Source organism: Pseudomonas sp. Irchel s3f19 (assembly GCF_900187555.1).
GTDB classification, from domain to species: domain Bacteria; phylum Pseudomonadota; class Gammaproteobacteria; order Pseudomonadales; family Pseudomonadaceae; genus Aquipseudomonas; species Aquipseudomonas capeferrum.
Genome location: NZ_FYDW01000004.1, coordinates 111,028 through 338,985, shown reverse-complemented (window position 1 = coordinate 338,985; position 227,958 = coordinate 111,028). Strand labels below are relative to the sequence as shown.

The 227,958-nt window shown below is 62.7% G+C and carries 211 protein-coding genes, 1 tRNA gene, 1 other RNA gene and 1 pseudogene (2 of these 214 cut by a window edge); 95 read left to right on the top strand and 119 right to left on the bottom strand.

Going from position 1 to position 227,958, the window contains the following annotated elements:
• From CKW22_RS13465 to CKW22_RS13455, 3 genes are all read left to right on the top strand, one after another.
• A protein-coding gene (locus CKW22_RS13465; protein ID WP_047583636.1) for a biosynthetic peptidoglycan transglycosylase crosses the window boundary here: on the top strand, window positions 1-2,928 show its 3' portion. Its footprint begins 210 nt before the window's first position; 2,928 of the gene's 3,138 nt are visible here — the last part of the coding sequence; the start codon falls outside the window, past its left edge; its stop codon occupies window positions 2,926-2,928.
• A gap of 87 nt (window positions 2,929-3,015) precedes the next feature.
• A complete protein-coding gene (locus tag CKW22_RS13460; RefSeq protein WP_095064248.1) occupies window positions 3,016-3,558 on the top strand; it encodes a PadR family transcriptional regulator in 543 nt (180 codons plus the stop codon).
• Window positions 3,555-4,316, top strand: coding sequence for a siderophore-interacting protein (locus tag CKW22_RS13455; protein ID WP_095064226.1), 762 nt, complete (start codon window positions 3,555-3,557; stop codon window positions 4,314-4,316). The genes CKW22_RS13460 and CKW22_RS13455 overlap by 4 nt, the downstream gene beginning before the upstream one ends.
• A 46-nt stretch (window positions 4,317-4,362) precedes the next feature.
• Here CKW22_RS13455 and CKW22_RS13450 read toward each other — a convergent pair whose 3' ends face one another.
• Window positions 4,363-5,013: a Pr6Pr family membrane protein gene (locus tag CKW22_RS13450; protein WP_033702695.1), complete on the bottom strand. Its 651-nt coding sequence runs from the start codon at window positions 5,011-5,013 to the stop codon at window positions 4,363-4,365.
• A 1-nt stretch (window position 5,014) separates the two neighbouring features.
• Window positions 5,015-5,236 carry a VF530 family DNA-binding protein gene (locus CKW22_RS13445; RefSeq protein WP_095064225.1) on the bottom strand — a complete coding sequence of 74 codons (222 nt, stop codon included), beginning with the start codon at window positions 5,234-5,236 and terminating at the stop codon, window positions 5,015-5,017.
• A gap of 165 nt (window positions 5,237-5,401) precedes the next feature.
• Here CKW22_RS13445 and CKW22_RS13440 point away from each other — a divergent pair, with 165 nt between their 5' ends.
• The 5 genes from CKW22_RS13440 to CKW22_RS13420 all read left to right on the top strand — a co-directional run bounded on the left by CKW22_RS13440 (window position 5,402) and on the right by CKW22_RS13420 (window position 14,569).
• Window positions 5,402-7,453, top strand: a complete 2,052-nt coding sequence (locus CKW22_RS13440) for a TonB-dependent receptor (RefSeq protein ID WP_095064224.1) — start codon at window positions 5,402-5,404, stop codon at window positions 7,451-7,453.
• A 264-nt stretch (window positions 7,454-7,717) separates the two neighbouring features.
• A complete protein-coding gene (locus CKW22_RS13435; protein WP_047583634.1) occupies window positions 7,718-9,052 on the top strand; it encodes a carbohydrate porin in 1,335 nt (444 codons plus the stop codon).
• Window positions 9,053-9,083: 31 nt separating this feature from the next.
• The gene (locus CKW22_RS13430) at window positions 9,084-11,495 is read left to right on the top strand and encodes a glucose/quinate/shikimate family membrane-bound PQQ-dependent dehydrogenase (RefSeq protein ID WP_033702699.1); all 2,412 of its coding nucleotides are present in this window, start codon (window positions 9,084-9,086) and stop codon (window positions 11,493-11,495) included.
• Between the two features lie 147 nt (window positions 11,496-11,642).
• Window positions 11,643-14,063 (top strand): endopeptidase La, encoded by a 2,421-nt coding sequence (gene lon, locus CKW22_RS13425; protein ID WP_095064223.1) that lies wholly within the window; start codon window positions 11,643-11,645, stop codon window positions 14,061-14,063.
• Window positions 14,064-14,176: 113 nt separating this feature from the next.
• The gene (locus tag CKW22_RS13420; RefSeq protein ID WP_033702701.1) at window positions 14,177-14,569 is read left to right on the top strand and encodes a protease inhibitor I42 family protein; all 393 of its coding nucleotides are present in this window, start codon (window positions 14,177-14,179) and stop codon (window positions 14,567-14,569) included.
• A 5-nt stretch (window positions 14,570-14,574) separates the two neighbouring features.
• On the opposite strand, the gene CKW22_RS13415 is transcribed toward CKW22_RS13420, so the two are convergent.
• The gene (locus CKW22_RS13415) at window positions 14,575-15,516 is read right to left on the bottom strand and encodes an alpha-xenorhabdolysin family binary toxin subunit B (protein ID WP_033702702.1); all 942 of its coding nucleotides are present in this window, start codon (window positions 15,514-15,516) and stop codon (window positions 14,575-14,577) included.
• A 1-nt stretch (window position 15,517) separates the two neighbouring features.
• The gene (locus tag CKW22_RS13410; RefSeq protein WP_050506157.1) at window positions 15,518-16,714 is read right to left on the bottom strand and encodes an alpha-xenorhabdolysin family binary toxin subunit A; all 1,197 of its coding nucleotides are present in this window, start codon (window positions 16,712-16,714) and stop codon (window positions 15,518-15,520) included.
• 190 nt (window positions 16,715-16,904) lie between these two features.
• Here CKW22_RS13410 and cmoA point away from each other — a divergent pair, with 190 nt between their 5' ends.
• Both cmoA and cmoB read left to right on the top strand, forming a co-directional pair.
• Complete coding sequence (cmoA, locus tag CKW22_RS13405) at window positions 16,905-17,648, top strand: carboxy-S-adenosyl-L-methionine synthase CmoA (protein WP_033702703.1); 744 nt, start codon at window positions 16,905-16,907, stop codon at window positions 17,646-17,648.
• Entirely contained in the window at window positions 17,645-18,601 is a 957-nt protein-coding gene (gene cmoB / locus CKW22_RS13400) for a tRNA 5-methoxyuridine(34)/uridine 5-oxyacetic acid(34) synthase CmoB (protein ID WP_033702704.1), read from the top strand. Before cmoA ends, cmoB begins: the two co-directional genes overlap by 4 nt.
• Window positions 18,602-18,668: 67 nt before the next feature.
• Here cmoB and CKW22_RS13395 read toward each other — a convergent pair whose 3' ends face one another.
• Complete coding sequence (locus CKW22_RS13395) at window positions 18,669-18,872, bottom strand: hypothetical protein (RefSeq protein ID WP_095064222.1); 204 nt, start codon at window positions 18,870-18,872, stop codon at window positions 18,669-18,671.
• 251 nt (window positions 18,873-19,123) lie between these two features.
• Here CKW22_RS13395 and CKW22_RS13390 point away from each other — a divergent pair, with 251 nt between their 5' ends.
• Entirely contained in the window at window positions 19,124-19,798 is a 675-nt protein-coding gene (locus CKW22_RS13390; RefSeq protein ID WP_033702706.1) for a heavy metal response regulator transcription factor, read from the top strand.
• Entirely contained in the window at window positions 19,795-21,174 is a 1,380-nt protein-coding gene (locus CKW22_RS13385) for a heavy metal sensor histidine kinase (protein ID WP_095064221.1), read from the top strand. Before CKW22_RS13390 ends, CKW22_RS13385 begins: the two co-directional genes overlap by 4 nt.
• Before the next feature lie 85 nt (window positions 21,175-21,259).
• On the opposite strand, the gene pdxJ is transcribed toward CKW22_RS13385, so the two are convergent.
• The 10 genes from pdxJ to rpoE form a co-directional block, all read right to left on the bottom strand.
• The gene (pdxJ, locus tag CKW22_RS13380; protein ID WP_156310258.1) at window positions 21,260-21,982 is read right to left on the bottom strand and encodes a pyridoxine 5'-phosphate synthase; all 723 of its coding nucleotides are present in this window, start codon (window positions 21,980-21,982) and stop codon (window positions 21,260-21,262) included.
• Window positions 21,983-22,043: 61 nt separating this feature from the next.
• The gene (recO, locus tag CKW22_RS13375; protein ID WP_033702709.1) at window positions 22,044-22,727 is read right to left on the bottom strand and encodes a DNA repair protein RecO; all 684 of its coding nucleotides are present in this window, start codon (window positions 22,725-22,727) and stop codon (window positions 22,044-22,046) included.
• Between the two features lie 53 nt (window positions 22,728-22,780).
• On the bottom strand, window positions 22,781-23,683 hold the full coding sequence (gene era / locus CKW22_RS13370; protein WP_095064220.1) for a GTPase Era: 903 nt from the start codon (window positions 23,681-23,683) through the stop codon (window positions 22,781-22,783).
• Window positions 23,676-24,365 carry a ribonuclease III gene (gene rnc, locus CKW22_RS13365; RefSeq protein WP_033702710.1) on the bottom strand — a complete coding sequence of 230 codons (690 nt, stop codon included), beginning with the start codon at window positions 24,363-24,365 and terminating at the stop codon, window positions 23,676-23,678. The genes era and rnc overlap by 8 nt, the downstream gene beginning before the upstream one ends.
• Before the next feature lie 161 nt (window positions 24,366-24,526).
• Window positions 24,527-25,381 (bottom strand): signal peptidase I, encoded by an 855-nt coding sequence (gene lepB, locus CKW22_RS13360; RefSeq protein ID WP_033702711.1) that lies wholly within the window; start codon window positions 25,379-25,381, stop codon window positions 24,527-24,529.
• A 5-nt stretch (window positions 25,382-25,386) separates the two neighbouring features.
• Complete coding sequence (lepA, locus tag CKW22_RS13355; protein WP_033702712.1) at window positions 25,387-27,186, bottom strand: translation elongation factor 4; 1,800 nt, start codon at window positions 27,184-27,186, stop codon at window positions 25,387-25,389.
• 273 nt (window positions 27,187-27,459) lie between these two features.
• On the bottom strand, window positions 27,460-28,860 hold the full coding sequence (locus CKW22_RS13350; protein ID WP_371856416.1) for a DegQ family serine endoprotease: 1,401 nt from the start codon (window positions 28,858-28,860) through the stop codon (window positions 27,460-27,462).
• A 208-nt stretch (window positions 28,861-29,068) separates the two neighbouring features.
• Entirely contained in the window at window positions 29,069-30,034 is a 966-nt protein-coding gene (locus CKW22_RS13345; protein ID WP_033702714.1) for a MucB/RseB C-terminal domain-containing protein, read from the bottom strand.
• A gap of 8 nt (window positions 30,035-30,042) precedes the next feature.
• A complete protein-coding gene (locus tag CKW22_RS13340; protein WP_047583623.1) occupies window positions 30,043-30,639 on the bottom strand; it encodes a sigma-E factor negative regulatory protein in 597 nt (198 codons plus the stop codon).
• A gap of 31 nt (window positions 30,640-30,670) precedes the next feature.
• Entirely contained in the window at window positions 30,671-31,252 is a 582-nt protein-coding gene (gene rpoE, locus CKW22_RS13335; protein WP_003252049.1) for an RNA polymerase sigma factor RpoE, read from the bottom strand.
• Between the two features lie 435 nt (window positions 31,253-31,687).
• On the opposite strand from rpoE, the gene nadB reads away from it, so the two are divergent.
• Complete coding sequence (gene nadB, locus CKW22_RS13330; RefSeq protein WP_033702716.1) at window positions 31,688-33,292, top strand: L-aspartate oxidase; 1,605 nt, start codon at window positions 31,688-31,690, stop codon at window positions 33,290-33,292.
• A 56-nt stretch (window positions 33,293-33,348) separates the two neighbouring features.
• Here the strand turns inward: nadB and CKW22_RS13325 are convergent, their stop codons facing one another.
• Window positions 33,349-33,807 carry a protein YgfX gene (locus CKW22_RS13325; RefSeq protein WP_047583622.1) on the bottom strand — a complete coding sequence of 153 codons (459 nt, stop codon included), beginning with the start codon at window positions 33,805-33,807 and terminating at the stop codon, window positions 33,349-33,351.
• Complete coding sequence (locus tag CKW22_RS13320) at window positions 33,791-34,045, bottom strand: succinate dehydrogenase assembly factor 2 (RefSeq protein ID WP_027594141.1); 255 nt, start codon at window positions 34,043-34,045, stop codon at window positions 33,791-33,793. Before CKW22_RS13320 ends, CKW22_RS13325 begins: the two co-directional genes overlap by 17 nt.
• A gap of 134 nt (window positions 34,046-34,179) precedes the next feature.
• Here CKW22_RS13320 and CKW22_RS13315 point away from each other — a divergent pair, with 134 nt between their 5' ends.
• On the top strand, window positions 34,180-35,121 hold the full coding sequence (locus tag CKW22_RS13315) for a folate-binding protein YgfZ (RefSeq protein ID WP_033702718.1): 942 nt from the start codon (window positions 34,180-34,182) through the stop codon (window positions 35,119-35,121).
• A gap of 55 nt (window positions 35,122-35,176) precedes the next feature.
• A complete protein-coding gene (locus tag CKW22_RS13310) occupies window positions 35,177-35,983 on the top strand; it encodes an HDOD domain-containing protein (protein ID WP_047583620.1) in 807 nt (268 codons plus the stop codon).
• A gap of 38 nt (window positions 35,984-36,021) precedes the next feature.
• Here CKW22_RS13310 and CKW22_RS13305 read toward each other — a convergent pair whose 3' ends face one another.
• The gene (locus CKW22_RS13305; RefSeq protein WP_033702720.1) at window positions 36,022-37,401 is read right to left on the bottom strand and encodes a sensor histidine kinase; all 1,380 of its coding nucleotides are present in this window, start codon (window positions 37,399-37,401) and stop codon (window positions 36,022-36,024) included.
• Window positions 37,394-38,065 carry a response regulator gene (locus CKW22_RS13300; RefSeq protein WP_027594137.1) on the bottom strand — a complete coding sequence of 224 codons (672 nt, stop codon included), beginning with the start codon at window positions 38,063-38,065 and terminating at the stop codon, window positions 37,394-37,396. Before CKW22_RS13300 ends, CKW22_RS13305 begins: the two co-directional genes overlap by 8 nt.
• 199 nt (window positions 38,066-38,264) lie before the next feature.
• On the opposite strand from CKW22_RS13300, the gene CKW22_RS13295 reads away from it, so the two are divergent.
• The 5 genes from CKW22_RS13295 to CKW22_RS13275 all read left to right on the top strand — a co-directional run bounded on the left by CKW22_RS13295 (window position 38,265) and on the right by CKW22_RS13275 (window position 43,717).
• Window positions 38,265-39,554 carry an OprD family porin gene (locus tag CKW22_RS13295; protein WP_047583619.1) on the top strand — a complete coding sequence of 430 codons (1,290 nt, stop codon included), beginning with the start codon at window positions 38,265-38,267 and terminating at the stop codon, window positions 39,552-39,554.
• Between the two features lie 32 nt (window positions 39,555-39,586).
• A complete protein-coding gene (locus CKW22_RS13290; RefSeq protein ID WP_033702722.1) occupies window positions 39,587-40,567 on the top strand; it encodes a tripartite tricarboxylate transporter substrate binding protein in 981 nt (326 codons plus the stop codon).
• A gap of 149 nt (window positions 40,568-40,716) precedes the next feature.
• Window positions 40,717-41,175: a tripartite tricarboxylate transporter TctB family protein gene (locus tag CKW22_RS13285; RefSeq protein ID WP_033702723.1), complete on the top strand. Its 459-nt coding sequence runs from the start codon at window positions 40,717-40,719 to the stop codon at window positions 41,173-41,175.
• A gap of 3 nt (window positions 41,176-41,178) precedes the next feature.
• Complete coding sequence (locus CKW22_RS13280) at window positions 41,179-42,693, top strand: tripartite tricarboxylate transporter permease (RefSeq protein ID WP_047583618.1); 1,515 nt, start codon at window positions 41,179-41,181, stop codon at window positions 42,691-42,693.
• Window positions 42,686-43,717, top strand: a complete 1,032-nt coding sequence (locus CKW22_RS13275; protein ID WP_033702725.1) for an AbrB family transcriptional regulator — start codon at window positions 42,686-42,688, stop codon at window positions 43,715-43,717. Before CKW22_RS13280 ends, CKW22_RS13275 begins: the two co-directional genes overlap by 8 nt.
• A 37-nt stretch (window positions 43,718-43,754) precedes the next feature.
• Here CKW22_RS13275 and ung read toward each other — a convergent pair whose 3' ends face one another.
• Window positions 43,755-44,447: a uracil-DNA glycosylase gene (gene ung, locus CKW22_RS13270; RefSeq protein WP_033702726.1), complete on the bottom strand. Its 693-nt coding sequence runs from the start codon at window positions 44,445-44,447 to the stop codon at window positions 43,755-43,757.
• Window positions 44,448-44,573: 126 nt separating this feature from the next.
• Between ung and CKW22_RS13265 the strand changes: the two genes are divergently transcribed.
• Complete coding sequence (locus tag CKW22_RS13265) at window positions 44,574-45,689, top strand: enoyl-CoA hydratase/isomerase family protein (RefSeq protein WP_095064219.1); 1,116 nt, start codon at window positions 44,574-44,576, stop codon at window positions 45,687-45,689.
• A 39-nt stretch (window positions 45,690-45,728) separates the two neighbouring features.
• On the opposite strand, the gene CKW22_RS13260 is transcribed toward CKW22_RS13265, so the two are convergent.
• Window positions 45,729-46,169 carry a hypothetical protein gene (locus CKW22_RS13260; RefSeq protein WP_033702728.1) on the bottom strand — a complete coding sequence of 147 codons (441 nt, stop codon included), beginning with the start codon at window positions 46,167-46,169 and terminating at the stop codon, window positions 45,729-45,731.
• Between the two features lie 212 nt (window positions 46,170-46,381).
• Between CKW22_RS13260 and CKW22_RS13255 the strand changes: the two genes are divergently transcribed.
• The 7 genes from CKW22_RS13255 (at window position 46,382) to CKW22_RS13225 (ending at window position 53,306) form a co-directional block, all read left to right on the top strand.
• Entirely contained in the window at window positions 46,382-47,872 is a 1,491-nt protein-coding gene (locus tag CKW22_RS13255) for a sensor domain-containing diguanylate cyclase (protein WP_095064218.1), read from the top strand.
• Window positions 47,865-48,086 carry a cysteine-rich CWC family protein gene (locus CKW22_RS13250; RefSeq protein WP_033702730.1) on the top strand — a complete coding sequence of 74 codons (222 nt, stop codon included), beginning with the start codon at window positions 47,865-47,867 and terminating at the stop codon, window positions 48,084-48,086. Before CKW22_RS13255 ends, CKW22_RS13250 begins: the two co-directional genes overlap by 8 nt.
• A 32-nt stretch (window positions 48,087-48,118) precedes the next feature.
• The gene (locus CKW22_RS13245) at window positions 48,119-48,811 is read left to right on the top strand and encodes a pseudouridine synthase (protein WP_033702731.1); all 693 of its coding nucleotides are present in this window, start codon (window positions 48,119-48,121) and stop codon (window positions 48,809-48,811) included.
• Window positions 48,812-49,146: 335 nt separating this feature from the next.
• A complete protein-coding gene (locus CKW22_RS13240) occupies window positions 49,147-50,031 on the top strand; it encodes an alpha/beta fold hydrolase (protein WP_033702732.1) in 885 nt (294 codons plus the stop codon).
• 111 nt (window positions 50,032-50,142) lie between these two features.
• Window positions 50,143-50,216, top strand: a tRNA-Gly gene (locus CKW22_RS13235).
• A 233-nt stretch (window positions 50,217-50,449) separates the two neighbouring features.
• Window positions 50,450-52,147: a SulP family inorganic anion transporter gene (locus CKW22_RS13230; RefSeq protein WP_095064217.1), complete on the top strand. Its 1,698-nt coding sequence runs from the start codon at window positions 50,450-50,452 to the stop codon at window positions 52,145-52,147.
• Between the two features lie 148 nt (window positions 52,148-52,295).
• Window positions 52,296-53,306, top strand: coding sequence for a DUF4917 family protein (locus CKW22_RS13225; protein ID WP_033702734.1), 1,011 nt, complete (start codon window positions 52,296-52,298; stop codon window positions 53,304-53,306).
• A gap of 20 nt (window positions 53,307-53,326) precedes the next feature.
• Here the strand turns inward: CKW22_RS13225 and CKW22_RS13220 are convergent, their stop codons facing one another.
• The 4 genes from CKW22_RS13220 to CKW22_RS13205 form a co-directional block, all read right to left on the bottom strand.
• Window positions 53,327-53,836 (bottom strand): AlpA family transcriptional regulator, encoded by a 510-nt coding sequence (locus tag CKW22_RS13220; RefSeq protein ID WP_047583615.1) that lies wholly within the window; start codon window positions 53,834-53,836, stop codon window positions 53,327-53,329.
• 2 nt (window positions 53,837-53,838) lie between these two features.
• Window positions 53,839-54,117, bottom strand: a complete 279-nt coding sequence (locus CKW22_RS27825) for a hypothetical protein (RefSeq protein ID WP_095064216.1) — start codon at window positions 54,115-54,117, stop codon at window positions 53,839-53,841.
• Between the two features lie 200 nt (window positions 54,118-54,317).
• On the bottom strand, window positions 54,318-55,532 hold the full coding sequence (locus CKW22_RS13210; protein WP_047583613.1) for an SAM-dependent methyltransferase: 1,215 nt from the start codon (window positions 55,530-55,532) through the stop codon (window positions 54,318-54,320).
• A 99-nt stretch (window positions 55,533-55,631) separates the two neighbouring features.
• Window positions 55,632-56,249, bottom strand: coding sequence for a TPM domain-containing protein (locus tag CKW22_RS13205; RefSeq protein WP_033702995.1), 618 nt, complete (start codon window positions 56,247-56,249; stop codon window positions 55,632-55,634).
• Between the two features lie 186 nt (window positions 56,250-56,435).
• Between CKW22_RS13205 and bglX the strand changes: the two genes are divergently transcribed.
• The 7 genes from bglX (at window position 56,436) to CKW22_RS13170 (ending at window position 66,094) form a co-directional block, all read left to right on the top strand.
• Window positions 56,436-58,727 (top strand): beta-glucosidase BglX, encoded by a 2,292-nt coding sequence (gene bglX, locus CKW22_RS13200; RefSeq protein ID WP_033702736.1) that lies wholly within the window; start codon window positions 56,436-56,438, stop codon window positions 58,725-58,727.
• A gap of 83 nt (window positions 58,728-58,810) precedes the next feature.
• The gene (locus CKW22_RS13195; protein ID WP_095064215.1) at window positions 58,811-60,568 is read left to right on the top strand and encodes an ATP-binding protein; all 1,758 of its coding nucleotides are present in this window, start codon (window positions 58,811-58,813) and stop codon (window positions 60,566-60,568) included.
• A complete protein-coding gene (locus tag CKW22_RS13190) occupies window positions 60,562-61,893 on the top strand; it encodes a sigma-54 dependent transcriptional regulator (protein WP_047583609.1) in 1,332 nt (443 codons plus the stop codon). Before CKW22_RS13195 ends, CKW22_RS13190 begins: the two co-directional genes overlap by 7 nt.
• 252 nt (window positions 61,894-62,145) lie before the next feature.
• A complete protein-coding gene (locus CKW22_RS13185) occupies window positions 62,146-63,465 on the top strand; it encodes an MFS transporter (protein WP_033702996.1) in 1,320 nt (439 codons plus the stop codon).
• A gap of 155 nt (window positions 63,466-63,620) precedes the next feature.
• Window positions 63,621-64,760: a Fic family protein gene (locus tag CKW22_RS13180; protein ID WP_095064214.1), complete on the top strand. Its 1,140-nt coding sequence runs from the start codon at window positions 63,621-63,623 to the stop codon at window positions 64,758-64,760.
• Between the two features lie 277 nt (window positions 64,761-65,037).
• Window positions 65,038-65,364: a hypothetical protein gene (locus CKW22_RS13175; protein WP_047583608.1), complete on the top strand. Its 327-nt coding sequence runs from the start codon at window positions 65,038-65,040 to the stop codon at window positions 65,362-65,364.
• 118 nt (window positions 65,365-65,482) lie between these two features.
• Window positions 65,483-66,094, top strand: a complete 612-nt coding sequence (locus CKW22_RS13170; RefSeq protein WP_033702741.1) for a flavin reductase family protein — start codon at window positions 65,483-65,485, stop codon at window positions 66,092-66,094.
• Here CKW22_RS13170 and CKW22_RS13165 read toward each other — a convergent pair whose 3' ends face one another.
• Window positions 66,095-66,361, bottom strand: coding sequence for a hypothetical protein (locus CKW22_RS13165; protein WP_033702742.1), 267 nt, complete (start codon window positions 66,359-66,361; stop codon window positions 66,095-66,097). It abuts the gene before it with no gap.
• 22 nt (window positions 66,362-66,383) lie between these two features.
• Window positions 66,384-66,677 carry a putative quinol monooxygenase gene (locus CKW22_RS13160; protein ID WP_033702743.1) on the bottom strand — a complete coding sequence of 98 codons (294 nt, stop codon included), beginning with the start codon at window positions 66,675-66,677 and terminating at the stop codon, window positions 66,384-66,386.
• A gap of 200 nt (window positions 66,678-66,877) precedes the next feature.
• Here CKW22_RS13160 and CKW22_RS13155 point away from each other — a divergent pair, with 200 nt between their 5' ends.
• Window positions 66,878-67,798 (top strand): AraC family transcriptional regulator, encoded by a 921-nt coding sequence (locus CKW22_RS13155; RefSeq protein ID WP_033702744.1) that lies wholly within the window; start codon window positions 66,878-66,880, stop codon window positions 67,796-67,798.
• 50 nt (window positions 67,799-67,848) lie between these two features.
• Here CKW22_RS13155 and CKW22_RS13150 read toward each other — a convergent pair whose 3' ends face one another.
• On the bottom strand, window positions 67,849-69,486 hold the full coding sequence (locus CKW22_RS13150) for a 5-guanidino-2-oxopentanoate decarboxylase (RefSeq protein ID WP_033702745.1): 1,638 nt from the start codon (window positions 69,484-69,486) through the stop codon (window positions 67,849-67,851).
• A 114-nt stretch (window positions 69,487-69,600) separates the two neighbouring features.
• On the opposite strand from CKW22_RS13150, the gene CKW22_RS13145 reads away from it, so the two are divergent.
• On the top strand, window positions 69,601-70,485 hold the full coding sequence (locus tag CKW22_RS13145) for a LysR substrate-binding domain-containing protein (protein ID WP_033702746.1): 885 nt from the start codon (window positions 69,601-69,603) through the stop codon (window positions 70,483-70,485).
• A gap of 99 nt (window positions 70,486-70,584) precedes the next feature.
• Here CKW22_RS13145 and CKW22_RS13140 read toward each other — a convergent pair whose 3' ends face one another.
• Entirely contained in the window at window positions 70,585-71,199 is a 615-nt protein-coding gene (locus CKW22_RS13140; protein ID WP_033702747.1) for an NAD(P)-dependent oxidoreductase, read from the bottom strand.
• Between the two features lie 27 nt (window positions 71,200-71,226).
• Window positions 71,227-72,102 carry an MBL fold metallo-hydrolase gene (locus CKW22_RS13135; RefSeq protein ID WP_047583965.1) on the bottom strand — a complete coding sequence of 292 codons (876 nt, stop codon included), beginning with the start codon at window positions 72,100-72,102 and terminating at the stop codon, window positions 71,227-71,229.
• Window positions 72,103-72,205: 103 nt separating this feature from the next.
• Here CKW22_RS13135 and CKW22_RS13130 point away from each other — a divergent pair, with 103 nt between their 5' ends.
• Window positions 72,206-73,114, top strand: coding sequence for a LysR family transcriptional regulator (locus CKW22_RS13130; RefSeq protein WP_033702749.1), 909 nt, complete (start codon window positions 72,206-72,208; stop codon window positions 73,112-73,114).
• A gap of 68 nt (window positions 73,115-73,182) precedes the next feature.
• Entirely contained in the window at window positions 73,183-73,356 is a 174-nt protein-coding gene (locus CKW22_RS27530) for a hypothetical protein (protein ID WP_167334470.1), read from the top strand.
• A gap of 19 nt (window positions 73,357-73,375) precedes the next feature.
• Here CKW22_RS27530 and CKW22_RS13125 read toward each other — a convergent pair whose 3' ends face one another.
• The gene (locus CKW22_RS13125) at window positions 73,376-74,245 is read right to left on the bottom strand and encodes an oxaloacetate decarboxylase (protein ID WP_095064213.1); all 870 of its coding nucleotides are present in this window, start codon (window positions 74,243-74,245) and stop codon (window positions 73,376-73,378) included.
• A 347-nt stretch (window positions 74,246-74,592) separates the two neighbouring features.
• On the opposite strand from CKW22_RS13125, the gene CKW22_RS13120 reads away from it, so the two are divergent.
• On the top strand, window positions 74,593-76,044 hold the full coding sequence (locus tag CKW22_RS13120; RefSeq protein WP_033702751.1) for an MDR family MFS transporter: 1,452 nt from the start codon (window positions 74,593-74,595) through the stop codon (window positions 76,042-76,044).
• An 83-nt stretch (window positions 76,045-76,127) separates the two neighbouring features.
• On the opposite strand, the gene ttgR is transcribed toward CKW22_RS13120, so the two are convergent.
• Window positions 76,128-76,760 carry an efflux transport transcriptional regulator TtgR gene (gene ttgR / locus CKW22_RS13115; RefSeq protein ID WP_033702752.1) on the bottom strand — a complete coding sequence of 211 codons (633 nt, stop codon included), beginning with the start codon at window positions 76,758-76,760 and terminating at the stop codon, window positions 76,128-76,130.
• A gap of 255 nt (window positions 76,761-77,015) precedes the next feature.
• Between ttgR and ttgA the strand changes: the two genes are divergently transcribed.
• The 6 genes from ttgA (at window position 77,016) to CKW22_RS13085 (ending at window position 85,938) form a co-directional block, all read left to right on the top strand.
• A complete protein-coding gene (gene ttgA, locus CKW22_RS13110) occupies window positions 77,016-78,170 on the top strand; it encodes a toluene efflux RND transporter periplasmic adaptor subunit TtgA (protein ID WP_033702753.1) in 1,155 nt (384 codons plus the stop codon).
• Between the two features lie 3 nt (window positions 78,171-78,173).
• A complete protein-coding gene (ttgB, locus tag CKW22_RS13105) occupies window positions 78,174-81,326 on the top strand; it encodes a multidrug efflux RND transporter permease subunit TtgB (RefSeq protein ID WP_095064212.1) in 3,153 nt (1,050 codons plus the stop codon).
• Window positions 81,323-82,777, top strand: a complete 1,455-nt coding sequence (locus CKW22_RS13100) for an AdeC/AdeK/OprM family multidrug efflux complex outer membrane factor (RefSeq protein WP_033702755.1) — start codon at window positions 81,323-81,325, stop codon at window positions 82,775-82,777. The genes ttgB and CKW22_RS13100 overlap by 4 nt, the downstream gene beginning before the upstream one ends.
• Before the next feature lie 256 nt (window positions 82,778-83,033).
• Entirely contained in the window at window positions 83,034-84,287 is a 1,254-nt protein-coding gene (locus tag CKW22_RS13095) for an OprD family porin (RefSeq protein WP_033702756.1), read from the top strand.
• Between the two features lie 139 nt (window positions 84,288-84,426).
• Entirely contained in the window at window positions 84,427-85,350 is a 924-nt protein-coding gene (locus CKW22_RS13090) for a LysR family transcriptional regulator (protein ID WP_047583969.1), read from the top strand.
• Window positions 85,351-85,425: 75 nt separating this feature from the next.
• Window positions 85,426-85,938 carry a DUF962 domain-containing protein gene (locus CKW22_RS13085; protein ID WP_095064211.1) on the top strand — a complete coding sequence of 171 codons (513 nt, stop codon included), beginning with the start codon at window positions 85,426-85,428 and terminating at the stop codon, window positions 85,936-85,938.
• Between the two features lie 125 nt (window positions 85,939-86,063).
• On the opposite strand, the gene pcaC is transcribed toward CKW22_RS13085, so the two are convergent.
• The 7 genes from pcaC to pcaR form a co-directional block, all read right to left on the bottom strand.
• Window positions 86,064-86,456: a 4-carboxymuconolactone decarboxylase gene (pcaC, locus tag CKW22_RS13080; RefSeq protein ID WP_047583944.1), complete on the bottom strand. Its 393-nt coding sequence runs from the start codon at window positions 86,454-86,456 to the stop codon at window positions 86,064-86,066.
• A gap of 10 nt (window positions 86,457-86,466) precedes the next feature.
• The gene (gene pcaD / locus CKW22_RS13075; RefSeq protein WP_095064210.1) at window positions 86,467-87,258 is read right to left on the bottom strand and encodes a 3-oxoadipate enol-lactonase; all 792 of its coding nucleotides are present in this window, start codon (window positions 87,256-87,258) and stop codon (window positions 86,467-86,469) included.
• Window positions 87,259-87,269: 11 nt separating this feature from the next.
• Window positions 87,270-88,634 carry a 3-carboxy-cis,cis-muconate cycloisomerase gene (locus tag CKW22_RS13070; RefSeq protein WP_033702761.1) on the bottom strand — a complete coding sequence of 455 codons (1,365 nt, stop codon included), beginning with the start codon at window positions 88,632-88,634 and terminating at the stop codon, window positions 87,270-87,272.
• Between the two features lie 9 nt (window positions 88,635-88,643).
• A complete protein-coding gene (locus tag CKW22_RS13065) occupies window positions 88,644-89,933 on the bottom strand; it encodes an MFS family transporter (protein ID WP_033702762.1) in 1,290 nt (429 codons plus the stop codon).
• 218 nt (window positions 89,934-90,151) lie between these two features.
• Window positions 90,152-91,357: a 3-oxoadipyl-CoA thiolase gene (gene pcaF, locus CKW22_RS13060; protein ID WP_177326516.1), complete on the bottom strand. Its 1,206-nt coding sequence runs from the start codon at window positions 91,355-91,357 to the stop codon at window positions 90,152-90,154.
• A gap of 135 nt (window positions 91,358-91,492) precedes the next feature.
• A complete protein-coding gene (locus tag CKW22_RS13055; RefSeq protein ID WP_033702764.1) occupies window positions 91,493-92,839 on the bottom strand; it encodes an MFS transporter in 1,347 nt (448 codons plus the stop codon).
• A gap of 325 nt (window positions 92,840-93,164) precedes the next feature.
• The gene (pcaR, locus tag CKW22_RS13050) at window positions 93,165-94,040 is read right to left on the bottom strand and encodes a pca regulon transcriptional regulator PcaR (protein WP_050506164.1); all 876 of its coding nucleotides are present in this window, start codon (window positions 94,038-94,040) and stop codon (window positions 93,165-93,167) included.
• Between the two features lie 533 nt (window positions 94,041-94,573).
• Between pcaR and CKW22_RS13040 the strand changes: the two genes are divergently transcribed.
• Both CKW22_RS13040 and CKW22_RS13035 read left to right on the top strand, forming a co-directional pair.
• Complete coding sequence (locus tag CKW22_RS13040; RefSeq protein WP_033702765.1) at window positions 94,574-94,774, top strand: hypothetical protein; 201 nt, start codon at window positions 94,574-94,576, stop codon at window positions 94,772-94,774.
• A 314-nt stretch (window positions 94,775-95,088) separates the two neighbouring features.
• Window positions 95,089-96,561: an inorganic phosphate transporter gene (locus CKW22_RS13035; protein ID WP_033702766.1), complete on the top strand. Its 1,473-nt coding sequence runs from the start codon at window positions 95,089-95,091 to the stop codon at window positions 96,559-96,561.
• A gap of 52 nt (window positions 96,562-96,613) precedes the next feature.
• Here the strand turns inward: CKW22_RS13035 and CKW22_RS13030 are convergent, their stop codons facing one another.
• A complete protein-coding gene (locus CKW22_RS13030; protein ID WP_095064209.1) occupies window positions 96,614-98,089 on the bottom strand; it encodes a helicase HerA-like domain-containing protein in 1,476 nt (491 codons plus the stop codon).
• 167 nt (window positions 98,090-98,256) lie between these two features.
• Here CKW22_RS13030 and CKW22_RS28145 point away from each other — a divergent pair.
• From CKW22_RS28145 to CKW22_RS13010, 5 genes and pseudogenes are all read left to right on the top strand, one after another.
• A pseudogene (locus CKW22_RS28145) lies at window positions 98,257-99,273 on the top strand (cache domain-containing protein); the annotation flags it as partial.
• A 93-nt stretch (window positions 99,274-99,366) separates the two neighbouring features.
• A complete protein-coding gene (locus CKW22_RS28140) occupies window positions 99,367-100,131 on the top strand; it encodes a methyl-accepting chemotaxis protein (protein ID WP_371097681.1) in 765 nt (254 codons plus the stop codon).
• Between the two features lie 167 nt (window positions 100,132-100,298).
• Entirely contained in the window at window positions 100,299-101,420 is a 1,122-nt protein-coding gene (locus CKW22_RS13020; protein ID WP_033702769.1) for a glycosyltransferase family 1 protein, read from the top strand.
• Window positions 101,413-102,177, top strand: a complete 765-nt coding sequence (locus tag CKW22_RS13015) for a DUF2334 domain-containing protein (protein WP_047583946.1) — start codon at window positions 101,413-101,415, stop codon at window positions 102,175-102,177. The genes CKW22_RS13020 and CKW22_RS13015 overlap by 8 nt, the downstream gene beginning before the upstream one ends.
• Window positions 102,174-103,166, top strand: a complete 993-nt coding sequence (locus tag CKW22_RS13010) for a lysylphosphatidylglycerol synthase transmembrane domain-containing protein (protein ID WP_033702771.1) — start codon at window positions 102,174-102,176, stop codon at window positions 103,164-103,166. Before CKW22_RS13015 ends, CKW22_RS13010 begins: the two co-directional genes overlap by 4 nt.
• Here CKW22_RS13010 and CKW22_RS27820 read toward each other — a convergent pair.
• Window positions 103,072-103,305: a hypothetical protein gene (locus CKW22_RS27820; protein WP_095064208.1), complete on the bottom strand. Its 234-nt coding sequence runs from the start codon at window positions 103,303-103,305 to the stop codon at window positions 103,072-103,074. The two genes, CKW22_RS13010 and CKW22_RS27820, sit on opposite strands and share 95 nt — an antisense overlap.
• A gap of 50 nt (window positions 103,306-103,355) precedes the next feature.
• Window positions 103,356-104,207: a formyltetrahydrofolate deformylase gene (gene purU / locus CKW22_RS13000; RefSeq protein ID WP_033702772.1), complete on the bottom strand. Its 852-nt coding sequence runs from the start codon at window positions 104,205-104,207 to the stop codon at window positions 103,356-103,358.
• A gap of 284 nt (window positions 104,208-104,491) precedes the next feature.
• Here purU and mvaT point away from each other — a divergent pair, with 284 nt between their 5' ends.
• Complete coding sequence (gene mvaT, locus CKW22_RS12995) at window positions 104,492-104,869, top strand: histone-like nucleoid-structuring protein MvaT (RefSeq protein WP_033702773.1); 378 nt, start codon at window positions 104,492-104,494, stop codon at window positions 104,867-104,869.
• Between the two features lie 70 nt (window positions 104,870-104,939).
• Here mvaT and sbcB read toward each other — a convergent pair whose 3' ends face one another.
• From sbcB to CKW22_RS12980, 3 genes are all read right to left on the bottom strand, one after another.
• Complete coding sequence (sbcB, locus tag CKW22_RS12990) at window positions 104,940-106,376, bottom strand: exodeoxyribonuclease I (RefSeq protein ID WP_033702774.1); 1,437 nt, start codon at window positions 106,374-106,376, stop codon at window positions 104,940-104,942.
• 67 nt (window positions 106,377-106,443) lie between these two features.
• Window positions 106,444-106,803, bottom strand: coding sequence for a PilZ domain-containing protein (locus CKW22_RS12985; protein ID WP_033702999.1), 360 nt, complete (start codon window positions 106,801-106,803; stop codon window positions 106,444-106,446).
• A gap of 123 nt (window positions 106,804-106,926) precedes the next feature.
• Window positions 106,927-107,313 carry a tol-pal system YbgF family protein gene (locus CKW22_RS12980; RefSeq protein WP_095064207.1) on the bottom strand — a complete coding sequence of 129 codons (387 nt, stop codon included), beginning with the start codon at window positions 107,311-107,313 and terminating at the stop codon, window positions 106,927-106,929.
• A 180-nt stretch (window positions 107,314-107,493) separates the two neighbouring features.
• Between CKW22_RS12980 and pyk the strand changes: the two genes are divergently transcribed.
• The gene (gene pyk, locus CKW22_RS12975) at window positions 107,494-108,948 is read left to right on the top strand and encodes a pyruvate kinase (protein WP_033702776.1); all 1,455 of its coding nucleotides are present in this window, start codon (window positions 107,494-107,496) and stop codon (window positions 108,946-108,948) included.
• A gap of 143 nt (window positions 108,949-109,091) precedes the next feature.
• Here pyk and CKW22_RS12970 read toward each other — a convergent pair whose 3' ends face one another.
• Window positions 109,092-110,012 (bottom strand): iron-sulfur-binding ferredoxin reductase, encoded by a 921-nt coding sequence (locus tag CKW22_RS12970; RefSeq protein ID WP_095064206.1) that lies wholly within the window; start codon window positions 110,010-110,012, stop codon window positions 109,092-109,094.
• Window positions 110,013-110,261: 249 nt separating this feature from the next.
• Between CKW22_RS12970 and CKW22_RS12965 the strand changes: the two genes are divergently transcribed.
• Window positions 110,262-111,785 carry a fumarate hydratase gene (locus CKW22_RS12965; RefSeq protein ID WP_033702778.1) on the top strand — a complete coding sequence of 508 codons (1,524 nt, stop codon included), beginning with the start codon at window positions 110,262-110,264 and terminating at the stop codon, window positions 111,783-111,785.
• A 51-nt stretch (window positions 111,786-111,836) separates the two neighbouring features.
• Here the strand turns inward: CKW22_RS12965 and CKW22_RS12960 are convergent, their stop codons facing one another.
• Window positions 111,837-112,709, bottom strand: coding sequence for a carbon-nitrogen hydrolase family protein (locus tag CKW22_RS12960; protein WP_033702779.1), 873 nt, complete (start codon window positions 112,707-112,709; stop codon window positions 111,837-111,839).
• Window positions 112,706-113,296 (bottom strand): GNAT family N-acetyltransferase, encoded by a 591-nt coding sequence (locus CKW22_RS12955; RefSeq protein WP_047582709.1) that lies wholly within the window; start codon window positions 113,294-113,296, stop codon window positions 112,706-112,708. Before CKW22_RS12955 ends, CKW22_RS12960 begins: the two co-directional genes overlap by 4 nt.
• A gap of 115 nt (window positions 113,297-113,411) precedes the next feature.
• On the opposite strand from CKW22_RS12955, the gene CKW22_RS12950 reads away from it, so the two are divergent.
• Complete coding sequence (locus tag CKW22_RS12950) at window positions 113,412-113,810, top strand: nuclear transport factor 2 family protein (RefSeq protein WP_033702781.1); 399 nt, start codon at window positions 113,412-113,414, stop codon at window positions 113,808-113,810.
• A 35-nt stretch (window positions 113,811-113,845) separates the two neighbouring features.
• Here the strand turns inward: CKW22_RS12950 and CKW22_RS12945 are convergent, their stop codons facing one another.
• From CKW22_RS12945 to CKW22_RS12920, 6 genes are all read right to left on the bottom strand, one after another.
• Window positions 113,846-114,424 carry a DJ-1/PfpI family protein gene (locus tag CKW22_RS12945; RefSeq protein WP_033702782.1) on the bottom strand — a complete coding sequence of 193 codons (579 nt, stop codon included), beginning with the start codon at window positions 114,422-114,424 and terminating at the stop codon, window positions 113,846-113,848.
• A gap of 51 nt (window positions 114,425-114,475) precedes the next feature.
• Entirely contained in the window at window positions 114,476-115,633 is a 1,158-nt protein-coding gene (locus CKW22_RS12940; RefSeq protein WP_033702783.1) for a phosphatidylserine/phosphatidylglycerophosphate/cardiolipin synthase family protein, read from the bottom strand.
• A gap of 1 nt (window position 115,634) precedes the next feature.
• Window positions 115,635-116,216, bottom strand: a complete 582-nt coding sequence (locus CKW22_RS12935; protein ID WP_033702784.1) for a YceI family protein — start codon at window positions 116,214-116,216, stop codon at window positions 115,635-115,637.
• Window positions 116,217-116,259: 43 nt separating this feature from the next.
• Window positions 116,260-116,577 carry an amidase gene (locus CKW22_RS12930; RefSeq protein ID WP_095064205.1) on the bottom strand — a complete coding sequence of 106 codons (318 nt, stop codon included), beginning with the start codon at window positions 116,575-116,577 and terminating at the stop codon, window positions 116,260-116,262.
• On the bottom strand, window positions 116,574-117,638 hold the full coding sequence (locus CKW22_RS12925) for a serine hydrolase (protein ID WP_033703001.1): 1,065 nt from the start codon (window positions 117,636-117,638) through the stop codon (window positions 116,574-116,576). The genes CKW22_RS12930 and CKW22_RS12925 overlap by 4 nt, the downstream gene beginning before the upstream one ends.
• Window positions 117,639-117,719: 81 nt before the next feature.
• Window positions 117,720-118,607, bottom strand: a complete 888-nt coding sequence (locus tag CKW22_RS12920; protein WP_033702786.1) for an acyl-CoA dehydrogenase — start codon at window positions 118,605-118,607, stop codon at window positions 117,720-117,722.
• Between the two features lie 150 nt (window positions 118,608-118,757).
• Here CKW22_RS12920 and olsB point away from each other — a divergent pair, with 150 nt between their 5' ends.
• Window positions 118,758-119,513, top strand: coding sequence for an L-ornithine N(alpha)-acyltransferase (gene olsB, locus CKW22_RS12915; RefSeq protein WP_047582707.1), 756 nt, complete (start codon window positions 118,758-118,760; stop codon window positions 119,511-119,513).
• On the top strand, window positions 119,513-120,301 hold the full coding sequence (locus CKW22_RS12910; RefSeq protein ID WP_033702788.1) for a lysophospholipid acyltransferase family protein: 789 nt from the start codon (window positions 119,513-119,515) through the stop codon (window positions 120,299-120,301). Before olsB ends, CKW22_RS12910 begins: the two co-directional genes overlap by 1 nt.
• Window positions 120,302-120,352: 51 nt before the next feature.
• On the opposite strand, the gene CKW22_RS12905 is transcribed toward CKW22_RS12910, so the two are convergent.
• On the bottom strand, window positions 120,353-120,937 hold the full coding sequence (locus CKW22_RS12905; protein ID WP_033702789.1) for an ACP phosphodiesterase: 585 nt from the start codon (window positions 120,935-120,937) through the stop codon (window positions 120,353-120,355).
• Window positions 120,938-121,089: 152 nt separating this feature from the next.
• On the opposite strand from CKW22_RS12905, the gene CKW22_RS12900 reads away from it, so the two are divergent.
• Both CKW22_RS12900 and CKW22_RS12895 read left to right on the top strand, forming a co-directional pair.
• On the top strand, window positions 121,090-121,392 hold the full coding sequence (locus tag CKW22_RS12900; protein WP_033702790.1) for a helix-turn-helix transcriptional regulator: 303 nt from the start codon (window positions 121,090-121,092) through the stop codon (window positions 121,390-121,392).
• A gap of 12 nt (window positions 121,393-121,404) precedes the next feature.
• Window positions 121,405-122,454, top strand: coding sequence for an alkene reductase (locus tag CKW22_RS12895; protein ID WP_033702791.1), 1,050 nt, complete (start codon window positions 121,405-121,407; stop codon window positions 122,452-122,454).
• 40 nt (window positions 122,455-122,494) lie between these two features.
• Here the strand turns inward: CKW22_RS12895 and CKW22_RS12890 are convergent, their stop codons facing one another.
• The 3 genes from CKW22_RS12890 to CKW22_RS12880 form a co-directional block, all read right to left on the bottom strand.
• A complete protein-coding gene (locus CKW22_RS12890; RefSeq protein ID WP_033702792.1) occupies window positions 122,495-123,367 on the bottom strand; it encodes a hypothetical protein in 873 nt (290 codons plus the stop codon).
• Between the two features lie 79 nt (window positions 123,368-123,446).
• Window positions 123,447-124,451: an NAD(P)-dependent oxidoreductase gene (locus CKW22_RS12885; RefSeq protein ID WP_033702793.1), complete on the bottom strand. Its 1,005-nt coding sequence runs from the start codon at window positions 124,449-124,451 to the stop codon at window positions 123,447-123,449.
• A gap of 49 nt (window positions 124,452-124,500) precedes the next feature.
• The gene (locus CKW22_RS12880) at window positions 124,501-125,391 is read right to left on the bottom strand and encodes a LysR family transcriptional regulator ArgP (protein WP_033702794.1); all 891 of its coding nucleotides are present in this window, start codon (window positions 125,389-125,391) and stop codon (window positions 124,501-124,503) included.
• A gap of 124 nt (window positions 125,392-125,515) precedes the next feature.
• Here CKW22_RS12880 and CKW22_RS12875 point away from each other — a divergent pair, with 124 nt between their 5' ends.
• The 9 genes from CKW22_RS12875 (at window position 125,516) to CKW22_RS12830 (ending at window position 139,236) form a co-directional block, all read left to right on the top strand.
• Entirely contained in the window at window positions 125,516-126,115 is a 600-nt protein-coding gene (locus CKW22_RS12875; protein WP_047582705.1) for a LysE/ArgO family amino acid transporter, read from the top strand.
• A gap of 475 nt (window positions 126,116-126,590) precedes the next feature.
• Window positions 126,591-127,187, top strand: a complete 597-nt coding sequence (locus CKW22_RS12865; RefSeq protein ID WP_095064204.1) for a superoxide dismutase — start codon at window positions 126,591-126,593, stop codon at window positions 127,185-127,187.
• Window positions 127,188-127,453: 266 nt separating this feature from the next.
• Window positions 127,454-129,505, top strand: a complete 2,052-nt coding sequence (locus CKW22_RS12860) for a bifunctional diguanylate cyclase/phosphodiesterase (protein ID WP_033702797.1) — start codon at window positions 127,454-127,456, stop codon at window positions 129,503-129,505.
• 148 nt (window positions 129,506-129,653) lie between these two features.
• A complete protein-coding gene (locus tag CKW22_RS12855) occupies window positions 129,654-130,988 on the top strand; it encodes an imelysin family protein (RefSeq protein WP_033702798.1) in 1,335 nt (444 codons plus the stop codon).
• Window positions 130,989-131,150: 162 nt separating this feature from the next.
• On the top strand, window positions 131,151-132,578 hold the full coding sequence (locus CKW22_RS12850) for a di-heme oxidoredictase family protein (RefSeq protein ID WP_095064202.1): 1,428 nt from the start codon (window positions 131,151-131,153) through the stop codon (window positions 132,576-132,578).
• A gap of 18 nt (window positions 132,579-132,596) precedes the next feature.
• Window positions 132,597-133,661 carry an imelysin family protein gene (locus CKW22_RS12845; protein WP_095064201.1) on the top strand — a complete coding sequence of 355 codons (1,065 nt, stop codon included), beginning with the start codon at window positions 132,597-132,599 and terminating at the stop codon, window positions 133,659-133,661.
• A gap of 2 nt (window positions 133,662-133,663) precedes the next feature.
• Window positions 133,664-134,761 (top strand): DUF1513 domain-containing protein, encoded by a 1,098-nt coding sequence (locus CKW22_RS12840; RefSeq protein ID WP_033702801.1) that lies wholly within the window; start codon window positions 133,664-133,666, stop codon window positions 134,759-134,761.
• 269 nt (window positions 134,762-135,030) lie between these two features.
• Window positions 135,031-136,179 (top strand): efflux RND transporter periplasmic adaptor subunit, encoded by a 1,149-nt coding sequence (locus tag CKW22_RS12835; RefSeq protein ID WP_095064200.1) that lies wholly within the window; start codon window positions 135,031-135,033, stop codon window positions 136,177-136,179.
• A 12-nt stretch (window positions 136,180-136,191) separates the two neighbouring features.
• Complete coding sequence (locus tag CKW22_RS12830) at window positions 136,192-139,236, top strand: multidrug efflux RND transporter permease subunit (protein WP_047582693.1); 3,045 nt, start codon at window positions 136,192-136,194, stop codon at window positions 139,234-139,236.
• A 68-nt stretch (window positions 139,237-139,304) separates the two neighbouring features.
• Here CKW22_RS12830 and CKW22_RS12825 read toward each other — a convergent pair whose 3' ends face one another.
• The 5 genes from CKW22_RS12825 to colR all read right to left on the bottom strand — a co-directional run bounded on the left by CKW22_RS12825 (window position 139,305) and on the right by colR (window position 143,008).
• Window positions 139,305-139,532, bottom strand: coding sequence for a hypothetical protein (locus CKW22_RS12825; protein ID WP_033702804.1), 228 nt, complete (start codon window positions 139,530-139,532; stop codon window positions 139,305-139,307).
• Window positions 139,529-140,230 carry a lipopolysaccharide kinase InaA family protein gene (locus CKW22_RS12820; protein WP_033702805.1) on the bottom strand — a complete coding sequence of 234 codons (702 nt, stop codon included), beginning with the start codon at window positions 140,228-140,230 and terminating at the stop codon, window positions 139,529-139,531. Before CKW22_RS12820 ends, CKW22_RS12825 begins: the two co-directional genes overlap by 4 nt.
• 6 nt (window positions 140,231-140,236) lie before the next feature.
• Window positions 140,237-140,917 (bottom strand): class I SAM-dependent methyltransferase, encoded by a 681-nt coding sequence (locus CKW22_RS12815; protein ID WP_033702806.1) that lies wholly within the window; start codon window positions 140,915-140,917, stop codon window positions 140,237-140,239.
• A 107-nt stretch (window positions 140,918-141,024) separates the two neighbouring features.
• Entirely contained in the window at window positions 141,025-142,335 is a 1,311-nt protein-coding gene (locus CKW22_RS12810) for a HAMP domain-containing sensor histidine kinase (RefSeq protein WP_033702807.1), read from the bottom strand.
• Window positions 142,325-143,008, bottom strand: a complete 684-nt coding sequence (colR, locus tag CKW22_RS12805) for a two-component system response regulator ColR (protein ID WP_003255215.1) — start codon at window positions 143,006-143,008, stop codon at window positions 142,325-142,327. Before colR ends, CKW22_RS12810 begins: the two co-directional genes overlap by 11 nt.
• 181 nt (window positions 143,009-143,189) lie before the next feature.
• Here colR and CKW22_RS12800 point away from each other — a divergent pair, with 181 nt between their 5' ends.
• The gene (locus CKW22_RS12800; RefSeq protein WP_033702808.1) at window positions 143,190-143,918 is read left to right on the top strand and encodes a phosphatase PAP2 family protein; all 729 of its coding nucleotides are present in this window, start codon (window positions 143,190-143,192) and stop codon (window positions 143,916-143,918) included.
• Window positions 143,919-143,998: 80 nt separating this feature from the next.
• Here CKW22_RS12800 and groL read toward each other — a convergent pair whose 3' ends face one another.
• The 5 genes from groL to CKW22_RS12775 all read right to left on the bottom strand — a co-directional run bounded on the left by groL (window position 143,999) and on the right by CKW22_RS12775 (window position 148,601).
• Window positions 143,999-145,642 carry a chaperonin GroEL gene (groL, locus tag CKW22_RS12795; protein WP_033702809.1) on the bottom strand — a complete coding sequence of 548 codons (1,644 nt, stop codon included), beginning with the start codon at window positions 145,640-145,642 and terminating at the stop codon, window positions 143,999-144,001.
• 48 nt (window positions 145,643-145,690) lie between these two features.
• Complete coding sequence (locus CKW22_RS12790; protein WP_033702810.1) at window positions 145,691-145,984, bottom strand: co-chaperone GroES; 294 nt, start codon at window positions 145,982-145,984, stop codon at window positions 145,691-145,693.
• 247 nt (window positions 145,985-146,231) lie between these two features.
• Window positions 146,232-146,696 (bottom strand): FxsA family protein, encoded by a 465-nt coding sequence (locus tag CKW22_RS12785; protein WP_033702811.1) that lies wholly within the window; start codon window positions 146,694-146,696, stop codon window positions 146,232-146,234.
• A 65-nt stretch (window positions 146,697-146,761) separates the two neighbouring features.
• Window positions 146,762-147,493 carry a HugZ family protein gene (locus CKW22_RS12780; protein ID WP_033702812.1) on the bottom strand — a complete coding sequence of 244 codons (732 nt, stop codon included), beginning with the start codon at window positions 147,491-147,493 and terminating at the stop codon, window positions 146,762-146,764.
• A 97-nt stretch (window positions 147,494-147,590) separates the two neighbouring features.
• On the bottom strand, window positions 147,591-148,601 hold the full coding sequence (locus CKW22_RS12775) for a DUF481 domain-containing protein (protein WP_033702813.1): 1,011 nt from the start codon (window positions 148,599-148,601) through the stop codon (window positions 147,591-147,593).
• 151 nt (window positions 148,602-148,752) lie between these two features.
• Between CKW22_RS12775 and CKW22_RS12770 the strand changes: the two genes are divergently transcribed.
• Both CKW22_RS12770 and CKW22_RS12765 read left to right on the top strand, forming a co-directional pair.
• Window positions 148,753-149,106: an MGMT family protein gene (locus tag CKW22_RS12770; RefSeq protein ID WP_033702814.1), complete on the top strand. Its 354-nt coding sequence runs from the start codon at window positions 148,753-148,755 to the stop codon at window positions 149,104-149,106.
• 43 nt (window positions 149,107-149,149) lie between these two features.
• Window positions 149,150-150,697, top strand: coding sequence for an AmpG family muropeptide MFS transporter (locus CKW22_RS12765; RefSeq protein WP_033702815.1), 1,548 nt, complete (start codon window positions 149,150-149,152; stop codon window positions 150,695-150,697).
• Between the two features lie 73 nt (window positions 150,698-150,770).
• Here the strand turns inward: CKW22_RS12765 and CKW22_RS12760 are convergent, their stop codons facing one another.
• The 3 genes from CKW22_RS12760 to CKW22_RS12750 all read right to left on the bottom strand — a co-directional run bounded on the left by CKW22_RS12760 (window position 150,771) and on the right by CKW22_RS12750 (window position 153,584).
• Window positions 150,771-152,015 carry an MFS transporter gene (locus tag CKW22_RS12760; RefSeq protein WP_033702816.1) on the bottom strand — a complete coding sequence of 415 codons (1,245 nt, stop codon included), beginning with the start codon at window positions 152,013-152,015 and terminating at the stop codon, window positions 150,771-150,773.
• 126 nt (window positions 152,016-152,141) lie between these two features.
• Window positions 152,142-152,984, bottom strand: a complete 843-nt coding sequence (locus tag CKW22_RS12755) for a mechanosensitive ion channel family protein (protein WP_033702817.1) — start codon at window positions 152,982-152,984, stop codon at window positions 152,142-152,144.
• Window positions 152,985-153,098: 114 nt separating this feature from the next.
• Window positions 153,099-153,584 carry a YajQ family cyclic di-GMP-binding protein gene (locus tag CKW22_RS12750; protein ID WP_033702818.1) on the bottom strand — a complete coding sequence of 162 codons (486 nt, stop codon included), beginning with the start codon at window positions 153,582-153,584 and terminating at the stop codon, window positions 153,099-153,101.
• Between the two features lie 100 nt (window positions 153,585-153,684).
• On the opposite strand from CKW22_RS12750, the gene CKW22_RS12745 reads away from it, so the two are divergent.
• Genes CKW22_RS12745 through CKW22_RS12735 form a run of 3 tightly spaced genes read left to right on the top strand, consistent with a single transcriptional unit; the run spans window position 153,685 to window position 157,240 of the window.
• On the top strand, window positions 153,685-154,602 hold the full coding sequence (locus CKW22_RS12745) for a putative 2-dehydropantoate 2-reductase (RefSeq protein ID WP_033702819.1): 918 nt from the start codon (window positions 153,685-153,687) through the stop codon (window positions 154,600-154,602).
• Between the two features lie 39 nt (window positions 154,603-154,641).
• A complete protein-coding gene (locus CKW22_RS12740) occupies window positions 154,642-156,672 on the top strand; it encodes an ATP-binding protein (protein ID WP_033702820.1) in 2,031 nt (676 codons plus the stop codon).
• Window position 156,673: 1 nt separating this feature from the next.
• A complete protein-coding gene (locus tag CKW22_RS12735) occupies window positions 156,674-157,240 on the top strand; it encodes a cob(I)yrinic acid a,c-diamide adenosyltransferase (RefSeq protein WP_095064199.1) in 567 nt (188 codons plus the stop codon).
• A 106-nt stretch (window positions 157,241-157,346) separates the two neighbouring features.
• On the opposite strand, the gene CKW22_RS12730 is transcribed toward CKW22_RS12735, so the two are convergent.
• From CKW22_RS12730 to secA, 4 genes are all read right to left on the bottom strand, one after another.
• A complete protein-coding gene (locus CKW22_RS12730; protein ID WP_033702822.1) occupies window positions 157,347-158,291 on the bottom strand; it encodes a Nudix family hydrolase in 945 nt (314 codons plus the stop codon).
• The gene (locus tag CKW22_RS12725; RefSeq protein ID WP_033702823.1) at window positions 158,288-158,920 is read right to left on the bottom strand and encodes a glutathione S-transferase family protein; all 633 of its coding nucleotides are present in this window, start codon (window positions 158,918-158,920) and stop codon (window positions 158,288-158,290) included. The genes CKW22_RS12730 and CKW22_RS12725 overlap by 4 nt, the downstream gene beginning before the upstream one ends.
• 52 nt (window positions 158,921-158,972) lie before the next feature.
• On the bottom strand, window positions 158,973-160,190 hold the full coding sequence (argJ, locus tag CKW22_RS12720) for a bifunctional glutamate N-acetyltransferase/amino-acid acetyltransferase ArgJ (protein ID WP_033702824.1): 1,218 nt from the start codon (window positions 160,188-160,190) through the stop codon (window positions 158,973-158,975).
• Window positions 160,191-160,374: 184 nt separating this feature from the next.
• Entirely contained in the window at window positions 160,375-163,110 is a 2,736-nt protein-coding gene (gene secA / locus CKW22_RS12715; protein ID WP_033702825.1) for a preprotein translocase subunit SecA, read from the bottom strand.
• Window positions 163,111-163,424: 314 nt separating this feature from the next.
• On the opposite strand from secA, the gene CKW22_RS12705 reads away from it, so the two are divergent.
• Both CKW22_RS12705 and CKW22_RS12700 read left to right on the top strand, forming a co-directional pair.
• On the top strand, window positions 163,425-163,892 hold the full coding sequence (locus tag CKW22_RS12705; protein ID WP_033702827.1) for a DUF721 domain-containing protein: 468 nt from the start codon (window positions 163,425-163,427) through the stop codon (window positions 163,890-163,892).
• 70 nt (window positions 163,893-163,962) lie between these two features.
• A complete protein-coding gene (locus tag CKW22_RS12700) occupies window positions 163,963-164,865 on the top strand; it encodes a hypothetical protein (RefSeq protein ID WP_033702828.1) in 903 nt (300 codons plus the stop codon).
• A gap of 58 nt (window positions 164,866-164,923) precedes the next feature.
• On the opposite strand, the gene lpxC is transcribed toward CKW22_RS12700, so the two are convergent.
• From lpxC to rsmI, 18 genes are all read right to left on the bottom strand, one after another.
• Window positions 164,924-165,835 carry a UDP-3-O-acyl-N-acetylglucosamine deacetylase gene (gene lpxC / locus CKW22_RS12695; protein WP_033702829.1) on the bottom strand — a complete coding sequence of 304 codons (912 nt, stop codon included), beginning with the start codon at window positions 165,833-165,835 and terminating at the stop codon, window positions 164,924-164,926.
• Window positions 165,836-165,947: 112 nt separating this feature from the next.
• Window positions 165,948-167,144, bottom strand: coding sequence for a cell division protein FtsZ (ftsZ, locus tag CKW22_RS12690; protein ID WP_016488958.1), 1,197 nt, complete (start codon window positions 167,142-167,144; stop codon window positions 165,948-165,950).
• A gap of 55 nt (window positions 167,145-167,199) precedes the next feature.
• Window positions 167,200-168,462, bottom strand: a complete 1,263-nt coding sequence (gene ftsA, locus CKW22_RS12685; protein ID WP_033702830.1) for a cell division protein FtsA — start codon at window positions 168,460-168,462, stop codon at window positions 167,200-167,202.
• Window positions 168,463-168,476: 14 nt separating this feature from the next.
• A complete protein-coding gene (locus CKW22_RS12680; protein ID WP_033702831.1) occupies window positions 168,477-169,346 on the bottom strand; it encodes a cell division protein FtsQ/DivIB in 870 nt (289 codons plus the stop codon).
• Between the two features lie 5 nt (window positions 169,347-169,351).
• Entirely contained in the window at window positions 169,352-170,308 is a 957-nt protein-coding gene (locus tag CKW22_RS12675; protein WP_047582683.1) for a D-alanine--D-alanine ligase, read from the bottom strand.
• Window positions 170,305-171,753 (bottom strand): UDP-N-acetylmuramate--L-alanine ligase, encoded by a 1,449-nt coding sequence (gene murC, locus CKW22_RS12670; RefSeq protein WP_033702833.1) that lies wholly within the window; start codon window positions 171,751-171,753, stop codon window positions 170,305-170,307. The genes CKW22_RS12675 and murC overlap by 4 nt, the downstream gene beginning before the upstream one ends.
• Complete coding sequence (murG, locus tag CKW22_RS12665; RefSeq protein WP_095064198.1) at window positions 171,746-172,825, bottom strand: undecaprenyldiphospho-muramoylpentapeptide beta-N-acetylglucosaminyltransferase; 1,080 nt, start codon at window positions 172,823-172,825, stop codon at window positions 171,746-171,748. The genes murC and murG overlap by 8 nt, the downstream gene beginning before the upstream one ends.
• On the bottom strand, window positions 172,815-174,029 hold the full coding sequence (gene ftsW / locus CKW22_RS12660) for a putative lipid II flippase FtsW (RefSeq protein WP_033702835.1): 1,215 nt from the start codon (window positions 174,027-174,029) through the stop codon (window positions 172,815-172,817). The genes murG and ftsW overlap by 11 nt, the downstream gene beginning before the upstream one ends.
• On the bottom strand, window positions 174,026-175,372 hold the full coding sequence (gene murD, locus CKW22_RS12655) for a UDP-N-acetylmuramoyl-L-alanine--D-glutamate ligase (RefSeq protein WP_033703003.1): 1,347 nt from the start codon (window positions 175,370-175,372) through the stop codon (window positions 174,026-174,028). The genes ftsW and murD overlap by 4 nt, the downstream gene beginning before the upstream one ends.
• A gap of 6 nt (window positions 175,373-175,378) precedes the next feature.
• Complete coding sequence (gene mraY / locus CKW22_RS12650; protein WP_033702836.1) at window positions 175,379-176,461, bottom strand: phospho-N-acetylmuramoyl-pentapeptide-transferase; 1,083 nt, start codon at window positions 176,459-176,461, stop codon at window positions 175,379-175,381.
• A complete protein-coding gene (murF, locus tag CKW22_RS12645) occupies window positions 176,461-177,828 on the bottom strand; it encodes a UDP-N-acetylmuramoyl-tripeptide--D-alanyl-D-alanine ligase (protein ID WP_033702837.1) in 1,368 nt (455 codons plus the stop codon). The genes mraY and murF overlap by 1 nt, the downstream gene beginning before the upstream one ends.
• Window positions 177,821-179,311, bottom strand: coding sequence for a UDP-N-acetylmuramoyl-L-alanyl-D-glutamate--2,6-diaminopimelate ligase (locus CKW22_RS12640; protein WP_177447942.1), 1,491 nt, complete (start codon window positions 179,309-179,311; stop codon window positions 177,821-177,823). The genes murF and CKW22_RS12640 overlap by 8 nt, the downstream gene beginning before the upstream one ends.
• Entirely contained in the window at window positions 179,308-181,044 is a 1,737-nt protein-coding gene (locus CKW22_RS12635) for a penicillin-binding protein 2 (RefSeq protein ID WP_162181164.1), read from the bottom strand. Before CKW22_RS12635 ends, CKW22_RS12640 begins: the two co-directional genes overlap by 4 nt.
• The gene (gene ftsL, locus CKW22_RS12630) at window positions 181,044-181,337 is read right to left on the bottom strand and encodes a cell division protein FtsL (protein ID WP_033702839.1); all 294 of its coding nucleotides are present in this window, start codon (window positions 181,335-181,337) and stop codon (window positions 181,044-181,046) included. The genes CKW22_RS12635 and ftsL overlap by 1 nt, the downstream gene beginning before the upstream one ends.
• Complete coding sequence (gene rsmH, locus CKW22_RS12625) at window positions 181,334-182,281, bottom strand: 16S rRNA (cytosine(1402)-N(4))-methyltransferase RsmH (protein ID WP_033702840.1); 948 nt, start codon at window positions 182,279-182,281, stop codon at window positions 181,334-181,336. The genes ftsL and rsmH overlap by 4 nt, the downstream gene beginning before the upstream one ends.
• Window positions 182,278-182,733, bottom strand: a complete 456-nt coding sequence (gene mraZ / locus CKW22_RS12620) for a division/cell wall cluster transcriptional repressor MraZ (protein WP_019439042.1) — start codon at window positions 182,731-182,733, stop codon at window positions 182,278-182,280. The genes rsmH and mraZ overlap by 4 nt, the downstream gene beginning before the upstream one ends.
• 308 nt (window positions 182,734-183,041) lie before the next feature.
• Window positions 183,042-183,415: RNase P RNA component class A (gene rnpB, locus CKW22_RS12615), an RNA gene on the bottom strand.
• A gap of 67 nt (window positions 183,416-183,482) precedes the next feature.
• Window positions 183,483-184,358, bottom strand: a complete 876-nt coding sequence (rsmI, locus tag CKW22_RS12610) for a 16S rRNA (cytidine(1402)-2'-O)-methyltransferase (RefSeq protein WP_047582672.1) — start codon at window positions 184,356-184,358, stop codon at window positions 183,483-183,485.
• Window positions 184,359-184,545: 187 nt separating this feature from the next.
• Between rsmI and CKW22_RS12605 the strand changes: the two genes are divergently transcribed.
• The 5 genes from CKW22_RS12605 to CKW22_RS12585 all read left to right on the top strand — a co-directional run bounded on the left by CKW22_RS12605 (window position 184,546) and on the right by CKW22_RS12585 (window position 188,309).
• Window positions 184,546-186,363, top strand: coding sequence for a penicillin-binding protein activator (locus CKW22_RS12605; RefSeq protein WP_095064197.1), 1,818 nt, complete (start codon window positions 184,546-184,548; stop codon window positions 186,361-186,363).
• Window positions 186,363-186,734: a YraN family protein gene (locus CKW22_RS12600; protein WP_033702843.1), complete on the top strand. Its 372-nt coding sequence runs from the start codon at window positions 186,363-186,365 to the stop codon at window positions 186,732-186,734. Before CKW22_RS12605 ends, CKW22_RS12600 begins: the two co-directional genes overlap by 1 nt.
• A gap of 86 nt (window positions 186,735-186,820) precedes the next feature.
• Entirely contained in the window at window positions 186,821-187,414 is a 594-nt protein-coding gene (locus CKW22_RS12595) for a phosphoheptose isomerase (protein WP_012274070.1), read from the top strand.
• Window positions 187,411-187,989 carry a BON domain-containing protein gene (locus CKW22_RS12590; protein WP_033702844.1) on the top strand — a complete coding sequence of 193 codons (579 nt, stop codon included), beginning with the start codon at window positions 187,411-187,413 and terminating at the stop codon, window positions 187,987-187,989. The genes CKW22_RS12595 and CKW22_RS12590 overlap by 4 nt, the downstream gene beginning before the upstream one ends.
• 101 nt (window positions 187,990-188,090) lie before the next feature.
• Window positions 188,091-188,309 carry a YgdI/YgdR family lipoprotein gene (locus CKW22_RS12585; RefSeq protein ID WP_047582670.1) on the top strand — a complete coding sequence of 73 codons (219 nt, stop codon included), beginning with the start codon at window positions 188,091-188,093 and terminating at the stop codon, window positions 188,307-188,309.
• A 51-nt stretch (window positions 188,310-188,360) separates the two neighbouring features.
• Here the strand turns inward: CKW22_RS12585 and CKW22_RS12580 are convergent, their stop codons facing one another.
• The 7 genes from CKW22_RS12580 to rplM form a co-directional block, all read right to left on the bottom strand.
• Window positions 188,361-188,792 carry a ClpXP protease specificity-enhancing factor gene (locus CKW22_RS12580; RefSeq protein WP_033702846.1) on the bottom strand — a complete coding sequence of 144 codons (432 nt, stop codon included), beginning with the start codon at window positions 188,790-188,792 and terminating at the stop codon, window positions 188,361-188,363.
• Window positions 188,793-188,802: 10 nt separating this feature from the next.
• Window positions 188,803-189,426, bottom strand: coding sequence for a glutathione S-transferase N-terminal domain-containing protein (locus tag CKW22_RS12575; RefSeq protein WP_033702847.1), 624 nt, complete (start codon window positions 189,424-189,426; stop codon window positions 188,803-188,805).
• 117 nt (window positions 189,427-189,543) lie between these two features.
• Entirely contained in the window at window positions 189,544-190,323 is a 780-nt protein-coding gene (locus CKW22_RS12570) for a cytochrome c1 (RefSeq protein WP_033702848.1), read from the bottom strand.
• A complete protein-coding gene (locus CKW22_RS12565) occupies window positions 190,323-191,534 on the bottom strand; it encodes a cytochrome bc complex cytochrome b subunit (protein ID WP_033702849.1) in 1,212 nt (403 codons plus the stop codon). The genes CKW22_RS12570 and CKW22_RS12565 overlap by 1 nt, the downstream gene beginning before the upstream one ends.
• The gene (gene petA, locus CKW22_RS12560) at window positions 191,534-192,127 is read right to left on the bottom strand and encodes a ubiquinol-cytochrome c reductase iron-sulfur subunit (RefSeq protein WP_027593998.1); all 594 of its coding nucleotides are present in this window, start codon (window positions 192,125-192,127) and stop codon (window positions 191,534-191,536) included. The genes CKW22_RS12565 and petA overlap by 1 nt, the downstream gene beginning before the upstream one ends.
• Window positions 192,128-192,389: 262 nt before the next feature.
• Window positions 192,390-192,782: a 30S ribosomal protein S9 gene (gene rpsI / locus CKW22_RS12555; RefSeq protein ID WP_033702850.1), complete on the bottom strand. Its 393-nt coding sequence runs from the start codon at window positions 192,780-192,782 to the stop codon at window positions 192,390-192,392.
• 14 nt (window positions 192,783-192,796) lie between these two features.
• A complete protein-coding gene (rplM, locus tag CKW22_RS12550; protein WP_008097538.1) occupies window positions 192,797-193,225 on the bottom strand; it encodes a 50S ribosomal protein L13 in 429 nt (142 codons plus the stop codon).
• A 257-nt stretch (window positions 193,226-193,482) separates the two neighbouring features.
• Here rplM and CKW22_RS12545 point away from each other — a divergent pair, with 257 nt between their 5' ends.
• Both CKW22_RS12545 and CKW22_RS12540 read left to right on the top strand, forming a co-directional pair.
• Window positions 193,483-194,523, top strand: coding sequence for an NADP(H)-dependent aldo-keto reductase (locus tag CKW22_RS12545; RefSeq protein WP_095064196.1), 1,041 nt, complete (start codon window positions 193,483-193,485; stop codon window positions 194,521-194,523).
• Between the two features lie 235 nt (window positions 194,524-194,758).
• Complete coding sequence (locus tag CKW22_RS12540) at window positions 194,759-195,679, top strand: GlxA family transcriptional regulator (protein WP_077068765.1); 921 nt, start codon at window positions 194,759-194,761, stop codon at window positions 195,677-195,679.
• 113 nt (window positions 195,680-195,792) lie between these two features.
• Here CKW22_RS12540 and zapE read toward each other — a convergent pair whose 3' ends face one another.
• The 3 genes from zapE to CKW22_RS12525 form a co-directional block, all read right to left on the bottom strand.
• On the bottom strand, window positions 195,793-196,887 hold the full coding sequence (gene zapE / locus CKW22_RS12535) for a cell division protein ZapE (protein WP_033702852.1): 1,095 nt from the start codon (window positions 196,885-196,887) through the stop codon (window positions 195,793-195,795).
• A gap of 124 nt (window positions 196,888-197,011) precedes the next feature.
• Window positions 197,012-198,361 (bottom strand): tryptophan--tRNA ligase, encoded by a 1,350-nt coding sequence (locus CKW22_RS12530; protein WP_033702853.1) that lies wholly within the window; start codon window positions 198,359-198,361, stop codon window positions 197,012-197,014.
• Between the two features lie 25 nt (window positions 198,362-198,386).
• On the bottom strand, window positions 198,387-199,022 hold the full coding sequence (locus CKW22_RS12525) for an alpha/beta hydrolase (RefSeq protein ID WP_095064195.1): 636 nt from the start codon (window positions 199,020-199,022) through the stop codon (window positions 198,387-198,389).
• A gap of 135 nt (window positions 199,023-199,157) precedes the next feature.
• Between CKW22_RS12525 and CKW22_RS12520 the strand changes: the two genes are divergently transcribed.
• Window positions 199,158-199,595, top strand: coding sequence for a YhcB family protein (locus CKW22_RS12520; protein WP_027593992.1), 438 nt, complete (start codon window positions 199,158-199,160; stop codon window positions 199,593-199,595).
• A 465-nt stretch (window positions 199,596-200,060) separates the two neighbouring features.
• On the opposite strand, the gene CKW22_RS12515 is transcribed toward CKW22_RS12520, so the two are convergent.
• The gene (locus CKW22_RS12515; protein ID WP_095064194.1) at window positions 200,061-201,266 is read right to left on the bottom strand and encodes a methionine gamma-lyase; all 1,206 of its coding nucleotides are present in this window, start codon (window positions 201,264-201,266) and stop codon (window positions 200,061-200,063) included.
• A 127-nt stretch (window positions 201,267-201,393) separates the two neighbouring features.
• On the opposite strand from CKW22_RS12515, the gene CKW22_RS12510 reads away from it, so the two are divergent.
• Window positions 201,394-201,873 carry an Lrp/AsnC family transcriptional regulator gene (locus tag CKW22_RS12510; protein WP_027595326.1) on the top strand — a complete coding sequence of 160 codons (480 nt, stop codon included), beginning with the start codon at window positions 201,394-201,396 and terminating at the stop codon, window positions 201,871-201,873.
• 1,933 nt (window positions 201,874-203,806) lie between these two features.
• Here CKW22_RS12510 and CKW22_RS12490 read toward each other — a convergent pair.
• The 6 genes from CKW22_RS12490 to CKW22_RS12470 all read right to left on the bottom strand — a co-directional run bounded on the left by CKW22_RS12490 (window position 203,807) and on the right by CKW22_RS12470 (window position 208,834).
• Window positions 203,807-204,445, bottom strand: a complete 639-nt coding sequence (locus CKW22_RS12490) for a hypothetical protein (RefSeq protein ID WP_177447941.1) — start codon at window positions 204,443-204,445, stop codon at window positions 203,807-203,809.
• A gap of 139 nt (window positions 204,446-204,584) precedes the next feature.
• Complete coding sequence (gene cysN, locus CKW22_RS12485; protein ID WP_033702857.1) at window positions 204,585-206,486, bottom strand: sulfate adenylyltransferase subunit CysN; 1,902 nt, start codon at window positions 206,484-206,486, stop codon at window positions 204,585-204,587.
• Window positions 206,487-206,539: 53 nt separating this feature from the next.
• Entirely contained in the window at window positions 206,540-206,704 is a 165-nt protein-coding gene (locus CKW22_RS28135; protein ID WP_371856417.1) for a hypothetical protein, read from the bottom strand.
• A complete protein-coding gene (locus tag CKW22_RS28130; RefSeq protein ID WP_371856413.1) occupies window positions 206,653-206,826 on the bottom strand; it encodes a four helix bundle protein in 174 nt (57 codons plus the stop codon). Before CKW22_RS28130 ends, CKW22_RS28135 begins: the two co-directional genes overlap by 52 nt.
• Window positions 206,827-206,983: 157 nt before the next feature.
• On the bottom strand, window positions 206,984-207,901 hold the full coding sequence (cysD, locus tag CKW22_RS12475; RefSeq protein ID WP_095064192.1) for a sulfate adenylyltransferase subunit CysD: 918 nt from the start codon (window positions 207,899-207,901) through the stop codon (window positions 206,984-206,986).
• A 174-nt stretch (window positions 207,902-208,075) separates the two neighbouring features.
• Window positions 208,076-208,834, bottom strand: a complete 759-nt coding sequence (locus tag CKW22_RS12470) for a Nif3-like dinuclear metal center hexameric protein (protein WP_047582657.1) — start codon at window positions 208,832-208,834, stop codon at window positions 208,076-208,078.
• Between the two features lie 214 nt (window positions 208,835-209,048).
• Here CKW22_RS12470 and algW point away from each other — a divergent pair, with 214 nt between their 5' ends.
• Window positions 209,049-210,209, top strand: coding sequence for a Do family serine endopeptidase AlgW (gene algW / locus CKW22_RS12465; RefSeq protein ID WP_033702860.1), 1,161 nt, complete (start codon window positions 209,049-209,051; stop codon window positions 210,207-210,209).
• Window positions 210,210-210,251: 42 nt separating this feature from the next.
• On the opposite strand, the gene CKW22_RS12460 is transcribed toward algW, so the two are convergent.
• From CKW22_RS12460 to CKW22_RS12445, 4 genes are all read right to left on the bottom strand, one after another.
• Window positions 210,252-211,016 carry an amino acid ABC transporter ATP-binding protein gene (locus tag CKW22_RS12460; RefSeq protein ID WP_033702861.1) on the bottom strand — a complete coding sequence of 255 codons (765 nt, stop codon included), beginning with the start codon at window positions 211,014-211,016 and terminating at the stop codon, window positions 210,252-210,254.
• A 10-nt stretch (window positions 211,017-211,026) separates the two neighbouring features.
• The gene (locus CKW22_RS12455; protein ID WP_033702862.1) at window positions 211,027-212,124 is read right to left on the bottom strand and encodes an amino acid ABC transporter permease; all 1,098 of its coding nucleotides are present in this window, start codon (window positions 212,122-212,124) and stop codon (window positions 211,027-211,029) included.
• A 10-nt stretch (window positions 212,125-212,134) separates the two neighbouring features.
• On the bottom strand, window positions 212,135-213,313 hold the full coding sequence (locus CKW22_RS12450; protein ID WP_033702863.1) for an amino acid ABC transporter permease: 1,179 nt from the start codon (window positions 213,311-213,313) through the stop codon (window positions 212,135-212,137).
• 67 nt (window positions 213,314-213,380) lie between these two features.
• On the bottom strand, window positions 213,381-214,409 hold the full coding sequence (locus tag CKW22_RS12445; protein ID WP_033702864.1) for an amino acid ABC transporter substrate-binding protein: 1,029 nt from the start codon (window positions 214,407-214,409) through the stop codon (window positions 213,381-213,383).
• 332 nt (window positions 214,410-214,741) lie between these two features.
• Between CKW22_RS12445 and CKW22_RS12440 the strand changes: the two genes are divergently transcribed.
• Complete coding sequence (locus tag CKW22_RS12440; protein ID WP_033702865.1) at window positions 214,742-215,398, top strand: alpha/beta hydrolase; 657 nt, start codon at window positions 214,742-214,744, stop codon at window positions 215,396-215,398.
• Between the two features lie 100 nt (window positions 215,399-215,498).
• Window positions 215,499-216,968 carry an ATP-dependent RNA helicase RhlB gene (gene rhlB / locus CKW22_RS12435; RefSeq protein ID WP_033702866.1) on the top strand — a complete coding sequence of 490 codons (1,470 nt, stop codon included), beginning with the start codon at window positions 215,499-215,501 and terminating at the stop codon, window positions 216,966-216,968.
• A gap of 161 nt (window positions 216,969-217,129) precedes the next feature.
• Here rhlB and moaE read toward each other — a convergent pair whose 3' ends face one another.
• From moaE to CKW22_RS12405, 5 genes are all read right to left on the bottom strand, one after another.
• A complete protein-coding gene (gene moaE / locus CKW22_RS12425; RefSeq protein WP_033702867.1) occupies window positions 217,130-217,576 on the bottom strand; it encodes a molybdopterin synthase catalytic subunit MoaE in 447 nt (148 codons plus the stop codon).
• Between the two features lie 2 nt (window positions 217,577-217,578).
• Entirely contained in the window at window positions 217,579-217,824 is a 246-nt protein-coding gene (moaD, locus tag CKW22_RS12420; RefSeq protein WP_033703011.1) for a molybdopterin converting factor subunit 1, read from the bottom strand.
• Window positions 217,824-218,294 carry a cyclic pyranopterin monophosphate synthase MoaC gene (gene moaC, locus CKW22_RS12415; protein WP_033702868.1) on the bottom strand — a complete coding sequence of 157 codons (471 nt, stop codon included), beginning with the start codon at window positions 218,292-218,294 and terminating at the stop codon, window positions 217,824-217,826. The genes moaD and moaC overlap by 1 nt, the downstream gene beginning before the upstream one ends.
• Before the next feature lie 181 nt (window positions 218,295-218,475).
• The gene (locus CKW22_RS12410) at window positions 218,476-219,870 is read right to left on the bottom strand and encodes a PhoH family protein (protein WP_033702869.1); all 1,395 of its coding nucleotides are present in this window, start codon (window positions 219,868-219,870) and stop codon (window positions 218,476-218,478) included.
• A 266-nt stretch (window positions 219,871-220,136) separates the two neighbouring features.
• Window positions 220,137-221,273, bottom strand: a complete 1,137-nt coding sequence (locus CKW22_RS12405) for a polysaccharide deacetylase family protein (RefSeq protein ID WP_033702870.1) — start codon at window positions 221,271-221,273, stop codon at window positions 220,137-220,139.
• Window positions 221,274-221,408: 135 nt separating this feature from the next.
• Between CKW22_RS12405 and yaaA the strand changes: the two genes are divergently transcribed.
• The 5 genes from yaaA to algK form a co-directional block, all read left to right on the top strand.
• Window positions 221,409-222,188, top strand: a complete 780-nt coding sequence (gene yaaA / locus CKW22_RS12400; RefSeq protein ID WP_095064191.1) for a peroxide stress protein YaaA — start codon at window positions 221,409-221,411, stop codon at window positions 222,186-222,188.
• A gap of 800 nt (window positions 222,189-222,988) precedes the next feature.
• On the top strand, window positions 222,989-224,305 hold the full coding sequence (locus tag CKW22_RS12395) for a nucleotide sugar dehydrogenase (RefSeq protein ID WP_095064190.1): 1,317 nt from the start codon (window positions 222,989-222,991) through the stop codon (window positions 224,303-224,305).
• Between the two features lie 81 nt (window positions 224,306-224,386).
• Window positions 224,387-225,868 carry a glycosyltransferase family 2 protein gene (locus CKW22_RS12390; RefSeq protein WP_177326484.1) on the top strand — a complete coding sequence of 494 codons (1,482 nt, stop codon included), beginning with the start codon at window positions 224,387-224,389 and terminating at the stop codon, window positions 225,866-225,868.
• Between the two features lie 36 nt (window positions 225,869-225,904).
• Window positions 225,905-227,071 carry an alginate biosynthesis protein Alg44 gene (locus CKW22_RS12385; protein ID WP_095064189.1) on the top strand — a complete coding sequence of 389 codons (1,167 nt, stop codon included), beginning with the start codon at window positions 225,905-225,907 and terminating at the stop codon, window positions 227,069-227,071.
• 12 nt (window positions 227,072-227,083) lie between these two features.
• Window positions 227,084-227,958: the 5' portion of an alginate biosynthesis TPR repeat lipoprotein AlgK gene (gene algK / locus CKW22_RS12380; RefSeq protein ID WP_047582655.1), read on the top strand. It continues 553 nt past the right edge of the window; 875 of the gene's 1,428 nt are visible here — the first part of the coding sequence; its start codon is at window positions 227,084-227,086; the stop codon falls past the right edge of the window.

Below are 227,958 nucleotides of genomic sequence, written 5' to 3'. Positions count from 1 at the left end.
GCCACCACCCTGACCTATTCGCTGCAGCCAGGGCCCAGCGATGCCATCGTCTACCCCGGTGAAGGCCCCTTCGACAAACGCCTGGGCTACAGCGCGCTAGGCGAATTCCTGCCGCGGTTGCTCAAGCGCGACTACCTGATCAGCGAACAGGTGAAATTCTCGCCAGCGTTGATGGACTACGTCGATCACGGCCTGTTCGCCCCCTATATCGAGAAGATTCAGGCCGGCCTGTCGATCACCGACTGCCGTGGCGACACGCTCTACCAGTACAACTACCCGCAACACCTGTACCCGGACTTTGCGGCGATCCCGCCGGTGATCGTCAACAGCCTGTTGTTCATCGAAAACCGCGACCTGCTCGACAGCAAGGACCCGCGCAACAACCCTGCGGTCGACTGGCCGCGCTTCGCCAAGGCGGCCTACAGCCAAGTGGCCAAGTACTTTGCCCTGCCCGGCCAGTCGGCTGGCGGCAGTACCCTGGCGACGCAGCTTGAGAAGTACCGCCACTCACCGGACGGCCTGACCGTTTCTGGCGCCGAGAAGATTCGCCAGATGATTTCTGCCAGCGTGCGTGCCTATCAAGGCGGCCCGGACACCACCGAGGCGCGCCAGCGCATCGTGCGCGACTACCTCAACAGCGTGCCGCTTTCGGCTGTGCCGGGCCACGGCGAAGTGCATGGCATGGCTGAGGGCCTGCGGGTGTGGTACGGCGCCGATTTCGACCAGGTCAACCAGGCCCTGACCTCGACCGCCCAGGACCCTGAAAGCCTGGCCGCGCGTGGCCTGGCCCTGCGCCAGGTGCTGTCGTTGATGATCGCCCAGCGCCGCCCCTCGCATTACCTGTCCAAAGGCCGGGTCGAACTGGCCGAACTCACCGACTCGCATGTTCGCGTACTCGCCGCCAACCAAGTCATCGACCAGCCGCTGGCCGACGCGGCGCTGGCCAGCAAGGCGGTGTATCGCGACTGGGTGGCGCAACCGACCATCGTTCCGATCATCACCAACAAAGGCATCAGCCTGGCCCGTAATCGCCTGGCGGCCATGCTCAACCGCCCGCTGTACGACCTCGACCGCCTCGACCTGTCGGCCACCAGCACCTTGCAGGCCGACCTGCAGATGCAAGTAAGCCAGTACCTGAAAAACCTCTCCGACCCCGAGTTTGCGGCACAGATCGGGCTGATCGGCGAGCGCCTGCTGACCGCCAAGACCACCGACCAGGTGCGCTACAGCTTCACGCTGTTCGAGCGCACCGAAGACGGCTCGCGGGTGCGGGTGCAGACGGACAGCACCGACCAGCCCTTCGACATCAACGAAGGCAGCAAGCTGGAGTTGGGTTCTACCGCCAAGCTGCGGGTGCTCACCACCTACCTTGAGATCATTGCGGAGTTGCACGACAAGTACGCCGGCAAACCTGCTGCCGAGCTGAAAAAGGTCGAGGTGGCCGAACTGGACCGCCTCACCCAGTGGTCGCTGGAATGGCTGATGCAAAACAGCAAAAACCAGAACCTCGATGCGATGCTCGACGCCGCCCTGGAACGCAAGTATTCGGCCAATACCGGCGAAGCCTTCTTCACCGGGGGGGGCATGCACGTGTTCAACAACTTCCGCAAGGAAGACAACGGCCGCAACCCGACCCTGAAGATTGCCCTGCGCGAGTCGATCAACCTGCCGTTCATCCGGCTGATGCGCGACGTGGTGCGTTATGTGACCTACCAGCAGCCGTTCAACCGGGTACCGCTGCTCAAGGACGACGCCGACCCACGCCGCCAGGAATACCTGGCCCGCTTTGCCGACAAGGAAGGCACCAACTACCTGATGCGGTTCTGGAAGAAGTACCAGCGCAAGACCTCGCAGCAGCGCCTGGACACCTTCCTCGACAGCATGCGCGTGACCCCACAGCGCCTGGCGGCAGTGCACCGTTACCTGTTCCCCGAAGCCGGCCAGGAAACCTTCAATGCGTTTGTGCGCGCCCACAGCAAGGACGACAAGATCGCCCTGGGCAAGCTGACCGACGGTCGCCTGTCGGAGATGTACGACGCCTACGGCCCAGGCAAGTACGACTTGCCCGACCAGGGTTACATCGCCAAGGTCCACCCCCTCGACCTGTGGCTGCTCGGCTACCTGCTCAAACACCCAAGCTCGACGCTGACCGAAATGGTCAATGCCAGCCGCTTCGAACGCCAGGAGGTGTACGGCTGGTTGTTCAAGAGCCGTCACCAGGGCGCCCGCGACAGCCGCATCCGCACCATGGTCGAGATCGAAGCGTTCCTCGACATCCACCAACGCTGGAAGCGCGTGGGCTATCCGTTCGACCATCTGGTGCCGTCACTGGCCACCGCCATCGGCAGCTCGGGCGACCGCCCGGCCGCCCTCTCCGAGCTGGTCGGCATCATCCAGAACGACGGCGTGCGCCTGCCCACGTTGCGCATCGATACCCTGCACTTCGCCGATAACACGCCCTACGAGACCAAGCTGGTGAGTGACCCGGACCGCGGCCAACGGATCTTGCCGGTGGAGGTTGCTCGTGCGCTCAAAGGGGCCATGTCGCAAGTGGTAGACGCGGGTACCGCGCGGCGTATTTCCGGCAGTTTCAAGCTGCAAGACGGCACGCCGCTGGTGATGGGCGGCAAGACCGGGACCGGCGACAACCGCATCGAAAGCTTCGGCGCTGGCGGCCGCTTGATCGGCTCGCGTTCGCTGAACCGCACTGCCACGTTCGTGTTCTTCCTGGGCGATAACCACTTCGGCACATTGACCGCGTTCGTACCGGGGCGCACGGCGGAAGCCTTCAAATTTACCTCGGCATTGCCGGTGCAGGTGCTCAAGGGCATGGCACCGATCCTCATGCCATACCTGCAACCGGGCAACCCGAATGAGTGCAAAGCGCCCCAGGTAGCCATGCATGGGAATAACCCATCAACTATTTAGTTGATAATCATCTGCATCTAGGGCTTGTCTTTAGATATATCTTGAGTAATATCTTAAGATATATCGCACAAGACGGAGCCCATGATCATGCGCGAACATTCACCCCACGACCCTTTCGAGCGACGCCCCGGCCGCGGCGAACGCGGCCCACGCGTATTCGCCCCCGGCGACCTCAAGCTGCTGATGCTGGCCTTGCTGGCTGAGCAACCTGGCCACGGTTACGACCTGATCCGCCAGATCGAGAACCAGTTCGACGGCAGCTACAGCCCAAGCCCCGGCGTCATCTACCCGACCCTCAACTTCCTTGAGGAAGCCGAGCTGATCAGCGGCCAGCCCCAGGGCAGCAAACGCCTCTATGTCATCACCGATGCCGGCCGCAACGCCCTGGCCGAACAAGCTGTGGCCCTTGACGGCGTGCGCATGCGCATCGAAGTCAGCAAGCGCGCCCTGCGCGGCCACGACCGCCCACCCGAGATCCACGAGGCGGTCGGCAACCTGCGCCATGCCCTGCACATGCACAGCGGGCGCTGGACACCCGAAGAAATCGAGCGCGTCCGCGACCTGCTCAACACCACTGCCAAGGCCATCGCCTCCGGGCCGGCCAACCCTGTTTCGGAGAACACCCCATGAGTGACACCATTCACCGCGTCAACCACGAGATACGCCAACGCCGCCTCGAGGTGCTGCGCGTCACCGACCTGACCCCGCGCATGCGCCGTATCACCCTGGGGGGCGCGGAACTGGCGGGCTTTACCAGCGTCGGTACTGATGACCACGTGAAGCTGTTGTTTGCCGAAACGCCGGAGCAACAGCAAGCGATCGAAGCACGCAATCTGGGCCGCGACGGTGGCGCACGCCCCACCATGCGCGAATACACCCCGCGGCGCATCGACCTGGTCGGCCATGAGCTGGACCTCGACTTCGTCCTGCACGGTGATGGCCCTGCCTCCACCTGGGCCGCCCAGGCTACACCGGGCCAGTACCTGAACATCGCCGGCCCACGGGCCTCGATGGTGGTACCGGACATCTTCGACAGCTACTTGCTGATCGGTGACGAAACCGCGATTCCTGCAATCGGGCGGCGCCTGGAAGAACTGCCTGCGGGGCGCCAGGTGCTGGTGGTGATCCAGATCGAAGACGAACAGGAGCGCCAGCCGCTGCCAAGCAAGGCACAAGTGGACGTGATCTGGGTACGGCGCCAGGAAGAAGACCTGCTGGCGCTGCTGAAGAACCTGACCTTGCCGCAAGGCAGGCTGTACGGTTGGGTAGCCCTGGAAAAAGCCCTGACCCGCCAGGCCAAGGCCTTGTTGCTGGAGAAAGGCGTGCAGGAAGATGCGCTGAAAGCGGCTGCCTACTGGCGCGCCGACGGTACTGCGGACGACGCGTGATGGGCCCGGGTACAAACAACCTGACAGTCACCAGAACCCCGCTAAATCAATGATTTAGCGGTTGTTCCATGACAGAGCGGCCGCGCCACCGGTCCAGGCCAAGCAGCACCAGGCCAATCGCCCAGAACCCCGCCAACACCCCCAGCGCATTGAGCATCACCCGCCCATACCCGAGGCTCGCCACGTCGATGAACGGGTAGGCATACACGCCAATCTCACTCCCCCGCCACAGTGCATAGGCAAAATACAGCGCCGGGTACAGCGCCCAGGCCGCCAGGTGCCACAGCCGCAACCTGCCCTTGGGCACGGCAAACCACCAGTACACCACGAACAGCGCGGGCATCACATCGTGCAGCAACTCGTCCGCCAGCCACTGCCAGCCCTCGGGCTGCCACAGGTGGCGCAACAGCACGCTGTAGGCCAGCGCCACCAGCACGATACTGGCCGCTACAGCAGAACTCACCGACGGCAGTAGAAAGAAGCGCCTGGCGCGACCCTCCCGGCCGAATGCCGCATAACTCAGCACCGTCGCCACCAGGGTGTTGGTCAACACGGTGAAGTAGCCGAACACGTTGACCAGGCCGCCAATCAGGCTGGCCTGCTCCTGCCAGCGCGCCAGCAATACCAGGTAGACCTGCACGGCCAGGCCGAACCAGCCGAGCACGGCGGCCAGGCACAGCCACGGGTGGCGCCGCATCTCAGGCGTTGCGCTGCAGCTTCACGTACAGCTGCTCGACCTTCTCCCGCGCCCAAGGGGTCTTGCGCAGAAAAGTCAGGCTCGACTTGATGGTCGGGTTGCTCTTGAAGCAGCGCACGTCGACGCGCTCGGCAAGGCCCTGCCATTGGTAGTGAGCCACCAGCTCGGTGAGGATCTGCTCCAGGGTCTTGCCGTGCAGCGCGTTGTGTTGGGCCGTGCTCATGCCAGTGCTCCAGCGTGGGAAAGGTGCGCACCTTACACGAGTGTAGTGGCCGGGGAACCTCAAGCCGCTTGAAAAACCGCTGGCCAGAGGCAAAACCCTTGTGATGAAATAGCAATGTTATACAGTTACATTACAACCGCCTCTGCCAAGGAACGCCCCATCCCCATGCTGTACATCCCGCTCCGCCTCTCCCCCCTCGCCGTCGCGCTCTGGCTGGCCTCATCCCCCAGCCAGGCCGTTGAACTCGAACCCCAGGTGATCACCGCCAACCCGCTGGGCAACCGCCAGCTGGCCGCCCCAAGTACAGTGCTCGAAGGCGACGACCTGCTGCAGCAGCAACAAGGCAGCCTCGGTGAAACCCTGAACAAACAGCCCGGTGTCGCCTCTACCTGGTTCGGCCCAGGCGCCAGCCGCCCGGTGATCCGCGGCCTGGACGGCGACCGCATTCGCATTCTGCGCAACGGCGTCGGCGCCCTGGATGCGTCGTCGCTGTCCTACGACCACGCCGTGCCGCTCGACCCGGTGACCGTGGAGCGCGTCGAAATCGTCCGCGGCCCCGCCGCCCTGCTGTATGGCGGCAATGCGATCGGCGGGGTGGTCAATACGTTCGACAACCGCATCCCCGATGCCCCCATCGAAGGCATCCACGGCGCTGGCGAGCTGCGTTATGGCGGTGCCGACACCACCCGCAGCAGCGCCGGCAAACTGGAGGCCGGCAACGGCGCCTTCGCCCTGCACCTGGACGCCAACAGCCGCCAGTTCAACGACCTGCGCATCCCCGGCTACGCCCGCAGCTCTAAAGTACGGGATGCCGACGAGCCGGGCAGCAAGCACCGCCTGCAGAACAGCGACGGGCGCCAGGATGGCGGAGCGATCGGCGGCGCCTACCACTGGGATCACGGTTATGCCGGCTTGTCATACAGCCGCTATGACAGCAACTACGGCTCGGTGGCCGAGCCTGGCGTACGCCTGGACATGCAACAGGATCACTACGGGTTCGCCTCCGAACTGCGTGACCTGGACGGCCCGTTCAGCTCGGTCAAGGTCGATGCCGGTTATACCGACTACGAACACCGCGAGATCGAACAAGGCGAGGTGCACACCACCTTCAAGAACAAGGGTTACGAGGCGCGCATCGAGGCACGCCATCAGCCGCTCGGGCCCGTTGAAGGGGTGATCGGCGCCCAGGTCAGCCGCAACGAGTTCTCGGCACTCGGCGAGGAGGCTTTTGTGCCGCAGACCGATACCGACAGCCTGGCGCTGTTCATGCTCGAACAATGGCAGGCCACCGAGCGCCTGAACCTGAGCCTGGGCGCGCGTCTGGAACACACCCGGGTCGACCCAGATGCCAAGGGCAACGAAACCTTTTCCGCCGCTGACAGCGCCAGCAGTTTCAATGCTTTCAGCCTGTCATCGGGGGCGGTGTATCAACTCGACCCCATATGGTCGTTGGCCGCCAACCTGGCCTACACCGAGCGCGCCCCCACCTTCTATGAGTTGTATGCCAACGGTGCGCATGTGGCCACGGGGGCCTTTGAGGTGGGCGATGCCAGCCTGAACAAGGAAAAGGCCATTTCCGCCGACCTGGCCCTGCGCTTCGACAATGGCACCCACAAGGGCAGTGTCGGCGTGTTCTACAGCCACTTTCGCAATTACATTGGCCTGATCGGCACGGGCAACCTGCGTGAAGGCCATGACCACGACCATGGCGAAGATGACCATGATCACGATCATGACCACGACCACGGCGGCTTCCCGGAATACCAGTATCAGGGCGTACGCGCGCGCTTCTATGGCATCGAAGCGCAAGACCGCTGGCAACTGGTGCAGAACCGTTACGGCAGCTTCGCGCTGGAACTGTCCGGCGACTACACCCGGGCCAAGAACCTCGACAGTGGCGAGCCACTGCCGCGTATCGCACCGCTGCGGTTGAACAGCGGGCTGGTCTGGGAGCTGGATCGTTGGCAGGCGCGGGTCGATGTGCAGCACGCCTCGTCGCAACATCGCAAGCCGGGCAATGAGACAAGCACCGATGGCTATACCACGCTGGGCGCCAGCGTGGGCTACCGCTTCGACATCGGGCAAAGCCAGTGGTTGGCGTTTGTGCGGGGTGAAAACCTGACAGACCAGACGGTACGTTATGCCAGTTCGATTCTACGGGACATCGCGCCAGCGCCTGGGCGCAGTGTGCAAGTCGGGTTGCGTACGTCGTTTTGAAGTCCCCGGGGGGGCGCTGTGCGCCCCTTCGCGGGTCAACCGGTCCCACAGGGTGGGCAAACGTCAGTACCGCCTGGGACACTGTTACAAGTTCAACAACAATCAACTGCGACAATTTGTCTTTTTTTCTTACAACTTCCCCTATATCCTCCCCGCCGCAAGCTGAATCGCTTCATCGAATCCACCTTGTTGCCATTTCCATTGACGGGCTCGCCCTTCGATGCCCTTGCCGTTTGTTCAATAATCAAAAGATAGCGCTATCTCATGTTTCTGTTGCCCAAAAACTGTTTCATCGGCCTCGCCTTGACCACACTTGCCGCCCCCACCAGCGCCAGCGAGATGTTCGCCAGCGATTCCCCCTGGATGCTGGGCGACTGGGGCGGTACCCGCAGTGAATTGCAGGCAAAAGGTTACGACTTCACCCTCGGCTACACCGGCGAGATGGGCAGCAACCTGCACGGTGGTTACGACCACGATCGCACCGCGCGCTACAGCGACCAGTTCACCTTCGGCAGCCACCTGGACCTGCAGAAGATTTTCGGCTGGAACGACACCGAGTTCCAACTGACCCTCACCGAGCGCCACGGCGACAACATCAGCAACGACCGTATCAACGACCCACGCGTCGGCGGCTTCACTTCCGCCCAGGAAGTCTGGGGCCGTGGTGAAACCTGGCGGCTCACGCAGCTGTGGGTCAAACAGAAGTATTTCGACGGCGCGCTGGACGTCAAATTCGGCCGCTTCGGTGAAGGTGAAGACTTCAACAGCTTCCCCTGCGACTTCCAGAACCTGGCCTTCTGCGGCTCGCAGGTGGGCAACTGGGTCGGCGGCATCTGGTACAACTGGCCGGTCAGCCAGTGGGCCCTGCGCGTGCGCTACAACCTGGCCGACACCCTGTATGCCCAGGTCGGCGTGTACGAGCAGAACCCCTCCAACCTGGAATCGGGCAACGGTTTCAAGCTCAGCGGCAGCGGCACCCAGGGCGCGATCATGCCGATCGAACTGGTGTGGAGCCCACGGGTCAATGGCCTGAAAGGGGAATATCGCGCCGGCTACTACTACAGTAATGCCAAGGCACAGGATGTGCTCGACGACAGCAACGGCCAGCCGGCCGCCCTCAGTGGCGCCGCCTACCGCAGCCGTTCGAGCAAGCACGGCATGTGGCTCGGCGCCCAGCAGCAGGTCACCTCGCTGGCGTCCGATCAGTCGCGCGGCCTGAGCCTGTTCGCCAACGCCACTTTGCACGACAAGAAGACCAATGCCATCGACAACTATGTTCAGGCAGGACTGGTATACAAAGGGCCTTTCGATGCCCGCGCCAAGGACGACATCGGCTTCGCCCTTGCCCGCGTGCACGTCAACCCGGCCTATCGCAAGAACGCCCGCCTGGCCAACCAGGCCGCCGGCCTCGACGACTACGACAACCCTGGTTTCCTGCCTGTGCAGGACACCGAGTACAGCGCCGAGCTGTACTACGGCATTCACCTGGCCGACTGGCTCACGGTGCGCCCCAACCTGCAGTACATCCGCCATCCGGGCGGGGTGTCGCAGGTGGACGGCGCCCTGATCGGCGGCCTGAAAATCCAGAGCAGTTTCTGAACCCACTTTTTGACCTAACGGAGAACCTACGATGAGCACTGAAGGTGCCAAGAATGGAACCCGCTGGCTACCGCGCCTTCTGGGCGTGCTGCTGCTGCTGATGGGCCTGGCCCTGCTGGCTGGCGGTATCAAGCTGAGCCAGCTGGGCGGATCGCTGTACTACCTGATCGCAGGCATCGGCTTTGCCTTGTCCGGCATCCTGCTGCTAGCCCAGCGCCGCATCGCCCTTGGGCTGTATGGCCTGGTGCTGCTCGGCAGCACGGCCTGGGCATTGCTGGAAGTGGGCCTTGACTGGTGGCAATTGGTACCGCGCCTGGCCATCTGGTTCGCCATCGGCGTGGTTCTGCTGCTGCCATGGGCGCGTCGCCCGCTGATTGGCCCGGCAGCCAAGGCCAACACCGCGCTGCTCGGCGTTGCAGTGCTGGCCTCTGGCGCCTGTGCCCTGGGTAGCCAGTTCACCCACCCCGGTGAAGTGTTCGGCGAAATCGGCCGCGAGAGCAGCGAGATGGCCAGTGCCGCGCCCGCCATGCCCGACGGCGAATGGCAGGCCTACGGCCGCACCGAGCATGGCGACCGCTACTCGCCACTGCGCCAGATCACCCCGCAGAACGCCTACCGCCTGGAAGAAGCCTGGCGCATCCGTACCGGCGACCTGCCGACCGACAACGACCCGGTGGAGCTGACCAACCAGAACACCCCGTTGAAGGTCAACGGCATGCTCTACGCCTGCACCGCGCACAGCAAGCTGCTGGCCCTGGACCCGGACACCGGCGCGGAGATCTGGCGCTACGACCCTCAGGTCAAGAGCCCGGTCGGCACCTTCAAGGGCTTCGCCCACATGACCTGCCGTGGCGTTTCGTACTATGACGAGAACAACTACGTCAGCCGTGACGGCAGCCCGGCACCGAAAATCACCGACGCCGGCCAGGCAGTCGCCCAGGCCTGCCCGCGCCGCCTGTACCTGCCCACCGCCGACGCCCGCCTGATCGCCATCAACGCCGACAACGGCAAGGTCTGCGAAGGCTTCGCCAACCAAGGCGTGATCGACCTGACCACCGGTATCGGCCCGTTCACCGCTGGCGGCTACTACTCCACTTCGCCTGCGGCGATTACTCGTGATCTGGTGATCATCGGCGGCCATGTTACCGACAACGAGTCGACCAACGAGCCGTCCGGCGTCATCCGCGCCTATGATGTGCACGACGGCCACCTGGTGTGGAACTGGGACAGCAACAACCCGGACGACACCAAGCCACTGGCACCCGGCAAAACCTACAGCCGCAACTCGGCCAACATGTGGTCGATCGCCAGCGTCGATGAAAACCTGGGCATGATCTACCTGCCGCTGGGCAACCAGACCCCAGACCAGTGGGGCGCCGACCGCACCCCGGGCGCCGAAAAGTACAGCGCCGGCGTGGTCGCCCTCGACCTGGCCACCGGCAAGGCCCGCTGGAACTACCAGTTCACCCACCACGACTTGTGGGACATGGACGTCGGCAGCCAGCCGACCCTGGTCCACCTCAAGACCGCCGACGGCGTGAAACCGGCGATCATCGTGCCGACCAAACAGGGCAGCCTGTATGTGCTGGACCGCCGCGACGGCACACCGATCGTGCCGATCCGCGAAATCCCGACGCCACAAGGCGCGGTGAAAGGCGACCACACCTCGCCAACCCAGGCCCGCTCCGACCTCAACCTGCTCGGCCCTGAGCTGACCGAACAGGCCATGTGGGGTGCCACGCCGTTCGACCAGATGCTGTGCCGCATCCAGTTCCGCGAACTGCGTTACGAAGGCCAGTACACCCCGCCGTCCGAGCAGGGGTCGCTGATCTATCCGGGCAACGTCGGCGTGTTCAACTGGGGCAGCGTGTCGGTCGACCCTGTGCGCCAGTTGCTGTTCACCTCGCCCAACTACATGGCGTTCGTGTCGAAGATGGTGCCACGCGAGCAAGTGGCCGCCGGCAGCAAGCGCGAGAGCGAAACCAGCGGCGTGCAGCCGAACACCGGCGCACCGTATGCCGTGACCATGCACCCCTTCATGTCGCCGCTGGGCGTACCGTGCCAGGCACCGGCCTGGGGCTATGTCGCGGCCATCGACCTGTTCACCAACAAGGTCGTGTGGAAGCACAAGAACGGCACCACCCGTGACAGCACCCCGGTGCCGATCGGCCTGCCGGTGGGTGTACCGAGCATGGGTGGTTCGATCGTCACCGCTGGCGGCGTCGGATTCCTCAGCGGCACCCTGGACCAGTACCTGCGTGCCTACGACACCAACAACGGCAAGGAACTGTGGAAAGCCCGCCTGCCGGCCGGTGGCCAGGCCACGCCGATGACTTACAGCGGCAAAGACGGCAAGCAGTATGTGCTGGTGACCGCTGGTGGCCACGGCTCGCTGGGCACCAAGATGGGTGATTACATCATCGCTTACAAACTCGCCGACTAAGCTTCTAGCGGCAAGCTACAAGCCACAAGAGAAAGCGGGGCCTGCATGGCCCCGTTTTTTTTTGGAGCTTGCAGCTTCTAACGCGAAGCTTGAAACCCATCCCCCCGCGCCCCATCTAAGCACCATAGTCATTCACGCAGGTGCACCATGAACGACCAGCAGGATTTCCCGGAACACCCCGACGAACACAGCGAAGTCGAGCATACCGACACCCAGGCCGTACCCGGCCACGCCCTCGCACTGCCTGGCCAACAGCTGCCGGACAAGGTCTACGTGATCCCGATCCACAACCGCCCGTTCTTCCCCGCCCAAGTGTTGCCGGTGATCGTCAACGAAGAACCCTGGGCCGAGACCCTCGACCTGGTGGCCAAGACGCCGGACCACTGCCTGGCGCTGTTCTTCATGGACACGCCACCCGAAGACCACCGCCATTTCGACACCTCGGCGCTGCCGGAGTACGGCACCTTGGTCAAGGTGCATCATGCCAGCCGTGAAAACGGCAAACTGCAGTTCGTCGCCCAGGGCCTGACCCGCGTACGCATCCGCACCTGGCTCAAGCACCATCGCCCGCCCTACCTGGTCGAGGTGGAATACCCGCGCCAACCCGCCGAGCCTACCGATGAGGTCAAGGCCTACGGCATGGCGCTGATCAATGCGATCAAAGAGCTGCTGCCGCTGAACCCGCTTTATAGCGAAGAGCTGAAGAACTACCTCAACCGCTTCAGCCCCAATGACCCTTCGCCGCTGACCGACTTTGCCGCGGCCCTGACCTCGGCCACCGGCACCCAGCTGCAGGAAGTACTCGACTGCGTACCCATGCTCAAGCGCATGGAAAAGGTACTGCCGATGCTGCGCAAAGAGGTCGAGGTGGCGCGCCTGCAGAACGAGATCTCGGCCGAGGTCAATCGCCAGATCGGCGAACACCAGCGCGAGTTCTTCCTCAAGGAGCAGCTCAAGGTCATCCAGCAAGAGCTGGGCCTGACCAAAGACGACCGCAGCGCCGACCTCGAACAGTTCGAGCAACGCCTGGAAGGCAAGACCTTGCCCGCGCAAGCCCAGAAGCGCATTGACGAAGAGATGGGCAAGCTGTCGATCCTCGAGACCGGCTCGCCGGAATACGCCGTGACCCGCAACTACCTCGACTGGGCCACCGCCCTGCCGTGGGGCGTTTACGGCAAGGACAAGCTCGACCTCAAGCACGCCCGCAAGGTGCTCGACCAACACCACGCAGGCCTTGACGACATCAAGGAACGCATTCTCGAATTCCTCGCCGTGGGTGCCTGGAAAGGCGAGATCAGCGGCTCGATCGTGCTGCTGGTGGGCCCGCCCGGTGTGGGCAAGACCAGCATCGGCAAGTCCATCGCCGAATCGCTCGGCCGGCCGTTCTACCGCTTCAGTGTCGGTGGCATGCGCGACGAAGCGGAAATCAAGGGCCACCGCCGCACCTACATCGGCGCCCAACCGGGCAAGCTGGTGCAGGCACTGAAAGATGTAGAAGTGATGAACCCGGTCATCATGCTCGACGAGATCGACAAGATGGGCCAGAGCTACCAGGGCGACCCGGCTTCGGCGCTGCTCGAAACCCTCGACCCCGAGCAGAACGTCGACTTCCTCGACCACTACCTCGACCTGCGCCTGGACCTGTCCAAGGTGCTGTTCGTCTGCACCGCCAACACCCTCGACTCGATCCCCGGGCCCTTGCTCGACCGCATGGAAGTAATCCGCCTCTCCGGCTACATCACCGAAGAAAAACTGGCCATCGCCAAGCGCCACCTGTGGCCCAAGCAGCTGGACAAGGCCGGCGTGGCCAAGACCAGCCTGAGCATCAGCGACAGTGCCCTGCGCACCGTGATCGAGGGTTATGCCCGCGAGGCCGGCGTGCGGCAGCTGGAAAAACAACTGGGCAAACTGGTGCGCAAGGCCGTGGTCAAGTTGCTGGAAAACCCCGATGCCAAACTCAAGATTGGCAGCAAGGACCTGGAGGCCGCGCTCGGCATGCCGGTGTTCCGCAGCGAACAGGTACTGGCCGGCAAGGGCGTGATCACCGGCCTGGCCTGGACCAGCATGGGCGGCGCCACGCTGCCGATCGAAGCCACCCGCATTCACACCCTCAACCGCGGTTTCAAATTGACCGGCAAACTGGGTGATGTGATGAAGGAGTCCGCCGAAATCGCCTACAGCTACGTCAGCTCCAACCTCAAGCAGTTTGGTGGCGACCCAGGCTATTTCAACGAAGCCTTCATCCACCTGCACGTGCCCGAGGGCGCCACGCCCAAGGATGGCCCGAGCGCCGGGGTTACCATGGCCAGCGCCTTGTTGTCGTTGGCACGCGACCAAGCGCCGAAAAAAGGCGTAGCGATGACCGGTGAACTGACCCTCACTGGCCAGGTGCTGCCGATTGGCGGTGTGCGTGAGAAGGTGATTGCCGCCAAGCGACAGAAGATCTTCGAGCTGATCCTGCCTGAGGCCAACCGCGGCGACTTCGAGGAACTGCCCGACTACCTGCGCGAAGGCTTGACGGTGCATTTCGCCAAGCGCTTTGCCGACGTGGCGAAAGTGCTGTTTTGATTCTGTGCAGGCCTCTTCGCGGCGCGAACCGCGAAGCGGCCTATACCGGTAGGTAGCACAAATCTGCATGTGGTTCGGTTATCCTCAGGCCATCGCCAGCCTTCGGAGCCAACATGGCCGCCCCACGTCTGCTCGTTCCCCTGAGCCTCGCCCTGCTGACTGCCTGCGCCCAGCAGCCCAGGCAATCCGTCCAACTCGACGCTGAAAGCGAATGCCCCAAGCGGCTGCAGGTCGGTCAGGCGCTGACCCTGACCCTGCCCAGCAACCCCACCACCGGATACCGCTGGTTGGTGCAGAACCCCGCCTCGAATGTACTGCGTAGCCTCGGCCCCGAGGTTTACAGCGCCCCCGAGGATGCCGGTATCGTTGGCAGCGCGGGCATTTCCTCCTGGCGCTTCGAAGCCCGCGCTGCTGGGGAAGGGCATTTGGTATTGGTCTATCAGCAGCCGTGGGCCCCTGAAGTGCGGCCCGTGCAAACCTTCGATTGTGCAATCACCGTTCAGTGACCGGCCTACGCGCGCTCGAAGGCCTTTTGTACCGCTTGCAGGTAGTGGTACAGGTCCTCCAGCGCAATCAGCGCCTTGTCGCTGTCCATGCCTGCCGCGAGCAAGCTTGAGCAGTATTGCCAGTACTCCTCGACCTTGCGCACCAATTGCAACCACTGATCCTTGATCGCACCGACACCGGCCAATGCCCGGGTCGCCCCCAGTTCGCGCAGGGTTTTGTCTTTACGCATTTGCGCGTCAGCGCGTAGCTGCCTGGCTTCCTGAAGTTTCTCGTAGAGCCGCTTGCGTACCTGGGTCAACTCATGGAACGTCTGTGCGCCCTCGAGCGCGTCCAGATGGGATTGCAACTTACGAGATAGAAACTTCAACAGCTTCGGGTCGACACTCGGATCCTTGAACAGCGCAGAAGCGGCATCAATGTCCTCTTCACTGGGGATCAGGCCCTTGAAGGCTTTGGTGACAGTAGGAGTATTGAACGCCTCGATGGCTTCGACGATGTCCGCGTGCTGGGTCTCCAACGCCTGTACTCGCAATTCGTCGGGCATGCCCCGCTCGAGCTCGGCAACTGACTTCTCCAGGCGTAGCACTTGCTGGTCAATTGCTGACAATGAAAACAGTTCAAGGCGCAAGGTTCTCTGTGCCAGCCCGCTGCACAGGGCTGCCTGCTTCTCGGAAACTTCAGCGATCTTGCTCGTTGCAACCGCCTTGCCGGAGGAGTGAGCGAATACTTTATTGCCCAGTAGCACCGTACCACTGAGCACGGCATCCCGAAGTGATCGATCGGTATCGAGCATGACAACCTTCAACTGCCGGCAAAGATCCTGGACACCCGGCAGCACTTCCTCCTGCCACTCATCGCACAGCTCGAACGCCTTGTATCTCAGTTGATTCAGCTCAACGAAATCCGGCACTGCACTGCCCACGGCAATGGCTGTTTGATTTGACATTTCATTTATCCTCCTTTGAGATTTTGTTAAACAGCTCCGTCAACACGCGACAAATATTACCAATACTTTCCCAAGGCCTGATGACATCTGCAAAGTCCTGCACGAACTCCTCCAGGTCAGCGCTCGTCGACAAGTTTTTTGACTCTTCCAGCGAAGACGTCGCGAATTTGTTCAAGTAAAGCCAAATATCCGCCAAGCGCTGGGTCGCACTTATTAGATCGGTCGTTCTGAACATCAGGTCCCTGATCGTACTATTGACGCGCTCAAAACTCTTGATGATCGGCGCTACACTGGACAAACGCTCAGCCAGATCATCCCGTTGCTTAATCAAAATATTTTTTCTCTTTCTCGTGTCTTCCGCCCGGGAACCGAATATTCCTCCCGTAATAATCAGGCCAAACGGCCCCGCTAACAAACCGGTAAAGGCGTATCCGACTTCGGTACTGTACTGCTTTCCTAACCGTTCGATTTCCCTATCCAACTCGTCGCGTGTGGCAACCATCGCATTGATATTGGAGTTACTGAGCTTGTCGTCAATGTTCTTGATGACACGTACCAGCTGCGGTTTGATTTCGAGTTCGATTTCCTTATGGAACCAGCTCGCCCGTGCATCAACATCCCCAATACGCTGCTGGGTCTGTCTGATCTCATCGATTAGCGCCCCCAAGCGCCTCTCTATGACCGCCAGGACTTGGTTACGCTCCTCGGCAGTGAGTTCGGAGGTGTATATATTGCTGCCTTGCGCTTCTTTTTCACTGGCAATGCGCTTGAAAGCGGGTGTTTTCTCGATACTTGTGATCAATGCGGCGCCACGGCTTATCATGGAGTCGGCGAACATCTCGATTTCCGGCCCCAGCTCTTTGACCTGCCGTTCAAGTTTGTCCCATTCGTCCACGTGCCGATGCAACAACGTGTTCAGATTAAAAATTCTTTTGACCTCGATACCCAATGCCTCATAGTCGACTTCTTCGCTGATATCTTCCTCACGCCGGGATAACGTGCGCACGGTACGCGCATAGCGTTTAATGACTTGCAGGTTTTCAGATGTCAGCAGGCCGGCCCCCTGAGAATGACTCCCCACCTTTCCCGCCAGAAACGTAAAGTATTGCTCCGGCAAAATGGTCGCCTGGCTTTTTGCGTCCAATTCATCAATGGGTTTACCTCCGGCGGTTTGGGTTTCATTCGATAATGTTTCCATGACAACATCCCGCTTAAGTTAATTTTATCTGCACCTCAAAGTTACGCCAAAGACCGAGTACGCTTGAATGGTTGGATATCCACACCGGCGGTATGAATTAGCGAGCAGGCCTTGTAGGACAGACAGCCGTGGTCAGCACCTTGGCTTTTGGCTAAAATGCGACACCGTTTGCCTTTGCCTTGAGCCCGCTGTGAATCGATCCCCCGACCGCCTCTTCGCCCACCCCCTGGAGCAGGTACCCGATTTCGCCTTCAACGAAGACGTGGTGCGCGTATTCCCAGACATGATCAAGCGTTCGGTGCCGGGCTACCCGACCATCGTCGAGAACCTCGGCGTGCTGGCCGCACGCTTCGCTCAGCCGAACAGCACGCTGTATGACCTGGGTGCTTCGCTGGGCGCCGTCACTCAGTCACTGCGCCGTCATGTGCGCAATGATGGTTGCCGGGTAATCGCCGTCGACAACTCTGCGGCCATGGTCGAACGCTGCCGCCAGTACCTCACGGCCCAGGACTCGATGTTCCAGGAGTTGCTGCCAGTGAACGTGCTGGAAGCCGACATCCTCGCCCTGCCCTTCGAGCCGGCCTCGGTGGTGGCGATGAACTTCACCCTGCAGTTCATCGCCCCCGATCAGCGCCTCGAACTGCTTGGCCGTATTCGGCAGGCGCTGTTGCCGGGTGGCGCGTTGATCCTCTCGGAAAAGCTGCACTTCGCCGACGACGACGAACAGACCCTGCTCAATGAACTGCACCTGGACTTCAAACGGGCCAACGGCTACAGCGAACTGGAAATTGCCCAGAAGCGCAGCGCCATCGAAAACGTGATGAAGCCAGACACCCTGGAGACCCACAAGGCGCGCCTGCGCGCTGCCGGGTTCTCGAAAGTGGTGCCGTGGTTCCAATGCCTTAATTTCGCCTCGCTGATAGCCCTGCCATGATCGATCTATCCCCCCTTGTCCGCCGCCTGGCGGGTACGCCCCTGGCTTCCTGGTCGCAAGGCCTGCAAGCACAGCTGGAAGCCAAACTGGAAAAAGGCCACGGCGACCTCGACCGCTGGCGCGGCGCGCTCGACGCCCTGCCCGCCGTGCAACCGAGCGAAATCGACCTGGTCAACGGGCTGCGCCTGGACTGCGACTGCGACGATGCCACCCGCGCGCGGATGCGTGAGGCGCTGATGGGCCTGTCGCCCTGGCGCAAAGGGCCGTTCGATCTGTTCGGCGTGCATGTGGACACCGAATGGCGTTCGGACTGGAAATGGTCGCGGGTCAGCCCGCACCTGGACCTCAAGGGCAAGCGCGTACTCGATGTCGGTTGCGGCAATGGTTATTACCAGTGGCGCATGCTCGGCGCCGGTGCCGACATGGTGGTTGGGGTCGACCCCAACTGGCTGTTCTTCTGCCAGTTCCAGGCGGTGCAGCAGTATTTGCCCGATCTGCCAGCCTGGCATTTGCCGTTCGCCCTGGAAGAGCTACCCGCCAATCTGGAAGGTTTCGACACCGTGTTTTCCATGGGCGTTTTCTACCACCGCCGCTCCCCTATCGAGCACTTGCTGGCGCTCAAGGACTGCCTGGTCAAAGGGGGTGAACTGGTGCTGGAGACGCTGGTGGTCGAAGGCGATGAGCAACAGGTTCTGGTCCCAGAAGACCGCTACGCGCAGATGCGCAACGTCTGGTACCTGCCCTCGGTGCCGGCCCTGGAGCGCTGGTTGCGCCGTGCCGGGTTCAGTGATGTGCGCTGCGTTGACGTCAGCGTCACCAGCATCGACGAACAGCGCAGTACCGATTGGATGCGCTACCAGTCGCTGAGCGACTTCCTCGACCCGAACGACCACAGCCGCACCATCGAAGGCCTGCCAGCGCCGCGCCGGGCGACACTGGTAGCGCGCAAATAAAAAAGGCGCCCAACGGGCGCCCGAACAACCCTGCGACGAGGAGCGATGGCGCCGCAGGTGGGTAAAGTCAGTCCTTGGCCACCTCGCGGGCCTTCTGCTGCGCTGTGCGCTCCCGTTCCACCACGGCCTGTTGCTTTTCACCGTGCAGGCGCTGCTGGTCCTGACGGAAGGCTTCCCAGAACTGCCGGGACCGCTCGGCGCCACCTTCGGCATAGGCGCTGACGCTGCCAAAGGCCAGGGTTGCCAGCAGCAGGTATTTGATCAGGTTCATCGTGCTTGCCTCGTGATAACCGTTCAGATGGGGCCATCCTAGCGAGGCGTAGCTAACGCCAAGGTGAGGCGGGCATTACAGTCCTGCAATGTGGCCGGGTGCCCCCCCTGCCAGGCAGCGGCATGACGCGCGGATTACAAATCCGTTATCCAGGCAAATCTTCCCCTCTCATGCCGTAACATCCTGCCGCTTGACCCTGATGTCACTACAGGGTCGAGAATCGCCCCCTTTTCACCTCTGCGAGCCCCCTTATGCGCCTACTGATCATCGAGGACGAGCTGCGTACCGCCGATTACCTGCTGCAAGGCCTGCGCGAGAACGGCTACGTGGTCGACTGCGCCCATACCGGCACCGACGGCCTGCACCTGGCCCGCCAGCAGGCCTATGACCTGGTCATCCTCGACGTCAATTTGCCCGAGCTCGATGGCTGGACAGTACTGCAGCGACTGCGCGCCGAATCCGCCACGCGCATCATGATGCTGACCGCCCACGGCCGACTGGCCGACCGGGTCAAAGGGCTGGACCTGGGCGCCGACGACTACTTGCTCAAGCCGTTCGAGTTTCCCGAGCTGCTGGCGCGAATCCGTAGCCTGCTGCGCCGCAACGACCAGCAACTGCAGCCCAGCACCCTGCGCGTGGCCGACCTGGAGCTGGACCCTGGCCGCCATCGTGCTTACCGCGCAGGGCAACGCATCGACCTGACCGCCAAGGAGTTCGCCTTGCTGCACCTGCTGATGCGCCAGACCGGCGAGGTGCTGTCACGCACGCAAATCATCTCGTTGGTGTGGGACATGAACTTCGACTGTGACACCAATGTGGTCGAGGTCTCGATCCGCCGCCTGCGGGCGAAGATCGACGACCCCTTCGATGACAAGCTGATCCACACCTTGCGCGGCGTCGGCTATGTACTCGAGGCACGGTTTTGAACAACGCCAGCCTGTCGCTGCGCCTGGGCTTGGGCGTCACGCTGATGGGGGCGGTGCTGGTGCTGCTGTTGGCCTGCCTGGCCGTAGTTGCCCTGGACCACGAACTGGACAGCCGCGCGCGCAAGGACCTGGCGCGCAAGATGCTGCAGGTCGAGCACAACCTGCGGGTCGACCTGCGCAGCGAAGACCTGGGCAGCCGCGCCCACCCTCTGCTTGACCTGGTGATGGGGCACGACAACCTCAGCCTCAGCGTGCTGGCCCTCGAAGGCCGCCACCCGCATCTGCTCAGCCTGGGGCCGGCGCTGGAGTCGCGCGTGGGCGAACTGCAGACCGGAGCGCGGCTGGCGTTCCACGAATGGCGCGACAGCCGCGGCAAGCAGATGCTGACTGCGACACGTCAGATGCGCTTGCGCGACGACACCCCGGTACGGGTGATGATGTCGCTCGACCGAGCCGACGACAACGCACTGCTTCAGGCTTACCTGCGCTCTACCGTACTGGTCTTGCCTTTACTGCTGATATTGATCGGCGCTGCGGCATGGTGGCTGGTGCAGCGCGGGCTGGCCCCCCTGCAGCACTTCCGGCGCATTGCCGGGCAGGTATCGGCCCAGGACCTGCAACACCGCTTGCCCGCTACCGGCCTGCCGCAGGAGTTGGCAGCGTTGGCCACAAGCATCAACGTGATGCTCGACCGCCTCGACCAGGGCGTGAGCCAGCTGTCGCAATTTTCCGACGACTTGGCCCATGAGCTGCGCACGCCCTTGAGCAACCTGATGGGCAAGGCTCAAGTTACCCTGAGCCGTGAGCGCGACAATGCCAATTACCGGGAAGTGCTGGAAGACAGTATCGAAGAGCTGACCCGCCTCAACCGCATCATCAACGACATGCTGTTTCTCGCCCAGGTCAGCCAGCCGCAGGCCCAGGTGGCGCTAAAGCCCCTGGCACTGGCCGATGAGACGGCACAGGTGGTCGAGCTGTTCGCCATAAGCGCCGAGCTCAAGGATATCGAACTGCGCATTCGCGGTTGGGGCACGGCATCGGGTGATCGGTTGATGTTCCAGCGTGCCTTGTCGAACCTGTTGAGCAATGCCCTTCGGCATGCGCCGCCAGGCAAACCCATAGACCTGGGTATCGAGCGCCAGGGTGGCGATGTCAGGGTATGGGTTGAGAACCAGGGGGTGGGCATTGCCGCAGAGCATCAGCCGCAGTTGTTCGAGCGTTTTTACCGCGTGGGCGCTGGGCGCTCACGGCTGGAGGGTGGCACTGGCCTGGGGCTGGCAATTGTGAAATCGATCATGCAATTGCATGGGGGGCGGATTGAGGTCATGAGCAGCCCGGCAGGGCCGACCCGGTTTAGTCTGATATTTCCGGGTTAGCGATGGCTCTGGCAATGTCGCCGCGTGCAGGAGCGGCCTTGCGTCACGAAAGGGACGCAAGACCGCGCGTACAAAGGCCCTATGATCAGCGCGACGCCGCCACGATCAACGCCTTCATCTCCGCCACCGCCGCCTTGAAGCCGACGAACAGCGCATGGGCCACCAACGCATGGCCGATGTTCAGCTCATTGATGCCCTTGATCGCCGCAACCGCCTCGACGTTGTGATAATGCAGGCCGTGGCCGGCATTGACGATCAGCCCCTGGGCCACGCCAAAGGCCACACCGTCAGCGATGCGCTTGAGCTCTTCGGCCACTTCGGTCGGCGTCTGGGCATCGGCGTAACGGCCAGTATGCAGTTCGATGGCCGGGGCGCCCACGCGGCGCGAAGCTTCGATCTGGCGCTCGTCGGCGTCGATGAACAGCGACACTTCGGCACCGGTGCGCGCCAGGCGCTCGACGGCAGCCTTGATCCGCGCCTCCTGCCCCGCCACGTCCAGGCCGCCTTCGGTGGTCAGCTCCTGACGGGTCTCGGGCACCAGGCAGATGTGTGCCGGGCGAATCTTCTCGGCGAATGCCATCATCTCTTCGGTAACGCCCATCTCGAAGTTCATGCGCGTCTGCAGCACATCCTTGAGCACCACCACGTCGCGTTCCTGAATGTGCCGGCGGTCTTCGCGCAGGTGCACGGTGATGCCGTCGGCACCCGCCTCTTCGGCGTCCAGGGCAGCCTTGACCGGGTCAGGGTAACGCGTGCCCCGGGCCTGGCGCAGCGTCGCCACGTGGTCGATGTTTACGCCGAGAAGCATGCGGTTGCTGTGAGTCACGAAAGGCTCTCCTGAAGATTTAGCCACACAGCATACGACGGGATCAGCGCTTGCGAAACAGTTCCCGACTGACCAGGGGTTTAGGGCCCAGGTGAACAGCCAGTGCCTGGCGCATCAGCCGTTTGGCAGCAAGCAAGGCACCTGGGGCTTCCCAGTCTGCTTCAGCCAGGGCCAGCAGCTCGGTACCCTGGAACAGGCCTGGCTGCACTAACTCGACCCGCTCAAGCCCGGCATCCACGCGCAAACGATAACGGCCAGCGGCATCGATCGGCGTCCCGTTGACGTCATGCTGCAACGAAAACGCATAGCCGAGTTCGTCCAGCAGGCGCCATTCGAAGGAACGCAGCAGCGGCTCCAGTGGGCGCCCGGCGGCCAAGGCCTGCAAGGTCAGGGTGTAGTGTTCGAACAGCGCCGGGTGTGGGGCTTCGGCCGGGAGCAAACGCATGAGCAGCTCGTTGAGGTACAGCCCGCTGAACAGTGCATCGCCATGCAGCCAGGCGGCGATACCGAGGGCATCCAGGCGGCCGACATTCTTCAGCTCACCGCGCCCGCGCAGCTCCACCTCCAGCGGCACGAACGGCCGTACCAGGCTGCCCCCTTTGCCGCGCGCCCGGCGCAGCACGGCCCGCACTCGACCTTGCGGCGTGAGGAAGTCCACCAGTGCGCTGGTTTCCTTGTAGGCACGACTGTGCAGCACATAGGCCGGCTGGCCGACTGGTTGTTCCATGGGGAGTGGCCCGAAAGCAGAGCGGCCCGGAGAGATCCGGGCCGCTGGAGGGGTTACAGGTCGCCGTAGCCCAGCGAGCGCAGGGCGCGCTCATCGTCGGACCAGCCGCCCTTGACCTTGACCCAGAGGTTGAGCATGACCTTGGCGTCGAACAGCACTTCCATATCTTTGCGCGCATCGGAACCAATGCGTTTGATACGCTCGCCCTTGTCACCGATGATGATCTTCTTCTGGCCATCACGTTCGACCAGGATCAGCGCATGGATGTGCAACACATGCCCCTGCTGCTTGAACTCTTCGATCTCTACGGTGATCTGGTACGGCAGCTCCGCACCCAACTGACGCATGATCTTCTCGCGCACCAGCTCGGCCGCCAGGAAACGGCTGCTGCGGTCGGTGATCTGGTCTTCCGGGAAGAAATGCTCGTTCTCTGGCAGGTGCTTGGCGATCAGCCCTTCCAGTGCCTCGAGGTTATGCCCCTGCTGGGCGGAGATCGGCACCACTTCCGCGTTCGGCAGTTGCTCCTGGAGCCATTGCAGGTGCGGGATCAGATCGGCTTTTTCTTCCAGACGATCGGTCTTGTTGACCGCCAGGATGACCGGGCCACTGACGTACTGCACGCGCTCGAGCACCAACTGGTCCTCGTCGGTCCAGCGGGTGCGGTCGACCACGAAGATCACCACATCGACGTCTTTCAAGGCAGCCGAAGCGTTACGGTTCATGTAACGGTTCAGGGCCTTGTCGTTGGCCTTGTGCATACCCGGCGTATCGACGTAGATCGCCTGCACATCACCTTCGGTCTTGATGCCGAGCATGTTGTGGCGGGTGGTCTGCGGCTTGCGCGAGGTGATCGCCAGCTTCTGGCCGAGGATGTGGTTGAGCAAGGTCGACTTGCCCACGTTGGGGCGGCCGACAATGGCCACGTAGCCGCAGCGGGTCGGATTGCTATCAGTCATTGCCATTCTCCACGCCCAAGGCGATCAGTGCAGCCGCGGCGGCGACTTGCTCGGCGATACGCCGGCTTACACCCTGACCACGGCTCTTGTTGTTCAGCAGAACCACTTCGCATTCGACGAAGAAGGTGCGGCAGTGCGGTTCGCCTTGGATGTCCACCACCTCGTAACGCGGCAGCTCACAGCTGCGCGACTGCAGAAACTCTTGCAGGCGGGTCTTGGGGTCCTTGTTGGTGTCGACCAGGGTCAGGCTTTCGAACTCATCGGCCAGCCAGGCCAGCACACGCTCACGAGCGGTCTGCATGTCCGCGTCCAGGTAGATGGCGCCAATCAGCGCCTCCAGGGCATCGGCCAGGATCGATTCACGGCGGAAACCGCCGCTTTTAAGCTCACCAGAACCCAGACGCAGGTATTCACCCAAGTCAAAACCCCGGGCCAGACGGGCCAGGGTTTCACCCTTGACCAGGCGGGCACGCAAGCGCGACAGCTGGCCTTCGCGGGCCTGCGGAAAGCGCTCGAACAGCGCCTCGCCCGCCACGAAGTTGAGAATGGCGTCGCCAAGAAACTCCAGGCGCTCGTTATTGCGCCCGGCGTAGCTGCGATGGGTCAGGGCCAGAAGCATCTGGTCCTGATCCTTGAAAGTGTATCCGAGCTTTCGCTCCAGAGTGGCAAGGGAAGCAGTCATGCGGCCACCCGTTGGTTGTTCAACGCGTTGTTCAAATCAACATCCTGAAAGACTGTTTGGCTGTGGTCCGCCGCTGCACACGACGAATCTCTCGATCCCTGAGAACACAGCCTATGTCAGAAATGCATTCGGCGCTGTCTGCTGGACAGCGCCGAAGGGTATCAATGGATCAGGCCGACCCGCGACAGGTTAGGCAGGTGGCTGAGCTTGGGCTCTGGCCAGCTCATCCAGACCGCGAAGGCCTTGCCGACAATGTTCCGGTCCGGAACCATGCCGTGCAGTTCCTTGGGAATGTTCGGATCATCCCAGTAGCGGCTATCGTTGGAGTTGTCGCGGTTGTCGCCCATCATGAAGTAGTGGCCGGCCGGTACGGTCCATTGCTGGTCCGGCGGCATGCGATAACGGCTCATCTCCTTGCGGATCAGGTGCTCGGCCTCGCCCAGCTTCTCCTTGTACAGCTCGGCGCTGCCCAAGGTGCCTGGCTCGGTGCCCACCAGTTGCTCGGCAATCGGCTGACCATTGACGTACAACCGCTTGTCATTGGTGTAGCGGATCTGGTCGCCCGGCAGGCCGACCACACGCTTGATGTAGTTGACGTTGGGGTCGCTCGGGTAGCGGAACACCATCACATCACCGCGTTGCGGGTCACCCACCTCGATGACCTTCTTGTCGATCACCGGCAGGCGAATGCCATAGGAGAACTTGTTCACCAAGATGAAGTCGCCCACTTCCAGGGTCGGTTTCATCGACCCCGAAGGGATCTGGAACGGCTCGACCAGAAACGAGCGCAGCACCAGCACGATGAACAGCACCGGGAAGAACGACTTGCCGTACTCGACCAGCAGCGGCTCCTTGTTCAGGCGCTCGACCACCGCCATCTCGGGCTGGCTGACGCTACCCTGATAGTTGGCGATTGCCGTTCGCCGGCGCGGGGCCAGGAACAGCAGGTCGATCAAGCCCAACAGGCCGCAGACGGCTACGGCGATGACTAGCAACAGCGGGAAATTTAGCGACATAGGACCTAGCTATCCAACCTGAGCACGGCGAGGAAGGCTTCTTGTGGAATTTCCACGTTACCAACCTGCTTCATGCGTTTCTTACCGGCCTTCTGCTTCTCCAGCAGTTTCTTCTTACGGCTGACGTCACCACCGTAGCACTTGGCCAGTACGTTCTTTCTGAGCGCCTTGACGGTTGTCCGCGCGATGATCTGGCCGCCAATGGCTGCCTGGATCGCCACATCGAACATCTGCCGAGGGATCAGTTCCTTCATCTTCTCGGTCAACGCACGGCCTTTGTAGGCCGCGTTGTCGCGGTGCACGATCAGGGCCAGGGCATCGACCTTGTCGCCGTTGATCAGTACATCCAGCTTGACCAGGTTGGCCGACTGGTAGCGATCGAAATGATAGTCCAGCGAAGCGTATCCGCGACTGGTCGACTTGAGGCGGTCGAAGAAGTCCAGCACCACCTCGTTCATCGGCATGTCGTAACGCACCTGCACCTGGCTGCCAAGGAACTGCATGTCGCGCTGTACGCCACGCTTCTCGATGCACAGGGTGATGACGTTGCCCAGGTGCTCCTGCGGCACCAGGATGGTCGCGGTGACGATCGGCTCGCGGAAGTCGGTGACAGCCGAGACGTCCGGCAGCTTCGACGGGTTGTCGACGATGATGGTTTCGCCGGTCTTGAGTTCGAGCTCGTAGATCACGCTAGGAGCGGTGGTGATCAGGTCCAGGTCGTACTCGCGCTCCAGGCGCTCCTGGATGATCTCCATGTGCAGCATGCCCAGGAAGCCGCAGCGGAAACCGAAGCCCAGGGCGTCGGAGCTTTCCGGCATGTACTGCAACGACGAATCGTTGAGGGTCAGCTTTTGCAGGGCGTCACGGAAGTCTTCGAAATCCTCGGAGCTGACCGGGAACAGGCCGGCATAGACCTGTGGCTGGATCTTCTTGAAGCCTGCGAGCACTTCGACTTCCGGGGTCGAGGACAGGGTCAGGGTGTCACCGACCGGTGCACCGTGAATGTCTTTGATGCTGGCGATGATGAAGCCCACTTCACCGGCCTTGAGGTCGGCGGTCTGGGTGTGTTTCGGGGTAAAGACGCCGACGCTGTCGACCAGGTGCACCTTGCCGGTGGACTTGACCAGGATCTTGTCGCCCTTCTTGACCCGGCCCTGGCGCACGCGCACAAGCGAGACCACGCCCAGGTAGTTGTCGAACCAGGAGTCGATGATCAGCGCCTGCAGCGGCGCGTCGATCTCGCCAACAGGCGCGGGGATGGTGTGCACCAGGCGCTCGAGTACCTCGTCGACGCCCATGCCGCTCTTGGCACTGCAGGCCACGGCGTCGGTAGCGTCGATGCCGATGATCTTCTCGATCTCGTCCTTGACGCGGTCCGGGTCAGCCTGGGGCAGGTCCATCTTGTTCAACACCGGCATGACCTCGAGGCCTTGCTCGATGGCGGTGTAGCAGTTGGCCACGGACTGGGCTTCGACGCCCTGGCCGGCGTCCACCACCAGCAGCGCGCCTTCACAGGCGGCCAGCGAGCGCGAGACTTCATAGGTGAAGTCGACGTGGCCGGGGGTGTCGATGAAGTTCAGCTGGTAGGTCTTGCCGTCTTGCGCCTTGTAGTGAAGCGTGACGCTGTGGGCCTTGATGGTGATCCCGCGTTCGCGCTCCAGGTCCATGGAGTCAAGGACTTGAGCTTCCATTTCGCGCGCAGACAGGCCACCGCACATCTGAATGAAACGGTCGGCCAGCGTCGACTTGCCATGGTCGATGTGGGCGATGATGGAGAAATTGCGGATATGACTCAAATCACTCACGGGTCAACACTCGAAAAGGCTGCGAGCCGGGACGCCCGCCGAAAAATAGCCGGGAATTGTACCTCAAGCAGCAGGGATATGGGAGATTCCTGATCGGCTGTCTGTATGGGCCCTGTCGCCGGCAAGCCGGCACCCATAGCGACAGCAACACGCCTGAAACCGGCGTAGTACCGGTGAAGGCCGGCTTGCCGGCGGTAGGTACAGCACATGACCGATGTCTATTTTCATGAAAAAGGGCAGCCATGGCTGCCCTTTTCCTACCCGATGACCAGCTTATTCAGCCAGCTTGAAGGTAATGAAGCTTGCACGCCCCTGACGCAGCACGCGCATGGACACCGAACGGTTCTTCGGCAGGTCCTTGGCAATCTCGGTGAATTCCTTGGCCGAGCCGATTGCCTGGTTGTTCAGGTGGCTGATGACGTCACCCGGGCGCAGGCCGATCAACGCTGCCGGGCCATCCTGAACTTCCTTGATCACCACGCCGCCCTTGAGTTCCAGAGCTTTCTTCTGCTCGGCGCTCAGATCGGCAACGGAAACACCCAGACGGTTGCTGCTGCGCTCGGCACTGCCTTCAGCGCCTGTACCGATGTCGGCGTCATCGTCCGGCAGTGCGCCGACGCTGACGTCCAGGTTCTGACGCTTGCCGTTACGGATAATCTCGAGCTTGGCCTTGTCACCATCCTTGAGGCTGCCGACCAGGTGCGGCAGGTCGGCCGACATGACGATCGGCTGGCCGTTCATGCTCAGAATCACATCACCCACCTGCAGGCCACCCTTGGCTGCCGGGCCGTCTTCCAGCACCTGGGCTACCAGGGCACCGGCCGGCTTGTCGAGGCCAAAGGATTCAGCCAGGTCCTTGTTGACCTCCTGAATGACCACGCCCAGCCAGCCACGGCTGACCTTGCCGTCTTTTTTCAGCTGGTTGGACACGTCGATGGCCACATCGATCGGGATAGCAAACGACAGGCCCATGAAACCGCCAGAGCGGGTGAAGATCTGCGAGTTGATACCCACGACCTCGCCATTCATGTTGAACAGCGGGCCACCGGAGTTACCCGGGTTGATGGCCACGTCAGTCTGGATGAACGGCACATAGGTATCGTTTGGCAACGTACGCCCCTTGGCGCTGACGATGCCTTTGGTCACCGAGTGGTCGAAGCCAAACGGCGAACCGATGGCCAGTACCCACTCGCCTACCTTGAGCTTCTCGGAGTCACCCAGCTTGACGGTCGGCAGGTTCTTGCCTTCGACCTTGAGCAGCGCCACGTCGGTGCGCGGGTCGGTGCCGACCAGCTTGGCCTGCAGTTCGCTGCGGTCCGACAGGCGGACGATGATCTCGTCGGCATCGGCCACCACATGGTTGTTGGTCAGTACGTAGCCATCGCTGGAAATGATGAAGCCCGAGCCCAGCGACTGCGCTTCGCGCTGGCGATCACCACGCGGCGAGCGGGGTTGCTGCGGCATGTTGCGCTCGAAGAACTCACGAAACATCGGCGGCAAGCCTTCGAGGTCCGGCATCTGCCCTGCGGCGATGCGGCGGTCCGGCAGCTTCTGCTTGGTACTGATATTGACCACGGCCGGCGAGGCTTGCTCGACCAGCGTGGTGAAGTCCGGCAGGGCTTCCTCGGCCTGGGCGGTGAGCACCTGGCCGAGCATCAGCACGGCGGCGAACATCGATAGGTAGGGTTTCAAGCGTGTTATTGACATACGGCTCCCGTCACAACGAGCGTGGTTAGCGTAAGGCCCCTGCACAAGCAGGAAAGGCCAGGCTCCAAGAAGCCTGACCTATAGAAAATTTACCGAAAGAATGCAAATGACAATGCTTAAATTTCATTTCAGAGGCAGGTCTCTCACGCCGTAACCCGCCTGAAAAAGCACGCCATCATTGCCGCGCCTGGGCATCCTGAGCCCGCATCGACAGCGCAATGCGCTCTGCGGTACCCAAGGGTATTTCACCGACCACGGTGACCAGGACCTTGCCTTTTGGGGTATTGAGACGGCGCGATACCGCTACGGTCGGGCCCAACTGAACGCGCGTGTCGATGCCTGAGTTGTCGTTGACCGGTTCGACGAATACCGATACGCGAGCCAGGCCATCGTCATACATCAAGCTGGTGACCGAACTGTTGCGAGCCGCGTCGCGGCGTACCGAGCTGTTGACCAACTCGAAACCCGGCGGCAGCCAGTCCGAACGCCAGCCAGAGACCGCTTCTTGCGTCGTAGTGGCGCGATGCTCCACCGGCTTGCAGGCGGCACTGGCGCGCAAGTCTTCGTCGGTAGGCAGGTCATCGGTATCCAGGCGGGTCATCTGGAAGCGCTCGAGCAACTGCCCTTTGTCGTTGAGCATCAACGAGCGCAGCGGCAAACCGGTACGGCGGTCCAGATGCAATTCGAAAGCGTAACGGTGCTGGTCGCGCGGGGTGAGCGTAACGATCACCGCATCGCGCCCGGCGACACGAGACTTGCCCGCCAAACTCAGGTCGTACCAGCCCATCAACTTGAGTGGATCGAGCACACGCGGCGCGGCATCGGGCGGCGTCTTCACGCCGCTGACCAAGGCACCACTGACGCACGCCACCTTGCCGTCCACGCGCACGATTTCCTGGGCGGCGCCGTCGAGCTGCAGAAGCCGCTCGCTGACCTTGCCGTCCTGAACCTTGTGCCAGATATCGTGGGAAGAAAAGCTGCCGTTGCGTTCGTAGATGAAAGAGCCTTGGTAGCTCTGCTTTTGCTCGGCCTGTGCCAGCTTGTTCAGCCACTCACTCGCCTCGGGCGAAGAGTTGGCCGCCAACGCTGGCACCGTCATGCAACTGCCTATCAGCAGCGACAAGAGAGGTAGCGCGCGCATGATCCTCCTTACTTAACGGGGTTATCCAGGCTGGCGGCGCGGGCATAAGGCAGAGCCGTTTCATTGCCCTTGAGCGCAGATTCCTGGGCATGCTGGCGCAGGTAGCCTGGCAGACGCTGATCCCAGCCAGCCTGGTTCTGCAGCACACCGTTGGCCATCGGCCCGGTCGGTTGCTCACTGCTTTCACTATAGCCTGCCAATACAGCCGGGCCCTGAGCTTGTGGCACGCTCAGCCCCTGCTGTGCAGGTTGCTGGGAAGCCAGCTCGGCACCGGTGATCTCATCCTGGTTGTACATGCGTACACCCGCCAGCACTGCGATCGTCACCGAGGCAGCAACTGCCAAGCGGCCGATGCTGCGCAATGGGCCTTTCTTGACCTTGGCCGGTACCGCTTCGTCGGCCAATGCTGCAGACACCGCCGAGGCGATATCGAGGTTTGGCAGCAGCAGTTCCTTGTGCATCGCTGCGCGGGCTACCTGGTAACGCGACCAGGTGGCACGGGTTTCGGCATCGTCGACGGCACTCAGTACCCGACGTAATTCCAGTTCGTCCGCTTCGTTATCCATTACCGCGGACAGCGATTCCTGCAACGCTTCACGACTCATGGCGGTTCCTCTCTTGGCTGTAGCCGCTGTCTCAGGTTTCCTGCAACAACGGCTGCAGGGCTTTATCTATGGCCTCCCGAGCGCGGAAGATTCGAGAGCGCACGGTACCCACCGGACATTGCATGACACTGGCAATGTCTTCGTAACTCAGTCCGTCGAACTCACGCAGGGTCAAGGCCGTGCGCAGGTCTTCGGGCAGCTGCTGGATGGTGCGATGGACAGTGCCTTCGATTTCATCCCGCAACAACGAGCGCTCTGGGGACTCGAGATCCTTGAGACCATGATCGCCGTCGTAAAACTCCGCATCCTCGGAGCTGACATCGCTGTCTGGTGGCCGTCTTCCACGGGACACCAGATAGTTCTTCGCCGTGTTGATGGCGATGCGGTACAGCCAGGTATAAAACGCACTGTCTCCGCGGAAATTGCCAAGCGCACGGTAGGCCTTGATAAAGGCTTCCTGCGCTACATCCTGGGCCTCGTGGGTATCGTGAACGAACCGCACGATCAACCCGAGAATCTTGTGCTGATACTTCAGCACCAACAGATCGAACGCTCGCCTGTCTCCACGCTGTACGCGCTCGACAAGCTGCTGATCCTCTTCCTGGGTTAGCATGAACACTCCTCAGTGAACTCGAAGGAGCGTTGCAACAGCCATCGTTCAGGCTTGCAAACATAGACTCGGGCTTTGCGCAAAAGTTCTCCCCTCCAAGCAAGTTTCCTGCAGCCCTTGGTCGGCTCGCACGGAAGACGCGGCGCGGACACGGCCGGCAACGTCGATAATCAGGTTTCGAATACGCAGGTGTCAGCCCGAATAGAGCTGCCGCCCTGCGTCGCCGCGGCAATATGTGGCGTGCGGGCAGCCTTCATAGGATTTCCGGCCATGTCGGAAAGTTCCCACAAAGGTTACCGCAAGCTGGCAAGTGGCATGGAAATTGGCCACCCGGGGCTGCTATAAAGGCAACCCGGCCTGGTTTAACGATAGTTTCACAATGCCATCGGCGCGTGACTATTGTGCCGCGCCCCTTCCGTAGATTACTAGTGTCCCGACATGAGCCAACAATTCCAACATGATGTCCTGGTGATCGGCAGCGGTGCCGCCGGTCTCAGCCTGGCACTGAACCTTCCCAGCCACCTGCGCGTCGCCGTGCTCAGCAAGGGCGACCTGTCAAATGGCTCGACGTTCTGGGCCCAAGGTGGCGTCGCCGCGGTGCTGGACGACACCGACACCGTCCAGTCGCATGTCGAGGATACCCTCAATGCCGGCGGCGGTCTGTGCCATGAAGACGCTGTGCGCTTCACCGTCGAGCACAGCCGCGAAGCCATCCAATGGCTGATCGAGCAAGGCGTGCCCTTTACCCGGGACGAGCAGCACGGCGTCGACGATGGGGGCTTCGAGTTCCACCTGACCCGCGAAGGCGGCCACAGTCATCGGCGCATCATCCACGCCGCCGATGCCACCGGCGCCGCGATCTTCACCACCCTGCTGGCCCAGGCCCGAAAACGCCCGAATATCGAGTTGCTGGAGCAGCGCGTGGCGGTCGACCTGATTACCGAGCGCCGCCTGGGCCTGCCCGGCGAGCGCTGCCTGGGTGCGTATGTGCTTAACCGCAACAGCGGCGAAGTGGACACCTTTGGTGCGCGCTTCACCGTGCTGGCCACCGGTGGCGCGGCCAAGGTCTACCTGTATACCAGCAACCCGGACGGCGCCTGCGGCGACGGTATCGCCATGGCCTGGCGGGCCGGCTGCCGGGTGGCCAACCTTGAATTCAACCAGTTCCATCCGACCTGCCTGTACCACCCCCAGGCCAAGAGTTTTTTGGTCACCGAAGCCCTGCGCGGCGAAGGCGCCCTGTTGCGCCTGCCCAACGGCGAGCGGTTCATGCCGCGTTTCGACCCACGCGAAGAACTGGCCCCCCGCGACATCGTGGCCCGCGCCATCGACCACGAGATGAAGCGCCTGGGCGTGGACTGCGTGTACCTGGACATCACCCACAAGCCGGCCGAGTTCATCAAGGGCCACTTCCCCACCGTGTACGAGCGCTGCCTGACGTTCGGCATCGACATCACCCGACAGCCGATCCCTGTGGTACCGGCGGCCCACTATACGTGCGGCGGGGTGGTGGTCGACGACCGCGGCCATACCGACGTGCCGGGGCTGTATGCCATCGGCGAGACCAGCTTCACCGGTTTGCATGGCGCCAACCGGATGGCCAGCAATTCGCTGCTCGAGTGCTTCGTCTACGGCCGCGCGGCTGCCGCAGACATCCAGGCGCACCTGGACCAGATCGAAATGCCCAAAGCCCTGCCCGGCTGGGATGCAAGCCAGGTCACCGACTCGGACGAGGACGTGATCATCGCGCACAACTGGGACGAGCTGCGCCGCTTCATGTGGGACTATGTCGGCATCGTGCGCACCAGCAAACGCCTGCAGCGTGCCGAACACCGCGTCCGCCTGCTGCTTGATGAAATCGACGAGTTCTACAGCAACTACAAGGTCAGCCGCGACCTGATCGAGTTGCGCAACCTGGCCCAGGTGGCGGAGCTGATGATTCGTTCGGCGATGCAGCGCAAGGAAAGCCGTGGTTTGCATTACACGCTGGATTATCCAGGGATGCTGGACGAGGCGAAGGACACCATCCTCAGCCCGTTCTGAAAACCATGCCGGCCTTTTCGCGGGTAACCCTGCGAAAAGGCCTGCGTCGTTTCGATCTATACCTGGCTTGCCTGCCCCCACCTGCGCCGGCTGAATTTCAGCCGTACCCGCAACCGCCGGTGCTCATCAGCCCCCAGCGCATCCGGCGGTATGCATTGACTTTCCCCCAACCAGCCCCCCTCCCGCACAAAGCGCAGCACCACCAGCCCCGGCACCGCCACGCTATCGCGGCACAAGCGCACCGGCTGCCAGCCTCGGGCACGGCTCAGTACCTGCCAGCCACGCGCATCACGGCGCACGCCCACAACGGCATGATCATGCGTCAACAGAATACGTCGGGGGATGGCCCAACTGGCGTGGGCAATGCAGGCGGCAGCAACAGCAAGGGACAGCCACCAGGGCAACGCACTCACCCACACGGTAAGCAGCGCCAGCACCTGGCAACTCAGGTAGGCCGTCAGCAGCAGGCGCGAGCCCTGCCAACGGCTCTGGAAAAACTCACTTGGGCTGGACACGGTCCAGGATGATGCGGACCATGCGCTGCAACTCCGGGTCTTCAGACTCGGTGCGCTCCATGAACCAGCCGAACATGTCCTGATCCTCGCAGCTCAACAGGCGCACATAGAGCTCACGGTCGGCTTCGTTGAGGGTGGCGTAGACTTCCTGGGTGAAAGGCACCAGCAGTACGTCCAGTTCCAGCATGCCGCGACGGCTGTGCCAGAAAAGCCGGTTGAGTTCAGTTTGTTCGACCATGGGGCCCTCCTCGAATGGCCCGCCAGTATACAGCCAGGCGAGCGAAGCGGCACAGGGCGTTGGTCTAGTCACCTACCTATTTTGTTACTGGCGTTCTATGATGGCCGCCAGTCTTTAAGCCACCGCGATGACCCATGGCCGATTCCGCTTTCTTCAGCCCTCTGTCCCACGAGGGCATCCTCGCCGTCCGCGGCTCCGACGCAGGCAAGTTCCTGCAGGGCCAGCTGACCTGCAACATCAACTACCTCAGCCAGGAACATGCCAGCCTCGGCGCCCGCTGCATGGTCAAGGGGCGCATGCAGTCGAGTTTTCGCATCGTGCCGGAAGGCAACGGCTACCTGCTGGCCATGGCCAGCGAACTGCTCGACGCGCAGTTGGCCGACCTGAAGAAGTATGCCGTGTTCTCCAAAGCCACCCTCAGCGACGAAAGCGCCGCCTGGGCACGCTTTGGCCTGCAGGGCGGCGATGCAGCGCTGCTGGCACTGGGTGTGACGCCACCCACCGAGGCGGGCGCAACCGTGCGCCACGCGGGCCTGATCGCCATTGCCGTGTCGGCGGGCCGGGTTGAACTGTGGGCACCGGCCGAGCAATCCAGCGCAGTGTCCGCAACACTTGCCGCCAGCTTGCCCGAAGGCAGCCTCAATGATTGGCTGCTGGGCCAGGTTCGCGCCGGCATCGGCCAGGTCATGGGCCCTACCCGTGAACTGTTCATCCCGCAGATGATCAACCTGCAGGCCGTCGACGGTGTCAGCTTCAAGAAGGGCTGCTACACCGGCCAGGAAATCGTCGCCCGCATGCAGTACCTGGGCAAGCTCAAGCGCCGTCAGTACCGCCTGGCGCTCGACCAGCAGGCCATCCCCGCGCCCGGTGCCGAGATCTTCTCGCCAACCCATGGCTCGTCGGTCGGTGAAGTGGTGATTGCTGCCAGCACCGGTGTAGGTTGTGAGTTGCTCGCGGTGCTCAGCGCCGATGCGGTGAACGATGACAACCTGCACCTGGGCAGCCTGGAAGGGCCACGCCTGCACGTGCTGAGTCTGCCCTACGAACTGGACCGCGACCGGGAAATCCAGCGCTGACCAGCCTGCCCCGTCCGCGTGACGGGGCCGCACCACCACTGCGGTAGAGAAGTCCATGAACAAGCTGGCCGAGATGGTTCAAGCACAACTGCTTGAGGCCATCGAAAAGGATGACCTGGTCCTGCCCACCCTCCCCGAGGTTGCCTTGAGCATCCGCGAGGCGGCCGAGGACAGCGAGATCAGTGTGTCGGCCTTGAGCAAGGTGATCGGCCGCGACGCAGCCCTCTCGGCGCGGCTGATCAAAGTGGTCAACAGCCCACTGCTGCGTGCCGCGGTAGAGGTCACCGACCTGCACACTGCAATCACCCGCCTGGGCATCAACTACAGCTGCAACCTGGCCATCGGCCTGGTGATCGAGCAGATCTTCCATGCCCGCTCGCCAGCCGTTGAGCAAAAACTGCGCGATATCTGGGCAAACAGCCTGGAAGTTGCAGGTATCAGCTATGAAATAAGCCGCCGCTACACCCACCTGAAACCAGACCAGGCCACCCTCGGCGGGCTGGTCAACCAGATCGGTGCGCTGCCGGTACTGATTTACGCCGAGGAACACAACGAGCTGCTCTCCGACCCGGTCTGCCTGCATTACGTGATCGAGCAGATCCAGCCGGCGCTGGGCGACAAGATCCTCAAGGCATGGGAGTTTCCCGAGCAGTTGGTCAACCTGCCAAGCCAGGTTCAGGACCTTGACCGGCAGACCGACAAGGTCGATTACATCGACGTCGTGCAGATCGCCCGTTGCATCAGCCAGCGGGGGCGCAGCCGGCCGTTGGCGGCACTGCCAGCGTACCGCCACCTGGGGCTGCCGTTCGGCACCGAGCTTGAGGTGGAAGAGTTGCTTGAGGCGCGGAGCCTGTTGCGCTGATGGCGCCGGGGCCTCCTTGAGGCCCAGCGGTTGCAGACTCAATCGGCGATAAAGCTCACGCGCACCCGCAAGCCGCCCTTTTGCCCATCGTGCAGGCTGATCTGCGCCAAGTGCGCGCGGCAGATCTCGCCGACAATGGCCAGCCCAAGCCCACTGCCCTGGGCACTGCGGCGGTAGAAGCGCTCGAACACCCGTTCGCGCTCCTCCTCGGGAATACCCGGGCCATCATCCTCGACTTCCAGCACCGCTGGCGCCACCACCCGCAAGATCACGTTGCCACCGGCCGGGGTATGCGCCAGGGCGTTATCCACCAGGTTGCTCAACAGCTCGTTGAGCAAGGTCGGCTCGCCCTTGAGCCAGACCGGCGCCTCGGCCTCCAGGGCCAGCGCCACCCCGCGTTTGTGGGCCAGCGGCGCCATGGCCATGCCCAGTTCGCGGGCCAGTTGGCTAAGGTCCAGGCGCTGCGCGCCACCTTCGGCAATCGCCCTGGCACCATTCTCGACCCGCGCCAGAGACAACAACTGGTTGGCCAGGTGCGTCAGGCGGTCGGTGCCCTGGGCTGCGGACTCCAGGGTCTGGCGCCACTGCTCGGGCTCGGACGCGCGCAAGCCCAACTCGACCCGTGCCTTGAGCGCCGCCAGGGGGGTACGCAATTCGTGGGCGGCGTCGGCGATGAACTGCGCCTGACGTTCGAACTGGCCGCGCAAGCGCTCGGTGAAATGGTTCAAGGCACGCACCAGCGGGCCAAGTTCGCGCTGCACCTGGACCACAGGCAAGGCCCGCAGGTCGTCGGGCTGACGCTCTTCCACGGCGGTGCGCAGGCGCTCCAGCGGGCGTAGCGCCGCACTGATGGCAAACCACACCATCACCAAGGCGCCCAGCGCCAGCATGCCCAGGCGCAGCAGGGTGTCGGCCATCAACCCCCGCGCCATGCGCACGCGCGCCTCCTCGGTCTCGGCCACGCGAATTTCCGCCATGCCGTTCATGTTCGGCTCGCTGACCGGCTTGAGCAGGCTGACCACACGCACGTCCTGGCCGAGGTAGGTCGCATTGTAGAAACGCGCCAGCGCCGGGTAGTCATCCGTGCGCGGCGTGCCCGGCGGCGGTGCTGGCAAATTCTCGTAGCCGGAAATCAACCGCTGCTTGATGTCCAGTACCTGGTAGTAGATGCGCCCGGCACTGTCGTACGCGAACGTGTCCAGGGCCACGTAGGGCACATCCGCGCTCAACGAGCCATCGCGTTGCGACAAGCCTGCGGCGATGGTCCGCGCCGAGGCCAGCAAGGTCCGGTCGTACGCCGTGTCGGCGGCTTCGCGGCCGTTCCAGTAGGCGCTCAGGCCGCTGGCCAGCATCAGCACCACCAGCAGCAGTGCCAGGTTGCCCAGCAGCCGCCCACGCAGGCTGCCGTTGTCACGCATCGCGATGCTCGAGCAGGTAGCCCAGGCCACGGAAGGTCACGATGGCCACCGGGTGGCCGTCGAGTTTCTTGCGCAGGCGGTGGATATAGATTTCGATGGCATCGGGGCTGGCCTCCTCGTCCAGGCCAAACACCTGGGCGGCCAGTTGCTCCTTGCTCATGACCCGGCCTGGGCGTGCGATCAGCGCTTCAAGCACGCTCTGCTCACGTGAGGTCAGGGTCAGGTTGTCTTCGCCGAGGCTGAAGCGCCGGGTGTCCAGGTCGTACACCAACGGCCCGCAGCGCTGCTGGCGCTCGCCACCGAGCACGCTACGGCGCAGCAAGGCCTTGACCCGTGCTTCCAGCTCGGTCAGTTCGAAGGGCTTGGCGAGGTAATCGTCAGCGCCCAGGTTCAGCCCGTGAACCCGGTCCTTGACGTCACTGCGCGCGGTCAGCATCAGCACCGGCAGGGTCTTGCCGCGCCCGCGCAGGCGCGCCAGCACCTCGAAGCCATCCATGCGCGGCAAGCCGACATCGAGCACGGCAACCGCATATTCCTCACTGGCCAGGGCCAGGTCGGCAGCCACGCCGTCATGCAGTACATCCACGGTCAAGCCGTGGCTTTTCAAGGCCTGGGCCACGCTTTCGGCCAGTTGCAGGTGGTCTTCGACCAACAGCACACGCATCGGTTTCTCCCTGCTCGGGTGGGGCGGTGGCGCGGAGTGTACCGCTGTAGACCCGCCTGTGAAGCCCCTTGTAACAAACCTTTCTCGTTGAAAGGTTAGCGAAAGGTTGGCGACCTAGCATCGCACTACGGTCGCCCCGCGCGCCGAAAAAAGCACCAGCAAGGTGCAACCAATAAGAACAATAAACGGAGCCATCTCGATGCTGTCATCGCAGCCGCAGGCGTTCGCGCCTACCCGTTCCTTTGCCGCACGCCCCTCCGCCATCGCCAGCGCCGTTGCCCTTGCCGGTGTCGCACCGCTGAGCCAGGCGGCCTTCTTCGAAGACAGCACGGCGACCTTCGAAACCCGCAACATGTACTTCAACCGCGACTTTCGCGACGGCACCAGCGCGCAGCAATCCAAGCGCGACGAATGGGCCCAGGGCTTCATCCTCAACTTCGAGTCCGGCTACACCGATGGCACCGTGGGCTTTGGCCTGGATGCGCTGGGCATGCTCGGCATCAAGCTCGACTCCAGCCCCGACCGCACCGACACCGGCCTGCTGCCGACCCATGACGACGGCAAGGCTGCCGACGAGTACTCCAAGCTCGGCCTGACCGGCAAGATCAAGGTGTCCAAGACCGAACTGAAAGTCGGCACGCTGATCCCGGAACTGCCGACCCTGCAGCCCAACGACGGGCGCATTCTGCCGCAAACCTTCGAAGGCGGCCTGCTCACCTCGAAAGAAATCAGCCACCTGACCTTCACCGGTGGGCGCCTGGAAAAGGCCAAGGACCGCAACGACACCAACTGGGAAGACCTGGCGCTCAACAACAAGAACGGCCGCTTCGGTGGCACCTTCTCAGCCGACAACCTGGACCTTGCAGGCCTGGATTACCAGTTCACCGATCGCATTACTGGTAGCTACCACTTCGCCCAGCTCGACGACATCTACCGCCAGCACTTCCTGGGCATGGTCGCCACCCAGCCGTGGGGCCCAGGCACCTTCGGCGCCGACCTGCGCCTGGCGGTGAGTGATGACCAAGGCCAGGCCAAGGCCGGCAATATCGACAACACCACCGTCAACGGCATGCTCAGCTACGCCCTGGGCGGGCACAAGGTCAGCGCCGCCTACCAGCACCTGTCCGGTGACAGCGCCTTCCCCTACATCGACGGCGCCGACCCGTACCTGGTCAACTTCGTGCAGATCAACGATTTCGCCGGGGCCGACGAGCATTCCTGGCAGATGCGCTACGACTACAACTTCGCCGCCCTGGGCATCCCCGGCCTGACCTTCATGACCCGTTACATCAGCGGCGACAACGTCAGCCGCGCCGATGGCAGCGAGGGCAAGGAGTGGGAGCGCAACACCGAGTTCAAGTACGTGGTACAAAGCGGCCCGTTGAAAAACGTCGCCGTGCGTTTGCGCAATGCCACCTTCCGCTCGAATTTTGCCCGCGACGCCGACGAAGTGCGGCTGCTGGTGAGCTACAGCGTGGCCCTGTGGTAACCCAATAACAACAACGCTCACGGAGATTGACGATGACCTTTTCACTGCGCCGCCTCGTCCTCGCTACCGGCTGCCTGCTGCTGGCCGGCAATGCCCTCGCCGCCGAACCGAAACGCCCCGAATGCATCGCCCCCGCCTCGCCGGGTGGTGGCTTCGACCTGACCTGCAAGCTGGTGCAAAGCGCGCTGGTGCAGGAGAAAATCCTCAGCAAGCCCATGCGCGTCACCTACATGCCCGGCGGTGTCGGGGCTGTGGCCTACAACGCCGTGGTGGCCCAGCGCCCAGGTGATGCCGGCACCCTGGTGGCCTGGTCGAGCGGCTCGCTGTTGAACCTGGCCCAGGGCAAGTTCGGCCGCTTCGACGAGAGCGCGGTGAAATGGCTGGCAGCGGTCGGCACCAGCTACGGGGCCATCGCCGTGAAAAGCGATTCGCCCTACAAAACCCTCGACGACCTGGTCGCCGCGCTGAAAAAAGACCCGGGCAAGGTGGTGATCGGCTCTGGCGGCACCGTCGGCAGCCAGGACTGGATGCAGACCGCACTGATCGCCAAGGCCGCCGGTATCAACCCGCGTGACCTGCGCTACGTGGCCCTGGAAGGCGGCGGCGAAATTGCCACCGCGCTGCTGGGCGGGCATATCCAGGTGGGCTCCACCGACATCTCCGACTCCATGCCGCACATCCAGAGCGGCAACATGCGCATCCTCGCGGTGTTCTCCGAGAACCGCCTGGACGAGCCGGAGATGAAAGACATCCCCACCGCCAAGGAGCAGGGCTACGACATCGTCTGGCCGGTAGTACGCGGCTTCTACCTCGGGCCGAAGGTGAGCGACGAAGACTACGCCTGGTGGAAAGCCTCGTTCGACAAGATGCTGGCCTCCGAAGACTTCGCCACGTTGCGTGACCAGCGCGAGCTGTTCCCGTTCGCCATGACCGGTGAAGAGCTGGACGGCTATGTGAAGAAGCAGGTGGCTGACTACAAGGCACTGGCCAAGGAATTCGGCCTGATCCAGTAAGGCCTAACGACCTGTCACCGCCCTTGTGGGAGCGGGCTTGCCCCGCGAAGCCAGCACCGCGATGCATGGCACCGGCTTTGCCGGTGTTCGCGGGGCAAGCCCGCTCCCACGAGGGCCGCGCTGTTCACAATAAAAACGAGGATTCCCCGATGATCCTGCAACGTCTCTTCGCCCTGGCCTTGCTGGCCGTCTGCGCCGCCCTGGCCGTGATGGCCTGGCCGTACCAGGCTGCGTTTTCCTACGAGCCGGTTGGCCCGCGCGCCTACCCGCTGTTGATGCTCGGCCTGATGGGCCTGGGCCTGCTGTACCTGGTGATCCGCCCCACGCCGATCGTGCGCAAGGACGACGAACCCGAACTGGACCGCGAAACCCTGATCAAGATCGCCGCCTGTGTCGGCCTGCTGGTCGTCTTCGCTGCCACCTTCGAAGCCCTGGGCTTCATCCTCAGCGCGATCCTGGTCGGCCTGCCGATGGCCCGGCTGTACGGCGGGCGCTGGTTGCACAGCGCCATCGTAGTGGTCGGCATGAGCCTGTTCCTCTACTGGCTGTTCGACCGCGTCATGGACGTGCCCCTGCCCCTTGGCCTGCTGAGCGTACTGGAGAACTGACACATGGATACCCTGAGCTATCTGGGCCAGGGCTTTGGCGTCGCCCTGAGCCCGTACAACCTGGTCACCGCCCTCTGTGGCACCCTGATCGGCACCGTGGTCGGACTGTTGCCGGGCCTGGGCCCGATCAACGGCGTGGCGCTGCTGATCCCCATCGCTTTTGCCCTGGGCCTGCCCCCTGAGTCGGCACTGATCCTGCTGGCCGCGGTTTACCTGGGCTGTGAATACGGCGGGCGCATCAGCTCGATCCTGCTGAACATCCCGGGCGAAGCTTCGACCGTGATGACCACCCTCGACGGCTACCCGATGGCCCGTCAGGGCCTGGCCGGCGTGGCGCTGTCGCTGTCTGCCTGGAGTTCGTTCATCGGCGCCTTCATCGCCACCTGCGGCATGGTGCTGTTCGCCCCGCTGTTGGCGAAATGGGCCATCGCCTTCGGCCCGGCCGAGTACTTCGTGCTGATGGTGTTCGCCATCGTCGCCCTGGGCGGCATGGCCGGCGACAAGCCATTGAAAACCTTCATCGCCGCACTGATCGGCCTGTTCCTGTCGGCAGTCGGCATCGATGCCAACAGCGGCGTGTACCGCTTCACCGGTGACAGCGTGCACCTGGCCGACGGCATCCAGTTCGTGGTGCTGGTGCTGGGGCTGTTCTCGGTCAGCGAAATCCTCCTGCTGCTGGAAAAGACCCACCATGGCCACCAGGCAGTCAAGGCCACCGGGCGCATGCTGTTCAACTTCAAGGAAGCCGCCTCGGTGTTCGTAGTCAACATCCGCTGCGGCCTGCTCGGCTTCATCATGGGCGTGCTGCCGGGCGCTGGCGCCACCCTGGCCAGTGCCGTGGCCTACATGACCGAGAAGCGTATCGCCGGCGAAAGCGGCACGTTCGGCAAGGGCGATGCCCGCGGCCTGGCCGCCCCGGAAACCGCCATCGGTGCGTCCTGCTGCGGCGCCCTGGTACCGATGCTGACCCTGGGTGTGCCAGGCTCAGGTACCACGGCAGTGATGATCGGTGCACTGACCCTGTACAACATCACCCCCGGCCCACTGCTGTTCGAGCAGCAGCCCGACATCGTCTGGGGCCTGATCGCCTCGTTGTTCATCGCCAACATCATGCTGGTGATCCTCAACATCCCGATGATCCGCATCTTCACCCGCATCCTTGCGGTACCGAACTGGGCGCTGGTGCCGGTCATCGCGATCATCACCGCGATCGGCGTGTACGCCGTGCATGCCACCACCTTCGACCTGTTCCTGATGGTCGGCATCGGCATCATGGGCTATATCCTGCGTAAGCTGGACTTCCCGCTGTCGCCGATCCTGCTCGGTTTCATCCTCGGCGGGCTGATGGAACAGAACCTGCGACGTGCGCTGTCGATCTCCAACGGTGAGCTGGGCATCCTCTGGTCGAGCCCGATCAGCCTGGGTGTCTGGGTATTGGTGGGCTGCATGCTCTGCCTGCCGCTGCTGCGTATCTGGCGCAAGCGCAGCCAGCAACGCCGGGCCATGGCTGATGCCTGATCGGTCGTTGCCGCTGTACTGGGCTACCGGGCTGGTCGGCCTTGCTGGCGGGTATCTCGCCAGCCGGGTCGGCTGGCCTTTGCCCTGGATGGTCGGCTCGTTGCTGGCGATCATCCTGGTGCGCTGCCTGACGCCCTGGCAACTTTCGGAAATCCCCCATGGCCGCAAATGCGGGCAATGGATCATCGGCATCGGCATCGGCCTGCACTTCACCCCGGCGGTTATCGAGCAGGTGGCCAGCCACTTTGCGCTGATCTTCTTTGGCGCGCTGTTCACTACCCTGTCCAGCGTCATCAGCGTGTGGTTGCTGCGCCGCACCGGCGAGGACCGCGCGACCGCCTTCTTCGCCAGCATGCCGGGTGGGTCGGGGGAGATGGTCAACCTGGGGGCGCGCAACGGCGCAGTGCTCAGCCAGGTCGCCGCAGCGCAGAGCTTGCGGGTGCTGGCAGTGGTGCTGTGCGTGCCCGCGCTGTTCAAGTTGCTGCTGGGTGACGGGGTGGCGCTGAACCACGCGGGCAGCGTCAGCTGGGGCTGGCTGGCGTTGATCGCACCGCTGGGCATTGCCGTGGCGCTGCTCTGGCAACGCCTGCGCCAGCCCAACCCCTGGCTGTTCGGCCCCTTGCTGGTGGCGGCCACGGTAAGCCTTGCCGGCAACCTGCAGATCGCCCTGCCCGAGGGTGCCAGCCAAGTCGGCCAGTGGTTGATCGGCAGCGGGCTGGCATGTCACTTCAACCGTGCGTTCTTCCGCCGGGCACCGTCGTTCCTGGGGCGTACCCTGGTGGCCACGGCCTTGTGCATGCTGATCGCCGCCAGTGCCGCCTGGGCATTGAGCGTGATGACCGCACTGGACCTGCGCTCGTTGACGCTGGGGATGATGCCGGGCGGGATTGCCGAGATGAGCCTGACAGCCGAAACCCTGCAGTTGTCGGTGCCGCTGGTGACGGCGTTGCAGGTGATGCGCTTGCTGTTCGTGCTGTTTCTGGCAGAGCCGTTGTTCCGGCTCTGGAATGCTGGGCAAAGCTGAAATACGCATCAACCCGCGAGGGAGGTGATGCGGTCTGTCACAGCGGCGGCAAGGCCCAGTTGATCGGTGCCAACCCGCGCTGTTCAAGGAAGCCATTGGCCCGGCTGAAATGCCCGCAGCCGAGAAACCCACGGTACGCCGACAACGGCGACGGATGCACCGACTTGAGCACCAGGTGCTTGGTGCCGTCGATCAGCTTCTGCTTGCCCTGGGCATGCGCGCCCCACAGCAGGAACACCACGTTCGGGCACTGCTCGCTGACCACCTGTATGACGCGGTCGGTAAAGAACTCCCAGCCTTTCTTGGCATGCGAAGCCGCATTGGCACGCTCCACGGTCATGGTCGTGTTGAGCAGCAGCACGCCCTGCTCGGCCCAGCTCTGCAAATAGCCGTGGCTGGCGATCGGGATGTTCAGGTCGCGTTGCAGCTCCTTGTAGATATTAACCAGCGACGGCGGCGTGGCAATGCCGGGCTGCACCGAGAAGCACAGGCCATGGGCCTGCCCGGGGCCGTGATAAGGGTCCTGGCCGAGGATCACCACCTTGACCTGCGGCAGCGGCGTCGAATTGAGCGCATTGAAGATCAGCGGGCCCGGTGGGTAGATTTCCTTGCCGGCCGCGTGCTCCTGACGCAGGAATTCACGCAGCTGATGCATGTAGGGCTGGTCGAATTCGTCGCGCAATGCGGCTTTCCAGCTGGGTTCGAGTTTGATGCGATCGTCGTCAGTCATGGGGCCATCCGTAAACAATGGCGCGACACTAGGTAAGCCACTCCCGCTTGTCAAACGATCCGACCGACGACCGGCATGATCGCCCAGGCAGGCCATACTTGAGCCATGACCTGCGAGAGGTAGTCCATGTCCATTCATTGCGAGGTACTCACCGGTGCCGATGGCGCCGGCATCGGCATCGCCACCCTGGATGCACCCAAAGCGCTGAATGCGCTGAACCTGCGGATGATCGAAGTGCTCGGCGAACAACTGCACGCCTGGGCCCACGACCCCGAAATCGTCTGCGTGCTGTTGCGCGGCAACGGCACCAAGGCGTTCTGCGCGGGGGGCGATGTGCGTGCGCTGGCCCAGGCCTGCCGGGCACACCCGGGCAGCGTGCCGCCGTTGGCCGCCGCCTTCTTCGCCGCAGAATACCGCCTCGATTTCGCCCTGCACACGTACCCCAAACCCTTGCTGTGCTGGGGGCATGGGCATGTGCTGGGCGGGGGCATGGGCTTGTTGCAAGGCGCCAGCGTGCGCATCGTCACCCCCAGTAGCCGCCTGGCCATGCCAGAGATCAGCATTGGTTTGTACCCCGACGTCGGCGCCAGTTGGTTCCTGGCCCGCCTGCCAGGCAAGCTCGGGTTGTTTCTGGGGCTCACCGGCGCCCCGATCAACGCCCATGATGCCCTCGACCTGGGCCTGGCCGACCGGTTCCTGGGTGAGTACCAGCAAGAGGCGTTGATCGAAGAGTTGCTGCAACTGAACTGGCAGGAACAGACCGCCCTGCAATTGAACAGCCTGCTCAAGGCCGAACAGCACCGCGCCTGCGCCGAGCTGCCCGAAGCGCAGTGGCTGCCCCGCCGCGACGAGATCGATCGGTTGCTCGACGTTGCCGACCCAGCCGCCGCGTGGCGGGCACTGGAGGGCCTGAAATACCATGATGACCCGCTGCTGGCCGAAGCCGGCAAACGGCTGCACGAAGGCTGCCCGCTGACGGCGCACCTGGTCTGGGAACAGATTCGCCGGGCGCGGCACCTGTCGCTGGCGCAGGTCTTCCAGATGGAATACAGCATGAGCCTGAACTGCTGCCGACACCCGGACTTCAGCGAAGGGGTGCGCGCACGCCTGCTGGACAAAGACAATCAGCCGCGCTGGCACTGGCCGGATGTAGCCCAGGTACCGGCGGCGGTGGTCGAGGCGCACTTTGCCAAGGTCTGGGAAGGGCGCCACCCGTTGGCGGATCTCGCTGATCAGGTATGACCGGGTCGTGGAAAGGGGCGCAAAGCGCCCCCCATTGCATCACCGCTGCCAGTTGCGGCCCTGCCCCCGGCCGCCCTCCGGCCTGCGGTCACGATCCCCACGCCCATTGGAGTGCCAGCGATCGTTCTGGTAACGCTGGCTGCCATCGCGATAGTCGTGACGATCGCGGTCGCGCCCATAGTCATAGCGCTGGCGATTGCCATAGTCATACCGCGGGTTACCGTGCCACTGGTTCATCCCTGGCTGGGGGTGTGGCCTGTATTGCGGCACCGGCGCCGGGCGGTAGTAGCGCGGTGCTGGCTGGTAGTAGTAGCGCGGTTGCGGCGCCACATAGTAGCGGTCGTGGCGGTAATACCCCGGCGACACGTAGCGGTCGCTGGTGTAGTAATCGGAACGGTAGTAGCCCCCGCCACCGTAGTAAGGGGCGCAGGCGGACGTCATCAGACCCAGCAGGGCGATCAACAGAATTCGATAGGACATGGCGGCCTCCTGGACCGCTGGAGTGCCCGCACAGCGGCGCTGGCGAGCATCGATGCGTAAGGCGTTCATCGATACTGAATAAGACCGCCAGACCCGGGTGCAGTGCCATTTTTGCAATAATTTGAAACAGCTCGGATAACCCTGAAAAACTTGCAGTCATTTGCCGGCCATCTCACTAGAATGAGCGCCTTGGCACACATCACGGGAAGATCATGCCTGTACGTTCCGCTCTGTTTTCGCAGCGCTCGCTGATCATTACCCTGCTGATGTTGCTGGCCAGCGGCTTCCTCGCCACCTCACTGCTCAGCTACTTCGCCTCGCGCAGCGCCATCCGCGATGGCATCGTCAATACCGAACTGCCACTGACCTCCGACACGGTCTATTCGGAAATCCAGAAAGACCTGATCCGCCCCGTGCTGATCGCCTCGATGATGGCCCAGGACACCTTCCTGCGGGACTGGGTGCTGTCCGGTGAGCAGGACACCCAGCGCATCACCCGCTACCTGGGCGAGATCATGGGCAAGCAGGACACCTTCACCTCGTTTTTCGTCTCTGAACGCAGCCTCACCTACTATCAGGCCAAGGGTGTGCTCAAGCAGATCAAGCCAGGCAGCTGGCGCGATGCCTGGTACTTCCGCCTGCGCGACCTCAAGGCACCCTACGAGATCAACGTCGACCTGGACATGGCCAACCAGGACAGCCTGACGGTATTCATCAACTACCAGGTGCTGGATTACCAACAGCGCTTTATCGGCGCCGCCGGCGTAGGCCTGAGCGTGTCGTCGGTGGTCAAGCTGATCGACCAGTACCAGCGGCGCTACCAGCGCTCGGTGCTGTTCACCGACGCCAAGGGCAAGGTCCTGCTGACCGGCTCCGACGGTGGCCCGCATGGCCTGCGGGTCGGCCAGCCGCTAAGCGACAACCCCGAACTGAGCGACCTGCTGGCCCAGCAACCGATACCCGGTGAAGGCAGCCACGAATACCGCGACAGCGACAACCACAGCCACTTCCTGAATGTGCGCCACCTTCCCGAGCTGGACTGGTACCTGCTGGTGGACAAGCGCGAGACCGGTGCTCTGGACCGCGTCCGCCACTCGCTGTACCTGAACCTGGCGATCTGCGCGATGATCACCCTGGTGGTGCTGGCGCTGGTGCATGCCATGGTCAAGCGCCACCAGGCCAGCACCGAGGCGCTGGCCACCCTCGACAGCCTTACCGGCCTGCCCAACCGGCGCAGCTTCGACCTGCTGGCCGCCCAGGCCTTGCATGAAGCCCAGCGTGACAGCGGCCCACTGGTGGCGCTGTTGATCGACCTTGACCACTTCAAGGCCCTCAACGACACCCACGGCCACCTGGCAGGCGACGAAGTGCTGCGCCAGTTCGCCAATGTGCTGCAGGGCAGCCTGCGCCAGTCGGATATACTGTGCCGGTGGGGCGGTGAGGAGTTCATCGTGCTGCTGCGTGAAGCACAAGGCCGGCAAGCCATCGAAGTGGCGGAGAAAATCCGTCGCCGCACCGAGCAACTGACCTTCAGCTATGACGACCAACCCTTGCGCCTGACCACCAGCATCGGCCTTAGCAGCCTGCAGCCGGGTGATACCTTGCATGCCCTGCTGACCCGCGCCGACCGCGCGCTCTATCGTGCCAAGCAGGCCGGCCGCAACCGCGTCTGCAGTGAAGCCCCCGGACCCAGCCATGAATGACAGCCAGCACTGCCCCGCCTGCGGCGCCCTCAACCAGTGCAGCCTCGCCGACCCCCGCAGCGCCACCCAGGCCTGTTGGTGCTACAGCGTGACCATCGACCCCGCCGTGCTCCAGGCCCTGCCCGCCGAATTAAGGGACAAGGCCTGCCTGTGCCCACGCTGTGCAGCAGTCGAAACGCAACTGCAGGCAGCAGCGCCCGGCACAAAGCGCTAGACTGCGCGCCCGCTTCTTCTGCCCTGTTCGCCATGCGCCTTGACCGTTTCCTTGCCAACCTGCCCTGTTACAACCGCCAGCAAGTTCGCCTGCTGCTGGTGCAGCGCCGTGTGCGGGTCGATGGCATCGTCGCGGCCGACCCGTTGACCCCGGTGCGTGAGTTCAGCCGCGTCGAAGTGGATGAACAACTGCTGCAGGCCGGGCGGCCGGCGCGCTACCTGATGCTCAACAAGCCAGCCGGGTACGTCAGTGCCACGCTCGACCCGCAGCACCGCACGGTGCTTGAGCTACTGCCCGCCGAGATGCGCGAGGACCTGCACATTGCCGGGCGCCTGGACTTCAACACCACCGGCCTGCTGATCCTGACCAACGACGGCCAATGGTCACGGCGCCTGACCCAGCCAACCACCAAGCTGCCCAAGCATTACCTGGTCGAGACCGAGGACGACATTGGCCCGCACTATGCCGCCACGTTCCAGCAAGGCCTGTACTTTGCATTCGAAAACCTCACCACCCTGCCCGCCCAGCTCGACATCCTCGGCCCGCGCCGGGCCCGGCTGGCGATCGTCGAGGGGCGGTACCATCAGGTCAAACGCATGTTCGGCCATTTCGACAACAAGGTGGTGGGGTTGCACCGTGAGAGCATGGGCGCGATTCGCCTGGACCCAGGGTTAGCGCCAGGCGCCTACAGGGCGTTGACCGACGAGGAAGTTGCCGGCGTCTAGGCCTCTGCCTGGTCCAATACGACCGCCCAGCGGTTCAGGTCACATTTTTACCCGAACGGCACTTGCAGGATTCCCAGGCCACTGCTTGAATCCAAATCGTCAGTCTGCATGTGACTCGTGAGTCACGCCCGCAGCCGAAGACACTTTTTGCCGGCCACCCAAGGCCTAGATGCCTTGGGGCACGGCAAATTGCCCGCCAAAAACAATACCGTCGACACGTGTGCCAAGGATCGACACTGGGCCCCCCGTTACTCTTCAAGGCAAATGCCTACCTGTCATAAAGAACGTGCACCCTAGGTGACGCGAATACCCTTTTTGCGCCAGGAGTCGATGACATGAGGCCAGAAATTGCTGTACTTGATATCCAAGGTCAGTATCGGGTTTACACGGAGTTCCATCGCGCGGATGCAGCCGAGAAGACGATCATTTTGATCAACGGCTCGCTGGCCACTACGGCCTCGTTCGCCCAGACGGTGCGTAACCTGCACCCGCAATTCAACGTCGTGCTGTTCGACCAGCCGTACGCCGGCAAGTCCAAGCCGCACAACCGCCAGGAGCGGCTGATTACCAAGGAGGCCGAGGCGCATATCCTTCTTGAGCTGATCGAGCACTTCCAGGCCGACCACGTGATGTCGTTCTCGTGGGGCGGTGCAAGCACGCTGCTGGCGCTGGCGCACCAGCCGCGGCGGGTGAAGAAGGCCGTGGTGAGTTCGTTCTCGCCGGTGATCAATGAACCGATGCGCGACTACCTGGACCGTGGCTGCCAGTACTTGGCCGCCTGTGATCGCTACCAGGTCGGCAACCTGGTCAACGACACCATCGGCAAGCACCTGCCGTCACTGTTCAAGCGCTTCAACTACCGCCACGTCAGCAGCCTGGACAGCCACGAGTACGCGCAGATGCACTTTCACATCAACGAGGTGCTGCAACATGACCTGGAACGGGCATTGAGCAGGGCGCGCAACATCGACATCCCGGTGCTGTTCATCAACGGCGAACGTGACGAATACACCACGGCCGAAGATGCCCGTGAGTTTGGCCGCCATGTAGGCAAGAGCCACTTCAGTGTCATCCGCGATGCCGGGCACTTCCTCGACATGGAGACCAAGGCAGCCTGCGAAGACACCCGCAGCGTACTGCTCGGCTTCCTCAAGCCGACCGAGCGTGAGCCACGTCAACGCTACCAGCACGTACAGGGGCAGCATGCACTGGCCATCTGAGCGCATCGGCGTCCTGTAGTGATTACCCGCAGGCTATGGGCCGCCGACAAGCTTTTTTATAACTTGGGCTTCTAATTCGTGAAGGGTTCTGGTAAAAAGTCGAACGCAGACGCGGGTATAGTTTAGTGGCAAAACGAAAGCTTCCCAAGCTTTAGTTGAGGGTTCGATTCCCTCTACCCGCTCCACCACGCATTCCCGCATGACGTTCCAGCAACGTCATCGCTGTTTAAAGGAGCCTTGGCTCCTTTTTTCGTTTCTGGTCCCCGCCTTTCCATCTCCAAGCCCTTTCCTTGACCTGGCCCATGGCCACTTTGTTGCCGATCCGCTTGAATGCGCGACCGACGAATCCGCTTGCAAGCGAAACGGCTTGAAGCGCATATGCTTCAGGGATTCGTGAAACATTCAGAAAGGACCCCGCATGTTTCTGTCCCGCTGGCTACCTGGCCTCGCCAACCTGCTGCACTACCGCCGCGCGTGGTTCCACGCTGACCTGCAGGCCGGGTTGTCGGTTGCCGCCATCCAGATCCCCATCGCCATCGCCTACGCCCAGATCGTCGGCCTGCCACCGCAATATGGCCTGTATGCGTGCGTACTGCCCATGATGGTGTACGCCCTGATCGGCAGTTCGCGCCAGCTGATGGTCGGCCCGGACGCCGCCACTTGCGCAATGATCGCCGGCGCCGTGGCGCCCCTGGCACTGGGCGACCCACAGCGCATCGCCGAACTGTCGGTGATCGTCACCGTGCTGGTTGGCGTGATGCTGATCGCGGCGGGGCTGGCCCGAGCGGGCTTCATCGCCAGTTTCTTCTCGCGGCCGATCCTGATCGGCTACCTCAACGGCATCGGCCTGAGCCTGATCGCCGGGCAGTTGTCCAAGGTGGTGGGGTTCAAGATCGAGGGCGATGGGTTCATCCTCAGCCTGGTCAACTTCCTGCAGCGCCTGGGCGAGATTCACCTGCCTACCCTGGCCATCGGCCTGTGCGCGCTGGCCCTGCTGATCTGGTTGCCACAGCGCTACCCACGGCTGCCTGCGGCGCTGGTGGCCGTGGCACTGTTCACCGTACTGGTCGGCCTGTTCGGCCTGGACCGCTTGGGTGTCGCTATCCTCGGCCCGGTACCGGCCGGCATGCCGCAACTGGCCTGGCCGCAAAGCAACCTGGCAGAAATGAAGAGCCTGTTGCGCGATGCCTTGGGTATCGCCACCGTCAGTTTCTGCAGCGCGATGCTCACCGCCCGCAGCTTTGCTGCGCGCCATGGCTATGCCATCAATGCCAACCATGAGTTCGTGGCGCTGGGCGTAAGCAACCTGGCTGCGGGGATGTCCCAAGGGTTTGCCATCAGTGGCGCCGATTCACGCACCGCAGTCAACGACATGGTCGGCGGCAAGAGCCAACTGGTGGGGATCATCGCCGCGCTGGTGATCGCCCTGATTTTGCTGTTTTTCACCGCCCCCATGGCCTGGATCCCCCAGGCGGCGCTGGGCGCCGTGCTGCTGATGGCAGGCTGGGGGCTGATCGACATCAAGTCGCTGAAGACCATAAGGCGCCTGAGCCGCTTCGAGTTCTGGCTGTGCCTGCTGACCACGGTTGGCGTACTGGGCCTGGGCGTGCTGCCGGGTATCGTATTTGCCGTGACCCTGGCGATCCTGCGCTTGCTGTACAGCATCTACCAACCCACCGACGCGGTGCTGGGCTGGCTGCCAGGCACCGAGGGCCAGGTCGACATCCGCAAGTTCAAGGACGCCCGCACCGTGCCGGGCCTGGTGGTGTACCGCTTCGACGACGCGATCCTGTTCTTCAACGCCGACTACTTCAAGATGCGCCTGCTGGAAGCCGTGCAGAGCCAGGCCCAGCCCAAGGCCGTGCTGTTCGATGCCGAAGCGGTGACCAGCATCGACGTCAGCGGCATCGCCGCACTGCGCGAGGTGCGCGACACCCTGGCCGCCCAAGGCATCTTCTTCGCCATCGCCCGCGCCCGTGGCACCTTCCTGCGCATGCTGGTGCGCTCAGGGATGGCCCGGGAGATGGAGGACAAACTGCTGTTCGGCTCGGTACGGGCCGGGATCCGCGCTTACCGGGTATGGCGCAATAGGAGCCGTGCGCCAGCGGCTGAATAAAGGAAGGAGGTCATTGAACGCCGCGGCGTTAATATGAGTCAATATCATTATCATGCAAACCTTCTGGCCATCGCCAGCCTCAATCACCAGGGGCTTGCCTGGCATGTTAAAGTCGCCCCCGTTTCCCGCGCCGCCCAACGGACCCCGCATGCCCGCACCTGACACTCACCTCGCCACCTGGCCAGCACTCGACCAACGCCACCCTTGCGACGCCCTGCTGCTGGGCAACGGCGCCAGCCGCGCACTGTGGAAGCCGTTTGGCTATTTCTCGCTGTTCGAGGAAGCGCAACGTGCGGGCCGTAAGAAGGGTTTGGCGATCAGTGACCAGGCCCTGTTCAAGTCGCTTTCCACGGAACTGTTCGAGCCGGTGCTCAGCGCGCTGAACACCACCGTACGGGCCAATGCCGCCCTGGCCATCAACTCCACCGCGCCGCTGAACCGCTATTACTCGATCAAGGAAGCGCTGATCCATGCTGTGCGCACGCTGCACCTGCCCTGGCCGCTGATGCCGGCCACCACGCTGGCCACGCTGAACCAGGCCCTGCGCGGCTATCGCAACATCTACACCAGCAACTACGACCTGATCCTGCCATGGGCCGTGCAGCACGCCCCGCAAGGTTTTGCCGAGCTGTTCGATGAGCAGGGTTTTTTCGACGTACGCCGCACCCGCAGCGAAGGCACCCGCGTACTGCACCTGCATGGCGGCCTGCACCTGCTGAAGCTGCCGGATGGCACTACCCGCCAGCGCAGCGCCGAAAGCGCCGAACTGCTCGATGGCTTTGCCGTGAACATTCCGGGTGAAGTGCCGTTGTTCGTCAACGAAGACCGCAGCGACGAGAAGCTTCGCGCTATTCGTCACTCGGACTACCTGAACTGGTGCCTGGGGCAACTCGCGCAGGAAAGCCAGGGGCTGTGCCTGTTCGGGCAGCATCTGGACAACAGTGACCAGCACTTGGTCGAGGCTGTTCGCCAAGCTCGCCCCCGCCATTTGTCGATTGCCATCCGGCCGTTGGGGGAGGCTTCGGTGATCAATCAGCAGCAGCACTACATTGATCGGTTCGGGGATCTGCCGGCGACTGCGCTGCACTTTTTCGATGCGAGCACGCATCCGTTGGGGTTGGCGGAACTGGCGATCGAGGTGCCGACTGCTCGCCGTTGAGGCGAGCAGGGCTTATCGGTTCAATAGGCCAGCTTCGGTGAATCACCGAAGACGCGCTGGTATGCGCTTGATACATTGACCGTCATCGCGACGCGAGCCAGTTCAAGGGTCTCCTGGCCGATAGCGTAGCTGCCGCGGGCTTGCAACCAAACCAGAATTTCAGCCAGATGCCAAAGCGAAGCACTTCCCTCGTGAATGGGCGCAGGGAAGCTATGAGCGTGTGAGAGCATCAGTTTGCGCATGTTCTGGCGCGAAACACCCACGATTTCAGCCACATCAGTAAGCCCGACGAGGTCTGGCGTCGCTTCGATCAGGCGTGCCTCAGGCACTGCTTCGCGAACATCCTTGAGCGCACTCTCGATGGCCTCCCGGGCCGATGGAGACTCGCGGACAAAAGCCAGCGCCAAGCGACCGGGCTGGCCTACGCCAACCAATGCGTCCTCACAGCCTGCTTGGGCCAGGCGCTCCAGAAGCGCATCGGCATCTTCGTCTTCGTTCAGTTGATACTTGAGGGTGAATTCATATTCCATCGCTACCGTTCCTCAGCCACATTTGCTGCGCCTTTCGCCGTCCTGTTGCCAGAGCAGTTATCCACGACACGCCGGAGCTGGCGTGCGAAATTTCCAGGATTCTTGGGGGTACTCCAGACGCTAGTGATGCAAAACTCTGCACAACGGCAATCGGTGTCGTTGAAGGGGCAATACATCTTCCCCCAGCAATGCCCCCCACCCACCACGACTCGCCACCCCTGTAACTCGGCGTGCTTCAAGGCCTGCTCGACCTCCTTCTTGGCATGACTGGGGCGTGACATCAGCTTTTCTCCAGTGTGGGCTTGCAACAACAAAGTTGTCAAATGACAACCAAGCCATCTGACGCATGCACGCCACACTACAGCTATCCTCGCGCCAAACTCGGCCGCTAGGTGGTCTTGAGAATTCTCCTACGCGTATTCAGGAACAATGCACCTTCGGCCCGGCTGGTATGAATGGGGGCTGGTGCCAGTTGCCGCGCTCAGATCAACCCATCCCCGCGCAACAGTGTCTCCAGGCAATGCTCCTGCACCCCATAAAACGCCTTGAGCTGCGCAATCTTCTCCAGCAGCGCCCCGTTATCCACCGCCTGCCTGCGCTTGACCGCCAGAATCATCTTGTTCTTGTTGGTGTGCTCCAGCGAGATGAACTCGAACACCTTGGTCTCATAACCACAGGCTTCCAGGTACAGCGCGCGCAGGCTGTCGGTGAGCATCTCGGCCTGCTGCCCCAGGTGCAGGCCGTACTGCAGCATCGGCTGCAGCAACCCCGGGCTGTGCAACTGCGGGCGGATCTGTTTGTGACAGCACGGCGAACACATGATGATCGCGGCGTTGCAACGGATGCCGGTGTGGATGGCGTAGTCGGTGGCGATGTCGCAGGCGTGCAAGGCGATCATCACCTCGATCGCTTCGGGCACCACGCTGCGCACATCACCGCACTGGAACTCAAGGCCAGGGTGCTCAAGCCGCGCAGCGGCGGCGTTGCACAGGTCGACCATTTCCTGGCGCAGCTCGACACCCGTCACCTGGGCTTCGCGGCCCAGGGTATTGCGCAAGTAGTCGTGCATGGCAAAGGTCAGGTAGCCCTTGCCCGAGCCGAAGTCGGCCACCCGCAGGGCCTGTTCGGCTGGCACCGGCGCGCTGGCCAGGGCGTGCTCGAACACCTCGATGAACTTGTTGATCTGCTTCCACTTGCGCGACATCGACGGGATCAACGCCCCTTGTGCATCGGTCACACCCAGGTCACGCAGGAATGGCCGCGACAATTCCAGGTAGCGCTTCTTCTCGCGGTCATGGGCACTGCTCGCTGCCGCTTCACGCGGGGCCTGGGCGCCGTGGCGCTGGAGCATGGGCTTGCCCTTCTTGCTGAACGTCAACTGCACTTCGCCGTCGGCATCGAACAGGTGGGCATTGCGAAAACTCTCAGGCAGCAATTCAGCCACCAGCACTTCGGCCTGCTCCAGCGGCAGGTTGCGGGTGATGTCCCGGGTCTGGTGGCGATACACCAGCGACAGGCAGGGCTGGCCCTTGACCTGCAACGGTTTGGCGATGATCCGCTGCAAGGTCGAGTCGGCACCGACGTGGCGCGCCAGCACCAGTTTGACCAAGGTATTGCCGTGCAGGGCGGTGCTCAACAGCGCGAGGAACTGGGCACGCGCATCTGGCGCGGTTGAAGCAGAAGAACTGGCGGACATGAAAAACGGTGCCTCGGGTAGCAGGGGGCGCGTTGCGCAATGCCCCGTATTCTACAGGTGTGGCGGCGAGCTTGCCGCCCCCTCACTCGCCAGCCGCGTTCAGTCCAGAATGACCAGGCGATTAGGCAGCTCGTTGCGCGTATGGGTGGGGGGTACATGCTGGCTGAGCGCCTCGCCACAGGCCTCGATGCATTCGACAAACCCCTGCACGGTCCGACCCTGGCGGACCTGTTCGGCAAAACGGCCGACGATGGCCGCGCGGGCGCTGGCATCGAGGTAACGCTCGACCCCTTGGTCGACCAGGATCTCCACATGCCGCTCCGCCTCGCTGACGAAAATCAGCACCCCCGTGGCAGCCGTGGTGCGCTGCAGGTTCTGCTCGCGAAACTGCTGACGGGCCAGGCTCGACGCACGCCAGCGGCGCAAGGCACGGGGGATCAACCAGCCGGCCAGGCGCGGGTTGCGCAACAGCAGGCACAAACCGATGAACACCAGCACATTGGCCACCAGCAGGCCACGCATACCGGGCCAGCCAAGCACTAACTGCAGCAGGCCAGGCACGGCCAAGGCCAGCACGGCAGCCCAGAACAGCGGCAGGTAGGCGTAATCGTCGGCACGCCTGGCCAGCACCGTGACCAGTTCGGCATCGGTGCGCCGTTCGGCGCGGGCAATGGCTTCGGCGATCTGGCGTTGATCGTATTCGTTGAAAGGGGTCATGCCAGCGGTCTCTCGATCGTTCTTATTGTTGTTGTCCAGGCACGCAGGGCGCCATCGGCAGCCGATATATTCAGGCATAATCCGCCGCTGGCAGCATTGCCCCCGAACTGTACAACAATAGTCGCCTGATAACTTCGGCCGCGCGCGTATCACTGTGGATACGGTAGAGGCCCCACAACGGAATCCATGATGAAACTGTCTTTGCTGGGCCTGGCCATGGGCCTTGCCAGTCAGGCGGCCCTCGCCGCCCAAACCGCCCCGCCCCTGCAAGACAAGCAGGCGTTCATCAATCACCTGATCAGCCAGATGACCGAGGCCGAGAAGATCGGCCAGTTGCGCCTAATCAGCATCGGCCCGGAGATGCCGCACGAGAAGATCCGCGAGGAAATCGCCGCAGGGCGTATCGGCGGTACCTTCAACTCGCGCACCGCGCCCGAGAACCGGCCGATGCAGGACGCGGCCATGCGCAGCCGTCTGAAGATTCCGATGTTCTTCGCCTACGACACCGTGCACGGCGAACGCACCATTTTCCCGATCGGCCTGGGCATGGCCGCCACCTGGGACATGGACGCCATTGCCAAGGTCGGCCGCACCGCCGCCATCGAAGCCGCGGCCGACGCCCTGGACATGACCTTCGCCCCGATGGTCGATATCGCCCGCGACCCGCGCTGGGGCCGCACCAGTGAAGGTTTCGGTGAAGACACCTACCTGACCTCCAGAATCGGCCAGGTGATGGTCCGCTCGTTCCAGGGCAGCAGCCCGGCCAACCCCGACAGCATCATGGCCATCGTCAAGCACTTCGCCCTGTACGGCGCGGTGGAAGGCGGCCGCGACTACAACACGGTCGATATGAGCCTGCCGAAAATGTACAACGACTACCTGCCGCCCTACCGCGCCGCGCTCGACGCAGGTGCGGGCGGAGTGATGGTGGCGCTCAACTCGATCAATGGCGTGCCAGCCACCTCCAATACCTGGTTGATGAACGACCTGCTGCGCAAGGAGTGGGGCTTCAAGGGCGTGACCATCAGCGACCACGGCGCCATCCAGGAGCTGATTCGCCACGGCGTCGCCCGCGACGGCCGAGAAGCCGCGAAGCTTGCGATCAAGGCCGGCATCGACATGAGCATGAACGACACCCTGTACGGCGAAGAGCTGCCAGGGCTGCTGAAGGCCGGCGAAGTGACCCAGGGCGAGCTGGACCAGGCGGTGCGCGAAGTGCTGGGCGCCAAGTACGACATGGGCCTGTTCAAAGACCCGTACGTGCGAATCGGCAAGGCCGAAACCGACCTCAAGGACTACTACGGCAACGACCGCCTGCACCGCGACGCCGCGCGTGACGTGGCCCGCCGCAGCCTGGTCCTGCTGGAAAACCGCAACCAGACCCTGCCCCTGAAGAAGGCCGGCACCATCGCCCTGGTCGGCCCGCTGGCCGATGCACCGATCGACATGATGGGCAGCTGGGCCGCCGACGGCAAACCGGTGCATTCGGTGACCGTGCGCGAAGGCCTGCGCCGCGCCGTGGATGGCAAGGCCAAGCTGGTCTACGCCAAAGGCTCCAACATCACCGGCGACAAGGCGATCTTCGACTATCTGAACTTCCTCAACTTCGATGCCCCGGAAATCGTCGATGACCTGCGCCCAGCCGCCGTGCTGATCGATGAAGCAGTCAAGGCGGCCCAGCAGGCCGACGTGGTAGTGGCAGTGGTCGGCGAGTCGCGCGGCATGTCCCACGAGTCGTCGAGCCGCACCACCCTGGAGATCCCGGCCAGCCAGCGCGAGCTGATCAAGGCCCTGAAAGCCACCGGCAAACCGCTGGTACTGGTGCTGATGAATGGCCGGCCGCTGTCGATCGCCTGGGAGCGTGAGCAGGCCGACGCCCTGCTCGAAACCTGGTTCAGCGGCACCGAGGGCGGCAATGCCATCGCCGACGTGCTGTTCGGCGATTACAACCCGTCCGGCAAACTGGCCATCACCTTCCCGCGTTCGGTCGGGCAGATTCCGATGTACTACAACCACACACGCATTGGCCGGCCGTTCACCCCCGGCAAGCCTGGCAACTACACCTCGCAGTACTTCGAAGAGCCCAACGGCCCGTTGTATCCGTTTGGTTATGGTTTGAGCTACAGCAGCTTCGAACTGTCGGGCCTGACCCTGTCGGCCAAGGACCTCAAGCGTGGCGATACGCTGGAGGCCAAGGTCACGGTGAAGAACACCGGCAAACGCGACGGCGAAACCGTGGTGCAGCTGTATCTGCAGGACGTTTCGGCGTCCATGAGCCGCCCGGTCAAGGAGCTGAAGAACTTCCAGAAACTGCCGCTCAAGGCCGGCGAGTCACGGACATTGACCTTCCGCATCAGCGAAGAAGACCTGAAGTTCTACAATAGCCAACTGCAGCGGGTTGCCGAACCTGGCGAGTTCAACGTTCAGGTAGGGTTGGATTCCGAGTCGGTGCAACAGCAAAGTTTCGAGTTGCTGTGACACGCCTGTGAACAGTACCGGCCCTTCGCGGGTTTACCCGCGAACAGGCCGGCCCTGCTATCCCTTTCATGCGGATCTGCCCCATGGCTTTTTCCTTTCGCGCCCTGCGTCTGGGGCTGATCATCCTGTTCATATTGCTCGGCACCGCCCTCAGCGCGGGCTGGGCCATGCACCAGGCCAAGCGCCAGGCCATGGAGGACGACGCCCAGCGCGCCAGCCAGCAGCTCGGCCTCTATGCCAACGCACTGCACACCCTGATCGAACGCTACCGCGCCCTGCCGGCGGTGCTGGCGCTCGACCCGGAGCTGATCGAAGCGTTGCGCGGCCCGGTCAGCGAGCCGGTACAGGACGCCCTGAACCGTAAGCTCGAACGCATCAACGGTGCCGCCAACTCGTCCACCCTCGAACTGCTCGACCACACCGGGTTGGCCATCGCGGCCAGCAACTGGCGACTGCCGAGCAGCTACGTCGGCTCCAACTACGGCTTTCGCCCCTACTTCAAGCAGACCCGCAGCCAGGGCAGCGGGCGTTTCTACGCCGTCGGTGTGACCAGCGGCGTGCCAGGCTATTTCCTCGCCAGCGCGGTAACCGACGAGCAAGGCCGCTTCCTCGGTGCCATGGTAGTCAAGCTCGAGTTCCCCGAGCTGGAACGCGAATGGCGCCAAGGCAGCGATATTCTGTTGGTCAGTGATGCCCGCGGTATCACCTTCATTGCCAACCAGGACGGTTGGCGCTACCGCGAGCTGCAGCCGCTCAGCGGCGCTGACCGTGCCGAACTGGCCGAGACTCGGCAATACGACAAACAGCCTCTGGTGCCTTTGCAGCACCAGGTGCTGACCCAGTTTGCCGACAACAGCCACCTGAGCCGCGTGCATGGCCCGCAGGGGGTCGCCGAATACCTGTGGGAAAGCCTGCCGTTGCACGGTGAGGACTGGACCTTGCACCTGCTGCGCAAACCGCAGGTCGCGGCCGACGGCCGCAATGCCGCCCTGGGGGCCGCCGCCGTGTGGCTGAGCCTGGTCTTCGCGGCGCTGTTCGTCAGCCAGCGGCTGCGCCTGGCACGCTTGCGCCAGCGCAGCCGCGAAGCCCTCAAACGCCAGGTCGAGGAGCGCACCCGTGAGCTGCGAACCGCACAGGAAGGCCTGGTGCAATCGGCCAAGCTGGCTGCACTGGGGCAGATGTCAGCCGCCATGGCCCACGAGATCAATCAGCCCCTGACCACCCAACGCATGCAACTGGAGACCCTGCGCCTGCTGCTCGACCATGGCCGCTACGACGAGGCCCGCCAAGCCCTGGAGCCGCTGGAGCAGATGCTCACGCGCATGGCCGCGCTCACCAGCCACCTGAAAACCTTTGCCCGCAACAGCCCGGTCGGGCTGCGCGAGCGGCTGGACCTGGCCTCTGTAGTCGACCAGGCACTGCACCTGCTGGACACGCGCATCCGCACCGAAGGCGTCGAGGTGGCGCTGTACCTGGCGCGCCCCGCCTGGGTCCGCGGTGATGCGATCCGCCTGGAGCAAGTGCTGATCAACCTGCTGCGCAACGCCCTCGACGCCATGGCCGACAAACGCTACAAGCGCCTGGAGGTCCGCATCGAGCTGGATAACGACCAGTGGCGCCTGAGCGTGCTCGATTCTGGGGGCGGTATTGGTGATGAGCACCTGGCCAAGGTCTTCGACCCGTTTTTCACCACCAAGCCGGTGGGTGAAGGGCTAGGCCTGGGCCTGGCCATTTCCTATGGCATCGTGCATGAGGCGGGCGGCCAGCTGCAGGCCGAAAACCTGCCTGGCGGCGCACGCCTGAGCCTTACCCTGCCCCGCGACCTGGAGCCTGTATGTTGAATTCAGTGATCGTTGTCGACGATGAAGCCAGTATCCGTACCGCCGTCGAGCAATGGCTGAGCCTGTCCGGCTTCAGCGTGCAACTGTTCGCCCACGCCGAAGCGTGCCTGGCGCAACTGCCAGAGCACTTTGCCGGGGTGATCATCAGCGATGTGCGCATGCCGGGCATCGATGGCCTGCAGTTGCTCGAACGCCTGCAAACGGCTGACCCCGACCTGCCGGTGATCCTGCTGACCGGCCACGGTGACGTACCGATGGCGGTGGAGGCCATGCGCAACGGTGCCTACGACTTCCTCGAAAAACCCTTCACCCCGCAACACCTGCTGGGCAGCCTGCGCCGAGCCCTGGAAAAACGCCAGCTGGTGCTGGAAAACCGCCGGCTGCACGAACAGGCAGACTTCAAGTCGCGCCTCGAAGGCACCCTGCTAGGCATGTCCCAAGGCCTGCAGCAACTGCGTCGGCAGGTACTGGACCTGGCCGGCTTGCCGGTCAATGTGCTGATCCGCGGCGAAACGGGCAGTGGCAAGGAGCGCGTGGCCCGCTGCCTGCACGATTTCGGCCCGCGGGCGGCTAAGCCCTTCGTTGCCCTCAACTGCGCGGCAATCCCCGAATCGCTGTTCGAGGCCGAGCTGTTCGGCCATGAGAGCGGTGCCTTCACGGGCGCCCAGGGCAAACGGATCGGCAAGTTGGAATATGCCAATGGCGGCACGGTGTTCCTCGATGAGATCGAGAGCATGCCCCTGGCCCAGCAGGCAAAACTGTTGCGCGTGATCCAGGAACAGAAGCTCGAACGGCTGGGCGCGAACCAGAGCATCAGCGTCGACTTGCGCATCATCGCCGCGACCAAACCCGACCTGCTGGAAGAAGCCCGTGCCGGGCGCTTTCGTGAAGACCTCGCCTACCGCCTGAACGTCGCCGAGCTGCGGCTGGCGCCGTTGCGTGAGCGGCGTGAAGACATCCCGTTGCTGTTCGAGCACTTTGCCCGTGCTGCCGCTGAGAAGCTGGGCCGAACAGCGCCGGTGCTCAGCGCCAGCCAGCTGGCGCAGCTGCTGTGCCATGACTGGCCGGGCAATGTGCGCGAGTTGGCCAACGCGGCAGAGCGGCACGCGCTGGGGCTGGGTTCGCCGAACAGTGAAGTGGTGCCGGCCGGGCAGTCGCTGGGCGAGCAGATGGAAGCGTTCGAAGCGCAGTGTTTGCGGGCGGCGTTGCGCCAGAGCAAGGGCGAGATCAAGGGGGTGATGGAGGCTTTGCAACTGCCGCGGCGGACGTTGAACGAGAAGATGCAGCGGCATGGGCTGGTGCGGGAGGATTATATCGAGCGGTAGGCGGTTTTCCGCTTATCTGATGAGCGGGGTAAGCGGATATTTGCTTATGGCGGCTCGTTTGGGGCTGCGCTGCAGCCCTTCGCGACGCAAGGCCGCTCCTGCACGGGCGCCTTGCCAGGCCTTGGTAGGCGGGCTGGGTGCCATGCGTGCCCGCAAATGAATCACTTCGCACCCATTTGGCACACCTTCTGCAATCACCGTGGCAAGCAGCGCTCCGGCGCGCTCCACAAAAACAACGAGAAGGTATCCCTGATGGATAACGCCACCTCCCTGCCCACCGGGGCGGCCATTGCGCCGACCGCAGAAAAAACCACCGCCAGCCGCCTGAAGTCGATCTTCAGCGGGTCCATCGGCAACATGGTCGAATGGTACGACTGGTACGTCTACGCCGCATTCTCGCTGTACTTCGCCAAAGCGTTCTTCCCTGCCGGCGACACCACTGCACAACTGCTCAACACCGCCGCGATCTTCGCCGTGGGCTTCCTCATGCGCCCGATCGGTGGCTGGCTGATGGGCCTGTACGCCGACCGCAAAGGCCGCAAGGCCGCACTGATGGCCTCGGTGCTGCTGATGTGCGCAGGCTCCCTGGTCATTGCCCTGACCCCTGGCTATGAAACCATCGGCGTCGCCGCCCCAATTCTGCTGGTGCTTGCGCGCTTGCTGCAGGGCCTGTCGGTGGGCGGTGAGTACGGCACCTCGGCCACCTACCTCAGCGAGATGGCCAGCAAGGAACGCCGTGGCTTCTTCTCCAGCTTCCAGTACGTGACCCTGATCTCTGGCCAGCTCATCGCCCTGGCGGTGCTGATCATCCTGCAGCAGACGCTGACTACCGAGCAGCTGTATGCCTGGGGCTGGCGTGTGCCCTTCGTGATCGGCGCGCTGTGCGCGGTGGTTGCGCTGTACCTGCGTCGCGGCATGGAAGAGACCACCTCCTTCACCAAGAAGGAGAAGGCCAAGGAAAGCCTGATGCGCACCCTGATGCGTCATCCCAAAGAGCTGATGACCGTGGTCGGCCTGACCATGGGCGGCACTCTGGCCTTCTACACCTACACCACTTACATGCAGAAGTACCTGGTCAACACGGTGGGCATGAGCATCACCGACTCGACCACCATCTCGGCCGCCACGCTGTTCCTGTTCATGTGCCTGCAACCGCTGGTCGGCGGCTTGTCCGACAAGATCGGCCGACGCCCGATCCTGATCGCCTTCGGTGTGCTCGGCACCCTGTTCACCGTGCCGATCCTCAGCACCCTGCACACCGTGCAAAGCTGGTGGGGCGCGTTCTTCCTGATCATGGCTGCGCTGATCATCGTCAGCGGCTACACCTCGATCAACGCAGTGGTCAAAGCCGAGTTGTTCCCGACCGAGATCCGCGCCCTGGGCGTTGGCCTGCCGTACGCCCTGACCGTATCGATCTTCGGCGGCACCGCCGAATACGTGGCCCTGTGGTTCAAGAGCAACGGCATGGAAACCGGCTTCTACTGGTACGTCACCGGCTGCATCGCCTGCTCGCTGCTGGTGTATGCCACCATGAAAGACACCAAGCAGCATTCGCGGATCACCACTGACTGATTCAGGTCCGCGGGTCTTGAACAGGGGCGCTCCTTCATGGGGGCGCCCCTTTTTTGCGGTGGGTCACCGTACGTGAGCCGAATAGCGCTATTATTCGGCTCACATAATGAGCCGAATAGACAGCTCATTCGGCTCACGGGTGGAGTGAAACGATCATGAACAGCCCAATGTGGATCTGGCAGCAACCCGACTGGCCCCATTTCCAATGGCAAAGCGAGCCAATCGGGGCCTTGCTACGCGGTTGCGTCGACAGGCAAGGACGCTTACTGGGCAAGATCGGCTCCATCGACGCGCTCAGTGAGTGCCAGAACATCCTGGATACCCTCCTGCAGAACATTGTCACTTCGTCGGCGATCGAGGGTGAACAGTTGAACGTGGGTTCCGTGCGCTCCTCGCTCGCACGACGCTTGGGCATCCATGAACAAGGCCCGACCACTGTCCGCAGCGAAGGGCTCGCGCAACTGATGCTGGATGCGACGCAAGGGTACGACCAGCCGCTGACCTTGCAGCGTCTGTTCACCTGGCATCACTGGTTGTTCCCTGCGGTGGAAGAAAGCCTGAGCAAAGCGATACGGGTGGGCCAGCTGCGTGCCGAGGCACCGATGCAGGTGATTTCAGGACGCCTCGACAAGCCCACGGTACATTTCCAGGCACCGCCCCGTGATAGCCTGGAAGGACAGGTCGATGCTTTTCTCGACTGGTTTGCCAGCAGCCGCCAAGCAACCAACCTGGACCCGCTGTTACGTGCAGGCATCGCGCATTTCTGGTTCGTCACGCTGCACCCTTTCGACGATGGCAATGGCCGCCTGACCCGGGCCATCACCGACTTGGCGCTGGCTCAGGCAGAGCGGCAGGCGATTAGTTTCTATGCCATGTCTGCAAGCATCCTCGAAGACCGGACTGGCTATTACCAGATATTGGAGAGCAGTCAGAAAGGCGACCTTGATATCACCCGCTGGCTGACCTGGTTTCTCGAAACCCTGCTACGCAGTCTCGAACAGGCTTTGCTGAATATCGACCGGATACTCAGCAAAGCCAGGTTCTGGCAAACACACCGCGCGGACGGCCTGTTGCCCGAACAGGTCAAGGTACTTAACAGGCTGCTCGACGGAGGCCCACGCGGCTTCGAAGACGGTATCAATGCCGCGCAGTACCAGGCCGTGGCGAAAGTCTCCAAGGCCACCGCAACCCGTCACCTCACCGACCTGCTCGACAAGGCTTGCCTGACCCGCCTGCCAGGTGGAGGGCGCAGCACACGTTATCGCATCAATACTCAGGACATCCCAAGCGCCTGACGGGGTTCACGCCGCTGGTAATAGGTGGCCATAAAGACTGATTTTCGATCTTAACGCCCCATTAATTTCACGCCGTCATTCTGCAAGGGCTGACGAAGCGATGATCCGCGCCCAGACAATACACCTCAGGCCCACCGCCTGATTCACCGTCAGCATGGGCTAACCAATCGATTAAAACGATATTTAGACGCTATTTTTTGCGCTTTTTAATCAATTTTATAAGCGTAGGATTAAACCCATAGAAACAACAACCCCTCGCCCCCCTGGAGCAACGACCATGAAAAACAAACTGATCCTCACCCTGGCCCTTTCGGTTTTCGCTGCTGGCGCCTTCGCCGAAGACGGCTTCGATCGTACCAATGCCCATACCTTCGCAGCGGTGCAAACCCAAGCCGCCACTTACGCCGAAGACGGTTTTGACCGCACCGGCGGCCAACGCTTCACCGAAGACGGCTTCGACCGCACCGGCGGCCAACGCTTCGCCGAGGACGGCTACGACCGCACTGGCGCCCAACGCTTCGCTGAAGATGGCTTCGACCGCACCGGCGGCCAGCGCTTCGCCGAAGACGGCTTCGATCGCACCAACGCTCACCGCATCAGCTGACCCCTGATGCGCGTACCCAGCCCGGCTTCGGCCGGGCTTGATCATTTTCAGGCGGGCACAGGCTTGGCACACTAGAAGCCTTCGTCCCCAAGAGGTAGGGCAAGCAAGCCCAGCACCGATGTATTACTACGAACCTGCCAAAGGCCACGGCCTGCCCCACGACCCCTTCAACGCCATCGTCGGCCCCCGCCCCATTGGCTGGATCTCGTCCCACGACCGCGAAGGCCGCCTGAACCTGGCGCCCTACAGTTTTTTCAACGCCTTCAACTACATCCCGCCGATCATCGGTTTCTGTAGTGTCGGGCGCAAAGACAGCCTGAACAACATCGAGCAGACCGGCGAGTTTGTCTGGAACCTGGCGACCCGGCCTTTGGCCGAGGCGATGAACCAGAGCTGTGCGGCGGTAGCGGCAGACATCGATGAGTTCGCGTTGAGCGGCCTGACGCCAGCACCGTCGCGTGTGGTGCAGGTGCCCCGCGTAGGCGAAACGCCGGTGGCGTTCGAGTGCAAGGTCAGCCAGATCGTCCAGCTGCAGCGGGCGGACCAGGCGCTGGTGCCCAGCTGGCTGATCCTGGGTGAAGTGGTGGCGGTGCACATTGCCGAGCACCTGCTCAAGGACGGCATCTACGATACCGCTGCCGCCGAGCCGATCTTGCGTGGTGGCGGCCCGGCGGATTACTTCGAACTGGGCAACCTGTTCAAGATGGCCAGGCCGCAGGCGGGCAACTGATCACCAGATCAGCTCGCCCTCATCACTGACGCCCTGCAGGCGTTCGAGTTCGGCGCAGGCGGCCTCGTCGGCCGCCATGGCGCCCTTGAACACCTGGCCGTCCAGTACCTTGTGAAAGCGCGGGGCGCCGCCCATGCCAAGCGCTTTCACCGCAATGGCCGCGTTGTAGCCACCCCCTTCCACCGGGACCATCGCCGAAACCGCTTCGAACTGCGGGAATTCTCTACGTGCCATGCTGCGCTCCGCGCCATTGATCGAGGGCGGCATTCTAACCTGCACACACCAGCGATCAATCGAAGGTATGCAAATCCAGGCTGCTGACCACCTGAGCCTGCACCAGCTCACCGAACACCTCCAGGGTCGGTGACGCGAAGTAGCCGCTCATCGCCTGCTGGTCGCGCCAGCTGCCGCTGAGCAGCCAAAGGTCGGCGTCGGCCTGCGAGCGCTGGACCGTGAAGCTAAGGCAACCCGGTGTACGCAAAGAAGGCTCGAGCAGATCGCGCAGGCGCGCGCCCAGCTCTGCCGAACGTCCGCTGCTGGCACGAATGAAAGCCAAGTGGGTGACCGGTTGTCGTTGGGTCATTGCACGATCTCCTTGAAGCAGGCGGACGAAAAACCAGGCTGCCAAGGTTAGAGGCTGGCGCGCGCGACGCGTTAGGCTATTACTGCACGGCGATTGCCTGATCCTGCAGCACGGCAGGATCAGGCAATCGCCGTGCAGCTTTCGACTAGCGCCCGCCATTGCCCAAACCTATGCTGCGTCAGTCAGTAGAGGAAACCATCATGACCACCGCCACGCCCATCGAGCCGTCCCTGGAAGTGCAACGCCAGGAGCTGGCCGAGCTGATCCGCCGCCATGCCGGCGAGCCCCAAGGCACGGTGTCGGCCATCGACGACCTGTATCTGGTGCGCTACACGGAAAACATCCGCGCCATGCCTACCTTGGCGTTGCCGGCGTTGTGCATCCTGGCACAGGGCAGCAAAAGCCTGTTCCTCGGTGACGAGCAGTACGCCTATGACCCGCTGCACTACATGGTGGTGTCGGTGACCTTGCCGATCAGCGCGGCCAAACTCGATGCCAGCCCCGAAAACCCCAGCCTGGGCTTGCGACTGGATCTTGACCCAGCCGAAATCAGCCAACTGATCGCCGAAAGTGGGCCGATGTTGGTGCCCAACCTGCCGTCCGGCCGTGGGCTGTATGTGGAGAGGACCGACGCACAGTTGCTTGACGCGCTGCTGCGGCTGATCCGCCTGCTGGATTCGCCACGGGACATTGCCATGCTGGCGCCGCTGTTCCGCCGAGAAATTCTCTACCGCCTGCTGCGTGGCCCGCAGGGCTATCGGCTGTATGAGATCGCCTTGGCCAACAGCCAGACCCACCGAGTCTGCCAGGCCATTACCTGGCTCAACCAGAACTTCCAGCAGCCGTTGCGCATCGAGGACCTGGCCCGGGAGGTCAACCTCAGCACCTCGACCTTGCACCATCGGTTCAAGGCCGTGACGTCCATGAGCCCACTGCAGTACCAAAAGCAATTGCGCCTGCAAGAGGCACGGCGGTTGATGCTCAATGACGGGCTTGAAGCCGCAGTGGCGGGCTATCGGGTCGGGTATGAAAGCCCGTCGCAGTTCAGCCGCGAATACAGCAGGCTGTACGGCGCGCCGCCGATTCGCGATGTGGCACGGTTGCGGGCCCCGGCCGGGTAAGTTGTGCACGGCCTGTACCGGCGAAGGGGTCGGTACAGGCCGGCAGCTTTTTACGCGACCACCGCCGCCTGCCACTGATTCTGGTCAACCTGAATCAAGGTCGGCCCCTTGCGCTCCACCGCACGCCCCAACGCCGCCTGCAACTGCGCGACATCAACCACATGCTCCGCTTCGGCGCCCAAGGCCCGTGCCACGCCGATGAAGTCTGGGGTATGGATATCCACGCCGACCGGTTCGATGTCGCGATTGACCATGTACTTCTTGATTTCCTCGTACCCTTGGTTGTTCCACAACAGCACGATCAGCGGTACCTGGGCCTCCACCGCACTGGCCAGCTCCGGCAGGGTGAACTGCAAGCCACCATCGCCGATCAGGCAAACCGACGGCGCACGCTCGGCGATTTGCGCGGCGCTGCCCAGCCAGGCGCCCATCGCCGCTGGCAATGCATAGCCCAGTGTGCCGTAACCGGTCGAGGCATTGAACCAACGGCGCGGCTGGTCCATGTCCAGCGTGAGGTTGCCGGAGTACACCGGCTGGGTCGAATCGCCGACCAGAATGGCGTTGGGCAGGCGCTCGAGGATACTGCTCAGCAGGCGGGTCTGGCTCAGGGTCGGCTGGTCCCAGCCGCTCGCCAGGGCCTGGCGCAGCTGCTGCACGCGCGGCTGCCCCCAGCCACCGTCACGCGCTGGCAGCGGCTGCCCCTGCAAGGCCGCGCACAGCGCCTCGGCGGCCAGTTCGGCATCGGCGACCAACGCCAGCTCGGGCAGGTAGTTGCGCACTGTCTGGTCCGGGTCGATGTCGATCCGCAGCAGACTGCCCGGGATCTCGAAGCCGCCCTTGAAGGTCACGTCATAGTCGGTTTCGGCAAGTTCGGTACCGATGGCCAGCACCACGTCCGCTTCGGCCACCAGCGCCCGCGTGGCCGGCAGCGACTGGGTGGAGCCGATTTGCAACGGGTGATCGGACGCCAGCAACCCCTTGGCATTGATCGTCAATGCTACCGGTGCCTGCAGCAGCTCTGCCAGGCGGGCCAAGGGGGCGCCAGCGCTCAACGCACCACCACCCGCCAGAATCAGCGGGCGCTTGGCCTTGGCCAGGCGCTCGGCCATCAACGCTACGGCCTGGGGGGCGGCACCTGCGCGGCTGCTGCGCACCGGGCGGCCTGGCAGCAAGTGATCGGCTGGCTCGACCAGCACGTCCAGTGGGATCTCGATATGCACAGGGCGCGGGCGGGCGCCCTCGAACACGGCAAAGGCGCGGGCCAGTACCTGTGGCAGGTCGTTGGCGCTCATCAGGGTCTGCGAGAAGGCTGCCACGCCCGACACCAATGCAGCCTGGTTCGGCAACTCGTGCAGCTTGCCGCGGCCGCCGCCCAGTTGATCGCGCGATTGCACGCTGGAAATCACCAGCATCGGGATCGAATCGGCATAGGCCTGGCCCATGGCGGTGGTGATGTTGGTCATCCCAGGGCCGGTGATGATGAAGCACACCCCTGGTTTGCCCCGGGTCCGGGCATATCCGTCGGCCATGAACCCGGCGCCTTGCTCGTGGCGCGGGGTGATATGACGAATGGAAGAAGCCGCCAGGCCGCGATAGAGCTCGACGGTATGCACGCCTGGAATGCCGAAGACATGGTCCACACCATAGCCTTCAAGGAGTTTGACCAGTACTTCGCCGCAGGTTGCCATGTGTTTTTACCTTGAGTCTTGTTGGAATCTGCCCGTATTGGACCCAAGCCAACGCTATCGCCACAATGCAAAAAAACACATACTAGCCATGTCTCCACGTCATGGCTTAATGCAATGAAACGGCTACCGCCCCTGCCCGCCCTGTACACCTTCCTGGTCACAGCCCAGCACTGCAACTTCACCCGTGCGGGGCAGCAGTTGCACATCACTCAAGGCGCCGTCAGCCGGCAGATCGGCGCACTAGAAGCGCACCTCGGTTACGCCCTGTTCCAGCGCCAGGCCCGCGGCCTGAGCCTGACGCGTGAAGGCCAGGACTGGTTGCCGCGGGTGCAGCAGGTGTTTGCGCTGGTCGAACAAGGCGTGCGTGAAGTGGGTGGGCATCGCGCCACCTTGCAGCTCAAGGCGCCGACCTGCGTCATGCGTTGGCTGCTGCCACGCCTGATGGAATGGCAGGCGCTGCGCCCCGACGTACCGGTAGAGCTGACCACCACGGTGCAGCATGGCGTGGACTTCCGCCGCGAAGGCTTCGATGCGGCGGTGGTGTACGGCAGCCTGCCGAACCATGGCCTGCAGGTTCGCAAATTGTTCGACGAGCAGCTGACACCTGTCTGCGCGCCTTCACTGCTGGAAGGCGCCTTGCCGCTGGCGCAGATCGACGACCTGATGCGCCACATGCTCCTGCACCCCTCGCGTGACGAGCACGACTGGCGGCTATGGCTGCAGGCAGCTGGCGCGACGTTTGCTGCTCAAGGGCCGAAACAGCACTTCGAGACCTTGGACATGGCAATGGCCATGGCATCGCAGGGCACCGGGGTGGCCATTGGCGATTGGTCGCTGATCGGCGATGACCTGCACGGCGGACGGCTGTGCATGCCTTTTGGCTTGAAGGTGACGACCGGCAAAGGCTATTACCTGGTCAGCCAGGCCAAGCACCTGCCCGCCGGCCTGGTCGAGCTGATGGACTGGCTGCAGGCGCGCGCCAACCGCGATCCCTTGTAGGAGCGGCCCTGGGTTTTTGGGCGCCTGTAAGAACGTAGGGGGCCGCTCCGCGACCCTTTCGCGACGCAAGGCCGCTCCTACACGAGGCCGTGCTGCGGCTCAGTACCCGACGGTAAACCGCGCCCGCGAATGCGCCGGCTTTTCCAGCTCATCGAGCATGGCAATCGCATAGTCGGCAAAGGTGATCCAGCTCTTGCCGTCGGCACCGATCAGCAGATGATCCTTGCCCAGCGTGTAGTGCCCGCTCCGCTCGCCCTCGACAAACTCCGCCGACGGCGACAGGAACGTCCAGTCCAGATTCTGCTCCTGGCGCAGCACCTCGAGAAAGCGCACGCCGGCACTCGCCTCGGCTTTGTAGGCCTCGGGGAAGTCCGGGCTGTCGATCACCCTGTGCCCGGAAGGCAGCAGCAGGCTGCCGGCCCCGCCCACCACCAGCAGGCGCCTGACCCCGGCGCGCTTGACCGGCTCGATGATCGCGTGCGCGTCGATAGTTGCAAAGTGCGCAGCGCTCAACACCGCGTCCACACCGGCGACAGCCGCTTGTAGCGCCGCACTGTCCTTGACGTCCAGCGCCTTGACCGTCACCCCATCACGCCCCTGCAGCCGCGACGGGTCGCGGGCAATGGCCACGACACTGTGGCCACGGCGCAGGGCTTCTTCCAGCAACTGGCTGCCGGCTCGGCCGGTGGCACCAATGATTGCGATCTTGCTCATGGGAAACACTCCATCAATTGAACGGAATTACCACTTCATCTCGCCCTTGGCGACCTTGGCACCGAGCTCCAGCGAGCTCTCGTCAGCCAGGCCCGGGTAGCGTTTTTTCATCGCCGCGATCAACGTAGCGGCATCTTTCGCCTTGGCGGCTTCGGCATCGAACGCCTCAACATAATTGGCCGTGAAGCGCACAGCGGCGAGCGAACGGCTGCTCTGGCCCAGGTAATGCCCAGGCACCACGGTGCGCGGCGCCAACTGCTCGATGTGCTTGAGCGTGCCCAGCCAGTCGGCATGCGACTGGGCCGACTGGGTATCGGCCATCCACACGTGGATATGCTCCGCAACCACCACGCCGCCGACGACTGCCTTGATCGACGGAATCCAGACAAAACTGCGATCAGGCTGCGGCCCGTCCAGGCCGACCACCTCGAGCGTCTGGCCTTCCAGGGTCAGGCGATCGCCCGCCAGGACCTGTGGCACGACCAGCCGCGCCGGTTTGTCCGCGCCCATTTGCGGGCCCCAGTAGGCCAGCTTTGCGTCCATGGTCTGGCGAATGTGCGCAACCGTGGGCGCCGAGGCGACCACCTTGGCGGCGGGGAACGCCTGGGTCAGCGTGTCGAGGCCGAAGTAGTAGTCCGGGTCGCCATGGCTGATGTAGATGGTGGTCAGCCGCTTGCCGCCGGCACGCAACCGCTCGACCACCTGTTCAGCCTGCGCCTTGCCGAACTGGGCGTCGACCAGGATGGCATCGTGGGCGCCGCTGACAATCACCGAACTGACTGGGAAAATGGCCTCGTGCCCAGGGTTGTAGACCTCCAGCTGCAGCGGCTCGGCAGCCAGGGCCGGGCCGGTCAACGCAACACAGGCCAATAACAGGCCACGCAAGGGAGTGAATAGCGACATCGCAACGGTCCGTCTGTAGAAGAATGGTCAACAGCTTAGTTGCCAAATCCATGACAAAAAATGCGATGCTCGAACATAGTTTGTTTCTAAAATCGGGCAAATCATGGACCGTCTCAACGCCATGCGCGTTTTTGTCACTGTTGTCGACCTGGGCAGCCAGTCTGCGGCAGCGGATCACCTGCAGCTGTCGCGGCCAGTGGTTTCACGCTACCTGGCAGAACTCGAGGAGTGGGTCGGAGCGCGGCTGATGCAGCGCACCACGCGCAAGCTGAGCCTGACCGCCGCTGGCCAGGAGACACTGCCCCGCTGCCGCCAACTGCTGGAACTTGCCGGCGACCTGCAGGTTGCCGTACGCCAACCGGACGACGCGCCCCGCGGCGCGCTGCGCATCAGCGTCAGTACGTCATTCGGCCAAGCGCAACTGGTGGATGCCGTGGCCGCGTATGTTCGGCGCTATCCCGGGGTGAAGGTTGAACTGCAGATGCTCGATCGCACGGTCAACTTGGTGGATGAGCGCATCGACCTGGCCATCCGCACCAGCAACGACCTGGACCCGAACCTGATCGCCCGGCGCCTGACCGTGTGCCGCTCGGTGGTGTGCGCGGCACCGGGCTACCTGCGCGAACATGGGACGCCGCAGCGGGTTGAGGAACTGAGCGGGCACAATTGCCTGACCCATGCCTACTTCGGCCACAGCCTCTGGCATTTCGAGGTGCAGGGCCACGCCATTGCCGTCCCGGTCGAGGGCAACATCAGTGCCAATGAGGCCATGACGTTGCAAAAGGCGGCACTGGCCGGTGCGGGCATTGCCATGCTGCCAACCTACCAGGCTGCCGCTGCGCTGCGCTCGGGCGCACTGGTGCGCCTGCTGCCCGAGGCACGGCCGCGCGAGCTCAACCTGAATGCGGTGTATACCTCGCGCAAGCACATGCCGGCGACCTTGCGCAGCATGCTGGACTTTCTCGCACAGCGGTTCCGGGACGAGCCGGAATGGGACAAGCACCTGATGTAAGCCCATGGCGCCGCGAATTGGCCTACGCTTACCGGTATCACCTGGCGCGGTAACAGGAGGTGAGCACCATGGGCATCAAGACAAGAAGGTTCGCAGTGGTGATGGCGCTGTTTGCCGTTGCCGGGCTTTACGGCTCAGCCTGCTGGCGGGTCGAACTGCTCCGCGACCAACCCAGCTCGGCAGCCAATTGTCAGCACGCGCACTGCGTGCCGCAAAGCGCAACCTTGAGCGCCGTCCGTTGAGCTGACGGCGCCCTGCCGGTCACTCCTCGACGCTCATGTATTCCTTGGCCCAGCGGATGTAATCCTCGGGCTGGGTGTAGGTGTGCGAGAGTTCGGTGGCGTTGAGGTTCTCGGACCTGTTCTGCTGGCCGCGCTGCAGGCGCAGGCAGTCGTAGGTGGCCTTGATGGCAGCAAAGTACGCCGCATGGCCATCGACCACGATGCGCACGCCCAGGCGTGCCAGGCGTTCGTCATCACGCAGGTTGGGGTTGGCGTAGGTCACCAGCATCAACGGCACGGTCAGGTGCTCGGCAATCTGCTCGAGCTGCTCGAAATCCTTCACCCCCACCATGCAGATCCCGTCGGCACCGGCTTTCTGATAGCTCTGGGTGCGCACGATGATTTCTTCGGTGCTCAGCACGCCGGCGTTGGTGCGGGCGATGATCGACAGCGACGAATCGACCCGTGCTTCAAGCGCCGCGCGAATCTTGCCGACGCCTTCATCGACTGGAATCAAATCGGTGGACTTGCGCCCGAACTGGGCCGGCAGCAGCGTATCTTCGATGGTCAGTGCCGCAACGCCGGCACGCTCCAGTTCGATGACCGTGCGCATGACATTCAGCGCGTTGCCGTAGCCGTGGTCGGCATCGGCCAGCACCGGCAGTTGCGCCACACGGCCAATGCGTGTGGCCTGTTCGACGAACTCGCTGAGCGTGATCAAGGCAAAATCCGGTGCGGCCAGCACCTGCAGCGAAGCCACCGAACCACCAAGAATACCGACTTCGAAACCCAGGTCAGCGGCAATGCGCGCCGACATCGGGTCGAACACGGACGCTGTGTGGTAACAGGAACCTGAAGCGAGCAGGTCGCGGAAGGCAAAACGCAAATCTTGGTGGGAAGCCCTGGGCATGATCACTCCGCAATAACGTGAAATTGAACGGTTGCTACCAACCCCTGAATCGGGTCTACCTGACCTGTTCCAACCGTCGCCAACCGGGCGGTCATGCTCGACATGCAGGCAGAGGAATAAAAGGTATGGGATACAGCGACACGAAAACCCTGCGGCAATTAGCTGCACCAAGCTGGTGCAGGCCACGGATCACAGCCCCTGCGGTCCAGCCACGATATCACGCGGCCATGCCTCACTGGACGAATGCGCCAATGCCGATCTTGCATAGGGGATGCAGATAGTACATAGGAAGCTACCTAAGTCAGGTTACACTTCATCGGCCTCATTGCCATGCCTAAGGTAATTTCGTGACTGCCGCCCTGCCCCCGACCGTCTTGCGCAACGTGCTCACCGCTCTGATGCTGGCCATCTTCCTCGGCGCGTTGGACCAGACCATTGTCGCCGTCTCGCTGCCGGCCATTTCCGCACAATTCAACGATGTCGGCCTGCTGGCCTGGGTGATCTCCGGGTACATGGTAGCGATGACGGTGGCGGTGCCGATCTACGGCAAACTGGGTGACCTGTATGGCCGGCGGCGGATGATCCTTACCGGCATCACGCTGTTCACCCTGGCGTCGATTGCCTGCGCCCTCGCCCAGGACATGCAGCAACTGGTGCTGGCCCGTGTGCTGCAAGGGGTCGGTGCAGGGGGCATGGTGTCGGTCAGCCAGGCGATCATCGGCGACTTCGTGCCACCGCGCGAACGTGGCCGTTACCAAGGCTATTTCAGCAGCATGTACGCAGTGGCCAGCGTCGCCGGGCCGGTGCTCGGCGGCTGGCTGACCGAGTACCTGTCCTGGCGCTGGGTGTTCTGGATCAACCTGCCACTGGGAATGGTCGCGTTGTGGGCGATCCATCGGGCACTGCGCGACATGCCGGTCAAGCGCCGCGAGGCCCAGGTCGATTACCTCGGCGCCGTGTTGCTGATTGTTGGCCTGGGTAGCCTGCTGCTGGGCATTACCCTGGTCGGCCAGGGCCACGCCTGGGCAGCGCCATCCGTACTGGCGCTGTTCGCCTGCGCGGTGCTTGGCCTGGCGCTTTTCATTGGCCATGAACGGCGCTGCCCGGAGCCGCTGCTGCCCCTCGACCTGTTCGGCAACCGCGTCGCCGTGCTGTGCTGGGGGGTGATATTTTTTGCCAGTTTCCAGTCGATTTCCCTGACCATGCTCATGCCCTTGCGCTACCAGGGCATCACCGGTGCAGGTGCCGACAGCGCGGCATTGCACCTGCTGCCACTGGCCATGGGCCTGCCGATGGGGGCCTTCACCGGCGGCCGCATGACCAGCCTCACCGGGCGCTACAAACCGCAGATACTCACCGGCGCGCTGCTGATGCCGGTGGCCATCTTCGCCATGGCCATGACACCGCCGCAGTCGTCGCTGCTCAGCGCCGTGTTCATGTTGCTGACCGGCATTGCCTGCGGGCTGCAGTTTCCGACGTCGCTGGTGGGCACGCAAAGCGCGGTGGCCAGCAAGGACATTGGCGTGGCCACCAGCACCACCAACCTGTTCCGCTCGCTTGGGGGGGCCATGGGGGTGGCGTGCATGTCCAGCCTGCTGCTGGCGTTGCTGCACCAGGGTGGGTTCGAGCTGCTGGGCAACCCCTTGCTGGGCAGCCTGAAGGCAGGCGAGGCCGACCCACTGACCCAGGCAAGGTTACTGGAGACGTTCAAGCATTTGTTGATGGGCAGTGGTGTGGTTGCACTGCTGGGGTTGGTGGCGGCGCTGGCGTTGCCGGACCGGCAATTGCGCGGGCACTAATAAAGCAGGGCCGCAAGCGACCCCGCCTTTAATGCCCCGTTAATACAATGGGGCAACACTCCCTCACAATCCTTAACAAAGTGTCATTTGCGCAGCGCTGGGCTCAAGCGCAGCATATCCAGCCCGGTGTCGACCCATTTTTCGACATCACGCAGCAGGTCGAAACTGTCCGGCAGCAATAACCAGCGCCCGATCAGGCCATCGACATAGGCAAACATGGCCACCGCCGCGCGCTCGACATCCAGCTCGACAGGCAACTGGCCCCGGCGCGCGGCATTGGCAAGCGCCAGGGCAATGCCCTTGTGGCAATCCAGCACCGTGCTCTGGCGCTGCTGGCGAATTTCACACATGTCATCGGTGAACTCGCACTTGTGATGCAGAATTTCATTGATACGCCGGGTTCGGGCATCGAGCACCAGCTCGTTGAACACTTGCAGCAGCAGCTTGCGCATGCAACCCAGCGGGTCCAGTTCGTCCTCGCTTTCGCTCGCGCGTGCAAGGTGGTCATGGGCTTCATGCAGGCTGTCGAGCAACGCCTGCACCAGTTCGGCCTTGTTGTTGAAGTGCCAGTAGATCGCACCTCGGGTGACGCCCGCCAGTTCGGCGATGTCGGCCAAGGTGGTTCGCGCAACCCCGCGCTTGTAGAAGGCCTTTTCCGCCGCCTCGATGATCTGGGCGCGGGTTTCCTGGGCTTCTTCTTTGGTTCTACGGACCATGGCAGTACAACCTCATCTGGGCCCGAGCGCACGGCGCGCTCGGGGAAACCGCCGGGGTCGCCTCTGCAGGGCGTCTCCCGAATGGGCTAATCAAGGGCTGCGGCAGTCACCAAGTACTGCGCAGCGGTATTTACAAACAACCATGAATGTAAGTATATTCCTTAGCAAGCTATTTATCCACCGGATAGCATTTTTCTGAATCAGACTCTTCCATTACTCTTGAGCGTCTCCTGCTCCAGCGCCCCGAGGATCCTCATGCAATTCAAGCCAGCCGTTACCGCTCTGGTTTCCGCCGTCGCCCTGGCAACTCTGCTCAGTGGCTGCAAGAAAGAAGAAGCAGCGCCTGCCGCGCAGGCTCCTCAGGTCGGCGTCGTGACCATTCAGCCGCAAGCCTTCACCCTGACCTCGGAATTGCCGGGGCGCACCAGTGCCTACCGGGTTGCCGAAGTGCGACCACAGGTCAATGGCATCATTCTCAAGCGCCTCTTCAAGGAAGGCAGCGACGTCAAGGAAGGCCAGCAGCTGTACCAGATCGACCCTGCCGTCTACGAGGCCAACCTGGCCAATGCCCAGGCCAACCTGCAGGCCACCCGCTCGCTGGCCGAGCGCTACAAGCAGCTGATCGATGAACAGGCTGTGTCCAAGCAGGAATACGACGACGCCAATGCCAAACGATTGCAGGCAGAGGCTGCACTTAAGAGTGCCCAGATCGACCTGCGCTACACCAAAGTCCTGGCACCGATCAGCGGCCGTATCGGCCGTTCCGCGTTTACCGAAGGCGCGCTGGTGAGCAATGGTCAGACCAACGCCATGGCCACCATCCAGCAACTCGACCCGGTCTACGTCGACGTCACCCAGTCCACCGCCGAGCTGCTCAAGCTGCGCCGTGACCTGGAAAGCGGCCAGTTGCAAAAGGCCGGCGAAAACGCCGCCTCGGTGCAACTGGTGCTCGAAGACGGCAGCCTGTTCAAGCAGCAAGGCCGCCTGGAGTTCTCCGAAGTCTCGGTCGACGAGACCACAGGCTCGGTGACCCTGCGTGCGATCTTCCCGAACCCAGACCACACCCTGCTGCCAGGCATGTTCGTGCATGCCCGCCTGCGCGCCGGGGTCAACGCCAACGCCATCCTGGCCCCACAGCAGGGCGTGACCCGCGACCTCAAGGGCGCGCCGACCGCACTGGTAGTCAACCAGGAAAACAAGGTCGAACTGCGCCAGCTCAAGGCCAGCCGTACCCTGGGCAGTGACTGGCTGATCGAGGAAGGCCTGAACCCGGGCGATCGCCTGATCACCGAAGGGCTGCAATACGTGCGTCCGGGCGTCGAGGTCAAGGTCAGCGAAGCCACCAACGTCAACAAGCCGGCCAGCCCTGATCAGGCCAACGCGGCGAAAGCAGACGCCAAAGCGGAGTAAACCATGTCGAAGTTCTTTATCGATCGCCCGATCTTCGCCTGGGTGATCGCCTTGGTGATCATGCTGGTCGGGGCCCTGTCGATCCTGAAGTTGCCGATCAACCAGTACCCAAGCATCGCGCCACCGGCCATCGCCATCGCCGTGACCTACCCGGGCGCCTCGGCGCAGACGGTGCAGGACACCGTGGTGCAGGTCATCGAGCAGCAGCTCAACGGTATCGACAACCTGCGTTATGTGTCTTCGGAAAGTAACTCCGACGGCAGCATGACCATCACCGCTACCTTCGAGCAAGGCACCAACGCCGACACCGCGCAGGTTCAGGTTCAGAACAAGCTGAACCTGGCCACCCCGCTGTTGCCGCAGGAAGTGCAGCAACAGGGTATCCGTGTCACCAAGGCAGTGAAAAACTTCCTGTTGGTGATCGGCCTGGTGTCCGAAGATGGCAGCATGACCAAGGACGACTTGGCCAACTACATCGTCTCGAACATGCAGGACCCGGTTTCGCGGACCGCCGGCGTGGGTGACTTCCAGGTGTTCGGTGCCCAGTACGCCATGCGTATCTGGCTCGATCCGGCCAAGCTGAACAAGTTCCAGCTGACCCCGGTCGACGTGAAGACTGCGGTCGCTGCGCAGAACGTGCAGGTATCGTCCGGCCAGCTCGGCGGCTTGCCTGCCCTGCCGGGTACCCAGCTGAACGCCACCATCATCGGCAAGACCCGTCTGCAGACCGCCGAGCAGTTCGAAAAGATCCTGCTCAAGGTCAACAACGACGGTTCCCAGGTACGCCTGGGTGATGTCGCCGAGGTTGGCCTTGGCGGCGAGAACTACGCGGTCAGTGCCCAGTTCAACGGCAAACCGGCTTCGGGCCTGGCGGTCAAGCTGGCCACCGGCGCCAACGCCCTGGACACTGCCAAGGCGCTGCGCCAGACCATCAGCGACCTCGAGCCGTTCTTCCCGCCGGGCGTGAAGGCCGTGTTCCCGTATGACACCACGCCAGTGGTCACCGAATCGATCAGTGGGGTGATCCACACCCTGATCGAAGCCGTGGTCCTGGTGTTCCTGGTGATGTACCTTTTCCTGCAGAACTTCCGCGCTACCATCATCACCACCATGACCGTACCGGTGGTGTTGCTGGGTACCTTCGGCATCCTTGCCGCTGCGGGCTTCAGCATCAACACCCTGACCATGTTCGCCATGGTCCTGGCCATCGGCTTGCTGGTGGACGACGCCATCGTCGTGGTGGAGAACGTCGAGCGGGTGATGTCCGAGGAGGGCTTGCCACCCAAGGAAGCCACCAAGCGTTCCATGGAGCAGATCCAGGGTGCCCTGGTGGGTATCGCCCTGGTGCTGTCGGCGGTACTGCTGCCCATGGCCTTCTTCGGCGGTTCCACTGGGGTGATCTACCGCCAGTTCTCCATCACCATCGTCTCGGCCATGGGCCTGTCGGTGCTGGTGGCACTGATCTTCACCCCGGCACTGTGCGCAACCATGCTCAAGCCGCTGAAGAAGGGCGAGCACCACACCGCCAAAGGTGGTTTCTTCGGCTGGTTCAACCGCAACTTCGACCGCAGCGTAAACGGCTACGAGCGCAGCGTGGGCACCATCCTGCGCAACAAGGTGCCCTTCCTGCTGGGCTACGCACTGATCGTGGTTGGCATGATCTGGCTGTTCACCCGCATCCCGACGGCGTTCCTGCCTGAAGAAGACCAAGGCGTGTTGTTTGCCCAGGTGCAGACCCCGGCAGGCTCCAGTGCCGAACGCACCCAAGTGGTGGTCGACCAGATGCGCGAGTACCTGCTCAAGGACGAAGCCGATACCGTTTCGTCGGTGTTCACCGTCAACGGCTTCAACTTTGCCGGCCGCGGCCAAAGCTCGGGCATGGCGTTCATCATGCTCAAGCCGTGGGGCGAGCGCTCCCAGGAGAACAGTGTGTTCGCCCTGGCCCAGCGTGCGCAGCAGCACTTCTTCACCTTCCGCGATGCGATGGTGTTCGCCTTCGCCCCGCCTGCGGTACTCGAACTGGGTAACGCCACCGGCTTCGACGTGTTCCTCCAGGACCGCGGCGGCGTCGGCCATGCAAAACTCATGGAAGCACGCAACCAGTTCCTGGCCAAGGCTGCACAGAGCAAGATACTCAGTGCCGTGCGCCCTAACGGCCTGAACGATGAACCGCAGTACCAGCTGACCATTGATGACGAACGTGCCAGCGCCCTGGGCGTGACCATCGCCGACATCAACAACACCCTGTCGATTGCCTTGGGTGCCAGCTACGTCAACGACTTCATCGACCGTGGCCGGGTCAAGAAGGTGTACATCCAGGGTGAACCCAATGCCCGGATGAGCCCGGAAGACCTGCAGAAGTGGTACGTACGCAACGGTAAGGGCGAGATGGTGCCGTTCTCTTCCTTCGCCAAGGGCGAATGGACCTACGGCTCGCCGAAGCTGTCCCGTTACAACGGCGTCGAGGCGATGGAAATCCTTGGTGCGCCAGCGCCGGGCTACAGTACCGGTGAGGCCATGGCTGAAGTGGAACGCATCGCTGGCGAGCTGCCGGACGGTATCGGCTTCTCCTGGACGGGCATGTCCTACGAGGAAAAACTCTCCGGCTCGCAGATGCCGGCACTGTTCGCCCTCTCGATTCTGTTCGTGTTCCTGTGCCTGGCAGCGTTGTACGAAAGCTGGTCGATCCCGATCGCGGTCGTGCTGGTGGTACCGCTGGGTATCATCGGTGCCCTGATCGCCGCCAGCCTGCGCGGTTTGTCCAACGACGTGTACTTCCTGGTCGGCCTGTTGACCACCATCGGCCTGGCGGCGAAGAACGCGATCCTGATCGTCGAGTTCGCCAAAGAGCTGCACGAGCAGGGCCGCAGCCTGTACGACGCTGCGATCGAGGCGTGCCGCATGCGTCTGCGCCCGATCATCATGACCTCGCTGGCGTTCATCCTCGGCGTGGTACCGTTGACCATCGCCAGCGGCGCAGGCGCCGGCAGCCAGCATGCGATCGGCACCGGCGTGATCGGCGGCATGATCAGTGCGACCGTGCTGGCAATCTTCTGGGTACCGCTATTCTTCGTCGCAGTGTCGTCGATGTTTGGCAGCAAAGAGCCGAAAAAAGACGACACCCCTGAAACTCCACGTTATGAGGCTGGGCAATGACCAAGTCTTTGTTGTCCCTGGCGGTAACCGCTTTCATTCTTGGCGGTTGCTCGCTGATCCCTGATTACCAGACCCCGGAAGCGCCGGTGGCAGCGCAGTGGCCGCAAGGCCCTGCGTATTCGCCGACCCAATCGGCAGACGTTGCTGCCGCCGAACAGGGCTGGCGCCAGTTCTTCCACGACCCGGCGCTGCAGCAGCTGATTCAGACCTCGCTGGTGAACAACCGCGACCTGCGTGTCGCGGCGCTGAACATCGACGCCTACCGCGCGCAGTACCGCATCCAGCGGGCCGACCTGTTCCCGGCGGTTTCGGCCACTGGCAGCGGCAGCCGCCAGCGGGTACCGGCAGACATGTCGCAGACCGGCCAAGCCGGTATCACCAGCCAGTACTCGGCCACTCTCGGCGTCAGTGCCTATGAGCTGGACCTTTTCGGCCGTGTGCGCAGCCTTAGCGAGCAAGCGCTGGAAACCTACCTGTCCAGTGAACAGGCACGGCGCTCCACGCAGATCGCCCTGGTGGCCAGCGTGGCCAACGCCTACTACACCTGGCAGGCGGATCAGGCGTTGTTCAAGCTGACCGAAGACACCCTGAAGACCTACCAGGAAAGCTACAACCTGACCCGTCGCAGCAATGAAGTCGGTGTCGCCTCGGCGCTCGACCTCAGCCAGGCACGCACCGCCGTGGAAGGCGCGCGGGTCAAGTACTCGCAGTACCAGCGCCTGGTTGCCCAGGACCTCAACAGCCTGACTGTGCTGCTGGGTACCGGCGTACCGGCCAACCTGCCCCAGCCGCTGGAGCTGAACGCCGACCAGCTGGCCGAAGTACCGGCCGGCCTGCCGTCGGACATCCTTCAGCGTCGCCCGGACATCCAGGAAGCCGAGCACCTGCTCAAGGCCGCCAACGCCAACATCGGCGCGGCCCGTGCAGCGTTCTTCCCGAGCATCAGCCTGACCGCCAACGCCGGCACCTTGAGTACCGACATGGACGGCCTGTTCAAAGGCGGTTCGGGCACCTGGTTGTTCCAGCCGCAGATCAACCTGCCGATCTTCAACGCCGGCAGCCTGAAGGCCAGCCTGGACTACTCGAAGATCCAGAAGGACATCAACGTCGCCAAGTACGAGAAGACCATCCAGACCGCCTTCCAGGAAGTCTCCGATGGCCTGGCGGCGCGCAAGACCTTCGAAGAGCAGTTGCAGGCCCAGCGTGACCTGGTGCAGGCCAACCAGGACTACTACCGCCTGGCCGAGCGTCGCTACCGTATCGGTATCGACAGCAACCTGACCTTCCTCGACGCCCAACGTAACCTGTTCAGCGCCCAGCAGGCACTGATCGGTGATCGCCTGTCGCAGCTGACCAGCGAGGTCAACCTGTACAAGGCGCTCGGCGGCGGCTGGTACGAGCAGACCGGGCAGGCCAATCAGCAGGCTTCGGTGGCAACACCGAAAGGCTGAATGCCCTGGTAGCAACATCAAGCCCACCCTCGCGGTGGGCTTTTTGTTGTCGCTTGCCTGGGCAGGCAAACAATTAACCATCTGGAACATTCCGTTCGATTATCGCCCCATACCGTCTGCGACGAATTGCCTCGCCCCTTCCCTTCCCCGCACCATCCGCTCACGCAACGTTGCCCACGTTCATCAAAGACCCGCACCTGCAGGCCGCATCCTGCAGCGCAACGGCTCGCCCATAAAAACAAGAGATCCACGACAGATGAGCACTTCGCATACCGCACGCCAGCTGCTGCCCGGCCTGTTGGCCATGTCCTGCACCCTCCCCGCGTTTGCTGCGGACGGCGGCTTCATGGAAGACGCCAAGGCCACCCTCAACCTGCGCAACTTCTACATCAACCGCAACTTCGTCGACCCAGCCCACCCCCAGAGCAAGGCCGAGGAATGGACCCAGAGCTTCATCCTCGATGCCCGCTCCGGCTTCACCCAGGGCACCGTGGGTTTCGGCGTGGATGTGTTGGGCATGTACTCGGTCAAGCTCGATGGCGGCAGAGGCACCACCAACACCCACCTGTTGCCGGTGCACGATGACGGCCGTCCCGCAGACGATTTCGGCCGCCTGGGCGTGGCCCTGAAAGCCAAGCTCTCGCAGACCGAACTGAAGGTCGGCGAATGGATGCCAGTGCTGCCGATCCTGCGTTCGGACGATGGCCGCTCGCTGCCACAGACCTTCCGCGGCGGCCAGCTCACCTCCAAGGAAATCGACGGCCTGACCCTGTACGCCGGCCAGTTCCGCGGCAACAGCCCACGCAACGACGCCAGCATGGAAGACATGTCGCTCAATGGCCGTGCAGCCTTCACCTCGGACCGCTTCAACTTCGGCGGCGGTGAATACACCTTCAACGACAAGCGCACGATGATTGGGCTGTGGGATGCCCAACTCAAGGACATCTACCGCCAGCAGTACCTCAACCTGGTACACAGCCAGCCACTGGGCGACTGGACCCTGGGCGCCAACCTCGGCTACTTCATCGGCAAGGAAGACGGCGCCGAGCGCGCTGGGGAACTGGATAACCGCACCGCCTCGGCACTGCTTTCGGCACGCTACCAAGGCCATACCTTCTACGTCGGCCTGCAAAAGGTCAGTGGCGATGACGCCTGGCTGCGGGTCAACGGCACCAGCGGCGGCACCTTGGCCAACGACAGCTACAACGCCAGCTTCGACAATGCCAAGGAGCGTTCCTGGCAGGTGCGCCATGACTTCAACTTCGCCACCGTCGGGGTACCGGGGCTGACCTTGATGAACCGCTATATCAAGGGTGACAACGTGACGGCGGGTGGCGTCGACGATGGCAAGGAATGGGCACGGGAGACCGAGTTGGCCTACGTGGTGCAGTCGGGGTCGTTCAAGGACCTGTCGGTGAAGTGGCGCAACTCCACCATGCGCCGGGATTTCAGCACCAATGCGTTCGATGAGAACCGACTGATTGTGAGTTACCCGTTGAATCTGCTGTGATCTGGCCACCCTCGTCGCAGTCAAACCCGTGACGAGGGTTTAAATAACAAAAAAGAATAACTAACGAAATAAACCATCTTTGACGACATATGCGGTAACCGCTTAAATCGACGTCTGTTCCCCGCCCTAGAGCCTCACCATGGACCTTCGTCAACTGCGCTATTTCATTGCACTCAACGAGTACCGCAGTTTCGTCCGCGCCGCCGAGGCCATGGGCATCACCCAGCCTGCCTTCAGCCGCGCCATCCAGGGCCTGGAACAAACCTTCGGCTGCCCCTTGGTCGACCGTGCCAGCAAAGCGCTGCCGCCCACCCCTGAAGGCTTGGTGGTACTGCAGCACGCCCGCCGCCTGGTACAAGGTGCCGCGCAACTGAGCAACGAAGTGCTGCAGATGACCAAGCTCGATGCCGGAGAGTTGCACTTTGGCAGCGGCCCGGCCCTGGCCGTGCGCCTGGTCCCCGAAGCCTTGCGCCACTTCATCGACAGCCACCCGGGGATCCGCACCGCGTTGCTGGTGGACAATGCCGAACGCCTTGGCCAGGCACTGCGCCGTGAGCAGATCGAGTTTTTCGTCGACGACATCCGCCCCTTCGAGGCCGACCCCAACTTCCATACCGAGCCACTGTCGCCACGGCCCGGCCTGTTTTTCTGCCGCCCCGGCCACCCCTTGCTGGCCAAGGACAGCCTGTCGACCAACGACCTGTTCACCTACCCGCTGGCCAGCGCCCTGCTTGCACCTGGCGTGCGCAAGCGCCTGGCCAACCTGAGCGGGCGCAGCGACTTCACCCCACACCTGCAGACCGAGCACCTGGCGGTGTTGCGCAGCGTGGTGCAGGCCAGTGATGCAATCGGCACCGCCAGCGAGGAAGCCGTTGCCGAAGACCTGGCCGCCGGGCGCCTGGTGCGCCTGCACTGGCGCAACCTGCCGCCGGCACTGGAAGTGCTCAGCGTGCGCTGTGGCGTGGTCAGCCGCAGCGGCTATCGCTTGTCGCCGGCGGCGCGGGCCATGATCGAGACGCTGGTGGGGCTGGATGCGCCCCTGCGCAGTGCCGCCATTCGCTGAAATGATGAAGATGGTGCGTGCGGGCTATCCTGAGCTATATGGGGGCCTGTACCGGCAAAACAGGGAGGCACAACAATGAAAAACCTCGTCGAACACCTGAGCCAATACGCCAACTACCACCGCGACCCACGCAACATCGCCACTCATTTCGTCGGCATCCCACTGATCGTGCTGGCCGTGACCAACCTGCTGTCGCGCCCAGGCTGGGACGTTGCCGGTATCTGGCTATCCCCTGCCCTGCTCGCGGCGGCGGTTTCGGTGTGGTTCTACCTGCGCCTGGACCTGCGCTTCGGGCTGGTCATGGGGCTGCTGCTGGGTCTGTGCCTGTGGCTTGGCCAGGTACTGGCGGTACAAAGCACCGGGCTGTGGCTCGGTGCGGGGCTGGGGGCGTTCGTGGTGGGCTGGATCATCCAGTTCGTCGGCCACTATTACGAAGGCCGCAAGCCGGCGTTCGTCGACGATATCAGCGGGCTGATCATCGGGCCCCTGTTCGTGGTGGCGGAAGCGGCATTCATGCTGGGGTTGTGCCCAGCGCTCAAGCAAGCCGTAGAGGCCAATGCCGGCCCAGTGGCCCTGCGGTCGTCGTAGGAGCGGCCTTGCGTCGCGAAAGGGCTGCGCAGCGGCCCCTCGATTTCAGCGTCGCCGCACATATCCGGGGCCGCTGCGCGCCCCTTTCGCGACGCAAGGCCGCTCCTACCAAGAGCCCGTGAGGCTTAAGAGCGCGACTCGACGCCCAGCTCATCCCACACCGATTCCGCCAGGTGGAAGGTGGCGTTGGCCGCCGGGATGCCGCAGTAGATCGCGCTCTGCATCAGCACTTCCTTGATCTCGTCACGGGTCACGCCGTTGTTGGCAGCGGCCCGCAGGTGCAGCTTGAGCTCGTCGTTGCGGTTCATGCCGATCAGCATGGCGATGGTGATCAGGCTGCGGGTGTGACGCGGCAGGCCGGGGCGAGTCCAGATATCACCCCAGGCATGGCGGGTGATCATCTCCTGGAACTCGCCATTGAAGTCGTTGAGCTTCTCCAGGCTGCGGTCCACGTGCGCATCGCCAAGCACCGCGCGGCGCACCTGCATGCCTGCGTCGTAGCGTTGTTTCTCATCCATGGCGTTATCCTCAGTGAGCCAGCAGGAAGTCGAGCACTCGGCGGCTGAAGCGCTCGCCAATCTCGACGTTGGACAGGTGCGCAGCCGGGAAGTCGACATAGTCGGCGCCCTGGATGGCAGCCTGCATGAAGCGGCCATGCTCAGGGGTGGTCACCACGTCTTCGGTACCGGCAACGATCAAGGTCGGCACCTGGATACGCTGCACGTGCTCGCGGTAGTCGGCGTCGCGCACCGCAGCGCAGTTGGCTGCATAGCCCTCAGGCGTGGTCTGCGCCAGCATCTGGCAGATACGCTGGGCCTGCTCGGGCTGCGTCTGGGCGAAGCCTGGGGTAAACCAGCGCGCAATGGAGGCATCGCGCAGGGCAAACATGGCCTGCTGGCCGCCCTTGAGCACGGTGTCGATGCGCGGGTTCCAGACCTCGTCACTGCCGATCTTGGCCGCGGTGTTGCACAGGGTAAGGCTGTGCAGGCGCTCGCCTGCGTTGATCCCCAGCCACTGGCCGATCAGGCCGCCCATCGACAGCCCGACGAAGTGCGCTTTCTGGATGTCCAGGCCATCGAGCAGGGCAAGCACATCGCGGCCCAATTGCTCGATGCTGTAAGGGCCTGCGGTGACCAGCGAGGCGCCATGGCCGCGGGTGTCATAACGCAACACGCGCAAGTGCTCGCTCCACAGCGGAATCTGCGTGTCCCACATACCCAGATCGGTACCCAAGGAATTGGACAACACCAGCACCGGAGCATCCGCCGGGCCATCGATTTGATAGTTCAGTACGCCATCGGCCAGTTGCAAATGCGCCACAGCAGTCTCCTTCAGGCAGTGAAACGTTGATGTTCAGCCACGGCGCGCGCCACCCAGACGCGGGCCTGGCCGAGGTAATGGGCAGGGTCGAGCAAACGATCGAGTTCTTCCGCCGACAGTTCGGCGCTGACGTGCGGCTCGTCACCAAGCACCGCGCGCAGGTGGCGCTGCTCGGCGACGGCACGCTGGCAGCACTGCTCGAGCAGATGGTGGGCGCGGTCACGGCCCAGGCGCTGGGCCAGGACGATGCTGACGGCTTCGGCCAGCACCAGGCCCTGGGTCAGGTCGAGGTTGCGGCGCATGCGCTCGGCGTCCACCTGCATGCCTTCGGCGATCACCTGGGCCTGGCGCAGGGCGCCAGACACCAGGCAGCAGATATCCGGCAGGGTTTCCCATTCGGCATGCCACAGGCCGAGGCTGCGTTCATGTTCTTGAGGCATGGCGGCAAACAGCGTCGACACCAGGCCAGGCACACGGGTGGCGGCACCGATCAGCACGGCGGCGCCCACCGGGTTGCGCTTGTGCGGCATGGTTGACGAGCCACCTTTGCCCGGCGCGGAAGGCTCGAACACCTCGCCCGTCTCGGTCTGCATCAGCAGGCTGATATCGCGGCCGAATTTGCCCAGGCTGCCGGCGATCAGGCCCAATACCGAGGCAAATTCCACCAGGCGGTCGCGCTGGGTGTGCCAAGGCTGCTCAGGCAAGTGCAGCTTGAGCTGCTCGGCCAAGCCCTCGGCTACCGGCATGGCCTTGCTGCCCAATGCCGCCAGGCTGCCCGAAGCACCGCCAAACTGCAGGCACAGCAGGCGCGGGCGCAGCTCCTGCAGGCGTTGGCGATGGCGGGTCAGCGCGCCCAGCACACTGGCCAGCTTCATGCCCAGGGTGACCGGCGTGGCGTGCTGCAGCCAGGTGCGCCCCACCAGGGGCGTATCGGCATGCTGCAAGGCCTGGCGCGACAAGGTCTCGGCCAGTTGGCCAAGGTCCGCTTCGATGAGGTCGAGGGCATCGCGCAGTTGCAGTACCAGCCCGGTGTCCATGGCGTCCTGGCTGGTGGCGCCCAGGTGCACATAGCGCTCGGCCTCGGGTACGCCGCTGGCGATCACCTTGCCCAGCGCCTTCACCAGTGGGATGGCCGAGTTGCCAGCGCTGGCGATGGCATCCGCCAGGGCGCGGGTGTCGTAGCGCTCGGCCTTGCAGGCGGCCTCGATGGCCGCCACCGCGCTGTGCGGCACCAGCCCGGCGGCCGCTTCGGCGCGGGCCAGGGCAGCCTCGAAATCGAGCATGCCCTGCAGGCGGCCGCGGTCGGAGAAGATCTCGCGCATGGCCGGCGCGGTGAAGTAGGCATCGAACAGCTGGTTGTCCGCACGGTACGTCATTGCAGGTCCTTAATCGTCATGGTGCAGGTACGCGGCCTGCTTCGGCAGGCGCAGGCTGAACAGGAAGGCTATCGCCATCATGCCCGTCACGTACCAGTAAAAGGTGTTTTCCATGCCCAGCGTCTTCAGGCCCAGCGCCACGTATTCGGCTGACCCCCCGAACATCGCGTTGGCCACTGCATAGGCCAGGCCGACACCCAGCGCGCGCACCTGCGGCGGGAACATCTCCGCTTTTACCAGGCCGCTGATCGAGGTGTAGAAACTGACGATACACAAGGCCAGGCTGATCAGCACGAAGGCCAGGAACGGGCTGGTCACGGTCTTCAGCGCCATCAGCAGGGGCACGGTGAACAGCGTGCCCAAGGCGCCGAACAGCAGCATGGAATTACGCCGGCCAATCCGGTCGGACAACATGCCGAAGAACGGCTGCAGGATCATGAACAGGAACAGCGCGCCGGTCATCACGTAGCTGGCGTTCTTGGCGTTCATGCCGGCCGTATTGACCAGGTACTTCTGCATGTAGGTGGTGAAGGTGTAGAAAATCAGCGACCCGCCCGCGGTGTAACCCAGCACGGTGATGAACGCTGCGGTGTGGTTGCGGAACAGCCCGCTGATCGAACCGGCATCTTTGTCATTGCGGGTTTCGGCATTGCTGGTTTCGTGCAGCGAGCGGCGCAGCATCAGCGAGATCAGTGCGGCCACGGCGCCGACCACGAACGGAATGCGCCAGCCCCAGGCACGCAACTCGTCCTCTGTCAGCAGTTGCTGCAGGATCACCACCACCAGCACGGCCAGCAACTGGCCGCCGATCAAGGTCACGTACTGGAACGAGGCGAAGAAGCCGCGCTGGCCGCGCAGCGCCACTTCGCTCATGTAAGTGGCGGTGGTGCCGTACTCGCCACCCACCGAAAGGCCCTGGATCAGGCGGGCGAGCAACAGCAGCGCGGGTGCCCAGGTACCAATGCTGGCGTAGGTGGGCAGGCAGGCGATCATCAAGGACCCGGCGCACATCATCAGCACCGAGATCATCAGCGAGTTCTTGCGGCCATGGCGGTCGGCCAGGCGGCCGAAGATCCAGCCACCGATGGGGCGCATCAGGAAGCCCGCGGCAAACACGCCGGCGGTGTTGAGCAACTGTACGGTGGGGTCGTCGGAGGGGAAGAAGGCCGGGGCGAAGTAGATCGCGCAGAAGGCGTAGACGTAGAAGTCGAACCATTCCACCAGGTTGCCCGAAGAGGCACCGACGATAGCGAAGATGCGCTTGCTGCGCTCTTCGCCGGTGTAATAGGTTGAGGTCATGGTGGTTTTACTCCTGGAGGGTCCTAGGTAAGTCTAGACATACCTAGTAACACACTCGTTCCGCTCGCAGGCTGGCAATTGGCCTTGTGTCTTACAGTACCGGCCTCTTCGCGGGGCAAATCGAATCGCTGCACCGCCGCTCCCACAGAGAATGCGTGGTCCGCCGTGGGGGCAGCGGTGCGGCGATCCGACTTGCCCCACGAAGAGGCCGGTAGTGGTCAAACTCGTTCGATAGCCAGCGCCAAACCTTGGCCCACGCCCACGCACATGGTGGCCAGGCCTTTACGTCCGCCACTCTTCTCCAACTGATGCAGCGCCGTCAGCACCAAACGCGCACCGCTCATGCCCAGCGGGTGGCCTAGGGCAATCGCGCCGCCATTAGGGTTCACCTGCGGCGCATCGTCCGCCACACCCAGCTCGCGCAGCACCGCCAGGCCCTGGCTGGCAAACGCCTCGTTGAGCTCGATCACATCGAAATCAGCCACCGCCACGCCCAGGCGCTCGGTCAGCTTGCGCACCGCCGGTACCGGGCCGATGCCCATCACCCGTGGCGCCACACCGGCGCTGGCCATGCCCAGTACCCGGGCGCGTGGGGTCAGGCCATGTTTTTTTACCGCCTCGGCCGAGGCCAGAATCAACGCCGCCGCGCCATCGTTGACGCCCGACGCGTTGCCAGCGGTGACCGTCTTGTCCGGGCCATTGACCGGTTTGAGCTTGGTCAAGGCTTCAAGGGTGGTTTCCGGGCGCAGGTGCTCGTCGCGCTCGACCACGGTCTCGCCCTTCTTGTGGGCAATGCGCACCGGCACGATCTCTTCGGCAAAGAACCCAGCTGCCTGGGCCGCTGCGGCCTTCTGCTGGCTGCGCACGGCAAAGGCATCCTGGTCAGCGCGGGAGACCTGGTAATCGTCGGCAACGTTGTCGGCAGTTTCCGGCATCGAGTCCACGCCATACTGGCTTTTCATCAACGGGTTGATGAAGCGCCAGCCAATGGTGGTGTCCTCAAGCTTCATGTTGCGCGAGTAACCGCTCTCGGCCTTGCCCATGACAAAAGGCGCACGCGACATCGACTCGACACCACCGGCGATGGCCAGCTCCATTTCGCCACTGGCGATGGCGCGGAACGCCGTGCCGATGGCATCCATGCCCGATGCGCACAGGCGGTTGAGGGTCACGCCTGGGATGCTCTCGGGCAGGCCTGCCAACAGCAGCGCCATGCGCGCCACGTTGCGGTTATCTTCGCCAGCCTGGTTGGCGCAACCGAAGAACACTTCGTCGACTTGGTCCCACTGCACCGACGGGTTGCGCTCGATCAGCGCCTTCAGCGGCACAGCCGCCAGGTCATCGGCGCGCACGCCGGCCAGGGCGCCGCCGAAGCGCCCGATCGGGGTGCGGATGGCATCACAGATAAATACGTCACGCATGATTTTGGAGACTCCTGGTCAGGGTGCATCAGTGAGTTCAGATTAAGGAGGCTGGCAGGTCGGTGACAATCCGATAATCGACTATCCGTGCGATTATCGAACTATTTGTCACCCTGACCCTCCACTTTCCAGCGCTGCTCAGGTCGCGTCCGCGTGGCTGACCATCCCTTTCACAATCACCCCCACCGTTGCCAATGCAGCCGGCACCAGCAATGCCGTCAGCACCTGCTCGAAGTTCCAGCCCAGGCCCAGCAGCGTCGCCCCACTCCAGGCGCCGAGAATTGCGCCAAAGCGGCCGATGCCCAGCATCCACGAGACGCCCGTGGCACGCCCTTGGGTTGGGTAAAAGCGTGCTGCCAACGACGGCATCGCCGACTGGGCGCCGTTGACGCACATGCCTGCGATCAGCACCAAGGTGGCGAGCAAGGTGATGTTGCCCAGGCTCTGCCCAACGGCGTAGGCGAATACCCCGGCCAGCAGGTAGAAAATGCCGATGACCTTGTGCGGGTTGAAGCGGTCCATGGCCCAGCCCACGCCCACCGCACTCAGCACGCCACCGAACTGGAACAACGCGCCGATGAAGGCCGCCTCTTCCATGCTGGCACCACTGTCACGCATCAGCGTCGGCAGCCAGCTGGTCAGCAGGTAGACAATCACCAAGCCCATGAAATAGGTCAGCCACAACAGCATGGTGCCCAGCCCGTAGGTACCGGAGAAGATCACCGCAAACACGCTGCGCGCAGCCACCGCCTTCTGCTCCGGCACGCTGAAGCTGGCCGCCTGGGCCACCACCTGCGGCGCAATCGGCGCGAGGGTCTTGCGCACCTTGTCCGTGCCGCGGTTACGCACCACCAGGAACCGCGCCGACTCCGGCAGCCAGACCATCAGCACCACCGCCAGCAGCAGCGGCAGCACGCCACCGATCACCAGCAGGCTGTGCCAACCGTAGGCCGGGATCATCTTCGCGGAAATGAAGCCACCACCAGCCATGCCCAGGTTGAAACCACAGAACATGCTGGTCACCAGCAGCGACTTGAGGCGCTCAGGGGTGTACTCGGAAAGCAGCGTGGTGGCATTGGGCATGCCCGCGCCCAGCCCGAGCCCGGTCAAGAAGCGCAGGATCAGCAACTGATCGACATTGGTCGCGTAGGCTGAGGCCAGGCTGAAGCCGCCGAACACCAGCACCGCGCCAACCAGCACGCCCTTGCGCCCGAAACGGTCGGCCAGCGGCCCAGAGCCCAAGGCACCGAACACCATGCCGATCAACGCGGCACTCATGACCGGGCCGAGGCTGGCGCGGTCGATACCCCACTCCTGCGACAGGGCCGGGGCGATGAAGCCCATGGCGGCCGTATCCAGGCCATCGAGGAAGACAATCAGAAAGCACAGCAACACCACCCGCCATTGATAGCGGGACAGCGGCTGATCGTTGATGAACGACTGAACGTCGAGGCAACTGCCGACGTTGGTGTGTGGTTGGTTCATTGTTGTTATCCAGAATTAGGGCACAGCCATGCCACTGCACTCAGGGCGCAAGTACAGGGTTGGGTAATAGGATGATGGTGGCCTGCTTCAGCCTGGATACAACAGTACTGCGTGCGGGTGCGGCCGCAGCAGCGATGGGACAGCAGTCATGGTGTGTGCCTCTCGAGTTTTTCTTGTTCGGTCGGCACAGCCGACCGTTGCGAGAGACATTAATCAGCAGACGGGGCGGACGCAATTCGCTGGGAGCGACATTGTGCGTTTATCGAACAGGAAACGGCGGGCGTGTTCGATAATGGGGCATGCAGGGGGTTGCCCCCTGCGCGCGTCAACCAAACAACTGGTGGCAAAGATCCCGACTGGCCGCCAACAGGATCGGCAAGAAGCGCTGTTCCAGCTCGCTACGCGTTACCCGCCCGACATGGGTACTGACATTCAATGCTGCCAGCACCTGCCCCGACGCGTCATAGATCGGCACGGCAATGGAGCGTAGCCCTTGTTCCAGCTCCTGGTCCACTACGCACCAGCCCTGGGCACGCACTTGCTGGATGCAGGCAAACAACGATTCGGCATCATTCAAAGTGCGGCTGGTGCGCGCCTTGAGATCAGCCCGGTCCAGGTACTCGCGCAGGCTGGTGTCATCCATCGCCGCCAGCAGGATACGCCCCATCGACGTGCAATACGCCGGTAATCGCCCGCCTACCGACAGGTCGACCGAGATCAGCCGCTCCACGGTTGCCGAGCGGGCTATATAAAGGATGTCGTCGCCTTCAAGAGTGGCCATGTTGGCCGCCTCGTGCAGTTGGTCACTGATGCGGTCCAGGTACGGCTGGGCGGAAATCGCCAAGGGCGTCGACGAAAGGTACGCATGGCCCAATGTCAGCACCTTGGGCAACAGCGAATAGGTGCGCCCGTCGGTCGTCGCATACCCCAGCTTGATCAGCGTGTGCAGGCAGCGGCGTACCGCCGCACGAGGAATCTCGGTGCGGTGGCTGATCTGGGCGATGGTCAGGTGGCGCTTGCGCTCCTGGAACGCCTGAATCACCGCCAGCCCCCGGGCGAGCGAGGTCATGAAGTCCGGGTCGCCGGTAAACGCCTGAATACGCTTGGCCGGCGATGCCACGATCGGCGGCGCCAGCGCGGGGGCGGCAGGGCGTGCCGACTCTGGGTTGGCAGATTCGTTGGCCGGTGTTTCGTCGCTCATCGCTCACCTCAAAAAAATCGCTGGTTCGTGCGATTATCGAACGAACGGCCGATAATCGCAATTGACCGCTGACACTTTTGCTTATACCTTTCTCCTGCCACTTGTGGCTTCTTTGGAGAGACTGGTCAGGTACCCACCGTAGAAGTCCCAGGCAACGGCCTCGCCCTGTGCGAGGCCGTTTTTACTTCCCCTCCTCGCGTGTGCGTGGCAACGAACTTTTGCCCTTGCCGCCCTTCAAAGTTATACGCACGTCGTAAGACATTGCCGAATGAAACCGACAACTTCGACCGGCATTGTCAGGCCCGCATAAATACCCCTGTTCGAAGAAGGGTCGGTTGCTATAATCAATTTGGTTGAATGCCCGATGCTGGGGTAATGGAACACACCGCTGTAATCAGCACTTCGCTTCAACCCATGTGTGTGCAGGCCCTGTATGGCATCCCCGCAGCTTTCCATGTGCCGTCTTTGTATGCACAGGGGTACGCTGTACAGCAAACAACAACAGTCTTAACTCAACTTACTCAGGTACTACTGTGACGAAAGATGAACTGCGCGCAGAGCTCGAGCGCCAGGCTGAACGTTACAAGGATGTTTACGGTGGTGAAGTCACCACGTACGCCGCTCAACCGGACCCGGAGCGCAAACCGTGGCGCAAGCGTGCCAGCGTGCGCGACCAGGCGTTCAACCAGGAACTGGAAAAAATGGAAAAGGACCTGCGCAGCGACAAGCCCTGAGCGCCAGGTTCACGCCATCCGCGTCGTCGCCCGGCAAGCCCGGGCGCGGTCGATCTTTACCCAGAGGTCGTAGATGAAATGGAATTACACAAATTTCATACGACCGTTTGAATGAATGCCACGTCGCACGTTTTCCAGATATTTGCCGATTTTAGTGATATTTCTCGTTTTTTATCGGACAGTTCTTTGCCAGATAGCGCGGTATTGCGCTTGCTGGTCGCACCTGGATACCTGCCATCGGTCTGTCGCAGGTGCATCGATTGCCAAGGTTTTCTGGCATAATCGCGCCCCCCTATGACCGCCAGACAACCTTCATGATCGATTTATTCAGCGGACTGGATGCCTGGGTGTTGGTGAGCCTGCTGCTCGCCTTGACCTTCGTACTCGCCTTCGAGTTCATCAATGGCTTTCATGACACCGCCAACGCGGTAGCTACCGTCATCTATACCAAAGCCATGCCGCCGCACCTCGCCGTGTTCTTCTCCGGCGTGTTCAACTTCCTTGGCGTTCTGCTCGGTGGTGTCGGAGTGGCCTATGCCATCGTTCACCTGTTGCCGGTAGAGCTGCTGATCAATGTGAACACCGGACACGGCCTGGCCATGGTCTTCTCGCTGCTGGCTGCGGCCATCACCTGGAACCTGGGCACCTGGTACTTCGGTATCCCTGCGTCCAGCTCGCACACCCTGATCGGCTCGATCCTCGGTGTTGGCCTGGCCAATGCCCTGATCAACGACATCCCGCTGGGCGATGGCGTCAACTGGCAGAAGGCGATCGACATCGCCATGTCGCTGGTGGTCTCGCCAATGGCCGGCTTTGCCGTCGCGGCGCTGGTGCTGCTCGGCCTGAAATGGTGGCGCCCGCTGTCGAAGATGCACAAGACGCCCGAACAGCGTCGCAAGCTCGACGACAAGAAGCACCCTCCCTTCTGGAACCGCCTGGTACTGGTGATTTCGGCCATGGGCGTGAGCTTCGTGCACGGCTCCAACGATGGTCAGAAAGGTATCGGCCTGATCATGCTGGTGCTGATCGGTATCGTACCGGCCAAGTTCGTACTCGACCTGAACAGCACCACTTATCAGATCGAGCGCACCCGCGACGCCACCTTGCACATGAGCCAGTTCTACGAGCGCAACGCCGCCACCCTGGGTGAGTTCCTGGCACTGGGCAAGGCCAAGTCGACCGACCTGCCAGAGCAGTTCAGCTGCAACCCGCAGCAGACCGAGCCGACCATCGCGGCCCTGCAGGCTTCGCTCAAGGGTGTGACCGACTACCACACCCTGGAAGCCGACAAGCGCGTTGAAGTGCGCCGCTACCTGCTCTGCCTGGATGACACAGCGAAAAAGGTCGGCAAGCTGCCAGGCCTGGATGCCCGTGAAAAGGCCGACCTGGAGAAGCTGCGCAAAGACCTCACCGCCACCACTGAATATGCACCGTTCTGGGTGATCGTGGCCGTTGCCCTGGCTCTGGGCCTGGGCACCATGGTCGGCTGGAAGCGCGTGGTACTGACGGTTGGCGAGAAAATCGGCAAGCAGGGCATGACCTATGCCCAAGGCATGTCGGCGCAGATCACCGCAGCCTGCGCCATCGGCATGGCCAACGTGTTCAGCCTGCCGGTATCGACCACCCATGTGTTGTCATCCGGCGTCGCCGGCACCATGGTCGCCAACAAGAGCGGCCTGCAAGGCGGCACCGTGAAGACCATCCTGCTGGCCTGGGTACTGACCCTGCCAGCCTCGATGGGCTTGGCAGCTGGCCTGTTCTGGCTGGCGTCCAAGGCGATCGGCTGAGCGGTACCGCTGTAGAAAAAGGCGCCTTCGGGCGCCTTTTTCATGCGCCTCACTAGCGCTTCTTGCCACCCAGCAACGACCCCATCAACCCGCGCACCAACTGCCGCCCCAACTGATTGGCCGCTTGGCGCACCGCAGACTTGATCGCCTGCCCTGCCGCACTCTGCAAGAAGTCACCGGCCTTGTCGGCAAAGCTCTCCTCATCGGCCTTAGGCACGGGTGCAGGCTCCACAGGCTCGCCTTTGCGCTGGGTGAGCATTTCGTAGGCCGACTCACGGTCAACCGGCTTGTCATAGCGCCCAACCAGCGGCGACGAAGCAATCAATGCACTGCGCTCAGCGGCACTCAGTGGCCCAATGCGCGATTGCGGCGGTGCGATCAGCACCCGCTGCACCATCGCGGGCGTGCCCTTATCCTCCAGCGTACCCACCAAGGCCTCACCGATACCCAGCTCGGTCAGCACCGCCAGGCTGTCGAACGCGGGGTTGGGGCGAAAGCCATCGGCCACGGCCCGCAGCGACTTCTGCTCTTTGGCGGTGAATGCACGCAACCCATGCTGGATACGCAGGCCCAACTGGGCCAGCACCGCATCGGGCAGGTCGCCCGGCGACTGAGTGACGAAGTAGACGCCCACGCCCTTGGAGCGAATCAGCCTGACCACCTGCTCCAGGCGGTCCTGCAACGCCTTGGACGTGCCATTGAACAACAAGTGCGCTTCATCGAAGAACAGCGCCAATACCGGCTTGTCGGCATCGCCGCGCTCGGGCAACTGTTCGAACAACTCCGCCAACAGCCACAGCAGGAAGGTGGCATACACCTTCGGTGCCTCATGCACCAGCCGGCTGGCATCGAGCAAGTGGATACGCCCACGGCCGTCGCTGCCAGGGCGCAACAAGTCTTCGAGCTGCAACGCAGGCTCACCGAACAGCGCCTCGGCGCCTTGCTGTTCCAGGGTCGCCAGGCGACGCAGCAAGGCCTGGGTGGACGCGCTGGTCATCAACGCGCTGTCTTCACCCAGCATCTGCGGGTTGTCCTTCAGGTGCGCAAGCAGCGCCTTGAGGTCCTTGAGGTCGAGCAACAGCAAGCCTTCTCGGTCCGCCACCTTGAACGCTGCATACAAGGCCGCCTGCTGGCTGTCGGTCAGCTCAAGCAGGTTGCCCAGCAGCAGCGGCCCCATTTCGCTGAGGGTGGTGCGCAACGGGTGGCCGGACTCCCCGGCGATATCCCACAAGCTCACCGGGTAAGCCTGCGGTGCATGCCCCAACCACGGCATGCCGGCAATGCGCTCGGCCACCTTGCCCTGCGCCGCGCCCGCCGCGCCCAGGCCACACAGGTCGCCTTTGACGTCGGCCGCGAACACCGCCACGCCGGCATCACTGAACACTTCGGCAAGGTGCTGCAAGGTGACGGTCTTGCCGGTGCCGGTGGCCCCAGCGACCAGGCCGTGGCGGTTGGCGAGGCGCATGGCTTGATGGACAGGCTGGCCATCAAGGCCCGCTCCTACAACAATTTGCGAAGGATCTGACATCTTCTTTCATCCTCTTCTCAAGCTTTGCCGCGTATCGGCCGATACCTCGGGGTGATATTCGCCTAGAACACAGTAACAACCCAACTAGGACTTCCCGGGATGTTGCACTGTCTTGCAGATGTATTCGTGCGAACGCCCGATAAAACCTTAGCGGAACCGATTACACCATGAACAAAAGCCTTCGTTTCAGCCACAAGATTCTCGTGGCCGCGTCACTGATCGTGATGCTCGCCTTCAGCCTCTTCACCCTCTACAACGATTATCTCCAGCGTAATGCGATCAGGGAGGACCTGGAGAACTATCTGGCTGAAATGGGCGAGTCCACTTCGACCAATATTCGCAACCTGTTCGAAGGCCGTATCAAGCTGGTAGAGAACCTGGCACAGAACATTGCCCAGGCCCCCAACGACGCCGAAACCCTGATGGGGCAAAATGCCCTGATCACCAGCTTCCTCACGGTGTACCTGGGCAAGGTCGACGGTGGTTTCAGCGTGCGCCCGGACGCGAAGATGCCCGACGGCTACGACCCACGTACTCGCCCCTGGTACAAGGACGGCATGAACGCCTCCGGTGCAACCCTGACCGAGCCGTACATCGACATGACCACCAACAAGATGGTCATTGGCATCCTCAGCAAAGTCTCCAACAGCGTGGGCGTGGTCGGTGGCGACCTGGCCCTCGATGGCCTGGTCGAGATCATCAACTCGCTGAACTTCGGCGGCATGGGCTACGCGTTCCTGGTCAACGACCAAGGCAAGATCCTGGTTCACCCGGACAAGGACCTGGTGATGAAATCGCTGTCGGACCTGTTCCCGCAGCACACACCGACGCTGTCCGGTGAGCTGACAGAAGTCCAGGCCCAGGGCCAGACCCGCCTGCTGACCTTCACCCCGATCAAAGGCCTGCCGTCGGCCAACTGGTACATCGGCCTGTCGGTGGACAAGGACAAAGCCTTCTCCATGCTCAGCACCTTCCGCACCTCGGCGGTGATCGCCACGCTGGTTGCGGTGGTCATCATCATCGGCCTGCTCGGCCTGCTGATTCGCGTGCTGATGCAACCGCTGCTGACCATGACCCGCGCCATGGAAGACATCGCCGAAGGCGAAGGTGACCTGACCAAACGCCTGCGCATCCACAACCACGACGAGTTCGGCATCCTGGGCACCGCTTTCAACCGCTTCGTCGAGCGCATCCACGGCTCGATCCGCGAAGTGTCGTCGGCCACCGAACAGGTCAATGAAGTGGCCCTGCGCGTGATCAGCGCCTCGAACTCGTCGATGACCAACTCCGACGAGCAATCCAACCGCACCAACAGCGTCGCCGCCGCCATCAACGAACTGGGCGCCGCCGCCCAGGAAATCGCCGGTAACGCCGCCCAGGCTTCGCAACATGCCAGCTCCGCCCGCTTGCTGGCCGAAGAAGGCCAGCAAGTGGTGGAACGCAACATTGCGGCGATGAACCGGCTGTCCGACCTGATCGTCACCTCCAGTGCGCACATCGAGACGCTCAACAGCAAGACCGTCAACATCGGCCAGATTCTCGAAGTCATCACCAGCATCTCCCAGCAGACCAACCTGCTGGCCTTGAACGCGGCGATCGAAGCCGCCCGCGCCGGTGAAGCGGGGCGTGGCTTTGCCGTGGTCGCCGACGAAGTGCGCAACCTCGCGCACCGCACCCAGGAGTCGGCGCAGCAGGTGCAGACCATGATCGAAGAGTTGCAGGTTGGTGCCCGCGAGTCGGTCGACACCATGGGCCAGAGCCAGCGCCATAGCCAGGACAGCGTGCAGATCGCCAACCAGGCCGGCGAACGCCTGGACAGCGTGACCGTGCGCATCGGCGAGATCGACGGCATGAACCAGTCGGTGGCCACCGCCACCGAAGAACAGACCGCCGTGGTCGAGGCGATCAACATGGACATCAACGAGATCAACATGCTCAACCAGGAGGGCGTGGAGAACCTGCAGGCCACCCTGCGCGCCTGTTCGGACCTGGAGCAACAGGCTTCGCGCCTGAAACACCTGGTTGGCAGCTTCCGCATCTGACCCGCCTGCTTCGCGAGTGAACCCGCTCCCACTGCAACCTGATGGGAGCAGGTTCACCCCCAGCCAACCTCGATCGAACAAACTATCCTTCTGAAAGGTCAACCTTTAGGCGTGTCATCGCCGGCCCATTACGGCCGGATGACAGACCCGAAGACGATCCCGGAGGGATGCTGATCGTGCACATCGCCGACATCACCATGTTCTACGCCCCCGCCAGCGGCGGCGTGCGTACCTATCTTGATGCCAAACACCGCCGCCTCGATGCCCTGCAAGGCGTGCGCCACAGCCTGTTGATCCCCGGCGCCAGCGCGCAACACGCCGATGGCATCTACCAGGTGCCCGCGCCGCCCCTGCCCTTCGGCAACGGCTACCGCTTCCCGGTGCGTCTGGCGCCCTGGTGCAATGTGCTGCGTAACCTCAAACCCGACCTGATCGAAGTCGGCGACCCTTACCTGACCGCCTGGGCTGCCCTGGAGGCACGCCGCCAGCTCGACGTACCGGTGATCGGTTTCTACCACTCCGACTTGCCGCTGCTGGTCAGCAACCGCATGGGCAACTGGTTCACGCCCAATGTCGAGGCCTATGTCAGCAAGCTGTACGGCAACTTCGACCGGGTGCTGGCGCCCAGCCAGGTGATGGCCGACAAACTGCGCCGCCTGGGCATCCGTGACGTGCACGTGCAACGCCTGGGTGTGGACCTGGCCACCTTCAACCCCGAGCACCGCGACCCGCACCTGCGCGCCGAACTGGGGATTGCCGACACCAGCCGCCTGTTGATCTACGCCGGCCGTGGCTCGCGGGAGAAGAACCTGCCGGTGCTGCTCGACTGCATGCAGCGCCTTGGCCGCCCTTATCACCTGCTGCTGGTCGGCTCCAACATGCCGGTCAATGTGCCGGATAACGTCAGCGTGATCGACCACTTCTGCCCACCGCAAGAGGTCGCCAGGCTGATGGCCAGTGCCGACCTGCTGGTGCATGCCGGCGACCAGGAAACCTTCGGCCTGGTCATCCTCGAAGCCATGGCCAGCGCCACGCCGGTGGTGGCGGTGCGCGCCGGCGCCTTTGGCGAAATCGTCAACGAACAGTGCGGGCGGCTGTGCCAGGCCAACGACGGCACAGCCATGGCGCAGGCCGTGCGCCAGGTGTTCGAAGAGGGCGTGCGCACGCTCGGCAGCCAGGCCCGCCGCCATGTCGAGCAGCATTATTCATGGGACAACGTGGTGGCCGGCTTGCTGCAGCATTACCAGGCGGTGCTCGGCCACCAACCGCTGGTGCGCGCCCATGGCTGATAGCGCCAGCGCCCCCCGCAGCCTGATGCTGGTGCTGCACGACATCGCCCCCGAGACCTGGCCCGACTACCAACCCTTCGTCCAGGCCATCGATGAGATGGGCGGTGTGCCCATGACTTGGCTGGTGGTGCCGGACTTTCACCACCGCAACCCCCTGCACCGCTCGCCAACCTTCTGCCGCCTGCTCGAACGGCGCCTGGCGCTGGGTGACGAGCTGGCGCTGCATGGTTTCTACCATGCCGACGACGGCACGCCACCGCGCAGCCCCGGCGCGTTCTTCATGCGCCGCATCTATACCCACGAGGGCGAGTTCTATGGGCTTGATCAGCAGCAGGCCCTGCAGCGCCTGGAGCAAGGGCTGGCAGTTTTCGACCGGCAAGGCTGGCCGGTTGCCGGCTTCGTCGCCCCGGCCTGGCTGATGAGCGAAGGCACGCGCCAGGCATTGCGCCAGCTGCCGCTGCGCTATACCAGCACACCGCAGCACCTGTACCGCCTGCCGGACTTCACCGCCATCGAAGCCCCCGGGCTGGTCTGGAGCGCCCGCAGTGCTTGGCGTCGAGGGCTATCGAAGATGCTTTGCGACTGGCAATGCCGGCGTTGGCGTGAAGCCGGCACCGTGCGCCTGGGCCTGCACCCGGTGGACATGCGCCACAAGGCGTCGCGCGAATACTGGCTACGCACCTTGCGCGCACTGTTGGCACAAGGCCGTGTGCCGTTGACCAAGTCCGCCTGGCTGGACGGCCAGGCCAGCGCATGAACCGCCTGGGCTGGCTGGGCCTGGCACTGCTGGGCGCCGTGCTGGTGCCGATAGTGCTGGGCGGTAGCGAATTGCTGCCCAGGCTTCAACGCTTCGACCCCGGCCTGTTGCTGACGCTGCTGGGCATGATCCTGCTGTGCTGGGTGATAAATGCCCTGCGCCTGCGCCTGCTGCTCGGCCAGCAAGGTGCTCAGCTCAAGTACCTGCGCAGCCTCGGCGTGGTCATGGCCACCGAGTTCGCCATCTGCACCACCCCGGGCGGCAGCGGCGGCCCGCTGACCCTGATGGCCCTGCTGGCGCGGGACCGCATCGGCCCGGCGCGCAGCGGCGCGGTGTTCGCCATGGACCAGCTGAACGACCTGCTGTTCTTCTTCTGCGCGATGCTGGCGATTGCCGGCTATGCGTTGTTTCACAGCCTGGGGCACAGCCAGCAAAGCATGTTGCTGGGCAGCGCGCTGCTGCTGTGCTCGGCGTTGGTCGTGGTGCTGGGGCTGCTGCGCTACCGGCGCGCCATGATGCGCTTCAATGGGCGCCTGTTGCGCCGCCTGGGCATGTCCGAATGCCGTAAACGCCGCTGGGCGCGCAAGCTGCTGCACTTCATCGACGCCCTGGCCCAGACCTGGCGCCTGCCCAAACGCACCCTGGCGCTGGTGTTCACGCTGACCTGCGTGCATTGGGGCCTGCGCTACAGCGTGCTGTACCTGGTGCTCAAGGGTTTGGGCGTGGAACTGTCGTGGATCCCCAGCTTTCTGGTGCAGATGCTCTCGCTCAGTGCTGGTCAGTTCAGCCTGCTGCCAGGCGGCGCGGGGGCTGCCGAGCTGACCTCGGCAAGCCTGCTGACGCCCTTGGTGGGCAGTTCGACAGCGGCTGCGGCGATCGTGATCTGGCGTGCGGTCACTTACTACTTTTATCTGCTGGCGGGGGGGCCGGTGTTTGTCTGCCTGCTGGCGCGTCCGTTGCTGGAACGCTGGCGGCGTCAGGCGGGTTGAGCTGGCGCCAGAGCTCGGCAGCACCGGGGAAGTCGGTGCCGTCGGCGTCGGCCAGGGCCTCGGGGTCATAGCGGGCCAGGCAGCCCTCGCCGAGGGTTGGCGGGGGTGAGGCGGTGGCTTTGTCGCGGGGGTCGGCCATGGCGTTTCACTCAGGGATTGCCGGGGCTGCTACGCAGCCCCGTGTCGCTGTCAGTCGAACACCACCGTCTTGTTGCCATGCACCAGCACGCGGTCTTCCAAGTGATAACGCAGGCCGCGGGCCAGCACCATCTTCTCGACATCACGGCCGAAGCGCACCATGTCTTCGATGCTGTCGGCATGGCTGACACGGACCACGTCCTGTTCGATGATCGGGCCGGCATCCAGCTCTTCGGTCACGTAGTGGCAAGTTGCACCGATCAGCTTCACGCCGCGCAGGGCCGCTTGATGGTAGGGCTTGGCACCGACGAACGACGGCAGGAAGCTGTGGTGGATGTTGATCACTTTTTCAGCGTAGTCCTGGCATAGCTGCGGTGGCAGGATTTGCATGTAGCGGGCCAGCACCACCACATCGGCAGCGTGCTCCTGAACCAGGCGCGACACTTCGGCGAAAGCTGGCGCCTTGTCCTTGGGGTCGACCGGCACATGGAAGAACGGAATGCCGTGCCACTCGACCATGCTGCGCAGGTCATTGTGGTTGGACACCACGCACGGGATATCGCAATCCAGCTCGTCGGTGTGCCAGCGGTGCAGCAGATCGGCCAGGCAATGGGATTCGCGGCTGGCCATCAGCACCACGCGCTTTTTCTGCGCCGAGTCGGTCACCCGCCAGGTCATGGAGAACTCTTCGGCGATCGGCGCAAACGCCTCGCGGAATGCCTCGATACCGAATGGCAGGGATTCGGCACGGATTTCATGACGCATGAAGAACCAACCACTCTGTTCATCGGAGTGGTGGCTGGCTTCGTTGATCCAGCCATTGTACAAGGCCAGGAAATTACTGACTTTCGCCACGATGCCAACACGGTCGGGGCAGGCGATCACCAGACGATAGGTGCGCATGAATGAGACTCCAGAACTTCGCAAAGGCGCTCATTCTAGCGGCCCGCCAGAAAAAACGCAGTATGGATTGCACGGCGCGTCTTGTGCGCACCTGCCCACACACACGGCACGCCGCCGCGCATCGCCATGACAAAATGCAGGGGCTTATGTAAATTTTTGTTCACGTGGAGAAATGTTGTCACAGCTTAATTAACAGTTAATTGCCCAATTCCATGTTTACTTGCGAGTATGGCCTGTCTATTATTGGCCCACACATTTCTGAACACGTATTAAAGGAACACTCCATGTCCCTGATTAACGAGTACCGCGCCACCGAAGAAGCCATCAAGGAACTTCAGGCCCGCCTGGCCAACCTGTCCCAGGATGACAAGCTGAAGCAAGAGCTGGAGTTCGAAGGCAAACTGCGCACGCTGATGGGCGAGTACTCCAAGTCGCTGCGTGATGTGATTGCCCTGCTCGACCCAGAGTCGAAACTGAGCAAGGCGCCACGTGGCGCGGTCAAGGTCACCGCCACTAAGCGTGCGCGCAAGGTCAAGCAATACAAGAACCCGCACAATGGTGAAGTGATCGAAACCAAAGGCGGCAACCACAAGACCCTGAAAGAATGGAAAGCCAAGTGGGGTGGTGACGTGGTTGAAAGCTGGGCGACCCTGCTGGACTGATAGTCCGCACGCTCACATTGCTTGACGCAACAAAAACGCCGGCTCGATGCCGGCGTTTTTGTTTGTCCACTCAGCGCGCAATTGCAAATTGTGTCTTCAGTTTACTGGCGTGTTCCTGCCAGGCGTCCAATACCCGGCGGCCCGCCTCGTCGGCGCTTTCCCAGGCACGCTGGCGCGCCTGCTCGAAATCACCCAGGGTATTCGGCGCGCCCCACTGGGGGTCGCTCAGACGGTGCTGACAGAATGCATACCAGCGCTGGCGCTCTTCGCTATTCAAGGTGTCAGGGAAGTTGCGTGCCCGATAACGGAACAACAGTTCAGGCATGCGCGGGTCATCGAACATCCAGTGCCCCTGGCCCAACTGCGCAGGTTCCAGCGTGCGAACTTGCTCGCACAAACGGCGGTCGCGGTCCCCTAGAAAACCGTCATACAACTGTTGTTCAGGGTCTTCACTCGGGGCGAAATCATCATTGCCATAAATGTGCGCCAGCTTGTCTTGCCAGTCCGCCTGTTGATTGGCCAATTGCTCGCCGCGCCATTGTAACAACGTCAAGTCCACACCCAGGCGCTGTTGATCGGCCGGGCGCAATACCGAGAGCGGTGCCAGCACCGGGCAACGGTTGATTTGCACCAATTTAAGCGGAACGGGTAATTCACCTTCTGCCAGATCTTCATGCCGGGTATACAAGCGCTGGCGAAGAACTTCGGCACTTTCCCGTATTAACGGTAGGGTTTCCTGATGCAGGTCGCAGACAATCAGGGCATTGCGATTGCGCGGGTGCCACGCCAGCGGCAGGACCACCCCCAGGTAATTACGCGCCGCCGAAAATCGCCCAGAGATATGGACCAGTGGCTGCAACAAACGAATCTGCTCCATCACTTTATGTTTGCTGCGCAACTGAAACAGCCACTCATACAACTTCGGTTGTTTTTGCCGAATCAAGCGCGCCAGGGCAATGGTGGCCCGCACGTCGGAAAGTGCTTCGTGGGCATGGCCATGGTCGATGCCATTGGCTTTGCTGAGCAGTTCAAGGCGCAGGCTGGTGCGGCCATCCTGCTGCGGCCACTCGATGCCTTCAGGGCGCAGTGCATAGGCCGTGCGCACGATGTCGATCAGGTCCCAGCGGCTGTTGCCGCCCTGCCATTCACGGGCGTAAGGGTCAAAAAAGTTGCGGTACAGGCTGTAACGCGTCACCTCATCGTCGAAACGCAAGGTGTTGTAGCCGGCACCACAGGTGCCAGGGCGCGCCAGTTGCTCGTGCACGCGGGTCATGAACTCGGCTTCGCACAGCCCCTGGGCTTGCAGTTGCTGCGGGGTGATACCGGTTACCAGGCAGGCGGCCGGGTGCGGCAGGATGTCGTCGGAGGGGTTGCAAAAGAGGCTGATCGGTTCTTCGATCTCGTTGAGGTCGAAATCGGTGCGTACACCGGCCACCTGCAGTGGCCGGTCGCAGCGCGGGTTGATGCCAGTGGTTTCGTAGTCGTGCCAGAAAATGCTGGAGCTCACGGGGTCGTCCTGTATCAAGGTCGACCCGATTCTAGCGCGATTCTCGCGCGCCAAGGCTCAGGGGGAGTCAGGCGGATGCGTTGGCGGGGCGGAAACTGAAATAGTCGCGCAACGAGCGGACGAATTCATCGTACTCGCGGGGCGCCTGCAGCAACATGAAGCCGGAATCGTAGTTGCCGGGCGTCTGGTCTTCGCGGCACCACAGGCAACTGGCGGTGAGGTTGATGAACTGATACCCGCCACCGGCCAGCGGCAAGCGCAGTTGCAGTTCGTAGTCTGGCCCGACCAGTACCGGCAGTTGGCTGATCAGCATCAGCCCATCTTCGGAGGCATTACCCAGCTGGCCGATCGCCTGATCGGTAAAACGGTTGAAGACCTTGAGAACGCAGGGCAACTGATGGCGTTCGATATGCCGCTTGTTGAACATGATCACAAGTGCAGTCCGTACCCGGTGCCAGGAATGCGAGGTACTGGCGGTTGTTGTAACAACTGAGTTACAGATTAGCGCAGCGCGCACGGTAAATCCCGTGAAATAAATCACACCTTGGCATTAACGCCAAGGGGTGGCCTTCACCGGGTTGGCCACGGCCGCTTCGGCACCGCGGTAATGGCCAAGCTGCTCCAGTGTTTGCAGGCGAGCCTGGGCGCGGTACGCGTATTCGTTGCCGGGGTACTGCTGGATCAGGTACTCGTAGGTCTGCGCTGCATCCACGAACAGCTTCTGGCGCTCCAGGCACTGGCCGCGCAGCAGCGACACCTCCGGGTGGACGAACGGTCGCGCGCGGCTGGTGCGGTCAACCTGCGACAGCTCCAGCATGACCCGCTGGCAATCGCCGCGGTCATAGGCACGGTAGGCGTTGTTCAAGTGGTGGTCCATGGACCAGCGGGTGCAGCCGACGGCGCTGGCCGCCAAGGCTAAAACGATCAGGGCTCGCATGGGGGGTCTCCTTTGATGCCAGTGTATCGGCCTTTGCCGATAAATCTTCACACCCTTTTGCAAGGATGGCCTGACCGTTCAAACGCCACCCTGCCTCGCTCGCAGGTAGTGCAACGGAACAATGACTACAGCGCGATTCAGGAGTAGCCTTTCGCTGCGCTTCACTATAGGAGTCTGTGCATGACCATCCGCCGTACCAAAATCGTCGCCACCCTTGGCCCCGCCAGCAACTCGCCGGAAGTGATCGAACAACTGATCCTTGCCGGCCTGGACGTGGCACGTCTGAACTTCTCCCACGGCACCCCGGACGAGCACAAAGCGCGCGCCCGCCTGATCCGTGACATCGCCGCCAAGAACGGCCGCCATGTCGCTTTGCTGGGCGACCTGCAAGGTCCGAAGATCCGCATCGCCAAGTTCAGCAACAAGCGCATTGAATTGAAGATCGGTGACACGTTCACCTTCTCCACCGCCCACCCGCTGACCGAAGGCAACCAGGACATCGTCGGTATCGACTACCCCGACCTGGTCAAGGACTGCGGCGTTGGTGACGAACTGCTGCTCGACGATGGCCGTGTGGTCATGCGCGTCGAGACCGCTACCGCTGATGCACTGCACTGCGTGGTGATCATCGGTGGCCCGCTGTCGGACCACAAAGGCATCAACCGCAAAGGTGGCGGCCTGACCGCGCCGGCCCTGACCGAAAAAGACAAGGCCGACATCAAGCTGGCCGCGGAAATGGACCTGGACTACCTGGCCGTATCGTTCCCGCGTGACGCCAGCGACATGGAATATGCCCGCAAGCTGCGTGACGAGTCCGGCGGCAGCGCCTGGCTGGTGGCCAAGATCGAGCGTGCCGAAGCCGTTGCCGACGACGAGACCCTCGACAAGCTGATCGCCGCCTCCGACGCAGTGATGGTTGCCCGTGGCGACCTGGGTGTGGAAATCGGCGACGCCGAGCTGATCGGCATCCAGAAAAAGATCATCCAGCACGCCCGCCGCAACAACAAGGCGGTGATCGTGGCGACCCAGATGATGGAGTCGATGATCCAGAACCCGATGCCGACCCGCGCTGAAGTGTCCGACGTGGCCAACGCCGTGCTCGACAACACCGATGCGGTGATGCTGTCGGCCGAAAGTGCTGCCGGTTCCTACCCGATCGAAGCCGTACAGGCCATGGCGCGGATTTGCCAAGGTGCCGAAAAGCACCCGACCAACCAGAAATCCAGCCACCGCCTGCACACCACCTTCGAGCGTTGCGACGAAAGCATCGCCCTGGCGGCCATGTACACCGCCAACCACTTCCCGGGCGTCAAGGCGATCATCGCCCTCACCGAAAGTGGCTACACCCCGCTGATCATGTCGCGCCTGCGTTCGCACGTGCCAATCTTCGCCCTGTCGCCGCACCGCGCTACCCAGGCTCGCGCCTCGATGTTCCGTGGTGTCTACCCGATCGCCTTCGACCCGGCTTCGCTGCCGGCCGACAAGGTGAGCCAGGCGGCGGTCGACGAACTGCTCAAGCGTGGCCTGGTGCAACAGGGTGACTGGGTGATCCTGACCAAGGGCGACAGCTACCACACTATCGGTGGCACCAACGGCATGAAGATCCTGCATGTCGGTGATCCGCTGGTCGGCTGATAGCCTTCCTGGGGGGGCCGCTCTGCGGCCCCTTCGCGGGGCAAGCCCGCTCCCACAGTTACCCTTCTGAACTCAGGCGCAGTCAGGTCCCTGTGGGAGCGGGCTTGCCCCGCGAAAGGGTCGGCATAGGCGCGCAACATTCCTCAGGCATGCTCGACAAACACATCGGCAAACACCTGGTTCCTCGGCACCCCCGCAATAAACAGCCGCCGCGCAAACCGCTCGACACTCCCCGGCGAGCCACACAGCAGCGCGATGGTCTGCCGTGATGACGGCCGCAACGCCGCCAGCGCTTCATTCAACTGCTCCGCCAGCACCTGCTCGACACGCACCCCGTCCATTGCCAGCAACGGCTCAGCCAGATAATGCCCGGCGTGCTCACGCGCCACATGCAGCACCCTGATCTCACCCCGATGCCCCTGGCGCAGCGCCTCGCGCAAGATGCCCCACAATGGCGCAAGCCCCGTCCCGGCCGCCAGCAACCACAGCGCACGGTCCTGCCAGTCCGGGTCATAATGCAACGCCCCGCCCCTCAGCTCGCCCAGACGCAGTTCATCGCCAACCCGCAAGGCCCGGGCCTGGTCACAGAAAGCCCCTGGCCGCTGGCAATCGACATGAAACTCCAGCAAGGCGTCTTCACCCGGCAGGCTTGCCAAGGAATACGGTCGCGCGACCGCACCGTTCCACAGCACCAGATGCTGGCCGGCCTGATACCGCAGCGCCCGCTCCGGCCGCAGGCGCAAGCGCAACACATCGCCAAACCAGTCCAGTTCACACACCGTTGCGGGCACCCCTTCGAGCTGCGGGTCGTACACCGCCACGCGCAGGTCGTCCACCACCCGGCACTGGCAGGCCAGGCGCCAGCCCTGTGCGTGCTTGTCCAGCGCCAACGCCTCGGGCAGCGCATCCACCGGTTGCCCATCCAGGCAATGCACCAGGCAGGCGTGGCAACTGCCCGCACGGCAGCTGTAGGGCACATTCAAGCCTGCCTCGTTCAAGGCATCGAGCAGGTTACTGCCGGTGGGCACCGTCCAGCGGCGCTCGCCCACACAGAGTTCAGGCATGGTCATTACTTCCTTGGTCTACATCGCCACTCTAAGGCAAGCCGCTATCGGCAGCAAAAAGGATGCCCGCCGCACTGCCGACCATGGTCCAGACCACGCGCAGGTGTTTCGCACGGTGAGGCGCGCTATACTGCCGCGCCTTTTTACGTCGGCCTGACCTGCCGACGCCTTGCCAGGCGTTTCGACACACAGGTGTGCAGTGTCGGAAAGCCTTTACGAATGTTCCCGTCTTTAAGAGGAGCGCGCTGCATGACCGTGATCAAGCAAGACGACCTGATTCAGAGCGTCGCCGACGCCCTGCAATTCATTTCGTACTACCACCCCGTCGATTTCATCCAGGCGATGCACGAGGCCTACCTGCGTGAAGAGTCGCCTGCCGCGCGCGACTCCATCGCCCAGATCCTGATCAACTCGCGCATGTGCGCCACCGGCCACCGCCCGATCTGCCAGGACACCGGTATCGTCACCGTGTTCGTGCGTGTGGGCATGGACGTGCGCTGGGACGGCGCCACCCTGAGCGTCGACGACATGATCAACGAAGGTGTGCGTCGCGCCTACAACCTGCCTGAGAACGTCCTGCGCGCCTCGATCCTGGCCGACCCGGCCGGTGCCCGCAAGAACACCAAGGACAACACCCCGGCCGTCATCCACTACTCGATCGTCCCTGGCGACAAGGTCGAAGTCGATGTCGCAGCCAAAGGCGGCGGCTCGGAAAACAAGTCGAAGATGGCCATGCTCAACCCGTCCGACTCGATCGTCGACTGGGTGCTGAAGACCGTCCCGACCATGGGCGCCGGCTGGTGCCCACCTGGCATGCTCGGCATCGGCATCGGCGGCACCGCCGAAAAAGCTGCGGTCATGGCCAAGGAAGTGTTGATGGAGTCCATCGACATTCATGAACTCAAAGCCCGTGGCCCGCAGAACCGCATCGAAGAGATCCGCCTGGAGCTGTTCGACAAGGTCAACCAGCTGGGCATCGGCGCCCAGGGCCTGGGCGGCCTGACCACCGTGCTCGACGTCAAGATCATGGACTACCCGACCCACGCCGCCTCCCTGCCGGTGTGCATGATCCCGAACTGCGCCGCCACCCGTCACGCGCACTTCGTGCTCGACGGCAGCGGCCCGGCCGAGCTGGAAGCGCCATCGCTGGACGCCTACCCGGAAATCGTCTGGGAAGCCGGCCCAAGCGCCCGTCGCGTCGACCTCGACTCGATCACCCCGGAAGAAGTCGCCAGCTGGAAGCCAGGCGAGACCATCCTGCTCAACGGCAAGATGCTCACCGGCCGCGACGCCGCGCACAAGCGCATGGTCGAGATGCTCAACCGTGGCGAAGAACTGCCGGTCGACCTGAAAGGCCGCTTCATCTACTACGTCGGCCCGGTCGACCCGGTCGGTGACGAAGTGGTAGGCCCAGCCGGCCCGACCACTGCTACCCGCATGGACAAGTTCACCCGCCAGATCCTCGAGCAGACTGGCCTGCTGGGCATGATCGGCAAGTCCGAGCGTGGCCCGACCGCTATCGAAGCGATCAAGGACAACAAGGCCGTGTACCTGATGGCCGTCGGCGGCGCCGCCTACCTGGTGGCTCAGGCGATCCGCAAGTCCAAGGTCCTGGCGTTCGCCGAGCTGGGCATGGAAGCGATCTACGAGTTCGAAGTGAAGGACATGCCGGTCACTGTCGCGGTGGACAGCAACGGTGAGTCGGTGCACATCACCGGCCCCGCGCTGTGGCAGAGCAAGATCGCCGAAAGCCTGGCGGTTGAAGTGAAGTGATTCACCCTCCGGCCTGATCGAAAACGCCCGGCATCTGCCGGGCGTTTTCATTTACAGGCTGCGCTCGAACTGCTCTGGCCAGTCGCGCCGGGTAAACACCTGCCCCTGCTCCCTTACCCGCCGCACCGCCGCCAGGTCCACGTCACAGATCAGCCACTGGCTGCCGGCCGGGTCAAGCTCGGTACTCAGGGCCACCACTCCGTCCTTCGGCATGCCATGGTCCGGCGGCACAAACAACCCGGCCCGCCCAATGTTCTCATCCAGCGCCTGCGACCACGCGGCCAACCCCACCGTGGGGCTCTGCAACACGGCAATCTGGTTCTCCAGGGCCCGCGCCTGGGCACCAATGCGCACCCGGTGGTAACCGGCTTCGGTATCGGTGCAGCTCGGTGCCAGAATCAGGTCGGCGCCCCCTTCTGCCAGGCGCCGTGCCAGCATCGGGAATTCGTTGTCGTAGCAGATCAGAATGCCCAGCCGCCCCAGCTGGGTATCGAACACCTTCAGGCCATCGCCCGGGGCAATGTCCCATTGTTCCCGCTCGAAGCGCGTCATCATCAGCTTGTCCTGATGCCCCAGTTCACCCTCGGGGCCAAACAGCCAGGCACGGTTGCGATAACGGCCATCGCTGTCCTGCACCGGCAGGCTGCCGGGCTGCAGGTAGATGCCCCAGCGGCGAGCAATGCGCTCGCACAGCGCTTTCCAAGGTTCGATCAAGGGCTGGATACCGGCGATAGAAGCCTTCAAATCACCCCGCTGCTGCACAGGTAACAGCCCGCTGAGTACCAGGCCCGCGTATTCCGGCAACAGCAGCAGCTGAGCGCCGGCCTCGGCCGCTTCGGCGCACAGACCCTGCAGATGATCGACGTAGGCATCCCAGGTCTTGTGCAGCTCGATGGCATACTGGCAGGCCGCGAGGCGGGTCATATCGGCAGTTCCTTGAGCCAGAACGACATGATCTTTTCAGACGATTCCTGTTCATCCAGGTCGCGCCAGGCATAGTGGGTGCGCAACGAGGGGTCGTGCAGGAACCCACGATTGCGCCAGAACCCCTGCAAGGGCTTGTAGTGCGCCGGGCGCAGCGGGTGCACGCCCGGCCGTTCCACGGCACAGAAGGCGCAATAATCGAACTCGGCGAGTTTGTGGGCGTAGGACTCGCGCTCGATGAAAAAACGCACCCCCAGCCCTTGGCCACGGTACTCCGGCAGCACCACCGACTCACCGAAGTAGTACACGCTGGCCGGGTCACGCCCCTGGGCCAGGAACGGCTGCTGGAACTCGGCGGCAACGTCCACCAGCGGCAGGCTGGTGGCGGCACCCACCACCCGGCCGGCGTCCAGCGCCAGTACCACCAGGCTGCGCCCGGAGCGGGCATAGGTAGATAAGTAGTCGGCCTCGTACTCCGGCGTACCGGCGTACAGGTAGGGAAACTCGCGGAACACGGTCAAGCGCAGGCGAGCGAGGTCATCGATGTAAGGCGCGATAGCGGCGCCGTGCAACAGGCGGATTTCCATGCTTGGCGGTCGTTTTGTCGATGTGGATGACGCGCTCGGCTAAGCCGGGCTTGAGGGGAAACCCTATCATCCAAGTCAACGCACCGCCTTTTCCCAACACGACAGGAATTGTTCCATGACCGCTACCGAACTGGTAAATGCCTACTACGCCGCCTTCAATGCCGGTGACATGCCCGGCTTTCTCGCACTGCTGAACGAAGATGTGATCCACGACATCAACCAGGGCGAGCGGCAGATGGGCAAGGCCAGGTTTGCCGCGTTCATGGACAAGATGAACCGCTGCTACCGCGAGCGCCTGGCCGATATCGTGGTCATGCAGAATGCCGACGGCAGCCGCGCAGCCGCGGAGTTCACCGTGCATGGCGAGTACATCGCCGATGACGAAGGCCTGCCCGCGGCCAACGGGCAGACCTATGTGCTGTCGGCGGGGGCGTTCTTCTATATCCACTGCGGCAAGATTGCCCGGGTGACCAACTATTACAACCTCAATGACTGGGTCGAGCAGGTCGGCTGAATCTGCTTACGCTTTTGTAGGAGCGGCCGTGTAGATCAGGCGATACGTGTACCCAGCACCTTGAGGAAAGCCGCCAGCCAGGCCGGGTGCGCAGGCCATGCCGGCGCGGTCACCAGGTTGCCTTCCACATGCGCCTGGTCCACCGCGATATCAATGAACGTCCCGCCCGCCAAACGCACCTCCGGCGCACAGGCAGGGTAGGCACTGCATTCGCGCCCTTCCAGCACACCCGCCGCTGCCAGCAACTGCGCGCCATGGCACACCGCCGCAATCGGTTTGCCTGCCTGGTCGAACGCCTTGACCAGCTCCAGCACCCGCTCATCCAGGCGCAAGTATTCCGGGGCACGGCCACCGGGGATCAGCAAGGCGTCATAGCTTTCGGCACGCACCCGCACAAAGTCATAGTTCAGGGCAAAGTTGTGCCCCGGCTTTTCGCTGTACGTCTGCTCACCCTCGAAATCATGGATCGCGGTGCGCACGGTCTGGCCCGCAAGCTTCTCGGGGCAGACAGCGTGCACCGTATGACCAACCATGCTCAGGGCCTGGAACGGCACCATCGCTTCGTAATCCTCGACGTAGTCGCCAACCAGCATGAGAATTTTCTTCGCCGTCATCGCATCCACTCCTTCCATTGCTTGTGAACAGTCACTGCACGATAGTCGCTCTCAGTCACGCCGGTCGAGCAGGTTGACCACCAGACGGTCGAGCCAACCCCATACCCGCTGCTTCACCCGTCGCCACAGCGGCCTGGCGTTCCAGTGGTCGAGGTCGACCTCTTCGCTCAAGGCGAAGTCACGCTCGAAACTGGCCACCACGGCAGCGGTCAGCGGCGGGTCCAGGGCCTCGACATTGGCCTCGAGGTTGAAACGCAGGTTCCAGTGGTCGAAGTTGCACGAACCAACGCTCACCCAGTCGTCCACCACGGCCATCTTCAAGTGCAGAAAACACGGCTGGTACTCGAAAATCCTCACCCCGGCGCGCAGCAGGCGCGGGTAGTAACGATGCCCGGCATAGCGCACCGAGGGGTGATCGGTGCGCGGTCCGGTCAGCAGCAGGCGCACGTCCAGGCCCTTGCTGGCCGCGCGGCGCAACGAGCGGCGCACACTCCAGGTCGGCAAGAAATAAGGCGTCGCCAGCCACACCCGCTGCTTGCCGCTGTTGAGCGCGCGCACCAGCGAATGCAGGATGTCCTGATGCTGACGGGCGTCGGCATACGCTACCCGGCCCATGCCTTGCCCCTGCGCAGGCACCTTGGGCAGGCGCGGCAGGCCGAAACCTTCAGCTGGGCGCCAGGCGGTGCGCCGGTTGTTGGCGTGCCATTGGCGGTCGAACAACAACTGCCAGTCGCTGACCACCGGCCCCTGCATCTGCACCATTACCTCGTGCCATTCGCTGGTAGCGCTGGCCGGCGTCCAGAACTCGTCGGTGACGCCCGTGCCCCCCACCACTGCCCAGCGCTCGTCCACCAGTAGCAGCTTGCGGTGATCGCGATACAGGTTGCGCAAGCCACGCTTCCAGCGCAGGCGGTTGTACCAGCGCAGGTACACGCCTGCTTCCAGCAGCCGCTGGCGCAGGGCACTGTTGAAGGCCAGCGAGCCATAGTCATCGAACAGGCAGCGCACCCGCACACCGCGCCGGGCGGCGTGTTCCAGCGCTGCGACGACCGCTTCGGCGCAGGCGCCAGCCTCGACCAGATACAGTTCGAGGTCGACCTGGAACTCGGCGCGCGTGATCGCCTCAAGCATGCGAGGGAAGAATTCGGGGCCGTCGATCAGCAGTTCGAACTGGTTGCCATCCCGCCAGGGGAAGACCGGCCCCGGCATGTCAGCGGGCGGTGAAGATCAGCACCGCATTGACCGGTACCGATGGGTTGATGGACTTGAGCCCGGCAAACTTGCGCAGGCTCTCCAGCCCCGGCATCAGGCCGAAATCCTCGGCGCGCAGTACCAGGGGCTCCAGGGTCACCACCTGGAAGCGCCGCTCGTCCAGCCGCGTGGCCAGCAGCAAGGCGTTGTAGCGGTGGGATTGGCCATGCAGGGTAACGGTCAGCGGCAGGCGCAGTTCGATTTGCGCACCGCTGGCCAGGTCGTTGATCGGGCGCAGGTCCAGTTGCGCCTTCACCGTCGCCTCGGCAAAACGCTCGACCTCGAACAGACCGTCGCGCATGCGTTCGTCGCGCAAGGGGATACCGCTGCTCACCGAGTCCATCTCGATGCGCAGGCCGGCCGCGCCCTTGCGGTCTACCGTGCCATGCAGCACCAGGAAGCGATGGACTTCGGCGGTATCACCGTTCTTGCCGGTAATGAACGACAGGCGCGATGACTCGCCATCGAGGTGCCAGTTGGCGTGGGCGGGCAGGCATAGAGCCAGCAACAAGGCGGGCAGCAGGCGGGGCAACTTGAACATGACAGATCTCGTGAAACAAGACCGCAACCTTACCCGCCCGCCATCATGGCAGCAAGCGGCAGCCCACGCGTGCGCCCTGCCATGCGGCCTGGTTACGCCGGCCCAGGCCCTCGGCCGTGACCAGGCGCTGCGCACTGTTTTCCGCCAGCAGGCCAAGGGGCAGCCATTGCTTCACGTACCCCCGGCAATACGCCGGGTCAAACCCCATGACGAAGCGGCATGAGCAGTACTCCTTGGCCGAGTAGGCCGAAAGAATGCCCGGGAAGTCCGCCAACGCCTGACGTGCCTGCCAACCGCTCCATCCCAACGACACGCCAAGCAGCGCCAACAGCACCAGCAGCACCAGCAGCACCCGCCTCATGCGCCCTCCCCGGCCAGCGCCGCCAGTACCCGTTCGAGCAGTTGGTCATGCTGGTAACTGTCGCCTCGGTCATCGGCATAGCGAACGATCACCAGCTTCTGCGTCGGCAACACGTACAGCGCCTGGCCCCAATGACCGAGCGCGGCGTAGGTGTCAGCCGGCGCATGCGGCCAGGGACGAGCCCCGCCTGGCGACGCGGTGTTGAGCCACCAGTGGCCGCCTGGGTTGGCCTCGCCGGGTACAGCCTCGGCCAGGGCAAACGGCGTGCGGTTGAACGCCACCCATGTCGCAGGCACCAGTTGGCGCTCGCGCCAGCGCCCGTCGCGCTGCATCAGCAGGCCGATGCGCGCCAGGTCACGGGCAGTGAGGTACAGGTACGAAGACCCGACATAGCTCCCCGCGCCATCGCGTTCCCACACCGCGCTGTTGATGCCCAGCGGCGTGAACAGCGCCTGCCACGGGTAGTCGGCATACTCCCCGGCATCGAGCATGCCGCGCAGGGCCGCTGCCAACAGGTTGCTATCGCCGCTGGAGTAGAGAAAGCGCTGCCCCGGTAGCTGCGCCGCAGGCCGCGCTGCGGTATAGGCTGCCATGTCCTCACGACCACGGGTGTAGAGCATGGCCACCACCGAGGAGTGCAATGGTGCGTATTCGTAGTCTTCCTGCCAGGCCAGGCCGCTGGCCCAGTGCAGCAGGTCTCCCAGGCGCACCTGTGGGTGTGCCTGCATCGGGGGGTAGAAGCGGGCTACCGGGTCCTGCAGCTGGAAACGCCCTTCGCCTTGGGCCACGCCCAGTAGCGTGGCCAGCACGCTCTTGCTCACCGACCAGGTGAGGTGCGCGGTGCTGGCGGTGGTGGGCGCGGCGTAGCGTTCATGCAGGATGCGGCCGTCGCGGATGATCAGCAGGGCGTCGGTGCGCAGGCTGCCGTCAGGGGGGAAGGCATAGGCGTCGACGGCTTGCCAGTCGATGGGGGTGGGGTCGGTTTGCCAGTCGGGGGCCGGCCAGTCTTCGGCCCAGGCTGGGGCCACTGCCAGGCTGAGGGTTGCCAGTAGGGCTTTCAGGGTATCGAGCACTTGGGCCTCGGCGCCATGGGGCCGCTTTGCGGCCCCAGCATTCAATGGTTCACCGAGTCTGCCTGCCCTTCATGACAATCCCGCAGCCGCCCAGGCCTTGGCCAAACGCTTATCCCGCGCCGCCGCCGCCAACGCCAACACCCCCTGATCACGCTGCCAGAGCTGCGCCCACTGCGCAGGCCCCGCCAGCAACGCCTCATCGATGTCGGCGCGCAGCGCCTGGAACTGGCCAAACAACCCCGCCAGCAGCAAATGGCAACCGACACTGTCGGCACACTGGCGGCTACCCTCGGCACAGCCGGCCAGCACGCTCAGCAAACGCAGACGCAACGCCTGCGGCCACGCACATTCCTGGCCGACGCCATACAGCCAGGCCGTCAACGCGGCGAGCACGTACAGGTCCTCCAGCGAGCGGAACGGTTTGACGTAAGCATCCCAGCCATCGCCTGCCAGCAACTCGCAAGCCGCCTGCTCCAGGTGCAGGCGGCCATGGCCGACTTCGGGCATCAGCGGCAAGGTCGGCAACGCTTCCAGCGTCACGCCCGGCTCCCCCGGGTACACCACCGCCAGGTTCAGCCGCACTGCCTCGCCTGGCGCTTCGCTGCGCGCGGCCACCAGCAGCCACTCCGCCTCAAGGCCGGCGGTGACGAAATCCTTGCTGCCGCCAAGGCGCAAACCGTCGAGACGGGTGCGCATGTCTGCCGGCCGCACGCTGCGCCGTTCGGTCGCGCACAGTGCGCCGAGGCTGGGTGGCGCACTGGGCCAGAGCACCCGCAAGGCGGCCTGGTAGCCGACCAGAAACGCCAGGCCCGGCGTGGGCATGGCGCGCCCGCCAAGCACCGCCAGTTCGAACGGGGCTACCTGGCCAAGGCGCTCGAGCAGCGCGGCGTAGGTTTCACCCAGGGTGCCGGCCATAGGGAGGCGCAGCGGGTCGTTGAGTCGTTGTAGCCAAGCCATCGCAGGATGCTCCTTGCTGGGGCGTGTGGGAGGGTGTCACGCAAGCATCACCAAAGATTCACAGGGGTGACACCCCGTCTACCTAGGCTGACTTTGCACAACAAAGCCGACCGGCCGCAACCCTTCATGGCTGGCTTATGGAGACTCGTAATGACTCGGATCGCTCACGCTGGCGACACCAGCACTGCACGCCGTCTGCAAGCCGAACGCCTGGTCGGCGCCACGGCCCTGCAGGAAGCCCAGGCCCTGCGCTACAACGTGTTCAGTGCAGAATTCAAGGCCAAGCTCAAAGGTGCCGAACACGGCCTGGACATGGACGACTACGACCCGCACTGCCGCCATATCGGTGTGCGCGACCTGAGCACCGGCGAGCTGGTAGCCACCACCCGGTTGCTCGACCACCAGGCGGCCAGCAGCCTGGGCCGTTTCTACAGCGAAGAAGAGTTCAGCCTGCACGGCCTGGTGCAGTTGCAAGGGCCGATCCTGGAGCTGGGGCGCACCTGCGTGGCCGCCGACTACCGCAACGGCGGCACCATCGCCGTGCTCTGGGGCGAGCTCGCCGAAGTACTCAACGAAGGGCGCTACAGCTACCTGATGGGCTGCGCCAGCATCCCCATGCAGGACGGTGGCGTGCAGGCCCATGCGGTCATGCAGCGCCTGCGCGAGCGTTACCTGTGCACCGAACACCTACGTGCCGAGCCGAAAAAACCCCTGCCAAGCCTGGCCCTGCCCAACAACGTCATCGCCGAAATGCCACCGCTGCTCAAGGCCTACATGCGCCTGGGTGCGAAGATCTGCGGCGAGCCGTGCTGGGACGAAGACTTCCAGGTTGCCGACGTGTTCATCCTGCTCAAGCGCGACGACCTCTGCCCGCGCTACGCCCGCCACTTCAAGGCGGCGGTCTGATGCCCCAACTGCGGGTACTGGCCCGCCTGACACGGCTGCTTCTGGTCCTGCTGCTGGGCATGCTGATGGCCAGCGTGATCGCACTTGGCGAACGCCTGGGCCTCAAAGCCTCCATCGAGCGCCGGCAACGTTGGAGCTGCCTGTTCATGAAGCGCCTGGTGGCCGCCTTGCCGTTCAAGGTGCGGGTAATCGGCCAGCTGCCGCAGCGGCCGATGTTGTGGGTCAGCAACCACGTCTCCTGGGCCGACATCCCACTGCTCGGCATGCTGCAGCCGCTGTCTTTCCTGTCCAAGGCCGAAGTCCGTCACTGGCCGGTGGCCGGCTGGCTGGCAGAGAAAGCCGGCACGCTGTTCATCCGCCGCGGCGGTGGCGACAGCCAGCGTCTGCGCGAGCAGATCAGCACGCAACTGGGCGAAGCCCGGCCACTGTTGATCTTCCCGGAGGGTACTACCACCAACGGCCATGGCCTGCGAACGTTCCACGGCCGGCTACTGGCAGGCGCCATCGACCAGGGCGTGGCCGTTCAACCCGTGGCGATCCAGTACTTGCGCGATGGCGTGATCGACCCGATTGCGCCTTTCATTGGCGATGATGACCTGGTGTCGCACCTGCTGCGTCTGTTTGCCCAGCCGCGTGGCGAGGTGTGCATTCACCTGCTGCAACCGATTGCCAGCGCGCAGAAAGAGCGAGCGGTACTGGCCTTGCAGGCGCAGCAGGCCATTCATGGGGCGTTGTTCGGGGTTGAAGAGGCAGTGAGGGTGCCACAGCGGCAGGCGCGGGCTGCCTGATTGGCTTGGGCTGCCTGTACCCGCGAAGAGGCCGGGGCAGGCAATACATGACTAACTGCCCGACACCCGCCCCACCGCCGCAAACGCCTGCAACTGTGGATAGAACTCACGAAAGTCCGCCAGCAACGGCTCATACAAACGCTCCAGCTCCGGCATCACCCCGCTCATCCCCGCCGGCCGCGACAGCCGCCGCGCAATGCCGTTGAACACCTGCTCCAGCGTCGCAAAATCGCCATACGCCCCCAGCCAGTCATCCGCCGCCATGAACGGCGCAATGCGCGCCAGGCGCCCCGGCAACTCAGGCTCAGCCAGCAGCACCCGATAAAAATTGCCGGTGAACTGCGCCAACGGCTGCTCGGCATAATCCGCCCAATGCTGCGCCAGGCAGTGGTCGAAAAACACATCGAGGACAATGCCGGCAAAGCGCCGTCGCTGTGCGGGGAAACGTGCCAACGCTGCCAGTACCACGGGATGGCGGTCGGTATAACTGTCGATGTGCCGGTGCAGGCGGATCGCCGCTTCCAGTGCCGGCGGAAAGCGCCCCTCCAGCGTGCCCTTGACGAAATCGCCATACAGGCTGCCGAGCAATTGCTGCGGCGCAGGGCCGCCCAGGTGCAGGTGTGCGAGGTAGTTCATGGCGCAAGTCTAGCACCGCCCAGGCCTATATCGTCATCACACGATATAGCGATTGGTGCTCAGCTCAGAACGACTTCATATTTGTATATCGCGAAATACCGATTTAAATTTCGCCCTACCGCGATTTACCGCTTCACCACGAGCCCCACCCCATGCCCCTCGATCTGGACGAAATAATAAAAGCCCTGGCCCACCCGGTACGGCGACAAATCCTCGACTGGCTGAAGGACCCGGCAACGCAGTTTCCTGACCAGCACCACAGCACCGAACACGGCGTCTGTGCCGGGCAGATCGATCAACGCTGCGGCCTGTCGCAGTCGACCGTTTCTGCGCACCTGGCCATCTTGCAGCGCGCCGGCCTGATCAACAGCCAGAAGATCGGCCAATGGCACTTCTTCAAACGCAATGAGGAGACCGTTCAGGCCTTCCTCGCCCAGTTGAGCCGAGCGCTCTGAAAAGGAAACCGCATGACTACGCTCTTCGACCCGATCACGCTGGGCGACCTGCAACTGCCCAACCGCATCATCATGGCCCCGCTGACCCGCTGCCGCGCCGATGAAGGCCGGGTGCCAAACGCATTGATGGCCGAATACTACGTGCAGCGCGCCAGCGCCGGGCTGATCCTCAGCGAAGCGACTTCGGTCACGCCGATGGGGGTCGGCTACCCCGACACCCCAGGCATCTGGAACGATGAACAGGTGCGCGGCTGGAACAACGTCACCAAGGCCGTGCATGGCGCCGGCGGGCGCATATTCCTGCAACTGTGGCATGTCGGCCGCATTTCCCACCCCAGCTACCTGAACGGCGAGCTGCCCGTGGCACCCAGCGCAATCAAGCCCAAGGGCCATCTCAGCCTGGTGCGTCCGCTCACCGACTACCCCACACCGCGCGCACTGGAAACCGAAGAGATCGTCGACATTGTCGAGGCATACCGCAGCGGCGCCGAAAATGCCAAGGCCGCCGGTTTCGATGGTGTCGAGGTGCATGGCGCCAATGGCTACCTGCTCGACCAGTTCCTGCAAAGCAGCACCAACCAGCGCACCGACCGCTACGGTGGTTCGCTGGAAAACCGCGCACGTTTGCTGCTTGAGGTGACCGACGCCGCCATTGAAGTGTGGGGGGCAAACCGCGTGGGCGTGCACCTGGCGCCGCGTGCCGACTCACACGACATGGGCGACGCCGACCGGGCCGAGACCTTCACCTACGTCGCCCGTGAACTGGGCAAGCGCGGCATCGCCTTCATCTGCTCGCGGGAGAAAGACGCCGACGACAGCATCGGCCCACTGATCAAGCAAGCGTTCGGCGGCCCCTACATCGTCAACGAGCGTTTTGACAAGGCCAGTGCCAATGCCGCGTTGGCCAGCGGCAAAGCCGACGCCGTGGCGTTCGGCGTGCCATTCATCGCCAACCCAGACCTGCCGGCGCGCCTGGCGGCAGATGCCCCCTTGAACCCGGCACACCCGGAAACGTTCTACGGCAAGGGGCCGGTGGGGTACATCGATTACCCGCGCTTGTAAGCGGATCGGCCGCCGGGGCGCGTTGCCCCGGCGGTTAGGCTCAAGGCCGCGCGTTGATCTGCTGTTGCAGGTTCTGGACCTGGCTTTGCAACGTATTCAGGCTGCGGGTCATCTGCCCACGGAACGCATCGAACTCCTGCACCGAAGCACCGCTCGATGACGGCGCAGCAGCCGGGCGATTGTCGATCTGACTCTTCAACACCAGCATGTCCTGCTCCAGGTTCTGGATCGCCGCACTCGGGTTGCCCTGCTTCTTCAGCGCCGCCACATCGCTGCCTAGGCTCTTGAGCTGAGTATCCAGCTTGCCGCCATCCACCTGCGCCGCTTTCAAGGCGGCCACATCCGTGGTCAAGGTCTTGAACTGGGCATCCAGCTTGCCGCCATCGACCTGGCTGGACTTCAGCGCAGCCAGTTCGCCATTCACCAGCTTCAACTGCGCCTGCAACTGGGTCTGCAGCTCAGTCACGGCTTTTTGCTGTTCACGGGTATCGGCCAGCACCTGCTCCAGGCGCTTGCCCAGGTCACCGGTCTGCCCGGCCACCCCTTGCTGCAACTGACGGATCTGCAGTTTCAAGGCCTCGCTGCCGGTCGTGACCGTCGATTCGCTGGCCGCCACTTTGCCGCTGATGGCCTGCAGCCGCCCGGCCGCCTCTTCGCTGATGCGGGCAAAGCTTTCCTGGGTCGCGACCAGTTGCTGCTCCATCAGCGATATCTGCTGAAAGCTCCACCAGCCCAACCCCACCAAGGCGATGAACGACGCCCCCAGCAGCGCCCACAGAGGCGCGGTGCTGGCCCCACGCTCGGCTTTCTGGCGATTGCGCACCACGTGCGCTGGCATCAGTTCGTCATCGTCGGGGGTGCCGGCCCTCAGGGTAGGCACATCATCGTAATCGTCGTGAGCATGGTTACGCATGGATACATTCAACCGCAGTAGTCGCAAAGAGGCACGAGTATAAACTGCAAGCGCGGCACGTTGATGACCATCATCAGCCTCAGCCGAACTTCAGGCCTTCGGGCTGGTGCTTCCACCAGGCGCAGAACTCGTCCAGTGCCGTCCACAGGCTGACCTTGGGCTGGTAGTCCAGGTATTGCCGGGCGCGGCTGATGTCCAGGGTGAAATCACGGCTCATCACCTGCATGCCCAGGCGCGACAAGGTCGGCTGCGGGCGCCCCGGCCACAGCATGCAGGCCGCCTCGTTCAACGCGGCCAGGCTGTAGGCCAGGCCATAGGAGCGGTAACGGGTAACCTGCGGCAGTTGCATCTGGCGCATCACGTAATTGACCACATCCCACAGTGGCAATGGCTGCCCATTGCTGATGTTGTAGGCCTGGCCCAGCGCGCGGTCGTCGGCGAACAAGGCACTGAGCAATGCTTCGTTGAGGTTGTGCACGCTGGTGAAATCGACCTTGTTCAGGCCATTGCCGATGATTGCCACACGGCCCTTGCGCTGCATCTGCATCAGCCGCGGGAAGATGCTGGCATCGCCGGCACCGGTGACAAAGCGCGGGCGCAGCGCCAGCACCTCCAGGCCAAACTCCTGGGCACCGAACACCTTCTGCTCGGCCAGGTGCTTGGTCAGTGCGTAGTGATCATGAAAGCGCCGCGGCACCTGGTCTTCACGGATGTCCAGGCGCGAGCGGCCATTGAAGTAGATCGACGGCGACGACAGGTGCACCAGGCGCCGCACATGCTCCTTCAGGCAACCTTCGACCACGTTTTCGGTGACCACCACGTTGCCCTGGTGAAAGTCCTGGAAGCGCCCCCAGTTACCCACTGCACCCGCGCAATGCACCACCGCTTCGACGCCCTGGCACAGGCGCCGGGCCAGTTCGGCATCACCCAGGTCGCCAGGGATGAACTGCGCACCGCGCTTGACCAGGTGCTCGACACCTTCGGCACGTCGGCCGCTGACCCGCACGTCCAGGCCCTGCTCCAGGGCCAGGCGCGCAAAGCGCCCGCCGATGAAGCCGCTCGCGCCAGTGACCAGAATTCGCATGTAAGACTCCGCCTTGCCAGATTTCAGATGCAACTGACGCCAGCCGTGGCTACAACGGCACCAGCCATTGCCGTGCCGTGTGCCGCAGGTGATCGGTCAGTTGCGCGAGCAAGTGCCCGCCATTGCGCCAATGATGCCAGTACAGCGGCACATCGATGGGAGTATCGGCGCATATTTCCACCAATTGCCCGCTGGACAGTTGTTCGCGTGCCTGCAACTCAGGCACCAGCCCCCAGCCAAGCCCCGCTTCGGTCATGCGCAGAAAACCTTCGGACGACGGGCACAGGTGATGCAGGAAACCGCCTTCGATACCCAGCGATGCCAGGTAGCGGTGTTGCAGAAAGTCGTCCGGGCCATACACGATCGCCGGCGTGCGGGCCAGGCGCCTGCCCTCGAAACCCTGCGGGAAGTGCCGCGCCATGAACACCGGGCTGGCCAACGCGCGATAACGCATCGCGCCCAAAGGCAGGCTGCGCGCGCCGGCCACCGGCCGTTCGCTGCCACACAGGCAGGCCGCCACTTCGCCCGCCCGCATGCGTTTAAGGCCCACTTCCTGGTCTTCTACCACCAGGTCGGTGAGCAGGTTGTGCTCAGCGCAAAACGCGCCTACCGCGCCCGCCCACCAGGTGGCCAGGCTGTCGGCGTTCAGGGCAATGCGCAAACGCTCGGGCATGCCCTCCTCGTCCAGCGCCGGCACCTGGCGTTGCAAGTCGCGTTCGAGCAGGCGCACCTGCTGCACATGGTTGAGCAACTGGCGCCCGACCTCGGTCGGGCTAGGTGGCGTGGCACGCACCAGCACCGGCTGGCCGACCCGTGCTTCAAGCAGCTTGATGCGCTGGGAAATCGCCGATTGCGACAGCCCCAGCACCTGCGCCGCGCGCTCGAAGCCGCCTTGCTCGATCACCGCCGCAAGGGCGGCTAGCAGCTTGTAGTCGAACATCGATTTCCCTAATGCCGGATCAGCTTTATTTGTTTTTCTTATACAGCGGCTTTATCCACAATGGCCAGCATCTTCTTTCGTTGAACAACGCCCGTGTCCCGTGGCGTCAGTGGAGTATCCCGCCATGTGGCAAAGTTATTTGAACGGCATGCTGGTGGCCTTCGGCCTGATCATGGCCATTGGCGCGCAGAACGCCTTCGTCCTCGCCCAGAGCCTGCGCCGCGAGCATCACTTGCCAGTGGCCGCCCTGTGCATCGTCTGCGACGCCCTGCTGGTGGCTGCCGGGGTATTCGGCCTGGCCACGGTACTGGCGCACAACCCGACACTGCTGGCCATCGCTCGCTGGGGCGGCGCGCTGTTCCTCTTGTGGTATGGCGCCAAGGCCTTGCGCAGCGCCTGTTCCAAGCAGAGCCTGCAGCATCAGCAAGGCCAGGGCGTGCGTTCGCGCCGCGCGGTGCTGCTCAGTGCCCTGGCGGTGACCTTGCTCAACCCCCATGTGTACCTCGACACGGTGCTGTTGATCGGTTCGCTCGGTGCCCAGCAGACGGTGCCTGGGGCCTACGTGGCGGGGGCGGCCAGTGCGTCGTTGCTGTGGTTCTCGACCCTGGCGATCGGCGCCGCCTGGCTGGCACCGTGGCTGGCACGGCCAGCGACCTGGCGGATGCTCGACCTGATGGTGGCGGTGATGATGTTCGCGGTGGCGGCGCAGTTGATCTTTAGTTGAGTTTTGGGGGGCTTGTCACAGCAGGTTTGTCGCTTGTGAGATCGAGCGCCGCCCGCGCGGCGCATCGCGACGCAAGGCCGCAACATTTGTTTCGGGCCAATTATTCCTGAGGCATTGGCGCGCGGCCCCGTGGTGCCCGTCTCAATCTCGCGTCGGACAAACAAGGCGGTCGCGCGCAAATGCCACAGGCCTCACTGGCCCGAAACAAATGTAGGAGCGAGCTGGCTCGCGATGCGCCGCGCGGGCGGCGCTCGTTCTCACAAGCGATGCGAGGGCTGCGGCGAACACCATTGGTCGGCAGCGCCCAACCGCTCTGGAACCTCTATTCCCTATGTTTGTTGCGTGGTTATGCGCCGGGCCCGGTGCTATGATCCAGCCCTTGCGTCGCAAAGAGTACAAACTCGCCGACGCTTATCGGGCCGCCCGTGATCGGCCTTGCGCAAACCGCAAATAGACCTGAATCAGGAGATCCACCATGGCTTTTGAATTGCCGCCGCTGCCGTACGCCCACGATGCCCTGCAGCCGCACATCTCCAAGGAAACCCTGGAGTATCACCACGACAAGCACCACAACACCTATGTCGTGAACCTGAACAACCTGGTCCCAGGCACCGAATTCGAAGGCAAGACCCTGGAAGAGATCGTCAAGACCTCTTCGGGTGGCATCTTCAACAACGCCGCTCAAGTCTGGAACCACACCTTCTACTGGAACTGCCTGGCCCCGAATGCCGGTGGTCAACCGACCGGTGCCCTGGCTGAAGCCATCAACGCCGCATTCGGTTCCTTCGACAAGTTCAAGGAAGAGTTCACCAAGACTTCGGTTGGCACCTTCGGTTCCGGCTGGGGCTGGCTGGTGAAGAAAGCTGACGGTTCCCTGGCCCTGGCCAGCACCATTGGCGCCGGCAACCCGCTGACCAACGGCGACACCCCGCTGCTGACCTGCGACGTCTGGGAACACGCCTACTACATCGACTACCGTAACGTACGTCCGAAGTACGTCGAGGCGTTCTGGAACCTGGTCAACTGGGCATTCGTTGCCGAACAGTTCGAAGGCAACACCTTCAAGGCCTGATGCTTATTCAGCCTTGAACGAAGAACCCGGCCCTGGTGCCGGGTTTTTTTATGCGCAGGTCATGGCCTCTTGCTCAGCCAGGATTGCGCGCTAACATCAAACCTCTGGAAAGTTGATACAGCGCACTCAAGTTGCAGGGCCAGGCGACCGATATACTGCCAAGGACAACCCCGCTCCTCGCGCTGTGTCCGTGGCACACCGGCCGATAGTGTATTGGTTTCATTGATGGCAAAATGATGCCATGCGCATGGATTAAGGAAACCCCATTGAAGCTGGAATTGCGGAACAGCTTGTCGGTCAAGTTGCTCAGGGTCGTGCTGCTGTCGGCGCTCGCAGTGGGCGTCGTGCTCAGTTGTGCGCAAATCGTCTATGACACCTACAAGACCCGCCAGGCTGTCAACAGCGATGCCCAGCGCATCCTCGACATGTTCCGCGACCCTTCGACCCAGGCGGTGTACAGCCTTGACCGGGAGATGGGCATGCAGGTCATGGAAGGCCTGTTCCAGGACGAATCGGTACGCATGGCATCCATCGGCCACCCCAACGAAACCATGCTGGCAGAAAAGTCCCGCCCGCTGCAGGACATGTCCATGCGCTGGCTGACCGACCTGATTCTCGGCCAGGAACGCACCTACACCACCCAACTGGTCGGCCGCGGCCCCTACAGCGAATACTACGGCGACCTGAGCATCACCCTCGACACCTCGTCCTATGGCGAAGACTTCCTGATCAATGCAGTGATCATCTTCATCTCCGGCGTGCTGCGTGCCCTGGCCATGGGCCTGGTGCTGTACCTGGTCTACCATTGGCTGTTGACCAAGCCGCTGTCGAAGATCATCGAGCACCTGACCCAGATCAACCCCGACCGCCCCAGCCAACACCAGATTCCCCTGCTCAAGGGCCACGAGAAAAACGAACTGGGGCTCTGGGTCAACACCGCCAACCAATTGCTGGCGTCCATCGAGCGCAACACCCACCTGCGCCATGAAGCCGAGAACAGCCTGCAACGCATGGCCCAGTACGACTTCCTCACCGGCCTGCCCAATCGCCAGCAACTGCAGCAGCAACTGGACAAGATCCTCGTCGATGGCGGCCGCCTGCAGCATCGCGTGGCGGTGCTGTGCGTGGGCCTGGACGACTTCAAGGGCATCAACGAGCAGTTCAGCTACCAGGTAGGTGACCAGTTGCTGCTGGCCCTGGCCGACCGCCTGCGGGCCCACAGTGGCCGTCTGGGGGCGCTGGCGCGGCTGGGGGGCGACCAGTTCGCCCTGGTCCAGGCCAATATCGAGCAACCTTATGAAGCGGCCGAGCTGGCCCAGAGCATCCTCGACGACCTGGAAGTGCCGTTCGACCTCGACCACCATCAGATCCGCCTGCGCGCCACCATCGGCATCACCCTGTTCCCTGAAGACGGCGACAGCACCGAGAAGTTGCTGCAGAAAGCCGAACAGACCATGACCCTGGCCAAGGCCCGCTCGCGCAACCGCTACCAGTTCTACATCGCCAGCGTCGACAGCGAGATGCGCCGCCGCCGCGAGCTGGAAAAAGACCTGCGCGAAGCGCTGCCGCGCAATCAGCTGTACCTGGTGTACCAGCCGCAGATCAGCTACCGCGACCACCGCGTGGTCGGCGTCGAGGCCCTGCTGCGCTGGCAGCACCCGGAGCTGGGCATGGTCCCGCCCGACCAGTTCATCCCGCTGGCCGAGCAGAACGGCAACATCATCACCATCGGCGAATGGGTGCTCGACCAGGCGTGCCGGCAGCTGCGCGAATGGCACGACCTGGGCTTCAGCGACCTGCGCATGGCGGTCAACCTGTCGACCGTGCAACTGCACCACAGCGAGCTGCCGCGGGTGGTCAACAACCTGCTGCAAGCCTATCGCCTGCCACCGCGCAGCCTGGAGCTGGAAGTCACCGAGACCGGCCTGATGGAAGACATCAGCACCGCCGCCCAGCACCTGCTCAGCCTGCGCCGCTCCGGGGCGCTGATCGCCATTGACGACTTCGGCACCGGCTACTCCTCGCTCAGCTACCTGAAGTCGTTGCCGCTGGACAAGATCAAGATCGACAAGAGCTTCGTCCAGGACCTGCTCGACGACGATGACGACGCCACCATCGTCCGTGCCATCATCCAGCTGGGCAAGAGCCTGGGCATGCAGGTCATCGCCGAAGGCGTGGAAACCGCCGAGCAGGAGACCTACATCATCGCCCAGGGTTGCCACGAGGGTCAGGGCTACCACTACAGCAAGCCCCTGTCGGCCCGCGAGCTGACCAACTTCCTCAAGCAGGCCCAACGCAACCAGGTCTCGATGTTCTAGCCGCTGGCGCCCCCGGTTACAGGCCGTGACCGGCATTTACATGAATTGCGCGTTCGCCCCTTTACAGCAAATGCAAATCTTTCGCATGATGTTGCGGTTTCGCGTGCCACGCCGCACGGTCCAACCACACGACGCAGGGAAACCAACAATGATTCGAATGCCTCTGGCCTCCGCCAGTCTGCTGGCCATCGCCATCGCTCTCGCCGGTTGCGGCGAAAAAGATGACAAGGCTGCCGCTCCGCAAGCCCAGGCACCTGCTGCCGCCAGCACCCCCGCTGCGGCGCCTGGGGCTGTCGATGAAGTGGCTGGCAAGGCGGTGGTCAAGCACTACGCCGAACTGGTCTACGCCGTGTACAGCGACTCGCTGAGCACCGCCAAGGCCCTGCAGACCGCTGTCGACGCGTTCCTTGCTCAGCCCAACGACGAAACCCTGAAGGCCGCCAAGGAAGCCTGGTTCGCCTCGCGTGTGCCGTACCTGCAGAGCGAGGCCTTCCGCTTCGGCAACACCATCATCGATGACTGGGAAGGCCAAGTTAACGCATGGCCGCTGGACGAAGGCCTGATCGACTACGTCGACAAGAGCTACGAGCACGCCCTGGGCAACCCGGCCGCCAGCGCCAACATCATCGCCAACACGGAGATCCAGGTCGGCGAAGAGAAGGTCGACGTCAAGGACATCACCCCAGAGAAGCTGGCCAGCCTGAACGAGCTGGGCGGCTCCGAAGCCAACGTCGCCACCGGCTACCACGCCATCGAATTCCTGCTCTGGGGCCAGGACCTGAACGGCACCGGCCCGGGCGCCGGCAACCGCCCAGCCTCCGACTACCTGGAAGGCAACGGCGCCACCGGCGGCCACAACGACCGCCGTCGTGCCTACCTGAAAGCGGTCACCGACCTGCTGGTCAAGGACCTCGAAGAGATGGTCGGCAACTGGGCACCGAACGTCGCCGACAACTACCGCGCCAAGCTGGAAGCCGAGTCGGTCAACGACGGCCTGCGCAAGATGCTGTTCGGCATGGGCAGCCTCTCGCTGGGCGAACTGGCGGGCGAGCGCATGAAGGTCTCGCTGGAAGCCAACTCGCCTGAAGACGAGCACGACTGCTTCAGCGACAACACCCACTACTCGCACTTCTACGACGCCAAGGGCATCCGCAACGTCTACCTGGGCGAGTACACCCGCCCGGATGGCAGCAAGGTGACCGGCCCGAGCCTGTCGTCGCTGGTGGCCAAGGTTGACCCGGCCACCGACGCCACCCTGAAGGCCGACCTGGAAGCCACCGAAGCGAAGATCCAGGTGATCGTCGACCACGCCCTGAAGGGCGAGCACTACGACCAACTGATCGCCGCCGACAATGCGGCCGGCAACCAGATCGTGCGTGATGCCATCGCCTCCCTGGTCAAGCAGACCGGTGCGATCGAGCAAGCCGCAGGCAAGCTGGGCATTACCAACCTGAACCCGGACACGGCCGATCACGAATTCTGATCCCTGCTGTAGCGGTTCTGAAGAAGGCGGCCCTCGGGTCGCCTTTTTTGTTTTGTCCTCCCTGACACTGATTTCATCCAGCAATTGCAAATTGCTCTTATTCAAACATCCCCACTTTGCTAAGCTTGCACGCCGGTTTTTCGCTCACGCCCAGGGTTCTAGATGTCCTCGTCGCTGTTCCGACTCTCTCCTCTGCTGCTGGCCTTTGCCCTCGGTGCCTGTGATGACGCCCCGCGTTTCACCCAGGCCGAGCCCGGCGAAGCGCTGTCGGGTGGCAAGGCGACGGTCCAGCGCAGTGATCGCAATGCCTACTCCCTGCCTTCGGCCAACCTCTCGCCCGTGCGGCGCCTGGACTTTGCCGTCGGCAACAGCTTCTTTCGCAACCCGTGGGTGATCGCCCCGTCCACCACCACCGCGCGCGATGGGCTCGGCCCGCTGTTCAACACCAATGCCTGCCAGAACTGCCACGTACGCGATGGCCGTGGCCACCCGCCAGCGCTCGATGACAGCAACGCGGTGTCGATGCTGGTGCGCCTGTCGATCCCCGACCAGCCTTACCTGGCCAAGGTGATCGAACGCCTGGGCGTGGTCCCCGAGCCGGTGTACGGCACCCAGCTGCAGGACATGGCCATTCCCGGGGTGGCGCCGGAGGGCAAGGTGCGGGTGACCTACGCCAACCAGCCCGTCACCTTCAAGGACGGCCATCAGGTCGAGCTGCGCCGCCCAAGCCTGCAGATCACCCAGCTTGGCTACGGCGCGATGCACCCCGACACCCGTTTCTCGGCCCGCGTGGCGCCGCCGATGATCGGCCTTGGCCTGCTCGAAGCCATCCCCGAAGCCGATATCCTGGCCAACGAAGACCCGGACGACCGCAACCGCGACGGTATCCGTGGCCGTGCCAACCGGGTCTGGGACGACGCCCAGGGCAAAACCGTGGTTGGCCGCTTCGGCTGGAAAGCCGGGCAACCCAGCGTCAACCAGCAGAACGTCCATGCGTTTGCCGGCGACATGGGCCTGACCACCACCCTGCATCCCAAGGACGACTGCACCGCGGCGCAAGTCGACTGCCTGGCCGCCCCCAACGGCGATGGCATCGGCGGCGAAAAGGAAGTCAGCGACAACATCCTGCGCCTGGTGACCTTCTACACCCGCAACCTGGCAGTGCCTGCCCGTCGCGACGTGGCTTCGCCGCAGGTGCTGGCAGGCAAGAACCTGTTCTTCCAGGCCGGTTGCCAAGGCTGCCATACCCCGCAATTCACCACCGCCGCAAACGCTGCAGAGCCTGAGCTGGCCGGCCAGGTGATCCGCCCCTACAGTGATCTGCTGTTGCATGACATGGGGCCGGGCCTGGCCGATGAACGCACCGAATTCGCCGCCAATGGCCAGGACTGGCGCACCCCGCCGCTGTGGGGCATAGGCCTGAGCGAAACGGTCAGTGGCCACAGCCAGTTCCTGCACGACGGCCGCGCCCGCAACCTGCTCGAAGCCGTGCTCTGGCACGGTGGGGAAGCGCAAGCGGCGCGCAACTTCGTACTCACCTTCAATGCCGAGCAGCGCGCCGCGTTGCTGGCTTTCCTGAATTCACTTTAAACGCGCAAGGAGCCGGGCATGTTCCGACCTAAACTGTTGTTCACCAGCCTCGCCGCACTCGCCCTCGGCGCCTGCTCGCCGCAGGACCCGCAAGCGGTGACCTCCGCCGCCATCGCCAAGCAGGTGATCCTGCCCACCTACAGCCGCTGGGTCGAAGCCGACCGCCAGCTGGCCGTCAGCGCCTTGGCCTATTGCGAAGGCAAGGCCAGCCTGGACACCGCCCGCGCCGACTTCCTTACGGCGCAAAAGGCCTGGGCCGAGCTGCAACCCTTGCTGGTCGGCCCACTGGCCGAAGGCAACCGTCCTTGGCAGGTGCAGTTCTGGCCCGACAAGAAGAACCTGGTCGGCCGCCAGGTCGAGCAACTGGTCAACGCCGACAAGCCCGTCGATGCCGCTACCCTGGGCAAGGCCAGCGTCGTGGTACGCGGCCTGTCGGCCTACGAGTACATCCTCTTCGACAGCAAGCCGGATGTTGCCACGCCTGAACAGAAGGCCCGCTACTGTCCATTGCTGGTGGCCATCGCCGACCACCAGAAGGCCCTGGCCGAAGAGATCCTCAAGGGCTGGAACAGCACCGACGGCATGCTCTCGCAGATGACCAAGTTCCCCAACCAGCGCTACGCCGACTCCCACGAGGCCATCGCCGATCTGCTGCGCGCACAGGTCACCGCCCTGGATACCCTGAAGAAAAAGCTCGGCGCCCCCATGGGCCGGCAGAGCAAGGGCATCGTCCAGCCGCTGCAGGCCGAAGCCTGGCGCAGCCATTCTTCGCTCAAAAGCCTGGAGGCCAGCCTGAAGGCTGCCCAGGCGGTCTGGGTCGGGGTCGACAACCAGGGCTTGCGCGGCCTGCTGGGCAGCGACCAGAAGGCCTTGGCGGGCAAGATCGACGAGGCTTACGCTACGTCCATCAAACTGCTGGCCGACAACCAGAAGACCCTCGGCGAGCTGCTGGCCGATGACGCCGGCAAGCAGACCCTCAACCAGATCTACGACAGCCTCAACGTCGTCCACCGCCTGCACGAAGGCGAGCTGGCCAAGGCGTTGAATATCCAGCTGGGCTTCAATGCCAACGACGGTGACTGATCATGCTGCGACGCCAGGCCCTCAAACTCGGTAGTGTATTGCTCAGCGCCCTGACCCTGGGCGGCTGGAGCCTGTTGCGCAACAAAGGCGGCGAACCTCTGCTGCTCTCGGCGCGTGACGACGGCGATGGCAAGCATTATGCCGTCGGGTTTCGCCTGGACGGCACCCAGGTGTTCAGCACACAGGTTGCCCAGCGTTGCCACGCCATCATCAACCACCCCGAGCTGCCCATCGCCCTGTTCGTCGCCCGTCGCCCGGGTACCGAAAGCTACCTGGTCGACCTGCGCGACGGGCGTCTGCTGCAAACCGTGACCTCGCAGCCCAACCGCCACTTCTATGGCCACGCGGTCATCCACAAGGATGGCGAGTGGCTGTACACCACCGAGAACGATACCCGCGACCCTGGGCGCGGCGTGCTCGGCGTCTACCGTTTCGAGGGCGAACGCCTGGTGCACAGTGGCGAGCTCTCGACCCACGGTATCGGCCCGCATGAAGTCGCCTGGCTACCAGACGGCGAGACACTGGTGGTGGCCAACGGCGGCATCCGCACCGAGGCCGAAAGCCGCGTGGAAATGAATCTCGACGCCATGCAACCGAGCCTGGTGCTGATGCAGCGCGACGGCACCCTGCTGAGCAAGGAAACCCTCGCCCAGCAGATGAACAGCGTGCGTCACCTGGCTATTGGCGACGACGGCACCATCGCCGCCTGCCAGCAGTTCATGGGCGACGCCGATGAGACGGCCGAGCTGCTGGCCATCAAGCGCCCGGGCGAGCCGTTCAAGGCCTTCCCGGTGCCGGAGCGGCAGTTGCAGGCCATGGCCCAGTACACCGCCAGCGTTGCCATTCACAGCGACTTGCGACTGGTGGCGCTGACGGCGCCGCGGGCCAACCGCTTGTTCGTCTGGGACCTGGACAGTGGCGCGGTGAAGCTGGATGCACCAATGCCCGATTGCGCTGGGGTGGGTGCGGTGAAAGATGGCTTTGTCGTGACCTCCGGGCAGGGGCGTTGCCGCTTTTACGATTGCCGCAAGGCCGAGCTGATCGGGCAACCGATGCAGCTGCCTTCCGGGTTCTGGGACAACCACCTGCACCTGGCCTGAGGTTCACCCGTGTAGGAGCGGCCTTGCCGGGGCGCCGGACCGGTCGGAAAGGGCTGCGCAGCGGCCCCAGCAATTTTTGCCTGTACGCTCAGATCCTGGGGCTGCTGCGCAGCCCTTTCGCGACGCAAGGCCGCTCCTACACAGAGGCGGTGCGAATACATCCCCCATCCTGCCAAAAACAGTCAATACTTGCCCCATCCACACGTGGGCAGGGTCGCCCGTTGTCGTGTCAAAACGAATAACAACCACGTATCCAAGGAACCGGACCTATGCTGCGCCGCCGCATGCTCATCATGTTGGCCGTCGTTCTGCTGATCGTGTTGGCCTTGGGGGGCTACAAGGCCTACTCGATCTACCAGCAGATCCAGGTGTTCACTGCCCCCAAACCGCCCATCACCGTGGCAGCGGCGCTGGCAGAAGAACGCCAGTGGCAAGAGCGCCTGCCCGCCGTCGGCAGCCTCAAGGCATTGCAAGGCGTCGAGCTGAGCCTTGAAGTCGAAGGCATCGTCAAAAGCCTGCACTTCGACTCCGGCCAGAAGGTCAAGGCCGGACAACTGCTGCTGCAACTCAACGACGACCAGGAAACCGCCCTGCTCGGCACCGCCCAGGCCGACCTGGGCCTGGCCAAGGTCGATTTCGGCCGGGGCAGCCAGCTGGTGGTCGACTCGGCCATTTCCCGTGGCGAGTACGATCGCCTCACCGCCCAGTACCGGCGTAATCAGGCAGTGGTCGATCAGCTCAAGGCCTCGAAGACCAAGAAAAGCATCAGTGCCCCCTTCAGCGGCACCATCGGCATCCGCCAGGTCGATGTCGGCGACTACCTGCCAGCCGGCACGGTGATCGCCACCCTGCAAGACCTGTCCAGCCTCTACGTCGACTTCAACGTGCCCGAACAGGCCCTGCCGCACCTGAGCCTGGGCCAGCAGGTACTGCTGCAAGTGGCGGCCTACCCCGGCCAGACCTTCCCCGCCAGCCTCAGCGCCATCAACCCCAAGGTCGAGGAAACCACCCGCAACCTGCTGGCCCGCGCCACCCTGGCCAACCCCGACGGCAAGCTGCTGCCGGGCATGTTTGCCAACTTGCTGATCCTGTTGCCCGACCCGCAGCCACGCGTGGTAGTACCAGAAAGCGCCATCACCTACACCCTGTATGGCAACTCGGTGTATGTCGCCACGCCCAAGCAAGGCGAGGACGGCACCCCAGAGAAAACCGACGATGGCCAACCCCGGCTCAGCGCCGAACAACGCACCGTGCAGACCGGCGAGCGCCGCGACGGCGTGGTGGTGGTCAGCAAGGGCCTGAAGGCTGGCGAGCAGGTGGTCACCGCCGGGCAGCTGAAACTGACCCCGGGCGCGGCGATCCGCATCGGCCAGGACAAGGCGCTCACGCCTGATCACGGCACCTCGCACAACGACTGACAGGAGGCAGGCATGGCGTTCACCGACCCGTTCATCCGCCGCCCGGTCCTGGCCAGCGTCGTCAGCCTGCTGATCTTGCTGCTGGGCTTTCAGGCCTGGAGCAAACTGCAGATCCGCCAGTACCCGCAAATGGAGAACGCCCTGATCACGGTGACCACCGCCTACCCGGGTGCCAACGCCGAAACCATCCAGGGCTATATCACCCAGCCCCTGCAGCAAAGCCTGGCCAGCGCCGAAGGCATCGACTACATGACCTCGGTGAGCCGGCAGAACTTCTCGATCATCTCTATCTATGCGCGCATCGGCGCCGACAGTGACCGTTTGTTCACCGAACTGCTGGCCAAGGCCAACGAGGTGCGCAACAAGCTGCCGCAAGACTCCGAAGACCCGGTGCTGAGCAAGGAGGCCGCCGATGCCTCGGCGCTGATGTACATCAGCTTCTACAGCAAGGAAATGAGCAACCCGCAGATCACCGACTACCTGTCACGGGTGATCCAGCCCAAGCTTGCCACCCTGCCGGGCATGGCCGAGGCCGAGATTCTCGGCAACCAGGTGTTCGCCATGCGCATCTGGATCGACCCGGTGAAGCTGGCCGGCTTCGGCCTCTCTGCAACCGACGTGACCAGCGCCGTGCGCCGCTACAACTTCCTCTCCGCTGCCGGCGAAGTGAAGGGCGAGTACGTGGTCACCAGCATCAATGCCAGCACCGAGCTTAAGTCTGCCGAGGCGTTCGCCGCCCTGCCGGTCAAGACCAGTGGCGACAGCCGGGTGTTGCTGGGTGATGTGGCACGGGTCGAGATGGGCGCAGAAAACTACGACACGGTCAGCTCGTTCGACGGCATCCCCTCGGTGTACATCGGCATCAAGGCCACACCGGCCGCCAACCCGCTGGAAGTGATCAAGGAAGTCCGGCGCATCATGCCGGAGCTTGAGAGCCAGCTGCCCTCGGCGCTGAAGGTGTCGATTGCCTACGATGCCACGCTGTTCATCCAGGCCTCCATCGACGAAGTGATCAAGACCCTCGGCGAGGCGGTGCTGATTGTCATCGTCGTGGTGTTCCTGTTCCTCGGTGCCCTGCGCTCGGTGCTGATCCCGGTGGTGACCATCCCGTTGTCGATGATCGGCGTGCTGTTCTTCATGCAGATGATGGGCTACTCGCTCAACCTGTTGACCCTGTTGGCGATGGTGCTGGCGATCGGCCTGGTGGTGGACGACGCCATCGTCGTGGTGGAAAACATCCACCGGCACATGGAAGAAGGCAAATCGCCGTTCGATGCGGCGCTCGAAGGTGCCCGGGAAATCGCCATGCCGGTGGTCTCGATGACCATCACCCTGGCGGCGGTGTATGCCCCTATCGGCTTTTTGACCGGGCTTACAGGAGCGCTGTTCAAGGAATTCGCGCTGACCCTGGCCGGTGCAGTGATCATCTCCGGCATCGTCGCGTTGACCCTTTCACCCATGATGTGCGCGCTGCTGCTGCGCCCGGAACAGAACGCCACAGGCCTTGCCCACCGCCTCGACCGGCTGTTCGAGCGCCTCAAGGTGCGCTACCAGCGCCTGCTGCACGCCACCCTGAACAGCCGGCCGGTGGTGCTGGTGTTCGCGGTGATCATCCTGTGCCTGATCCCGGTACTGCTCAAGTTCACCCAGAACGAGCTGGCGCCCAACGAGGACCAAGGGGTGATCTTCATGATCAGCAGCTCGCCGCAACCGGCCAACCTCGACTACCTCAATGCCTACACCGACCAGTTCACGCCGCTGTTCAAAGCCTTCCCCGAGTACTACTCGTCGTTTCAGATCAACGGCTTCAACGGTGTGCAGAGCGGCATCGGCGGCTTCCTGCTCAAGCCGTGGAACGAGCGCGAACGTACGCAGATGGAGCTGCTGCCGCTGGTGCAGGCCAAGCTTGAGGAAATCGGCGGCCTGCAGATCTTCGGCTTCAACCTGCCGTCGCTGCCCGGCACCGGTGAGGGCCTGCCGTTCCAGTTCGTGATCAACACCGCCGGGGACTATCCGGCACTGCTGGAAGTGGCCCAGCGCATCAAGGCGCGCGCCCAAGCGTCAGGCAAGTTCGCCTTCCTCGACATCGACTTGGCCTTCGACAAACCTGAGGTGGTGGTCGATATCGACCGCGCCAAAGCGGCGCAGATGGGGGTTTCGATGGACACCCTGGGCGGCACGCTGGCGACCTTGCTGGGCGAGGCGGAAATCAACCGTTTCACCCTGGAGGGCCGCAGCTACAAGGTGATTGCCCAGGTCGAGCGGCCGTACCGCGACAACCCCGGCTGGCTGAACAACTACTACGTGAAGAATGACCAGGGCCAGTTGCTGCCCCTGTCGACCCTGATTACCCTCAGCGACCGCGCCCGCCCGCGCCAGCTCAACCAGTTTCAGCAGTTGAACTCGGCGATCATCCAGGGCGTGCCCATGGTCAGCCTGGGCGAGGCCCTGCAGACCGTGCAGGCCATCGCCCGCGAAGAGGCCCCGGAAGGTTTTGCCTTCGATTATGCCGGGGTGGCACGCCAATACGTCCAGGAAGGCAGCGCCCTGTGGGTGACCTTCGGCCTGGCGCTGGCGATCATCTTCCTGGTGCTGGCCGCGCAATTCGAGAGCTTCCGTGACCCCTTGGTGATTCTGGTGACGGTGCCGTTGTCGATCTGCGGTGCGCTGCTGCCGCTGTTCCTAGGTATCTCCAGCATGAACATCTACACCCAGGTGGGGTTGGTGACCCTGATCGGGCTGATCAGCAAGCACGGTATTCTGATCGTCGAGTTCGCCAACCAGTTGCGCGAAGAAAAAGGCTTGAGCGTGCGCGAGGCGATCGAGGAAGCGGCAGCCATTCGCCTGCGGCCGGTGCTGATGACCACCGCGGCAATGGTGTTCGGCATGGTGCCGTTGATCCTGGCAACCGGTGCGGGGGCGGTGAGCCGGTTCGATATTGGGACGGTGATTGCGACCGGGATGTCGATCGGGACGCTGTTTACCTTGTTTGTGCTGCCTTGCATCTACACCTTGCTGGCACACAAGACGCAAGCCAAGGAAACATCGATCGCCTGAAGCGGCCCCACAAAAAAGCCAGAGGCCCCGCGATACGGGGCCTCTGGCTTTTTACACTCAACCAGGGTTCAGCCGAACGGCCGCAACCCCTGACGCAAGCCGAACAGGAACAGCAACAGGTCCTGATCTGGCTTGGCCTGCGCTTGCTGCTTTGCCACCCGCGGCAATGCGCACTGGTCCGCCATCTCGGCCTTGCTGAACACCATCGGCTTCGGCTCTTCCCAGGCGGCCACCGCCACGGTGGTCACGGCCAACCCGGCGACCAGGAACAAAGCTCGAGCGATTTCTAGTTTCATTGCTCTAACCCTTTGACAACGCTGCCAAACGCCATCTGGTAAAAGTAGAGCAATGTTTTCCATTCCGCATCATTCAACGACGAGTGGCGGCGCAGCTGACGCAGGTCGTTACCGGCCGCACGCTGGCAGCTGATACGCCGCCGGCACTTCTCCAGGTCCAGCAGGGCGACTTCGACCCGCGCCTGTTCGCCCTCGCCGATGACCTTGATGAAGACATGCTTGCCATACAGGCAGCCGTGTTGCCAATGCCCCAGGTGCATGCGCGCCAGGTTATCGGCCAGGTCCTTGAGCATGCGCTCATGCACCACCTGCGGATAACGCTCGCGGGCACCCTCGGCATGCCAGGTGTCGAGTTCGATAAAGCCATCCAGCGCTTCGCTGACCAGCAGCGCCCGCCATTGATGATCGGCATCGCGCTCGGCACCACAAAAGACGATGCGCGGTACACGCACACCCAATTGCTCGAAGCTGTTGAGCGCATCGAGTTCACGCAATACGGTCGGCCGGCCAAAAGGGTGCAGCAAGCTGCGGTAGATGTGCCCGACCTGGCGCTTGGCATACAGCAGTTTGCCGCTGGCGTCGTTGAGGCGCTGCACGCCACTCTCGCCACCCCGCCGCTGGTTGGGTTCCTCGACCCACTCACCCTGCTGGCGCCAGTAAAAATCGAACCGCGATTCCCCGTTCCGGGCTACAGCCATCAAACACTACCCCTTGCGCAATACATAGACTCGCCACATGGCATAGAACGGCAGGAAGTCCAAGCGTTCCTGAATTCTGAAGCCGGCTGCCTTGAATTCTTCTTCGACCGTATCCGCTGGTAACACGAAACGGTTCTGGTAATTGTCCTGCTCAGTCTTGGCGCTACGGCGCTGCTCGAGCTTTTTCCGGCGCCAAGCCTTGAAGTTGCCATCAACCCACAGCGACAGGATCACACTATCACGGCTAACCCGTTGAAATTCCGAAAGAATCGTCTTTCTGTGGGCGGCTTCGCCAATGTGGTGGAACAACCGCATGCAAAAAATGCTGTCGACCGAATTGTCCGGCAGGTCGATGGCGAACGCTGACGTCTGCAAGGGCCGTACCCGTGCGACTACCTCTGGCGGTTGCGCGGCACAGGCTGTCTCGATCATCGCCTCGGAGTTGTCGGCACCGATGATCACCCGGTTGGGTTTTTCCGCCAGCAGCGGCCAGAAGCGCCCCGCACCGCAGGGCAGGTCCAGCACCAGGCCCGGCTCACCGGCCAAGGCCAGGGCGCGACGCGCCAACTGCTCGTCACGTTTGTGGGAAAGGCGACGTGCCAGGCCATCCTGATGCTTGAGAAAATATTCGCGCGCGTGTTCTTGGTCGTATTTTTCGGAAAATTCAAGCTTGATGGGGCTACGCATTGGGCATCTCCTGACTCCAGTACGCCCACTTTAGGAAAGCAAGCGTTGGAATCAGGTTATGCCAATGTGAAAAAAGTGTTAGTCCTTTCGGGAGGTATTACCAAACATTACCCAATGAGCGACGAAGGGTCACCCACCTCCACACTTTTGCTGAGGTCCACCTGGAAGCGGCAGCCGTGCGGCAAGGTCGATGTCAGGGTGACCCGCCAGCCCTGGTCGTCACAGATGCGCTGCACCAGTGACAGGCCCAAGCCCAGCCCTTCGCCCCGCCGTTCGGCGCCGCGCACGAAGGGTTTGAACATCGCCTCGCGCTGCTCTTCCGGAATGCCTACACCACTGTCTTCCACGCTGAACCCATTGGCTTCAAGGCTCAGGCGAATGTAACCGCTGTCGGTGTAGTGCGCGGCGTTACGCAGCAGGTTGCCCATCACCGACTGCAGGAAGGTGGCGTTGTACAGCACCGGGCTGGCGCTGACTCGACCATCGAAATAGAGGGTGAGCCCTTTCTGCTCGATGGTATCGCGCCACACGCCGGTGAGTTCGTCGGCCACCTCGCGCAGGGTTGCCTTCGAGGCCACGGCGCCCTCGTCGCGCTGGGCACGGGCCAGCATCAGGAAGGTCTTGACCAGTTCGCGCATCTCCTCGGTAGCCCGGGCGACCCGCTCGACCTGGCTGCGCGCACGCGGGTCCAGTGTCTGGTTTTCCATCAGCAGTTCGCACGACGTGGCCAGCACCATCAACGGCGTGCGCAGTTCGTGGCTGACGTCGCTGGTGAACAGCCGCTCGCGGGTCAAGGCATCGCGCAGACGGCCCAGCGTGTCGTCGAAGGCAACGGCCAACTGGCCGACTTCGTCTGCCGCATAATCGGGCGCCAAGGGCGGCGCCAGGCCGAGCAGCTGGTCACGATGGCGTACCTGACGCGCCAGGCGGATCACCGGCGCCATCACCCTGCGCGCCACCAGCCAGCCAAGGATGACGGCCAGCACCAGGCTGAGCAGAAAGCCCACGACCACCACAGCAAACAGCACGCGCTCGCGCTCTTCGAAATCGCTCTGATCCTGCAATAACACATAACGGCGACCGTCGACGATCTCGACCATCGCGTGGTACGACAGCTGATCGCGAAACACCTCATGGAAGCCGCTGTCGAGATGACGCAAGTCTTTGGGCAACTCGAAATCATCACGCCCGCCGCTGAAATAGAACAGCTGGTCAGGGCGCGGTCGATGGCTCCAGTCGCTCACACTGTCCATGCGCAACAGGCGCTGCAGGTCGCCCCCCAGCACCGTGGAAATCAGCCGCTCTTCAACCAGGTGCACGGTGGCGACGATGCCGAAGGCGAAGGCCCCGGCGACCAGCGCGCTCATCAACGCAAAGGCGATGATGATGCGCTGGGCAAGGCTTTGCTTAAACTCCATCGCGGCCCTCGGCGAGGCGATAGCCGACGCCATGGACGGTATGCAGCAGCGGTTTTTCGAACGGTTTGTCGATCACCTGGCGCAACTGGTGCACATGGCTGCGCAGGCTGTCGCTGTCTGGGCAGTCGTCGCCCCACAGGGCTTCTTCCAGTACCTCGCGACGCAGCACGTGCGGGCTTTTCTGCATCAGCACGGCAAGCAGCTTGAGGCCGACCGGGTTGAGCTTGAGCAGGCGCCCCTGACGCGTGACTTCGAGGGTGTCGAGGTCGTAGCTGAGGTCGGCGACCTGCAAGGTGCGGCGGCCTCCGCCCTGGGCGCGGCGCAGCACCGCTTCGATGCGGGCGGCCAGCTCCGACAGGGCAAAGGGCTTGAGCAGGTAATCGTCGGCCCCGGAGCGGAAGCCTTGCAGGCGGTCGTCCAGTTGATCGCGGGCGGTGAGCATGATCACCGGGGTGTCACGCCGGGCGTCTTCGCGCAGGCGCTTGCACAGGGTGTAGCCATCGATGCCGGGCAGCATGATGTCGAGCACGATCAGGTCGTAATGCTCGGTGGCCGCCAGGTGCAAACCTGACAGGCCGTCCTGGGCGCAGTCGACGGTGTAGCCTTTCATGCCCAGGTAATCAGCCAGGTTGGCAAGGATATCGCGGTTGTCTTCAACCAATAGAATGCGCATCGGGGTCTCCTGTGCGGCGCTTCGCTGTGGTGCGCGGCAGGCGCAGCTTAAGGCCAATGCCTGCACTGTGCCACCCCCAGGCGAAATTCGCCGCCGTTGACAGTTTTTTCACTGATCCTTCACGGACACAGGATAGCGGCCACTCGATAATGCCCGATCTTTTTTGCGCCTTGGAGTCGTCATGCACGAACGTAGCCGCCCTCGCCCGATCAACCTCTGGGTGTACCTGGGCATCCCGCTGGTGACGGCAGTGGCCTTGGTCCTGCTTGAGCTGACCTCGGTCGACATGGACGTGGCCAACCTGTTCTTCGACCCGGCCGCCGGGCAATTCATCGGGCGCCACAGCTACTGGCTGGAGAACGTGCTGCATGACGGGGTCAAGCAGGCGGTGATCCTGCTGGGCTTGCTGGCGTTGCTGACATTTGCCCTGAGTTTCTTCTGGAAACGCTTGTTTGGCTGGCGCCGAGAACTGGGCTGCCTGGTGCTGGCGTTGAGTTTGTCCACAGCGTTCGTCACACCGCTTAAAAAGGTCACCCAGGTACAGTGCCCGTGGAGCCTGAGCCAGTTCGGCGGCAAGGAAACCTACAGCAAGCTGCTGGAGGCGCGGCCCGCTACCGACAAGCCAGGGCTGTGCTGGCCAGGCGGGCATGCCGCGACCGGTTTTTGCCTGTTTGCGCTGTTCTTCGCCCTGCGCGACCGTCGCCCGCGCCTGGCCCGGGTGGCATTGGTGGTAGCAGTGGTGGCCGGTTCAGTGTTGTCGGTTGGGCGGATGATGCAGGGCGCCCACTTTCTGTCGCACAACGTGTGGACCGCGGTGTTCTGCTGGTTGATCGGGTTGGGCTCGTACTACCTGGTTCTGTATCGGCGGGGCATGGTCGAGGCGCCTGCCGCTGAGCGCCGCGTTGCCTGAGTGAGGGGCCGCAGAAGAACGAAAAAGCCCCGGCTCTCGCGAGCCGGGGCTTTTTCATGCTGCTAGGGGGTAAGGCTGGCTTACATCATGCCGCCCATGCCACCCATGCCGCCCATGTCTGGCATACCGCCGCCAGCTGGAGCGTCGCTCGGAGCATCAGCAATCATGGCTTCGGTGGTGATCATCAGACCGCCAATCGAAGCAGCAGCTTGCAGTGCCGAACGGGTGACCTTGGCTGGGTCCAGGATGCCCATCTCGATCATGTCGCCGTACTCACCGGTAGCAGCGTTGTAACCGAAGTTGCCCGAACCCTGCTTGACCTTGTCGGCCACAACGCTTGGCTCGTCGCCGGCGTTGGCAGTGATCTGACGCAGCGGCGATTCAACAGCGCGACGCAGCAGTGCGATACCGACGTTCTGGTCTTCGTTGTCACCTTTGAGGTCAACGATAGCGTTCAGAGCACGTACCAGGGCAACACCACCGCCAGGCACCACGCCTTCTTCAACGGCTGCACGGGTAGCGTGCAGGGCGTCTTCAACGCGTGCTTTCTTCTCTTTCATCTCGACTTCGGTGCCAGCACCGACCTTGATCACGGCAACACCGCCAGCCAGTTTGGCCAGACGCTCTTGCAGCTTCTCACGGTCGTAGTCCGAGGAAGTCTCTTCGATCTGGGCACGGATCTGCTTGACGCGTGCTTCGATCTCGGTGTCGGCGCCAGCGCCGTCGATGATGGTGGTGTTTTCCTTGGACAGGATGACGCGCTTGGCGTTACCCAGGTGCTCCAGGGTAGCGGTTTCCAGGGACAGGCCGATTTCTTCGGAGATGACCTGGCCGCCGGTCAGGACAGCGATGTCCTGCAGCATGGCCTTGCGACGGTCGCCGAAGCCCGGTGCCTTGACCGCAGCAACCTTGACGATGCCGCGCATGTTGTTGACTACCAGGGTAGCCAGCGCTTCGCCTTCAACGTCTTCTGCAACGATCAGCAGCGGACGGCCGGCTTTGGCAACGGCTTCCAGTACTGGCAGCAGCTCGCGGATGTTGGAGATCTTCTTGTCGACCAGCAGCAGCAGCGGGCCTTCCAGCTCGGCAACCATGGTGTCCGGCTTGTTGACGAAGTACGGCGACAGGTAGCCACGGTCGAACTGCATGCCTTCAACGACAGACAGTTCGTTTTCCAGGCCCGAGCCTTCTTCAACGGTGATCACGCCTTCTTTACCGACTTTTTCCATGGCTTCGGCGATGATTTCACCGATGGAGCTGTCGGAGTTGGCGGAGATGGTGCCTACCTGAGCGATGGCCTTGGAGTCGGCGCATGGCTTGGACAGGTTTTTCAGCTCGGCGACGACAGCGGCGGTAGCCTTGTCGATACCGCGCTTCAGGTCCATCGGGTTCATGCCGGCAGCGACGGCTTTCAGGCCTTCGTTGACGATGGACTGAGCCAGAACGGTAGCGGTGGTGGTGCCGTCACCGGCTGCATCGTTGGCCTTGGAAGCGACTTCCTTGACCAGCTGGGCGCCCATGTTCTCGAACGCGTCTTTCAGCTCGATCTCTTTGGCAACGGAAACGCCGTCCTTGGTGATGGTCGGTGCGCCGAAGCTCTTGGCCAGGACCACGTTGCGGCCTTTCGGGCCCAGGGTCGCTTTTACCGCGTCAGCCAGAACGTTGACACCAACCAGCATTTTCTTACGGGCGGAATCGCCGAATTTTACGTCTTTAGCAGCCATGATCGTTTAATCCTTGAAATGCTTTGGAATAACGGGAAGTCGGGGAAATCAGCCTTCGATAACGGCGAGAATCTCGTTCTCGGCCATTACCAGCAGGTCTTCGCCATCGACTTTCACGGTGTTGCTGCCCGAGTAAGGGCCGAAAACCACTTTGTCACCCACTTTCACGGCCAGCGCACGCACTTCGCCATTTTCCAGGATGCGACCGGTGCCGACGGCAACAATTTCGCCGCGGTTAGGTTTTTCAGCGGCCGAACCCGGCAGGACGATACCGCCAGCGGTTTTCGATTCTTCTTCGCTGCGACGGATGACTACGCGGTCATGCAGAGGACGAAGCTTCATTGTCGATCTCTCCCAAATTGTGGTTTTCATCGGCCGGTATCGACACCGGCGGGTTGATGCGGTCCGGCGTTGCCGGGGGTGGCCCGCGCAGGGCGGACCACCTGAGTCATGTCTGGTGTTGCCACCAGAAACCTTGCGGTGACCCATACATGAGGCCGCCATATGCAATTACAAGGCTTGATACGTAAAAATTTTCATCAAAGGCATAACGTGAAAACAACAGGGGCCGCGAAGCGGCCCCGGCAGGTTACTTGTCGCGACGCTCGTATTCGCCCTCGATCACATTCGGCCGGTGGCCGGCGTCACGAGGCGGCTGCGCCTGGAACGGATCGTCCTGAAACGCCCGCTGGCGCAGGGCCTGCTCCTCGGCACGCTGGCGCATCTTGCGCGCGGCCAGGTGACGGGTGAATGGCAACAGGCAAATCAGGCCCAGCACGTCACTGATGAAGCCCGGCAGCAACAGCAGGCCGCCACCCACCGCCATCATCAAACCCTGGAACATGTCCTCAGCGGGCAGTTCGCCGCGCTGCAGGCTTTCACGGGCACGCAGTGCGGTGGCCAGCCCGGCCACCCGCATAACCAGCACACCCAGCGCGGAACCGGCGATGATCAGCAGCAGTGCGGGGAAAAACCCGATCGCCGCGCTGACCTTGACGAAGACGAACAGCTCCAGCACAGGAAACAGCAAAAACAGCAGTAGAAAAGCACGCATCAAAGATTCCTCGACGGAAGAGAACCTCCCAATAAGACCTCAGATGGATGCGCAAGCTTCCAATTTCAACCCTCGACTTCAGCCGCAACCGGCCACTGGTCGGCGTGCGCCAGCAAAACCAGGGCTTCGCGCACTTGTGTCGGCGTATTGCATGGGCTCGGGAACGCCAGCCAATGGACCGCCTGGCCAATGCGCAGGTGCATGCCCTCGCTGTCGATACCGACCATGTGCGCAGGCACAGAGCGTGGCAGCTCGGTCAGTTGGACGTAGTGGGCAATGGCCTTGGCGTGATCGCTGTTCATATGCTCGATCATGCTCGCTTCGGCCTTGCCGGCGAATGGGTTGGCCAAGGTCACCTGGTCAAGCCAGTGGATGGCGCCAAAACCACCGATGTAGCGGTGACGCACCGGCTGCAACACCCAGAAGTCGAAGTCGTGGGCCTTGTGGTAGTTGCCGGCGTCGGGGAAGTAGCGGTAATAGCGCTCGGCGGCGGCTTCGATGGCAGCTTCGTCCACCAGCTTGTGCGCCTCGGCCATGACCGTCAGGCGGCCGACTGCCTGAACATCCTCTGCTTCACGTTCACCAACCAGCAGCGAGCACTTGGGGTCTTTTTGCAGGTTGTGGGTGTGTTGGGCAATGCGGCTGATAAGGATTAGCGGGTTGCCCTGTGCATCCAGGCAATACGGCACGACCGAGCCGAACGGGAAGCCGGGCATGGACTTGGAGTGGGTCGAGAGCACGCCGCGGTATTCCTTGAGCAGCAGTTCCCGGGCGGGGCGGATGGCATTGGTACTCACGAAGGGCGCTCCTGGCAGCGGACTGGATGGGTGACAAGATAAGCATTATCACCCGCCGCCGCCACAGGAGCCGCTGACGCCTACACGGATCGCGTCTTTACCAGGTCACGCCAAAGCCTGCGGTGTAACGGGTTTTGTCCAGGTCACTGTCACGTGTACCGCTGATGATGTCCTTCTCTGCCTTGAGGTTGAGCGAGGCCCATTCGGTGACCTTGTAGCGCAAGCCGATTTCGGCATCCAGCGAGTAGTTGGCCACGCTGCCCAGCGGCTTGGCGACTTCGCCATTGGTGAACAGCTGCACATTCTTGCCGATCAGGTAGCGGGTGTAGTCCCACTTGACCGCCGCGGCATAGAAGTTGTCCTTGGCGCCGTCCTGGTATTCGAAGTCGGTACGGTTGATCAGCGAACCCAGCGAGAACGCGCCCAGCTCGTCGTCCCAGAACTGGTAGCCCGGGCCGGTACCCACGGTGCGCTGGCGGGCCAGGTCCTCGATGCGGTCGCGCTTGTACTCCATGCGGCCCTGCCAGAACCACTTCTCGGTAATGAAGCGGTCAAGGGCGTACTCGGCACTCCAGTTGTCGGTGGTGGTGACGTCGTCCTTGGTCTCGCGGTTGTACTCGCCCTCGGCGTTGTGGCGCCAGCGGCCATGGCGGGCGGTGGTCTTGAAGCTGACGTCGTAGTCGTCGGTGTCATTCTCGGCACGCTTGTAGTCCAGGGCGACGTCGACGTTGCCTTTCCAGACCAGGTCCTCGACCACCGGCTTGGGCTTCATGATCTGCTCGATGCTGGCCAGGTCGACGGTCTTGGGCGCCTCGCCGTTGGCCAGGGTGACCTTGCCGGCTTCGGCGGCTTTCAACGACTTGGCCCGCTCACCGCTGTAGGCATCCTGCTTGACCAGCATTTCCTGGTCGCTTTCCAGGGTCTGGACTTCTTTCCAGTCCAGCGCGATAGACCCGCCATAGGGGGTCTCCAGCAGCAGCTTGCCGCCATCGAAGACTTTGATCTTGCCGCTCAGGCGGTCACCGTTCTTCATCCACACGGTGTCGGCAAACGCGGGCGCGGTGCACAGGGAGGCAGCTAACAGGCACAACAGGGATCTAGAATACATAGGCGGACTACGGGTTCGATTCGTCGAAAAAGCCGGGCATTATCCAGATACGGACAACCAGAGCAAGGAAAGACCGAGCACATGCCGTTGAGTTCAACTCGCATTTGCCTCGCCGCTGGTCCGGTTTCATCCACAAGCCACGGGGTCACTGATGTCTGAGGCATACGGGCATACACTGGAAACACCACAAGCCCGACGAACGGCGCTGTATTCGGTGCTCGGGCAAGTGCCCGCGGGCAAGGTGGTCAGCTACGGCCAGCTTGCCGAGCTGGCCGGCCTTGGCCGCGCGGCACGTTGGGTTGGGCGCACCCTCGGGCAACTGCCAGGCGATACCCGCCTGCCCTGGCACCGGGTACTCGGTGCGGGCGGGCGCCTGAGCCTGGCATTGGGCACGCCGTCAGGCGACGAACAACGGGCGCGGTTGCGCGCAGAAGGCGTGAATGTAACCAATAATCGTGTGGATATGACGCGCCATGGCTGGCGCCCGATGGAGCACAGCGGTTAGAGTGCGCGCTTTGTTTTCGAAAACTTGAGGCAGATGTTGGCCCATGCCCCGTAAAACCTGGCGCGCTGCGCTTGCTGCCTATGCCAGCCCGTCAACCCTGGTACTGCTGCTGCTCGGCTTTGCCGCCGGCCTGCCCTACATGCTGGTGTTCTCGACCCTTTCGGTATGGCTGCGCGAAGCAGGTGTGGCCCGTGAGACCATTGGTTACGCGAGCCTGATCGGCCTGGCCTATGCCTTCAAATGGGTCTGGTCGCCGCTGCTCGATCAATGGCGCCTGCCACTGCTTGGTGGCCTGGGGCGCCGCCGCTCATGGCTGCTGCTGTCCCAGGCGCTGGTGGTGGTCGGGTTGGTCGGCATGAGCCTGTGCGACCCGCAGCAACACCTGTCATGGCTGATTGCCATGGCCGTTCTCGTGGCGTTTGCCTCGGCTACCCAGGACATCGCCGTCGATGCCTATCGCCTGGAAATTGCCGATGACCAGCGTCAGGCCGCCCTCGCCGCCAGCTACATGGCCGGCTACCGGGTAGCGGCCCTGCTGGCCACGGCAGGCGCGCTGTTCTTCGCCGAATGGTTCGGCTCCACCGGGTTCAGCTACCTGCACAAGGCCTGGGCCGGCACCTACATCATGTTCGCCCTGCTGATGCTGCCCGCGCTGTTCACCACCCTGGTCATGCGTGAACCCTCGGTGCCGCTGCGTACCCAGCTGTCGGCGGCGCGTTATGGCCTGGTCCACCAGCTGGCGTCGGTATTCGTGCTGATCTTGCTGTTGGTGTCGGTGCCTGCCAGCTTCACCCAACTGTTCAATACCGACTGGGCCAGCGTGATCTTCGGTGACGCCACCCCACTGGACCTGCTGCTGGAAGACCGCGCCTTCCTGCGCCTGATTCTGTACGTGCTGCTGACCTGGGCGTGCCTGTCGACCATGGGCCGTCGCGGCCTTGCCCCGGTGCTGACCCCGGTCAACGACTTCATTGCCCGCTACCGCTGGCAGGCCCTGCTGCTGCTGGGGCTGATCGCCACCTATCGCATGTCGGACACGGTCATGGGCGTGATGGCCAACGTGTTCTATATCGACATGGGCTTCACCAAGGACCAGATCGCCAGCGTCAGCAAGATCTTCGGCCTGATCATGACCTTGGTCGGTGCCGGTGTCGGCGGCCTGCTGATCGTGCGTTTCGGCATCATGCCGATCCTGTTCATCGGTGGCGTGGCCTCGGCGGCGACCAACATTCTGTTCCTGATGCTGGCCGACATGGGCCCGAACCTGGACATGCTGGTGGTCACCATCTCGCTGGACAACTTCAGCTCCGGCATGGCCACCTCGGCGTTCGTCGCCTACCTGTCTAGCCTGACCAACCTGAAGTTTTCGGCCACCCAGTACGCGCTGCTCAGCTCGATCATGCTGTTGCTGCCACGGCTGATCGGCGGCTACTCGGGGGTCATGGTGGAGAAGTTCGGTTACCACGACTTCTTCCTGATCACTGCCCTGCTGGGCGTGCCGACGCTGATTCTGATCGCCCTGCAGTGGCGTCAGGAAGCCGGGCCCGGCAAACCGGTGCCCGAGGAGAACCCAGCGGCCGAACGGCCCTGAGGGTACCTCGCCGCCTGTACCGGCCTCTTCGCGGGTGAACCCGCGCCCGCAGAGGCGGTACAGGCGACGAATGCTACTGGGCTACGGCGCCTTCCCCAGACCGCCCACCCACAACGAACCACAACGGCCAGAGCGCCAGCGCCCCCGCCACACTGGCCGCCAAGGCAAAGTGCAGCAAACTGGCACCCGCCCCGATCATCGCCATGACTGCCCCGCCCAGGCCCAGCAAGGCAATGGTGATCATCCCCAGCATGGCCGAGACCAGCCCTTTGCTCTGATCGCTGGCGAACAGTGTCATGCGGTACAGCACGGCGTTGGCCACCCCAAGCCCCAGGGCATACAGCGACATGCCGGCCACCACGCTGGTCACGCTTGGCCAGTACCAAGTCGCCAGCACCATCAGCGACAGGCCCGCCAGGTAGGGCCACAATGCGCCACGCACCAGGGCTGGCAGCGAGTAACGGTCGGCAATACGGTTGATGATCAGGTTGCCGAGAATCAGCCCGCCAAACACCGGCAGCTGCCATAGCGCATATTCCATCGTGCTCAACCCTTCGTCATGGATGAGCAGCACCGGCGACAGGCCGATCCAGCCAATCAAGGGCAGGCCGACCAAGCCCAGGGCGGCGCTACCGGCGACAAAGCGACGGTTGGCCAGCAGCTGGCCGTAGCCAGACAACAACGGCAGCAAATGGATCGGCGTAAAGGGCAGCCGCGAACCGTCGCGCCGCTCCACGCCCAGTGTTTCCGGCATCAACCGGTACAACAGCACCCAGGCCAGCACCGCACCGATGGCAAAGGCCACGAACAGCCAGCGCCAGTCCAGCCATTGCAGCAGCAAGGTGCCCACCAGGGGGCCGAGCAGCGGCGACAGCAGGGCAATGTTGGCCAGCAAGGCCATCATGCGTACTGCGTCGGCTTCGCTGAACGCCTCGTTCAAGGCCGGGTAGCTGACCGTGACGACAAAGCCCAGGCCAATGCCCTGCAACAGGCGCAGCAGGTTGAACAGGCCAATATCGTGCACCCAGAACGTCGCCAGGCACGCCACGCCGAAGAACACGCAACCGCCCAATAGCAGCGGGCGGCGGCCGTAGCGGTCGGCCAGGGGGCCAATCAACCACTGCAGCACCACGCCACCGAGCAGGTACAGGTTCAGGGCGTGGGGGATGTATTCGGGGCTGGCATCGAGGTCGCCGACCACCACGGGCATGGCCGGCATCACAGCATCGCTGGCCAGGTAGGTGAGCAACTCGAACAGGGCCAGGGTCAGGCCGAACAACAGGGCTCGGAGGGGGGTGATGTACAGCAGTGGTTTCATGGTGAATTTCAGCGGGAACAGGTGGGGTCAGCCTGTATGCCAGAAATGGCAGGGCTTGGCTGTGAACAAGTGTAATAGGCGCGGAAAAAGCTGGGGCCGCTGCACGCCCCAGCCTTGAAGCGTTGCTTACTGCGTGGCCGTCTCCTGCACCACACGAATCACCCGCTGCGGAAACGGAATGTCGATACCCTCGGCCTTCAACCGGTCACGGGCATGCTCGTTGAGCATGAACATCACATCCCAGTAGTCCGAGGTCTTGGTCCAGATGCGCAGCGACACGGTGATCGAGCTGTCGCCCAGCGTCGAAATCACTGCCTGCGGCGCCGGGTCGGCCAGCACACGTGGGTCCTGGGCCAGTTCCAGCAGCACATTACGCGCCTTTTGCAGGTCGGCGTCGTAATCCACGCCCACGTCGAATACCACCTTGCGGGTCGGCTGGCGGTTGGTGTTGGTGATGATGCCGTTGGACAAGCTGCCGTTGGGCATGATCACCGTCTTGTTGTCACCCGTGCGCAGCACGGTGTGGAAGATCTGAATGCTGTCCACGGTGCCACTGACACCCTGCGCCTCGATCCAGTCACCAATCCGGAACGGGCGGAACATCAAGATCAGCACGCCACCGGCGAAATTCGCCAGGCTGCCCTGCAAGGCCAGGCCGATGGCCAGGCCCGCGGCACCGATAGCGGCGACGAAGGAGGTGGTCTCGATGCCGATCATCGACGCCACGCTGACGAACAGCAGAATCTTCAGGATGATATTGGCCAGGGTGCTGATGAACCCCTGCAGCGCCAGGTCGGCGTTGCGCAGGCCGACCAGCTTGCCCAGGCGCGCGCTGAGCTTGTTGACGATCCACCAGCCGATGGCCAGGGTCAGCAACGCCAGGCACACCCGGCTGCCGTATTCCATGATCAAGGGGATCCAGGTCTGCGATTGGCGGACCAGCTGATCGACTTCAGCGTTCAAATCCATGTTCATCTCCTGATGCCGAACGGCATGTGCACGGTAAAACTGGCCGCGGGCATTTCCGCGGCCACGGCCCCCATGGACATCATTGCGCCATCGAGGTTCCTGGCAACGCCCCGATCAATCGCGGAAGTTGTTGAACTGCAGCGGCATGTCGAATTCCTTGGCGCGCAGGGCGGCGATCGCCTCTTGCAGGTCGTCACGCTTCTTGCCGGTGACACGCACCTGCTCACCCTGGATGGCGGCCTGAACCTTGAGCTTGGCATCCTTGATGTGAGCGACGATCTTCTTCGCCAGCTCCTTGTCGATGCCCTCGCGGAATTTGGCTTCCTGTTTCATTTCCTTGCCGGACGGGTAGGCGTCCTTGGTTTCCAGGCATTTGACGTCGATCTTGCGCTTGACCAGCGCACCGCGCAGGATCTCGATCATCGCCTCGAGCTGGAATTCGGCTTCGGCGGTCAGCAGCACGGTCTGGTCCTTGTCCTTGAACTCGAAGTTGCCCTTGCCCTTGAGGTCATAACGGCGGTCGAGTTCCTTGACGGCGTTGTCTACAGCGTTCTGCACTTCGTGCTTGTCCAGTTCCGATACCACGTCGAACGAAGGCATGGTTTTTCTCCAAAAATAAAAGCGCGCTCGGCCTGAAGATGGAGCACGCTGAGTTAGACGGTTAAAATGCGGACTCATTATAACGGGTTGCGAAACGCATATGAGCAGCACCTGGCATATTCTCGGCGCGGGTAGCCTGGGCAGCCTCTGGGCTTGCCGCCTGGCGCGCGCGGGCAAGGCGGTACGCTTGATCCTGCGCGACGCGCAACGACTGCAGGCCTATCAGCAGGTAGGCGGCCTGACGTTGCACGAACAGGACACCGCCAACCACTACGCGATCCCCGCCGAAACCGCCGAGGGCGACGGCCCGATCCACCGGCTGCTGGTGGCCTGCAAGGCGTATGACGCCGCACCGGCCATCGCGCGCCTGGCCCCCAGGCTGGCCGACGGCGCCGAGCTGGTGCTGCTGCAGAACGGCCTCGGCAGCCAGGACGAAGTCGCCGACCAGGTCCCCCATGCCCGTTGCATCTTCGCCTCCAGTACCGAAGGGGCTTTTCGCGAGGACGACTGGCAAGTGCGCTTCGCCGGCCATGGCTTCAACTGGCTGGGTGACCCGCTGACGCCGGCGCTCCCGGAATGGTTCGATGACCTGCACGACGCCGGCATCCCGGCCGAATGGACCGTGGATATCCTCACCCGCCTGTGGCGCAAGCTGGCGCTCAATTGCGCGATCAACCCGCTGACGGTGCTGCACGAGTGCCGCAACGGCGGCCTGCTGGAGCACCTGGGCGAAGTGACTGCCCTGTGCGACGAGCTGGCCGAACTGCTGCGTCGCTGTGGCCAACCCCAGGCTGCCGAGGACCTGGACGAAGAAGTGCAACGGGTGATCCTCGCCACCGCCGCCAACTACTCTTCCATGTATCAGGACGTGCGAGCCGGGCGGCGAACCGAGGTCCATTACCTGCTCGGCCACGCCTGCCGCGCTGCCGATCGCCATGGCCTGCAGCTACCGCAGCTGGAACGCCTGCACCGGCGCCTGGTCGATAACCTGCAGGCACGTGGCTTACCCAGCGCCTGACGCTGGCCCTTTCAACCGGAGACGGACATTGCCTTGCCCATGACCCTGCGCCAACGCCTGGAAAACCTCCCGGTCGGGCAAAAGCTGCTGGCGGCCCTGCTGGTGCTGTTGGTGACCATTCTGCTGGTGGCCAATCTGACCTTCATCAGCGCCGCCTACTGGATCACCCAGGAAAGCATGGCGCCGCAGGCCCTGCAGACCATCGGCCGGCTGGTGTCCAACCCACAGCTGGCGACCCGGGCAGGCGACACCCCGGAAACCGCCAGCGCCCTGCTCAAAGAGCTGGACAGCTACACGCCATTACGCGCGGCGGCGGTGTACGGCGGCGATGGCCGCATGCTGGCACAACTCCAGCACGGCGAACCGTTGGCACTGCCCAGGCGCTTTCGCGACATCGACGGCTGGCGCCTGATGGAGTTTCGCAGCACGCAGCTGATACGTATCCCGCGCGACGCCAACCCACCCGCACACCTGCTACTGGTGGCCAGCAGCGAACTGCCCACCGCCTTCTACACCGGCACGCTCAGCGCCAGCCTGGGCATCCTGGTGTTCAGTATCCTGCTGTGGATCGTCGTGGCCCGGCAAATCAAGCGCTTGATCACCCAGCCGATCAACCAGCTCGAAGAACTCAGCCGCCAGGTCACCCGCGAAGAGAGCTACGCCCTGCGTGCCCGGCGCGGCAACGACGACGAAATCGGCAGCCTGGCCGAGGCGTTCAATACCATGCTCTCGCGCATCGAAGCCCGCGAGCAGCAGCTCAAGCGCACCCGCGATGAATTCCAGACCGCCTATGACCAAGCCCAGGGCCTGGCCGAAGAAACGCGTCACACCAACCGCAAGCTGGAGCTGGAAGTCCAGGTGCGCAGCAAGATCGAGAAAAAGCTCACAGGCTTTCAGAATTACCTCAACAGCATCATCGACTCCATGCCCTCGGCCCTGATCGCCCTCGACGAGCAGCTCTACGTCACCCAGTGGAACCACGAGGCCACCGTGCTCTCCGGGACGCCGCTGGACGAGGCCCTGAACCAGCCGATCTTCATCGCCTTCGAGCCGCTCAAGCCGTTCTTGCCGCAGCTCAAGGAAACCGTGGAAAAACACCGGGTGGCGAAAATCGAGCGCGTCACCTGGCCCAAGGGCGATGAACTGCGCCACTACGCCCTGACCTTCTATCCACTGATGGGCGGTGGCGGCCGCGGGGTGGTGATCCGGATCGACGACATCACCCAGCGCCTGTCCCTGGAAGAGATGATGGTGCAGTCAGAGAAAATGCTCTCGGTAGGTGGCTTGGCCGCCGGCATGGCCCACGAGATCAACAACCCGCTGGGGGCCATTTTGCATAATGTGCAGAATATCCGTCGGCGCCTGTCACCGGAGTTACCGCGCAACCAGGAGCAGGCCGAAGAGCTGGGCATCGACCTGCCCACCGTCAACCGCTACCTGGACAGCCGCGAAGTACCGCAGCTGCTCGACGGGATTCAGCAGGCCGGTGCGCGGGCCGCCAAGATCGTCACCCACATGCTCAGTTTCAGCCGCCGCAGCAATCGCCAGCTGGCACCTTGCGACCTGCCGGCACTGATCGACCAGGCCTTGGAGATCGCCAGCAACGACTTCGACCTGGCCATCGGTTTCGACTTCAAGGGCCAGGCCATCGTGCGCCAGTTCGACCCACACCTCGGGCCGGTGCCGTGCACCGCCAACGAGCTGGAACAGGTGCTGCTCAACCTGCTGAAAAACGCTGCCCAGGCCATTCACCTGCGCCCGCAACCCAGCGAGCCTGGGCGCATCACCCTGCGCACCCGGCTCAACCCGCCCTGGGCCGAAATCCAAGTCGAGGACAACGGCGTGGGCATGCCCGAAGCCGTGCGCAAGCGCACCTTCGAGCCGTTTTTCACCACCAAGGAGATCGGCCAGGGCACCGGCCTGGGCCTTTCGGTCTCGTATTTCATCATCACCAACAACCACAAGGGGCAGATGGAGGTGCAGTCCACGCCCGGCCAGGGCACGTGCTTCACCCTGCGCCTGCCCCTCGGCCAGCCGGCAGCGACGGCACCGAACACCACGGAGGCATGACATGGGCTACCGCCTGTCGAAGATCTACACCCGCACTGGCGACCAGGGCGAAACCGGCCTGGGCGACGGCCGTCGGGTGCCCAAGGACCACCCACGCATTGAAGCGATTGGCGAGGTGGACAGCCTCAACAGCCAGCTGGGGCTGCTGCTGGCAGGGCTACATGAGCAAGGGCTGGCTGAGGTCAGCGAAGTACTGGCGCCTTGTCAGCACCGCTTGTTCGACCTCGGTGGCGAACTGGCGATGCCCAGTTACCAAGCCTTGAACCTGGCCGAAGTGCAGCGGCTGGAAGCGGCAATCGATGTATGGAACGAGGAGCTGGGGCCGCTGAAGAACTTCATCCTGCCCAGTGGCTCGGCATTGGTGGCGCAGGCGCATGTGTGCCGTTGCCTGGCGCGCAGCGCAGAGCGCCGCTGCCAGCAGTTGAACGCAGTGGAACCACTGGAGGGGGTGGGGTTGGCGTATATCAATCGGCTGTCGGATCTATTGTTCGTGGCAGCGCGGATCATTGGCCGCCGGCAGGGGGTTGCCGAGGTGCTGTGGCAACCCGCAGAAAAGCCTCAAGGCTGAGAGCGCCAGGGCAGGGCAAGCCCACTCCCACAGGTACTGCGCGATCCTCGTGTGGGAGCGGGCTTGCCCCGCGAATGGGCCGCAAAGCGGCTCCAGTACTGGCGACTCAAATCTCAGGCCAGAACGCCCGAATCCCGGCAACGCCTTGCGCGCCGAATTCCCAAGCGCGCTCACGCTCACCCGGCCCGACACCACCCAGCAAGAACACCGGCCGGCTGAAGCCCGCAATCAACCGTTGCGCCTCATCCCAGCCCAGCGGCACGGCCTCAGGGTGCGTCTGCGTCGCCTGCACCGGTGACAGGGTGACGAAGTCGACCCCCATCTGTTCCGCCAGCGCCAGCTCTTCTGCACTGTGGCAGGACGCCGCCAACCAACGGTGCTCAGGGAATGGCCGCCCCTTGGCCGCATACTTGCGCAGCTGTGCGGCCGTCAGGTGCCAACCCGCAGACGGGAAATCGCCCAGCCACTCCAGCGGCCCCTTGAGCATCAGTTGGGCCTTGCCGCCACACAAGCCAACCGCATCCACCGCCACGTCGCGGTACTTGGGGTCGTACATGTCCGGCGCGCGCAACTGAATCAGGCGTATGCCGCTGGCGACCGCCTTCTGGATGCCCTTGAGCATCTCAGGCACTTCAAGGCCATCGGGGGTGATCAGATACTGGTCCGGCAGGCGCGCGGCGGCGACAATCGGCTTGTTGGCCTCGGGGAAGTCGTACTGCGGCAGTTCGCGGGGTGTTACCCAGGCCAACGGCTGGCCCTCGGCACCATGGGGCTCGCCGGTGAATGCCTCGACCTCGCGAACATCCAGCAACACCTGCTTGTCCGGGTAATCGTGGCTGACCTTGATCAGCGCCCGTGAACGGGTCACTTCGATACCCAGCTCCTCACGAAGCTCGCGGGCCAGCGCCGCTTCGACGCTCTCGCCCTCTTCCACCTTGCCGCCCGGGAATTCCCAAAGGCCGCCCTGGTGCTGGGTATCAGCTCGTCGCGCGATAAGAATGCGGCCATCGGCGCCGCGGATCACTGCGGCCACTACATGAATACGTTTCACCCTGCGCGCTCCGCCAGGCCAGCCTGTTGCCAAGCCTTGAAGGCCGGCCACTGGTAAATGGTCTCGATGTACGTTGCCGCCTCTGCAGGCACCTCAACGCGGTAGGTGCGCAAGCGCACAGCCACCGGGGCGAAGTAGGCGTCGGCCAAGGTCGGCTTGCCGAACAGGAACGGCCCACTGTCTTTGGCAACCAAGCGGCACTCGGACCACAGCGCGACGATACGGTCGATATCGACCTGCACGTCCAGCGGCACGTTCTCCAGGGCTTCATCACGGGCCAGGTCGAACGGCATCGCCCCGCGCAGGGCGAAGAAGCCACTGTGCATCTGCGCGCAGGCCGAACGGGCCTGAGCACGGGCAGCGACATCGGCAGGCCACAGCTGGGCCTCTGGGTGGCGTTCGTTGAGGTATTCGGCGATAGCCAGCGAGTCGGCGATCACACCGTGCTCGGTCTTGAGCAATGGCACCTTGCCGGTGGCCGAGTAAGCGAGCAGGCGTTGGCGGGTGTCGGGCTGGTTGAGTTTGATCAGGGTTTCTTCGTAGGCAACGCCAGCCAGCTCAAGGGCCAGGGCGCCGCGTAGCGACCAGGAGGAATGCAACTTGTCGCCGATGATCAGGTGGTAGCTCATGGTTCGGCTCCATTTGTCTGGGGTTATGGGGCCGCATGCGGCCCCACATGCATCAGGTGCGGTATTCGGCGTTGATCTTCACGTACTCGTGGGACAGGTCGGTGGTCCAGATGGTTTCGCTACACGCACCGCGGCCCAGCTCGATGCGGATGGTGATCTCTTCCTGGGCCATTACCGCCGAACCCTGTGCCTCGGTATAGCTAGGGCTACGGCCGCCCTGGCTGGCGATGCAGACGTTGTCCAGGTAGACGTCGATCAGGCTGACATCCAGCGCCGGCACGCCGGCACGGCCAACGGCCGCCAGGATGCGGCCCCAGTTGGGGTCGGAGGCGAACAGCGCGGTCTTGATCAGCGGCGAGTGAGCCACGGCGTAACCGACGTCCAGGCATTCCTGATGGTTACCCCCGCCGTTGACCTGCACGGTGACGAACTTGGTGGCGCCTTCGCCGTCACGGACGATGGCCTGGGCCACGTCCATGCACACTTCGAATACGGCCTTTTTCAGGGCTTCGAACAGCGCACCGCTGGCTTCGGTGACTTCCGGCAGGTTGGCCTTGCCGGTGGCGATCAGCATGCAGCAGTCGTTGGTCGAGGTGTCGCCATCGATGGTGATGCGGTTGAACGACTTGTTGGCGCCATCGAGCATCAGGTCCTTGAGCACTTGGGGTGCGACCTTGGCGTCGGTGGCGATGTAGCCGAGCATGGTGGCCATGTTCGGGCGGATCATGCCGGCGCCTTTGCTGATGCCGGTAACGGTGACGGTCACGCCATCGTGCTGGAACTGGCGGCTGGCACCCTTGGGCAGGGTGTCGGTGGTCATGATGCCGGTGGCGGCTTCAGCCCAGTTGTTTTCCGACAGGTCGTCCAGGGCGGCCTGCAGGGCGCCTTCGATCTTCTCGACTGGCAGCGGCTCGCCGATCACACCGGTGGAAAATGGCAGTACCGACTCGGCCGGCACGCCGGTCAGCTCGGCGAGCTTGGCGCAGGTGCGCTCGGCAGCGGCCAGGCCAGGTGCACCGGTACCGGCGTTGGCGTTGCCGGTGTTGGTCAGCAGGTAACGCACAGTGCCCTGAACGCGCTGCTTGGAGAGGATAACCGGAGCGGCGCAAAAGGCGTTGAGGGTGAACACGCCAGCGACGCTGGAGCCTTCGGCACAGCGCATGACCACCACATCCTTGCGCCCAGGGCGCTTGATGCCGGCAGAAGCGATGCCGAGTTCAAAACCCGGAACCGGGTGCAGGGTGGGCAAAGGACCAAGACCAACAGCCATTAGAGCGCTCCTAGATAAAACGGTTAATGTCGAAAAACGGGGGCGCTTTGCGCCCCATCGCGACACAAGGCCGCTCCTACAGAGGCCGCGCCAATCCGTAGACGAGCGCGGTACCTGTAGGAGCGGCCTTGTGTCGCGAAAGGGCCGCAAAGCGGCCCCAGGCTTTTACAAGAGTCAGATCAGATCACTCGATCTGCCCATGGCAATGCTTGAACTTCTTGCCCGAACCGCACCAGCATGGCTCGTTGCGACCCAGCTTCTGGTCGTTGCGCACCGGAGCCGTGGCCACAGCCACTTCGGCGCCCTCTTCACTCAGCTGCTCGCTTTCAAGGCCTGGCGCAGGGGCATGCTGGAACTGCATGCGGCTGGCCAGTTCTTCTGCCTCGCGGCGCAGGCGGGCTTCTTCTTCGATCGGGTCTTCGCGGCGCACCTGAACGTGCGACAGCACGCGGATGGTGTCACGCTTGATCGACTCGAGCAGCTCCTGGAACAGCGTGAACGACTCGCGCTTGTACTCCTGCTTCGGGTTCTTCTGCGCATAACCGCGCAGGTGAATGCCGTGGCGCAGGTGGTCCATGGTCGACAGGTGGTCTTTCCACAGGTCGTCCAGCACACGCAGCAGAATCTGCTTCTCGAAGGTACGCAGGGCGTCGATGCCGGCCTGGTCTTCCTTCTCGGTGTAGGCGCTGGTGATCTCGCTCAGCAGCTTCTCGCGCAGGGTCTCTTCGTAGAGGTGATCGTCCTCGTCGAGCCATTGCTGGATCGGCAGCTTCATGGCGAAATCGCTCGCCAGCGAGGCTTCCAGGCCGGCCACGTCCCACTGCTCGGGCAGCGATTGCGGCGGGATGTGTTGGCTGATGGTAGCGTCCAGCACTTCCTTGCGGAATTCGGCGATGGTATCGCCAATGTTCTCGGCCGCCAGCAAGCTGTTGCGCATGTGGTAGATCACCTTGCGCTGCTCGTTGGCCACGTCGTCGTATTCGAGCAGCTGCTTGCGGATGTCGAAGTTGCGGCCTTCGACCTTGCGCTGGGCTTTCTCGATGGCGTTGGTGACCATGCGGTGCTCGATCGCCTCGCCGGACTGCATGCCCAGTGCCTTCATGAAGTTCTTCACCCGATCGGAGGCGAAGATGCGCATCAGGCTGTCTTCGAGCGACAGGTAGAAGCGGCTGGAACCCGGGTCACCCTGACGGCCGGAACGGCCACGCAGCTGGTTGTCGATACGGCGCGACTCGTGACGCTCGGAGGCGATCACATGCAGGCCACCCGACTCGATCACCTGCTGGTGGCGCTTCTGCCAGTCGGCCTTGATCTGCGCGATCTGTTCGGCGGTCGGGCTGTCCAGGGCGGCCACTTCGGCTTCCCAGTTACCGCCCAGCAGGATGTCGGTACCACGGCCAGCCATGTTGGTGGCGATGGTCAACGCGCCCGGAGCACCCGCCTGGGCGATGATCTCGGCTTCCTTCTCGTGGTACTTGGCGTTCAGTACCTTGTGCTCGATACCTTCCTTGAGCAGCAGGTTCGACATGTGCTCGGAAGTTTCGATGGTCGCGGTACCCACCAGCACCGGGCGACCCAGGGTCATGCTTTCTTTGATGTCGGCGATGATCGCGGCGTATTTCTCGTCGGCGGTCAGGTACACCAGGTCGTTGAAGTCCTTGCGCGCCAGCGGCTTGTTCGGCGGGATCACCATCACGTTGAGGCCGTAGATCGACTGGAACTCGAACGCTTCGGTGTCGGCGGTACCGGTCATGCCGGACAGCTTGGTGTAAAGGCGGAAGTAGTTCTGGAAGGTGGTCGAAGCCAGGGTCTGGCTCTCGGCCTGAATGTTCAGGTTCTCTTTCGCTTCGATGGCCTGGTGCAGGCCTTCGGACAGACGACGACCGGGCATGGTACGGCCGGTGTGCTCGTCGATCAGCAGGACCTGGCCGTCCTGGACGATGTATTCGACGTTGCGGTGGAACAACTTGTGCGCGCGCAGGCCAGCGTAGACGTGGGTCAGCAGGCCCAGGTTGTGTGCCGAGTAGAGGCTCTCGCCCTCGGCCAGCAGGCCGGCCTGGGTGAGCATCTCTTCGATGAACTGGTGACCCGCTTCGTTGAGCTCGACCTGGCGGCTCTTCTCGTCGATGGAGAAGTGGCCTTCCTGGGTGACCTGGCCCTCGACTTCCTCGATGTGCTGGGTCAGACGCGGGATCAGACGGTTGATCTCGATGTACAGCTTGGAGCTGTCTTCGGCCTGCCCGGAAATGATCAGCGGGGTACGGGCTTCGTCGATGAGGATCGAGTCGACTTCATCGATGACCGAGAAGTTGAGTTCACGCTGGAACTTCTCTTCCTGGCTGAACGCCATGTTGTCGCGCAGGTAGTCGAAACCGAATTCGTTGTTGGTGCCGTAGGTGATGTCGGAGGCGTAGGCAGCGCGCTTTTCTTCCGGCGGCTGGAAAGCCGAGACGATGCCCACGGACAGACCGAGGAACTCGTACAAGGGGCGCATCCAGTTGGCGTCACGGCGGGCCAGGTAGTCGTTGACGGTCACCACGTGCACGCCCTTGCCGGACAATGCGTTGAGGTAGACGGCCAAGGTACCGACCAAGGTCTTGCCTTCACCGGTGCGCATTTCTGCGATCATGCCCTCGTGCAGGGTCATGCCGCCGATCAGCTGCACGTCGAAGTGGCGCATGCCCATCACACGCTTGCCGGCCTCACGGGCCACGGCGAAGGCTTCGGGCAGCAGTTGGTCCAGTGTCTCGCCTTTGGCCAAGCGTTCCTTGAACTCTGCGGTCTTGCCCCGCAGTTGCTCATCGGAGAGGGCCACCATCTTCTCTTCGAAGGCATTGACGATAGTCACCGTCTTGAGCATGCGTTTGACTTCACGCTCATTCTTGCTTCCAAAAAGTTTCTTTAACAAAGGCGCAAACATATCGGCAGGATCTTCCACACGTAGGGATGGAGGGCGGCCCCATGAGTCGCCCGTGCAGCCCTAAGGCCGCATGCGAACGAGCATTCTACCCGGAAACGATGGTGAGGAAAGTGGTGGATTTCCACGATGCTGGTACAGCGTTTTGGCAGGGGCGTTTCTTAGATAGGGGCATTTTCCCTGAGTTCAAGGCTGAGAAAGATGAAACGTATCGAGAATAGCTCGTATCCGGTGTTTATCGGCGAAGCGGCCAGCGCAGGCAATCGATAACCCCGCATCTGTTAGACTGCCGATCTTGTAACTTCATACGTACCCGCATGGCCTATAAACCCTCCCCCGCCCAGCTTCCCTCGGCACTGTTGCGCCAGGTCCGTCCGCTGCGCCTGCTGTTGAACCAGGCCGAACGCCTGGAACACCTGCAGCGCCTGCTGGAAAGCCAGCTGCAGCCGGCCGCCCGCGAGCATTGCCACGTTGCCTCCTGGCGTGACGGTACCTTGTTGCTGGTGGTGACGGACGGCCATTGGGCCACCCGCCTGCGCTATCAGCAGAAACGCCTGATGCGGGAGTTGCAAGCCATGGAAGCGTTCGGCAACCTGCGGCGCATCCTGTACAAGGTGCAACCGCCGCTGGTGCCCACCAAGCGTGGCGGGCATGCCACCGAGCTGTCGAGCAATGCCGCCGAAAGCCTTCGCGATACCGCCGAGGGGATTACCGACCCCAAGCTGCGCGCCGCGCTAGAGCGCCTGGCGTCGCATGGACCTAGCAAAGCACCTTCGCGCACCTGATATTTTTGCCAGTTTGCCGTCTCCACGGGGTGCAATACGCTCGCCTGATCACCCCCCAGGAGAGACCAGCATGAATGCAGACTATTTTCACCTTGCCACGTTCGAGTCACCCTCAACCGACCCCTGGGGTGACTGGAAAGCGGACTCCAACGGCGCCACCCTCGGTATTTACCAAGAAGAAGATGGCAACCACTTCGTAGCCTTTGCCCCCGCTATTTCTTTTCCACACGGCCCCGTTCTATTCAAAGAACTGCAAGGGCTGGAACCCGACCGTGAATATTGCCTCTCCCTGCGCACACGGCAGCAATGGGCAAACCAGGCTGTGCCTGTGCTCACCTGGAAACTGGGTGATGAGCAGATCGCTGCCCCCATCGAAGTCACTACTTCCGAGTGGATTACGCTGCACTGGCGTTTCAAGGCGTCCCAAGCCGTCGAGACGCTGAAGCTTGAAGTAAGGGAGCGAATTGGCGACCCTTCGCATGCCAGGGGCAACCTGGCCATCGATGACATTCGCATCTACCCCTCCCGGTTCGAGGAAGACTTCAACGACCTGCCGCAACAATTGATTCAACCCGGCGGGCAGTTGGCACTCAAGACCATGCTCGTCACATTGCAGCCCAACAGTTCAGGGCCGGCGGGCATCTACAGATACAATTCCGACGAACCTGGCATGCGCGAAAAACAAGCGCTGGGCTTGAGCATCGGCAAAGACATGCGCCAGAACCTAAGCATTGATCTGCCAGGAGAGTTCACCTCAATCCGTTTCGCCTGGACCTGGCTTCAAAAAGACGCAACGGTCCAGTACCTGGACCAGTCGGGCGCCACGCTGGACAGCAGAACAATTTATGCAAGCGCAGGGCGCGATCAATGGGTTGAATACCAAGCGGAGAACGAAAGCCAAGCGGTTTCCCGTATCGAACTAACGTACAGCGATTACTCTTTCCTCGACTTTTTCACGCTGCAGCGCCTGTAAAGCAGGTATAAAAAAGGCCACCCGAAGGTGGCCTTAATGAACTAGAGAGTGTTCGAACTTACACGGCCGCAACAGGACGCATGTACGAGATCGGTGCCGTGCTGGCATCTTCGAAAGTGACCACTTCCCAGGCATCGGTTTCAGCAATGAGCTTGCGCAGCAGCTGGTTGTTCAGCGCGTGCCCGGACTTGTAGCCCTTGAACTCGCCAATCAGGCTGTTGCCCAGCAGGTAGAGGTCGCCAATGGCGTCGAGAATCTTGTGCTTGACGAATTCGTCTTCATAACGAAGGCCGTCTTCGTTCAGCACGCCAGTCTCATCTACCACGATGGCGTTTTCGACACTGCCGCCCAACGCAAGGTTATGCTTGCGCAGGTACTCGATGTCCCGCATGAAACCGAAGGTGCGGGCACGGCTGACTTCTTTCACGAACGACGTGCTGGAGAAATCCACACTGGCGCTCTGGGTCCGGCCGCTGACGACCGGGTGATCGAAGTCGATCTCGAAGCTCACCTTGAACCCTTCGAAAGGCAGGAAGGTGGCGCGCTTGTCGCCCTCCTCCACTGTCACTTCGCGCAGGATGCGGATGAACTGTTTGGGTGCGTCCTGTTCTTCCAGGCCGGCAGACTGAATCAGGAATACAAAGGGTCCGGCGCTGCCATCCATGATCGGCACTTCCGAGGCGGAGAGCTCGACGTAGGCGTTATCGATGCCCAGGCCCGCCATGGCGGAGAGCAGGTGCTCGACCGTATCGACCTTGACGTCACCGTTGACCAGCGTCGTCGACATGGTTGTCTCGCCGACGTTGGCCGCGCGCGCCGGGATTTCGACCACAGGGTCGAGATCGGCGCGGCGGAAGACGATGCCGGTGTCAACAGGTGCAGGCTTCAGGGTCAGGTATACCTTCTCCCCGGAGTGCAGGCCGACACCTGTGGCACGGATGGTATTCTTCAGGGTGCGTTGTTTAATCATGGCATTGGCCGCTTCAGCGCAAATTGCGAACAGGTATCAACAAAGGCTGAGGATGATAACAGACCCAACCTTTGCTGAATACCAATCACCTTTATACCCCTGATAAATTCCATTAATCAGCCTGACGACGCAGGAAAGCCGGGATATCGAGGTAGTCCAGGTCATCCTGAGGGTTCAGTTTAGCTGCCGCAGCGGCACCTGCATGGGCCTGGTTGCGCATGACAGTCGGGCGCTCCAGGTCACGGTAGTTGACCGCAGGCTGCTCCTGGCGAACCGGTGCCGGGTTGGACGCTTCGTACGCCTGCTGAGCGGTCTGCAGGGTGTTGTCCACTACCTTGACCGGCTTCTCGATGCGCGCGCCCAGGCCAGTGGCGACCACGGTCACGTGCAGCTCATCGCGCATGTCCGGATCGATCACGGTGCCAACCTTGACCATCGCGTGGTCGGAGGCGAAGGCTTCGATGATGCTACCCACGTCGGAGTACTCACCCAGCGACAGGTCAGGGCCGGCGGTGATGTTCACCAGGATGCCACGGGCGCCCTGCAGGTTGACGTCTTCCAGCAACGGGTTGCGGATCGCCGCCTCGGTCGCTTCACGCGCACGGTTCGGGCCGCTGGCGCAGCCAGTACCCATCATGGCCATGCCCATCTCGCCCATCACGGTGCGCACGTCGGCGAAGTCGACGTTGATCATGCCAGGGCGCTTGATGATGTCGGAAATACCGCGCACGGCACCGGCCAGTACGTCGTCAGCCTTGGCGAAGGCGGACAGCAGGCTGGCATCCTTGCCCAGGATGGTCAGCAGCTTCTCGTTGGGGATGGTGATCAGCGAGTCGACGCTCTCGGCCAGCATGCGGATGCCTTCATCGGCGATCTGCATACGTTTGCGGCCTTCGAACGGGAACGGACGGGTCACCACGGCAACGGTGAGGATGCCCATTTCCTTCGCCACTTCGGCGATGATCGGGGCTGCACCGGTACCGGTACCGCCACCCATGCCGGTGGTGATGAACACCATGTTGGTGCCCTGCAGCACCTCGGCAATGCGCTCACGGTCTTCCAGCGCGGCCTGACGGCCGACTTCCGGATTGGCACCCGCACCCAGGCCTTTGGTCACGCCAGTGCCCAATTGCAGGATGGTGCGCGCGCCAATGCTTTTCAGCGCCTGGGCATCGGTGTTGGCGCAGATGAATTCCACGCCTTCGATGCTGCTCTTGACCATGTGGTTGACGGCGTTGCCACCACCACCACCTACGCCGATCACCTTGATGACCGGACTTTGCGGGACGTTGTCTACGAGCTCGAACATTTTCCCTCTCCTTACAGTTCTCTAGTTGTCGCGCCTACCACTACTGCTTTGAAACTTAGAAATTGCCCTGGACCCAGCGCTTGAATCGCTCAAGCACTGGAGCCTTCGGTTCATCGCCATAGCTGTTGCTGCTGCTGTTGCTGTTACCGGTCAGGATCAAGTCCTCGGACTGCTTGAGCAGGCCGTAGGTGAGCAGGCCCACGCCGGTGGAATAGATCGGGTTGCGTACCACGTCGCTCAGCCCCCGAACGCTATGCGGTACGCCCAGGCGTACCGGCATGTGGAAGATTTCTTCGGCCAGTTCCACGGCGCCTTCCATTTTCGCGGTGCCGCCGGTGAGGACGATGCCGGCCGGCACCAAATCCTCGTAGCCGCTGCGGCGCAGTTCGGCCTGGATCAGGGTGAAGAGCTCGTCGTAACGCGGCTCCACCACCTCGGCCAGGGCCTGGCGCGACAGCTCGCGCGGTGGCCGGTCACCCACGCTCGGCACCTTGATGGTTTCGCCGGCGCCGGCAAGCTTGGCCAGGGCGCAGGCGTAGCGGATCTTGATTTCCTCGGCGTACTGGGTCGGTGTACGCAGGGCCATGGCGATGTCGTTAGTGACCTGGTCGCCGGCAATCGGGATGACTGCGGTGTGACGGATCGCACCTTCGGTGAAGATGGCGATATCGGTGGTGCCACCGCCGATGTCCACCAGGCACACGCCGAGCTCTTTTTCGTCGTCGGTCAGTACCGAGTAGGCCGACGCCAGTTGCTCGAGGATGATGTCGTCGATTTCCAGGCCGCAACGGCGCACACACTTCTCGATGTTCTGCGCCGCGTTGACCGCACAGGTGACCACGTGGACCTTGGCTTCCAGGCGCACGCCGGACATGCCCAGTGGCTCGCGCACGCCTTCCTGGTTGTCGATGACGTAGTCCTGCGGCAGGGTGTGCAGTACGCGCTGGTCAGCTGGAATGGCCACGGCCTGGGCAGCGTCGAGCACGCGCTCGAGGTCGGCAACACTGACCTCACGGTCGCGGATGGCGACAATGCCGTGGGAGTTCAGGCTGCGAATGTGGTTGCCTGCTACGCCGACGAACGCCGAGTGGATACGGCAGCCGGCCATCAGCTGCGCTTCTTCCACCGCGCGCTGGATCGACTGCACGGTCGACTCGATGTTCACCACCACGCCTTTTTTCAGGCCGCGGGACGGATGGGTGCCGATCCCGACAATCTCCAGGGTGCCGTCTTCGCCCACTTCGCCCACCAGCGCCACCACCTTGGAGGTGCCAATGTCCAGCCCGACGATCATTTTGCCGCTATGCGCGTTTGCCATGGTCCTGCCTCTCTCTAATTCTTCGCAACGGCGGGTTGGGCCGTCGTCGGTGCAATCGGTTCCCGCCAACCAACGGCAAGTCCGTTGGCGTATCGCAGATCGATGCGGGCGATGTTGGTGATCTGCTCTTTAAGCGTCTTGTCGTAAATGGCAATGAAACGGCGCATCTTCTCCACCAGATGGTCGCGCCCCAGTAGCAGTTCGATGCCTGGGCCGGTGCTGCCCGCACCGGTAGTCAGGAACCAGCTGCCGCGCTCGCGAAGCTCCAGGCGAGCGATGGAAAAGCCCATGGGGCGCAGCATCTGGCTCAAAACCTGATACTGCTGCATGACTTGCTGCTGAGCACGCTGCGGCCCGAACAGCTGCGGCAGGTGCTCATAGTTGGCCAGTTCGCGCGGGGTGAAGGCCTGGCCCTGGTTGTTGAGCAAGGCCTCGTCACCCCAGCGCGCCACTGGCAGCTGTTCTTCCAGGCGGATCACCACCTCGTCCGGCCACACGCGCCGGACCTCGGCATGGGCGATCCACGGCATCTGCTCGAGCTCCGCACGCATCGCCGGCAGGTCGACGCTGAAGAAGCTCGCCGCCATGAACGGGGCGATCCGCTGCTGCACCGCCTGCTGGCTGATGTAGCTGAGGTCGCCCTGCACGGCGATCCGGGTGATCGGCCGGTCGGCATAAGGCATCAGGCGAATGGCGCCTTCATAGGCGCCGAAGCCTGCCGCGACCAGCAGCACCGGCCAGAGCAGGCGCTTGAGTCCACTGAAGTTGGCCTTGGGCAGGCGCGCCGACATGGGCTCGTTGGCCACCATTCGGCTGGCACCGCGCGGCACCGGCTTGCTACGGCCGGTGGCGGGTTGCTGATGACGTAACATCGCGCCTTGCATGGCTGTTAACCTCGCGTCTCGACGCTGGCAGCCAGGATCGCCAGCACCAGTTGCTGGAAGTCCAGGCCGGCCGCGCGGGCCGCCATGGGCACCAGGCTATGATCAGTCATGCCGGGTGCGGTGTTGACTTCGAGCAGCCAGAACCGGCCCTGCTCGTCCTGCATCACGTCCAACCGCCCCCAGCCTTCGATGCCGATGGCATCGCAGGCGCGCGCGGTCAGGTCGATCAGTTCCTGTTCCTTGACGCTGTCCAGGCCGCACGGAATGCGGTACTGGGTGTCGTTGGCGATGTACTTGGCGTCGTAGTCGTAGAACACGTGCGGCGTACCCAGGGCGATCGGCGGCAGCACCTGGCCACGCAGCACCGCAATGGTGAACTCCGGGCCGTGGATCCACTGCTCGACCAGAACCTGGGAATCGTATTTGGCGGCGTCCTGCCAGGCGGCGATCAATTCCTGCTCGCTGTTCACCTTGGCCATGCCGATGCTAGAGCCCTCATGGGCAGGTTTGACGATAAGCGGGAAGCCCAGTTCCGTACTGGCCACCACACAATCGCTTTCGCTGGCCAAAACCGCGTGGCGCGGGGTCGGAATACCCAGGCTCTGCCACACCTGCTTGGTGCGCAGCTTGTCCATGGCCAGGGCCGAAGCGAGGATACCGCTGCCGGTGTAAGGGATGCCCAGGCACTCGAGCAGGCCCTGCATGCTGCCGTCCTCACCGCCACGGCCGTGGAGGATGATGAACGCGCGGTCGATCTTCTCGCGTTGCAGGCGGTCGAGCAGGTCGTCGCCCACATCGATGGCGACCACGTCGACACCGGCGCTGGTCAAGGCCTCGATCACGGCGGCGCCGGACTTGAGCGAGACTTCACGCTCGGCGCTCTTGCCGCCGTAGAGCACGGCGACGCGGCCGAACGCCTTGACGTCCAGGGTCGAGTGCAGTGTGTCGTAGGCGCTGGTCATTTCGACTTCTCCTGCTTGGCGCCAGCGAACAGCGGGCTTTTCATCAATTGCGGGGCAAGGCCACCGACATCACCGGCGCCCTGGCAAAGCAGGATGTCGCCCGCGCGCAGCAGTGGCTGCACCAGCGGGGCGAGCTCGGCGCCACGCTCGATGTAGATCGGGTCCAGCTTGCCGCGCTGACGGATGCTGTGGCACAGCTGACGGCTGTCCGCCCCGGGGATCGGTTCTTCGCCGGCCGGGTAGACCTCCATCAACAGCAACACGTTGGCGTCGCCCAGTACCTGCACGAAGTCGTCGTAGAGGTCGCGGGTGCGGCTGTAACGGTGCGGCTGGTAGACGATGACCAGGCGACGGCTCGGCCAGCCACCGCGCACGGCCTTGATGACTGCGGCGACTTCGGTCGGGTGGTGGCCGTAGTCGTCGACCAGCATCACGCTGCCACCGTCGACCGGCAGCTCGCCGTAGACCTGGAAGCGTCGGCCGACACCCTGGAAACCGGACAGCCCCTGGACGATGGCCTCGTCGCTGATGCCTTCGTCCGTGGCGATGGCAATGGTTGCCAGGGCATTGAGCACATTGTGGTTGCCGGGCATGTTCACCGACACCTCCAGCGGCTCGCAGTCACGGCGCAGGACTGTGAAATGCGTCTGCATGCCCTGCTGGCGCACGTTGATGGCGCGGATATCCGCCTCTTCGCTGAAGCCGTAGGTGACCGTCGGGCGTTTGACCTGCGGCAGGATCTCGCGCACCACCGGGTCGTCCAGGCACATCACCGCCAAACCGTAGAACGGCAGGTTGTGCAGGAACTCGACGAAGGTTTTCTTCAGTTTGTTGAAGTCGCCTTCGTAGGTCGCCATGTGGTCGGCGTCGATGTTGGTGACCACGGCGACCATCGGCTGCAGGTGCAGGAAGCTGGCGTCGCTCTCGTCCGCTTCGGCGATCAGGTAGCGGCTGGTGCCCAGTTGAGCGTTGGTACCGGCCGCAGTCAGGCGCCCACCGATGACGAAGGTCGGGTCCAGGCCACCGGCGGCGAACACCGAGGCCAGCAGGCTGGTGGTGGTGGTCTTGCCGTGGGTACCGGCGACCGCCACGCCGTGGCGGTAGCGCATCAGCTCGGCAAGCATCTCGGCACGCGGCACCACCGGAATACGCCGCTCGAGGGCGGTGGCGACTTCCGGGTTGGCCGGGTTGATCGCGCTGGACACTACCAGCACATCGGCGGCGACTGCGTTCTCGGCACGGTGGCCGACGAAGATCTCGGCGCCAAACGACTCCAGGCGCTCGGTGACCGGCGACGCCTTGAGGTCGGAGCCGGACACTTCATAGCCCAGGTTCAGCAGCACTTCGGCGATGCCGCACATACCGACGCCGCCGATACCGACGAAGTGAATACGGCGGATACGGCCCATCTTCGGCTGGGGAATGGCTTTCTGGCTTTCAACCATGGGCCACCTCCAGGCAGATATCGACCACGGTGCTGGTTGCAGCAGGTTTGGCCAGGCGCCGTGCGGTGCCAGCCATGGTGTTGAGTTTCTCGGGTTGCATCAGCACCTCGTTCAGGCGTTCAGCGAGCTGCGCTGCGCCAGTTGTCGCTTGTGGCATCAGGAAGGCCGCGCCCTCCCGAGCCAGATATTGGGCGTTGTAGGTCTGGTGGTCGTCGATCGCATGGGGCAACGGCACCAGCATCGAAGGCAGGCCCGCCGCCGCGAGTTCGCTGACGGTCAGGGCACCGGCCCGGCATACCACCATGTCGGCCCAGCCATAGGCTTGGGCCATGTCCGTGATGAAAGGCTCTACCTGAGCCTCGACGCCGACCTCGTGATAACGCTCGGCGGTGATCGGCGCGTGTTGCTTGCCAGCCTGGTGGAACACCTCTGGCCGCAGCGCCGCAGACACTTCGGACAGGGCCTTAGGCAACAATTTGTTCAATGGTTCCGCACCCAGGCTGCCGCCCATTACCAACAGGCGAGCACGGCGCTCGGAAAGGGGCGCACGTTGTGCATCCATGAACAACTCTGTGCGTACCGGATTGCCGGTGGTACGCAGCTTGTCATTGGTCTGGAACGTGCCCGGGAAAGCTTCGCAGACCCGCGCCGAGAGTGGCACCAGCAGCCGATTGGCGGTACCCGCACGGGCGTTCTGCTCGTGGATCACCAGCGGCACACCGCACAGCCGCGCGGCCACACCGCCGGGCCCGGTCACATAGCCGCCGAAGCCCAGCACACACACCGGCTTGAGCTGACGAATGATGCGCCGTGCCTGCAGCACGGCCTTGACCAGGGTGAACGGCGCCTTGAGCAACGACAGCTTGCCCTTGCCGCGCAGGCCGCTGACCTGGATCAGGTGCAACGGCAGACCGGCCTGGGGCACCAGTTCGTTCTCGATGCCTTTCGGCGTGCCCAGCCAGTGCACGCTGTAACCGCGTGCCTGGAACTCGCGAGCGCAGGCCAGGGCCGGGAACACGTGGCCCCCGGTGCCGCCTGCCATGATCAGTACGTTCTTGCCGTCAGCGGCCATGACTGGTCTCCTCGGCAAAATCGCTTTCGTTGAATTCGTGTTCCTCGCTGCCCAGGTGCGTGCGGCTCTCCCACTCGATACGCAGCAGCAACCCCACGCAGGCACAGCAGATCACCAGCGAGCTGCCCCCGTAGCTGAGGAACGGCAAGGTCAGGCCCTTGGTCGGCAGCAGGCCGACGTTCACCCCGATGTTGATCAGGAACTGGCCGATCCACAGGAAGGCCAGGCCGAACGCCATGTAGGCGGCAAAGAACTGCTTGGCTTTTTCGGCCCACAGGCCGATGTAAAGAGCGCGCACGGTGACGAAGACGAACAGCGCGATGGTGACCAGCGAGCCGACCACGCCGAGCTCTTCGGCCAGCACCGAGAACACGAAGTCGGTGTGCGCCTCGGGCAAGTAGAACTGCTTCTGCACGCTGTTGCCCAAGCCAACGCCCAGCCACTCACCGCGGCCAAAGGCAATCAGCGCCTGGGTCAGCTGGTAGCCCGAACCGAACTGGTCGGACCAGGGGTCGGTAAAGGTGATCAGGCGCGCCATTCGATACGGCTGCGCCTGCACCAGGACAAACACCGCGACCACCGCCAGCACCACCATCAGGCTGAAGCGGAACAACCCCACACCGCCGAGGAACAGCATGGCCGCCGCAGCGCCCATCATCACCACGGTGGCGCCGAAGTCTGGCTCCATCAGCAGCAGGCCGGCCATTGGCAGCAGCACGATGAACGGTTTGAAGAAGCCCATCCAGCTCTCGCGCACCTCGGTCTGCCGGCGCACCAGGTAGCCGGCCAGGTAGATGACCACGAAGACCTTGGCAATTTCCGAAGGCTGGACGTTGAAGAAGCTGAAGCCGATCCAGCGCATGGAGCCGTTCACTTCGCGGCCGATGCCGGGCACCAGCACCAGCACCAGCAAGCCGAAGGCACCCAGCAGCATCATGAAGCCCATGCGCTGCCAGGTGGCGATCGGTACCAGCATGGTGGCGCCGCAGGCGAACAGGCCGATGGCCACGTACACCAGGTGGCGGAACATGTGGTAAAGCGGGTTGCCCGACTGCACCGCAGCCACTTCCGAAGAGGCCGAGGTGATCATCACCAGGCCCAGGCCCAGCAATGCCAGGCAACCGGCGAGCATCGCGAAGTCGAGGTCGATGCCACGGCCGCTGATCAGCGGCGACGGGTACGGCTTGAAGATGCCCAGGATCATGCCAGCCCTCCCGCCGCTTGGGCGAACAGCCGCCCGCGCTCTTCAAAGTTCTTGAACATGTCGAGGCTGGCGCAGGCTGGCGACAACAGCACCGCATCGCCCGGCTGAGCCAAGGCGGCGCACTGCTCGACGGCCTCATCCAGGGTCTTGACCCGGACCTGCTGCACACCTTCACCCAGTGTTTCGGCCAGGCGCTCGGCATCACGGCCCAGCAGCACCACTGCACGGCAGAAGCGCGCCACCGGTGCACGCAGCGCTGCGAAATCGGCACCTTTGCCGTCGCCGCCGGCAATCAGCACCAGCTTGCCAGTGATGTCCGCGCCCAGGCCTTCGATGGCGGCCAGCGCGGCCCCCACGTTGGTGGCCTTGGAATCGTCGTACCAGTTGACGCCATTGCGCTCGCGAACCCACTGGCAACGATGGGCCAGGCCGCCAAATTCACGCAGGGCTTCGAGCATCGGCGCAAACGGCAAGCCGGCCGCATGGCCGAGGGCCAGGGCCGCGAGGGCGTTGCTCTGGTTGTGCGCGCCACGCACTTTCAGTTCGCGAACCGGCATCAGGTTCTGGAATTCGAAGGCCAGGTACTTCTCGCCATCGACCTCGCGCAGGCCAAACGCCTTGAAGTCGGGCGGGTTCAGACCAAAGCTCCAGCACGGCCGGCCTTCCACCGGCAATGGCCGGCTCAGGGCGTCCTGGCGGTTCACCACCACCTGGTGGGCGCCCCGGAAGATCCGGTGCTTGGCCAGGTGATAGGCCGGCAGGCCGCTGTAGCGATCCATGTGGTCTTCGCTGACGTTCAGCACGGTGGCCACTTCGGCATTGAGCTGGTCAGTGGTTTCCAGCTGGAAGCTGGACAGCTCCAGCACATACAGCTCCACCTCATCCCCGAGCAAGTCGAGGGCCGGCGTACCGAGGTTGCCGCCCACGGCCACGCGCTTGCCCGCCTTGGCAGCCATTTCACCGACCAGGGTGGTGACGGTGCTTTTGGCGTTGGAGCCGCTGATGGCGATGATCGGCGCCTTGGCATGGCGGGCGAACAGCTCGATGTCACCCGACAGGGCCACACCGCGCGCCGCGGCCTGCTGCAGCGCCGGGGTGGACAACGCCAGGCCCGGGCTCACGTACAGTTCGTTGGCGCGGCAGAGGAAGTCCACGTCCAGCTCGCCACAGCGCACTTCCACCTGCGGGTAATCACGGCGCAGGGTGTCCAGTTCCGGCGGTTGCTCGCGGGTGTCGGCGACCGCAAAGGCAATGCCCCGGCTCGCCAGGAAGCGAACCAGGGACATGCCGCTCTTGCCGAGGCCGACAACGATGCGGAATTGGTCGGAAGCGATCAGTGACACGCTCATCTACCTCAGTTTCAGGGTTGCAAGGCCGACCAGCACCAGAATCACGGTGATGATCCAGAAACGGACGATCACCCGTGGCTCAGGCCAGCCCTTGAGTTCAAAGTGGTGGTGAATCGGCGCCATGCGGAACACGCGCTTGCCGGTCAACTTGAAGGAGGCGACCTGGATCACCACCGACAGGGTTTCCATGACGAATACGCCACCCATGATGAACAGTACGATTTCCTGGCGGACGATCACCGCGATGGTGCCCAGTGCGGCGCCCAGCGCCAGGGCACCGACGTCGCCCATGAAGACCTGGGCCGGGTAAGTGTTGAACCACAGGAAGCCCAGGCCCGCACCGATCAGCGCGCCGCAGAACACGATCAGCTCGCCCGAACCCGGCACATACGGGATCAGCAGGTATTCGGCGAACTTCACGTTGCCCGACAGGTAGCAGAAGATACCCAGGGCACCGCCCACCATGACCGTTGGCATGATGGCCAGGCCGTCGAGGCCGTCGGTGAGGTTGACCGCGTTGCTCGAACCGACGATCACGAAGTAGGTCAGGACGACGAAGCCGATGCCCAGCGGAATGGTGACATCCTTGATGAACGGCACGATCAGCGTGGTCTCGACGCTGGTCGGGGCGGTCTTGTAAAGGAAGATCGCCGCAGCCAGGCCGAACACCGACTGCCAGAAGTACTTCCAGCGGCTAGGCAAGCCACGGGAGTTCTTCTCGATCACCTTGCGGTAGTCGTCGACCCAACCGATGGCGCCAAACGCCAGGGTGACGATCAGCACGACCCACACGTAGCGGTTGGACAGGTCGGCCCACAGCAGGGTGCTGATCGCGATGGCCGACAGGATCAGCGCGCCGCCCATGGTCGGGGTGCCGGATTTGGACAGGTGCGATTGCGGGCCGTCATTACGGACGGCTTGACCGATCTGGCGAATCTGCAGGGTACGGATCATCCACGGGCCCAGCCACAGCGCCAGCGACAACGCAGTCAGTACACCGAGAATCCCGCGCAGGGACAGGTACTGGAAGACCGCGAAGCCTTTATGGAACTGTTGCAGATACTCAGCCAACAGCAGCAGCATTAATGTTTCTCCCCGCTGGCACCGCACAATGCCGCCACGACGTTTTCCATCGCAGCGCTGCGCGAGCCCTTGATCAAGATAGTGGTGTCACTGGCATTTTCGGCGCGAACCGCGTCGATCAGCTCAGCTTGAGTAGCGAAATGACGGCCATTGGCGCCGAACGCCTTGACCGCGTGTGTCATGTTGGAACCCACAGCGTACAGGGCATCGACCTTGCCACGCGCATAGTCACCCACCTGACGGTGGCCTTCCTCCGCCCATTGACCCAATTCGCCGATATCCCCAAGCACCAGGACGGTGCGTCCGGAAAAGCCGGCGAGTATATCAATGGCCGCGCACATCGAGGTGGGATTTGCGTTGTAACTGTCGTCGATTACCCGCACACCGTTCGGCGCGATCTGCGCCACGGTGCGGCCCTTGACCGGTTGCACGGCATTCAGGCCAGCGGCAATGCCGCTCAGGCTCAGACCGACGGCGTGGGCAGCCGCCGCGGCGGCCAGTGCGTTGCTGACGTTGTGCTCGCCCAGTACGTTGAGTTGCACCGCAACCGAGTCCCCGGCGCCATGCAGCGTGAAGGACGGGCAGCCACGCGCATCGCGATCGATGCCAGTGGCGTAGAAGTCGGCGCGGCCATCGTTGCGGGCGAAACTGATGACCCTGTGCGCACCGGCACGCGCCTTCCAGATGGCAAAAGCCTTGTCGTCCAGATTGAGGATGGCCGTGCCGCCCTCGCCCAGGCCTTCGAGGATCTCGCCCTTGGCCTCGACGATTTTCTCCGGGCCGCCGAACTCGCCGACATGGGCAGTACCGGCGTTATTGATGACCACCACGTGCGGCTGGGTCAGGCCGACGGTGTAGCGGATCTCGCCAATGCGCGAAGCGCCCAGCTCGATCACCGCAGCGCTGTGCTCCGGGGCGATTTCCAGCAGGGTCAACGGGGCACCGAGGTCATTGTTCAGGTTGCCACGGGTGGCATGCACCAGGCCACGGGTACGCAGGATGCTGGCCAGCATCTCCTTGACCGTGGTCTTGCCGCTGGAACCGGTGATGGCCACGACCGGCTTGTCGAACGCGGCGCGATTCAAGGCACCCAGTTGCCCCAGCGCGACACGGCAGTCCTTGACCACCAGCTGCGGCAGGTCGACATCGGCCACTTCACGCTCGACCAGCGCCGCTACGGCACCTTTTTCCTTTACATCGGCCAGGTAATCGTGGCCATCGAAACGCGGGCCTGTCAGGGCGACGAACAGTTGCCCGGCACTGACACTGCGGCTGTCGATGCTGACGCCGCCGAAGCTGGCGTCGGCACCCACCACGCGAGCACTCATTGCCGTGGTCAGCTGACTGAGTGTCATGGGCTTAAGCATGTGGAGCCTCCCAGGCTGCAAGTGCCTTCTCGGCTTCGACCAGATCGGAGAAATCGTGGCGCTCGCCACGGATCTCCTGGTAATCCTCATGGCCCTTGCCGGCCAGGACGATGACGTCATCGGCGGCGGCAGTGGCGATCAAGTGGGCAATGGCTTCGCCGCGGCCAGCGACGAACTCGACGTGCTCCGGCCTGGCAAAGCCAGGGCGGATATCGTCGAAGATCCGCAGCGGGTCTTCGCTGCGCGGGTTGTCATCGGTGACCAGCACGCGGTCAGCCAGGCGCTCGGCCACTTCAGCCATCAGCGGGCGCTTGCCACGGTCACGGTCGCCACCGCAGCCGAACAGGCACAGCAACTTGCCGTGTGCGTGCGGGCGCAGGGCCTCGAGTACTTTTTCCAAGGCATCCGGCGTGTGGGCGTAGTCGACCACCACCAGCGGTTTGTCGCCGCCGCCCAGGCGCTGCATGCGGCCAACCGGCCCTTGCAACTGGGGAGTGACCTTGAGGATTTCGTCCAGCGAATAATCCAGTGCCAGCAGCGTTGCCACTGCCGCGAGCATGTTGCTCAGGTTGAAACGGCCAAGCAGTTGGCTGCGCAAGGTGCGCTCACCCTGGGCGCTCACGAGGATTGCGCGCACGCCATCGTCATCGAACGTGGCTTCACGGCAATACAACGAAGCCTCCGGATTCTCCAGGCTATAGCTGAGCAGCCGGGTCTCGATATGATCGGTACTCGGACGACGGGCATAGGCCGCCGCCAGGCGGCGACCAAAGTCGTCATCCAGGTTGACCACCTGGCAACGCAGGCTGCGCCAGGCGAACAGCTTGGCCTTGGCGGCCTCATAGGCCTCCATGCTTCCGTGGTAATCCAGGTGATCGCGGGACAGGTTGGTCATTACCGCGATATCGAACTCCAGCGCAGCGACACGCCCCTGCTCCAAGGCATGCGAGGACACCTCCATCGCCACGGCCTTGGCGCCGCCCTTTTTCAGGTCGTACAGCGTCGACTGCACCGCGATCGGGTCTGGCGTGGTCAGGCGGCCGCTCTGCAGCTCACCATAGAAACCGGTACCCAACGTGCCGATCAGGCCGCAACGCTGGCCCAGCACATCAAGCGCCTGGGCCACCAGTTGCGTGACACTGGTCTTGCCGTTGGTGCCGGTCACCCCGACCAGGTTCAACTGACGGCTTGGCTCGCCATAGAAGCGACCGGCGATATCCGACAGCTGGGCGATCAGCCCCTTGACCGGAATCAGCGGCATCTCGGTGAGCGGCAACACGGTCGCGCCCTGCTCTTCATAGGCAACCGCGGCGGCGCCACGGGCCAGTGCGTCGGCGATATGGTCACGGCCATCGACCTTGGCACCCGGCACAGCCAGGAACAGATCACCCGGGCGCACGGCACGGCTATCCAGGGTCAGCTCGCGGATCAGCGGATCGCGGCTGGCGTGGGCGAAAAGCTTGCTCAGTGGCATTGTCATCATCCACGCCCTCCCTTGGCGTCTGCTGCATTGACTTGTGGTTGTGCGGTTGCTGGCGGCGGCAGGTTGTCTGGCGGCACGTTCATCAAACGCAAGGTGCCCGACATGACCTTGCTGAACACAGGCGCCGATACCAGGCCACCGAAGTAGCCGCCCTTGCTCGGTTCGTCGATGACCACGACGATCGCGTAACGCGGGTCGCTCATCGGGCCGAAGCCTGCGAACAGCGAGCGGTAGGCGTTCTCGGTGTAGCCCTTGGAGCCAACGGTCGCCTTACGCGCCGTACCCGACTTGCCACCCACGTGATAGAACGGCACCTGGGCACGGAACACCCCGCGCGGCGCCTCGATCACTTGCTGCAGCATGCCCTGGACGGTTTCGGCAGTTTCTTTCGGAATCGCCTGAACGGCCTCGGGTGCCTTGTCCACCTTGAGGATCGACAGCGGCACCATCTTGCCGTCGTTGGCCAGCGCTGCGTAGGCATGCACCAATTGCAACGCAGTAACCGACACGCCATAGCCGTAGGACAGGGTCGCGGTCTCGGCCTTGCGCCACTCACGGTGGTTAGGCAGGTTGCCCACCCGCTCGCCCGGGAAGCCCAGGCCAGTGTATTGCCCCAGGCCGACCTGGGACATGACCCGGTAGATGGCCTCGCCGCCGATATCGAAGGCGATCTTGCTCATGCCGACGTTACTGGAGTTGATCAGGATGCCGGTCAGGTCGAGGATCGGGCCCTCGCTGCGGGAAACGTCCTTGATCGTGTAGCGACCGATCTGCAGGCTGCCCGGGTAGACCTCGACCTTGTCGGTGATCTTCCAGCGCCCGCTCTGCAGCGCCGCACTCATGGAAATCGGCTTCACGGTCGAGCCGGGTTCGAACACGTCAATGATCGCCCGGTTGCGCATCGCGGCAGGGAACATGCTGCGGCGGTTGTTCGGGTTGTAGGTCGGCTGGTTGACCATGGCCAGCACTTCGCCAGTTTTGACGTCCATGATCACCAGGCTGCCGGCCTTGGCTTCCTGTTCGGCGATGGCGTTGCGCAGCTCACGGGTGGCCAGGTATTGCAGGCGCAGGTCTATCGACAACGCCAAGGTCTTACCGGCCTTGGCGTTTTTGGTTACCTGAATGTCCTTGATCAGCCGGCCACGCCGGTCCTTGATCACCTGTCGCTTGCCGGGCACGCCGGCCAGCCATTCGTCATAGGCCAGCTCTACCCCTTCACGCCCGTGGTCATCGAGGTCGGTGAAGCCGACCATGTGCGCGGTGACATCACCGGCGGGATAGAAGCGGCGGAACTCTTCCAGGCCATAGACACCCGGCACTTTCAGGTCGAGCACATGCTGGCCCTGCTCCGGAGTCAGGCCGCGGACCAGGTAGATGAATTCTTTGCTGGCCTGCTGGGTCAGGCGCTCGGTCAGTTGCTGGGGGTTCTGCCCAAGGGCGGCTGCCAGTTGCGGCCAGCGTTCTTTGGACGCCTGCATTTCCTTGGGGTTGGCCCACAAGGTGGTAACCGGGGTGCTGACCGCCAGCGGCTCACCGTTGCGGTCAGTGATCAGGCCACGGTGCGCCGGGATGGGAATATGGCGCAGGCTGCGCGCATCGCCCTGCCCCTTGAGGAAGTCACGGTCGACCACCTGCAGATCGATGATGCGCCAGCAGATGGCACCGACCATCAACGCCAGCAAGCCGATCACCACCCGGAAGCGCCAGGGGTAGAGTGCGCCTTCGAGCTTCATCATGGCGCCACCATCCGCACTTCGTCGGCTGCGGGCACGCGCATTTTCAGCTGCTCGGACGCCAGGCTCTCGATGCGGCTGGACGCCGTCCAGGTGCTCTGCTCAAGGATCAGACGCCCCCACTCGGCCTGCGCCTTGTCGCGCTCGCTCAACTCGCCGTACAGGGTGTTGAGCAACTGACGGTTCCAGTGGGCGCTGTAAGACACGGCGATGGCCGAAACCAGAACACCGACGAACAGCAGAAGCATCAGGAAGCTTCCGCCTGGCAATGGCTTGGCAAACAGCCTGCTCACCGCAGTTTCTCCGCCACCCGCATCACGGCGCTGCGCGACCGCGGGTTGGCCTTGAGCTCGGCCTCGGAAGCGAATTGCGCCTTGCCGATGAGCTTGATCTTGGGTTCGAAGGCCTTGTGCTGTACCGGCAGGTTGCGCGGCAGGTTGTCTGCCTCGCCCTTGACCAGCTTGCGCATGAACAGCTTGACGATGCGGTCTTCGAGCGAGTGGAAGCTGATGACGACCAGGCGGCCGCCAACTTCCAGCGACTCGAGCGCCGCGTCAAGGCCGGTTTCGAGGTCACCCAGTTCGTTGTTGACGTGGATGCGCAGGCCCTGGAAGGCGCGGGTGGCGGGGTTCTTGCCCTTCTCCCAGGCCGGGTTGGCGACCTTGAGCACTTCGGCAAGGTCGGCGGTACGGGTGAACGGCTGCTTTTCGCGACGTTCCACCACGGCACGCGCCATACGCCCGGAAAAACGCTCCTCGCCGTATTCCTTGAACACGCGGGCGATTTCCTCGACCGGCGCGCTGGCGATGAACTCGGCGGCGCTGACCCCGATACCGGGGTTCATGCGCATGTCCAGCGGGCCGTCATTGAGGAAGCTGAAGCCACGCTCTGGGTCATCCAACTGCGGCGAAGATACCCCCAGGTCGAGCAGCACACCGCTGACCTTGCCGGCCATGCCGCGCTCAGCCACTTCCGCGCCGAGCTCGGCAAAGCTGCGCTGCACAATGACAAAGCGGCCGTCTTCGGCCGCCAGCGCTTGCCCTGTGGCAATCGCTTGTGGGTCTTTGTCGAAGCCCAGCAGCCGCCCTTGCGGCCCAAGCTTGCTGAGAATCAGACGGCTGTGTCCGCCCCGGCCGAAGGTACCGTCCAGATAGCAACCGTCGGCGCGCAGGGCCAATGCCTCGACAGCTTCGTCGAGCAGGACGGTAATGTGGTTGAAGCCGCTATCTATGGTCACAGGATCAGGTCACGCAATTCGTCGGGCATGGCGCCCGGTTGTTGAATAGCTGCAAGGTCGGCTGCCGAAACCGTGTTCCAGGCATCTTCATCCCACAGCTGGAATTTGTTCAGTTGCCCCACCAGCATCGCCTTCTTGTCGAGCTTGGCGTACTCACGCAGACGGGGCGGAACCAGGAAGCGCCCACTGCCATCGAGCTCCAGGTCAACCGCATTGCCGATCAGCAAACGCTGCAGGCGGCGGTTTTCCTCACGCAATGACGGCAAGGCACGCAACTTGGCTTCTATCTGTTCCCACTCATCGAGGGGGTAAACACACAAGCAGGGGTCTACAGCGTCGATGGTCACGATCAGCTGGCCATTGCAGCGCGAATCGAGCTCGTCGCGGTACCGGCTCGGCATGGCGAGACGGCCTTTGGCATCGAGGCTGACGGCGTTGGCTCCGCGGAACACGGCTGCGATTCCCCACAATGGTAGCTTTTTTGTGCCAGAAAACCCACTTCATCCCACTTTCTGCCACTTGCGCACACTATAGGAATCCGCCCGCCGCACCGTCAAGGCACGTTCATAAGGAAAAGCCTTACAGGACCGAGATTTAGCGCGATAAAGGAATGTGGAAGGACTTCAGGGAGGAAAAAAACACGAGAAAAATCAAACCCACGCAAGCGAATGGAGTTCGAAGTTAAAGTGATTTATTAAGAGTAAGATTTTTTCGGTATTACCAGAGTGCGCCTGCTATCGATTCAAGCAGGGAGGGAGAGGTGGAGAGTCGATCTGTAAGCCGGGTTTTGTCGAGGACAGTCATTCCTCTACGACGGCCATCACTGGACGCCTCTAGCAACCTACCCGGTTCCGACGCGGGCCACGCCTAATGGAACCCTATTTGGTCTTGCTCCGAGTGGGGTTTACCTAGCCACGAACTGTTGCCAGCCGTGCGGTGCGCTCTTACCGCACCTTTTCACCCTTACCGGCACCGAAGTGCTTAGGCGGTTATTTTCTGTGGCACTTTCCGTAGGCTCGCGCCTCCCAGGCGTTACCTGGCACTCTGCCCTATGGAGCCCGGACTTTCCTCCCCCTGCTGTTTCGCAACAAAAGCTGCGGAACAAAAACAGGCAGCGACTGTCCGATCGACTCTCCGCCGACAAGATTAACGGTACACGCGGTCAAGAACAAGCGATACCGCAAACTATATCAAATGGCCACTACTCTGCTTTCTGCTTTTCCAGGGCAAGTTGATACAACAGGTTCTTGCGTACACCGGTAATTTCCGCCGCAAGTGCCGCCGCCCGTTTGAGCGGCAACTCTGCCAACAGCAAGTCCAGTACCCGCTGCGCTTCGGTACTGATCGCCTGCTCGCCCTCGGGCTCGCTCCAGCCACCGACCAACACCACGCACTCGCCACGCTGCTGATTGCTGTCGCCCGCGACAAACGCCCGCAGCTCGGCCAACGGCAAGCCCTTGAGGGTCTCGAAGGTTTTGGTCAGCTCGCGCGCCAGCAACGCCGGGCGTTCGCCACCGAACACCGCCTCCATGTCCTCCAGGCACTCGAGGATACGGTGAGGGGCCTCGTAGAAGATCAGCGTGCGTGGCTCTTCCTTGACCTGCTCCAGCCGCGCACGGCGCCCCGCCGTCTTGGCTGGCAAAAAGCCTTCGAAGATGAAACGGTCAGAGGGCAGGCCCGCCGCCGACAGCGCGGCAATCAGCGCGCATGCACCCGGTACCGGCACCACACTCACCCCCGCCGCCCGCGCCTGACGCACTAGGTGGTAGCCAGGGTCGGAAATCAACGGTGTGCCGGCGTCGGAAACCAGCGCGACATTGTCGCCGGCCAACAACCGGGTCAGGAACCGACCGCCCTCGTCGCGCTCGTTGTGCTCATGGCACGCCGCCAGCGGCGTGTCGATACCGAAATGCTGCAGCAGACGGATCGAGTGGCGCGTGTCCTCGGCCGCGATCAGGGCGACATCCGCCAGCACCTTCAGCGCCCTGGCGCTCATGTCGTCGAGGTTGCCGATGGGCGTTGCGACCACATACAGCGTACCCACGGTGGATTTCGAAGCCCCTGCCACATCAGTCACTGCGCACACCTGTCTTTCGGATCAAAGGCGCCATTGTAGCCCGACCGCCCGTAACAGGGCGCAAAGAACTTCGCAGGCGTTCATCGGCCAGCGACCTATAGTGAAGGATCAGCATCAGCAAGATCGCGCCCCGGCCAGTGCTTGGGTACAATTGCCGGCCAACTTGATCGAGTAACAGGACCTTTACATGATCGCTTGCCTGCGGCTGCTCTCAGCCCTCTGCCTCGCTACCCTGCTGGCAGCCTGCGCCAGCTCGCCCTCATCCAGCCTGGGCGAGCTGCCACGCACCCCGGACGCCAGCATCGAGCAACTGCTCGAAAAGGCCGCCTCCAGCAAGTCTGCGGAAGATGCCGCCCTGCTGCGCCTGAGCGCCGCAGACCTGGCGTACAAGCAGAAGGACTACCCGCGCGCCGCACGCATTCTCGAGCAGGTCCCGATGGACACGCTCAAGCCCGCACAGCAAGTGTTCGCCAGCACCCTTGGCGCCGAGCTGGCCATGAGCCGCAACCAGCCCAAGGCGGCCCTCACCGCCCTCTCGCACCCTAGCCTGCAGCGTGTCGCCGAGCTGCCGGCAGAACAGCAGGTACGCACCTACAGCGTCCACGCCGCCGCCCTCGAAGCCGACGGCCAGGCCCTGGCCGCAGCCCAGCAGCGCGTGTTGCTTGCCCCGCTGCTCAGCGGCCAGGCCGCCAGCGCCAACAACGACTCGATCTGGGCGCTGGTCGCCGCGCTGCCGTCAGAACAGCTGCAGCAGCCAGTCAACGACCCGGTACTCGCCGGCTGGACCAGCCTGGCCCTGGCCGTGAAAACCGCCGGCACCCTGGAGCAACAGCAAGCCGCCATCGACACCTGGCGCCAGCAGCACCCGGACCACCCTGCCGCCCAGCAACTGCCGGTGGCGCTGGCCAAGCTCAAGGAGCTGGCCAGCCAGCCATTGACCAAGATTGCCCTGCTGCTGCCCCAGGAAGGCCCATTGGCAGGCGTCGCACGCGCACTGCGTGATGGCTTCATGGCCGCCCACTTCCAGGCTCAGCAGTCTGGCCAGCCGGCCCCCGCCGTGCAGGTATACGACAGCTCCCGCATCACCTCGGTTGACGACTTCTACCGCCAGGCCCAGGCCGATGGCGTGCAACTGGTAGTCGGCCCACTGGAAAAACCCCTGGTGAAAAAGCTCGCTGCCAATGCGCAACTGCCAATCACCACGCTTGCCCTGAACTACGCAGACGCCGGCCAGACAGCCCCGCCGCAGCTCTTCCAGTTCGGCCTCGCTGCCGAGGATGAAGCGCGCGAAGTCGCACGTCGCGCCCGTGCCGAGGGCATGGTCCGCGCCGTTGCGCTGGTACCCAGCGGCGAGTGGGGTGACCGTGTGCTCGCCGCCTTCCGCAAAGACTGGGAAAGCAACGGCGGCACCCTGCTCGCCGCCGAACGCATCGCGCAGCCCGTCGCCCTGGCCCAGCAGATTGCCGACCTGTTCCAGCTGCGCCAGAGCGAAGGCCGCGCCAAGAGCCTGCAGAGCACCGTGGGCGGCAACATCGCCGCGCAGCCATCGCGCCGTCAGGACATCGACTTCATCTTCCTCGCCTCGACGCCGCAACAGGCCCAGCAGATCAAGCCGACCCTGAACTTCCAGTACGCCGGCGACGTACCGGTCTATGCCACCTCGAACCTGTACAGCGCCAGCGGTGACGTCAACCAGTACAACGACATGAACGGCATCCGCTTCTGCGAAACACCGTGGCTGCTCGACACCAGCAACAGCCTGCGCCAGCAGGTGGTGCAGCAATGGCCGCAAGCCGCCGGCAGCCTCGGCCGGCTGTACGCCATGGGCGTGGATGCCTACAGCCTGGCACCGCGCCTGGGCCAACTGAAAGCCCTGCCGGACAACCGCGTACAAGGGCTTTCGGGCAGCCTCAGCATGAACGCCAACCAGCGTATCGAGCGCCAGCTGCCTTGGGCCGAGTTCTCTGGCGGCCAGGTCAAGCGCCTGCCAGACACCGCCCGTTGATGCCAGACGCATCGCCCTCCCAGGCCGGTCAGGCAGCCGAAAACCAAGCCCTTGAGTTCCTTCAAGGGCAAGGCCTCAGGCTGCTGACGCGCAATTGGCGATGCAAAGGCGGTGAGCTTGATCTGGTCATGCTCGACGCCGATACAGTAGTATTCGTCGAAGTCCGCTACCGGTTGCACGCGAGCTTCGGTGGCGCCCTCGGCAGTATCGACGGGCGCAAGCAGAAACGGCTGGTGCTGGCTGCCAGCCTTTTCCTGCAAAAGGAGCCGCGCTGGGCCGCACAACCCTGCCGCTTCGACGTTGTCGCCCTGCAGGGCAGCCACCATGCAGGCAGACCGCTTCAATGGCTGAAAAACGCCTTCGAATGCTGAACCCACTTCGTATTTTTTGCTCTATGTTTCGCGGGCTGGTCTTTGTTGCGCGCCGCGCCGGCCACCGCCCCACTTAAGGTCACCAGATGGACATGCAATCCCGAATTCGCCGGCTGTTCCAGGCCAGCATCGATACCAAGCAACAGGCAATGGACATCCTGGCACCGCACATCGAGCAGGCCAGCCTGGTCATGGTCAATGCGCTTCTCAACGAGGGCAAGATGCTCGCTTGCGGCAACGGCGGCTCGGCCGGCGATGCCCAGCACTTCTCGTCGGAGCTGCTCAACCGCTTCGAGCGCGAGCGCCCGAGCCTGCCGGCCATAGCACTGACCACCGACAGCTCGACGCTGACCTCGATCGCCAATGACTACAGCTACAACGAAGTCTTTTCCAAGCAGATCCGCGCCCTGGGCCAGCCCGGCGATGTACTGCTGGCGATTTCCACCAGCGGCAACTCGGCCAACGTGATTCAAGCGATCCAGGCCGCACATGATCGCGAAATGATTGTCGTAGCATTGACCGGGCGTGACGGCGGCGGCATGGCTTCGCTGCTGCTGCCCGAGGACGTGGAAATCCGCGTGCCTTCGACGGTCACCGCACGTATCCAGGAAGTCCACCTGCTGGCGATCCACTGCCTGTGCGATCTGATCGACAGCCAATTGTTCGGGAGTGAAGAATGACCCCTATGCGCCTCGGCCTGATGGCCCTGACCCTGTGCCTGAGCGTCACCGGCTGCAGCTCGGTGCTGACCTCGACCCGTAACTCGCCCATCGAGGACGATCGCGGCACGCGCACCATCGGCAGCAAGATCGATGACTCGCTGATCGAAACCAAGGCTGCGGTCAATATTTCCAAAGCCAGCCCAGACCTCGACAAGGGCTCGCACATCGTTGTCAGCAGCTACAACGGCATCGTCCTGCTTGCCGGCCAGACCCCTCGCGCCGAGCTCAAGAGCCTGGCCGAGCAAACGGCTGGCCAGGTGCAGCGCGTGAAGAAGGTGCACAACGAACTGCAGGTGATGCAGCCCTCCTCCATCCTGGCGCGCAACAACGACGCCTGGCTCACCACCAAGATCAAGACGCAGATGCTGACTGACAACGCCGTGCCAAGCTCGCGCATCAAGGTGATTACCGAGAACGGTATCGTCTACCTGCTCGGCCTGGTGACCCAACAGGAGGCCAATGCTGCCACCGGCGTGGTACAGAGCGTGTCGGGCGTGCAGAAGATCGTCAAACTGTTCGAGTACATCGACTGATTGACGGGCTCCCTGAACCGGCCTCTTCGCGGTTGACCCGCGAAGGGCCGGCACAGGCAGCAACGTTGCTCCAATCCTTCCAGATACCCAGGAAACACCGCATGAAAAAGCTTTTGCTGCCCGCCCTGCTGTTTGGCACCTTCGCCACCCTGGCTGGCTGCTCCACCCCAAGCCTGATCACCCTCAACGACGGCCGTGAAATGCAGGCTGTCGACGCTCCGAAGTTCGAAAAGGACTCCGGTTTCTACGAATTCCAGCAACTCGACGGCAAGCGCACCCGCATCAACAAAGACCAGGTACGCACCATCAGCGACCTGTAATCGCAGGCGCGCTGCAAATAAAAAGGCGATCCGGTTGGATCGCCTTTTTTGTTACTTGACCACTTTCAGGCTTGGCCGCCCCGTCGGGCGCGGCGGCTGGCCACCGCCTTCTGGCGGGCCATCATCATCCGGCTCGACATCGTCGTCTTCAAGCTCCTCGCCTTCCATCAGCGACGGCTCCAGCTCGAAGACCATGCCCTGGCCGTTCTCACGGGCGTAGATACCGAGGATCGCGCCAATCGGCACGTACAGCGTGTGGGCAACACCACCGAAGCGGCCCTCGAAGCTCACTGCCTCGTTATCCATGTGCAGGCTGCGCACGGCACTGGGCGAGATATTCAGGACAATCTGACCATCACTGGCAAAACCTTGAGGCACCTGGACTGCCGGATACTCGGCATTGACCAGCATATGGGGCGTGCAATCGTTGTCGACGATCCACTCATACAGTGCTCGAACCAGATAGGGGCGACTGGAGTTCATCAACAGCTCCTTAAAGCTTGCGCATTTCACGTTCAACGGAGGACAGGCTCGCCAGGAAAGGCTCGCGGGCGAACTGTCGCTCCATGTAATCCAGCAGCGGCTTGGCTTGCCGCGGCAATTCGATACCCATTACCGGCAAACGCCAGAGTATGGGCAATAGACAACAGTCGACCAGGCTTTGCTCATCACTCATGAAGCAGGCGAACTCACCGAACAGCGGCGACACCCCCGTCAGACTCTCACGCAACGCCTTGCGCGCTTCGGCGTGGGCAGCATCGCTGTTGCGCACGTCGAGCACCGTATCGGCCAGGGCACACCAGTCACGCTGGATGCGATGCATGAGCAGGCGGCTGTTGCCACGCGCCACAGGGTACACCGGCATCAAGGGCGGATGCGGATAACGCTCTTCGAGGTACTCCATCACCACGGTCGACTCATACAACGCCAGGTCGCGGTCGACCAGGGTCGGCACGCTCGCATAGGGGTTAACCTCGACCAGCTTGGGCGGCAGGCGGCCAGGGTCGACGTCGATGATCTGCACACTGATGCCTTTCTCGGCAAGCACGAGGCGTACCCGATGAGAATAGTGATCAGTGGGGTCGGAATAGCAGGCTAACCTGTTGGTTGCGCCCATGTAGCGCCTCCTCGTACGGGATGCTCGTAACACTCAAAATGAAAACGCGCCCGGGGCACCCTGGCAAACCTGCCAGAGCCCCCCGGGCGCGTTCAACTACCAGAAATTACTGCGTGATCAGTGCACGTCCTTCCAGTATTCACGCTTGAGCAAATAGGCGAATACGAAGAAGAAAGCCAGGTACAGCAACACGTAGGTACCGATGCGCTGGCTTTCCAGTTTGACCGGGTTGGCCGAATAGGCCAGGAAGGTCACCAGGTTCTTGACCTTCTCGTCGAACTGCTCGGTCGTCAGGGTACCGGAATTCGGCGTGATGGTCAGCTGGTCACACGCTTCATGGGTCAGCGGGCTGCCCGTCAGCGGGTCAAACTGCTTCTTGCCATCGACTACGCTCTGTACCTGCTTGCAGCCAACCACCTGGTTGCCCTGTAGACCAACCAGCACGTTGGGCATGCCAACGTTAGGGAACACCTTGTTGTTCACCCCATAAGGGCGCGACGGGTCCTCATAGAAGCTGCGCAGGTAAGTGTACAGCCAGTCTGTGCCACGCACCCGGGCAACCAGGGTCAGGTCGGGCGGCGCAGCGCCGAACCAGGTCTTGGCGTCGTTGGGGCGCATGCCGATCTGCATGTGGTCGCCGATCTTGGCACCGGTGAAGACCAGATTCTCGAGCATCAGCTCGTGCGGGATACCCAGGTCGTCGGCCACCCGCTCGTAGCGCTGGAACTTGGCACTGTGGCAACCCATGCAATAGTTGGCAAAGGTTCGCGCGCCATCCTGCATGGCTGCCTTGTCGGTCAAGTCGATGTCGACCTTGTCCAGCTCCAGGCCATGTTCTGCGGCGAAGGAAAAGGCAGGCATCACGGCCAGCAAAAATACTGCAATCAACTTTTTCATCAGCCAGTCACCCTTTCCGGAACCGGTTTGGTCTTCTCGAGCCTTGTGTAGAACGGCATCAGCAGGAAGTAGGCGAAGTACAACACCGTGCACACCTGCGACAGCAAGGTGCGGCCAGGCGTCGGCGCCAGCACGCCCAGCACACCGAGGATGACGAAGGACACGCAGAACACCAGCAGGAAGAGCTTGCTGATCCAGCCCTTGTAGCGCATGGAGCGCACCGGGCTGCGGTCGAGCCAAGGCAGCACGAACAACACGGCGATCGCGGCCCCCATGGCGATTACGCCCATCAGTTTGTCAGGCACCGCACGCAAGATCGCGTAGAACGGCGTGAAGTACCACACCGGTGCGATGTGCTCCGGCGTCTTGAACGCGTTCGCCTGCTCGAAGTTCGGTTTTTCCAGGAAGTAACCGCCCATTTCCGGGAAGAAGAACACCACGGCACAGAACACGAAGAGGAACACCACCACGCCGACAATGTCCTTGACGGTGTAGTACGGGTGGAACGGGATACCGTCCAGCGGAATACCGTTTTCGTCCTTTTTCTTCTTGATGTCGACGCCATCGGGGTTGTTCGAACCCACTTCGTGCAAGGCCAGGATGTGCAGCACCACCAGGCCAAGGATGACGATCGGCAGGGCAACCACATGCAGGGCGAAGAAGCGGTTCAGGGTGATGCCGGAGATCAGGTAGTCACCGCGAATCCACTGGGTGAGGTCATCGCCGATCACCGGGATGGCGCCGAACAGCGAGATGATCACCTGGGCACCCCAGTACGACATCTGCCCCCACGGCAGCAGATAACCCATGAAGGCCTCTGCCATCAGCGCCAGGTAGATCAGCATGCCGAACAGCCAGACCAGCTCACGCGGCTTCTGATAGGAGCCATAGAGCAGGCCGCGGAACATGTGCAGGTAGACCACGATGAAGAACGCCGAAGCACCGGTGGAGTGCAGGTAGCGCAGGATCCAGCCATATTCGACGTCACGCATGATGTACTCGACCGAGGCGAAGGCCTCTTCCGCCGAGGGCGTGAAGCTCATGGTCAGCCACACACCGGTCACGATCTGATTGACCAGCACCAGCAACGCCAGGGAGCCGAAGAAATACAGGAAGTTGAAGTTCTTGGGCGCGTAATACTTGCTCAGGTGGTCTTCCCACATCTTGGTGGCGGGGAAGCGCGCATCAATCCAGTCCATGAACTTGCTCATCATGCGTTCTCCTGATCGACGCCGATGACAATGATGTCGTCCGACTCATAAGAGTGCGGGGGCACTGGCAGGTTGAGAGGCGCCGGCTGCGACTTGTAGACACGGCCAGCCAGGTCGTAGTGTGAACCGTGGCAAGGGCAGAAATAGCCACCCACCCATTTCGGACCGAGGTCGGCGGGCGCCACTTCCGGGCGGAACGTCGGCGAGCAACCCAGGTGGGTACACAGGCCGACGAGAATGAGTATTTCCGGTTTGATCGAGCGAACCTGCGGGTCGACGTAGGTCGGCTGCACCGAGGCCTTCGACTCGGGGTCGGACAGGTCTGCGGTGATTTTCTTGAGGTTCCCGAGAATCTCTTCCGTTCGCCGTACGATGAACACAGGCTGGCCACGCCACTCGGCCACCATCTGCTGCCCGGCCTCGACCTTGGCAATATTGACCTTCACCGGTGCACCTGCGGCTTTCGCCTTGGCACTGGGAAACCATGACCCCACGAACGGTACCGCAGCCCCCACTGCCCCCGCTGCCCCGACCACAGAGGTCGCGGCTACGAGGAAGCGGCGCCGGCCTGCGTTGACGCCGTCATTACTCATTCAGTCCTCTCCCATCAGCTTGCTTGGCCTGTTGAATCAGGCCTGTACTTAGGTAATGTCTGTGGCACTAAAAATTGGCCGCCATGGTAAGAAACAAATCCACACACTGACAAGGTGATTACCCACTTACGGGCTACAACCCTCGCTTTGCTTGATCTGCGTCTATGCGGTAAGCCGTCACGGACATGCTGACAGGTTAGTTCAAGACATAAAAAAAGCCCGGTTCCAAAGGAACCGGGCTTTTTCGACTGCCGAAGCGGTATTAACGCTTGGAGTACTGAGGACGCTTACGCGCTTTACGCAGACCCACTTTCTTACGCTCAACTTCACGAGCGTCGCGGGTGACGTAGCCAGCACGACGCAGAGCGGCACGCAGGGTTTCGTCGTATTGCATCAGAGCGCGGGTGATACCGTGACGGATCGCACCGGCTTGACCGCTGACACCACCACCAGCAACGGTGACGTAGATGTCGAACTTCTCAACAGTCTCGGTCAGTTCCAGCGGCTGGCGAACAACCATGCGAGCGGTTTCGCGGCCGAAGAACACGTCCAGAGAACGGTTGTTGATGGAGATGTTACCAGTACCCGGACGCAGGAAAACGCGAGCGGTTGCGGTCTTGCGACGGCCAGTGCCGTAATTTTGAGTCGCCGACATAATGAACTATCCCGTTAGATCTTCAGTTCTTGAGGCTGCTGAGCAGTGTGTGGGTGAGCAGCACCCGCGTACACTTTCAGCTTACGGTACATGTCGCGACCCAGCGGGTTCTTCGGCAGCATGCCTTTGACCGCGGTTTCGATAACACGCTCAGGGGCCTTGGCGATCAACTTCTCGAAGTTGATTTCCTTGATACCGCCTGGGAAGCCGGAGTGGGAGTAGTACATTTTGTCGGAAGACTTGGCGCCAGTCACACGGATTTGCTCGGCGTTGATGACGACGATGTAGTCGCCGGTGTCAACGTGAGGGGTGTATTCTGGTTTGTGTTTGCCACGCAGACGGCTAGCGATTTCGGTAGCCAGACGACCCAGGGTCTGGCCAGCGGCGTCGACTACGAACCACTCGCGCTTTACTGTTTCCGGTTTAGCAGTAAAAGTTTTCATTCTCTAAAGCCTCAGAGGCCGCCCAGCGAAAAATAGACGGCGAATCTTACTGGATAGTGCACAGCTTGCCAAGGGCAAGCGCGCAGCCGAACACAGACGCTTTTGGGGGCTCGGGTCGGGCACGCCCATGTTCGACGGGGTTCTTCCTGCGTGGTGGTGCATCACTCCCTCCACACGGAGAGGGTCCGAATTATCCAGATTGCGCGAAAAATTTCAACCTGCTTTTATGGGCTTCTTTGCCAAGGAGAGACTTCCCGATGGAATACCGCCAGCTCGGTCGTACCGATCTCAACGTCAGCGCCCTGTGCCTGGGCACCATGACCTGGGGTGAGCAGAACGTTCAGGACCAGGCCTTTGAGCAGATCGCCATGGCCAAGGCCGCCGGGGTCAACTTCATCGACACCGCCGAGATGTACCCGGTGCCGCCCCGCCCCGAGACCTACGCCGCCACCGAGCGCATCATCGGCAACTGGTTCCGCCAGCATGGCGATCGCGACGACTGGATCCTGGCCAGTAAGGTCGCCGGGCCCGGCAACGGCATCAGCCACATCCGCGATGGCCAACTCAAGCACAACCGCCAGCACATCGTTGCGGCACTGGACGAGAGTCTCAAGCGCCTGCAGACCGACCGCATCGACCTGTACCAGTTGCACTGGCCCGAGCGCAGCACCAACTTCTTCGGCAAGCTGGGCTACCAGCACCTGAGCACAGACCTGTTCACCCCACTGGAAGAAACCCTCGAAGTGCTCGACGAGCAGGTGCGCGCGGGCAAGATCCGCCACATCGGGCTGTCCAACGAAACGCCGTGGGGCACCATGAAGTTTCTGCACCTGGCAGAAACCCGCGGCTGGCCGCGCGCGGTGTCGATCCAGAACCCGTACAACCTGCTCAACCGCAGCTTCGAGGTCGGCCTTGCGGAAATCGCGATCCGCGAGCAGTGCGGGCTGCTGGCCTACTCGCCGCTGGCATTCGGCATGCTCTCGGGCAAGTACGAGAACGGGGCCAGGCCAGAGAACGGCCGCCTGACCCTGTTCAGCCGCTTCGCCCGCTACTCCAACCCACAGACCGTGGCGGCCTGCAGCCGCTATGTGCAACTGGCCCAGGCGCATGGCCTGGACCCGGCGCAGATGGCCTTGGCCTTCGTCACACGGCAACCCTTCGTGACCAGCAATATCATCGGCGCGACCGACCTGGTGCAGTTGCAGAGCAACCTCAAGAGCCTGGAACTGAACCTGGGCGATGAACTGCTGGCGACGATCGAAGCGATTCATCAGGACCAGCCCAACCCGGCGCCTTGATCAAAGCGACAAGCAGCGAGCTTCAAGCTGCAAGACAGAGCGGGTGTGTACTGGCCTGTTTTTCTTGGAGCTTGTCGCTTGAAGCTTGCAGCTGGACAAAAAACATAAGACGATTCAGCCGGTGATTGACCACTCTACCCTATAAGAACAATGACAAATGATGTTTACCCAACCCACCGCTTCACTGCGGCGCGTCAGCATCCTGGCCATTGACAAGGTGTTCGCTTCGACCTTGATGCAAGCCAAGGATTTCTTCCACCTCGCCAGCCTGCGTTACAGCAAGCAGCTGGGCCTGGGCTTGCAGCCCATGTTCGAAATTGGCCTGGTGAGCCCGGACGGCCAGCCCGTGGACAGCTTCAGCAATGTCCAACTGCCGGTCGACGGCGGCCTGAACGATGCCGATATCATCATCCTCCCGGCGTTCTGGGACGATTTCGACAACCTCATGCAGCGTTATCCACAGGTATTGCCGTGGTTGCGCGAACAACATGCCCGCGGCGCCGTGCTGTGCGCCGAAGCCAGCGGTGTATTCTGGTTGGCCGAGTCCGGCCTGCTCGATGGCAAGGAAGCGACAACCTACTGGCGCTTTTTCGCCAACTTCGCCGAGCGCTTTCCGAACATACGGCTGAACCAGGACAAGCACCTGACGGATGCCGACAACATCTACTGCGCCGGCGGTGCCACCTCGGCCTGCGACCTGTACATCTATCTGATCGAGCGCTTCTGCGGGGCCAACGTGGCCCGTGCCGTGGCCCGCGATATCCTCTACGAAGTGCAGCGCAACTACACCCCGGGGCGCATGGGCTTTGGTGGGCAGAAGCTGCACCAGGACCTGATCATCCTGCAGATCCAGCATTGGCTGGAAGAGCACTTCGCCGACAAGTTCCGCTTCGAAGACGTTGCCCGCAACCATGGCATGAGCATTCGCAACTTCATGCGCCGCTTCCAGGGTGCGACGGGCGACAAGCCGCTGCATTACCTGCAACGGTTACGCATCGAGACGGCCAAGGGGTTGTTGTCGAGCACGCGCAAGAGCATCAAGACCATCAGCTACGAGGTCGGCTACGACGATGCCAGCTTCTTTGCCCGCTTGTTCCGCCAGCATACCGAACTGTCGCCGAACCAGTACCGGCAGCAGTTCATGCAGGAAGCCTGAAAGGCTTCCTGAGCGGCAAGCTACAAGCTTCAAGCGGCAAGAAAAAGCCAGAGCAACATGCGGTTTGCCCTGGCTTTTTCTTGCCGCTTGAACCCCGAAGCTTGCCGCTGCCTTTAGGGCTTGTGCGCGCGCGACAGGAACTCGTGTGACTGCATTTCCAGCAACCGGCTCAAGGTACGCTGGAACTCGAAGCTCAGCCGGCCACCGGTGTACAGGTCCTTCAGCTCCACCTCGGCCGAGATGATCAGCTTGACGTTACGGTCGTAGAATTCGTCGACCATGTTGATGAACCGACGGGCGATGTCATCGGTGGCAACGCCCATCTGCTCGACATTGCTCAGCAGAACGGCATGGAAGATCTTGCCCAGCTCGATGTAGTCGTTCTGGCTGCGCGGCCCGTCGCACAGGGCACGGAAGTCGAACCAGGCGACGTCGTCGCAGGTGCGCAGGGCATTGATCGGGCGGTTCTCGATCATCAGCACGTCGTTCTCGACGGCCTGGGTGCACTCCGGCGTCAACGCCTTGAAGCTTGCACGCATGCTCTGGTGCGCGGCGTCATCGAGCGGGAAGTGGAACAGTTCGGCCTGCTCCAGGTGACGCAGGCGGTAGTCGACGCCGCTGTCGACGTTCACCACGTCGGTGTACTGCTTGATCATGGCGATGGCCGGCAGGAAGCGCGCACGCTGCAGGCCGTCCTTGTACAGGCCGTCCGGCACGATGTTGGAGGTCGCCACCAAGGACACGCCGTTCTTGAACAGCTCTTCCATCAGGGTGCCGAGGATCATCGCATCGGTAATGTCGGAGACGAAGAATTCGTCGAAGCAGATCACCCTGGCTTCGTCGCTGAAGCGCTTGGCAATGAGGGTCAGCGGGTTCTTCTCGCCCTTGAGGGTTTTCATCTCCTCGTGCACACGCTTCATGAAGCGGTGGAAGTGCGTGCGCATCTTCTGCTTGAACGGCAGCGCCTCGTAGAAGGTGTCGACCAGGTAGGTCTTGCCACGGCCCACGCCGCCCCAGAAGTACAGGCCCTTGACCGGCGTCTGCTCCTTCTTGCCGAACAACTTGCCGAACATGCCCGGCTTGTTGTTCTGCGCCTGGACCAGGTCGTCGTAGAGGCGCTGCAGGTGACGCACCGCAGTCTCCTGCGCCGCATCATGGAAGAAGTCGGGACGTTTCAGATCTGCTTGATATCGTTCTAGGGGCGTCATGATTTCGTTAGCGAGGCAACAAAAAACGGGCCGTCACTGTAGCGACAGACCCGCTTGATGGCAATCATACATACGGCCATTGTCTCTCAGGCCGCATGCTCAACCGCTCCTACAGTGGAAAGCTTCAGTCCTGCTGCGGCGCCAGCGCCTCGTGCAGGCTTTGAACGGCAGCATCACGGGCTTCGGCGCTTGCGAACTGCGGCCCGTCGGCAACCTGCTCGCCGTTCAGCCACAGGCTGAAGCCCAGGCCTTCGACACGCACATCGGCCTCGCCGCCTTGCTGCAACTGCTTGCTCACAGCGCCCGCACTCTTGCCGTCGGCGAAGCTGCGCGACAACAGCAGTTGCTCGCCATCGGCGGCCAGCAGGCGGAAGCGGAAGCTGCCGTCCTCATCGCGGAAGCTGACGAAGCGCGCGCTCTTGGCTGCCTTTTTCTTGACTTCGGTGCCGGCCTGCACGCTGCTGCGGAACGAGCGCAGGCCAACGGCCTCGCGCAGTTGCTCGAGGAACGGCGTGGCGGTCTTGCGGGCCTTGGCGGCGCCGGCCAGGAGGATGTCTTCCAGGTCCGAGGGGCGCGAAATCAGTTGGTGGTAGTGATCACGCTTCTCGGCCAGTTGCCCGTCCAGCAGCTGGAACAGGCGCTGCTTGGCTTCACCCCAACCCAGGCCCTGCAGCAGCGCTTCGCGGAACTCGGCGCATTGTGCCGGCGTCGAGAACGCCTGGAACAAGGTGAACAGGTGGGCGTTGTCCGGGTCTTTCGCTTCACCAGGTGCACGCGAGTCGGTGACGATGCGCGAGATGGCGTCTTTCATGTCCTTGGCGCTGGTGAACAACGGGATGGTGTTGTCGTAGCTCTTGGACATCTTGCGACCATCCAGGCCCGGCAGGGTCGCCACGCTCTCCTCGATCACCGCCTCAGGCAGGGCGAAGAAGTCTTTGCCCTGGCCGAACAGGTGGTTGAAGCGCTGGCCGATGTCACGCGCCATTTCCACGTGCTGTATCTGGTCACGGCCAACCGGCACCTTGTGGGCGTTGAACATCAGGATGTCGGCGGCCATCAGCACCGGGTAGCTGTACAGGCCCATGGTCACGCCAGCATCCGGGTCTTCGCCGGTTTCCAGGTTCTTGTCCACCGAGGCCTTGTAGGCATGCGCCCGGTTGAGCAGGCCCTTGGCCGCGACGCAGGTCAGCAGCCAGGTCAACTCGGGGATTTCGGGGATATCGGACTGGCGGTAGAAGGTCACCTTGTCCGGATCGAGGCCACCGGCCAGCCAGGTCGCGGCGATTTCCAGGCGCGAGCGCTGGATGCGCTGCGGGTCGTCGCACTTGATGAGGGCGTGGTAGTCGGCCAGGAAGTAGAACGAATCGGCACCGGGTTGCTGGCTGGCGCGGATCGCCGGGCGGATGGCGCCGGCGTAATTGCCCAGATGCGGGGTGCCGGTGGTGGTGATACCGGTAAGGATGCGCGTGGTCATGGGTGTTCGCTTATTCAGGCTTGGCTCAATTCGAAAGGCGCGGCAGCAGCAGATCCTTCAGATCGGTCAGCTTGCCATGGAAGAAGTGTCCGCATTCTGCCACTTTCAGCAGCTCGTGGGGGCGCGACAGGGCGTCAGACCATTCGTAAACCAACTGCGGATCGACGACTTCGTCGCTGTCAGGCTGTACCAGCGTGATCGGGCAGCGCTGCGGCAGCGGGTATTCACTCGTCAGGCGCATCACCGCCGGGGCGATCATGAACAGATGCTGCAGCTCAACGCCTGCGCTTTCCAGGCGCCCTGCCAGGCCGGTGGCGACAAAGCCACCGAACGAGAAACCCATCAGCACCACGGGCAGCCCTGGGTGCTTGGCCTGCAGCCAAGCTGCGGCAGCCTCGGCGTCGGCCACCTCGCCAGCGCCCATGTCGTGGCTGCCGGCACTCTGACCCACGCCACGGTAGTTGAAGCGCAGGGTCACGTAACCGGCGTCACGCGCCGTGCGTTGCAGGGTTGAAACCACCTTGTTGAGCATGGTGCCGCCCTGGACCGGGTTGGGGTGGCAGATCAGCACCGCGCCGCGGGCGTCGGCCACATCCAGGTACAAGGCTTCCAACTGGCCGCAATGGCCGTCGATGAACAAAGGGGTTTCGCGGACAAGCAAGGCACTACTCCGTGACCTCGGGAAGGGTCGATTCGTCTAGGTGAGGAATTCTGTTCTGATTTGCGATCGCTCGCGGTATACAGCGCAGGTCTGAGCCGTTAACGTAAAGCAAAGCCGTTTATAGAGGAAGGACTCGTGGAACTCTCGCTCCTTGTTTGGTTGTTGCCGACCCTGGCCCTGGTCATCGGCGTGGTGGTTGGTTTCGTCGTGGCCCGCCTGCTGCCCAATGCCGCGCCTAGCAGCACGCAACGTCAGCTGGACGACATCCAGCAGCGTTTCGACAGCTACCAGAACGAAGTGGTCACCCACTTCAACAGCACCGCCGTACTGGTCAAGAAACTGACCCAGAGCTACCAGGATGTCCAGGATCACCTGGCCGATGGCGCCAACACCCTGGCCCTCGACGACGTGACCCGCCAACGCCTGCTGGCCGCCCTGCACTCCGAAGCGGCCCAGGGCCCTCGTGACCGGCTTACCCCGCCGAAGGACACGGCCGAAGTGCCACGCGACTACGCGCCAAAAACGCCGAACTCGCCGGGCATGCTCGATGAGAGCTACGGGCTCAAGCGTTGATGCGCTGAAATGAAACAAGGCCTCGCGAGAGGCCTTTTTCTTGTATCCATTTTTTGGAACAACGATGAAAAAACCTGACGAGGCAGTAATGCTGTTCACTTAAGTTCGCCGGGGGCCGCTCTGCGGCCCTTTCGCGGCACAAGGCCGCGCCTACAGTATCCGCGTGAGCCCCGTGAATATTGGCTTACGCGGACGCTGTAGGAGCGGCCTTGTGCCGCGATGGGCTGCGCAGCAGCCCTAAGTGAACAGCATTTTGCCGAGGCAGGTTTTTTCATTTCAGCTCAAGGCTTGCGCCACGGCTGACCGTCCTCATCGTCGTCACCACCGCCACGGCGAATGTCCAGCCTGTAGTTCACTGTTGTCTTCATGGAGATACTCCTTCAAAGATGCGCTGGCCAGATGACCAACGCAGTGAGGATGCTCTTGAGCTAAAGACCAAGGCACAGGGCACAGCTTCCGCCGCCCTCATGCCGCCTGGGTACAGACACGAAGCGCCTGCTCGACATCAGCGATCAGGTCTTCTATATCCTCCAACCCTACCGACAACCGCACCAACCCTTCAGAAATGCCATGGTGCGCACGCTCCTTCGGCGTATAGCTGGAATGGGTCATGCTCGCCGGGTGCTGTGCCAACGACTCGGCATCGCCCAGGCTCACCGCCCGCGCGAACAGCTGCAAGGCATTCATGAACCGCCGCCCTGCTTCGATCCCGCCCTTGAGCTCGAACGCAATCATGCCGCCCGGCAGGCGCATCTGGCGCTGGGCCAGCGCTTGCTGGGCAAACGATGGCAGCCCTGGGTAGTGAATAAGCTCGACCTGCGGCTGGCTCGCGAGAAACTCCGCCACTTGCTGGGCGTTGGCGCAATGGCGGTCCATGCGCAGGGCCAGGGTCTTGATACCGCGCATCAACAACGACGCATCGTGCGGCGACAGCACTGCACCGGTCATGTCTTTCAGCCCTTCCAGGCGTATCCGGTCGATCAGTGCCTTGCGCCCGACCACCAGGCCGGCCGTGATATCCCCATGGCCGCTGAGGTACTTGGTCGCCGAATGCACCACCAGGTCGGCGCCCATTTCCAGCGGCCGCTGCAAATAAGGGGTGCAGTAAGTGTTGTCGACCACGATATGCAAGTCATGCCCGCGCGCAGCATCGGCCACCGCTGCGATATCGACCAGTTGCATGTTGGGGTTGGCCGGGGTTTCGAAGTAGATCATCCGTGTTTTGCTGGTAATTGCCGCCTTGAGTGCCTTGATATCGTTGAGGTCGACGTGATGGATCTTCACCCCGAACTCGCCGATGCCATGGTGCAGGAAGGCGAACGTACAGCCATACAGCGTACGCCCGACGATCAGCTCATCGCCCGGCCGTAGCAGGGTCCATATCGTCGAAGTGATGGCCCCCATGCCCGACGCCAACGCCAGCCCCGCCTCGCCCCCCTCCAGTGATGCCATGCGCTGTTCCAGCAAAGCCAGCGTCGGGTTGGAGATGCGGCTGTAGAAGTGCCCCGCCTCTTCCCCGGCAAAGCAGGCAGCGCCGTATTCGACGGTGGGGAAGGCATAGGTGGCGGTCTGGTACACCGGCGGCACCAATGCGCCACCGTGTGACTGCGGGTCATAGCCATGGTGGATGGCCCGCGTGGAAAAACCGGTGTTGTTATGGGAGTCGCGCATGGCAACAGCCTCTTGTGGTTTGTTATAAGCTTATGCCACCGAGCTGCCTGAATTTTTCCAAAATTGCCCACGCAAACGCGCACTTTTTGGAACAAAAACAACAATTATCCGATCAGGAGGGCAAAACATGCCTTCGAGCCTCGACCGCACCGACCGCGCCCTGCTTGCCGCCCTGCAGGACAACGCCCGCCTAACCGTTTCCGAACTTGCCGACCAGGTGGCGCTGACCACCTCGCCCTGTTGGCGGCGGGTCAAGCTGCTGGAAGATAACGGTTACATCACCGGGTATCAGGCCATTCTTTCCCCCAAGTCGCTGGGGTTTGGGGTGACCGCCTTTGTCAGCATCATGATGGATTCGCATACCAAGGACATGGCGCTGGCGTTTGAAAAACGGTTGATGGAGATACCAGAGATTGTGGCGTGCCATAACATTTCGGGACGGTATGACTTCCTGCTGGAAATACTGGCGCGGGACCTTGAGTCATTTGGCGAATTTACCCGGGAAGTGCTGCAGCGGTTGCCGGGGGTGAAGGAGATTTATTCGAGTTTTTCTTATAAAGCGGTGAAGGAAAGGCGGGTAATTCCAGTCTCAGAAAAACACATATAAGTTGGACTAGGCCGTTGCTCATCCAAATAACAAGGATTGCGTATTGCTCGTAAGAAGATCGGGCGAAGGCGACAAAGTTCCTGCCTTCGGTTTTTAGGTAGCGCCTGCTTTACCGAACAACAAGCATCTTAGCCAGTAAACTTCCGTATCACCCCATTAAAAATCGAGCTTATTTACCTCACCTCCAACCGCTGCGGTCGGTTTGCAGACACACACTATACCCTAAAATAAAAACGGCCACATCGTTCTCAGCACCACGAAAAATTATACCTCCAAGCTTATTGAGCTTGGAGGCCTAAATCCCTCGAAGCGCGACTATATATCAAGGATAGTCATGTGGAATCTTGATGAGAGGTGAAGGGATGGGAGGATAAACCTCTGGGTATATTTTGACCCTTCGAGGCAGCCGTCCCGGTACATACCCATGGCGCGCCCATCTCACCTCCCCATTGCGGCCATCAAAAATCAAAAATATTTCCCGTATCAGTCAACGCGAGATAGTTATTTTCCCAGTAGGATTTATCCAGTGTCTCTGTGGACTGAGCGGACCATATCCGCTCTCGGACAGGATCATATAAAAAACCGGAATTACTGACAACGAACTGGAGTGGCTCGCGCGCTCACTGCCGGAATGTGGAGCTATACGGCTGACTCTCGTCTGCGATCCAGATTACGGTCCCCCATCTTCCAAGACCAGATTTCCGTCACTTCTGAGACGAAGAATAAACCGTCCGTTCTCTGACTTTATAAACTGTCCCGCCTGCATGGCTTGATTAGGAGGGAGCAATACCCCACCCGAACCAAGGAACGGCTGATAGCTTATTTTTCGATACTTACCTCTTCCCATTACACACCTCAGGTCTATTGACACACATGGCCCGCTTATTAAGCGATCCACGACCATGATGGCTATATAACGAGCACAATAACACGTAGAACTGCTCCCCCACTAAAGCTGGAAAAAACCCCTACAAACTAAAGCGAAATCCCCTTCACCTATTAGCCCAGATCAATCTTGAAAAACCAGCCATAATTCAAGCTCAGAAAGACATCCACGAGGACCCAAAAAGACCAGCCCATACTGAAACACTTAATTTCCCCACCAAAATAACAACTTTCGCGCACGCAAATATACGCCATGAAAAAGCTAGCCATCATGATTCTAATTGTTCTTAACGGATGCACCCACGAGATGCCTATATTATTCCCTGACAAACAAGACATCCATTTCAAATGCGACATGGACCCGTACAAGCAGGGTTGCGAGCGCCAGATGGATTACCAAGAGCACTTTCGATGGATGAATAACATAAAAAAGAAAAACAGTCAGGATGATGACTTGGAGCACGCACCATAAAAGAGTGGCGCGCAGCCAACGATAAACCAGGATTTAAAGCAGCGTGAATATAACACCCCACTCCTGCGGGGTGTTACTTCTTATAACCCATTATAGACGAAGCTCAGCAGGTGGCCACGCACTGCCTATGTCGCCGACCAACAAGCATTCAGCCAGATTAACTTTGGCTTTCACCCTCTTGCCCCCCCAAACGGCATATGAAGCGTATAAATGACCCCCAACATTTACGATTACAGAAATCTCCTACAGCTCAACAGAAAAGCGGCTAAAACACTCGCAGATCCCCAATGGAAAAAGTTGCGCTAGGATAAAAACCGAAAAAACAGCCAGGCATGCATGTACCAAAGCGGGGTTGATGGGCTGCTTTATCAGTCAGCGGTCTATATCGTCACCGGCTCCATGCAGGGGTGCAATCTCGTCTTGAACACAGGTCGCTCAACCCAGGTGGAAGCACTGAGCTATCAACCTCTCATGCAGGCGCTGCTGTCTAACGGTGAAACGGCCGTTGAATTCCTGGACAGCCTAGGTGTAGTGCTGGAGTAAACGTACAAGAAGCCTTGTAGACAGCCCCGGCTTTCACTGCCCCGCCGTCAAGGCATTCACATAGTCACGCGTGATGATCCTCAGGGCCACACTGTCATCCAACAATTCGAACCGTGGCACTTCATTGCTTGGCTCCCCTGGGTCTGAGTAATCCATTTTGCCGACCAGGTGCTGAACCAGAAAATTCATGGCTTCAAGGTCGGCAGGGTGTACCTCTAGCGCTTTGATCAGCCTTGCAACAACTGCCCGTGGCTTGTTATTGGCAAACTGAAACGTTGGGTAGAATTTTCTGCGGTTATCGGAATTTGTGTACGCAAGCAGGTTTCCAGCTTTTGTCTTCTGGCTCAGTGCCTGCTTTGTAATGCCCAGTATTTCGCAGGCCGCCTTGGCGTCCAGTAACTCGCAACGACCGTCGACCCGCTCGAACGCACGCGCTTTCATCCTGGACACGGCTTCCTGGTTGCGCGTTGCGATACTGCGTTTAGTCTCAACCTCTACCTTGGCAAGCGCCGCGAATGCTTTTTCGTCCGTAAGGGCCACAGCTTTCAGCACCACCGCTTCCGAAGCACGAGCAAGGTGCTCCTCAAAGCGCTCACGCAATGCGGCCTTCGCAGCTTCGATACGACCGATTTCCGGATGGAGTACTTCATGTGTGGTTGTCCCCTGTGCCAACAGACTAGACCGGCCCTTGAAGAGCTATCAACTTGTCAACTTGTCTATCCGTCAAGTCGCTAACTGATCGCCGTGCGTGTGCTTTAATCACAGCCATAAAAAACCCGCCGAAGCGGGTTTTTTCATGCAGCTTCAGCGCTTAGATCGCGCCGCGCTGACGCAGCACATCCAGCACCTGCTTCACGCCTTCATCGACGCTGGTAGCCTGGGTATCAATCACCAGGTCAGCATCCAGCGGCACATCGAACGGGAAGCTCTCGCCCGGGATGTTGTCGCCACCGGCCGCATACAGGCCCTGCGGGTCGCGCTCGCGGCAGGCGATAGGCGAGGCCTGGACGTAAACGGTCACCAGGCGCTCCTTGCCGATCAGCGCCTTGGCCTGTTCGCGGCCTTCGGCATCCGGGGCAACGAACGCAGCCAGGGTCAGCATGCCGGCTTCGTTGAACTGGCGCGCCACATGGGCGGCGCGGCGCCAGTTTTCAGTACGGCCGGCGCGGTCCTGTGGCAGGCCCTTGTTCAGGTCGTGGCGCAGGTTCTGGCCATCGAGCACGTAAACAGCACGGCCCATGTCGAACAGCTTGCGCTCCACGGCATAAGCCAAGGTGCTCTTGCCAGCGCCGGACAAGCCGCTGAACAGCACGGTGGCCGGCTGCTGGCCGAAGCGCAGGGCGCGCTCTTCGGTGGAAACGTGGGCCTGCTTGCCGTGCTGGCCGGTGCTGCCGTGTGGCAGTACTGGCGGCGCGATGATCATGCCGGCGCCGACGGTGCCGTTGGTCAGGCGGTCGATGACGATGAACGCACCGGTGGTGCGGTTGCTGTCATAGCCGTCCAGCGCGATGGCGCTGTCCAGGGACACCTTGACCCGACCGATCTCGTTCAGTTGCAGCGCACTGGCAGCGTCTTTTTCGAGGGTATTTACATCGACCTTGTGGGTGATGCTGGCGATCGAGCCCGGCACATAGCTGGTGGCGCGCTTGATGTCGTATTTCTTGCCCGGGAGCATCGGCTCTTCAGCCATCCACACCAGCATCGCGTCAAATTGGTCGGTTACCGGCGGCACATTGTCGGCATGCACCAGCAGGTCGCCACGGGAGATGTCGATCTCGTCTTCCATGGTCAGGGTCACGGCCTGGCCTGGGCCGGCGTTTTCCAGCTCACCTTCGTAGGTGACGATGGACTTGACCCGGCTGCTCTTGCCCGACGGCAGCACGACAATTTCATCACCCTTGTGCACCACGCCGCTGGCGAGGGTGCCGGCGAAGCCGCGGAAGTTCAGGTTAGGGCGGTTGACGTACTGCACCGGGAAGCGCAAGTCGGTGAAGTTGCGGTCGGCCGCCACTTCCACGGTCTCGAGGATTTCCATCAGCGCAGGGCCGGTGTACCACGGCGAACGCTCGCTGCGGTTGACCACGTTGTCGCCCTTGAGCGCCGACATCGGCACGAAGTGCAGGCTGCTCGGCGTCAGGTTGATGGCATCGGCAAACTTCAGGTAGTCGGCCTTGATTTCTTCGAAGACGCCCTCGTCGAAACCTTTGAGGTCCATCTTGTTGACCGCGACGACGATGTGCTTGATGCCCAGCAACGAGGCGATGTAGCTGTGGCGACGGGTCTGGGTCTGCACGCCATAGCGGGCATCGACCAGGATGATCGCCAGGTCACAGGTGGACGCACCGGTGGCCATGTTACGGGTGTACTGCTCGTGGCCCGGGGTGTCGGCAATGATGAACTTGCGCTTGGCGGTGGAGAAGTAGCGGTAGGCGACATCGATGGTGATGCCCTGCTCGCGCTCGGCCTGCAGGCCGTCGACCAGCAGCGCCAGGTCGACTTCTTCGCCGGTGGTGCCGGACTTCTTCGAATCACGGGTGATGGCTTCGAGGTGGTCCTCGTAGATCATCTTCGAGTCGTGCAGCAGGCGCCCGATCAGGGTGCTCTTGCCGTCGTCGACGTTGCCGCAGGTCAGGAAACGCAGCAGTTCCTTGCGCTCGTGCTGGGCCAGGTAGGCGAGGATGTCCTCGCTGATCAGATCAGATTGGTGACTCATTGCATTCAAGCTCCAAGCTGTAAGCTTCAAGCAGCAAGCTTGTCGGCGTACAGCTAGTTAGAAATTTTGTTGATCAACCCTGCAAGCATTCTGGAGAGCTCACGGGTTTCAGTAATCCAGTCGTTGGCCAATTCAGAAGGCAAGTAACCAATTTCACCGGCAATTATCAGTTGCGCCCGCACTCTGCGCAGGAAGCTTTCGCCACGCTTAGGAACCACGTCTTCTCCCGCGACCCTCTGCGCTCCATCCCTTCGGTAATGTTGGAAGGGACTGAAACCGCTGCACGGGTGATCTGAGATCTGAATCCAAAATCCCGGCAGTCGGCAAATGCCTGATACATCACAACGGCTTAGTTTTTACTTCTCTGCCAAACCAGCAACTTCTCAAAATCCACTGCAGACACTCCCTGTGCGCCCGCAGTGCAGGCGGCAGTCCACAAAAATCAGAAGCGACTCGTTCTGCTTCTGTCTTGCAGCTTGCCGCTTGTAACTTGAAGCTTAGAAATAGCCTTGGCGTTTCTTGTCTTCCATGGAGCCGGCGCCATCGTGGTCGATGACACGGCCCTGGCGCTCGGACGTACGGGTCAGGAGCATTTCCTGAATGATGTCCGTCAGGGTCTCGGCTTCCGACTCGACAGCGCCCGTCAACGGGTAGCAACCGAGGGTACGGAAACGCACCTTCTTCTTGACGATGCGGGCTTTCTCTTCCTCGGAGAGGTGCTCGAGAATGCGCGCGTCGTCGATCATGATCAGGGTGCCATTCTTCTCGATCACTTCACGCTCGGCGGCGAAGTACAGCGGCACGATCGGGATGCCTTCGAGGTAGATGTACTGCCAGATGTCCAGCTCGGTCCAGTTCGACAGCGGGAAGACGCGGATCGACTCGCCCTTGTTGACCTTGCCGTTGTACACGTTCCACAGCTCGGGGCGCTGGTTTTTCGGGTCCCAGCGGTGCTTGCTGTCACGGAACGAGTAGACGCGCTCCTTGGCCCGGGACTTTTCTTCGTCACGGCGGGCACCACCGAAGGCGGCGTCGAAACCATGCTTGTCCAGCGCCTGCTTGAGGCCTTGGGTTTTCATGATGTCGGTGTGCTTGGAGCTGCCATGGGTGAAGGGGTTGATGCCCTGCGCCACACCCTCGGGGTTGACGTGGGTGATCAGTTCCAGGCCCATTTCCTCGACCATCTTGTCGCGGAAGCTGTACATCTCCTGGAATTTCCACTGGGTGTCGACGTGCATCACCGGGAACGGCAGCTTGCCCGGGAAGAAGGCCTTGCGCGCCAGGTGCAGCATCACGGCGGAATCCTTGCCGATCGAGTACAGCATCACCGGGTTGTCGAACTCGGCGGCCACCTCGCGGATGATGTGGATGCTCTCCGCCTCCAGCTGTTTCAAGTGCGTCAGTTTGTCGACCATGGCTACTCACGAAAAACGATCTTATGGACGGCCTGCGGGCCGTGTTCGAGCGAGCCACTTTATCACAGCGGCTGCTTCTATTTAGGAGGCGGGCTAGATCGAAACAATCTAACGATATGACTGGGGGTTTGGGGGAAATGGGGCCGCTTTGCGACCCTTCGCGGGCAAGACCGCTTAGATAGGGTTGGGGCAATCGATGAACAGGTGTTCTACGGCAAACCGCCGTGCCAGGTAATCGCCCAGTGCCTGTACGCCATAGCGCTCGGTGGCATGGTGCCCGGCGGCAATGAAGCTGATGCCGTTTTCGCGGGCACTGTGGTAGGTCTGCTCCGACGCTTCGCCACTGATGAACAGGTCGACACCGGCGGCAATCGCGGTATCGATATAGCCCTGCCCGCCCCCCGTGCACCAACCGACCCGGCGAATCATCTGCTCGCCTTCGACCAGCAACGGCTCGCGCCCCATCACCTCTTGCACCCGTCGGGCAAAATCGCGCGCCGTGATCGGTTCGGCCAGCGAACCGACCAACCCGACCACTTTTGGGTTTTCAGGGTCCAGTGGCCCCTCCACGGTAATGTCCAGCTGGCGCGCCAACTGCACGTTGTTGCCCACCTCCGGGTGCACGTCCAGCGGCAGGTGAAACGCCAGCAGGCTGATGTCGTGCTTGAGCAGGGTCTTCAGGCGCCGCTGCTTGATACCCGTGATGCAAGGGTTCTCGCCCTTCCAGAAGTAACCATGGTGAACCAGCACCAAGTCAGCCTCGGCCTCGACGGCGGCATCCAGCAACGCCTGGCTGGCTGTGACGCCGCTGACGATGCGGCTGACCTGCGGGCGGCCCTCGACCTGCAGCCCGTTGGGGCAATAATCCTGGATCTTCGCGCTGCCCAGGTAGCGCTCGGCTTCCTCGACCAGGGTGTTCAGAGCGACGGCCATGAAAATCTCCTCGAAATCTGCGTTTTTGCCGGGTTCAACACCCGTATACTGGCCGCCATTATGAGCCGTCGCCGGCCTTGGGGAAACCGGCGGCAGCCGCATGAGGGCGGGCCAGACAAGCCATCGCCGATCAGCGGTTTCAGGTGTATGATCGCGCGCGCTCGCGCCCCGTGGCGCGGCTACTTGGCTCCCGCCCTACTCCCAGGATTCGTTCATGTTCAAGGCTCTGCGTTACTTTGGCTGGCCCCTGCTCACCGGTGTGCTGATCGCCATGCTGATCATCCAGCGCTTCCCGCAATGGGTCGGCCTGCCAAGCCAGGACGTCAACCTGCAGCAGGCACCGCAAACCTCGCGGATCATGCAGGGCCCGGTGTCGTACGCCGACGCCGTGACCCTGGCCGCGCCGGCGGTGGTCAACCTGTACACCACCAAGGTGGTGAACAAGAGCGCCCACCCGCTGTTCGAAGACCCGCAGTTCCGCCGTTTCTTCGGCGACAACCTGCCCAAGCAGAAGCGCTGGGAATCGAGCCTGGGTTCGGCGGTGATCATGAGCCCCGAGGGCTACCTGCTGACCAACAACCACGTCACCAGTGGCGCCGACCAGATCGTGGTGGCGCTCAAGGATGGCCGCGAGACCTTGGCCCGGGTGATCGGCAGCGACCCGGAAACCGACCTTGCGGTGCTGAAGATCGACCTCAAAAGCCTGCCGGCCATCACTATCGGCCGCTCCGACAACATCCACATCGGCGACGTGTCGCTGGCCATCGGCAACCCCTTTGGCGTCGGCCAGACCGTGACCATGGGTATCATCAGCGCCACCGGCCGCAACCAGCTGGGCCTGAACAACTACGAAGACTTCATCCAGACCGACGCGGCGATCAACCCCGGCAACTCCGGTGGCGCACTGGTCGATGCCAACGGCAACCTGATCGGCATCAACACGGCCATTTTCTCCAAGTCCGGTGGCTCCCAGGGCATCGGCTTCGCCATCCCGGTGAAACTAGCATTGGAGGTGATGAAGTCGATCGTCGAGCACGGCCAGGTGATTCGTGGCTGGCTGGGCATCGAAGTGCAGCCGCTGAGCCAGGAGCTGGCCGAATCGTTCGGCATGCAGGACCGGCCGGGTATTGTCGTGGCGGGGATCTTCCGCGAAGGGCCGGCGCAAAAAGCCGGTTTGCAGTTGGGTGACGTGATCATGAGCATCAACGGCGAGCCGGCCGGTGACGGGCGCAAGTCGATGAACCAGGTGGCGCGGATCAAGCCCAATGAGAAGATCACCATCGAGGTGATGCGCAACGGGCAGCAACTGAAGCTGATTGCCGAGGTGGGGCTGCGGCCGCCGCCTGCGCCGGCTGCCAATCCGGAAGAGAAGTAAAGCTGCATGGAGCCGCCCCGGTGGGGCGGCCCCCTGGTTTCATCAATGCAGGATCTGGCTCAGGAACAACTTGGTCCGGTCACTGCGCGGCCGGTCGAAGAACTCATCCGGGGCCGCCTGCTCCACGATTTCCCCCTTGTCCATGAAGATCACCCGGTTCGCCACGGTGCGGGCAAAGCCCATCTCGTGGGTCACGCACAGCATGGTCATGCCATCCTCGGCCAGGCCCACCATGGTATCGAGCACTTCCTTGACCATCTCCGGGTCCAGCGCCGAAGTCGGCTCGTCGAACAGCATGATCTTCGGCTTCATGCACAGCGCCCGGGCAATCGCCACGCGCTGCTGCTGCCCGCCAGACAACTGCCCCGGGTACTTGTGCGCCTGCTCCGGAATACGCACCCGCTCCAGATAATGCATGGCGATTTCCTCGGCCTTGCGCCGTGGCATCTTGCGCACCCACATCGGCGCCAGCGTGCAGTTCTCCAGGATGCTCAGGTGCGGGAACAGGTTGAAGTGCTGGAACACCATGCCCACCTCACGGCGGATCGCCTCGATCTGCTTGAGGTCGTTGGTCAGCTCGACGCCATCGACGACGATGCGCCCCTGCTGATGTTCCTCCAGGCGGTTGAGGCAACGAATGGTCGTCGACTTGCCCGACCCGGACGGCCCGCACAGAACGATGCGCTCGCCTTGGCGCACATTCAGGTTGATGTCCTTGAGCACGTGGAACTGGCCGTACCATTTGTTCACACCCTGCATCTGGATGATGCCTTCGGGGCCAGCAGGCTGCTTGATCGCTTCACTCATTTCGAAACTCCTAACGCTTGTGGCCAGTGTCCAGCTTGCGCTCCAGATGCATGGAGTAGCGGGACATACCGAAACAGAAAATCCAGAACACCAGGGCGGCAAACACATAACCCTCGGTCGCCATGCCCAGCCAGGCCGGGTCGGCTGCGGCCTGCTTGACGCTGTTGAGCAGGTCGAACAGGCCGATGATGATCACCAGGCTGGTGTCCTTGAACAGGGCGATGAAGGTGTTGACGATGCCGGGGATCACCAGCTTCAGCGCCTGGGGCAAAATCACCAGCCCCATCGCACGCCAGTAGCCCAGGCCCATGGCCGCAGCCGCTTCGTATTGCCCCTTGGGGATGGCCTGCAGGCCGCCACGCACCACCTCGGCGATGTACGCCGACTGGAACAGGATCACGCCGATCATCGCCCGCAGCAGCTTGTCGAAGCTCATGCCCTCAGGCAGGAACAGCGGCAGCATCACCGACGACATGAACAGCACGGTGATCAACGGTACGCCGCGCCAGAACTCGATGAAGGTCACGCACACCACCTTCACCGCCGGCATCCTGGAGCGCCGCCCCAATGCCAGCAAAATGCCCAGCGGCAACGCACCGACGATACCCACCGTGGCGATCACCAAGGTCAGCATCAGCCCGCCCCACTGGCTGGTCGGCACGCTTTCCAGGCCCAGGTAGCCGCCATGCAGCAGCGTGTAGGCAAGGACCGGGTACAGCACCAGGAAGCCCAGGCCATACACGGCCTTGCGCGGGAAGCGCTTGATGAACAGCGGCGCGGCGCCAAGTACCGCCAGCCACACGGTCAGGTCTACGCGCCAGCGCAGTTCCGCCGGGTAGTAGCCGTACATGAACTGGCCGAAGCGCTGCTGGATGAACACCCAGCAGGCGCCCTCCTTGGTGCAATCGGCGCGGGTGGTGCCGACCCAGTTGGCGTCGATCAACGCCCACTGCACCAGCGGCGGCACGATCAGCCACACCAGGTACACGGCGAACAACGTCAGCAGGGTGTTGAGCCAGCTGGAGAACAGGTTGGCCCGCATCCATGCGAGCACGCCGACGGTTTTTACCGGTGGCGGCATGTCAGGTTTGAAAACATGAGCATTCACGGGCGTATCCTCACCGCTCGATCAGCGCAATGCGCTTGTTGTACCAGTTCATCAGCAGCGAAATGCTGATGCTGATGGCGAGATAGACACTCATGGTGATGGCAATCACCTCGATGGCCTGGCCGGTCTGATTAAGCACGGTACCGGCGAACAGCGAGACCATCTCCGGGTAGCCGATACCGGCCGCCAGCGACGAGTTCTTCGCCAGGTTCAGGTACTGGCTGGTCAGTGGCGGAATGATCACCCGCAGTGCCTGGGGGATGATCACCTTGCGCAGGGTCGGGCCCTCGCGCAGGCCAAGCGAACGCGCAGCTTCGGTCTGGCCATGGCTGACCGAACGGATGCCCGAGCGCACGATTTCGGCGATGAACGCCGCGGTATAGATGGTCAGCGCCAGGGTCAGGGCCAGCAGTTCGGGAATCAGCACCCAGCCGCCAACGAAGTTGAAACCCTTGAGCTGCGGCACTTCCCAGTGCACCGGGCTGCCGAACAGCAATACGCACAGACCGGGGATGACGACCAGCAGCGCCAGCCCTGCCCAGAACTTGTGGAACGGCTTGCCGGTCTCGTTGAAGCGTTTGTTGGCATAGCGCACCATCGCCACCGTGGCCACGATCGCCAGCCCCAAGGCAACGGTAAACGGCCAGAAGCCCTCGGCCATCGAGGCACCGGGCATGTTCAGCCCGCGGTTGCTGATGAAGAACATGTCGTCGAGGTTGATGCTGCCCCGCGGTCCTGGCAGGGTCAGAAACACCGCGAAGTACCAGAACAGGATCTGCAACAACGGCGGAATGTTGCGGAAGGTCTCCACATACACGGTCGCCAGCTTGTTGATCATCCAGTTGGGTGACAGCCGCGCCACGCCGATGATGAACCCCAGGATCGTCGCCAGGATGACGCCGATGAAGGTGACCAGCAGGGTGTTGAGCAGGCCGATGACGAACACCCGCGCGTAGCTGTCGGATTCCACATAAGGGATCAGGTGCTGGGCGATGCCGAAGCCGGCACTGCGGTCGAGGAAGTCGAAGCCGGAGGTAATGCCCCGGTGCTGCAGGTTGGTTTGCGTGTTGTGAAACAGGTACCAGCCCAGGCCCACCACGAACAGGATCGTGAGGATCTGGAACAGCCACGCGCGCACACGTGGATCACTCAGGGATAGCCCCTTTTGTGCGCCGATTCGATTTTGCATGAAGTGCCCCGGAAAGTAGGGATTCGAACAGCCTGCGACGGCGGAATGCCGCCGCAGGGTGCAACCATCAGCGCACAGGTGGCGCGTACTGGATGCCGCCGTTGTTCCACAGGGCGTTCATGCCACGGTCGATCTTCAGGTCGGTGCTCTGGCCCAGGTTCTTCTCGAACACTTCGCCATAGTTGCCGACTTGCTTGACGATCTGGACTACCCAGTCTTTGGGCAGCTTGAGGTCTTTGCCGTACTCGCCGTCAGCGCCGAGCAGGCGGGCGTTGTCCGGGTTCTTGGTGGACTTGGCCTCGGCTTCGACGGTTTTCGAAGTGATACCAGCCTCTTCGGCATTGATCATGGCGAACAGGGTCCACTTGACGATGCTGAACCACTCTTCGTCGCCCTTGCGCACCACCGGGCCCAGCGGTTCCTTGGAGATGGTTTCCGGCAGCACCACGTAGTCGGCCGGCGCGGCCAGCTTGGAGCGCTGGGCGAACAGCTGCGACTTGTCCGAGGTCAGCACGTCGCAACGGCCCGACTCCAGCGACTTGGCGCTTTCGTCGGAGGTATCGAAGGTGATCGGGGTGTACTTGAGGTTATTGGCGCGGAAGTAGTCGGACACGTTCAGTTCGGTGGTGGTACCGGCCTGGATGCAGATGGTCGCGCCGTCGAGCTCCTTGGCGCTGGATACACCCAGCTTCTTGTTGACCAGGAAACCGACGCCGTCATAGTAGGTGACACCGGCAAACACCAGGCCCATGCCGGCATCGCGCGAGCTGGTCCAGGTGGTGTTGCGCGACAGCACGTCGACTTCGCCGGACTGCAGTGCGGTGAAGCGTTCCTTGGCGTTGAGCTGGCTGAACTTGACCTTGGTCGCATCGCCGAACACGGCGGCGGCCACGGCGCGGCAGACATCGGCGTCGATACCGACGATCTTGCCTTGCGCATCAGGTACCGAGAAGCCTGGAAGACCGTCGCTCACGCCACACTGGACGAAACCCTTCTTCTTTACCGCATCAAGCGTGGCGCCGGCCTGGGCGGTAGTCACGGCGCCCAGCGCAGCGGCAGCGGTCAGGACTGCCAGGGTGGTTTTCAACATCTTCATTCACAACCTCCAAATCGCTCTTGTTGTACCGAGCCGGAATTGCACCGCACCCTTTTGAGGCGTATCCGACCCGTGTTGGCTTGTTATTGGGTCAATTGGCGCAATGGGCTGTTCTATGACAGCCTTCGCTTGCAAAGGGTGTTACCGTCACGGCCTGACCCTTGCATCGTATGATTCGTAGCAAAGGGCGTACCACAGTTGGCGGCTAAAGCGTTTAAGCGCACGTCAAGTAGGCAAAGTTGTATCGTTGCGACATTATTTTTCCGACAATCATTTGCAGCGCCTTCTTTTTAAGCACGCCATAACAAGACCCGCACATTTTCGGAGCAGTCATGACCAACCCGCTGATTCTCGAACCGCAGAAAACCGCCGACGCCTGTGTGATCTGGTTGCACGGCCTGGGCGCCGACCGTTACGACTTCCTACCGGTTGCCGAATTCATGCAGGAACGACTGCTCAGCACCCGCTTCATCATGCCCCAGGCCCCCACCCGCCCCGTGACCATCAACGGCGGCTATGCCATGCCCAGCTGGTACGACATCAAGGCCATGACCCCTGCACGCGCCATCGACGAGGCGCAGCTGGAGGAATCGGCCGAGCAGGTCATCGCCCTGATCAAGGCAGAACAGGCCAAGGGCATCAACCTGGCGCGGATTTTCCTGGCCGGCTTCTCCCAGGGCGGCGCGGTGGTGCTGCACACGGCCTATATAAAGTGGCAGGAAGCCCTGGGCGGCGTGATCGCCCTGTCCACCTATGCCCCGACCTTCTCCGACGCCCATGAACTGAGCGCCTGCCAGCAACGCACCCCGGCCCTGTGCCTGCATGGTGTGCATGACCCAGTGGTGATTCCCTCGATGGGTCGCACCGCGTTCGAGTACCTCAATACCTGGGGTGTCGCCGCCCGCTGGCACGAGTACCCGATGGAACACGAAGTGGTGGTCGAAGAGCTGGGCGACATCCATGACTGGTTGAGCAAGCAGCTGCAATAAGCCTGATCGCCTGTAGTTGTGGGTGTATTCCGCTACGCCGCGTCGGGTTCTTGCTTTACACTGCCCGGCGTACATTCCTTAACCAGTTGATGAGACGATCGTGCTCAAGGCACTCAAAAAAATATTCGGCAAAGGAGACGCCGCGCCCCAGGCCGTCGATCCCGCTGCCAGCGTGAAAACGCCCGAGCCTGCGCCCGCTGCTGTGGCTCAGCCCCAGCCTCAGCCAGCGCCCCAGCCGGCCCCACAACGCGCCGACACCAGCCAACAGGCCCAAGCGCCTGCCGCTGTCGACAACCCGGCCAAGGACAAACCGCGTCGCGAACGCAAGCCCAAGCCAAAGCCACAGGCCAGCCTGTGGAAGCTGGAAGACTTCGTGGTCGAGCCGCAGGAAGGTAAAACCCGCTTCCACGACTTCAAGCTGTCCAACGAAGTGATGCACGCGATCCACGACCTGGGCTTCCCCTACTGCACGCCGATCCAGGCGCAGGTATTGGGTTACACCCTGCGTGGCCAGGACGCGATCGGCCGCGCCCAGACCGGCACCGGCAAGACCGCAGCGTTTTTGATCTCGATCATTTCCCAGCTGCAGCAGACGCCGCCGCCCAAGGAACGCTACATGGGCGAACCGCGCGCGCTGATCATCGCGCCGACCCGCGAACTGGTGGTGCAGATTGCCAAGGACGCCGCAGCCCTGACCAAATACACCGGCCTGAACGTCATGAGTTTTGTCGGCGGCATGGACTTCGACAAGCAGCTCAAGGCCCTGGAAGCACGCCATTGCGACATTCTGGTTGCCACCCCGGGCCGCCTGCTGGACTTCAATCAGCGCGGTGAAGTGCACCTGGACATGGTCGAGGTGATGGTACTGGACGAAGCCGACCGCATGCTCGACATGGGCTTTATCCCGCAGGTGCGCCAGATCATTCGCCAGACCCCGCCGAAAAGCGAACGCCAGACCCTGCTGTTCTCCGCCACCTTCACCGAAGACGTGATGAACCTGGCCAAGCAGTGGACCACCGACCCGGCCATCGTCGAGATCGAACCGGAAAACGTGGCCAGCGAAACCGTCGAGCAGCACGTGTACGCGGTGGCTGGCAGCGACAAGTACAAGCTGCTGTACAACCTGGTGACCCAGAACAAGTGGGAACGGGTGATGGTGTTTGCCAACCGCAAGGACGAGGTGCGGCGCATCGAAGAAAAGCTGGTGCGCGATGGCATCAACGCTGCGCAACTGTCGGGCGATGTGCCACAGCACAAGCGCATTCGCACCCTGGAAAGCTTCCGCGAAGGCCGGATTACCGTGCTGGTGGCCACTGACGTGGCGGGCCGTGGTATTCACATCGATGGCATCAGCCACGTGATCAACTTCACCCTGCCCGAAGATGCCGATGACTACGTGCACCGCATCGGCCGTACTGGCCGTGCCGGGACCAGTGGTGTGTCGATCAGCTTTGCCGGTGAGGACGATTCCTACCAGTTGCCAGCGATCGAAGAACTGCTGGGGCGCAAGATCAAGTGCGAGATGCCGCCTGATGAGCTGTTGACGCCGGTACCACGCAAGCACCACTGATTGCCCGAATGCTGACGCCGCCCCTGTAGGAGCGGCCTTGTGTCGCGATAGGGCCGCGCAGCGGCCCCAAAATTTCAGCTTTGATGCAGAGATTGCTGGGGCCGCTGCGCGGCCCTATCGCGACACAAGGCCGCTCCTACAGGGAATCGGCGCAACCTTGCCTACCAGCGCCCCGCCGCTTCCTGGTCACTCTGCTTGCCTTCCACCCAGCGCGGTCCTTCCTGGGTGTTTTCCTTCTTCCAGAACGGCGCCCGGGTCTTCAGGTAGTCCATGATGAAGTTGCAGGCATCGAACGCCGCCTGCCGATGGGCACTGGCCACGCCGACGAAAACGATCGGCTCACCGGGCTCAAGCGCACCAATGCGGTGCAACACGTCGACCTTGAGCAACGGCCAGCGCTGCTCGGCTTCGACCACGATCTTGGCCAAGGCCTTCTCGGTCATCCCCGGATAGTGTTCCAGGAACATCCCCGCCACGTCCCGACCATCGTTGAAGTCCCGCACATAGCCGACGAACCCCACCACCGCGCCAACACCGACATTCGCGGCATGCATGGCATTGACCTCGAAACCTGGGTCAAACGCTTCTGGCTGCACTCGCACCGTCATGTTCAGCCTCCGGTCACTGGCGGGAAGAACGCCACTTCATCGCCCTCCGCCAGCGGCTCATCAAGTTTGCACAGCTCTTCGTTGCGCGCGCACATCAGGTTCTGCTCAGCCAGCAACGCATACTGCTCGCCTTTGGCCACCAGCGCCTTGCGCACATCGTCGACTACCGCGAAGTCGCCTTCCAGGCGCTCGGCGTCGAGCCCGAGCAACTCCCGGTAACGGGCGAAATACATCACCTTGACCTTGATCATGCGCCCACCTTGTAGTGGCCGCTCTTGCCGCCGAGTTTTTCCAGCAGGCGCACCTGCTCGATCACCATGCCTTTGTCCACGGCCTTGCACATGTCGTAGATCGTCAGCGCGGCAACGCTGGCAGCGGTCAGTGCTTCCATCTCGACACCGGTCTGCCCGGCCAGCTTGCAGCGGGCAACGATACGCACCGCGTCCTGGCCTTCGGCGCTGAGCTCGACCTTGACGCTGGTCAGCATCAGCGGATGGCACAGCGGAATCAGGTCGCTGGTCTTCTTCGCCGCCTGGATGCCGGCGATACGCGCCACGGCGAACACATCGCCCTTGGGGTGCTCGCCATCGACGATCATCTGCAAGGTCTGCGGCAACATGCGCACCCGCGCCTCGGCAATGGCCTCTCGCTCGGTCACGGCCTTTTCAGTGACGTCGACCATGTTGGCCCGCCCCTGGGAATCAAGATGTGTCAGCACTGCTCTGCTCCTGTGAAGGGAACAAAGAGTGTAAACCCGTGGGTCAGGTTTGAGCAGCGGAATGTACTGTCAGTGGTGGCCTCTTCGCGGGGCAAGCCCGCTTCCACAGGTTCACCACTCGATTCCAGATCAGTGAAGGCCCCGCGAAGAGGCCGGGCGGCTCGCCGCCCGGCTCGAAGGGTTACAGATGCGACTCGGCGTACTCGGCCAGCACCGACCGCGGCACACCCTGCAGGGTGATGTGCACGCCATGGGGGAAGTCCTTGAAGCGCTCGGTCAGGTAGGTCAGGCCCGAGCTGGTCGCGGACAGGTAGGGGGTGTCGATCTGCGCCAGGTTGCCCAGGCAGACCACCTTGGAACCGGAGCCGGCACGGGTGATGATGGTTTTCATCTGGTGCGGCGTGAGGTTCTGGCATTCATCGATCAGGATCAGGCTCTGCTGGAAGCTGCGACCGCGAATGTAGTTCAGCGACTTGAACTGCAGTGGCACCCGTTCAAGGATGTACTCGACGCTGCCGTGGGTGCTCTCGTCATCCATGTGCAAGGCTTCGAGGTTATCGGTGATGGCGCCCAGCCAAGGCTCCATCTTCTCCGCTTCGGTGCCCGGCAAGAAGCCGATCTCCTGGTCCAGCCCCTGCACGCTGCGGGTGGCGATGATGCGCCGGTAGCGCTTGCTGACCATGGTCTGTTCAATGGCCGCCGCCAGGGCCAGGATGGTTTTGCCGGAGCCGGCGGCGCCGGTCAGGTTGACCAGGTGGATATCCGGGTCGAGCAGGGCGAACAGCGCCAGGCTCTGATGGATGTCTCGCGGCTTCAGGCCCCAGGCTTCCTGGTGCAACAGGGGTTCCTGATGCAGGTCGAGCAGCAGCAGTTCATCGCTGCGGATGCCCTTGATCCAGCCGACGAAACCTTGCTCATCGATGATGAATTCGTTGACGTGCACGGCCGGCAGGTTGTCGATCAGCTGTACCCGATGCCAGGTGCGGCCCCGCTCCTGACGGGTGTCGACCTTGCTGACCCGGTCCCAGAACGAGCCGGTGACCGAGTGATAGCCCTTGGACAACAGCGACACGTCATCGACCAGCTGGTCGGTGCTGTAGTCCTCGGCCGCGATGCCGCAGGCGCGCGCCTTCAGGCGCATGTTGATGTCTTTGGTGACCAGCACCACGTCAAGGTCGGTGCGCTTGGCCCGCAGTTCCAGCAACTGGTTGATGATGATGTTGTCGTTGAGGTTTTCCGGCAGCAGCCGGTTCGGTTCGTTGCGCGGGCTCATCAGGATCGACAAGAAGCCTTTGGGCCCACTCTTGCCACGCTGGATCGGTACCCCCTGTTCGACATCGCTGGGCGAGGCGTCACCCAGGGTCTGGTCGATCAGGCGGATGGCCTGGCGACATTCGGCGGCGATGGTCTGCTTGCCGGTCTTGAGCTTGTCGAGTTCCTCCAGCACCGTCATCGGCAGGGCGACGTGGTGCTCCTCGAAGTTGAGCAATGCGTTGGGGTCGTGAATCAGGACGTTGGTATCGAGCACATACAGGATTGGCTTGCTGGAGGAAGGGTTGCGTCCTTGGTCATCCATACTCGGTCACCTTATGTCGAAGCCACACGGCGCGGTCTGCTGCGCCGCAGAGTGACTGCCGGTCTTCCCGTATCCGCGTTGCTACGGGCGGGAAGCGAACCTGACACGGTGGATGACGCCACCTGTGCTGCAGGGATCGGCTGTCTGGTTTCTTCATACCGCATAAACCATGACTAGAAAAAGTATTTTTACGTGTCGGTGAAGTTTATTTTTCCGAATGACAATCAGGGGTTGGCGAGGGGGCAAGGCGGGTCTACAGTCAAATATTAGTCCCCCTGTCGAGCCTGGCCGTAGGCGTGGCAGTCCTCCCAACCGATGCCGCTCTGTGCGGTATTTTGCAGCAACCATTGCACCGCCGGCTGGGCTTTGGGCAGGCTGTCATGGAACTGGATCACGCCCTTGCGCCACAGCAGCATCAAGGACAGCACCCGTTGCGCCGAAGCCTCAGCGCTCAGCGCGCCATCATCCTGGGCATCGATATCCCATAACGACACGCGCAACTGCTGGCTGGCCATGAAGGCTTCGCCATCGGCCCGGCGCTGGCCATAAGGCGGGCGGAACAGCGGCACGTACTGCTCGGGCAGGTCAGCCTGCACCCGTGCCTGGCTGCGCCGCAGCGAGTCCTGCCAAGCCGTCCACTGCGCATGGGAGCGATATTCCCAGCCCTGGATACCCACGCATTGCCCACGATAGAGCTGGCGCAGTGCATTCGCCGCACCGGCATCGCGGCGCTGCTGCAGGCGGTTGCCAAGCACAAAGAACGTGCCCTCGAGCTTCTGCCTGCGCAGGTAGGCGGCAAGCGTGTCGGTATTCCCCCCATCAGGGCCGGGGCCGCCGACGAAGGTCAGCAAGAACATGCGATCGTTGAGCTCATCGCCATTGCGTTCACGGCTGGACAGGCGCTCGACCTCGCTGCTGGTTTGCCCCAGCAGCGCTGCCTTGCGCAGCTGCTCGTCCAGGTAACGGACATGGAACTGGTGGCTAGGCTCGACCCAACCGGTGTAGAACGTGCCGACATCAGCGGCAAACGTGGCCGCCTGGGTGCGCAATTCTGCCATCGAAGTAACCGGGTAGCAGAACGAGGCATCTTGCGCGCAGCTGCGCTGGGCCTGTTGATAACCCTGCCACAAGCGCTGCCACATGCGCGCCCGCACCAGGCGCACCTTCTGCAGGTTGACCTGCCGCAGGCCCAACCGCGCCGCCAGTGCGCCATCGTCGAGCAGCTCGCTCTCGTGCAGCACCTGGGCGAACGACAGGATCTCCGCGCGCGACGCGACATCGAACAGCGCCGGGCTGTCCAACTGCTCGGGCCACAAGCTGCGGTCCAGGCTCACCTGGGGCGAAGGGGCGGCCTGCACGGCCAGGCTCAACAGCGCGGCCAGCAGGGCCGATGCAATGCGCACGGTGGGAAGCTCCGCAACAGCAAAACGCGCACTATAGCGCCTGGCATGCCGATGGTCTGTGACTATCGTCGGCATAGTTTGGACTTGCCTGCCCCAGCCCGTAGAATCGCGCCAACGATTCCAGGAGCCGACCCGATGCTGACGGTGATTTCCCCCGCCAAGACCCTCGATTACGACACCCCGCCGGTGACCGAACGTTTCACCCTGCCCCAGTACCTGGACGACTCCCAGGAACTGATCGTGCAACTGCGCGAGCTGTCGCCCGCCCAGATCAGCGAACTGATGCACCTGTCCGACAAGCTCGCCGGCCTCAATGCCGCCCGCTTCGGCAGTTGGACCCCAGACTTCACCCCGGCCAACGCCAAGCAGGCGCTGCTGGCGTTCAAAGGCGATGTGTACACCGGCCTCGATGCGCAAAGCCTTGGCGAAGATGACTTCAGCTATGCCCAGGGCCACCTGCGCATGCTCTCTGGCCTGTATGGCCTGCTCCGCCCGCTCGACCTCATGCAGCCTTATCGGCTGGAAATGGGCACCAAGCTGGACAACGCCCGCGGCAAGGACCTGTATGCCTTCTGGGGCACGCGCATCAGCGAATGGCTGAACCAGGCCCTGGCCGACCAGGGTGACGACGTGCTGCTTAACCTGGCCAGTAACGAGTACTTCAGTGCGGTGAAACGCAGCGCCTTGAAGGCCCGGGTGATCAACGTCGACTTCAAGGACTTCAAGAACGGCCAGTACAAGATCATCAGTTTCTATGCCAAGAAAGCCCGGGGCATGATGAGCCGCTTCGTGATCGAGCAGCGCATCAACGACCCGGAGCAGCTCAAAGCATTTGATGTGCAGGGCTACTACTACAGTGCCGAGCAGTCCAAGCCTGATCACCTGGTGTTCCTGCGCGACCACCCTGCCGAGTGATTTGATGAGGGCCTCTTCGCGGGCTTGTTCGCGATGAGGCCAGCTGCAACACCCCTCCCCAGCCCTGCAACAGGGCAGGCTTCATATCGCCACCAAGCCATGTTTATGACGCCAAAAAACCAACGAACCGACCTTTATCGCCAAACGCCATAAGACCGTTCGTACCTTTTTTGACGAATTTTGAAAAATATTTTTCGATACTGGCATAAAAACATCCCCCCTCAGTCTCGCCCTTTATATACCGGGACGAAACTGCCCGGTGCTATCAGAATGAAACTATTTGCCACTGAAGAATTATTTAGAAATCTTTCATCGGTGCAGAATCCACCCAGGAACTTCTGCTACGCCCAATCGCTCATAGTGCCGTAACGATTTTCCTGCCTACGGGCTGTGAGAAATGACTTACAGATGACAACGGCAGGTATCCACTACCGGCCCCGGCAACTTCGACAGGAATAACGGGCTCCCCCCGACAGCCCTGTCCAAGCAGGAGAGACGCGCCCTTACAATTCGTCCTAGTGGTTGATTTCAAAGGATTTATCCACTTGAAAAAACAAGCACAGCAGTGCGCCAAGTAGCGCATTGCAATAAAGACGGCTGAAGACCAAGGCACGTTTTTTAATAATGGCTTTTGACTGCCAAGTTTGAGCGCATAACTTTTCGCGCTCCGGATTAATTTTGCCTGCGCTCGGCGAAGTGTGCATTCGCCATGGACCCGTGCGCCCGGAAACTGATGTTGATCAACCTGGCCCGGCTCTTCCTGAAGAGCTGGCGTGATAAACACACATGAGGTGATAGCGATGCGTATCAGCATCTTTGGTTTGGGTTATGTAGGTGCGGTCTGTGCAGGCTGCCTGACGGCGCGAGGCCATGAAGTGATTGGCGTGGACGTGTCCAGCACCAAGATCGACCTGATCAACCAGGGCAAGTCGCCCATCGTCGAACCTGGCCTGGAAGCACTGCTGCAACAAGGCATCGCCAATGGCCGCCTGCGCGGCACCACCGACTTCGCCGAGGCCATCCGCGCCAGCGATGTGTCGATGATCTGCGTCGGTACGCCGAGCAAGAAGAACGGCGACCTGGGCCTTGAGTACATCGAATCGGTGTGCCGCGAAATCGGCTACGTATTGCGTGACACAACCCGCCGCCACACCATCGTGGTACGCAGCACCGTGCTGCCAGGTACCGTCAAGAATGTGGTGATCCCGATTCTGGAAGATTGCTCGGGCAAAAAAGCTGGGGTCGACTTCGGCGTTGCGGTAAACCCTGAGTTCCTCCGCGAGAGCACCGCGATCAAAGACTACGACCAGCCACCGATGACCGTCATCGGCGAACTGGACAGCGCCAGCGGCGACGTACTGCAAAGCCTGTACGAAGAGCTCGACGCACCGATCATCCGCAAGCCGATCGAAGTGGCCGAGATGATCAAGTACACCTGCAACGTGTGGCACGCCACCAAGGTCACCTTCGCCAACGAAATCGGCAACATCGCCAAGGCCGTAGGTGTCGATGGCCGCGACGTGATGGACGTGGTCTGCCAGGACAAGGTGCTGAACCTGTCCCAGTACTACATGCGCCCAGGCTTTGCCTTCGGCGGCTCGTGCCTGCCCAAGGACGTGCGCGCCCTCACCTACCGCGCCGCCAGCCTCGACGTGCGAGCGCCACTGCTCGATTCGCTGATGCTCAGCAACGAGTCGCAAGTGCAAAACGCCTTCGAGCTGATCGAAGCCCACGACAAGCGCAAGGTCGCCCTGCTCGGCCTGAGCTTCAAGGCCGGCACAGACGACCTGCGCGAAAGCCCGCTGGTGGAACTGGCCGAGCGCCTGATCGGCAAGGGCTACCAGCTGGACATCTACGACGAGAACGTCCAGTACGCCCGTGTCCACGGCGCCAACAAAGACTACATCGAGTCGAAGATCCCCCACGTATCAAAGCTGCTCAACGCCGACTTCCAGCAGGTCATCGACAACGCCGACATCATCGTCCTGGGCAACCGTGACGAGCAGTTCCGCGCCCTGGCCCAGCAAGCACCCGCTGGCAAGCAGGTGATTGACCTGGTCGGCTTCATGAACAACGCCACGTGCAGCACCAGCCGTACCGAAGGCATCTGCTGGTAACACCCCTGGCCGGGCAGCGCGGGTACTCCTTACCCACCAAGCGCTGCCCTTCCTTCCCTGATTTCGCGACGGATGCTGAACATGCAAAGGCTCCAGACAGTGCTGTTGCAGTGCGCCGGATGGCTGCTCTACATGAGCCTGCTCATGCTGATCGCCCTGGCCCTGCCCGCCGATATCTTCGACTCGCAGTCGAAGCACTTCATCTTCCTGGTCGGCGCAGTCGGCATCTGGCGCTACTCCATGGGCGCCACCCATTTCATCCGCGGCATGATCTTCCTCTACGCCGTCTACCCGTACCTGCGCCGCAAGGTGCAGAAACTGGGCAAGGCCGCGGACCCGTCCCATGTGTACCTGATGGTCACCAGTTTTCGTATCGATGCGCTGACCACCGCACAGGTGTACAGCTCGGTGATCCGCGAAGCCATCAACTGCGGCTTCCCCACCACCGTGGTCTGCTCGCTGGTGGAGATGTCGGACGAACTGCTGGTGAAAAGCCTATGGGCCAAATACAACCCGCCAGAGCACGTCAAGCTGGACATCGTGCGCATCGCCGGCACCGGCAAGCGTGACGGCCTGGCCTATGGTTTTCGCGCCATCTCGCGGATGCTCCCGGACGAAAACGCCGTGGTGGCCGTGATCGATGGCGACACCGTGCTGGCCGATGGCGTGGTATGCAAGACCGTGCCCTGGTTCAAGCTCTACCCCAATGTCGGTGGCCTGACCACCAACGAATTCTGCGAAGTCCGCGGCGGCTACATCATGAGCGAGTGGCACAAGCTGCGCTTCGCCCAGCGCCACATCAACATGTGCTCGATGGCCCTGTCCAAGCGCGTGCTGACCATGACCGGGCGCATGTCGATGTTCCGCGCAAGCGTGGTGACCAACCCCGAGTTCATCGCCGACGTCGAAAGCGACTCGCTGATGCACTGGCGCCTGGGCCGCTTCAAGTTCCTCACCGGTGATGACAAGTCCAGCTGGTTCAGCCTGATGCGCCTTGGCTACGACACCTTCTACGTGCCGGATGCCGCGATCAACACGGTCGAGCACCCGCCAGAAAAAAGCTTCCTCAAGGCCAGCCGCAAGCTGATGTACCGCTGGTACGGCAACAACCTGCGGCAGAACTCGCGCGCGCTGGGCCTGGGCCTGCAGCGCCTGGGGCTGTTCACCAGCATCGTCCTGTTCGACCAGCGCGTGTCGATGTGGACCAGCCTGCTGGGCCTGACCGTGGCGGTGATCGCCAGCCTCAAGTTCGGCCTCGGCTTCTTGCTGGTGTACCTGCTGTGGATCGGCATCACCCGCCTGATCCTGACCGTGATGCTGCTGTGCTCGGGGCACAAGGTCGGGCCGGCCTATCCGCTGATTCTTTATTACAACCAGATCGTCGGCGCGATGATGAAGATCTACGTGTTCTTCCGCCTCGACAAGCAGTCCTGGACTCGCCAGCCCACTGCCCTCAAGCGTGACCTCGCCAGCTTTCAACAATGGTTCAACACCTGGTCCTCGCGGACCATGACCTTCTCGGCGGCCAGCATCTTCGTTGCTGTGCTGTTCATGGTCGTGTGAGCCCAACCGGATCGGATCTAACAGGAACAAACCACCATGAATACCGCCGTGAACGTCAACGTCGTGCATGAGTCCGAAGCCCAGCGCCAACACGCCCGGGTGCGCATTCCAGCCAAGCTGCGCTTCCTGGATACCCAGCGCCAAACCCACGAAGTGAAGGTCGATGACCTGTCCGCCGGTGGCCTGAGCTTCCACAGCAAACAGCCACTGTCGGTGGGTGATGTGCTGCGCGGGCGTCTGCAGTTCGTGGTCGACAACCTGGGCCTGTCGATCGACATCGAGTTCCAGGTGCGCTCCTTCAACCCGAGCAATGGCCGTACCGGCGCGCAGTTCCAGAACCTCGAACCGCGCGACATCGCCACCCTGCGCCACATCATCACCAGCCATCTGTCGGGCGAACTGATCAGCATCGGCGATGTGCTCAGCACGCTGCAGCGCGACAACTTCACCAAGGCGCGCAAACAGAAGGATGGCGGCAGCGGCCTGACCGCCTTCGGTCGCCTCAAGGCGGTCGGCGTGACCCTGGGTGTGTTCGTGGTCGGTGTGGCCGCCTTCGGCTTCGTGGCCAAGTCGCTGTACGGCATGTACTTCGTCAGCCACGCCGAAGCCGGCGTGGTCGCGGTGCCCACCACCAGCGTCACCATGCCCCGCGACGGCACCGTGAACAGCCTGGTCGAAAGCGGTGGCCTGGTGGTCAAGGGCGCGCCGTTGGCAAGCTTCAGCACCAGCATGCTGGACATGCTCAAGGGCCACCTGGACGACTCGCAACTGGTGCCGGCCAAGGTCGAGGAGCTGTTCGGCAAGCAACTCTCCGGCACCCTCACCAGCCCCTGCGATTGCGTGGTTGCCCGGCAACTGGTGGACGACGGCCAGTACGCCGCCAAGGGCCAGCCGATCTTCCAGTTGATCCCTCGCACCAGCAACCCGATGGTCGAGGCCCGCTTCAGCTACCGCCAGTTCGACGAGGTCAAGCCAGGTACCCGGGTCAACTTCCAGGTGGCCGGCGAAGACGAAGTGCGCACTGGCCAGATCGTCAGCAGCGCCAGCCTCGACAACGAGAACCTGGCCGCCGACATCCGCGTGCAGATCAAGCCTGACAGCGGCCTGCCGGCCGAACTGGCCGGGCGCCCGGCCTCGGTCAGCAGCGACCGTGGCCCGTCGCTCAACTGGCTGATCGACAAAGCCGCGGCCCGTGGGCTGTAAGAGGATCCAGCGATGATTCCCCATAAGAAAAGCGCAAGCCTGGGCCTCTGTGCCCTGGCCGCGGCCATCGCCCTGGCCGGCTGTGCCGGCCTGCCCGACCAGCGTCTGGCCAACGAAGCCCTCAAGCGCGGCGACACCGCCCTGGCTGAACGCAACTACAAGGCCCTGGCCGACCTGGGCTACAGCGACGCGCAAGTGGGCCTGGCCGACATCAAGGTGGCCACCCGTGACCCGGCGCAAATCCAGCAAGCCGAGGCCACCTACCGCGCTGCGGCCGCCACCTCGCCACGGGCCCAGGCGCGCCTTGGCCGCCTGCTGGTGGCCAAGCCCGACAGCACCCAGGCAGAACGCGAAGAGGCCGAAAGCCTGCTCAAGCACGCCGCCCAACAGGGTGAAAACAACACCCTGATCCCGCTGGCGATGCTTTACCTGCAATACCCGCAGAGCTTCCCCAACGTCAACGCGCAGCAGCAGATCGACCAGTGGCGCGCGGCCGGCAACCCCGAGGCGGGCCTGGCCCAGGTGCTGCTGTATCGCACCCAGGGCACCTACGACCAGCACCTGGGTGAGGTCGAACGCATCTGCAAGGCCGCCCTGAACACCACCGACATCTGCTACGTCGAACTGGCCACCGTTTACCAGAAGCGCGGCCAGGCCGACCAGCAAGCCGCACTGCTGGGCCAGCTGAAGTCCGCCTATGCCCGTGGCGCCGTCCCGGCCACCCGGGTCGACAGCGTCGCCCGCGTGCTGGCCGACCGCAGCCTCGGCCAGACCGACGAAAAGACCGCCAAGGACCTGCTCGAACATGTGGCCCCGGCCAACCCGGCCTCGTGGGTCAGCCTGGCGCAACTGGTCTACGACTTCCCCGAACTGGGCGATACCGACCA

Excerpts from the sequence above, each read along its gene's own strand:
- CKW22_RS13135 (WP_047583965.1), bottom strand. The coding sequence starts at position 72,102 with ATGTCGCTATTCACTCCCTTGCGTGGCCTGTTATTGGCCTGTGTTGCG.
- zapE (WP_033702852.1), bottom strand. The coding sequence starts at position 196,887 with ATGACGCCCCTAGAACGATATCAAGCAGATCTGAAACGTCCCGACTTC.
- CKW22_RS12410 (WP_033702869.1), bottom strand. The coding sequence starts at position 219,870 with ATGGATGACCAAGGACGCAACCCTTCCTCCAGCAAGCCAATCCTGTAT.
- CKW22_RS12790 (WP_033702810.1), bottom strand. The coding sequence starts at position 145,984 with ATGAAGCTTCGTCCTCTGCATGACCGCGTAGTCATCCGTCGCAGCGAA.
- argJ (WP_033702824.1), bottom strand. The coding sequence starts at position 160,190 with ATGGCTGTTGGTCTTGGTCCTTTGCCCACCCTGCACCCGGTTCCGGGT.
- CKW22_RS12565 (WP_033702849.1), bottom strand. The coding sequence starts at position 191,534 with ATGAGCAAGTTCATGGACTGGATTGATGCGCGCTTCCCCGCCACCAAG.
- CKW22_RS13180 (WP_095064214.1), top strand. The coding sequence starts at position 63,621 with ATGAACAGCCCAATGTGGATCTGGCAGCAACCCGACTGGCCCCATTTC.
- CKW22_RS13100 (WP_033702755.1), top strand. The coding sequence starts at position 81,323 with ATGACCAAGTCTTTGTTGTCCCTGGCGGTAACCGCTTTCATTCTTGGC.
- CKW22_RS13225 (WP_033702734.1), top strand. The coding sequence starts at position 52,296 with ATGCCCGCACCTGACACTCACCTCGCCACCTGGCCAGCACTCGACCAA.
- CKW22_RS27820 (WP_095064208.1), bottom strand. The coding sequence starts at position 103,305 with ATGGCCGACCCCCGCGACAAAGCCACCGCCTCACCCCCGCCAACCCTC.
- CKW22_RS13145 (WP_033702746.1), top strand. The coding sequence starts at position 69,601 with ATGAAACGGCTACCGCCCCTGCCCGCCCTGTACACCTTCCTGGTCACA.
- CKW22_RS13290 (WP_033702722.1), top strand. The coding sequence starts at position 39,587 with ATGACCTTTTCACTGCGCCGCCTCGTCCTCGCTACCGGCTGCCTGCTG.
- CKW22_RS12750 (WP_033702818.1), bottom strand. The coding sequence starts at position 153,584 with ATGCCTTCGTTCGACGTGGTATCGGAACTGGACAAGCACGAAGTGCAG.
- CKW22_RS13190 (WP_047583609.1), top strand. The coding sequence starts at position 60,562 with ATGTTGAATTCAGTGATCGTTGTCGACGATGAAGCCAGTATCCGTACC.
- ttgA (WP_033702753.1), top strand. The coding sequence starts at position 77,016 with ATGCAATTCAAGCCAGCCGTTACCGCTCTGGTTTCCGCCGTCGCCCTG.
- CKW22_RS13440 (WP_095064224.1), top strand. The coding sequence starts at position 5,402 with ATGCTGTACATCCCGCTCCGCCTCTCCCCCCTCGCCGTCGCGCTCTGG.
- CKW22_RS13315 (WP_033702718.1), top strand. The coding sequence starts at position 34,180 with ATGGCCGATTCCGCTTTCTTCAGCCCTCTGTCCCACGAGGGCATCCTC.
- CKW22_RS12395 (WP_095064190.1), top strand. The coding sequence starts at position 222,989 with ATGCGTATCAGCATCTTTGGTTTGGGTTATGTAGGTGCGGTCTGTGCA.
- CKW22_RS13090 (WP_047583969.1), top strand. The coding sequence starts at position 84,427 with ATGGACCTTCGTCAACTGCGCTATTTCATTGCACTCAACGAGTACCGC.
- CKW22_RS12595 (WP_012274070.1), top strand. The coding sequence starts at position 186,821 with ATGGACATGCAATCCCGAATTCGCCGGCTGTTCCAGGCCAGCATCGAT.
- CKW22_RS12820 (WP_033702805.1), bottom strand. The coding sequence starts at position 140,230 with ATGGCTGTAGCCCGGAACGGGGAATCGCGGTTCGATTTTTACTGGCGC.
- CKW22_RS12460 (WP_033702861.1), bottom strand. The coding sequence starts at position 211,016 with ATGAGTGAAGCGATCAAGCAGCCTGCTGGCCCCGAAGGCATCATCCAG.
- mvaT (WP_033702773.1), top strand. The coding sequence starts at position 104,492 with ATGTCCCTGATTAACGAGTACCGCGCCACCGAAGAAGCCATCAAGGAA.
- CKW22_RS12675 (WP_047582683.1), bottom strand. The coding sequence starts at position 170,308 with ATGACCAGCGCCTACGACACACTGCACTCGACCCTGGACGTCAAGGCG.
- mraY (WP_033702836.1), bottom strand. The coding sequence starts at position 176,461 with ATGCTGCTGCTGTTGGCTGAGTATCTGCAACAGTTCCATAAAGGCTTC.
- CKW22_RS12390 (WP_177326484.1), top strand. The coding sequence starts at position 224,387 with ATGCAAAGGCTCCAGACAGTGCTGTTGCAGTGCGCCGGATGGCTGCTC.
- CKW22_RS12980 (WP_095064207.1), bottom strand. The coding sequence starts at position 107,313 with ATGCGAGCCCTGATCGTTTTAGCCTTGGCGGCCAGCGCCGTCGGCTGC.
- CKW22_RS13390 (WP_033702706.1), top strand. The coding sequence starts at position 19,124 with ATGCGCCTACTGATCATCGAGGACGAGCTGCGTACCGCCGATTACCTG.
- cysN (WP_033702857.1), bottom strand. The coding sequence starts at position 206,486 with ATGAGTCACCAATCTGATCTGATCAGCGAGGACATCCTCGCCTACCTG.
- CKW22_RS13445 (WP_095064225.1), bottom strand. The coding sequence starts at position 5,236 with ATGAGCACGGCCCAACACAACGCGCTGCACGGCAAGACCCTGGAGCAG.
- ftsZ (WP_016488958.1), bottom strand. The coding sequence starts at position 167,144 with ATGTTCGAGCTCGTAGACAACGTCCCGCAAAGTCCGGTCATCAAGGTG.
- CKW22_RS12905 (WP_033702789.1), bottom strand. The coding sequence starts at position 120,937 with ATGAACTACCTCGCACACCTGCACCTGGGCGGCCCTGCGCCGCAGCAA.
- CKW22_RS12515 (WP_095064194.1), bottom strand. The coding sequence starts at position 201,266 with ATGCGCGACTCCCATAACAACACCGGTTTTTCCACGCGGGCCATCCAC.
- CKW22_RS13420 (WP_033702701.1), top strand. The coding sequence starts at position 14,177 with ATGGCCGCCCCACGTCTGCTCGTTCCCCTGAGCCTCGCCCTGCTGACT.
- CKW22_RS13410 (WP_050506157.1), bottom strand. The coding sequence starts at position 16,714 with ATGGAAACATTATCGAATGAAACCCAAACCGCCGGAGGTAAACCCATT.
- CKW22_RS13295 (WP_047583619.1), top strand. The coding sequence starts at position 38,265 with ATGCTGTCATCGCAGCCGCAGGCGTTCGCGCCTACCCGTTCCTTTGCC.
- CKW22_RS13395 (WP_095064222.1), bottom strand. The coding sequence starts at position 18,872 with ATGAACCTGATCAAATACCTGCTGCTGGCAACCCTGGCCTTTGGCAGC.
- lepB (WP_033702711.1), bottom strand. The coding sequence starts at position 25,381 with ATGTCGCTAAATTTCCCGCTGTTGCTAGTCATCGCCGTAGCCGTCTGC.
- CKW22_RS12800 (WP_033702808.1), top strand. The coding sequence starts at position 143,190 with ATGCACGAACGTAGCCGCCCTCGCCCGATCAACCTCTGGGTGTACCTG.
- CKW22_RS13030 (WP_095064209.1), bottom strand. The coding sequence starts at position 98,089 with ATGTCAGATCCTTCGCAAATTGTTGTAGGAGCGGGCCTTGATGGCCAG.
- CKW22_RS27825 (WP_095064216.1), bottom strand. The coding sequence starts at position 54,117 with ATGTCACGCCCCAGTCATGCCAAGAAGGAGGTCGAGCAGGCCTTGAAG.
- CKW22_RS12575 (WP_033702847.1), bottom strand. The coding sequence starts at position 189,426 with ATGGGCGCAACCAACAGGTTAGCCTGCTATTCCGACCCCACTGATCAC.
- CKW22_RS12920 (WP_033702786.1), bottom strand. The coding sequence starts at position 118,607 with ATGGCTTGGCTACAACGACTCAACGACCCGCTGCGCCTCCCTATGGCC.
- cmoB (WP_033702704.1), top strand. The coding sequence starts at position 17,645 with ATGATCGATCTATCCCCCCTTGTCCGCCGCCTGGCGGGTACGCCCCTG.
- CKW22_RS12450 (WP_033702863.1), bottom strand. The coding sequence starts at position 213,313 with ATGCAAAATCGAATCGGCGCACAAAAGGGGCTATCCCTGAGTGATCCA.
- CKW22_RS12865 (WP_095064204.1), top strand. The coding sequence starts at position 126,591 with ATGGCTTTTGAATTGCCGCCGCTGCCGTACGCCCACGATGCCCTGCAG.
- CKW22_RS13210 (WP_047583613.1), bottom strand. The coding sequence starts at position 55,532 with ATGTCCGCCAGTTCTTCTGCTTCAACCGCGCCAGATGCGCGTGCCCAG.
- CKW22_RS12880 (WP_033702794.1), bottom strand. The coding sequence starts at position 125,391 with ATGTTCGACTACAAGCTGCTAGCCGCCCTTGCGGCGGTGATCGAGCAA.
- CKW22_RS12590 (WP_033702844.1), top strand. The coding sequence starts at position 187,411 with ATGACCCCTATGCGCCTCGGCCTGATGGCCCTGACCCTGTGCCTGAGC.
- CKW22_RS13430 (WP_033702699.1), top strand. The coding sequence starts at position 9,084 with ATGAGCACTGAAGGTGCCAAGAATGGAACCCGCTGGCTACCGCGCCTT.
- CKW22_RS12825 (WP_033702804.1), bottom strand. The coding sequence starts at position 139,532 with ATGAAACTAGAAATCGCTCGAGCTTTGTTCCTGGTCGCCGGGTTGGCC.
- CKW22_RS12570 (WP_033702848.1), bottom strand. The coding sequence starts at position 190,323 with ATGAAAAAGTTGATTGCAGTATTTTTGCTGGCCGTGATGCCTGCCTTT.
- murG (WP_095064198.1), bottom strand. The coding sequence starts at position 172,825 with ATGGCCGCTGACGGCAAGAACGTACTGATCATGGCAGGCGGCACCGGG.
- rnc (WP_033702710.1), bottom strand. The coding sequence starts at position 24,365 with ATGACTGCTTCCCTTGCCACTCTGGAGCGAAAGCTCGGATACACTTTC.
- CKW22_RS12890 (WP_033702792.1), bottom strand. The coding sequence starts at position 123,367 with ATGCGTAACCATGCTCACGACGATTACGATGATGTGCCTACCCTGAGG.
- pcaC (WP_047583944.1), bottom strand. The coding sequence starts at position 86,456 with ATGGATGAGAAACAACGCTACGACGCAGGCATGCAGGTGCGCCGCGCG.
- CKW22_RS13460 (WP_095064248.1), top strand. The coding sequence starts at position 3,016 with ATGCGCGAACATTCACCCCACGACCCTTTCGAGCGACGCCCCGGCCGC.
- CKW22_RS13260 (WP_033702728.1), bottom strand. The coding sequence starts at position 46,169 with ATGTCCTATCGAATTCTGTTGATCGCCCTGCTGGGTCTGATGACGTCC.
- CKW22_RS13125 (WP_095064213.1), bottom strand. The coding sequence starts at position 74,245 with ATGCCCAGGGCTTCCCACCAAGATTTGCGTTTTGCCTTCCGCGACCTG.
- CKW22_RS13275 (WP_033702725.1), top strand. The coding sequence starts at position 42,686 with ATGCCTGATCGGTCGTTGCCGCTGTACTGGGCTACCGGGCTGGTCGGC.
- olsB (WP_047582707.1), top strand. The coding sequence starts at position 118,758 with ATGACTCGGATCGCTCACGCTGGCGACACCAGCACTGCACGCCGTCTG.
- ttgR (WP_033702752.1), bottom strand. The coding sequence starts at position 76,760 with ATGGTCCGTAGAACCAAAGAAGAAGCCCAGGAAACCCGCGCCCAGATC.
- CKW22_RS12635 (WP_162181164.1), bottom strand. The coding sequence starts at position 181,044 with ATGAAGCTCGAAGGCGCACTCTACCCCTGGCGCTTCCGGGTGGTGATC.
- CKW22_RS12885 (WP_033702793.1), bottom strand. The coding sequence starts at position 124,451 with ATGCGAATTCTGGTCACTGGCGCGAGCGGCTTCATCGGCGGGCGCTTT.
- CKW22_RS12510 (WP_027595326.1), top strand. The coding sequence starts at position 201,394 with ATGCCTTCGAGCCTCGACCGCACCGACCGCGCCCTGCTTGCCGCCCTG.
- ftsW (WP_033702835.1), bottom strand. The coding sequence starts at position 174,029 with ATGATCCTGGGCATCTTCAAGCCGTACCCGTCGCCGCTGATCAGCGGC.
- CKW22_RS12965 (WP_033702778.1), top strand. The coding sequence starts at position 110,262 with ATGACCGTGATCAAGCAAGACGACCTGATTCAGAGCGTCGCCGACGCC.
- CKW22_RS13435 (WP_047583634.1), top strand. The coding sequence starts at position 7,718 with ATGTTTCTGTTGCCCAAAAACTGTTTCATCGGCCTCGCCTTGACCACA.
- CKW22_RS12605 (WP_095064197.1), top strand. The coding sequence starts at position 184,546 with ATGATCGCTTGCCTGCGGCTGCTCTCAGCCCTCTGCCTCGCTACCCTG.
- CKW22_RS13095 (WP_033702756.1), top strand. The coding sequence starts at position 83,034 with ATGAGCACTTCGCATACCGCACGCCAGCTGCTGCCCGGCCTGTTGGCC.
- purU (WP_033702772.1), bottom strand. The coding sequence starts at position 104,207 with ATGCGCACCTATCGTCTGGTGATCGCCTGCCCCGACCGTGTTGGCATC.
- CKW22_RS12985 (WP_033702999.1), bottom strand. The coding sequence starts at position 106,803 with ATGTTCAACAAGCGGCATATCGAACGCCATCAGTTGCCCTGCGTTCTC.
- CKW22_RS12910 (WP_033702788.1), top strand. The coding sequence starts at position 119,513 with ATGCCCCAACTGCGGGTACTGGCCCGCCTGACACGGCTGCTTCTGGTC.
- CKW22_RS13250 (WP_033702730.1), top strand. The coding sequence starts at position 47,865 with ATGAATGACAGCCAGCACTGCCCCGCCTGCGGCGCCCTCAACCAGTGC.
- CKW22_RS13450 (WP_033702695.1), bottom strand. The coding sequence starts at position 5,013 with ATGCGGCGCCACCCGTGGCTGTGCCTGGCCGCCGTGCTCGGCTGGTTC.
- CKW22_RS28130 (WP_371856413.1), bottom strand. The coding sequence starts at position 206,826 with ATGTATCAGGCATTTGCCGACTGCCGGGATTTTGGATTCAGATCTCAG.
- ftsA (WP_033702830.1), bottom strand. The coding sequence starts at position 168,462 with ATGGCAAACGCGCATAGCGGCAAAATGATCGTCGGGCTGGACATTGGC.
- CKW22_RS12930 (WP_095064205.1), bottom strand. The coding sequence starts at position 116,577 with ATGAGGCGGGTGCTGCTGGTGCTGCTGGTGCTGTTGGCGCTGCTTGGC.
- CKW22_RS13305 (WP_033702720.1), bottom strand. The coding sequence starts at position 37,401 with ATGCGTGACAACGGCAGCCTGCGTGGGCGGCTGCTGGGCAACCTGGCA.
- pcaR (WP_050506164.1), bottom strand. The coding sequence starts at position 94,040 with ATGAGCGACGAAACACCGGCCAACGAATCTGCCAACCCAGAGTCGGCA.
- CKW22_RS12445 (WP_033702864.1), bottom strand. The coding sequence starts at position 214,409 with ATGAAGATGTTGAAAACCACCCTGGCAGTCCTGACCGCTGCCGCTGCG.
- CKW22_RS12745 (WP_033702819.1), top strand. The coding sequence starts at position 153,685 with ATGAGCAGCACCTGGCATATTCTCGGCGCGGGTAGCCTGGGCAGCCTC.
- CKW22_RS12785 (WP_033702811.1), bottom strand. The coding sequence starts at position 146,696 with ATGCGTGCTTTTCTACTGCTGTTTTTGCTGTTTCCTGTGCTGGAGCTG.
- CKW22_RS13070 (WP_033702761.1), bottom strand. The coding sequence starts at position 88,634 with ATGACGTACCGTGCGGACAACCAGCTGTTCGATGCCTACTTCACCGCG.
- CKW22_RS13035 (WP_033702766.1), top strand. The coding sequence starts at position 95,089 with ATGATCGATTTATTCAGCGGACTGGATGCCTGGGTGTTGGTGAGCCTG.
- rpsI (WP_033702850.1), bottom strand. The coding sequence starts at position 192,782 with ATGTCGGCGACTCAAAATTACGGCACTGGCCGTCGCAAGACCGCAACC.
- CKW22_RS12810 (WP_033702807.1), bottom strand. The coding sequence starts at position 142,335 with ATGGAGTTTAAGCAAAGCCTTGCCCAGCGCATCATCATCGCCTTTGCG.
- CKW22_RS13065 (WP_033702762.1), bottom strand. The coding sequence starts at position 89,933 with ATGACCTCAACCTATTACACCGGCGAAGAGCGCAGCAAGCGCATCTTC.
- CKW22_RS12855 (WP_033702798.1), top strand. The coding sequence starts at position 129,654 with ATGATTCGAATGCCTCTGGCCTCCGCCAGTCTGCTGGCCATCGCCATC.
- CKW22_RS12725 (WP_033702823.1), bottom strand. The coding sequence starts at position 158,920 with ATGAGCTACCACCTGATCATCGGCGACAAGTTGCATTCCTCCTGGTCG.
- CKW22_RS12705 (WP_033702827.1), top strand. The coding sequence starts at position 163,425 with ATGGCCTATAAACCCTCCCCCGCCCAGCTTCCCTCGGCACTGTTGCGC.
- CKW22_RS12530 (WP_033702853.1), bottom strand. The coding sequence starts at position 198,361 with ATGACCACGCGCATCCTTACCGGTATCACCACCACCGGCACCCCGCAT.
- CKW22_RS12755 (WP_033702817.1), bottom strand. The coding sequence starts at position 152,984 with ATGGATTTGAACGCTGAAGTCGATCAGCTGGTCCGCCAATCGCAGACC.
- CKW22_RS13280 (WP_047583618.1), top strand. The coding sequence starts at position 41,179 with ATGGATACCCTGAGCTATCTGGGCCAGGGCTTTGGCGTCGCCCTGAGC.
- CKW22_RS12470 (WP_047582657.1), bottom strand. The coding sequence starts at position 208,834 with ATGGCCGTCGCTCTGAACACCCTGGTCGAGGAAGCCGAGCGCTACCTG.
- CKW22_RS12545 (WP_095064196.1), top strand. The coding sequence starts at position 193,483 with ATGGAATACCGCCAGCTCGGTCGTACCGATCTCAACGTCAGCGCCCTG.
- lpxC (WP_033702829.1), bottom strand. The coding sequence starts at position 165,835 with ATGATTAAACAACGCACCCTGAAGAATACCATCCGTGCCACAGGTGTC.
- CKW22_RS28140 (WP_371097681.1), top strand. The coding sequence starts at position 99,367 with ATGACCAACTCCGACGAGCAATCCAACCGCACCAACAGCGTCGCCGCC.
- ttgB (WP_095064212.1), top strand. The coding sequence starts at position 78,174 with ATGTCGAAGTTCTTTATCGATCGCCCGATCTTCGCCTGGGTGATCGCC.
- colR (WP_003255215.1), bottom strand. The coding sequence starts at position 143,008 with ATGCGCATTCTATTGGTTGAAGACAACCGCGATATCCTTGCCAACCTG.
- rpoE (WP_003252049.1), bottom strand. The coding sequence starts at position 31,252 with ATGCTAACCCAGGAAGAGGATCAGCAGCTTGTCGAGCGCGTACAGCGT.
- pdxJ (WP_156310258.1), bottom strand. The coding sequence starts at position 21,982 with ATGCTTCTCGGCGTAAACATCGACCACGTGGCGACGCTGCGCCAGGCC.
- CKW22_RS13170 (WP_033702741.1), top strand. The coding sequence starts at position 65,483 with ATGTATTACTACGAACCTGCCAAAGGCCACGGCCTGCCCCACGACCCC.
- era (WP_095064220.1), bottom strand. The coding sequence starts at position 23,683 with ATGACTGATAGCAATCCGACCCGCTGCGGCTACGTGGCCATTGTCGGC.
- CKW22_RS12385 (WP_095064189.1), top strand. The coding sequence starts at position 225,905 with ATGAATACCGCCGTGAACGTCAACGTCGTGCATGAGTCCGAAGCCCAG.
- CKW22_RS13010 (WP_033702771.1), top strand. The coding sequence starts at position 102,174 with ATGAACCGCCTGGGCTGGCTGGGCCTGGCACTGCTGGGCGCCGTGCTG.
- CKW22_RS13310 (WP_047583620.1), top strand. The coding sequence starts at position 35,177 with ATGAACAAGCTGGCCGAGATGGTTCAAGCACAACTGCTTGAGGCCATC.
- CKW22_RS13255 (WP_095064218.1), top strand. The coding sequence starts at position 46,382 with ATGCCTGTACGTTCCGCTCTGTTTTCGCAGCGCTCGCTGATCATTACC.
- algW (WP_033702860.1), top strand. The coding sequence starts at position 209,049 with ATGTTCAAGGCTCTGCGTTACTTTGGCTGGCCCCTGCTCACCGGTGTG.
- CKW22_RS13340 (WP_047583623.1), bottom strand. The coding sequence starts at position 30,639 with ATGAGTCGTGAAGCGTTGCAGGAATCGCTGTCCGCGGTAATGGATAAC.
- CKW22_RS12935 (WP_033702784.1), bottom strand. The coding sequence starts at position 116,216 with ATGTTCAAGTTGCCCCGCCTGCTGCCCGCCTTGTTGCTGGCTCTATGC.
- CKW22_RS12600 (WP_033702843.1), top strand. The coding sequence starts at position 186,363 with ATGCCAGACGCATCGCCCTCCCAGGCCGGTCAGGCAGCCGAAAACCAA.
- CKW22_RS13345 (WP_033702714.1), bottom strand. The coding sequence starts at position 30,034 with ATGCGCGCGCTACCTCTCTTGTCGCTGCTGATAGGCAGTTGCATGACG.
- CKW22_RS12850 (WP_095064202.1), top strand. The coding sequence starts at position 131,151 with ATGTCCTCGTCGCTGTTCCGACTCTCTCCTCTGCTGCTGGCCTTTGCC.
- murF (WP_033702837.1), bottom strand. The coding sequence starts at position 177,828 with ATGCTTAAGCCCATGACACTCAGTCAGCTGACCACGGCAATGAGTGCT.
- CKW22_RS13140 (WP_033702747.1), bottom strand. The coding sequence starts at position 71,199 with ATGAGCAAGATCGCAATCATTGGTGCCACCGGCCGAGCCGGCAGCCAG.
- pyk (WP_033702776.1), top strand. The coding sequence starts at position 107,494 with ATGACCATCCGCCGTACCAAAATCGTCGCCACCCTTGGCCCCGCCAGC.
- CKW22_RS12815 (WP_033702806.1), bottom strand. The coding sequence starts at position 140,917 with ATGCGTAGCCCCATCAAGCTTGAATTTTCCGAAAAATACGACCAAGAA.
- CKW22_RS13230 (WP_095064217.1), top strand. The coding sequence starts at position 50,450 with ATGTTTCTGTCCCGCTGGCTACCTGGCCTCGCCAACCTGCTGCACTAC.
- CKW22_RS13020 (WP_033702769.1), top strand. The coding sequence starts at position 100,299 with ATGCTGATCGTGCACATCGCCGACATCACCATGTTCTACGCCCCCGCC.
- CKW22_RS12765 (WP_033702815.1), top strand. The coding sequence starts at position 149,150 with ATGCCCCGTAAAACCTGGCGCGCTGCGCTTGCTGCCTATGCCAGCCCG.
- CKW22_RS12680 (WP_033702831.1), bottom strand. The coding sequence starts at position 169,346 with ATGCAAGGCGCGATGTTACGTCATCAGCAACCCGCCACCGGCCGTAGC.
- CKW22_RS12895 (WP_033702791.1), top strand. The coding sequence starts at position 121,405 with ATGACTACGCTCTTCGACCCGATCACGCTGGGCGACCTGCAACTGCCC.
- groL (WP_033702809.1), bottom strand. The coding sequence starts at position 145,642 with ATGGCTGCTAAAGACGTAAAATTCGGCGATTCCGCCCGTAAGAAAATG.
- CKW22_RS12440 (WP_033702865.1), top strand. The coding sequence starts at position 214,742 with ATGACCAACCCGCTGATTCTCGAACCGCAGAAAACCGCCGACGCCTGT.
- CKW22_RS13055 (WP_033702764.1), bottom strand. The coding sequence starts at position 92,839 with ATGAACCAACCACACACCAACGTCGGCAGTTGCCTCGACGTTCAGTCG.
- CKW22_RS12875 (WP_047582705.1), top strand. The coding sequence starts at position 125,516 with ATGTGGCAAAGTTATTTGAACGGCATGCTGGTGGCCTTCGGCCTGATC.
- petA (WP_027593998.1), bottom strand. The coding sequence starts at position 192,127 with ATGAGTAATGACGGCGTCAACGCAGGCCGGCGCCGCTTCCTCGTAGCC.
- murC (WP_033702833.1), bottom strand. The coding sequence starts at position 171,753 with ATGGTTGAAAGCCAGAAAGCCATTCCCCAGCCGAAGATGGGCCGTATC.
- CKW22_RS13165 (WP_033702742.1), bottom strand. The coding sequence starts at position 66,361 with ATGCCGCCCTCGATCAATGGCGCGGAGCGCAGCATGGCACGTAGAGAA.
- CKW22_RS13240 (WP_033702732.1), top strand. The coding sequence starts at position 49,147 with ATGAGGCCAGAAATTGCTGTACTTGATATCCAAGGTCAGTATCGGGTT.
- CKW22_RS13265 (WP_095064219.1), top strand. The coding sequence starts at position 44,574 with ATGTCCATTCATTGCGAGGTACTCACCGGTGCCGATGGCGCCGGCATC.
- CKW22_RS12845 (WP_095064201.1), top strand. The coding sequence starts at position 132,597 with ATGTTCCGACCTAAACTGTTGTTCACCAGCCTCGCCGCACTCGCCCTC.
- CKW22_RS13130 (WP_033702749.1), top strand. The coding sequence starts at position 72,206 with ATGGACCGTCTCAACGCCATGCGCGTTTTTGTCACTGTTGTCGACCTG.
- nadB (WP_033702716.1), top strand. The coding sequence starts at position 31,688 with ATGAGCCAACAATTCCAACATGATGTCCTGGTGATCGGCAGCGGTGCC.
- CKW22_RS12735 (WP_095064199.1), top strand. The coding sequence starts at position 156,674 with ATGGGCTACCGCCTGTCGAAGATCTACACCCGCACTGGCGACCAGGGC.
- CKW22_RS12740 (WP_033702820.1), top strand. The coding sequence starts at position 154,642 with ATGACCCTGCGCCAACGCCTGGAAAACCTCCCGGTCGGGCAAAAGCTG.
- CKW22_RS12945 (WP_033702782.1), bottom strand. The coding sequence starts at position 114,424 with ATGACGGCGAAGAAAATTCTCATGCTGGTTGGCGACTACGTCGAGGAT.
- CKW22_RS13300 (WP_027594137.1), bottom strand. The coding sequence starts at position 38,065 with ATGCGTGTGCTGTTGGTCGAAGACCACCTGCAACTGGCCGAAAGCGTG.
- CKW22_RS12970 (WP_095064206.1), bottom strand. The coding sequence starts at position 110,012 with ATGCCTGAACTCTGTGTGGGCGAGCGCCGCTGGACGGTGCCCACCGGC.
- CKW22_RS13285 (WP_033702723.1), top strand. The coding sequence starts at position 40,717 with ATGATCCTGCAACGTCTCTTCGCCCTGGCCTTGCTGGCCGTCTGCGCC.
- lon (WP_095064223.1), top strand. The coding sequence starts at position 11,643 with ATGAACGACCAGCAGGATTTCCCGGAACACCCCGACGAACACAGCGAA.
- CKW22_RS12950 (WP_033702781.1), top strand. The coding sequence starts at position 113,412 with ATGACCGCTACCGAACTGGTAAATGCCTACTACGCCGCCTTCAATGCC.
- CKW22_RS12830 (WP_047582693.1), top strand. The coding sequence starts at position 136,192 with ATGGCGTTCACCGACCCGTTCATCCGCCGCCCGGTCCTGGCCAGCGTC.
- CKW22_RS13245 (WP_033702731.1), top strand. The coding sequence starts at position 48,119 with ATGCGCCTTGACCGTTTCCTTGCCAACCTGCCCTGTTACAACCGCCAG.
- CKW22_RS13150 (WP_033702745.1), bottom strand. The coding sequence starts at position 69,486 with ATGGCAACCTGCGGCGAAGTACTGGTCAAACTCCTTGAAGGCTATGGT.
- cysD (WP_095064192.1), bottom strand. The coding sequence starts at position 207,901 with ATGGTCGACAAACTGACGCACTTGAAACAGCTGGAGGCGGAGAGCATC.
- recO (WP_033702709.1), bottom strand. The coding sequence starts at position 22,727 with ATGGAACAACCAGTCGGCCAGCCGGCCTATGTGCTGCACAGTCGTGCC.
- CKW22_RS13205 (WP_033702995.1), bottom strand. The coding sequence starts at position 56,249 with ATGACCCCTTTCAACGAATACGATCAACGCCAGATCGCCGAAGCCATT.
- CKW22_RS12775 (WP_033702813.1), bottom strand. The coding sequence starts at position 148,601 with ATGTATTCTAGATCCCTGTTGTGCCTGTTAGCTGCCTCCCTGTGCACC.
- CKW22_RS13015 (WP_047583946.1), top strand. The coding sequence starts at position 101,413 with ATGGCTGATAGCGCCAGCGCCCCCCGCAGCCTGATGCTGGTGCTGCAC.
- ung (WP_033702726.1), bottom strand. The coding sequence starts at position 44,447 with ATGACTGACGACGATCGCATCAAACTCGAACCCAGCTGGAAAGCCGCA.
- bglX (WP_033702736.1), top strand. The coding sequence starts at position 56,436 with ATGATGAAACTGTCTTTGCTGGGCCTGGCCATGGGCCTTGCCAGTCAG.
- secA (WP_033702825.1), bottom strand. The coding sequence starts at position 163,110 with ATGTTTGCGCCTTTGTTAAAGAAACTTTTTGGAAGCAAGAATGAGCGT.
- CKW22_RS12640 (WP_177447942.1), bottom strand. The coding sequence starts at position 179,311 with ATGATGACAATGCCACTGAGCAAGCTTTTCGCCCACGCCAGCCGCGAT.
- CKW22_RS12700 (WP_033702828.1), top strand. The coding sequence starts at position 163,963 with ATGAATGCAGACTATTTTCACCTTGCCACGTTCGAGTCACCCTCAACC.
- CKW22_RS12955 (WP_047582709.1), bottom strand. The coding sequence starts at position 113,296 with ATGGAAATCCGCCTGTTGCACGGCGCCGCTATCGCGCCTTACATCGAT.
- CKW22_RS12940 (WP_033702783.1), bottom strand. The coding sequence starts at position 115,633 with ATGCCGGGGCCGGTCTTCCCCTGGCGGGATGGCAACCAGTTCGAACTG.
- CKW22_RS13085 (WP_095064211.1), top strand. The coding sequence starts at position 85,426 with ATGAAAAACCTCGTCGAACACCTGAGCCAATACGCCAACTACCACCGC.
- CKW22_RS13185 (WP_033702996.1), top strand. The coding sequence starts at position 62,146 with ATGGATAACGCCACCTCCCTGCCCACCGGGGCGGCCATTGCGCCGACC.
- CKW22_RS12960 (WP_033702779.1), bottom strand. The coding sequence starts at position 112,709 with ATGACCCGCCTCGCGGCCTGCCAGTATGCCATCGAGCTGCACAAGACC.
- CKW22_RS12540 (WP_077068765.1), top strand. The coding sequence starts at position 194,759 with ATGCAAGCCAAGGATTTCTTCCACCTCGCCAGCCTGCGTTACAGCAAG.
- CKW22_RS12760 (WP_033702816.1), bottom strand. The coding sequence starts at position 152,015 with ATGAAACCACTGCTGTACATCACCCCCCTCCGAGCCCTGTTGTTCGGC.
- CKW22_RS12840 (WP_033702801.1), top strand. The coding sequence starts at position 133,664 with ATGCTGCGACGCCAGGCCCTCAAACTCGGTAGTGTATTGCTCAGCGCC.
- CKW22_RS12900 (WP_033702790.1), top strand. The coding sequence starts at position 121,090 with ATGCCCCTCGATCTGGACGAAATAATAAAAGCCCTGGCCCACCCGGTA.
- CKW22_RS12835 (WP_095064200.1), top strand. The coding sequence starts at position 135,031 with ATGCTGCGCCGCCGCATGCTCATCATGTTGGCCGTCGTTCTGCTGATC.
- rplM (WP_008097538.1), bottom strand. The coding sequence starts at position 193,225 with ATGAAAACTTTTACTGCTAAACCGGAAACAGTAAAGCGCGAGTGGTTC.
- CKW22_RS12580 (WP_033702846.1), bottom strand. The coding sequence starts at position 188,792 with ATGAACTCCAGTCGCCCCTATCTGGTTCGAGCACTGTATGAGTGGATC.
- CKW22_RS13195 (WP_095064215.1), top strand. The coding sequence starts at position 58,811 with ATGGCTTTTTCCTTTCGCGCCCTGCGTCTGGGGCTGATCATCCTGTTC.
- CKW22_RS27530 (WP_167334470.1), top strand. The coding sequence starts at position 73,183 with ATGGGCATCAAGACAAGAAGGTTCGCAGTGGTGATGGCGCTGTTTGCC.
- CKW22_RS13320 (WP_027594141.1), bottom strand. The coding sequence starts at position 34,045 with ATGGTCGAACAAACTGAACTCAACCGGCTTTTCTGGCACAGCCGTCGC.
- CKW22_RS12585 (WP_047582670.1), top strand. The coding sequence starts at position 188,091 with ATGAAAAAGCTTTTGCTGCCCGCCCTGCTGTTTGGCACCTTCGCCACC.
- CKW22_RS13350 (WP_371856416.1), bottom strand. The coding sequence starts at position 28,860 with ATGTTCGCCGCCGTGCTGATGCTCGGCCAGGTGCTCACCGCCCAGGCC.
- CKW22_RS13415 (WP_033702702.1), bottom strand. The coding sequence starts at position 15,516 with ATGTCAAATCAAACAGCCATTGCCGTGGGCAGTGCAGTGCCGGATTTC.
- CKW22_RS12770 (WP_033702814.1), top strand. The coding sequence starts at position 148,753 with ATGTCTGAGGCATACGGGCATACACTGGAAACACCACAAGCCCGACGA.
- yaaA (WP_095064191.1), top strand. The coding sequence starts at position 221,409 with ATGCTGACGGTGATTTCCCCCGCCAAGACCCTCGATTACGACACCCCG.
- CKW22_RS13175 (WP_047583608.1), top strand. The coding sequence starts at position 65,038 with ATGAAAAACAAACTGATCCTCACCCTGGCCCTTTCGGTTTTCGCTGCT.
- CKW22_RS13155 (WP_033702744.1), top strand. The coding sequence starts at position 66,878 with ATGACCACCGCCACGCCCATCGAGCCGTCCCTGGAAGTGCAACGCCAG.
- CKW22_RS13455 (WP_095064226.1), top strand. The coding sequence starts at position 3,555 with ATGAGTGACACCATTCACCGCGTCAACCACGAGATACGCCAACGCCGC.
- CKW22_RS13160 (WP_033702743.1), bottom strand. The coding sequence starts at position 66,677 with ATGACCCAACGACAACCGGTCACCCACTTGGCTTTCATTCGTGCCAGC.
- CKW22_RS13220 (WP_047583615.1), bottom strand. The coding sequence starts at position 53,836 with ATGGAATATGAATTCACCCTCAAGTATCAACTGAACGAAGACGAAGAT.
- moaE (WP_033702867.1), bottom strand. The coding sequence starts at position 217,576 with ATGACGGTGCGAGTGCAGCCAGAAGCGTTTGACCCAGGTTTCGAGGTC.